Annotated in this window: 150 protein-coding genes, 1 other RNA gene and 1 other annotated feature; of the genes, 56 read left to right on the top strand and 95 right to left on the bottom strand. The window is 74.8% G+C overall.

What is annotated here, in order from left to right; genetic code table 11:
- Positions 1 to 107: 107 nt before the first annotated feature.
- Positions 108 to 224, bottom strand: a sequence feature (AL1L pseudoknot).
- Between the two features lie 36 nt (positions 225 to 260).
- The 4 genes from Cph01nite_RS19355 to Cph01nite_RS09835 all read right to left on the bottom strand — a co-directional run bounded on the left by Cph01nite_RS19355 (position 261) and on the right by Cph01nite_RS09835 (position 2867).
- The gene (locus tag Cph01nite_RS19355; protein ID WP_203673687.1) at positions 261 to 497 is read right to left on the bottom strand and encodes a transposase; all 237 of its coding nucleotides are present in this window, start codon (positions 495 to 497) and stop codon (positions 261 to 263) included.
- A gap of 154 nt (positions 498 to 651) precedes the next feature.
- Entirely contained in the window at positions 652 to 1095 is a 444-nt protein-coding gene (locus Cph01nite_RS09845) for a hypothetical protein (protein ID WP_203673685.1), read from the bottom strand.
- Entirely contained in the window at positions 1092 to 2489 is a 1398-nt protein-coding gene (locus Cph01nite_RS09840) for a hypothetical protein (RefSeq protein WP_203673683.1), read from the bottom strand. The genes Cph01nite_RS09845 and Cph01nite_RS09840 overlap by 4 nt, the downstream gene beginning before the upstream one ends.
- 27 nt (positions 2490 to 2516) lie before the next feature.
- Complete coding sequence (locus tag Cph01nite_RS09835; RefSeq protein ID WP_203673681.1) at positions 2517 to 2867, bottom strand: hypothetical protein; 351 nt, start codon at positions 2865 to 2867, stop codon at positions 2517 to 2519.
- Positions 2868 to 3357: 490 nt separating this feature from the next.
- On the opposite strand from Cph01nite_RS09835, the gene Cph01nite_RS09830 reads away from it, so the two are divergent.
- The 3 genes from Cph01nite_RS09830 to Cph01nite_RS09820 all read left to right on the top strand — a co-directional run bounded on the left by Cph01nite_RS09830 (position 3358) and on the right by Cph01nite_RS09820 (position 7185).
- Positions 3358 to 4161: a hypothetical protein gene (locus tag Cph01nite_RS09830; protein ID WP_203673679.1), complete on the top strand. Its 804-nt coding sequence runs from the start codon at positions 3358 to 3360 to the stop codon at positions 4159 to 4161.
- Between the two features lie 82 nt (positions 4162 to 4243).
- Positions 4244 to 5272 (top strand): hypothetical protein, encoded by a 1029-nt coding sequence (locus Cph01nite_RS09825; protein ID WP_203673677.1) that lies wholly within the window; start codon positions 4244 to 4246, stop codon positions 5270 to 5272.
- Complete coding sequence (locus Cph01nite_RS09820) at positions 5269 to 7185, top strand: hypothetical protein (protein WP_203673675.1); 1917 nt, start codon at positions 5269 to 5271, stop codon at positions 7183 to 7185. Before Cph01nite_RS09825 ends, Cph01nite_RS09820 begins: the two co-directional genes overlap by 4 nt.
- Positions 7186 to 7403: 218 nt before the next feature.
- Here Cph01nite_RS09820 and ssrA read toward each other — a convergent pair.
- Both ssrA and Cph01nite_RS09810 read right to left on the bottom strand, forming a co-directional pair.
- Positions 7404 to 7771: a transfer-messenger RNA gene (ssrA, locus tag Cph01nite_RS09815) on the bottom strand.
- A gap of 114 nt (positions 7772 to 7885) precedes the next feature.
- Positions 7886 to 8866, bottom strand: a complete 981-nt coding sequence (locus Cph01nite_RS09810) for a S1C family serine protease (protein ID WP_203673673.1) — start codon at positions 8864 to 8866, stop codon at positions 7886 to 7888.
- Between the two features lie 278 nt (positions 8867 to 9144).
- Here Cph01nite_RS09810 and Cph01nite_RS09805 point away from each other — a divergent pair, with 278 nt between their 5' ends.
- Entirely contained in the window at positions 9145 to 10200 is a 1056-nt protein-coding gene (locus Cph01nite_RS09805) for an ATP-dependent DNA ligase (RefSeq protein WP_203673671.1), read from the top strand.
- 6 nt (positions 10201 to 10206) lie between these two features.
- Here the strand turns inward: Cph01nite_RS09805 and Cph01nite_RS09800 are convergent, their stop codons facing one another.
- From Cph01nite_RS09800 to Cph01nite_RS09790, 3 genes are all read right to left on the bottom strand, one after another.
- A complete protein-coding gene (locus Cph01nite_RS09800; protein WP_203673669.1) occupies positions 10207 to 10977 on the bottom strand; it encodes a YwiC-like family protein in 771 nt (256 codons plus the stop codon).
- A 69-nt stretch (positions 10978 to 11046) separates the two neighbouring features.
- On the bottom strand, positions 11047 to 11283 hold the full coding sequence (locus Cph01nite_RS09795; protein WP_203673667.1) for a DUF6480 family protein: 237 nt from the start codon (positions 11281 to 11283) through the stop codon (positions 11047 to 11049).
- Positions 11284 to 11356: 73 nt separating this feature from the next.
- Positions 11357 to 12997 carry a RecQ family ATP-dependent DNA helicase gene (locus Cph01nite_RS09790; protein WP_239069169.1) on the bottom strand — a complete coding sequence of 547 codons (1641 nt, stop codon included), beginning with the start codon at positions 12995 to 12997 and terminating at the stop codon, positions 11357 to 11359.
- 163 nt (positions 12998 to 13160) lie between these two features.
- Here Cph01nite_RS09790 and Cph01nite_RS09785 point away from each other — a divergent pair, with 163 nt between their 5' ends.
- A complete protein-coding gene (locus tag Cph01nite_RS09785) occupies positions 13161 to 14513 on the top strand; it encodes an NAD(P)/FAD-dependent oxidoreductase (RefSeq protein ID WP_203673663.1) in 1353 nt (450 codons plus the stop codon).
- Positions 14514 to 14540: 27 nt separating this feature from the next.
- On the opposite strand, the gene Cph01nite_RS09780 is transcribed toward Cph01nite_RS09785, so the two are convergent.
- From Cph01nite_RS09780 to Cph01nite_RS09715, 14 genes are all read right to left on the bottom strand, one after another.
- Positions 14541 to 16457: a DUF2207 domain-containing protein gene (locus Cph01nite_RS09780; RefSeq protein ID WP_203673661.1), complete on the bottom strand. Its 1917-nt coding sequence runs from the start codon at positions 16455 to 16457 to the stop codon at positions 14541 to 14543.
- Positions 16454 to 16930 (bottom strand): SsrA-binding protein SmpB, encoded by a 477-nt coding sequence (gene smpB, locus Cph01nite_RS09775; protein WP_203673658.1) that lies wholly within the window; start codon positions 16928 to 16930, stop codon positions 16454 to 16456. Before smpB ends, Cph01nite_RS09780 begins: the two co-directional genes overlap by 4 nt.
- A 148-nt stretch (positions 16931 to 17078) precedes the next feature.
- Entirely contained in the window at positions 17079 to 18512 is a 1434-nt protein-coding gene (locus Cph01nite_RS09770) for a M23 family metallopeptidase (RefSeq protein WP_203673656.1), read from the bottom strand.
- Positions 18513 to 18514: 2 nt separating this feature from the next.
- Positions 18515 to 19429 (bottom strand): permease-like cell division protein FtsX, encoded by a 915-nt coding sequence (gene ftsX / locus Cph01nite_RS09765; RefSeq protein WP_203673654.1) that lies wholly within the window; start codon positions 19427 to 19429, stop codon positions 18515 to 18517.
- A 13-nt stretch (positions 19430 to 19442) separates the two neighbouring features.
- A complete protein-coding gene (gene ftsE, locus Cph01nite_RS09760) occupies positions 19443 to 20132 on the bottom strand; it encodes a cell division ATP-binding protein FtsE (RefSeq protein ID WP_191781057.1) in 690 nt (229 codons plus the stop codon).
- Between the two features lie 208 nt (positions 20133 to 20340).
- Entirely contained in the window at positions 20341 to 21456 is a 1116-nt protein-coding gene (prfB, locus tag Cph01nite_RS09755) for a peptide chain release factor 2 (protein WP_203673652.1), read from the bottom strand.
- Between the two features lie 40 nt (positions 21457 to 21496).
- The gene (locus Cph01nite_RS09750) at positions 21497 to 22381 is read right to left on the bottom strand and encodes a universal stress protein (RefSeq protein WP_203673650.1); all 885 of its coding nucleotides are present in this window, start codon (positions 22379 to 22381) and stop codon (positions 21497 to 21499) included.
- Positions 22382 to 22495: 114 nt separating this feature from the next.
- Positions 22496 to 22954, bottom strand: coding sequence for a pilus assembly protein TadG-related protein (locus Cph01nite_RS09745; RefSeq protein WP_239069168.1), 459 nt, complete (start codon positions 22952 to 22954; stop codon positions 22496 to 22498).
- A complete protein-coding gene (locus tag Cph01nite_RS09740; protein ID WP_239069167.1) occupies positions 22951 to 23430 on the bottom strand; it encodes a pilus assembly protein in 480 nt (159 codons plus the stop codon). Before Cph01nite_RS09740 ends, Cph01nite_RS09745 begins: the two co-directional genes overlap by 4 nt.
- Positions 23427 to 23897, bottom strand: coding sequence for a TadE/TadG family type IV pilus assembly protein (locus tag Cph01nite_RS09735; RefSeq protein ID WP_373307557.1), 471 nt, complete (start codon positions 23895 to 23897; stop codon positions 23427 to 23429). The genes Cph01nite_RS09740 and Cph01nite_RS09735 overlap by 4 nt, the downstream gene beginning before the upstream one ends.
- Entirely contained in the window at positions 23819 to 24025 is a 207-nt protein-coding gene (locus Cph01nite_RS09730) for a hypothetical protein (protein WP_203673648.1), read from the bottom strand. The genes Cph01nite_RS09735 and Cph01nite_RS09730 overlap by 79 nt, the downstream gene beginning before the upstream one ends.
- A 63-nt stretch (positions 24026 to 24088) precedes the next feature.
- Positions 24089 to 25018 (bottom strand): type II secretion system F family protein, encoded by a 930-nt coding sequence (locus tag Cph01nite_RS09725; protein WP_203673646.1) that lies wholly within the window; start codon positions 25016 to 25018, stop codon positions 24089 to 24091.
- Positions 25015 to 25875: a type II secretion system F family protein gene (locus Cph01nite_RS09720; RefSeq protein ID WP_203673644.1), complete on the bottom strand. Its 861-nt coding sequence runs from the start codon at positions 25873 to 25875 to the stop codon at positions 25015 to 25017. Before Cph01nite_RS09720 ends, Cph01nite_RS09725 begins: the two co-directional genes overlap by 4 nt.
- 3 nt (positions 25876 to 25878) lie before the next feature.
- Positions 25879 to 27102 (bottom strand): TadA family conjugal transfer-associated ATPase, encoded by a 1224-nt coding sequence (locus tag Cph01nite_RS09715; RefSeq protein WP_203673708.1) that lies wholly within the window; start codon positions 27100 to 27102, stop codon positions 25879 to 25881.
- Positions 27103 to 27293: 191 nt separating this feature from the next.
- Here Cph01nite_RS09715 and Cph01nite_RS09710 point away from each other — a divergent pair, with 191 nt between their 5' ends.
- Positions 27294 to 27599: an Rdx family protein gene (locus tag Cph01nite_RS09710; RefSeq protein WP_203673642.1), complete on the top strand. Its 306-nt coding sequence runs from the start codon at positions 27294 to 27296 to the stop codon at positions 27597 to 27599.
- 9 nt (positions 27600 to 27608) lie between these two features.
- On the top strand, positions 27609 to 28517 hold the full coding sequence (locus tag Cph01nite_RS09705; RefSeq protein WP_203673640.1) for an aldose 1-epimerase family protein: 909 nt from the start codon (positions 27609 to 27611) through the stop codon (positions 28515 to 28517).
- Between the two features lie 42 nt (positions 28518 to 28559).
- On the opposite strand, the gene Cph01nite_RS09700 is transcribed toward Cph01nite_RS09705, so the two are convergent.
- The 3 genes from Cph01nite_RS09700 to Cph01nite_RS09690 all read right to left on the bottom strand — a co-directional run bounded on the left by Cph01nite_RS09700 (position 28560) and on the right by Cph01nite_RS09690 (position 32017).
- The gene (locus tag Cph01nite_RS09700) at positions 28560 to 29342 is read right to left on the bottom strand and encodes a M15 family metallopeptidase (RefSeq protein WP_203673638.1); all 783 of its coding nucleotides are present in this window, start codon (positions 29340 to 29342) and stop codon (positions 28560 to 28562) included.
- A gap of 312 nt (positions 29343 to 29654) precedes the next feature.
- Positions 29655 to 30698 (bottom strand): hemolysin family protein, encoded by a 1044-nt coding sequence (locus tag Cph01nite_RS09695; RefSeq protein WP_203673636.1) that lies wholly within the window; start codon positions 30696 to 30698, stop codon positions 29655 to 29657.
- A complete protein-coding gene (locus Cph01nite_RS09690; RefSeq protein WP_203673634.1) occupies positions 30698 to 32017 on the bottom strand; it encodes a hemolysin family protein in 1320 nt (439 codons plus the stop codon). Before Cph01nite_RS09690 ends, Cph01nite_RS09695 begins: the two co-directional genes overlap by 1 nt.
- Positions 32018 to 32274: 257 nt before the next feature.
- Here Cph01nite_RS09690 and Cph01nite_RS09685 point away from each other — a divergent pair, with 257 nt between their 5' ends.
- The 3 genes from Cph01nite_RS09685 to Cph01nite_RS09675 all read left to right on the top strand — a co-directional run bounded on the left by Cph01nite_RS09685 (position 32275) and on the right by Cph01nite_RS09675 (position 38158).
- Positions 32275 to 33027, top strand: coding sequence for a response regulator transcription factor (locus Cph01nite_RS09685; protein ID WP_203673632.1), 753 nt, complete (start codon positions 32275 to 32277; stop codon positions 33025 to 33027).
- A complete protein-coding gene (locus Cph01nite_RS09680; protein ID WP_203673630.1) occupies positions 33024 to 34142 on the top strand; it encodes a sensor histidine kinase in 1119 nt (372 codons plus the stop codon). The genes Cph01nite_RS09685 and Cph01nite_RS09680 overlap by 4 nt, the downstream gene beginning before the upstream one ends.
- 236 nt (positions 34143 to 34378) lie before the next feature.
- The gene (locus Cph01nite_RS09675) at positions 34379 to 38158 is read left to right on the top strand and encodes a multifunctional oxoglutarate decarboxylase/oxoglutarate dehydrogenase thiamine pyrophosphate-binding subunit/dihydrolipoyllysine-residue succinyltransferase subunit (protein WP_203673628.1); all 3780 of its coding nucleotides are present in this window, start codon (positions 34379 to 34381) and stop codon (positions 38156 to 38158) included.
- A gap of 99 nt (positions 38159 to 38257) precedes the next feature.
- On the opposite strand, the gene Cph01nite_RS09670 is transcribed toward Cph01nite_RS09675, so the two are convergent.
- Entirely contained in the window at positions 38258 to 39250 is a 993-nt protein-coding gene (locus Cph01nite_RS09670) for a GlxA family transcriptional regulator (RefSeq protein WP_203673626.1), read from the bottom strand.
- Positions 39251 to 39343: 93 nt separating this feature from the next.
- On the opposite strand from Cph01nite_RS09670, the gene Cph01nite_RS09665 reads away from it, so the two are divergent.
- Both Cph01nite_RS09665 and Cph01nite_RS09660 read left to right on the top strand, forming a co-directional pair.
- Positions 39344 to 39505 (top strand): hypothetical protein, encoded by a 162-nt coding sequence (locus Cph01nite_RS09665; RefSeq protein ID WP_203673624.1) that lies wholly within the window; start codon positions 39344 to 39346, stop codon positions 39503 to 39505.
- Between the two features lie 132 nt (positions 39506 to 39637).
- Positions 39638 to 40237, top strand: coding sequence for a GDSL-type esterase/lipase family protein (locus tag Cph01nite_RS09660; protein ID WP_203673622.1), 600 nt, complete (start codon positions 39638 to 39640; stop codon positions 40235 to 40237).
- Between the two features lie 12 nt (positions 40238 to 40249).
- Here Cph01nite_RS09660 and Cph01nite_RS09655 read toward each other — a convergent pair whose 3' ends face one another.
- The 3 genes from Cph01nite_RS09655 to Cph01nite_RS09645 form a co-directional block, all read right to left on the bottom strand.
- On the bottom strand, positions 40250 to 40855 hold the full coding sequence (locus Cph01nite_RS09655) for a PadR family transcriptional regulator (protein ID WP_203673620.1): 606 nt from the start codon (positions 40853 to 40855) through the stop codon (positions 40250 to 40252).
- Positions 40855 to 41715, bottom strand: a complete 861-nt coding sequence (locus Cph01nite_RS09650; RefSeq protein WP_203673618.1) for a DUF4097 family beta strand repeat-containing protein — start codon at positions 41713 to 41715, stop codon at positions 40855 to 40857. Before Cph01nite_RS09650 ends, Cph01nite_RS09655 begins: the two co-directional genes overlap by 1 nt.
- Before the next feature lie 129 nt (positions 41716 to 41844).
- Positions 41845 to 42933: a type IV pilus twitching motility protein PilT gene (locus tag Cph01nite_RS09645; RefSeq protein WP_203673617.1), complete on the bottom strand. Its 1089-nt coding sequence runs from the start codon at positions 42931 to 42933 to the stop codon at positions 41845 to 41847.
- Positions 42934 to 43071: 138 nt separating this feature from the next.
- On the opposite strand from Cph01nite_RS09645, the gene Cph01nite_RS19350 reads away from it, so the two are divergent.
- Complete coding sequence (locus Cph01nite_RS19350; protein WP_099052597.1) at positions 43072 to 43146, top strand: 50S ribosomal protein bL37; 75 nt, start codon at positions 43072 to 43074, stop codon at positions 43144 to 43146.
- A gap of 90 nt (positions 43147 to 43236) precedes the next feature.
- Here the strand turns inward: Cph01nite_RS19350 and rsrA are convergent, their stop codons facing one another.
- Both rsrA and Cph01nite_RS09635 read right to left on the bottom strand, forming a co-directional pair.
- Entirely contained in the window at positions 43237 to 43557 is a 321-nt protein-coding gene (rsrA, locus tag Cph01nite_RS09640) for a mycothiol system anti-sigma-R factor (protein ID WP_203673614.1), read from the bottom strand.
- The gene (locus tag Cph01nite_RS09635; RefSeq protein WP_275407396.1) at positions 43554 to 44324 is read right to left on the bottom strand and encodes a sigma-70 family RNA polymerase sigma factor; all 771 of its coding nucleotides are present in this window, start codon (positions 44322 to 44324) and stop codon (positions 43554 to 43556) included. Before Cph01nite_RS09635 ends, rsrA begins: the two co-directional genes overlap by 4 nt.
- Positions 44325 to 44442: 118 nt before the next feature.
- Here Cph01nite_RS09635 and Cph01nite_RS09630 point away from each other — a divergent pair, with 118 nt between their 5' ends.
- The 5 genes from Cph01nite_RS09630 (at position 44443) to Cph01nite_RS09610 (ending at position 49073) form a co-directional block, all read left to right on the top strand.
- Positions 44443 to 44994, top strand: coding sequence for a DoxX family membrane protein (locus tag Cph01nite_RS09630; RefSeq protein ID WP_203673612.1), 552 nt, complete (start codon positions 44443 to 44445; stop codon positions 44992 to 44994).
- Between the two features lie 34 nt (positions 44995 to 45028).
- Positions 45029 to 46363: a 3-phosphoshikimate 1-carboxyvinyltransferase gene (aroA, locus tag Cph01nite_RS09625; RefSeq protein WP_203673610.1), complete on the top strand. Its 1335-nt coding sequence runs from the start codon at positions 45029 to 45031 to the stop codon at positions 46361 to 46363.
- A complete protein-coding gene (gene rsgA, locus Cph01nite_RS09620; protein ID WP_203673608.1) occupies positions 46363 to 47448 on the top strand; it encodes a ribosome small subunit-dependent GTPase A in 1086 nt (361 codons plus the stop codon). Before aroA ends, rsgA begins: the two co-directional genes overlap by 1 nt.
- Before the next feature lie 84 nt (positions 47449 to 47532).
- A complete protein-coding gene (gene hisN / locus Cph01nite_RS09615; RefSeq protein ID WP_203673606.1) occupies positions 47533 to 48315 on the top strand; it encodes a histidinol-phosphatase in 783 nt (260 codons plus the stop codon).
- Positions 48312 to 49073 (top strand): class I SAM-dependent methyltransferase, encoded by a 762-nt coding sequence (locus Cph01nite_RS09610; protein WP_203673604.1) that lies wholly within the window; start codon positions 48312 to 48314, stop codon positions 49071 to 49073. Before hisN ends, Cph01nite_RS09610 begins: the two co-directional genes overlap by 4 nt.
- 42 nt (positions 49074 to 49115) lie before the next feature.
- Here Cph01nite_RS09610 and Cph01nite_RS09605 read toward each other — a convergent pair whose 3' ends face one another.
- On the bottom strand, positions 49116 to 49841 hold the full coding sequence (locus Cph01nite_RS09605) for an HAD family hydrolase (protein WP_203673603.1): 726 nt from the start codon (positions 49839 to 49841) through the stop codon (positions 49116 to 49118).
- Positions 49838 to 51349: a glutamate--tRNA ligase gene (gene gltX / locus Cph01nite_RS09600; protein WP_203673601.1), complete on the bottom strand. Its 1512-nt coding sequence runs from the start codon at positions 51347 to 51349 to the stop codon at positions 49838 to 49840. Before gltX ends, Cph01nite_RS09605 begins: the two co-directional genes overlap by 4 nt.
- Before the next feature lie 87 nt (positions 51350 to 51436).
- Between gltX and Cph01nite_RS09595 the strand changes: the two genes are divergently transcribed.
- A complete protein-coding gene (locus tag Cph01nite_RS09595) occupies positions 51437 to 52225 on the top strand; it encodes a GTP pyrophosphokinase (RefSeq protein ID WP_203673599.1) in 789 nt (262 codons plus the stop codon).
- A gap of 19 nt (positions 52226 to 52244) precedes the next feature.
- Here Cph01nite_RS09595 and Cph01nite_RS09590 read toward each other — a convergent pair whose 3' ends face one another.
- The 3 genes from Cph01nite_RS09590 to Cph01nite_RS09580 form a co-directional block, all read right to left on the bottom strand.
- Entirely contained in the window at positions 52245 to 53702 is a 1458-nt protein-coding gene (locus tag Cph01nite_RS09590; protein ID WP_203673597.1) for an alanine/glycine:cation symporter family protein, read from the bottom strand.
- A 66-nt stretch (positions 53703 to 53768) separates the two neighbouring features.
- Positions 53769 to 54557, bottom strand: a complete 789-nt coding sequence (locus tag Cph01nite_RS09585) for a fumarylacetoacetate hydrolase family protein (RefSeq protein WP_203673595.1) — start codon at positions 54555 to 54557, stop codon at positions 53769 to 53771.
- A gap of 28 nt (positions 54558 to 54585) precedes the next feature.
- Positions 54586 to 55404: a methyltransferase domain-containing protein gene (locus tag Cph01nite_RS09580; protein WP_203673593.1), complete on the bottom strand. Its 819-nt coding sequence runs from the start codon at positions 55402 to 55404 to the stop codon at positions 54586 to 54588.
- 108 nt (positions 55405 to 55512) lie between these two features.
- On the opposite strand from Cph01nite_RS09580, the gene Cph01nite_RS09575 reads away from it, so the two are divergent.
- A complete protein-coding gene (locus tag Cph01nite_RS09575; protein WP_203673591.1) occupies positions 55513 to 56601 on the top strand; it encodes a heparan-alpha-glucosaminide N-acetyltransferase domain-containing protein in 1089 nt (362 codons plus the stop codon).
- A 7-nt stretch (positions 56602 to 56608) separates the two neighbouring features.
- Here the strand turns inward: Cph01nite_RS09575 and Cph01nite_RS09570 are convergent, their stop codons facing one another.
- The 4 genes from Cph01nite_RS09570 to Cph01nite_RS09555 all read right to left on the bottom strand — a co-directional run bounded on the left by Cph01nite_RS09570 (position 56609) and on the right by Cph01nite_RS09555 (position 59798).
- Entirely contained in the window at positions 56609 to 57406 is a 798-nt protein-coding gene (locus Cph01nite_RS09570; protein WP_275407395.1) for an amino acid ABC transporter ATP-binding protein, read from the bottom strand.
- A 13-nt stretch (positions 57407 to 57419) separates the two neighbouring features.
- A complete protein-coding gene (locus Cph01nite_RS09565) occupies positions 57420 to 58088 on the bottom strand; it encodes an amino acid ABC transporter permease (protein ID WP_203673590.1) in 669 nt (222 codons plus the stop codon).
- Between the two features lie 22 nt (positions 58089 to 58110).
- Entirely contained in the window at positions 58111 to 58896 is a 786-nt protein-coding gene (locus tag Cph01nite_RS09560) for an amino acid ABC transporter substrate-binding protein (protein ID WP_203673588.1), read from the bottom strand.
- A gap of 257 nt (positions 58897 to 59153) precedes the next feature.
- A complete protein-coding gene (locus Cph01nite_RS09555; RefSeq protein ID WP_203673586.1) occupies positions 59154 to 59798 on the bottom strand; it encodes a pyridoxine/pyridoxamine 5'-phosphate oxidase in 645 nt (214 codons plus the stop codon).
- A gap of 59 nt (positions 59799 to 59857) precedes the next feature.
- Between Cph01nite_RS09555 and Cph01nite_RS09550 the strand changes: the two genes are divergently transcribed.
- Positions 59858 to 60769, top strand: coding sequence for a 3-methyladenine DNA glycosylase (locus Cph01nite_RS09550; RefSeq protein WP_203673583.1), 912 nt, complete (start codon positions 59858 to 59860; stop codon positions 60767 to 60769).
- Between the two features lie 54 nt (positions 60770 to 60823).
- Here Cph01nite_RS09550 and Cph01nite_RS09545 read toward each other — a convergent pair whose 3' ends face one another.
- Positions 60824 to 63109, bottom strand: coding sequence for a beta-L-arabinofuranosidase domain-containing protein (locus tag Cph01nite_RS09545; RefSeq protein WP_239069166.1), 2286 nt, complete (start codon positions 63107 to 63109; stop codon positions 60824 to 60826).
- 94 nt (positions 63110 to 63203) lie between these two features.
- Between Cph01nite_RS09545 and Cph01nite_RS09540 the strand changes: the two genes are divergently transcribed.
- The 4 genes from Cph01nite_RS09540 to Cph01nite_RS09525 all read left to right on the top strand — a co-directional run bounded on the left by Cph01nite_RS09540 (position 63204) and on the right by Cph01nite_RS09525 (position 67266).
- A complete protein-coding gene (locus Cph01nite_RS09540) occupies positions 63204 to 64217 on the top strand; it encodes a LacI family DNA-binding transcriptional regulator (RefSeq protein WP_203673579.1) in 1014 nt (337 codons plus the stop codon).
- Between the two features lie 82 nt (positions 64218 to 64299).
- Positions 64300 to 64986 carry a ThuA domain-containing protein gene (locus tag Cph01nite_RS09535; protein WP_203673577.1) on the top strand — a complete coding sequence of 229 codons (687 nt, stop codon included), beginning with the start codon at positions 64300 to 64302 and terminating at the stop codon, positions 64984 to 64986.
- The gene (locus Cph01nite_RS09530) at positions 64971 to 66068 is read left to right on the top strand and encodes a Gfo/Idh/MocA family protein (RefSeq protein ID WP_203673575.1); all 1098 of its coding nucleotides are present in this window, start codon (positions 64971 to 64973) and stop codon (positions 66066 to 66068) included. Before Cph01nite_RS09535 ends, Cph01nite_RS09530 begins: the two co-directional genes overlap by 16 nt.
- Before the next feature lies 1 nt (position 66069).
- On the top strand, positions 66070 to 67266 hold the full coding sequence (locus Cph01nite_RS09525) for a Gfo/Idh/MocA family protein (RefSeq protein ID WP_203673573.1): 1197 nt from the start codon (positions 66070 to 66072) through the stop codon (positions 67264 to 67266).
- A 33-nt stretch (positions 67267 to 67299) separates the two neighbouring features.
- On the opposite strand, the gene rnhA is transcribed toward Cph01nite_RS09525, so the two are convergent.
- From rnhA to Cph01nite_RS09505, 4 genes are read right to left on the bottom strand one after another with little or no spacing between them, the layout of a single operon-like run.
- Positions 67300 to 67734: a ribonuclease HI gene (rnhA, locus tag Cph01nite_RS09520; protein ID WP_203673702.1), complete on the bottom strand. Its 435-nt coding sequence runs from the start codon at positions 67732 to 67734 to the stop codon at positions 67300 to 67302.
- A gap of 55 nt (positions 67735 to 67789) precedes the next feature.
- On the bottom strand, positions 67790 to 68188 hold the full coding sequence (locus tag Cph01nite_RS09515; protein WP_203673571.1) for a type II toxin-antitoxin system VapC family toxin: 399 nt from the start codon (positions 68186 to 68188) through the stop codon (positions 67790 to 67792).
- Positions 68179 to 68397, bottom strand: coding sequence for a type II toxin-antitoxin system Phd/YefM family antitoxin (locus tag Cph01nite_RS09510; RefSeq protein WP_203673569.1), 219 nt, complete (start codon positions 68395 to 68397; stop codon positions 68179 to 68181). Before Cph01nite_RS09510 ends, Cph01nite_RS09515 begins: the two co-directional genes overlap by 10 nt.
- 52 nt (positions 68398 to 68449) lie before the next feature.
- On the bottom strand, positions 68450 to 70156 hold the full coding sequence (locus Cph01nite_RS09505) for an AMP-binding protein (RefSeq protein ID WP_239069165.1): 1707 nt from the start codon (positions 70154 to 70156) through the stop codon (positions 68450 to 68452).
- Positions 70157 to 70312: 156 nt separating this feature from the next.
- Here Cph01nite_RS09505 and mgtE point away from each other — a divergent pair, with 156 nt between their 5' ends.
- The 5 genes from mgtE to ybaK all read left to right on the top strand — a co-directional run bounded on the left by mgtE (position 70313) and on the right by ybaK (position 76388).
- The gene (gene mgtE, locus Cph01nite_RS09500; protein WP_203673567.1) at positions 70313 to 71632 is read left to right on the top strand and encodes a magnesium transporter; all 1320 of its coding nucleotides are present in this window, start codon (positions 70313 to 70315) and stop codon (positions 71630 to 71632) included.
- Positions 71633 to 71664: 32 nt separating this feature from the next.
- Complete coding sequence (locus tag Cph01nite_RS09495; protein WP_203673565.1) at positions 71665 to 72495, top strand: aminoglycoside 3'-phosphotransferase; 831 nt, start codon at positions 71665 to 71667, stop codon at positions 72493 to 72495.
- A gap of 72 nt (positions 72496 to 72567) precedes the next feature.
- Positions 72568 to 75171, top strand: coding sequence for a DEAD/DEAH box helicase (locus Cph01nite_RS09490; RefSeq protein ID WP_203673564.1), 2604 nt, complete (start codon positions 72568 to 72570; stop codon positions 75169 to 75171).
- A gap of 93 nt (positions 75172 to 75264) precedes the next feature.
- Complete coding sequence (locus Cph01nite_RS09485; protein WP_203673562.1) at positions 75265 to 75870, top strand: VIT1/CCC1 transporter family protein; 606 nt, start codon at positions 75265 to 75267, stop codon at positions 75868 to 75870.
- Positions 75871 to 75887: 17 nt separating this feature from the next.
- Entirely contained in the window at positions 75888 to 76388 is a 501-nt protein-coding gene (ybaK, locus tag Cph01nite_RS09480) for a Cys-tRNA(Pro) deacylase (RefSeq protein WP_203673560.1), read from the top strand.
- Between the two features lie 35 nt (positions 76389 to 76423).
- Here the strand turns inward: ybaK and Cph01nite_RS09475 are convergent, their stop codons facing one another.
- Both Cph01nite_RS09475 and Cph01nite_RS09470 read right to left on the bottom strand, forming a co-directional pair.
- Positions 76424 to 76822, bottom strand: a complete 399-nt coding sequence (locus Cph01nite_RS09475; RefSeq protein ID WP_203673558.1) for a YccF domain-containing protein — start codon at positions 76820 to 76822, stop codon at positions 76424 to 76426.
- Between the two features lie 74 nt (positions 76823 to 76896).
- Entirely contained in the window at positions 76897 to 77448 is a 552-nt protein-coding gene (locus Cph01nite_RS09470; RefSeq protein WP_203673555.1) for a YqgE/AlgH family protein, read from the bottom strand.
- A gap of 120 nt (positions 77449 to 77568) precedes the next feature.
- On the opposite strand from Cph01nite_RS09470, the gene Cph01nite_RS09465 reads away from it, so the two are divergent.
- Genes Cph01nite_RS09465 through Cph01nite_RS09455 form a run of 3 tightly spaced genes read left to right on the top strand, consistent with a single transcriptional unit; the run spans position 77569 to position 79096 of the window.
- Complete coding sequence (locus Cph01nite_RS09465) at positions 77569 to 78324, top strand: YggS family pyridoxal phosphate-dependent enzyme (RefSeq protein WP_239069164.1); 756 nt, start codon at positions 77569 to 77571, stop codon at positions 78322 to 78324.
- Positions 78325 to 78365: 41 nt separating this feature from the next.
- Complete coding sequence (locus Cph01nite_RS09460) at positions 78366 to 78746, top strand: YidH family protein (protein ID WP_203673552.1); 381 nt, start codon at positions 78366 to 78368, stop codon at positions 78744 to 78746.
- Positions 78743 to 79096, top strand: coding sequence for a DUF202 domain-containing protein (locus Cph01nite_RS09455; protein WP_203673551.1), 354 nt, complete (start codon positions 78743 to 78745; stop codon positions 79094 to 79096). The genes Cph01nite_RS09460 and Cph01nite_RS09455 overlap by 4 nt, the downstream gene beginning before the upstream one ends.
- A 9-nt stretch (positions 79097 to 79105) precedes the next feature.
- Here the strand turns inward: Cph01nite_RS09455 and lplAB are convergent, their stop codons facing one another.
- The 3 genes from lplAB to cimA all read right to left on the bottom strand — a co-directional run bounded on the left by lplAB (position 79106) and on the right by cimA (position 82858).
- On the bottom strand, positions 79106 to 80182 hold the full coding sequence (gene lplAB, locus Cph01nite_RS09450; RefSeq protein WP_203673550.1) for a lipoate-protein ligase LplAB: 1077 nt from the start codon (positions 80180 to 80182) through the stop codon (positions 79106 to 79108).
- A gap of 24 nt (positions 80183 to 80206) precedes the next feature.
- Positions 80207 to 81115, bottom strand: a complete 909-nt coding sequence (locus tag Cph01nite_RS09445; protein WP_203673549.1) for a sensor domain-containing protein — start codon at positions 81113 to 81115, stop codon at positions 80207 to 80209.
- Between the two features lie 93 nt (positions 81116 to 81208).
- Positions 81209 to 82858: a citramalate synthase gene (gene cimA / locus Cph01nite_RS09440; protein WP_203673548.1), complete on the bottom strand. Its 1650-nt coding sequence runs from the start codon at positions 82856 to 82858 to the stop codon at positions 81209 to 81211.
- Between the two features lie 400 nt (positions 82859 to 83258).
- On the opposite strand from cimA, the gene Cph01nite_RS09435 reads away from it, so the two are divergent.
- Positions 83259 to 83810 carry a DUF6069 family protein gene (locus Cph01nite_RS09435; protein WP_203673547.1) on the top strand — a complete coding sequence of 184 codons (552 nt, stop codon included), beginning with the start codon at positions 83259 to 83261 and terminating at the stop codon, positions 83808 to 83810.
- A gap of 63 nt (positions 83811 to 83873) precedes the next feature.
- Here Cph01nite_RS09435 and Cph01nite_RS09430 read toward each other — a convergent pair whose 3' ends face one another.
- The 7 genes from Cph01nite_RS09430 to Cph01nite_RS09400 all read right to left on the bottom strand — a co-directional run bounded on the left by Cph01nite_RS09430 (position 83874) and on the right by Cph01nite_RS09400 (position 91648).
- Entirely contained in the window at positions 83874 to 84980 is a 1107-nt protein-coding gene (locus tag Cph01nite_RS09430) for a branched-chain amino acid aminotransferase (RefSeq protein WP_203673545.1), read from the bottom strand.
- 131 nt (positions 84981 to 85111) lie between these two features.
- The gene (locus Cph01nite_RS09425; protein WP_203673544.1) at positions 85112 to 86176 is read right to left on the bottom strand and encodes a 3-isopropylmalate dehydrogenase; all 1065 of its coding nucleotides are present in this window, start codon (positions 86174 to 86176) and stop codon (positions 85112 to 85114) included.
- 53 nt (positions 86177 to 86229) lie between these two features.
- A complete protein-coding gene (locus tag Cph01nite_RS09420) occupies positions 86230 to 86778 on the bottom strand; it encodes an ASCH domain-containing protein (protein ID WP_203673543.1) in 549 nt (182 codons plus the stop codon).
- Positions 86779 to 86968: 190 nt separating this feature from the next.
- A complete protein-coding gene (ilvC, locus tag Cph01nite_RS09415; protein ID WP_203673542.1) occupies positions 86969 to 87997 on the bottom strand; it encodes a ketol-acid reductoisomerase in 1029 nt (342 codons plus the stop codon).
- A 65-nt stretch (positions 87998 to 88062) separates the two neighbouring features.
- Positions 88063 to 88587 (bottom strand): acetolactate synthase small subunit, encoded by a 525-nt coding sequence (ilvN, locus tag Cph01nite_RS09410; protein WP_203673541.1) that lies wholly within the window; start codon positions 88585 to 88587, stop codon positions 88063 to 88065.
- A 16-nt stretch (positions 88588 to 88603) separates the two neighbouring features.
- Complete coding sequence (locus tag Cph01nite_RS09405) at positions 88604 to 90472, bottom strand: acetolactate synthase large subunit (RefSeq protein ID WP_203673540.1); 1869 nt, start codon at positions 90470 to 90472, stop codon at positions 88604 to 88606.
- A 285-nt stretch (positions 90473 to 90757) separates the two neighbouring features.
- A complete protein-coding gene (locus Cph01nite_RS09400; protein ID WP_239069163.1) occupies positions 90758 to 91648 on the bottom strand; it encodes a UbiA family prenyltransferase in 891 nt (296 codons plus the stop codon).
- A gap of 55 nt (positions 91649 to 91703) precedes the next feature.
- Between Cph01nite_RS09400 and Cph01nite_RS09395 the strand changes: the two genes are divergently transcribed.
- From Cph01nite_RS09395 to Cph01nite_RS09380, 4 genes are all read left to right on the top strand, one after another.
- Positions 91704 to 92780: a type III polyketide synthase gene (locus tag Cph01nite_RS09395; RefSeq protein ID WP_203673538.1), complete on the top strand. Its 1077-nt coding sequence runs from the start codon at positions 91704 to 91706 to the stop codon at positions 92778 to 92780.
- Positions 92781 to 92784: 4 nt separating this feature from the next.
- Entirely contained in the window at positions 92785 to 93309 is a 525-nt protein-coding gene (locus Cph01nite_RS09390; protein WP_203673537.1) for an isoprenylcysteine carboxyl methyltransferase family protein, read from the top strand.
- A gap of 10 nt (positions 93310 to 93319) precedes the next feature.
- Entirely contained in the window at positions 93320 to 94354 is a 1035-nt protein-coding gene (locus Cph01nite_RS09385; RefSeq protein ID WP_203673536.1) for an NAD(P)/FAD-dependent oxidoreductase, read from the top strand.
- 80 nt (positions 94355 to 94434) lie between these two features.
- Positions 94435 to 95085: an AMIN-like domain-containing (lipo)protein gene (locus Cph01nite_RS09380; RefSeq protein WP_203673535.1), complete on the top strand. Its 651-nt coding sequence runs from the start codon at positions 94435 to 94437 to the stop codon at positions 95083 to 95085.
- A gap of 21 nt (positions 95086 to 95106) precedes the next feature.
- Here the strand turns inward: Cph01nite_RS09380 and Cph01nite_RS09375 are convergent, their stop codons facing one another.
- Together Cph01nite_RS09375 and Cph01nite_RS09370 are read right to left on the bottom strand one after the other, a co-directional pair.
- Positions 95107 to 95688 carry a pyridoxamine 5'-phosphate oxidase family protein gene (locus Cph01nite_RS09375; RefSeq protein WP_203673534.1) on the bottom strand — a complete coding sequence of 194 codons (582 nt, stop codon included), beginning with the start codon at positions 95686 to 95688 and terminating at the stop codon, positions 95107 to 95109.
- Between the two features lie 7 nt (positions 95689 to 95695).
- Positions 95696 to 97426, bottom strand: coding sequence for a glycoside hydrolase family 13 protein (locus Cph01nite_RS09370; RefSeq protein ID WP_203673533.1), 1731 nt, complete (start codon positions 97424 to 97426; stop codon positions 95696 to 95698).
- A gap of 201 nt (positions 97427 to 97627) precedes the next feature.
- Here Cph01nite_RS09370 and Cph01nite_RS09365 point away from each other — a divergent pair, with 201 nt between their 5' ends.
- Together Cph01nite_RS09365 and Cph01nite_RS09360 are read left to right on the top strand one after the other, a co-directional pair.
- Positions 97628 to 98569 carry a hypothetical protein gene (locus tag Cph01nite_RS09365; protein ID WP_203673532.1) on the top strand — a complete coding sequence of 314 codons (942 nt, stop codon included), beginning with the start codon at positions 97628 to 97630 and terminating at the stop codon, positions 98567 to 98569.
- Between the two features lie 52 nt (positions 98570 to 98621).
- Positions 98622 to 100313, top strand: a complete 1692-nt coding sequence (locus Cph01nite_RS09360; protein ID WP_203673531.1) for a serine/threonine-protein kinase — start codon at positions 98622 to 98624, stop codon at positions 100311 to 100313.
- Between the two features lie 6 nt (positions 100314 to 100319).
- On the opposite strand, the gene Cph01nite_RS09355 is transcribed toward Cph01nite_RS09360, so the two are convergent.
- The 16 genes from Cph01nite_RS09355 to Cph01nite_RS09280 all read right to left on the bottom strand — a co-directional run bounded on the left by Cph01nite_RS09355 (position 100320) and on the right by Cph01nite_RS09280 (position 125018).
- Positions 100320 to 102536 carry a transglutaminase-like domain-containing protein gene (locus Cph01nite_RS09355; protein ID WP_203673529.1) on the bottom strand — a complete coding sequence of 739 codons (2217 nt, stop codon included), beginning with the start codon at positions 102534 to 102536 and terminating at the stop codon, positions 100320 to 100322.
- Positions 102533 to 103720 (bottom strand): DUF58 domain-containing protein, encoded by a 1188-nt coding sequence (locus Cph01nite_RS09350; RefSeq protein ID WP_203673528.1) that lies wholly within the window; start codon positions 103718 to 103720, stop codon positions 102533 to 102535. Before Cph01nite_RS09350 ends, Cph01nite_RS09355 begins: the two co-directional genes overlap by 4 nt.
- A gap of 9 nt (positions 103721 to 103729) precedes the next feature.
- The gene (locus Cph01nite_RS09345) at positions 103730 to 104701 is read right to left on the bottom strand and encodes an AAA family ATPase (protein WP_203673527.1); all 972 of its coding nucleotides are present in this window, start codon (positions 104699 to 104701) and stop codon (positions 103730 to 103732) included.
- On the bottom strand, positions 104698 to 107649 hold the full coding sequence (locus tag Cph01nite_RS09340; protein WP_203673526.1) for a hypothetical protein: 2952 nt from the start codon (positions 107647 to 107649) through the stop codon (positions 104698 to 104700). The genes Cph01nite_RS09345 and Cph01nite_RS09340 overlap by 4 nt, the downstream gene beginning before the upstream one ends.
- Complete coding sequence (locus Cph01nite_RS09335) at positions 107646 to 112016, bottom strand: type VII secretion EssC family protein (RefSeq protein WP_203673525.1); 4371 nt, start codon at positions 112014 to 112016, stop codon at positions 107646 to 107648. Before Cph01nite_RS09335 ends, Cph01nite_RS09340 begins: the two co-directional genes overlap by 4 nt.
- A 111-nt stretch (positions 112017 to 112127) precedes the next feature.
- Entirely contained in the window at positions 112128 to 112394 is a 267-nt protein-coding gene (locus Cph01nite_RS09330; protein WP_203673524.1) for a hypothetical protein, read from the bottom strand.
- Positions 112395 to 112462: 68 nt separating this feature from the next.
- The gene (locus tag Cph01nite_RS09325) at positions 112463 to 112954 is read right to left on the bottom strand and encodes a hypothetical protein (protein ID WP_203673523.1); all 492 of its coding nucleotides are present in this window, start codon (positions 112952 to 112954) and stop codon (positions 112463 to 112465) included.
- Complete coding sequence (locus Cph01nite_RS09320; RefSeq protein WP_203673521.1) at positions 112951 to 114129, bottom strand: hypothetical protein; 1179 nt, start codon at positions 114127 to 114129, stop codon at positions 112951 to 112953. The genes Cph01nite_RS09325 and Cph01nite_RS09320 overlap by 4 nt, the downstream gene beginning before the upstream one ends.
- Before the next feature lie 127 nt (positions 114130 to 114256).
- Positions 114257 to 114532 carry a hypothetical protein gene (locus Cph01nite_RS09315; RefSeq protein ID WP_203673519.1) on the bottom strand — a complete coding sequence of 92 codons (276 nt, stop codon included), beginning with the start codon at positions 114530 to 114532 and terminating at the stop codon, positions 114257 to 114259.
- Positions 114533 to 114588: 56 nt separating this feature from the next.
- Positions 114589 to 115428 carry a hypothetical protein gene (locus Cph01nite_RS09310; RefSeq protein ID WP_239069162.1) on the bottom strand — a complete coding sequence of 280 codons (840 nt, stop codon included), beginning with the start codon at positions 115426 to 115428 and terminating at the stop codon, positions 114589 to 114591.
- A 168-nt stretch (positions 115429 to 115596) separates the two neighbouring features.
- Positions 115597 to 117315: a dihydroxy-acid dehydratase gene (gene ilvD / locus Cph01nite_RS09305; RefSeq protein ID WP_203673515.1), complete on the bottom strand. Its 1719-nt coding sequence runs from the start codon at positions 117313 to 117315 to the stop codon at positions 115597 to 115599.
- Between the two features lie 65 nt (positions 117316 to 117380).
- Positions 117381 to 119243 (bottom strand): dihydroxy-acid dehydratase, encoded by a 1863-nt coding sequence (gene ilvD / locus Cph01nite_RS09300; protein WP_203673512.1) that lies wholly within the window; start codon positions 119241 to 119243, stop codon positions 117381 to 117383.
- A 139-nt stretch (positions 119244 to 119382) separates the two neighbouring features.
- Positions 119383 to 121665, bottom strand: a complete 2283-nt coding sequence (locus tag Cph01nite_RS09295) for a beta-xylosidase/alpha-l-arabinosidase (RefSeq protein ID WP_203673510.1) — start codon at positions 121663 to 121665, stop codon at positions 119383 to 119385.
- 121 nt (positions 121666 to 121786) lie between these two features.
- Positions 121787 to 122668, bottom strand: a complete 882-nt coding sequence (locus tag Cph01nite_RS09290; protein WP_203673509.1) for a carbohydrate ABC transporter permease — start codon at positions 122666 to 122668, stop codon at positions 121787 to 121789.
- Positions 122665 to 123612, bottom strand: a complete 948-nt coding sequence (locus Cph01nite_RS09285) for a carbohydrate ABC transporter permease (protein ID WP_239069161.1) — start codon at positions 123610 to 123612, stop codon at positions 122665 to 122667. The genes Cph01nite_RS09290 and Cph01nite_RS09285 overlap by 4 nt, the downstream gene beginning before the upstream one ends.
- Positions 123613 to 123716: 104 nt before the next feature.
- A complete protein-coding gene (locus tag Cph01nite_RS09280) occupies positions 123717 to 125018 on the bottom strand; it encodes an ABC transporter substrate-binding protein (protein ID WP_203673507.1) in 1302 nt (433 codons plus the stop codon).
- Positions 125019 to 125116: 98 nt separating this feature from the next.
- Between Cph01nite_RS09280 and Cph01nite_RS09275 the strand changes: the two genes are divergently transcribed.
- From Cph01nite_RS09275 to Cph01nite_RS09260, 4 genes are all read left to right on the top strand, one after another.
- Entirely contained in the window at positions 125117 to 126142 is a 1026-nt protein-coding gene (locus Cph01nite_RS09275) for a LacI family DNA-binding transcriptional regulator (protein ID WP_203673505.1), read from the top strand.
- 139 nt (positions 126143 to 126281) lie between these two features.
- Positions 126282 to 126761: a MarR family winged helix-turn-helix transcriptional regulator gene (locus Cph01nite_RS09270; RefSeq protein ID WP_203673503.1), complete on the top strand. Its 480-nt coding sequence runs from the start codon at positions 126282 to 126284 to the stop codon at positions 126759 to 126761.
- A gap of 15 nt (positions 126762 to 126776) precedes the next feature.
- Positions 126777 to 127400: an NAD(P)H-dependent oxidoreductase gene (locus Cph01nite_RS09265; RefSeq protein WP_203673502.1), complete on the top strand. Its 624-nt coding sequence runs from the start codon at positions 126777 to 126779 to the stop codon at positions 127398 to 127400.
- An 8-nt stretch (positions 127401 to 127408) separates the two neighbouring features.
- Positions 127409 to 128797 carry a cryptochrome/photolyase family protein gene (locus Cph01nite_RS09260; RefSeq protein ID WP_203673500.1) on the top strand — a complete coding sequence of 463 codons (1389 nt, stop codon included), beginning with the start codon at positions 127409 to 127411 and terminating at the stop codon, positions 128795 to 128797.
- A gap of 47 nt (positions 128798 to 128844) precedes the next feature.
- On the opposite strand, the gene Cph01nite_RS09255 is transcribed toward Cph01nite_RS09260, so the two are convergent.
- The 9 genes from Cph01nite_RS09255 to Cph01nite_RS09215 form a co-directional block, all read right to left on the bottom strand.
- Positions 128845 to 129801 carry a 2-hydroxyacid dehydrogenase gene (locus Cph01nite_RS09255; protein WP_239069160.1) on the bottom strand — a complete coding sequence of 319 codons (957 nt, stop codon included), beginning with the start codon at positions 129799 to 129801 and terminating at the stop codon, positions 128845 to 128847.
- Positions 129794 to 130342, bottom strand: a complete 549-nt coding sequence (locus Cph01nite_RS09250) for a GNAT family N-acetyltransferase (RefSeq protein ID WP_203673497.1) — start codon at positions 130340 to 130342, stop codon at positions 129794 to 129796. Before Cph01nite_RS09250 ends, Cph01nite_RS09255 begins: the two co-directional genes overlap by 8 nt.
- Before the next feature lie 142 nt (positions 130343 to 130484).
- Positions 130485 to 131996, bottom strand: a complete 1512-nt coding sequence (gene gatB, locus Cph01nite_RS09245) for an Asp-tRNA(Asn)/Glu-tRNA(Gln) amidotransferase subunit GatB (RefSeq protein WP_203673494.1) — start codon at positions 131994 to 131996, stop codon at positions 130485 to 130487.
- The gene (gene gatA, locus Cph01nite_RS09240) at positions 131996 to 133513 is read right to left on the bottom strand and encodes an Asp-tRNA(Asn)/Glu-tRNA(Gln) amidotransferase subunit GatA (RefSeq protein ID WP_203673493.1); all 1518 of its coding nucleotides are present in this window, start codon (positions 133511 to 133513) and stop codon (positions 131996 to 131998) included. Before gatA ends, gatB begins: the two co-directional genes overlap by 1 nt.
- Position 133514: 1 nt before the next feature.
- Positions 133515 to 133811, bottom strand: a complete 297-nt coding sequence (gene gatC / locus Cph01nite_RS09235; protein WP_203673492.1) for an Asp-tRNA(Asn)/Glu-tRNA(Gln) amidotransferase subunit GatC — start codon at positions 133809 to 133811, stop codon at positions 133515 to 133517.
- A gap of 64 nt (positions 133812 to 133875) precedes the next feature.
- Positions 133876 to 134298: a pilus assembly protein CpaE gene (locus Cph01nite_RS09230; RefSeq protein WP_203673491.1), complete on the bottom strand. Its 423-nt coding sequence runs from the start codon at positions 134296 to 134298 to the stop codon at positions 133876 to 133878.
- A gap of 66 nt (positions 134299 to 134364) precedes the next feature.
- Positions 134365 to 135690: a GNAT family N-acetyltransferase gene (locus Cph01nite_RS09225; RefSeq protein ID WP_203673490.1), complete on the bottom strand. Its 1326-nt coding sequence runs from the start codon at positions 135688 to 135690 to the stop codon at positions 134365 to 134367.
- Complete coding sequence (ligA, locus tag Cph01nite_RS09220; protein ID WP_239069159.1) at positions 135687 to 138152, bottom strand: NAD-dependent DNA ligase LigA; 2466 nt, start codon at positions 138150 to 138152, stop codon at positions 135687 to 135689. The genes Cph01nite_RS09225 and ligA overlap by 4 nt, the downstream gene beginning before the upstream one ends.
- A 37-nt stretch (positions 138153 to 138189) precedes the next feature.
- Entirely contained in the window at positions 138190 to 140502 is a 2313-nt protein-coding gene (locus Cph01nite_RS09215; protein WP_203673489.1) for a hypothetical protein, read from the bottom strand.
- A gap of 127 nt (positions 140503 to 140629) precedes the next feature.
- On the opposite strand from Cph01nite_RS09215, the gene Cph01nite_RS09210 reads away from it, so the two are divergent.
- Genes Cph01nite_RS09210 through Cph01nite_RS09200 form a run of 3 tightly spaced genes read left to right on the top strand, consistent with a single transcriptional unit; the run spans position 140630 to position 142658 of the window.
- The gene (locus Cph01nite_RS09210) at positions 140630 to 141307 is read left to right on the top strand and encodes a hypothetical protein (RefSeq protein WP_203673487.1); all 678 of its coding nucleotides are present in this window, start codon (positions 140630 to 140632) and stop codon (positions 141305 to 141307) included.
- Positions 141304 to 141978 carry a hypothetical protein gene (locus Cph01nite_RS09205; protein ID WP_203673485.1) on the top strand — a complete coding sequence of 225 codons (675 nt, stop codon included), beginning with the start codon at positions 141304 to 141306 and terminating at the stop codon, positions 141976 to 141978. The genes Cph01nite_RS09210 and Cph01nite_RS09205 overlap by 4 nt, the downstream gene beginning before the upstream one ends.
- Positions 141975 to 142658, top strand: coding sequence for a hypothetical protein (locus Cph01nite_RS09200; RefSeq protein ID WP_203673483.1), 684 nt, complete (start codon positions 141975 to 141977; stop codon positions 142656 to 142658). The genes Cph01nite_RS09205 and Cph01nite_RS09200 overlap by 4 nt, the downstream gene beginning before the upstream one ends.
- On the opposite strand, the gene Cph01nite_RS09195 is transcribed toward Cph01nite_RS09200, so the two are convergent.
- Genes Cph01nite_RS09195 through Cph01nite_RS09175 form a run of 5 tightly spaced genes read right to left on the bottom strand, consistent with a single transcriptional unit; the run spans position 142655 to position 147813 of the window.
- Entirely contained in the window at positions 142655 to 144004 is a 1350-nt protein-coding gene (locus Cph01nite_RS09195) for a hypothetical protein (protein ID WP_203673481.1), read from the bottom strand. The genes Cph01nite_RS09200 and Cph01nite_RS09195 overlap by 4 nt on opposite strands.
- Positions 144005 to 144012: 8 nt before the next feature.
- A complete protein-coding gene (locus Cph01nite_RS09190; RefSeq protein ID WP_203673479.1) occupies positions 144013 to 144459 on the bottom strand; it encodes a hypothetical protein in 447 nt (148 codons plus the stop codon).
- Positions 144456 to 145475 (bottom strand): uroporphyrinogen decarboxylase/cobalamine-independent methonine synthase family protein, encoded by a 1020-nt coding sequence (locus Cph01nite_RS09185; protein ID WP_203673477.1) that lies wholly within the window; start codon positions 145473 to 145475, stop codon positions 144456 to 144458. The genes Cph01nite_RS09190 and Cph01nite_RS09185 overlap by 4 nt, the downstream gene beginning before the upstream one ends.
- Positions 145472 to 146608, bottom strand: a complete 1137-nt coding sequence (gene mnmA, locus Cph01nite_RS09180; RefSeq protein ID WP_203673475.1) for a tRNA 2-thiouridine(34) synthase MnmA — start codon at positions 146606 to 146608, stop codon at positions 145472 to 145474. The genes Cph01nite_RS09185 and mnmA overlap by 4 nt, the downstream gene beginning before the upstream one ends.
- The gene (locus tag Cph01nite_RS09175) at positions 146608 to 147813 is read right to left on the bottom strand and encodes a cysteine desulfurase family protein (RefSeq protein ID WP_203673473.1); all 1206 of its coding nucleotides are present in this window, start codon (positions 147811 to 147813) and stop codon (positions 146608 to 146610) included. The genes mnmA and Cph01nite_RS09175 overlap by 1 nt, the downstream gene beginning before the upstream one ends.
- A gap of 147 nt (positions 147814 to 147960) precedes the next feature.
- Between Cph01nite_RS09175 and Cph01nite_RS09170 the strand changes: the two genes are divergently transcribed.
- Positions 147961 to 148953: a phosphotransferase family protein gene (locus tag Cph01nite_RS09170; protein ID WP_203673471.1), complete on the top strand. Its 993-nt coding sequence runs from the start codon at positions 147961 to 147963 to the stop codon at positions 148951 to 148953.
- A gap of 51 nt (positions 148954 to 149004) precedes the next feature.
- On the opposite strand, the gene Cph01nite_RS09165 is transcribed toward Cph01nite_RS09170, so the two are convergent.
- Together Cph01nite_RS09165 and Cph01nite_RS09160 are read right to left on the bottom strand one after the other, a co-directional pair.
- The gene (locus tag Cph01nite_RS09165) at positions 149005 to 149985 is read right to left on the bottom strand and encodes an electron transfer flavoprotein subunit alpha/FixB family protein (protein WP_203673469.1); all 981 of its coding nucleotides are present in this window, start codon (positions 149983 to 149985) and stop codon (positions 149005 to 149007) included.
- Between the two features lie 49 nt (positions 149986 to 150034).
- The gene (locus tag Cph01nite_RS09160; protein WP_203673468.1) at positions 150035 to 150829 is read right to left on the bottom strand and encodes an electron transfer flavoprotein subunit beta/FixA family protein; all 795 of its coding nucleotides are present in this window, start codon (positions 150827 to 150829) and stop codon (positions 150035 to 150037) included.
- 103 nt (positions 150830 to 150932) lie between these two features.
- Between Cph01nite_RS09160 and glgX the strand changes: the two genes are divergently transcribed.
- A complete protein-coding gene (gene glgX, locus Cph01nite_RS09155) occupies positions 150933 to 153140 on the top strand; it encodes a glycogen debranching protein GlgX (RefSeq protein WP_239069158.1) in 2208 nt (735 codons plus the stop codon).
- Positions 153141 to 153171: 31 nt separating this feature from the next.
- A complete protein-coding gene (locus Cph01nite_RS09150) occupies positions 153172 to 154827 on the top strand; it encodes an FAD-binding dehydrogenase (RefSeq protein WP_203673466.1) in 1656 nt (551 codons plus the stop codon).
- 27 nt (positions 154828 to 154854) lie between these two features.
- Here the strand turns inward: Cph01nite_RS09150 and glgP are convergent, their stop codons facing one another.
- On the bottom strand, positions 154855 to 157425 hold the full coding sequence (gene glgP / locus Cph01nite_RS09145; RefSeq protein ID WP_203673465.1) for an alpha-glucan family phosphorylase: 2571 nt from the start codon (positions 157423 to 157425) through the stop codon (positions 154855 to 154857).
- A gap of 239 nt (positions 157426 to 157664) precedes the next feature.
- On the opposite strand from glgP, the gene Cph01nite_RS09140 reads away from it, so the two are divergent.
- The 3 genes from Cph01nite_RS09140 to Cph01nite_RS09130 are packed head-to-tail and all read left to right on the top strand — an operon-like array spanning position 157665 to position 163041.
- Positions 157665 to 159794, top strand: a complete 2130-nt coding sequence (locus tag Cph01nite_RS09140; RefSeq protein WP_373307555.1) for an alpha-1,4-glucan--maltose-1-phosphate maltosyltransferase — start codon at positions 157665 to 157667, stop codon at positions 159792 to 159794.
- Complete coding sequence (gene treS, locus Cph01nite_RS09135; protein WP_239069157.1) at positions 159791 to 161752, top strand: maltose alpha-D-glucosyltransferase; 1962 nt, start codon at positions 159791 to 159793, stop codon at positions 161750 to 161752. Before Cph01nite_RS09140 ends, treS begins: the two co-directional genes overlap by 4 nt.
- On the top strand, positions 161749 to 163041 hold the full coding sequence (locus Cph01nite_RS09130) for a maltokinase N-terminal cap-like domain-containing protein (protein ID WP_203673464.1): 1293 nt from the start codon (positions 161749 to 161751) through the stop codon (positions 163039 to 163041). Before treS ends, Cph01nite_RS09130 begins: the two co-directional genes overlap by 4 nt.
- A 13-nt stretch (positions 163042 to 163054) precedes the next feature.
- Here Cph01nite_RS09130 and Cph01nite_RS09125 read toward each other — a convergent pair whose 3' ends face one another.
- Entirely contained in the window at positions 163055 to 164305 is a 1251-nt protein-coding gene (locus Cph01nite_RS09125; protein WP_203673462.1) for an ROK family transcriptional regulator, read from the bottom strand.
- A gap of 33 nt (positions 164306 to 164338) precedes the next feature.
- Positions 164339 to 166543 (bottom strand): alpha-galactosidase, encoded by a 2205-nt coding sequence (locus tag Cph01nite_RS09120; RefSeq protein ID WP_373307554.1) that lies wholly within the window; start codon positions 166541 to 166543, stop codon positions 164339 to 164341.
- 145 nt (positions 166544 to 166688) lie between these two features.
- Between Cph01nite_RS09120 and Cph01nite_RS09115 the strand changes: the two genes are divergently transcribed.
- The 3 genes from Cph01nite_RS09115 to glgB all read left to right on the top strand — a co-directional run bounded on the left by Cph01nite_RS09115 (position 166689) and on the right by glgB (position 172450).
- Positions 166689 to 169235 (top strand): glycoside hydrolase family 2 protein, encoded by a 2547-nt coding sequence (locus tag Cph01nite_RS09115; RefSeq protein WP_203673459.1) that lies wholly within the window; start codon positions 166689 to 166691, stop codon positions 169233 to 169235.
- Positions 169236 to 169299: 64 nt separating this feature from the next.
- Positions 169300 to 170142 carry a LacI family DNA-binding transcriptional regulator gene (locus Cph01nite_RS09110; RefSeq protein WP_239069156.1) on the top strand — a complete coding sequence of 281 codons (843 nt, stop codon included), beginning with the start codon at positions 169300 to 169302 and terminating at the stop codon, positions 170140 to 170142.
- A 76-nt stretch (positions 170143 to 170218) separates the two neighbouring features.
- Entirely contained in the window at positions 170219 to 172450 is a 2232-nt protein-coding gene (gene glgB, locus Cph01nite_RS09105) for a 1,4-alpha-glucan branching protein GlgB (RefSeq protein WP_203673457.1), read from the top strand.
- Positions 172451 to 172621 lie beyond the last annotated feature (171 nt).

Raw genomic sequence — 172621 nt, 5'->3', positions numbered from 1 at the left:
TAGACCCCGTAGTTCTCCGCGTGCACCTTCTTGATCACCGCCGTCGTGTCGGCATCGCGCAAGGGCCTGGCCGACGGCGGGCGCATCTTGGCGGCGTAGTAGGTGGTCGGGGCGACCTGCAGGACCTTGCAGATCGGCTCGACCCCACGGCGGTCCTTGTGCTCGTCGATGTAACCCACGATCACTTCAGTCGGCGGTCGAGTCCCGCCGCGGCGAAATACGCCGACGCCGTTCGCAGGATCTCGTTCGCCCGCCGCAACTCACGGTTCTCCCGCTCCAGCTCCGCGACCCGTCGCGGAGCTGGTCACCCCCGGCCGGTCACCGCCATCGACCTCCGCCTGCGTGACCCAGTTGCGCAATGTCTCGGCGTTGATGCCCAGCTGCTGGGCGACCCGGGCCAACGCTCCCTGGCGCGTCGTCGGGTCACGGCGGGCCTCTACCGCCATCCGGATCGCGCGCTCCCGAAGCTCATCGGGGTACTTCCTCGGTGCTGCCATGACTCTCATCCTTCCCAGGATCGAGAGCCTCCAACAGACCCGTCACGAGACAGCCACCTTCGTGGACCTCAACGAGAGTGCACGCCGCGAGACATGCCGGCGCCCAACCCTCGGGGGACTGCCCCAAACGCACAACCCCTTGTGCCAGGGTTGATCAAGCGGGACCGTCCGCCTCGATGAGCGCAACGAGCTCATGGCGGCTGACCGGCTGGATGCCGAAAGTCAAGGCTGCCGCTCGCACGGCGTTGTCGTCACTGACCACGTGCCATTCGGTCTGCCAGAGCTGGTCCCGGCCATCTTCGGCCGCGAGCGCCGCAGCCACGATGACTGGGTCGGCGCACCCCTTGTTGCGGTACAGGTCGACGAGGGACAAGTCTCCAGGTGCCACCGCGGCCATGACGTCACGCAGCCGCTCAAGCGTCCTGACGTCCGTCGGGAGTTCGAGCCTGGCGATCGCTGACCGGTCCGACAGTCCTCGCACCTCGTACATGACCTCGGCTGGGACGTGGCAGCGGTCACTGACGAAGGCGCTCGCGCGCTGGCTGGCGGTCAGCCGCGTGAGCACGTTTGCATCCAGCAGATACCGGTGTTCGTTCATAGCGCTGCTCGAAGCAAGTCGAGATTGCCAGGGCGCAGCTTGTTCAGGCACACCACGCGGCAGAACTCGCCGGGCGTGATGGCGCCCCGATCGAGTTGCCGGAACATCCGTCGGGTGAACTCTGCGCCGGCGTACCTGCTCACCGCATTGTGCGTAAGCGGCGTGCGCGTGAACGACTTGGCGCGCGCCGCGAACTCCGCGTCAAGCTGGTGCAAGTAGTCTCGGGACTCGTCAGGCGCCAAGACACCTAAGCGACGAGCCCGCATCACGAACGCACTTGGGGTGACGCACAGGCGCGCGGCAGCTTCCTTGGCCGCGTCCAAGGAGTCCGGCTGCATCGCGCGCACGTCGGCGGCCGGCATCAGGACCTCTTCGGCGAGCTCATACTCACGGTCGGCGATGAGGTCACCGGTGTGGTCGTCGTAGCTGACGGGAGCGAAACGGCCGCGTGCTACGAACACGACGAGCAGGACCAAGGTGAAGATCTTCCGACCGACTGGCTCAAAAGGACTGCCCGACTCGCCACTGGTGAGGAAGATGAACGGGACCTTCCTATCTCGTACGCAGAGTCCGGAAAACGAGACGCCAGGCGGAAGCAATTGCGGCATAACGTTCTGCTGGCTTCGAGAAACGAGTATCTGGTTGGCTTCTAGTCGGCCGATAAGGAACTCAAGCGCCCTCTCCTTGGTCCTGTGCGCGCGGAGATCGATCAGCGAGATTCCCAGGAGAGAGCGGATCCTGTCGGCATCGGAGACGACGCTTCCCGTCGATCGGCGCAGGCATCCGATGACCTTGTTTGGCTGGAGTGACTCATCGAGCTCCTTGAGCACAGCCTGCTTCCGGATGAGGTCCTTGACGATGAGTTCGATGTCGCGCAGCCGGACCTTGCTACGCGAGTTCATCGAGAAGGAGTCTTTGCTCCCGCCGGCGAGCAGCTTCTGAGTCTTGTCTTCAAGCTGGGCCGCCACCACTTCGGGCGGTGCGAAGAACAGCGGGTACGGGATCTCCGCATCGCGCGCGAGCTCGGCGAACTCGGTGAATCCGATCGTCGATCTCTCCAGGGCGTGCCGGTACGGGGCGCGCCAGTGCGCGACGGAGGAATCGAACAACGCCGTGAAGATCGCTCGATCCAGGGCGACCGTGCCCCCGTCCACTCGAAGCATGATCGGGTTGCTGTCGTCGTGCCCCGCGCGGCGCATGGCAGCACCATCGCGGGCCAGAACGGTGCCGTCAATGTCCCACGCCCAGTGACGACCATTCATCCTGACCCACGAGGGAGGCTCGGAGCGCGGCACGGCGGCACGCGGCCGCAGCACCACCTGTGCGCGTCGGTGACGGCGCAGGCCGTGCCGGTGGTGACCCACGCGGGCGGCGGCGGGACGGAGCGCCGCCACCCAGGTACGGGCGGCGGCGCTCCATGATCAAGCTGCCGTGCGGCTCCTGTGGCCGGCGCGGCAGATGCCGCACCGCGGGTTGAACTGTCCAGGCTCGTGAACGGCGTCGGGGATCTCGCTGACCCACGTCGGGAAGAGGTGCCCGTGGACGTCGGGGTACAGGAGCGCGATCTCCTCCTCGACGTGGGTCATCTGGATGAACGCCTGGCCGGCGTCGTCCAGGTCGTGGCAGTACCGCTCGGTGTAGAGGCGGGCGAGCATGTCTCTCGTCTCCAGCAGCCTGGCCAGGTGACGCGCGCGCCGCCTTCCGGTGAAAGCGACGACGCGCTCGTCCTCGCGGGGCGGCTCCACAGCGTTGGGGTTCGTCGTGGTGGTCACTGGACCTCCTGGGTTGGGCACGCGAGTCGACGGGTTGCCGACTCGTCGTGCGGAGCACCGGGGTGCTCGAGGTCACCGGTGGGCGCGGGCGCAGGGGACGCAAGGGCTGACGTCCACTCCGTCAGACAAGCCGTTGGTTCTCACCTCCTGTCGGGGACTCGTCTGACGGAGCCGCCCGTTGTCACAAGGCTCATGTCGTCGCGGGGGTCGGTGCCGACTGCGCGCTCGTTCGGGTCCGTTCGGTATCACCTCCCATCGAGGGAACCCGGCGAGAGCTCAGGCCAGCGCCGACCTCATGCATCACTGTGGAGTTCTCAAGGTGCTGTGCGTGGACCGCGGCGGGCACCGTCCCGGGTCGCGGACATCGAGCAACCACCCGCACGACACCACGACGCGGCTGATGCGCAGCTGCGCTCTGTCCACGCCGGACCGCCCAACGCCCTGGTGCCCCTCCTTGCGGCGTTGCCCGGGCCCCGGACGGTGTGTGCCCATGACCACCACCGCATGCGAGTCCAGCCCACTCGAACCCGCTTGCCACGACTCCTCGCGCGCCCCTCAGCGCAGCTCGCTCCTGGCCTACGCACCGGGTGCCGTGTCGGCGGAGGTGTGGAAGGGCGTGCGGGACGACGCCGTCGACCTCGTGCTGGCGGTGACACCCACCAGCGCCGAACGTGCGCGGAAGGACCTGGAGCTCGTCGCCCAGGTGGCCGGTCACCTCGTCCGCAGCGGGGTCGCGGTGTCCCTCGAGGACCTCCTGTCGGACGCGACGCTCGCGAGCTTCGACTCCGCCCAGCGTGCAGCGGGTCGGGCTTCGGGCACGAGGGCGAACCAGCGTGCGCGCTTTCGTCGGCTCCAGGCCGTCCGCGCCGGAGTGCCATGGCGCAAGGAACGCCGGGCAGACGGCGAACGCGTCGCGGGCCTGGTGCAGCCGACGATCGTCAACGAGGTCGCGGTCCTCCTGCACCCTGCGACGGCGGGTGATCGTTCGGGAGCCGAAGCGCTGGCCGCCTCACTCGAGGCTGCCCGTCGACGCCGTCGCGACAGCACCGAAGCCGATGTCCCTGCGTCCGCGTGGAGACGAGCCCGGTCATTCGCCCAGGAGCGAGGGCTGCAGCTGACCAGGCGGCATCTGGCGGCTGCGGCGACGTATGAGGTGCTCAGCACCGCGGCACCCGTGGCGTCGCTGGTGAGGGAGTTCGGGCTGACCCGGCGCGACCTCGACCTCGGTCTCGCCCTGGCCCTGGAGCTCTCGGATCACCTCGGAGCGAAGGACTGCGAGGCGTTGCGCGGCTGAGCGTGCGGGCCACTGCGGCGTCGCCGGCCACCGGCACGGTCCCGCCCTGTCAGCACCCCACGGACAGGAAGGACTCCCGCAGATGCCCACCACGCCCGCCCGACCCCGCCGGGTCTCGAAGGCTGCGGCGCTTCGGCACCGCCAGGCACTCGCCGCTCAGGTGGCGGCCCCACCGGAACTGTCTCAGCACGCCGCACAGATCGTTGCCTGCTTCGACATCAGCCGGTACGGCTCGACGTCCCAGCCGGTGCGCCCGTTCCTCGTCGAGGCGCTTCGCCGCAGCAACGTGACCGGTGCCGAGAGCATCCGCAAGCACTGCCGGCACCTCACCGCTCTGGCCGTGTTCGCCGACGCGCAGGGTCTGCCGCTGACGGTCGAGGCCGTCCTGACGACCGACACCATCGACCACTACGTCCGCGTCGGCATGCGCGGCGAGACCTCGGACAACCGGGCAGAGCGCCGCCGTCGGCTGCTGTGGGTCGCACGCTCCGCCAACCCGGGCCCGAACGTCCCGACCAAGCTGACACCCATCGGTTACTCGGCGGTCAAGGCGCCGTACACGCCGTTCGAGCGCGGCACGATCCTGCGCGCTGCTCGCACCCAGCCGAGCGCACGCACCGGCGAGCAGCTCGGCGCCGTCGTGGGACTCGGGTTCGGAGCCGGAGCGGACTCCGTCGACCTGCGCGAGCTGTGGGTCAGGGACATCACCGACCACGGTGCGACCGGTCTGACCGTCCAGTTCCACGGCCCCCGGCCGCGACTCGTCGTCGTCCGCCGTGTCGCGGAGGACCTGCTGCGAGAGGCGATCGCTGATCGCGACCCGGACGAGCTCGTCATCGGCCAGGACACCACCCGGCGGAACACCGCCGCACGCATCATCGCGAACGCCGCGCTGTACAAGGTCCCGCACATCGAGCCTGCGCGGATGCGTGCGACGTGGCTGGCCGACCTGATGACGGACCCGGTCCCGCTCGCGGTGATCCTTCGCGCCGCCGGTCTGCAATCCGCCCGCACGTTGGCCGACGTCCTGGCGCACATCGAACCGTGGGCCGAGCACAAGGGCCTGCCGGGCCTCACCACCCGCGACGAGGCAAGCGGCGGTGCCCGATGAGTGCCGCGCTGCACGTGGTCCCCGGCCTGGACCAGAACGACGGCAAGCCACTGCGTGAGATGACCAAGCTCCCCTCCAAGCGTCTGACGCCCGAGGCGATCGCACGCACCGTCTGGGTGATCGACACCAGCGGCGTTGTGGACATGCTCGTGCCTCCCCGAGGCAAGGGGGCCAGGGGCCGCACAGGCATGCTGCGCGAGAACGTCCGTCTACTCCTCCTCGGGCTGAGCCTGTGCACCCGGCTGGGCCACGAGACGACGATCAAGGGCGTGTTCGAGGTCCTCACCGAAACGCTCGACCGGGAGACCCAGTGGGAGCTGGGCGTCCTTCGCCCCTGTGTGACCAAGTCACGCACCGCACACCCGAAGGGCGCGGTGCCCGGGGTCCTGGTGCCCGCGCTCGTCGCCAACGGCAAGCAGCGCAAGCGAGTGTTCCCCAATGGTGTGGAGGAGATCGGCTACGACGACCTGCACAACGCCACCCGCATCCTCCGCAAGGGCTGGGACTACGGGACCGGCTCGGCGCCCGGGCTCGATCCGCACGAGCGCGAACGCCGTCGCCGCTGCATCGGAGACGTCGTCCACGCCCTCATCGAGACCACGAGCATCGAGCGGACGGGGAGCACCTGGGCCATCGACGCCACCGGTCAGTGGGCGTGGGAACGAGGCCGCACGCGCGGCAAGCACGTCCTGGACAAGGCTGCCGCAGGCAAGACCCACGAGGAGATCGACGACATGATCGTCGAAGGCATCGCCACCGACGAGGACGGCGAGACCGCGCCGGCCGACCAGACGAAGAAGGTCTCCCCTGCCGTCCGTGTGGCGATGAGCGACGCCGCCTGGGGGTACAAGACCGCCAAGGACGGGTCCAAGGAGACCGGGTACGGCTTCCACCAGCACACCATCGTGCGCGCCCCGGACCCCAACGTCCCCAGCGACTCCGAGCCGCTGCTCGTCGGCGGGCTCGTCCTCACACCGGCCAACGCCGACGTCGTCGACGCGTCCCTCGAGCTCATCGACCGCATCCGCGCCCACCACCCGGTCAAGCTGCTCCTCGGGGATCTGCTGTACAGCAACCTCAAGGCAGATCGGTGGGCGCAGCCACTGGCCGCGCGCGGCGTCGAGCAGGCACTGCGCCTGCGCAGTGACCAGCACAAGGTCGTCGACATCCAGGGCGCACAGATGCAGCACCACTGGCTGCACTGCCCCAGGGCCCCGATGGACCAGCGCCCCCTTCCCGAGGACAACGCCACCGCCGAGCGGTGGGAGCAGATCCACGACGCCGCAGACGACTTCAAGCGTCGATGGGCGTTCGACCGCAAGGAGTCCGGTCTCGGAGCGAGCACCACGTCGAAGTGGATCTGCCCGGCACGCGCCGGCCACGTCGGCTGCTGGGCCCGACCCGAGACTGTCCAGCCAGCCATCAACCAGCAACTCCCGCTCACGACACCGCCTGACGACTGGCGCGACCGGCCCGCGTGCGTCGGCAGGACGATCGACTTCACACCCGATCTGCGCGACCCCCACCACCAGCGCAAGATCGCCCAGCGCGAGTACGTCGGGACACGGCGCTGGAAGAAGAAGACCGACCGCAGGACGCTGGTCGAAGGCGCATTCGGCATCCTCAAGAACCCGTCACGCCAGCGCCTACGCCGAGGGCAGAACCGACTGCCCGGGCTGGCGATGGCCTCGCTCATCGCGGCCGTCAAGGTCTCCGTCTTCAACGAGGAGCAGCTGCGGATGTGGCACCACGAGACCGGCCGCGGACCGGCCGACCACCCGCTGCTGCAGCTCGACCAGCCGGACTACGGCTTCCGCAACCTCACCAAGGAGGAAGCCGACGCCATCGACCGGGTCCAGCTCCGCAGGCTCGCCGGCGGGAGTACCGAGATGACCGACGACGTCGCCGCGTGACGGAAGAACCGGATGACGGGGGCGGGGAGAGAACTCTCCCCGCCTCCGTCATCGTGTCCGGGGACTCGTCTGCGCGGTTGGGGGGCGCCGGTGCACCGAGCACACTCCTCGGCCCGGCAGCGCGAACACGTCCAGAACGACGACGAGGCCCGCCCCCAGCAGGGGACGGGCCTCATCGCAATCTACGAAGAGTGCCTTCGCATTCTACGAAGACCTCATGGTGGAGGTGGCGGGAATCGAACCCGCGTCCGATGACGTTGAACCAGGGCTTCTCCGGGTGCAGTCCGCAGTAGATTTTCTCGGCCCCCACGATCACGCGGACAAGACGTGGACGGGCCCAGTCGGCTGAGAGTCCCGCCCGCCCCACCGACGAGGACGGACAGCAGTGGCTCCCTAGATGACGCCGGGAACTAGGACGGAAGCAAGCCTAGGCCGACGGACTTCGAAGCCTCGCTCAGGCGGCGAGGGCGAAGTCGGTGCGCTTGGAATCGGCACCTATAAGTTGCACGGAGCGTTGACGAGATAACCGTGCGTCCTCGACCCGCTTCACCTGGATCGACGATCACCGTCGAAACCGATCACCCCCATGGGTGTGTTCACTTGTCAAGCACAGCACCCGTCGCAGCGGGCAGGTCCAGCGTACGCCACGACCTGGTGGCCCGTCGCCCGGATTCCTGCCACGGCGGGCCACCGTGCGGTCTCACCCGACGGGTCCCTGCGCGAGCGTCACCATCGCGCTGCGCGTCGCGCCGGTCGTGCCGTCGACCCAGAGGACCTCCACCTCGTCGCCCGGCCGGTACGACGCGACGGCGGCACCGAGCTCGTCGGGCGACGCCACCGGGACACCCCGGACCGACGTGACCGTGTCACCGGCGGCCAGACCCGCCTGCGCGGCGGGCGTCCCCGCGACGACACCGCCGAGCACGGCCCCCGTCTCCGACCCGACCTGCCCGCCCACGGCGACCTGCACCCCGAGGAACGCCGGGGAGCCGATGACCACCCCGCCCGTGTCGTCCCCGGCCTCGATGTGCTGGACGACCGCGAGCGCGTCCACGATGTCGACCGCGTACGCGACGACGTACGTGCCGCCCGTCGAGGCGGCCGTCGTCATGCCGACCACCTCACCCTCGGCGTCGAGCAGCGCTCCGCCGGAGTCCCCGGGCACGACGTCCGCCTCGAACTCGACGAGCCCGTCCAGCCTCTGGGCGCTGGTGCCGTCCGACGCGGTCATGGACTGCCCGGTCGCGAGGACGGTTCCCGGTGCGGCCACGAGCTCGCCCGCGCCGTCGGCGTTGCCGACCGCGGTCACCTCGTCGCCCGCCACGACCCCGTCGTCGTCGTCGAGCGTGACGGTGTCCAGTCCCGTCGCGTGCGCGAGCTGAAGGAGCGCGACGTCCGCGTCGGCGTCGTACCCGACGACCGACGCGGTGTACGTACGACCGGTCGTGCCGACCGTCACCTCGACGGCGGTGGCCCCCTCGACGACGTGGTGGTTGGTCAGCACGAGGCCGTCCGACGTCAGGACCATGCCGGTGCCCGCGGACGCGGCGCCCTCGTACCCGAGGGTGCTGACGACCATCACCACGCCGGTCTGCTGCTCGGCGGTCGCCGCGAGCGTCTCCTGCGTGCCGGTCGACGCGGCGCCCGGGGCCGTCGTGCCCGGACCCCCCGGGAGCGGCACGGGCACCACGCCGGCGGGCGGGGCGCCGCTCGGACTCCCACCGGTCGTGGCGTCACCGGCCGTCGGCTGCGCCGCCGTGCTGTCCACCTGTCCGGTGCCGTCGGTCGGGGTGGAGGCGGCCGCGAGCGCGGCGTGGGTCAGTCCCCCGCCGGCGGCTGTGTCATGCCGCCCATGCAAGCCGCGACGCCGGGGTGTGCGCTGGGGGTCACCCGTGCGCGACCTGAGAACGTGGTCGCCGACGCCGGGCGGGTGTCGGTGGCGTGCTCCACGATGGGCCCATGGACCTGCCGGTGATGCCGCCCGTCGCGCCGATGCTCGCGAAGTCGGTCAAGGAGATCCCCGACGTGGGGCACGTGGAACCGAAGTGGGACGGGTTCCGCACCATCGTCTTCCGCGACGGTGACGACGTGGAGCTCGGCAGCCGCAACGGCAAGCCCCTGACGCGCTACTTCCCGGAGCTGGTCGAGGCGCTGAGGGCGCACCTGCCCGAGCGGTGCGTCGTCGACGGCGAGATCGTCCTGGTCACCGGCGACCGCCTGGACTTCGACGCGCTCCAGCAGCGCATCCACCCGGCCGCCAGCCGGGTGCGGCTGCTGGCCGAGCAGACACCGGCATCGTTCGTCGCGTTCGACCTGCTCGCCCTCGACGAGGACCTGACGGGCCGCCCGTTCTCCGAGCGCCGGGCGCTGCTCGTCGAGGCGCTCGCCGACGCCCGTCCCCCGGTCCACGTCACGCGCGCCACGTCCGACATGGCCGAGGCGCAGCGCTGGTTCGCGCAGTTCGAGGGCGCCGGGCTCGACGGGGTCGTCGCCAAGCCCCTGGACGCCCCCTACCAGCCGGACAAGCGCGTGATGTTCAAGATCAAGCACGAGCGCACCGCCGACTGCGTGGTCGCCGGCTTCCGCCACCACAAGTCTGGCGACGTCGTCGGGTCGCTGATGCTCGGGCTCTGGGACGACGAGGGCCACCTGCAGCACGTCGGGGTCAGCGCGTCGTTCACGATGGCGCGGCGCCGCACGCTGCTCGACGACCTGGCGCCCTACCGCGACGTCGACCCGGCCGAGCACCCCTGGGGCGCGTGGGCCGATCAGCAGGCGCACGTCGACCGGCGCCTGCCCGGCGCGGTGAGCCGGTGGAACGCCGGCAAGGACCTGTCGTTCGTGCCGCTGCGCCCGGAGCTCGTCGTCGAGGTCGCGTACGACCACATGGAGGGCGACCGGTTCCGGCACACGGCGCAGTTCCGCCGGTGGCGGCCCGACCGCGACCCGCGGTCGTGCACGTACGCGCAGCTCGACGAGCCCGTCGGGTACGACCTCGCGGACGTGCTGAGCTGAGGGTGGTCAGACCGTGACGAGCAGCGCGGTGGTCACCACCAGCGTGGCCAGGACCTCGCCGGCGCCGATCGCGGCGGGCCGCGCGCGCGGCCAGCGCCACGGCACGACGACCGCGCGGGCGACGAGCAGCACGCCGACGGCACCCAGCAGCGGGCCGACGAGGGCAAGCAGCGCCGCCACGAGCACGTGGTACGCCACCGAGGCGCGGCGCACCCGCGGGTCGTCCCGCTCCCGGATGAGGGACTTCACGTAGGGCACGGTGCCGAGGAAGTACGCGGCCAGGACGGCGGTGGCCGTCCAGACGTCGACGGGGCGCGCAGCTGCGGTCCCGAGCGCGGCCGCGACGGGCGTCAGCAGGGCCGCCGCGACGACGGTGACAGCGTCGTTGCCCCACGACCGGTCCGCGCGCCGGCGCGACGCGACGAGACTGGCGGTCAGCAGGAGCGCGAACGCCGGCGCCCACACCAGCAGGCGCGGCGCGACGGCAAGCAGCGCGCCGAGCAGCGCCGCACCCGCGGCCCCGTAGACGACCACCGGCGCCCGGTACCGGGGCCGCCGGCCCGAGCGCAGCCACAGACCGGCCGCGTGGTAGGCGAGGTAGCCCACGAGCCAGGCGTCCACCAGCAGCACGTGCCGCCACGACCAGCCCCCGAGCGCACCGCCGACCAGCGGCGGGACGAGCACCATCGCCCAGGCGCCGTGCTGCCGCGGCACCCACCCGGGTCCGGGACGGCGGCGGCGCGGCGCGGGCGCCGTGGCCGCGCGGGGGGCGCTCATCCCGGCAGCGTAGGAGGCGCGCGGCGGTGCGGACCTGGGCCGGAGGTCCGCGACCACGCGGTCCGCTCGTCAGTCGGCGAGGCCGATGGCGTAGCCGACGAAGAACAGCAGGGCGAACCCCACGACGAGCCCGATGATCACGTACGCCGCCCAGTTGGCGCCGCGCGACCCCGTGCGCGGCTGCCGGTCCGCCGCACCCGACGTCGACGACTCACCGGGCGGGGTGTCGCCCGGCGCGACTCCGCCTCCGGCCTCCAGGCCGGGCGTCGTGGCCGGGTCCGGGTCGGGACTGGTCGGTGCGCTCATGCAGTGCCTCCTGTCGCGTGGTGGGTCCCACCGTGCGCGCCCACGGCCGACCCGGCAACCGCTGGGGCGTGCGTCACCGGGCCTGCAGCCTCAGGAGCTCGGCATCGAGGGCGATCTGCGTGTCCAGCGTCACGTAGCCGCGGTCCTCGAACAGCACGGTCACCCGCTCCGCCTCGACGACGCTGACGGTGCCCGCACCGAACTCCGCGTGCTGCACGGCCTGCCCGGGGCGCACGCCCGGCGCGGCGACGGCCAGCGCCGTGCCCGCGTCGCAGCTGTCGCAACGACCGCACGGGTCGCGGCGCTCCTCCCCCAGCAGCTCGAGCAGCAGCCGGCGACGGCAGTCGGTGGTGTCGGTGTAGGTCCGCACGAGCTCGACGCGGGACGCCTCGAGCCGTGCTCGGCGCTCCCGGGCCTCGTGGACGTCCGCGAGCACCTGGTGCGCGTCGGCACCCTCGACGAGCTCGAGCGACCCCCCGTCGTCGCGCACCGCGCCGACGTGCTGCAGCGTGCCCAGCGCCCGCGCGACGGTCCGGCGCCCCAGGCCGGTCGCCGCGGCGAGCGCGGCCTGGTCGCCCGGGGCCGTGGCCAGCGCCTCCAGGACCCGCAGCAGCGTCGCGGGCCGCGGGCCGCCGCCGGCGCGCTGGTACCGCGCGAGCGCGTGGTCCTCGGCACGGGTCACGACGACGGCGCGTGCGGGCTCCTCGTCGCGACCCGCACGCCCGACCTCCTGGTAGTACTGGTCGAGCGTCGCGGGCGGGCCGGCGTGCACGACGAGGCGGACGTCCGGCCGGTCGATCCCCATGCCGAACGCCGAGGTCGCCACCACGACGTCGTCCTGCCCCGCCAGGAACCGGTCCTGCGTGGCCGCGCGCTCCGCGGCCGGCAGGCCCGCGTGGTACACCGTGGCCGGCCGCACGTCCGCGAGCCGTGCCGCGAGCTGCTCGCAGTGCGCCCGGGTCCGGGCGTACACGATCACCGCGCCGGGCGCGTCGGCCACCAGCTCGCACACCACGGCGTCGCGCTCGTCGGCCGTCGCGGCCGGTCGGGCGCCGAGCCAGATGTTGGGGCGGTCGGCGTCGTGCACCAGGACCCGCGGGTCACGCATCCCCAGCCGCCGCACGATCTCGTCGCGCACGTGCGTCGACGCCGTCGCCGTCAGGGCGAGCAGCCGCGGCGCGCCCAGGCGCCGGGCCGACGCACCGACCAGCAGGTAGTCGGGCCGGAAGTCGTGGCCCCACTCGGCCACGCAGTGCGCCTCGTCGACGACGACCAGGCCGACGTCCGCGCCGGTGAGCTCCTCGACCACGAGGCGGCGCTGCAGCTGCTCCGGGCCCAGCAGCAGCACGTCGAGCCCACCGGCCGCGGCCGCCGCCAGCGCCTCCCGCTGCTCGCGAGCCGTGCGGGCCGAGCTCACCGACGCGACCCGCAGCCCGGCCTCCGCGAGGGCGCGCTCCTGGTCGCGCTGCAGCGCGATGAGCGGCGACACCACCACCGTCAGGCGTGCGGCCACCAGCGTCGCGATCGCGTACACCGCGGTCTTGCCGGCGCCCGTGCGCGCGACGAGCACCGTGTCACGCTCCGCCAGCCCGGCGAGCGCGTCACGCTGCGCCGGCCGCAGCGCGGTGCCCGCCCCCAGCACGCGGCGCACCGCGTCGTCGAGGCGTGCACCCGCGTCCTCGGCCCCACCCGTCGTCGTCGTCCTCGTCGTCACGCCACCGTCCTCCTCGTCGACCCCCGGGGAGGGTCTACCCGCTCGTGGCCCTCGGCGCGCGCCGAACGCCGCCCGACCGGGCCGCCGCGCGCGCGGCGACGGCCGCCCGTACCGTCGGGCAGGACGACGCACGGCTCCGGGACGCGACGGGACGGGGAGACGCATGGCACGCACGCAGCGCCCGCACGACGTGGTCGTCGTCGGGTCGGGGTTCGGTGGTCTCTTCGCGACGCGGGCCCTGGCGCGCGAGCCCGGGGTGCGGGTCACGGTGGTCAGCGGCGTCAACCACCACCTGTTCCAGCCGCTGCTGTACCAGGTGGCGACGGGCATCCTGTCCGCCGGTGAGGTCGCGCCCGCGACGCGCGACGTGCTGCGCCGCCAACGCAACGCCCGCGTGGTGCTGGGGGTCGTCGAGGACGTCGACCTGGAGGCCCGCGAGGTCGTCCACCGCTCCCCCCTCGGTGTGCGCCGCACCCGCTACGACTCGCTGGTGGTCGCGGCCGGCGCGGGGCAGTCCTACTTCGGCAGGGACGAGTTCGGTGAGCACGCGCCGGGGCTCAAGAGCCTCGACGACGCCACGGAGGTGCGCGGCCGGATCCTCGGTGCGTTCGAGCTCGCGGAGATCGCGGACGACGAGGAGGTCGTCGAGCGCCTCCTGACGTTCGTCGTGGTCGGCGCCGGCCCCACGGGCGTCGAGATGGCCGGTCAGGTGGCCGAGCTCGCGCACCGCGTCCTGCCCGGGCAGTTCCGTCGCGTCGACCCCGCCCGCGCCCGCATCCTGCTCGTCGACCCCGTCGAGCACGTGCTGCCCGGCTACCCCGAGACGCTCGCCGCCGCGGCCCGCCGCGAGCTCGAGCGCGTCGGGGTCGAGGTCTGGACGGGGTGGAAGGTCGTCGAGCTCGACGACCGTAGCGTCACCGTCGAGGACGACGCCGGCGGGCGTCGGGTCGTGCCGTCGGTCTGCAAGGTGTGGGCGGCCGGCGTCGCGGGCGCTCCCCTGGGCCGGGTCCTGGCCGAGCGCGCCGGCGCCGAGACCGACCGGAGCGGCCGCGTGCTCGTCGCCCCGGACTGCACCCTGCCCGGGCATCCCGAGGTGTACGTCGTCGGTGACCTCATGCGCCTGGGGGACCTGCCGGGCGTCGCCCAGGTCGCGATCCAGAGCGGTCAGCACGCCGCCGGGCAGATCCGCCGCCGTGTGCGCCGTGAGCCCGCAGGTCAGGAGTTCGTCTACCGGGACAAGGGCAGCATGGCGACCGTGTCCCGGTTCTTCGCCGTCGCGCAGGTCGGCCCGGTGCGCACGGCCGGCGCCGCCGCGTGGCTGCTGTGGCTGGGGGTGCACCTGGTGTACCTGGTCGGCTTCAAGAACAGGCTGACGACCCTGCTGCACTGGGCCGTGGCGTTCGTCGGTCGTGGCCGCGCCGAGCGCGCCTCGACGTGGCAGCAGGTGGTCGCCCGCACCACCCTGCGGCGCACGGGTGAGGCAGCCCTCGGCGCGCGCGCCGACGACCCCGCCTGACGACGCCCCGCCCGGGCGCCGACGCGGTCACCAGCCGCCGCCACCGCCGCCGCCGACGCCCCCGCCGGAGGACCCGCCGCTGAAGCCCGAGCCGCCGGACGTGCCGGGGGTCGGTGCCGAGATCGCCGCGGTCGTGACCGACGCGAAGCGGTCCATGGCCCCGACGAACCCGCCACCCCAGAACCCCGCCGCCCCGGGCGGGTACGCGCCGACGTACCAGGTGGGCGTCGTGACCGGTCCGCCCTGCGCCGCGAGCTCGGCGAACACCCGCGACCAGCGGTCGGCCAACCCGAAGACGATCGCGTACGGCAGGTACCGGCTGAAGACGTCCTGGCCCTCCTCGAACCGGATCTGGTGCGCCTCGGCGGTCGCCAGGTAGCGGCGGAAGCCCAGCGCCTGCGCCAGGACGGCCGTGCCGTCGGCCGTCCTCGCGGGCGCCGCACCGGACAGCACCAGGACCAGCACGCCGACGGCGAAGCACGCGATCCCCACCAGCGCCAGACCCGGCACCACCTGGACCGCCATGCCCCCGATGAACCCGATGCCGCCCAGCACGAGCAGCAGGCCCCCGACGAAGAGCCAGGCGCTGCGGACGCTGCGGGGGTTGGCGCGGAACCACCCGACGCTCGTCACGTGGTCGTAGAGCATGTTCTGGACCTTGGCGAGCGACGACGCGAACGTCTGCTTGACGTCCGACAGCCGGACCGTGTCGCCCTTCTCGAACAGGTCGCTGAGCAGCCACGCCTCGAACGGCAGCAGGCCCTCGGTGCCCGGGCGCAGTCGCACCAGGGTCCAGTCCTTCGCCTTCCTGCGCGGGTTCGAGCGCGGCACCTCCTCGATGCGCAGCCAGCCGCGCACCGCGAGGTCGATGATCGTGGCGGTCACGTCGACCGGGTCGGCCTTCTCGTCGACCAGCGTCCCGATCTCCCCCGGTCGGGCGCCGTCCGGCGGCGTGAACTGCACCGCGACGGGCGCACGGCGGTCCCGCGGGCCCGTGGCCGGCGTCATCCCGTCGGCGGGTCGCAGGCCCGGCGTCAGGCCCAGGTAGGCACGGTCGCGGCCGGTGCTCCGCACCCGGGCGACGGCCAGGCCGCCCCCCAGCAGCGCGACGAGCGCGGCCGCGGCTCCGCCGAGGCTCGCGCCCCGCAGCGGCAGCAGCGGGTCGGGCTTCGCCTGCAGGATCGGCTGCACGCCGGGGAACGTCCCGCCGGGCCAGCCGGTGACCGTCGTCAGCTGGTCGCCCACCGGCACGACGTCCTGGGTGAACGTCGCGGACCGTCCGTCCGTCGACGCGGCGGTGCACGGCGTCGTCGATCCGGCCGGCCCGACGAAGCACGCGGCACCCTGCACCGCGGCGGGCCCGGTGACGGTCACCGACAGGTCCGACAACGGGATCTCCCAGCCCGCGCCGATGACGTTCCAGTACAGCTCGTCCCCGGAGTGCTGGGCGTTGGCCGGGTTGATCCAGCCGTCCACGGTCATCTCGACCCGGTACGTCTGGACCCCGGACACGTCGTCGACGTCCTCGTCGCCGATCCGCAGCACCACCGCGGACGTCTGGTCCTCGCGGTGGACGTCGGCCGGGGCACCCGTCGGGCTGGACGCGCGCACGTCGCGGTACTCGAAGACGCGGTCCTGCTCGTCGTCGTACGACACCCGGGTGGGGAACGTGAGGTACGGGCCGTGGCCCGGGTCGTCGCCGTAGTCGAAGTCCAGCTCGAGGGTGACGGCGACGGTGCCGTCGACGGCCGCGTCCGCGGTCACGTCGTACCGCGTGATCTCCCGCCCGCTGGTCAGGTCCCCCGGGGAGCCCGAGGCGAGGGCGACCGGCGGGGCGAGCAGCACGACGCCGAGCGCGACGAGCACCACGAGCAGCAGCACCGCCAGGCGGCGTACGGCACGCGCGACGGCGGGGTCCGGAGCGGTCCGCGGTCCAGGGGTCACCGGTCGCGCCGCTCCCGGATGGCCCGCTGCGACTCGAGGTTGTCCTGCCGCTCGCGCAGGGCCTGGCGCTTGTCCCACTCTTTCTTGCCGACGGCCAGCGCGATCTCGACCTTGGCGCGGCCGTCGAGGAAGTACAGCGCGAGCGGCACGATCGTGTGCCCCTTCTCGCGGGTGCGAGCCGCGAGCCGCTCGATCTCCTCGCGGTGCAGCAGCAGCTTGCGCTTGCGGCGCGGGGCGTGGTTGGTCCAGGTGCCCTGCGAGTACTCGGGGATGTGCACGCCGTGCAGCCACGCCTCCCCGCCCTCGACCTCGCCCCAGCCGTCGACGAGGGACGCGCGCCCGGCGCGCAGCGCCTTGACCTCGGTGCCCGTCAGCACCAGACCGGCCTCGAGCACGTCCTGGATGAGGTAGTCGTGCCGGGCCTTGCGGTTGGCGGCGACCATCGTGCGGCCGTCGACCTTCGCCTTCGCCACGGCTCGACCCTCCGTCCGTTCGTCATGGTCCGGCGGCGTGCGCCTGCCGGAGGTTCCCGGCGCGACGGGGGTCGCGCCGGGTCGAGCCTACCGGCGCACCGCTCCGGTGCCCCAGGCGAATACGGCCGCCGGCAGCGGGCGGGCGTCGTCAGAGCCCGAGGTAGGAGCGCGGGTTGACCGTGCTGCCGTTGATGTAGACCTCGAAGTGCAGGTGGCACGCGGCGGAGGTCCCGGTGTTGCCGGCGTAGCCGATCAGCTGACCGGCGCCGACCTGCGCCCCGGACCCGACGGTGAACGTCGACATGTGGTTGTAGCTCGACATCAGCGACGCCCCGTTGACCCAGCCGTGGTCGATCATCACCTGGCCCCCGTAGCCGCTGCGGTGCCGGGCCCACTGCACGGTGCCGGCCCGGCCCGCGTACACGGGCTCACCGCACCGGTCGCGCAGGTCGATGCCGGCGTGCAGCCGCCAGTACCCGAGCACCGGGTGCAGCCGGTTGCCGTACTCCGACGTGACGACCATCGGGTTGTGCGCCGTCGGGTTCGCGAACAGGGCGCCGGGGCGCGCACCCCCGGGCTGGGCGCTGCCACCGCTGCTGCCCCCGCCGGTCTGGCCTCCGGTCTGGCCCCCGGTCTGACCCGCGGCCGCCGCAGCCGCGGCGGCCGCCCGGCGCGCGGCCTCCTCCTGCTCGCGCTGGACGCGCTGCTGCTCGACGATCGCCGCGAGCTCGCGCCCCACCTGGGCACGCTCGGCGTCGTTCGCGGCGACCTGCGCCTGCGCCTCGGACCGACGGGACTCGATGTCGGCCCTGCGCTGCTCCTGCTCGGCGACGAGGCGCTCGACCTCGGCCTTGGCGACCTCGGCCTCGGCCTGCGCCTGCCGTGCCTCCTCGAGCTTGGCGTCCGCCGCGACCTTGAGCTCGTCGACCTTCTGGCGCACGGCCGCCTGACGGGCCTGCGCGTTCTTGTTCTTGGCCGCCAGCGCCGTCAGCTCGTCGAGCACCTGCGTCTGGGTGCGCAGCGCCGTCGAGACCAGGCCGTACTTCTCGACGAAGTCCTGCGAGCTCTCCGCGTCGAGCATCACGCTCATGCCGGACACGTCGCGGCCGCCCTTGTAGGCCTCGCGCGCCATCTGTCCGATCGCGGAGCGGATCTCCTGCTCGCGCGCGTCGTCGACGGCGATCTGCTCCGTGATCGCCGACTCCTCGTCACGCGCGGCCTGCAGGCGGGCCGCGAGGATCTCGGCCTCCCGCTGCGCCGCCTGCGCGGCGGCCACGGCCGCGTCGAGCCGCGCCTGGGCGGCGGGGAGCTGGGCCTCGACCTCCGCGAGGCGGGAGAGCGCCGCCGCGAGCTCGCCGCTGAGCTCCTCGATCGCCTCCGACAGGTCGGCGGCCCGCTGGTCGGCCTGCTCCGCCCGCTGCTCGGCTGCCGCACGCCGGTTCGACAGGTCGTCGGCGGTCGCCGACGGCGCGCCGAGGACGACCGCCGGCAGTGCCACCGCCAGCGCGGACAGCACCGCGACGACGGCCTGGAACCGGCGCCGGGCTGCCGGCGGGGGCGACGTCGGGTCGACTCGGGTCATCGTCATACCTTCGTGTATCGGCTCAGCGTGACCAGGGACGAGATCGCCGCGAGGACGAACGCCACGACGACGAGCAGGGGTGCGATGGTCAGGACGTCGGCGGTGGACACGTACGGGATCCACGTCACCGACTGGCCGAGCCAGTCCGTGACGAGGTACTCCACACCCAACCAGAGTCCCCCGATCGCGAGCGCGGCGCCCAGCGTGGCGGCGATCGCCCCCTCGAGCATGAACGGCAGCTGGATGAACAGCGTCGAGGCGCCCACCAGGCGCATGATGCCCGTCTCACGCTTGCGGCTCAGCGCCGAGAGCCGGATCGTCGTGGTGATGAGCAGCACCGCGGCGAGCAGCATGATCGCCGCCAGCCCGCCGGCGGCCCACGTCGCACGGTCGAGCACGAGGAAGAGGTTGTCGAAGAGCCGGCGCTGGTCCTCGACGGACTCCACCCCGGGACGGCCCGAGACGACGTCGGCGACCACCTGGTACTGCTCGGGGTCGGTCAGCTTGATGCGCAGCGAGGCGTTCATGTCCTCCGCCGTGGCCGCGGACGCCCAGAACTGGTCACCGAACTGACGCTGGAACGCCTCGAAGGCCTGCTCCTTGGACTCCGGGTAGATCTCCTGGACGAAGGCGGCCACCTGCGGGGAGTCCAGCGCGGCGAGGATGTCGTCGCGCTGCTCCTGCGTGACCTCGCCCGCGGCGCACGTGGGCGCCGCGGAGTTGGCCGGGCAGAGGAAGACGGAGACCTCGACCTTGTCGTACCAGTCGTCCTTCATCTTGTCGATCTGCGCCTGCAGCAGGGCCGCGGCGCCGAGGAACGTCAGGCACACGAAGGTGACGAGCACGACCGAGATCGTCATCGACAGGTTGCGGCGCAGGCCGATGCCGATCTCGGAGAGGATGAACTGGGCGCGCATGTGCTCGATCCCCTCAGCGGTCCGAGCCGTAGACGCCGCGCGACTGGTCGCGCACCATCTCGCCCGTGCTCAGCTCGATGACGCGCTTGCGCATCTGGTCGACGATCTCGTCGTCGTGCGTGGCCATGACCACGGTGGTGCCGGTGCGGTTGATGCGGTCGAGCAGGCGCATGATCCCCAGGGACGTCGTCGGGTCGAGGTTGCCGGTGGGCTCGTCGGCCAGCAGGATCGACGGCCGGTTGACGAAGGCGCGCGCGATGGCGACGCGCTGCTGCTCACCGCCGGACAGCTCGTGCGGGCGGCGCTTCTCCTTGCCGGCCAGGCCGACCATGTCGAGCACGTCGGGCACGGTCGTGAGGATGTGGTGGCGCGGCTTGCCGATGACCTGCAGCGCGAAGGCGACGTTCTCGAAGACGGACTTGGTGGGCAGCAGGCGGAAGTCCTGGAACACCGCGCCGATCTGCCGGCGCAGGTGCGGGACCTTCCAGCTCGAGAGCGTGCCGAGCTCCTTGCCGGCGACGAACACCTTGCCGGCCGACGCCCGCTCCTCGCGCATCACCAGCCGCAGGAAGGTGGACTTCCCCGAGCCCGAGGCACCGACGAGGAAGACGAACTCACCGCGTTCGACGTCGAGCGACACCCGGTCCAGCGCGGGCCTGGCACCGCGCGCGTAGACCTTCGTCACGTTCTCGAACCGGATCACGACCGACCTCGCCTCGTCCTGTCCCCGGGCGTACCCGAGGTCACCCGCGGGCCGCGGGCCTCATCGAGGGTAGGAACGTCGTCACCCGCACCCGGGCAGGACACGCCGCCCGCTCCCCTGTGAATCGGCGGACGACGGGCGGTGTGTCCGGCTCGTCCCGGTCCGTCCCGGACACCTGTCCGACCCGCGGGTCGGAGCATCGGCGACGTCAGTCGTCGATGCCCTGCTGCGCACGACGCCACCGCACGCCGGCCTCGATGAAGTCGTCGATGTCCCCGTCGAAGACCGCGGACGGGTTGCCGACCTCGTGCTCGGTCCGCAGGTCCTTGACCATCTGGTACGGCTGCAGGACGTAGGAGCGCATCTGGTCCCCCCAGCTGGCCTTGATGTCGCCGGCCATCTCCTTCTTCGCGGCGCGCTCCTCCTCCTGGCGCTGCAGCAGCAGCCGGGACTGCAGGACCCGCAGCGCCGCCGCGCGGTTCTGGATCTGCGACTTCTCGTTCTGCATCGACACGACGATGCCCGTGGGGATGTGGGTCATGCGGACCGCGGAGTCGGTGGTGTTGACGGACTGCCCGCCGGGTCCCGAGGACCGGAAGACGTCGACCTTGATCTCCGACTCGGGGATCTCGACGGAGTCGGTCTGCTCGATCAGCGGGATGACCTCGACGGCCGCGAACGACGTCTGCCGCCGGCCCTGGTTGTCGAACGGCGAGATCCGCACCAGCCGGTGGGTGCCCGCCTCGACGGACAGGTGGCCGAAGGCGTAGGGCGTCTTGACCTCGAACGTCGCGCTCTTGAGCCCGGCCTCCTCGGCGTACGAGGTGTCGAGCACCGTCGTCGGGTAGCCGTGCCGCTCGGCCCAGCGCAGGTACATGCGCAGCAGCATCTCGGCGAAGTCGGCCGCGTCGACGCCCCCGGCACCGGCGCGGATCGTCACGACGGCGTCGCGCTGGTCGTACGGCCCGGCCAGCAGCGTGCGGACCTCGAGCTCCCCGATGTCCTTGCGGATGCTCACGAGCTCGGCCTCCGCCTCGGCCAGCGTGTCCTCGTCGTTCTCCTCGGCCGCCATCTCCACCAGCGTCTCGAGGTCGTCGATGCGCGAGCGCAGCCGGTTGACGCGGTCGAGCTCGGCCTGCGTCGCCGACAGGGCGCTCGTGATCTTCTGGCCGGCGTCGGGGTCGTCCCAGAGGTTCGGCACGGAGGCCTGCTCGGAGAGCAGGGCGATCTTCGCCTCGAGCGCGGTCGGGTCGCTCACCGTCTCGATCGACTCGAGCGTGATGCGCAGCTCGCGGAGCTCAGCGGGGAAGTCGGTGGTGGCCACGGCCGTCCAGGCTACCCGGTCCGCACGCCCCGGCCCTGCGTCAGTCCGGCGTCGCCCGGGACACCAGCACCGGGCACGCGGCGCGGGCCACGAGCCACTGGCTCACGGAGCCCAGGACCAGCCCCGCGAGACCACCGCGTCCCCGGGTGCCGACGACCAGGAGGTCCGCCCGCTCGGCGTGGCGCGCCAGGACGCGCGCGGCAGGCCCCTCCTCCGCCAGCGCCTCGACCTCGACCTGCGGGTAGTGCGCCGCGACCCGCGCCACCCCGGCCTGCAGGACCTGCTCGGCACGCTGCAGCGCGAGCTCGGCCGGGGACACCTCCGGGTGCTCGCGCAGCCAGTCCGCGAGGGACCGACCGTGCGCCGGGACCTGCCAGCACGCGACGGCCCGCAGGTGGGCACCTGCCCCCGCGGCGTAGCGCCCCGCGGCGTCGAGCGCTCCGAGCGCCTGCGGGGACCCGTCGACGCCGACGACGACGAGCCCGGTCGCCGCGTGGTCGAGCTGCGTGCGCGGCGCCACGACGACCGGGCACGGCGCGTGCTGCACCGTCCCCAGGGCGACGGACCCGAGCAGCACCCCGGACAGGCGCGCGGACCCGTGCCGACCCACGACGACGAGCCGCGCGCCCGCGGCCCGGTCGACGAGCGCCTGCGCGGGTGGGCCGTCGTCGAGCACGGCCGTGACCTCGACCTGGGGCTCGGTGTCGCGGGCGAGCTGCGCGCCCTCCTCGGCGACCTCCTGCGCCCCGGCCCGCACGAACGCGGACACGGTCCGCAGCGGCGGTGTGTCGAGCTGCCCCGCAAGGCCCCACACGTGGACCACCTGCAGCGGCAGGCCGAGCCGGCGGGCGGAGCCCGCCGCCCACCCCACGGCCGCGACCGACTCCGGCGACCCGTCATACCCGGCGACCACGTGCCCGTCCATGGCGTCCTCCTCGACGCTCGGCGACGCCTCGATCGTCCCGCCGCGGGACGGTCGCGACAAGCGCACCGCGCCGCTGCCACGATCCGGTGCCGCCCGTCCAGGACGGCCGCGCGCTCACGACGCACGGGCGACGCCGCGGACCTCCAGCTCGATCCCGTCGCTCCACGGCTCCAGCACCCAGGTGATCAGGGGTGGGCGCGTCACCGCCCCCAGCCGGACGACCGCGGTACGCCCGTCGGGCGTGGTGGCCTCGAGCACCCGGACCCCGTCCCAGCGTGCGGCCGGCTCCGGGTGGTCGCGGACGTACTGCTCGACGGCCGCCCGGACGGTCGCGTCCGTCAGGGGCACGCCCGCGCCGCCGCGCTCCTCGGCCGAGCCGAAGTACCGCGCGCTCACCTGGTCGGCGGCCGAGAGCGCCGCCAGGTCCGCCACCGCGAGCAGGCGCTTGCGGTCGAGGTGCACGCCCGTCGCGGCGGTGACGACCAGCACCAGCAGGATCGCGACCACCGCGAACCCCAACGAGAGGATCATCACCTGGCCGTCGTCCCGAGCGGCCCGCGCGGGGAGCCTCACCGTGCCACCCGGTAGGTGTCGACGGGCGCGACACGCTGGGCGCTGACGGGCACCTCGAGCGGCACCACGTCCCCCACGAACGTCGGCACGAACGGCAGCGGGACCCGCACCTGCACCGTCGCGGCGACCTCGGCACCCGGGGTCAGGCACGGGTCCGCCGAGCAGCGCACGTCGAGCGCACGGGCCGGGTCGTCGTCGAAGCCCTGGTCGGCCAGCGCCACGCCCACCGCCGTCACGGCGCGCTGGGTCCCCTGCTGCGCGTCGTCCGCGGCGACGTACACACGCGCGGCCTCGCGTGCCGCGCCCTCGACCGCGAACGTCGCGGCCTGGATGCGGCCGAGCACGAGCACGAGGTAGACGGTCGGCACGAGCAGCACCAGCGAGACGCCGAGGAACTCGACGAGCGCGCTGCCCGCCTCGGCCGGCCCTGTGCGTGCGCGCAGCCGGTCGCGCACCCGTCGGGCGACGCCGCTCACGGCCACTCCACCGGCGCGTGCCCGTCGAGCTCCATGACGCCGCCGGGCCCGAGCAGCCCGACCACGGGCAGCGGCACCCGCACGGTGACCTCGACGAGGGCGAGCCCGGCGGCGTCGACGCGGCGGGCCGTGACGTCCTGCGCGTACCGCTCGGCGAGCGACGACCGCAGGAGGTCGACGGTGCGCTCGACCCCGTCGGCCGGCGTGCGGCCGACCTGGGCGGCGTGCCGCGCGCCCTCCGCCGCGGCGTCGACGCAGGTGTTGCGCACGTGCTGGACGATCGCGAGCTGCAGCACGGAGGCGAACAGGACGACGACGAGCCCACCGACGAGCGTGAAGTCGACGATCGCCGACCCCCGGTCGCCGCCGGGGCGCCGCGCCGCGGGCCTCAGCCCCCGGACCGCGGGCTCACCTGCGTGACCGCGTCGACGAACAGCCGCTGCAGCGCCTCCCCCGCGACGAACCACAGCACGGAGACGAGCCCGGCGGTCATCAGCGTGACCAGCACCCACCCGGGCACGTCGCCACGGTCCCGGTCGGCGTCCGCCGCCACCCGCTGCGCGAGCGCGCACCACGTCCGAGTCAAGAACCCCATCGTCGACCTCCGTCGTCGTGCGGGGTGCGCCGGTCGGCGCCCCCGCGTGCGTCGGGGACGGGCTCACAGCCCGACCCGTAGGACCACCGCGCTGGGGAAGACGGCGAACAGGACGGTCACCGGGAGGATGAGGAACACCACCGGGACCATCATGAGCACCTCCTTGCGCCCGCCGGTCTGCATGAGTGCCCGCCGGCCCTCCTCGCGCACGTCCTGCGCCTGGGCGCGCAGCACGTCGGCCAGCGGGGAGCCGCGCTCGACCGCCACCGCGACACCCTCGGCGAACCTCGCCAGGGCGGGGATCCCCGTCCGGTCGGCCAGCGCCTGGAGGGCAGCGGTCAGGGGCGCCCCGGCACGGGCGTCGGCCAGCGTGCGGGCCAGCTCGTCGGCCAGCTCGCCGTGCGTCTGGCGCACGACGCGCTCCAGCGCGCCGGTCGCGCCCTCGCCCGCGCTGACGGCCAGTGCGAGCAGCTCGGTGATCGTGGGCATCTGGGCGAGCAGGCGCGCCTCGCGCCGGGCGACCTGGCGGCCCAGCGCCCAGTCGGGGGCGAGCGCTCCGAGGAAGCCGACGACGAGCACCAGGGCGACCAGCGGGACGAGGGCCCCGCCACGTGTCGCCGCGAGCAGGACCGCCACGAGCAGCCCCAGCGCCAGCCCGACGACCCCGCACACCACCTGCTGCGCGCGGAACTGCTCCACGGTCTCGGACCGTCCCGCGCGCACCAGGCGCTGCCGCAGCTCGCCCGCGGGCGAGCCGATGCGCGCCATCAGCCGGACCCCGTCGGCGAGGAACGGGGCGACGAGCCGCTCGACCGTGCCCCAGGGCCCGCGCACCACCTCGACCCGCAGCAACGAGGACGTGCCCCGGGTCCGCAGGTACGGCCCGACGCGCTGCTCGAGCGTGATCCGGCGGGCCCGCAGCCGCAGCACCACCAGGGCCAGGCCGGACCCACCGAGCAGCCCGATGAGGGCGCCGGTGACCGCGGGGCTCACCGCAGCACCCGCGGGTCGTCGGGGAGGCGGGCGACCCGGATCATGAGCCGGTAGGCCACGACCGTGCTCGCGGCACCCGCGAGCAGCACGAGCGCGCCCGCCGGCGAGTCGTACGCGCGGATGGCCTCCGGACGGGTCGAGAGCATCGCGAGGACCACCCACGGTGCCGCGACCGCGAGCCGGGCCGCGTACACGGTCCAGCTCTGCCGGGCCTCGATCTCGCCGCGCGTGCGCAGGTCGTCACGCAGGAACGAGGACAGCGTGCGCAGCAGGCGCCCCAGGTCGGTGCCGCCGACGTCACGGGTGAGCCGCAGCGCCTCGATGATCCGGTCGGCCACCGGGTCCGCGAGCCGGTCCTTGAGCGCGTCCAGGCTGTCCGTGAAACGGCCCGTGGCCCGGTAGTCCTCGGCGAACGCGCGAAACGGTGCCCGCAGCTCCGTCGGGCCGCGGTCGCCGAGCTGGGCGACCGCCTCGGGCAGCGACAGCCCGGCGCGCACCCCGGAGGCGAGGTGGTCGACCACGTCGGGCCACAGCTCGCGGGTACCGGCGAGCCGCCGGCGGGCACGGCCGCGCACGAGGGTCCACGGCGCCGTCGCGGCGAAGGCCCCGAAGCACAGGCTGACCGCGGGCACCGGGACGACGAGGAAGGACACCGCCGCCACGACGAGCCCGGCGAGCCCGCTGACCGCCACGAGACCCCCCGGGGTCACACCCGTCACCTCGGCCTGCGTCAACGTGTCGTGCACGCGCGCCGCCCAGCCGTCCCGGCGCCCCTCGACGACCACGGGGACGGGCCACCACGCCCACCACACGCACGCGAGCCCGGCCCCGAGCAGGAGCCCCACGACGACGCCCACGCCTCAGGCCTGCCGCAGCATCGCGACGACGTCCACCCCGGCGCGGGCGAACCGCTCGGGGTGCGGGGGGAAGCCGTCGCCCCGCACGAGCACGCCGCCGCGCGTCGTGAACAGGTCGGCCGTCTCGACGACGCCCGCCTCGACCCGGCCGGGCACCGCGACGATCTCGCGTGTGCGACGACGCCCCCGGGCGTCGAGCTCGAGGTGGACGACGAGGTCGACCGACGCGGCCACCGTCGGCACGACGAACCGGTCGGAGATGTTCTCGCCCGCGAGCAGCGGCAGCGTGCACAGCTTCACCAGCGCCTCGCGCGCCGAGCTCGCGTGGATCGTGCACATCGCCGGGACGCCGCTGTTCAGCGCGATGAGCAGGTCCAGCGCCTCGGCCTCGCGCACCTCGCCGACCAGCAGCCGGTCCGGCCGCATGCGCAGCGCCTCCTTGACCAGGCGCCGCAGCGTGATCTCGCCCGTGCCCTCGAGGTTGGCCTGGCGCGTCTGCATCGCGACCCAGTCGCGGACGGCGGGCCGCAGCTCGAAGACCTCCTCGCAGCTGATGACCCGCTCGCGCGGGGGCACCGCACCGGCGAGGGCGTTGAGCATCGTCGTCTTGCCCGCCTGGGTCGCCCCCGAGACCAGCACGTTGAGCCCGACGCGGACCGCGGCCTGCAGGAACGCCGCCGCCTGCGGCGTCAGCGAGCCGAGGCCGACCATGTCCTCCATGCTCGTCGCGCGCACGACGTACTTGCGGATGTTGACCGACCAGTGCCGGCGCGTGACGTCCGGGATCACCGCGTGCAGGCGCTCGCCCCCGGGCAGCGACGCGTCGACGAACGGGCTCGACAGGTCCAGCCGCCGGCCCGAGACCTTGAGCATCTGCTCGACGAGGTCGCGCACCTGCGCCTCGGTGAGGATCGTCGTGGTCAGCTCGGGCTCGCCCCGCCGCGCGACGAAGACCTGGGAGGGCGAGTTGATCCAGATCTCCTCGACCTCGTCGTCGTCGAGGTAGCGCTGCAGCGGCCCCAGCCCGGCGACGGCGTCCACGACGGCCTTGTGCGCGGCGGCCGTGTCGGCGAGCGGGGGGACCGAGCCGATGAGCGAGCGCTCGTCGTAGTCGGCCATCACGGCGTGCACGAGCGCGACGACACCGGCACGGTCCCGGACGGGGTCGACCCCGCGGCGGCGGATGAGCTCGCGGACCTCGCTCTCGAGGATCGCCACGCCGTCCACGTCCACCCCGCTCCCTGTGCGCACCGACGCCCGATGTCGGGTTCGTCCGTTTCCGGGAGTGACGGTAGGGCATCGGCGGGGCGCGTGTGGCGCGTCGTCCACAGGACAGAACGGACGGGTGACACCCGTCACCCGTCGGGCCCTGCCCCGCACCCGCCCCCCGGGCCGCGGGCGTGCGGGAGACTGCGACCATGAGCGCCGACGCCCCGCGACCCCGCGTCACCATCACCTACTGCACGCAGTGCCGGTGGCTCCTGCGGGCCGCGTGGTTCGCTCAGGAGCTGCTCACCACGTTCCACCGCGAGCTCGGGGAGGTCGCGCTGCGCCCGGCCACCGGGGGCGTCTTCACGGTCGAGGTCGACGGGGAGACGGTCTGGGACCGCGCCGAGCGCCGGGGCTTCCCCGAGGTCACCACGCTCAAGCAGCTCGTCCGCGACCGCGTCGCCCCCGGCAAGCCGCTCGGCCACTCGGACGCCACCGCCGCAGCACCCGACTAGGTTGGGAGCGTGAACACGCCCCCACCCACGGGCGACCAGCACGTGCTCCGGCACGACGACCAGGTCGCCGTCATCACGTCCGTCGCCGCCAGCCTGCGCGAGTACCGCGTGGGCGACCGCGACGTGGTCCTGCCGTTCGCGGCCGACACGATCGCCCCGGCCTTCTCCGGAGCCGTGCTCGCGCCGTGGCCCAACCGCCTGCGCGACGCGACCTACCGGTTCCGCGACGTCACCTACGAGGTGCCGCTGACGGAGCACGAGCGCCTCACGGCCCTGCACGGCCTGGTGGCGTACGCGCGGTTCGCACCCGTCGCCGTGGCACCCGACGCCGTGACGCTGCGCCACGACCTCGTGCCGATGCCGGGCTACCCCTGGCCGCTGCGCCTCGACGTGACCTACACGCTCGCGGACGACGGCCTGACGGTCGCGGTCGTGGCGACGAACCTCGGCGCCACCGTGGCGCCCTACGGCGTGGGGTTCCACCCCTGGCTGTCCCCCGGCCCCGGTCCCGTCGACGCGTGCACGCTGCGGCTGGACGCCGCGCGGCGCGTCACGGTGGACGAGCGGCTGCTGCCCACGGGCACCCAGGCGGTCACCGGCAGCTTCGACCTGCGCGCGGGCCGGGCGCTCGCGGGCGTGGCCCTCGACGACGCGTGGGTCGACGTGACCCCGGACGACGACGGCCTGACGTGGGCCGAGCTCACGGGAGCCGACGGCCGCACGGTCGCGGTGTGGGCGGACGCGACGCTGCCGGCGTGGCAGGTGTGCACCGGCGACGGCATCCCCGGCATCGAGCGGCGCGGGGTCGCCGTCGAGCCCATGACGTGCGTCGCCGACGCCTTCCGCACCGGCGACCTGCTGATCGAGCTCGACCCGGCGGCGTCGCACGAGGTCCGCTGGGGCCTGACGCTGCGCTGACTCCGCGACCGGCGGGTCCGCTGCGGCGGGCCCGCCGGTGCGTCAGCCGTAGTACTCGCCGTCGGCCTTGACGCCCTTGGTGTACTCCCAGTGCCACGGCTCGTACGGCCCGGAGCCGCCGCGGACGGCCCAGTTCGGCTGCTCCCACCCGAAGGTGGGGCCGTTGTCGTTGAGCCAGGTCCAGCGGGCGCCCGACGTCTGGATGGAGCAGAAGTCCATCGCCAGGCCCCAGCCGTGGTTGCTCTTGCCCGGCGTGGCGGCGAGGCCGCCCTTCTGCGCCTTGACCGCCTTCTGCTGCGCCAGCGTGCGGTAGCCCGAGCTCAGGCACAGGTCGGTGCCGAACCGCGCGACGTGCGCCTCGTTGAGCTCGGCGAGCGCGACGGCGGCGTCGGCGCGCATCTGCGTGCGCCCGTCCCACAGCGTGCACAGGTCCTTGGTGGCCAGCAGGCCGTTCTCGCCGGCGGCACGCACGGAGCCGTCGCACCCGGGCAGCGCCGACCGCTCGGCGTCGCGCGAGACGTCCGCCAGGGCGCGCACCCGCGACGTGCCGTCGGCGGGCACCAGCGGCGTGGGCGGCAGGTCGGACAGCGGCAGCTGCGTCAGTGCGGCGACCGTCGACGGCAGGTTCGGGTCGGCGGTGACGGGGCCGACGTGGATCTCACCGTCCGCGACGCCCTGCGACACGGGGACGACGACCGTCACGGAGACGAGAGCGGCCAGCACCCCGGCGCGGCCGAGCACCGTGGTGGACCGGCGGCGCGGGGCGGGCTCCACGGCGTCCGGCGTGACGAGGCCGCGTGCGACCCGGGTGTGGGCGACGGGCACGGGGGCGGCGTCGGGGGCAGGCCTCGACGGCCGGGCCCGGCGCGCGCGTGTCGTCGGCTCCGCTCGGTGGGATCCCACGACACCTCCGCTCCACTCGACCCGCTCGTCATCGGTCCCCCCGATGCGGTCACGAAACCATAACGGCACCCGGGCGGGTCTCCAAGACCCGATCACGTCACAGACCGGTAGCGATCTGGACGCTTCGCCCGACACGCCGCGGGACACGCCGCGTGTTCACGCCTCCTCCACACTCCGGACCACAACCACGGAGCCACGACGAGCGTCTGGGTGCGCCCTGCACCTCGGCGACGGTCACCGCAGCTGACCCCGCTGCATCGCGTCGCGGACCTCGCCGACCAGCTCCTCCAGGATGTCCTCGAGGAAGACCACCCCGATGGTGCGACCGTCGTCGTCGACCCGCGCCAGGTGCGACCCGGACCTCTGCATGGCCGCGAGCGCGGTCTCCACCTCGTCCTGCGGCGCCACCACCGCGAGCGAGCGCACGCGCCACGACGGCACGGGCACCGTGCGGGACGCCTCGTCGGCGTAGAGCACGTCCTTGATGTGCAGGTAGCCCGTCGGGCGGCCCTGCGGGTCGACGACGACGAACCGGCTGAACCCCGTGCGGGCCACCAGGTGCTCGATCCCGTCGGGGGTGCTGGTGGCGTCGACCGTCACGAGGTCGTCCACCGGCACCATGACCTCCGCGGCCGTCCGGTCGGAGAACTCGATCGCCCCCGCGAGCAGACCCTGCTCGTCGGCCAGCAGGCCCTCGGCCTGCGACCGCTCGACGATCGACTGGACCTCCTGCGCCGTGAACGCGGACGCGACCTCGTCCTGCGGCTCGACGCGGAACGCCCGCAGGACGTGGTTGGCGAGCCAGTTGAGCGCGACGATGACGGGCCGCACGAGGCGCGCCACCCAGACCAGCGGCGGGCCGAACAGCAGCACCGCACGGTCCGGGCCGGACACGGCGAGGTTCTTGGGCACCATCTCGCCCAGCACCACGTGCAGGTAGACGACGACGAGCAGCGCGACGACGAACGCGATGGGGTGCGTGAGCGCCGCCGGGACGCCCAGGGCGTGCAGCGGCGCCTCGATGAGGTGGGCGATCGCCGGCTCGGCGACCAGGCCGAGGCTCGTCGAGCACACCGTGATGCCGAGCTGCGCAGCCGCGAGCATGAGCGAGACGTGCTCCATCGCCCACAGCACGGTGATCGCGCGGCGGTCGCCCGCCTCCGCGAGCGGCTCCATCGCCGAGCGGCGGGCGGACATGAGCGCGAACTCGGCGCCGACGAAGAACGCGTTGGCGGCGAGCAGCACCACCGCGAGGACCAGGGCGAGGGTGCTGTCCATCACGCCTCACCCCCGTCGTCGGCGGGGACCTCGCTGACGAGCACCCGCTCGACGCGACGCCCGTCCATGCGCTCGACCCGCAGCCGGACCCGGCCCTCGACGACCTCGTCACCCTCGACCGGGACCCGCCCGAGGCGCGCCATGAGCAGCCCGCCGACGGTCTCCCACGGGCCGTCGTCCGGCACGCGCAGCGCCGTCGCCTCGCGCAGCTCGTCGGGCCGGGTCACGCCGGGCAGCACCCACGAGCCGTCGGCCCGCCGGGCGAGCGGCCCGCGCGTGCGGTCGTGCTCGTCGGCCACCTCGCCGACCAGCTCCTCGACGACGTCCTCGAGCGTGACGGCGCCGGCGGTGCCGCCGTACTCGTCGACGACGACGGCCATCTGCAGGCCCTGCGCGCGCAGGTCGACGAGGAGGGGGCCCAGGTGCACGGTCTCGGGCACGCGCGGGGCCGTCACCATCAGCGCCGCCGCGGGGACCTCGCCGCGCCGGTCGTGCGGCACGGCCATGGCCTTGCGCAGGTGGACGAGCCCGACGACGTCGTCCACGGAGTCCCCGATGACCGGGAACCGGGAGTGCCCGGTCTGGCGGGCCAGGGTCATGACGTCGGCCGCGGAGTCGTCCCGACGCACGACGACCAGCCGGGTGCGGTCCGTCATGACGTCGACGGCCGTCAGGGTGGTGAAGTCGATCGAGTTGGTCAGCAGCGTCGCCGTGGCCTGGTCGAGCGTGCCCTGCGCGGCGGAGCGGCGCACCAGGGACGCGAGCTCGGCCGGCGACCGCGCGCCCGACAGCTCCTCGCGCGGCTCGACGCCGACGCGACGCAGCAGGGCGTTGGCGGTGCCGTTGGTCACGGCGATCACGGGCCGCAGCGCCGTCGTGAACCCGACCTGCAGGGGCGAGACGACCCGCGCGGTCCCCAAGGGGCGCGCGATCGCGAAGTTCTTGGGCACGAGCTCCCCGAACAGCATGGAGAAGCCGTTGACCAGGACGAGCGCCAGCACGACGGCGATCACCCCGGCCAGGGTGCCGCGCGCGCCCGCACCCTCGAGCGGCGCGCCCAGCAGGCGCACGACGGCGGGCTGCGTGGTGTACCCGAGCAGCACGGTGGTGACGGTGATCCCGACCTGCGCCCCGGACAGCTGGGTCGACAGGCGGCGCAGGGCGCTCAGCACCGCGCGCCCGCGGGTGTCCTGCGCATCGGCGCGGCGCTCGACGAGGCCGGGGTCGAGCGTGACGAGGGAGAACTCCGCGGCGACGAAGACCGCGGTCCCGGCGGTGAGCAGCACGCCGAGGCCGACGAGCAGCCAGTCGCTCAGCACGGTGCCACCGCGACGCGGGTCCGGGCGCTCGGGGGGCACGACGCAGCGGCGGGGGACGAGGAGGGGGGGCCGGCGTGCTCGCGTCCGACGGGGACGGGGCCCGCGTCGTCGCTCGCGCGAGGGCGGCGGTGACGGGGCGGGACGCGATGCCGGCAGCGACTTGAGCTGCTCATGGTGGCGACATCCTACGGACAGCCGCCCCGGCGTGCCGAGCGGCCGCCGGGCCCGGTCACGGGTCCGTGTGCCACGCTGGCCCCATGGTCACCACCGTGTCGCGCCCGGGCGCCACCACCGTGCTCGTCGTGGAGGACGAGCCGACGATCGCCCAGGCCATCGTGCACCGTCTCACCGCCGAGGGCTGGACCGTCGAGGCCGTCGGCGACGGCCATGCGGGCGTCGCCGCCGCGGCGCGCCTGCAGCCCGACGTCGTCGTGCTCGACGTCATGCTCCCGGGCATCGACGGGCTGGAGGTGTGCCGGCAGATCCAGGCCGAGCGCCCCGTGCCCGTCCTCATGCTCACCGCCCGCGACGACGAGACCGACATGCTCGTGGGTCTCGGCGTCGGCGCCGACGACTACATGACCAAGCCCTTCTCGATGCGTGAGCTCGTCGCGCGGACCAAGGTGCTGCTGCGGCGCACCGAGCGGGCCGCGCGTGCCGCCGAGCTGGCGACCGTGCAGCAGCCCGACCCGCCGCTGGTCGTGGGTGACGTGACGATCGACAGCGCGCAGCGCCGCGTGCAGCGCGCCGGCACCGAGGTGCACCTGACGCCGACGGAGTTCGACCTGCTGCTGACGCTCGCGACGTCGCCGCGGACCGTGCTGACCCGCGAGCGCCTGCTCGCGGACGTCTGGGACTGGGTCGACGCGAGCGGCACCCGGACCGTCGACTCCCACATCAAGGCGCTGCGCCGCAAGCTGGGGCCGGACCTCATCCGGACCGTCCACGGCGTCGGCTACGCGTACGAGCCGGCCGACGACGCCGCGGGCGAGGCGCCCGCCGGCTCGTGACGGCCTCCCCGGAACCGCCCGCCCGGCACGCCCGGGGGGACGCCGAGCGCTGGCGGCTGCCGGACGTGCGGCCGCTGGACCCGCTGCGCAGCATCAAGATGAAGCTCGGCGTGCTGGTCGCCGCGACGGTCACGCTCGCCGCGTTCGTCATCTGGGTCGGCTACGGCCAGGCGCTCGGGCCCAGCCGCACGCTGCCGCTGGCGATCGCGCTGTCCCTCGTCGTCACCCAGGTGCTCGCCCGCGGCATGACCTCGCCGCTGCGGGAGATGACGGAGGCTGCCCGGGCGATGGCAGGCGGGGACTACAGCCGGCGCGTGCGCTCGACGAGCCGGGACGAGGTCGGTCAGCTCGCGGAGGCGTTCAACACCATGGCGGACGACCTCGAGCAGCTCGACACCTTCCGCCGTGAGCTCGTGGCGAACGTGTCGCACGAGCTGCGCACCCCGGTCACCGCCCTGCAGGCCCAGCTCGAGAACATGGTCGACGGCGTCAGCGAGCCGGACCCGGCCACCCTGGCGGTCGCGCTCGCCCAGACGGAGCGGCTCTCGCGCCTCGTGTCGTCGCTGCTCGACCTGTCCCGGGTCGAGGCCGGTGCGATGGCCCTGCGTGTGGAGGACGTCCACCTCGGCGACCTCCTGCGGCAGGCCGCCGACGAGGCGTCCCTGGTCGGGGCGGACAAGCGGCTGCGCTTCCCGGTCGACGTCGAGCCCGCCGACCTGACGGTGCCCGCCGACCCGGAGCGGCTGCACCAGGTGGTCGCGAACCTCCTGCAGAACGCCGCACGGCACTCGCCCCCGGACGACGAGGTGCGCGTCCTGGCACGCACCGACGGCTCGGAGGTGCTGATCGACGTCGTGGACCACGGCCCGGGCATCGCGCAGGACCAGCGTGCGCACGTCTTCGAGCGCTTCGTCCGCGGCAACACCCCCGCCCTGACCGGCCAGGGGTCGACGGGGGGGACGGGGCTCGGGCTGGCGATCGTCCGCTGGGCGGTGGAGCTGCACGGCGGGTCGGTGGTCGTGGCCGACGCCTCGCCCGGCTGCACGATGCGGGTGCGGCTGCCCGCGTCTCGCGCGGCCGTCCCCGGCCCGCGCGTCAGGTCCGGTCGTCGGTGACGCGGCCGGCGGGGTCCGGGCTCCGGGGGTGCGCCCGACCCGGCCTTGAGCCCCGGCGCAGGAGGCCTTGAGGGGTCGTTGACCCCGGGTCGGTGACGGGGTGAAGACGCTGCGCAGATCACGGCCGACGGCCGACCGCAAGGGCCCTGCGACCCCGCCGACCACGTAGTGTTGTCATCAACAAACTGGCGATGGCGCGGGCCGTGCACCGCGCACCGGAAGTGGGCGATCCCAGCGTGACGCAGAACGCGCAGTCAGACTCCACCCGTGCCGACTTCGGCGCGAACGAGTGGCTGGTCGACGAGCTGTACGAGCAGTACCAGAAGGACCGTCACGCGGTGGACCCCGCGTGGTGGGACTTCTTCGAGGGCTACAAGCCCGAGACGACGGGTGCTGCGAGCAACGGCGACGCCGGCGCGGCCGCCCCTCCGGGTGACGCTCCCCCGGCTGCCGCGCCCGCCGGCCCCGCGCCGGCGGCGCCGGCACCCGCGGGCGGGGCGCCGGCTCCGGCGGCCCCACCCGCCGGTGCCCCGCCGACGGCCCCGCAGGAGGTGCCGCCCTCCCCCGTGGCGACCGCCCAGCCCGCCACCGCGCCGTACGCCGAGGTGGCGACCCGGCGCGCCGGGTCGCCCGACATGCCGGCCGTCGACGACGTGCAGAAGCTGCGCGGCCCCGCGGCCCGGGTCGTGACGAACATGGAGGCCTCGCTCGAGGTGCCGACGGCGACGTCGGTGCGCGCCGTGCCGGCCAAGCTCATGGTCGACAACCGCATCGTCATCAACAACCACCTGTCCCGCGGTCGCGGCGGCAAGGTGTCGTTCACCCACCTCATCGGGTTCGCCCTGGTCGAGGCCGTGAGCGAGATGCCGGCGATGAACTCGTCGTACACCCTCGTCGACGGCAAGCCGGGCGTGCTCGCACCGGCCCACGTCAACCTCGGGCTGGCGATCGACCTGGCGAAGCCGGACGGCACGCGCCAGCTGCTGGTGCCGTCGATCAAGAAGGCCGAGACGCTCGACTTCGCGCAGTTCTGGACCGCGTACGAGGACGTCGTACGGCGCGCGCGCAACAACAAGCTGACCGTCGACGACTTCGCCGGCACGACGATCTCGCTGACCAACCCCGGCACCATCGGGACCGTGCACTCCGTCCCCCGCCTCATGCAGGGGCAGGGCACGATCGTCGGCGTCGGCGCCATGGACTACCCGGCCGAGTTCGCCGGGACGTCGGACGAGCAGCTCAACCGGATGGGCGTCTCGAAGGTCCTGACGATCACCTCGACGTACGACCACCGGATCATCCAGGGCGCCCAGTCGGGCGACTTCCTGCGGATCCTGTCGCGCAAGCTGCTCGGTGAGGACGGCTTCTACGACCGCGTCTTCGCGGCCCTGCGCGTGCCGTACGAGCCGGTGCGCTGGGTGCGGGACGCGAACCACGACCCCGACGCCGAGGCGATCAAGCCGGCCCGGATCGCCGAGCTCATCCACGCGTACCGCTCGCGCGGGCACCTCATGGCGGACACCGACCCGCTCGCCTACCGCCAGCGCAAGCACCCGGACCTCGACGTCCAGAACCACGGCCTGACGCTGTGGGACCTGGACCGCACGTTCCCGACCGGCGGGTTCACCGGCCGGACGCGGGCCACGCTGCGCGAGGTGCTCGGCCTGCTGCGCGACTCGTACTGCCGGACCGTCGGCGCCGAGTACATGCACCTGCAGGACCCGCGCCAGCGCCGCTGGCTCCAGGAGCGTCTCGAGTCCGGCTACGCGCGCACGCCGCGCGAGGACCAGCTGCGGATCCTGCGCCGGCTCAACGCCGCGGAGGCGTTCGAGACGTTCCTGCAGACCAAGTTCGTGGGCCAGAAGCGGTTCTCGCTCGAGGGCGGCGAGTCGCTCATCGCGCTCCTCGACGCGATCCTGTCGCGCGCGGCCAACGGCGGCCTGGACGAGGTCGGCATCGGCATGGCGCACCGCGGGCGGCTCAACGTGCTGGCGAACATCGCCGGCAAGTCCTACGGGCAGATCTTCAGCGAGTTCGAGGGCAACCAGGACCCGAAGTCGGTCCAGGGCTCGGGCGACGTGAAGTACCACCTGGGCACCGAGGGCGTCTTCACCGCGGAGTCGGGTGCCACGACCGACGTCTACCTCGCGGCGAACCCGTCGCACCTGGAGGCGGTCGACCCGGTGCTCGAGGGCATCGTGCGGGCCAAGCAGGACCGCATCGACCTCGGTGGCGACGGGTTCTCCGTGCTGCCGATCCTCATCCACGGCGACGCGGCCTTCGCCGGCCAGGGCGTCGTGTTCGAGACGCTCAACCTCGCGCAGCTGCGCGGGTACCGCACCGGCGGCACGATCCACGTGATCGTCAACAACCAGGTCGGGTTCACCACGGGGCCGTCCTCGTCGCGGTCGTCGCAGTACGCGACGGACGTGGCCAAGGGCCTGCAGGTGCCGATCTTCCACGTCAACGGGGACGACCCCGAGGCCGTGGTGCGCGTCGCCGAGCTCGCCTTCGAGTACCGCGAGCAGTTCGACCGCGACGTCATCATCGACATGGTCTGCTACCGCCGCCGCGGTCACAACGAGGGCGACGACCCCTCGATGACCCAGCCGCTGATGTACAACCTCATCGAGGCCAAGCGCTCGGTGCGCAAGATCTACACCGAGACCCTCGTGGCCCGCGGGGACATCACGATCGAGGAGGCCGAGCAGGCCCTGCGCGACTACCAGTCGCAGCTCGAGCGCGTGTTCACCGAGACGCGCGAGGACGGCTGGACGCCGCCGCCGGCGGACGTCGAGACGGTCGCCGGCCTCGAGCGTCCGGAGTCGCAGCAGGAGGACGCCGGCGTCATGGTCGGCTGGAAGACGGCCGTCCCGGCGTCGATCCTGCACCGCATCGGCCAGGCGCACGTCAGCCCGCCCGAGGGCTTCACGGTCCACCCCAAGCTGGCGCAGCTGCTGAGCAAGCGCGAGCACATGAGCCGCGACGGCGGCATCGACTGGGGCTACGGCGAGATCCTCGCGTTCGGCTCGCTGCTGATCGAGGGCACCCCGGTGCGGCTCGCGGGTCAGGACTCGCGGCGCGGCACGTTCGTGCAGCGGCACGCGGTGCTGCACGACCGCGAGACGGGCGCCGAGTGGACGCCGCTGCTGTACCTGTCGGCGGACCAGGCCAAGTTCTGGGTCTACGACTCCTCGCTCTCGGAGTACGCGGCCCTCGGCTTCGAGTACGGCTACTCGGTGGAGCGTCCCGACGCCCTCGTGCTGTGGGAGGCGCAGTTCGGCGACTTCGTCAACGGCGCCCAGACGGTCATCGACGAGTTCATCTCCTCCGCCCAGCAGAAGTGGGCGCAGCGCTCGTCGGTCGTCCTGCTGCTGCCGCACGGCTACGAGGGCCAGGGGCCGGACCACTCCTCCGCGCGGATCGAGCGGTTCCTGCAGCTGGCCGCCGAGGACAACATGACGATCGCGCAGCCGTCCACCCCGGCCTCGCACTTCCACCTGCTGCGCCGCCAGGCGTACGAGCGCCCGCGCCGCCCGCTGGTGGTCTTCACGCCCAAGTCGATGCTGCGCCTGAAGGCGGCGACGTCCGACGTGCAGGACTTCACGTCCGGCACGTTCCGTCCCGTGGTCGGGGACGACCTCGCGGCGGCGAAGGCCGACCAGGTGACGCGGGTGCTGCTGTGCTCCGGCAAGGTCTACTGGGACCTCCTCGCCCACCGCGTGTCCTCCGGCGACCAGCAGACGGCGATCGTGCGGTTCGAGCAGCTCTACCCGCTCGACCGCGACGCGATCGCCGCCGCGCTGGCGCCCTACGGTGACGCCGAGCTGGTCTGGGTGCAGGACGAGCCGCGCAACCAGGGTCCGTGGACGTTCGTGTCGACGCACCTGCCGGAGATCGTCGGCCGCGAGCTGCAGGTCGTCTCGCGGCCCGAGTCCGCGTCGCCGGCGGCCGGGTCCGCCAAGAAGCACGCCGCCGAGCAGAAGGCGCTGATCGACGGCGCGTTCGCGCGCTGAGGTCGCACCGACGGGGTCGGACCGGTCCGCGGCGACGCGGACGGCCCGGCCCCGTCCTGCGCGGCGACCCGGTCGTGCGGGGCGACCCGGTCGCGGTCGTCAGCCCGGCACACCCGCCGGAGCGTCGTGCGTCGGCGCGTCCGACGTGCAGGTGAAGCGCCGCCGGTAGGCCAGCGGCGTGGTCCCCAGCGTCCGCGCGAAGTGGTGCCGCAGCAGCGCGCCGGAGCTGAAGCCGCTGCGCCGGGCGACCTCGTCGACGGGGGCGTCGGTGCGCTCGAGCAGCTCCTGGGCGCGCGCGACACGCTGCCGGGCGAGCCAGGCGGCCGGCGTCGCGCCCGTCTCCGCACGGAACCTGCGGGCGAACGTGCGCTCCGACATCAGCGCACGGGCGGCGAGGGTCGGGACGTCGAGGTCCGCGTCCAGGTGCTCGAGCATCCAGGCGAGCAGCGGCGCGAGCGTGTCCGCCACGGGCGGCAGCGGGGTGTCGACGTACTGCGCCTGGCCGCCGTCGCGCTGCGGCGGGACGACCATGCGGCGGGCGACGCTGGTCGCGGCCGCCGCACCGAGCTCACGGCGCACGAGGTGCAGGCAGGCGTCGATCCCGGCCGCAGTTCCCGCGCCCGTGATGACGCGGTCGTCCTCGACGAACAGGACGTCCGGGTCGACGGACGCGGTGGGGAACCGCGCCGCGAGCGCGGCGGCGTGCAGCCAGTGCGTGGTGCAGCGCCGCCCGTCGAGCAGGCCGGCCTCCCCGAGGGCGAAGGCGCCGCTGCAGATCGACAGGACCCACGCCCCGCGGGCGTGGGCGGTACGCAGCGCGTCCAGCACCGGCTCGGGGACGGGGGCGGCGGGCATGCCGTAGGCGGGGACGACCACGAGGTCGGCGTCGCGCGTCACCTCGAGCCCGTGGTCCACCACCACGGAGAAGCCACCCTTGCTCGGCACCACCGCGCCGGGCTCGGGGCCGCAGACGCGGAAGTCGAACGAGGGACCACCGGTGTCGGCGCGGTCGATGCCGAAGACCTCGCACGCGGTGCCGAGCTCGAAGGCAGCCACGTGCGGCAGGGCGATGACGGCGACGGTCCGGAGCACGAGCCCACCGTGGCACAGGGTTGGCAGAATCTCAACGCACAGCGTCATTTCCGCCGCTGGTGGCGCGATCTCCACGGGCGCAGAGTTTCAGCCATGGACCTCGTCTGGATCATCGCCCTCCTTGCCGCCCTGCCCGCCTCGCTCGTCGCCCTCGTCCGCACCGTGCGGACCGACGGCCTCGGGCACCGCGAGCCCCCGCGGTCCCACCCGTCGGAGCCCGGGACCCGCCCCGGGTGGCCCTTCACCACCCCCTGAGTCCCAGCTCGGGGCGACGTCCCCCCGACGCGCCGCGCCGCGGCACCGTCCCGCACCCGTCGCCTGCGAGAATGTGGCTCAGCACGCGCCGGACCGTCCGGCCGCTGGGCGCCAAGGGCAGGAGTGATCTGCGTGGGTGAGCTCCCCCTCCGCCTCGCGATCGTGGGCGACGAGCTGGCGGCCGGCACCGGCGACCCCAAGGGCCTGGGATGGGTCGGACGCGTCGCGGCACGCACCCCCACCCCTGAGCCGCTGACCGTCCTGACGCTCGCGGTGCCCGGCGAGACGAGCACGGACCTGGGTGCGCGCTGGGACGCCGAGGTGTCCCGCCGCCTGTCCCCCCACGCCGACAACCGGCTCGTCGTGGCGCTGGGGCGCTCCGACATCGCGGCGGGGCTGTCGCTCGCGCGCAGCCGCCTCAACCTCGCCAACGTGCTGGACGTCGCCGACCAGCGCCGCATCCCCGCGTTCGTCGTGGGGCCGCCGCCCGGCGCGCCGCACGAGGACGACCGGCTCCGGGAGCTGTCGGCCGCCCTCGGCGACGTGGCCTCGCGACGCCGCGTCCCGTACGTCGACATGTACTCCCCGCTCGCGACGCACGACCAGTGGCTCGCCGACATGGCGACGTCGCCGCAGCACCTGCCCGGCCAGGCCGGCTACGGCCTCATGGCCTGGCTCGTGCTGCACACCGGCTGGCACACCTGGCTGGGCCTGCCCGACGACGGCGTCTGAGCCGCACCGCGCTCAGCGCACCGTCGAGCGCATCGTCCGCAACGCGGTGTCCAGCACGGTGCGCAGCGTCTCGACCGTGAGCTCGTCGACCCCGGCCCCGGCGTCGGCGCGGCGCAGGTCGGCGCGCACCTCGTCGCCGAACCTGCGGACGATCGCCTCGGCCTCCACCCGGCGCCGGTGCGAGGCCGTGCGCTGCGGGTCGGGCTCCCCCGGCACGGGCGTCGCGGCGTCCCGGGCACGCTGCGCCGCGGACGCGAGGTCCGCGCGCAGGCCGCGCATCGCCGCCTGCACGTCGTGCCGCACCTGGGACGCCTGCTCCCGGACCGTCTCGGCGATCTCGGCCTCGAGGTGCGCCAGGTCTCCGCGACGCGCGTCGAGCTCGGCGCGACCCGCGTCGGTCAGCGTGTACGTGGCCTTGCGACCCTCGTCGGAGCGACGCACCAGCCCCTCCTCCTCGAGCCGGGCGAGGCGTGGGTACACCGTGCCCGCGCTGGGGCGGTACGTGCCGCCGAACCGGTCGCTGAGCGCGGTGATGAGCTCGTACCCGTGCCGCGCGCCGTCCTCCAGGAGCGCGAGCAGGTAGAGCCGCAGCTGCCCGTGGGCGAAGACCTGGGCCATCAGGCGTGCCCGTCGACGACGGCGTCCGTCACGTCGTCCACGGCGTCCGCGACCGCAGCGCGCAGCACGGTGACGTGACCCGTGACGGTGGTCGCGGAGATGAACGCCCCGCCCTCGCCGGCCTCGAGGTCGACCGTGCGGTGACCCGGCCCGGCACCCTTGTGCTCGCGACCGTCGACGACGAGCCGGCCGGAGACGGACTGCGCGCGCACCTGCAGGCCGGCCGCCTCCGGCAGCCGCACCGTCAGGTCACCCGAGACCGTGGCGACCGTCAGCGAGGACGTCCCGGCGCCGACGTCCAGCGAGACGTCGCCCGACACGGAGTTGCCCTGCACGAGGGTGAGGTCACCGGACGCGGCGAACTCGCCGGACACGGTGTTGAACCGCAGGTCGCCGTCGTGCCGGCGCACGACGATCTCACCCGATACGGAGTTGGTGGACAGCCGTCCGCGCACGTCGTCGACCACGACGGACCCGGAGACCGTCGACACCGACGCGTCCTGCCGGAGCCCGGCGACGAGGCCGTCGGCGCTGACCGTCCCGACCTTCGCCAGGACGGCACGCGGGACGGCCACGTGGACGTCGGCCCGGTCCTTGTCCTGGAAGTTGCGGAACTTCTCGACGAAGCCCTCCCAGCCGCCGAGGGTGAAGCTGTACCCGACGCGCAGCTCGCCGTCGGACAGGGTCACCTCCAGCGGGCGACCGTCGACGCGGTGCACCTCGAGCCGGGCGCCGCGAGCGTCGGGGTCGTCGTGCGCGACGACGTCCACCCGCCCCCCGACGAGCCCGACGCGCAGGGCGCGCACGTCCTCGACCTCGATGACCTGCGGGCCGGCGACGACCCAGGATTCCGTCGACATGAGAGCCTCCAACGCGATATGTCGTGTGATGAAGACACGCTATATCGCGAGTTGGGCGGGGGCAAGCCCCGGACGCCGACGGCCGACGACCCGCGCGGGGGTCGCCGGCCGTCGGCGGAGCGGGGGCGGTCAGACGACGATGCCCGCGCCCCGGAGCTCGACCGTCAGGTCGTGCGGGTTGGACGCGACCGCCAGCGCCTCCTCGAACGTCACCACCGCGTCGCGCACGAGCGTGTAGAGGTGCTGGTCGAAGGTCTGCATCTTGTAGAAGTCCCCCTCCTTGATGAGGTCGTTCAGCGGAGGGTTCTCCTGCGGCTCGATGATCGCCTCGGCCGTGCGGCCCGTGTTGACCATCACCTCGATCGCCGCCTGGCGGCCGCTGCCGTCGGCCTTGCGGACCAGCCGCTGCGACACGATCCCGCGCAGCGACTGTGCCAGCGCGATGCGCACCTGCTTCTGCTCGTGCGGCGGGAAGAAGTCGACGATGCGGTTGATGGTCTCGGCCGCGTCGATCGTGTGCAGCGTCGACAGGACGAGGTGCCCCGTCTCCGCGGCGGACAGCGCGGCGCGCACCGTCTCGACGTCACGCATCTCACCCACGAGGATGACGTCCGGGTCCTGCCGCATCGCGGCACGCAGCGCGACCGTGAAGTCGGCGGTGTCCTGGCGCACCTCGCGCTGCGAGACGATCGCCTTCTTGTCGGCGTGCAGGATCTCGATGGGGTCCTCGATGGTGACGATGTTGACCTCACGGTAGGAGTTGATGAGGTCGACCATCGACGCGAGCGTCGTCGTCTTGCCGGACCCCGTCGGGCCCGTCACGAGCACCAGGCCGCGCGGCTCGAGCGCCAGCTCGCCGACGACCTCGGGCAGCCCCAGCTCCCCCAGCGACTGCGCCCCGACCGCGACCCGTCGGAACACCATGCCGAACGTGCCGCGGGCCTGGTAGGCGTTGACCCGGAACCGGCCCACACCCGACAGCGAGTAGGCGAAGTCCGCCTCCTTGGTCTCGCGGAACTTGTCGACCAGGTCGTCGGGCAGGACCTCCTCGAGCATCCGCTCGGTGTCCAGCGGGCGCAGCTCCGGCGCCTGCAGCTTGCGCAGCCGCCCGTCGACCCGCACGCGCGGGGCGGACCCGACCTTGCAGTGCAGGTCGGAGCCCCCGGTGCTGGCCAGGGCGTGCAGGAACGGGATGACGGACTGGGGCTGCTGGCTCACGTCAGGGATATCGGGATCCGGGCCCCCGCACTTGAGCCGACGACCGCGGCGCGGACCGGCGGCGTGATGTGGGACGATGGGACGACATCCCCGGTGCGCGCCGTCTTCGCGCGCGCCGCGACCCGAGGAGAACCAGCGATGAGCAAGCGTGGCCGCAAGCGTCGCTCCCGCAAGGGGAACGCCGCCAACCACGGCAAGCGTCCCAACGCCTGAGCGTTCGACGCCGTGACGTGCCGACGGGCCCGGAGCCTCGCTCCGGGCCCGTCGCCGTCCCCCGGGTCGCCGGCCGCGTCCGGCCCCGGCTCAGCGTTCCCGCTGCTCGGCGCCCGCGTCGGCCACCGTGCGCAGCCGCAGGACCATGAGCTGCTCGTGGATGCGCAGCCGCAGGGTGGGCGGAGCCTCCTCCTGGCAGCAGCGCCGGACCAGCTGCTTGAGGAGCAGCTCGACCTGCTCCTCCTCCAGGCACGGCGCGCACGCGTGCAGGTGCGCCTCCACCCGCGCGTGGTCGAGCTCCCCGAGCTCGGAGTCCACGTACTCCCACAGCCGATCGACGGCCTCGTCGCACCCGCACGGGGCACCCTCGGCCGGGACCCGCGCGCTCCGCGCGTCCTCGACGCCGCTCACCGCGCACCGTCCGGGACCGTCGGAGCCGCACCGGCCAGGCCGCGCTCGCGCGCGTAGTCGGACAGCAGGTCGCGCAGCTGCGAGCGACCCCGGTGCAGGCGGGACATCACCGTCCCGATGGGCGTGCCCATGATCTCGGCGATCTCCTTGTAGGCGAAGCCCTCGACGTCCGCGAGGTACACGGCGATGCGGAAGTCCTCCGGGATCTGCTGGAGGGCGTCCTTCACGTCGGAGTCCGGCAGGTGGTCCAGCGCCTCCGCCTCGGCCGAGCGCAGGCCCCGCGACGTGTGGGACTCCGCGCGCGCGAGCTGCCAGTCCTCGATCTCCTCCGACCGGGACTGCTGCGGCTCGCGCTGCTTCTTGCGGTAGGTGTTGATGTAGGTGTTGGTGAGGATGCGGTACAGCCACGCCTTGAGGTTGGTCCCCGGCCGGTACTGGTGGAACGCCGCGAACGCCTTGGTGAAGGCCTCCTGGACGAGGTCCTCCGCGTCGGCGGGGTTGCGCGTCATGCGCAGCGCAGCGCCGTACAGCTGGTCCAGGTAGACCAGCGCCTCCGCCTCGAACCTGTCGGTGCGGGCGGCGTCGTCCTCGCCCTGCGGGGCACGCATGGTGTCCTCGCCGACCTCGACGCCCTCGGGTAGCTCGCTCATCGGCCACGAGCCTAGTGCTCCGGGGGCCGCACCACCCGGCAGGACCCCGGGCACCCCCCAGGGGGACGCACCGACCTCGGCCCCGGGCACGGGAGGGCTCACGACTGCACAGCTCATGACCGACCCAACACCGCTCGGCGGTCCGGACATTCCCCCGTGTGGACGCGCTGCGGACGACGGACGCCGTTAGCGTGGGACCACCGCCGACCCGCGGTGGATCTCCCAGGAGGAACCCGTGCTGCTGCGTCGCCTCGCCCGTCCCCTGTTCGCCTCGTGGTTCGTCAGCCAGGGGCTCGACGCGCTGCGCCACCCCGGCACCCACGCCCAGGTCGTGCGGGACGGGCTCGACGGTCTGCGCACCCGCGTGCCCGCGTCGGCCCGGTCCTCGGCTCCCGCCCCCGTCGCCGCGCTGCTCGACCACGATCTGAGCGACCGCCAGCTCGCGACCGTGGCGCAGGCGCACGGCGCGGCCGTGCTCGTCGCGGGCAGCATGCTCGCGGCCGGGCGCGCACCGCGGGCGGCAGCCCTCGCGCTGGCCGGGCTGACCGTGCCCCTGGTCCTGGTCAACCTGCCGGTCGGCCGGCGCGGCGGCCTGACCGCGGCGGAGAAGAAGGCGCGGACGGAGCGGCTCGTGCGGGCCCTGTCGTTCGCCGGCGGCGCCGTGCTGGTGGGCGTCGACCTCGAGGGCCGGCCCGGGGTCTCCTGGCGCGTGCAGCACGCCCGCGCCGACCGCGCCGCGCTCAAGGCCGCGCGCGCCGCCGAGGTCTCCAAGCACGTGGACCACTGAGATGACCCCGTCCCGACGCCGCTAGCCTGACCGCATGACGAGCCCGCACCCCGACCTGTGGTCCGCCCCCGTCGCCGTCGCGCCCCTGGACGCCACGGTCGCGGTGCCGGGGTCGAAGTCGCTGAGCAACCGCTACCTCGCGCTCGCCGCCCTCGCCGCGGGCCCGAGCACGCTGCGCTCGCTGCTCGTCTCCCGCGACACGCGGCTCATGGCGTCGGCCCTCGAGACGCTGGGCGTGCAGGTCGACCTCGGCGGTGACGCCGTGCAGGTCACGCCCGCCGCCCTGCGGGGGGACGTGACCGTCGACTGCGGTCTGGCGGGGACGGTCATGCGCTTCCTGCCCGCCGTCGCGGCCCTGGCCGACGGGCCGGTGCGCTTCACGGGGGACGTCGAGGCGCTGGCCCGTCCCATGGGACCGCTGCTGCAGGCCCTGCGCGCGCTCGACGTGCGCGTGGACGACGACGGCGAGCCGGGCCGCCTCCCGTTCACCGTCCACGGCCGCGGGGCCGTGCGCGGCGGCAACGTCGACGTCGACGCGTCGGGCTCCAGCCAGTTCGTCTCCGGGCTGCTGCTCGCGGCGGCGCGGTTCGACCAGGGGCTCACCGTCCGGCACACCGGCCCGACGCTGCCGAGCCTGCCCCACATCGAGATGACCGTCGCGGTCCTGCGCGACGCCGGCGTCGTCGTCGACGACTCGCGCCCCGAGATCTGGCACGTCGAGCCGGGTGCGGTCGCGGGCCGGGACGTGCAGGTCGAGCCGGACCTGTCGAACGCGGCGCCGTTCCTGTGCGCCGCGATGGTCGCGGGCGGCACGGTGCGGGTGCCCGCCTGGCCGGCGTCGACGACGCAGCCGGGCGGCCTGCTGCCGGACATCCTCACGCGCATGGGCGCGACGGTCGCGCTCGACGGTGACGTGCTGAGCGTCAGCGGGACGGGCGAGGTCCACGGCGTCGACCTCGACCTGCGCGCCGCCGGCGAGCTGGCCCCCACGATCGCCGCGCTGGCTGCGCTCGCCGACTCCCCCACCCGCCTGCGCGGCATCGCGCACCTGCGCGGTCACGAGACCGACCGCCTCGCGGCGCTGGCGGCGGAGATCACCCGCCAGGGCGGTCAGTGCGAGCAGACGTCCGACGGCCTGGTCGTCACACCGCGCGCGCTGCGCGGCGGCACCTGGCGCACCTACGCCGACCACCGCATGGCCACGGCCGGTGCGCTCGTCGGCCTGCGGGTCCCCGGTGTGGAGGTCGAGGACGTCGCGACGACGGCGAAGACGCTCCCGGGGTTCGTCGACCTGTGGACCGGCATGCTGGCGTCGGCGGACGCGGGCCACGTCGTGCGCGACGGGCTGACGGCGGGACCGACCGCCTGATGCCCCAGCGGCGCTACGACGAGCGGGACGTGCGCATACGTCCCGGTCGGGGTTCGCGCCCCCGGACCAAGCGACGCCCCGAGCACGCCGACGCCCGCACGGCGATGGTCGTCGCGGTGGACCGCGGTCGCTACACCGTGCTCCTCGACCCCGGCGGCCCCGACGAGACGCGGATCCTCGCCATGAAGGCCCGCGAGCTGGGCCGCGACCGCGTCGTCCCGGGCGACCGCGTCGACGTCGTGGGGGACACGACCGGAGCCGACGGGTCGCTCGCCCGGATCGTGCGCATCGGTGAGCGCCGGACCGTCCTGCGGCGCACCGCGGACGACACCGACCCGGTCGAGCGCATCATCGTCGCCAACGCCGACCGGCTCGTGGTGGTCACCGCGCTGGCCGATCCCGAGCCGCGCACGCGGATGATCGACCGGTGCGTGGCCGCGGCGTACGACGCGGGCATGGAGGTGCTGCTCGCCCTGACCAAGGGCGACCTCGCGGACGCCGGCGAGCTGACCGCGATGTACGCACCGATCGGCGTCGACGTCGTGGTGACCCGGCGCGGCACGGACCCCGCGACGGGTGAGCGCACCATCGAGGGCCTCGACGCGCTGCGCGACGTCCTGACGGGCGCGGTGTCCGTGCTGGTGGGGCACTCGGGCGTCGGCAAGTCGACCCTGGTGAACGCCCTGGTACCCGACGCGCGGCGCGCCGTGGGCGTCGTCAACGACGTCACCGGCCGCGGGCGGCACACCTCGTCGTCGGCGATCGCCCTCGAGGTCCACGGGACGACCGCCCCGACCTGGGTCATCGACACCCCGGGCGTGCGGTCGTTCGGGCTCGCGCACGTCGACCCCGCCCACCTGCTCGGGGCGTTCGCGGACCTCGACGACGTCGCCCGTGAGTGCCCGCGCGGGTGCACGCACCTGGCCGACTCCCCCGACTGCACGCTCGACGAGTGGGTCGCCGCGGCGCCGGACGACGTCACGCGTGCGGCACGGGCTGCGCGGCTCGACTCGTTCCGTCGCCTCCTGGTCAGCCGTCTGGGTGTCGAGGACGACGGAGACGGCGACGGCGCGCGCGGCCGGTGATCGCGCCGGTCCTTCGGTAGGTTGACGCCGCGGGCCGCCCGCCGAGGACGGTGGACGGCAACCGCACCGGTAGTGAGGAGCCCCATGGCCTACGACGACGACCTCCGGCTGGCGCACGTCGTCGCCGACACGGTCGACGCCCTGACGATGTCCCGGTTCAAGGCGCAGGACCTGCAGGTCGAGACCAAGCCGGACCTGACCCCGGTGACCGACGCCGACCGCGCCGCCGAGGACCTGGTGCGCTCACAGCTCGGGCGAGCACGCCCGCGCGACGCCGTGCACGGCGAGGAGCGCTCGGACACGGGGCACGGTCCGCGCCGGTGGGTCGTCGACCCGATCGACGGCACCAAGAACTTCGTCCGCGGGGTCCCGGTGTGGGCGACGCTGCTGGCGCTGATGGACGGCGACGAGGTCGTGCTCGGCGTGGTCAGCGCGCCGGCGCTCGGGCGCCGGTGGTGGGCCGCCAAGGGCACAGGTGCGTTCACCGGCAAGTCGCTCGCCGCGGCGAGCCGGCTGCGCGTGTCCGGCGTCGAGCGTCTGGAGGACGCGTCGCTGTCGTACTCCGACCTGTCGGAGTGGGAGGCGCACGGGCGGCTCGACCCGTTCCTCGACCTGGGCCGCCGGGTGTGGCGCACCCGCGCCTACGGCGACTTCTGGTCGTACGTGCTCGTCGCGGAGGGCGCGGTGGACGTGGCCGCGGAGCCGGAGCTCGAGCTGTACGACATGGCCGCGCTCGTGCCCGTCGTCACCGAGGCGGGCGGCAGGTTCACGTCGCTGGCCGGGGTCGACGGCCCGCACGGCGGCAACGCCGTGGTCACCAACGGCCTGCTGCACGACGAGGTGCTGGCCGTGCTGGGCGGCCGGTGAGCACGCCGGGCGAGGGGCCCGAGCGTCGGCACGCGGAGCACGCGGCGTCGTTCACGCACCACGCCGACGAGTACGACGCCGTCCGCCCCGGCTACCCGCCCGCGGCGGTCGACCTGCTGGTCCCGGCGCGGGCCCACGACGTCCTGGACCTGGCCGCCGGCACCGGCAAGCTCACCGCGTCGCTCGTGGCCCGCGGGCTGCAGGTGGTGGCCGTCGAGCCCGCCGAGGGCATGCGCGAGCAGCTCGCCGCGCGTCTCCCGCAGGTCGAGGTGCACGCGGGCACGGCCGAGCGGATCCCGCTGCCCGACGCGTCCGTGGACGCCGTGACGGTCGCGCAGGCGTGGCACTGGTTCGACGAACCGGCGGCGGCCGCCGAGGTCGCCCGCGTGCTGCGTCCGGGCGGCACCCTCGGGATCGTGTGGAACGACCGCGACGAGGACGTGCCGTGGGTGGCGGCGTACGGCACGCTGCTGCACGAGGCCGCCGGGCCGCAGCTCGCACGCGGCACGCACCCCACGGTCGGTGACGGGTTCACCGACGTGCTGCGCACCGACGTGCGGTGGGAGCACGCCCTGGCTCCCGAGGACCTCGTGCGCCTGGCCGGCACCCGCTCGTACGCGCTGGTCCTGCCGCCCGACGAGCGCGAGGCGCTGCTGGACCGGGTGCGGACGCTGGTCACGACGCACCCGGACCTCGCCGGGCTCGACCGGGTGCCTGTCCCCTACGTCACGCGCGTGTACACGGCACGTCGCCGCTGACCCACCACCGAGTCGACGCGTCGTGGTGCGGGGGCCGAGCGGCTACGTCAGGTCGAGGATGCCGGCGAGGTCGTCGAGCGTGCGGATGACGAGCACGCCGGCCGCCGCGACCTCGGCGTCGGTCACCGGGACGCGGCGCGGCCCCGGGCGGTCCAGCCAGACGCCGACCAGGCCCGCCTCCCGCGCCGCGACCGCGTCGACGTCGAGCTCGTCGCCGACGTACGCCGTGCGCTCCGGTGCGGTGCCCAGGCGTCGGCACGCCTCGAGGAACACGCGCGGGTCGGGCTTGCCGTAGCCGAGGGTGTCGACGCCGACGAGGACCTCGAGGCGCGTGCCCAGGCCCGCGCGGTCCAGCTTGGCCGTCTGGTAGGCGTGCCGCGCGTTCGTCAGCGCGCCGATGCGGATCCCGGCGTCGAGCAGCCGGGCCAGCGCCCGGTCGGCGTCCGCGTGGGCGGTCCACCCCGAGGCGAACGCGTCGTCGAACACCGCGTCCCACGCGTCGTAGGCGGCGTCGTCGAGCACCGGCCCACCGAGCGCCGCGTGCAGCTCGTTGGCGCGCGTCATGCGCTGCTCGCGGAACGTGCGCTCCCCGCGCGTGTACGCGCGGTAGTGCCCGCCGGGGTCGGCGCGCCACAGCGCGAGCGCCGCGTCGACGTCGGCGCCCGGCGCGTACCGGTCGAGGACCGCCGCGAGCGCGACGCGGAACGCCGCGCGCGTGTCGACGAGCGTGTCGTCGATGTCGAACAGGACCCCGTCGACCGCCGTCACAGGGTCGCGCGCAGTGCGGCGATCCGCACCAGGGTCGCGTCCTTGCCGAGGATCTCCATGGACTCGAACAGCGGCGGCGACACACGGCGGCCCGTCAGCGCGACCCGCAGCGGCGTGTACGCGAACCGCGGCTTGATGCCCAGGCCGCCGGCCTCGACGGGCTCGACGAGGGCGGCCGCGAGCGCGGTCTGCGTCGCGTCCGTCGTGAACGCGTCGCCCGGGATGCCGCCCAGCACCTGCGCGGCACGGTCGAGCACGTCGGCCGCCTCGGGGCGCAGGGCACCGCGCGCGTCGTCGGCGACCTCGAGCGCGTCGTCGGCGACGAACAGGAAGCCCAGCATGCCGACCGCCTCGCCGAGCAGCGTCATGCGCTCCTGGACGAGCGGGGCGCCGGCGTCGAGCAGGGCGCGGTGCGCGGGCGAGAGGTCGGCGTAGGAGTCCGCCGGGACCAGGCCCGCCGCGTGCAGGTACGGCACGAGGCGGCCGCGGAAGTCGTCCGGCGCGAGCTGGCGCACGTGCGCGCCGTTGATCGCCTCGGCCTTCTTGAGGTCGAACCGCGCGGGGTTCGGGTTGACGTCGGCGACGTCGAACGCCTCGACCATCTCGGCCATCGTGAACACGTCCCGGTCCGGGGCGATCGACCAGCCGAGCAGCGCGAGGTAGTTGAGCAGGCCCTCGGGCGTGAAGCCGCGGTCGCGGTGCAGGAAGAGGTTGGACTCGGGGTCCCGCTTGGAGAGCTTCTTGTTGCCCTCGCCCATGACGTACGGCAGGTGGCCGAACTGCGGCACCACGCTCGCGACGCCCAGCTCCAGCAGCGCGCGGTACAGGACGACCTGGCGGGGGGTGGAGGACAGCAGGTCCTCGCCGCGCAGCACGTGCGTGATGCCCATGAGCGCGTCGTCGACGGGGTTGACCAGGGTGTACAGCGGCTGGCCGTTGCCGCGGACGATGACGTAGTCGGGCACCGACCCGGCCTTGAAGGTGATCTCGCCGCGCACGACGTCGGTGAACGTCACGTCCTCGTCGGGCATGCGCACGCGGATCACGGCCTCGCGGCCCTCGGCGCGGAAGGCCGCCTTCTGCTCGTCGGTGAGGTCGCGGTCGAACCCGTCGTACCCGAGCTTGGGGTCGCGCCCGGCGGCGCGGTGCCGCGCCTCGACCTCCTCGGGCGTCGAGAACGACTCGTAGGCGTACCCGCCGGCGAGCAGACGGGCCACGACGTCGCGGTACAGGTCCATGCGCTGCGACTGCCGGTACGGCTCGTGCGGGCCACCGACCTCGACGCCCTCGTCCCAGTCCATCCCGAGCCAGCGCAGCGCGTCGAGCAGCTGCTCGTACGACTCCTGGGAGTCGCGGGCCGCGTCGGTGTCCTCGATGCGGAAGACGAACGTGCCGCCGACGTGCCGCGCGTACGCCCAGTTGAACAGCGCGGTGCGGATGAGCCCGACGTGGGGCGTGCCCGTCGGTGACGGGCAGAAACGGACGCGCACGGGGCTGCTGGCGGGCACAGGACACCTCGGGTCTGGCAGGGGGCGGGATCGCCGCCAGCCTACCCAGCACGGAACGTTGCCCCGTGCGCCGTCGTTGGGGGTGACATGGAACGTGGCACCACGCCCGAGCAGGTGGTCGACCCTCCTCCCCCGGGCGCGGCGCTCGCGCACGCCGTCCGCGCGCGCGTCGTCGCCGGGCTGGAGCCGGTCGTGGACGACGACGCCCTGGTCCAGGTCCGCGACGCGCAGCGCGAGCTCGCGCGGTTCCGGATGGGCTACGAGTTCGGCATCGAGGAGATGCTCACCAAGATCCGCATCCTGCGCGGCGAGTTCCGTCAGACGCACGACCACAACCCGATCGAGCACGTGAGCTCGCGCCTGAAGTCGATCGACTCGATCCTGGAGAAGACCGCACGCTACGGCTGCGCCGCCGATCCCGCGACGATCCGCGACCGGGTCCTCGACATCGCCGGCATCCGGATCACCTGCAGCTTCGTCTCCGACGCCTACTGGGTGGCGGACATGCTGTCCTCGCAGCCCGACGTCGAGGTCGTGCGCCGCAAGGACTACATCGCCGAGCCCAAGGCCAACGGCTACCGGTCGCTGCACCTCATCGTGCGGATCCCGGTGTTCCTGTCCGACCGCACCGAGCACGTGCCCGTCGAGGTGCAGATCCGCACGATCGCCATGGACTTCTGGGCGAGCGTCGAGCACAAGCTGTCCTACAAGTACCGCGGCGACGTGCCCGCGCACCTGCGCACCGAGCTGCAGCAGGCCGCCACGACCGCGGCAGAGCTCGACGCCCGCATGAGCCTGCTGCGCGACGAGGTCCGGGACCTGGGCGCCGAGGGCGTCACCGGCACGCCCCCGGGCGCGGACCTGACGCCGGCGTGAGCGGGCAGCCCCGCGGCCGTCAGGCGGCGCCGACGGGCTCGCCGTCCCGCACGCCCGCCGCCCACACGTCACCGGGCACGTCGGCCGGCAGGTGCGGGTTGCCGTGCCCCACGAACCGGTCGTCGGTACCGGCGCGTCGGGTCGCCCCGTAGTCGGCCAGCGCACCCAGCGCCCACCGGGAGAGCAGGACGATCGCGACGAGGTTGACGGTGGCCATCAGCGCCATCGCGATGTCCGCGACCGCCCACACCGTGGTGAGCTCGAGCAGCGAGCCGACACCGACGGACGCCAGCACCAGGGTGCGCAGCGCCGTCAGCGCCCGCCCCCGGATCCCCAGGTAGGTGAGGTTGATCTCCGCGTAGGAGTAGTTGCCGAGCACCGAGCTGAACGCGAACGTGAAGACCAGCACCGTCATCGGGTACGTGGTCCAGGCGCCGAGCTCGTGCGCGACCGCCTGCGACGTCAGCGCGGCGCCCGCGGTGGCGCCCGTCTCGCCCGGCACGTACACGTCGGGCCCGGCCGACAGGACGATGAACGCCGTCGCGGAGCACACCAGCATCGTGTCGACGAACACGCCGAGGGACTGGACCAGCCCCTGCTTGACCGGGTGCGACACCGTGGCCGTCGCTGCGGTGTTGGGCGCCGAGCCCATCCCGGCCTCGTTGGAGAACAGCCCGCGCTTGGTGCCGTTGAGCAGGGCGGCCAGGACGCCCCCCGCTGTCCCGGCCAGCGCGGTGTCCAGGCCGAACGCGCCGCGCACGATCTGGCTGAGCACGTCGGGCAGCGCCCCCAGGTTGAGCACGACGATGACGAGCGCCAGCAGCAGGTACGCCCCGGCCATGAGCGGCAGCACGGCCTCGGCGACCCGGGCCACGCGGCGCACTCCCCCGTACAGCACGGGCGCGGCGACGATCATGAGGACCACGGCGCTCCACGCGACGGGGACCTCGTGGCTGGAGGACAACGTGTCCGCGATGGTGTTGGCCTGCACCATGTTGAAGGCGAACCCGAACGTGAAGACCAGCAGGACCGCGAACACCGCGCCCCACCGGTAGGAGCCGAGTCCGCGCTGGATGTAGTAGGCCGGTCCGCCGCGGTACGAGCCGTCCTCGGCGCGCACCTTGAAGACCTGCGCCAGGGTCGCCTCCACCAGGGCCGTCGCCATGCCGACGGCGGCGACCACCCACATCCAGAAGATCGCGCCCGGTCCGCCCAGCGTCAGGGCGACGGCGACGCCGGCGATGTTGCCCGTGCCGACGCGGGAGGCCAGGCCCACCGTGAACGCCTGGAACGAGGAGATGCCGCCGGCCGCGTCGGACCGTGACGACGCGATCTGCCGCAGCATCGCCGGGAAGAGCCGGACCTGGACGACACCGGTGCGCACCGTGAACCACAGGCCCGCGCCCAGCAGCACGTAGACCAGCCAGTACGAGTACAGCGCGTCCGTGAGCCAGTCGATCCCCACCTGCAGGTCCATGCCGCGCCCCCGTCCGCCGGTCCCGTGCGGCCGAGCGTAGGGGTACGGCCCGGGGTGGGGCCAGGGCTACGGCGTGCGGCGCAGCACGGGGTTGCGCAGGACCCCGATCTCCTCGACCTCGACCTCGACGACGTCGCGGTGCTCCAGGCGTCCCACACCGGCGGGCGTGCCGGTGAGGATGACGTCGCCGGGCAGCAGCGTGAAGACCTCCGAGACGTACGACACGAGGTAGGCGACGTCGAACACCATCTGCGACGTGCGGCCGTCCTGGCGGGTCGCACCGTTGACGCGGGCGGTGACCGCGAGGTCGTCGACGTCGAGGCCCGGGACGATCCACGGCCCGATCGGGCAGGACGAGTCGAAGCCCTTGGCCCGCGTCCACTGGTCGTCGGAGCGCTGGATGTCGCGGGCCGTCACGTCGTTGGCGACCGTGTACCCGAAGACGTGGTGCAGGGCACGCTCCGGGGGCACGTCCTTGGTGACCTTGCCGATGACGACGGCCAGCTCGGCCTCGTGCTCGACGTGCTCGGTCCAGTCGGGCAGCACGATCGGGTCGTCCGGGCCGATCACGGACGTGTTGGGCTTGAGGAACAGCAGCGGCGACGTGGGGACGGCGTTGCCGTGCTCGGCGGCGTGCGCGGCGTAGTTGCGGCCCACGCCGACGACCTTGGACCGCGGGATGACGGGGGCGAGCAGCCGGACGCCGTCGTCGTCGAGCCGGACCCGCTCGCCCGTGGGCTGCACCGGCGTGTAGATCGGGTCGCCGCTGATGACGACGAGCTCCTCGTGGCCGGGCTCGCCCTCGACGAGCGCGTAGCGGGGGTCGGAACCGTTGGTGAACCTGGCGATGCGCACGGGACCAGCCTAGGTCCCTGCGGCGGCGTCAGGCGCGGGCCAGCACCTCGCCGTGCGGCACGAGGAACCAGCCGTCGGGCGACGTGCCCCACTCGCGCCACGCGTCGGCGAGCAGCTCGAGGGCGACCTCGTCGGCGAGCTTGTGGTCCATCGCCTGGACGGCGAAGTCCGAGGTCACGCAGCGGTCGGCCCACAGGCTCGACCACCAGGTGCGGTCCTCGGGGGTCGCGTAGCACCAGACGCCCGCGCCCGGGGCGACGCCCGCGGGGTCGAAGCCGGCCTGCCGCACCCAGGACAGCAGGCGCCGGCCCGCGTCGGCCTCCGCGCCGTTGGCCTGCGTGACCTCGTGGTAGAGCTCCTGCCACTCGTCGAGGCCGGGGTGGGCGGGGTACCACGTCATGCCGGCGTAGTCGGCGTCCCGGACGGCGACGACACCGCCGGGACGGGTGACGCGGCGCATCTCGCGCAGCGCGGCGACGGGGTCCGTGAGGTGCTGCAGCACCTGGTGCGCGTGGACCACGTCGAACGTGTCGTCGTCGAACTCCAGCGCGTACGCGTCGCCGACGGTGAAGCGCACGTTGGTGGCGCCCTTCTCGGCCGCGTGCTCGGAGGCGGCCGCCAGGACCGCCGCCGAGCGGTCGACGCCCATGACCTCGCCCGGGGCGACCCGCGACGCGAGGTCGACGGTGACGGTGCCCGGCCCGCACCCGACGTCGAGCAGCCGCTGGCCCGGCGCGAGGGCGGGCAGCAGGTACCCGGCGGAGTTCTCCGCCGTGCGCCACCGGTGCGAGCGCAGCACGCTCTCGTGGTGGCCGTGCGTGTAGACGTCGTGGGTCCGCGTGGTCACACGGCACTGTAGGCGCGGGGCTCGCCGTCTGACCACCAGCCGGGACGCATGAGGTCACATCCTGAGAAGGGTGTGTCCTGGGACGTCGTCCCAGGCCGAGGACCTAGCATGCCGAGGGTGCGACGCATCGTCGGGGTGGACACCGCCCGTGGGATCGCCGTGCTCGGCATGGTCGTCGCGCACGTGGGCCCGCGGGACGCGGAGCGCGCCTTCCCGCCGGGAGGCTGGTCACAGCTCGCCGACGGGCGGCCCTCCGCCCTGTTCGTGCTGCTGGCCGGTGTCGGGCTGGCGCTGCTGTCGGGCGGCGCCGACCCGGTCGACGGCACCCGCCTGGTCCAGGCCCGGCTGCGGATCCTCGTCCGGGCCGCGCTGCTGGTCGCGGTGGGCACCGCGCTCGTCCTGCTCGGGACGCCCGTCGTGGTGATCCTCGTGGTGTACGCCGCGCTCTTCGCCGCCGCCGTCGTCGCGCTGCGCTGGCCACGGTGGGTGCTGGTCGCCGTGGCCGCCGGCGTCGCGCTCGTCGGGCCCGTCGTGCGTCAGCTGGCCGTCGCGCACCTCCAGGTCGCCGACGAGCGGCCGCTCGACCTGCTCTCCGTCCTCGTCGGGTCCTACTACCCGGCCGTCGTGTGGATCGCGTACGTCCTGGTCGGCCTCGCGGTGGGCCGCAGCGACCTGCGGGCGGCCCGCACGCACGCGGCGCTGGCCGGCTGGGGCGCCGTGCTCGTGGTCGTCGGGCACGGCGGGGCGTGGGCCGCGCGGCTGGTGCTGGGCCGCGTGACCGAGCTGACGACGGCCGAGCCGCACGCGTCGACCTTCTTCGAGGTCGCCGGGAACACCGGCACGTGCCTGCTCGTGCTGGCGGGCTGCCTGGCGCTCGGCGTGCGGTGGCCGCGGGCGCTGGCGCCGGTCTCCGCGACGGGTGCGCTCGCGCTGACGGCCTACTCCGGCCAGCTGCTGGCCATCGCTCTGCTCGGGGACCAGGTCGTGTGGCAGCCGACGGCCGGTGGCCTGGTCGGGTTCCTGCTCGTCACGGTCGCGCTGTGCTGGCTGTGGCACGCGACGCTCGGACGCGGGCCGCTGGAGCTGGTCCTGCACGTGGTGTCGGTGCGCGCCGCGGACGTCGCACCGGACGAGCTGCCCGCACGGCGACCGGCCGGCGGGACGCCCGGCAACGGGCAGGCGCCCGGCCCCGGCTGAGCCCCCGTCAGAGCGGGTCGAGGATGCGCTGCAGGAAGCGCCGTGTGCGCTCCTGGCGCGGGTCGCCCAGCACGTCGTCCGGCCGGCCCTCCTCGACCACGACGCCGTCGTCCATGAACACGACGTGGTCGGCCACCTGCCGGGCGAACCGGATCTCGTGCGTGACGACCACCATCGTCCACCCCTCGGCGGCGAGGTCCCGCATGACGGCGAGCACCTCGCCCACCGTCTCGGGGTCCAGCGCCGAGGTGGGCTCATCGAACAGCAGCAGCCGCGGCCGCAGCGCGAGCGCGCGGGCGATGCCGACGCGCTGCTGCTGACCGCCCGAGAGCTCGTGCGGGTAGGCGTCGGCCTTGTCCGCGAGCCCGACCTTGGCGAGCAGCGCCGTCGCCTCGGCCGTCGCCTGCGCGACCGGTCGGCGCTGTGCGAAGACGGGGCCCTCGGTGACGTTCTGCAGGGCCGTGCGGTGCGGGAACAGCTGGTGGGACTGGAAGACCATCCCGGACGTCGCGCGCAGCCGCTTGAGCTCGCCACGCGTGGGACGACGGGCCAGGTCCAGCTCGACGTCGTCGACGCGCACGGTGCCGGCCTCGGGCACCTCGAGGGAGTTGAGGCAGCGCAGGAGCGTCGTCTTGCCGGACCCGGACGGGCCGATGAGCACGGTCACGCTGCCGCGGTCGACGCTCAGGTCGATGCCGCGCAGCACGTGCAGGTCCCCGAAGGACTTGGTCAGGCCGTGGACCTCGACCAGCGGGCGTCCGGCGTCGGGCGACGTCGCGTCGCCGGTCGTCGCGTCACTCGTCATCGCGTCTCCCACGTCAGTGCGCCACGAACCGGTCGAGCCGGCGCTCGAGCCGCGACTGGCCGGCCGAGAGCACGAGGCAGATGAGCCAGTAGATCACCGCGGCCAGCACGTACAGCGTCATGAACTCGTAGGTGGGCGCCGCGATCTCCTGCGCCTTGCGCAGCAGCTCGGTCACCATGATCGTCGAGGCCAGGGACGTGTCCTTGACCAGCGAGATGAAGGTGTTGGACAGCGGCGGGACCGCGACGCGCAGGGCCTGCGGCAGCACGACGCGCCGCAGCGTGAGCGTGTGGTCGAGCCCGATGGTCGCCGCGGCCTCCCACTGCCCCTTGGGCACCGACAGGATCGCCGCGCGGATCGTCTCGGCCGCGTACCCGCCGACGTTCAGCGAGAAGGCCACGACGGCCGACGGGAACGGGTCGATGACGAGCCCGAGCGACGGCAGCGCGTAGAAGATGATGAACAGCTGCACGAGCAGCGGCGTGCCGCGGATCAGCGAGATGTACGCCCGCGCCAGCCCGGACACGACGCGCCGCCGCGACAGGCGTGCCAGCGCGACGACGAGCGCGAGCACGAGCCCGATGACGAACGAGATCAGCGTCAGCGGGATCGTGCCGCGCACGGCACCGGACAGCAGCGGACCGATCGACGACGCGACGAGGTCCCAGGTGTCGGCCGTCACGCGGCGGCCCGGTCCCCGGCGCTCACTGCGAGACGTCCTCGCCGAACCACTTCTCCGAGAGGGCGGCGAGGCGGCCGTCGGCGCGCAGCGCCGCGAGCGCCTCGTCGATCCGTGCGGTGAGCTCCGAGCCCTTGCGCAGGGCGAAGGCCTGCTCGACGGTGTCCCCGGTCTCGAACGCGATCTTGACCGACGTGTCCCCCGACTGCTGGAGGTAGTCGAGCACCGCGAGGTCGTCGTTGAACGTCACGTCGATGCGCCCCTGCGTGAGCAGTGCGACGGCCTGCGTGAAGCCCTCGACGGCCTCGACCCGCGCGCCGGCCTCGGTGGCGACCTGCGACCAGTTCGACGTCGCGGACTGCGCCGCCGTGAGGCCCTCGACGTCCGCGAGGGAGGTGACCGTGTCGTCGTCCGCCGCGACCACGGCGACACCGGTGGACACGGTGTACGGCTCGGTGAAGTCGTACCGCGCGAGCCGCTCGTCGTTGATCGTCACCTGGTTTGCGACGACGTCGTACCGCTCCGCCTCCAGGCCCGCGAAGATCGAGTCCCACGAGGTCTCGGAGAACTCGACCTCGAGCCCGAGCTCCTCGGCGACCGCGGTGATGACCGCCACGTCGTAGCCCGTCAGGTCGCCCGCGGCGTCGTGGAAGCTGAAGGGCGAGTACGTGCCCTCGGTGCCGACGCGCAGCACGTCGACAGCGGACGTGCTCTCGCCCACGGGCGTCTCGTCGGCGGACGAGCACGCGGCCAGCACACCCACGGCGAGCAGCACGGGGACGGCGAGCAGACGACGGGACGTGCGGAGCATGGGGGTGCCTTTCGGAGCGGTGGTGTCGACGTGTCGACGCCCGGACGGGACCGGAGGGTGGTGCGGGAGGGGCGACGCGAGGGCGTCAGGGTGGCGACCGCCGAGCGGTCACGGTGGGACCGCGGACGGTCCGGGCTGGCGAGGCGGGCCTCAGCGACAGCGACAACGACGACACGCGGCAGCGGGCGCGGTGCGCGGGGCCGTGGTCATGCGGGCGACCCTAGCACCGGCGGAACCCGCCCTCACCGTGGTCCTCGTCACGGCCAGACCAGGCCGTGGGACCAGCGGTCTGCGTCACGCCGGTAGACGAGCCGGACGTGCGCGCGGTCGGGGCTGCCCTGCCAGAACTCCAGGACGTCGGGCACCACGAGCCACGCCTGCCACGACGGCAGCACGAACGCGGGGTCCGCGTCGATGCGGGCGCGTGCGTCGCTCATCGCGGCACGCAGCTCGTCGACCGAGGTCAGCGGCTCCCCCGGCCGCACGCCCGCCGCGGCGGCGCGGGACGCCGGGGAGCGGGCGAGGTAGTCGTCCGCCGACGCCTCGACGCCGAGGTGCCGCGCGGTCCCCTCGACCCGCACCTGCCGCAGGACCGGCTGCCACCAGAACCCCAGCGCCGCCCTCGGGTTCGCCGCCAGGTCGGACGCCTTGGCGCTGCGGGCGTCCGTCGCGAACGCGAACCCGTCCGGTCCGACGTCCTTGAGGACCAGGACGCGCGCCGAGGGGCGCCCGTCGGCGTCGGCGGTGGCCAGCGTCGCGGCGTGCGGCTCGGGCACGCGGTGCTCGACGGCGGTCGCGAACCAGGCCGAGAACAGCTCGAGCGGGTCGTCGGGCGCGGCCTCGGGGTCGAACGCGGGAGCCGTCCCGGACAGGGCAGGCAGGGACCGCAGCAGCTGGCGCACGTCGTCACCCTGCCCCGCCGGTGCCGACCGGGCAACCGGCCGCGACCTACCCTGGGACGGTGCCTACCCCGCCCGCCGCGACCGTGACCGTGACCGTGCTCGACGCGGCCACGTGGTCGGCGCGTGCCGCCGCGCACGCGGAGCACGCCGACCGGCTGACCGCCGGGCACCGGGCGCGCCGGTCGCGGCACGAGCGGCACGCGATCGAGGACTTCCTCTTCGAGTACTACCCGGCGTCGCCCGCGCAGCTGCGACGCTGGCACCCCGGAGCAGGCATAGCGCTGGCGGCCGGCGCCGACGGTCCGGCACCGCACGCCGGGTGGAAGTGGTACGCCACGGCCGACGACGGCACGGTCGGCCTGGACGTCGAGGCGTTCCTCGCCGCCCGTGGCGAGGCGGTGCGGTTCATCGCCGGGCTGCTCGCCGCGACGGCCTCGCGGCCCGCCGCGACCAGCTGCTTCGGGCTGCACGAGTGGGCGATGGTCTACCGCGAGCGCCCCGACGAGCACCGGCACCCGCTCCCCCTGCGGCTCGGCAGCGCCGGCACGGACGCCGTCGTCGAGGCGCACCGCATCCGCTGCACGCACATCGACGCGTTCCGCTTCTTCACCCCCGAGGCCGTCGGCCGCAACACCGTGACGCCGACGCGCGCGACGCAGACCGCGATGGAGCAACCGGGGTGCCTGCACGCGAACATGGACGTGTACAAGTGGGCGCTCAAGCTGGGCCCGCTGGTCCCCGGCGACCTGCTGCTCGACTGCTTCACCCTCGCGCGCGAGATCCGCACCACCGACATGCGCGCGAGCCCCTACGACGTGACGTCGTACGGCCTGGACCCGATCGCGATCGAGACGCCGGACGGCAAGGCCGCGTACGTCCGCCGCCAGCGCGAGTTCGCCGCGCGCAGCACCACGCTCCGCCACCGGCTCCTCGCGGTCATCGGGGCCACCGAGCGACCACCGACCGGGTAGGGCGTTCGACCGGTGCGGGCGGCGCTGCTGAGCGCGCACCTGCGACGCGCGCCGTCAGGCGGGCGGGCCGGTGAGGAGCCGGACGGCGACGACGGGCGGTGTGGGGTCGCCGTCGGCGAGCACGACGACCTCGTGCGACCCGGACGTCACGGCCAGGTCCACGGACCGCAGCCCACCGTCGGCGCTGCCGACGTCCAGGCGCCCCACCTCCTCGCCGCCCCACAGCACCCGGGCGCGCCCCGGCCGGGCCAGGTACGTGATCCGCAGCACCGCGCCACGGCCGTCGGGGTCGGTCAGCCGGTAGGAGAACCTGTCGCGGGTCGCGCGCCAGTGCCGGCCGTCGACGGCGCCCGTCCACGTGTCGGCCCCTGCGTAGTGGTGGTCGGTCTCCGGCTGCTGCTCACCGCACGCGACGGCGTCGACGGTGCGGGCCGCGAGGCCGAGCTGCTCGTCGTCGAGGGCGGCGAGGGCGGCGCGGCGCGCACCGACGTGCGCCGCGTCCGGGACGACCGGGAAGTACAGCGTGTACCGGGCGTCGTGCAGCCCGTGGAAGGGCTCGAGGACGACCGGGGCGTCGGGTGCGCGGTCGAGCACGAACGTGCCGTCGTCGCGCGGCCGCAGCGCCGCCGCGAGGGCGTCGTCCGACCCGACGAGCAGCGGGGCGTCGGCCAGGGGGCGCAGCGGGCCGTGCGCGACGTGGCCCATGCGCGAGTCGTCGGCCCGCAGCCCGACGAGGTCGTCGGTGTCCCCCCGGGCCGCGAGGACCGCCGGGCCCCAGCGCAGCGCGACCCAGCCGTCGTCGCCGGGCAGCCGCTCCACGGCCGGGCCGGCGACGAGGCGCCACGCGAGCGTCTCGCCGCCGCGCCACGTGCGGCGCACGGTGGTGTAGCCGGCACGCTCGGCGACGGGTGGCACCACGACCCCGTCGACGGTGAGGACGACCTCGTCGAGTGCCCACGCAGGGCGGCGCACGTGCACGGCGAGGTCGGTCGGGGCGTCGACGTCCACGGTCAGCGCGACGTCGGTCACGGGGCCGGGCGTCGGGTACGTCGAGGCGAGCCGGACGCGCACGCCGCGCTCGGCCCAGTGCAGGGTCGAGGGCACCGGCAGGTTCACCAGCAGGCCGTCGCCCGCGTGCGCGTACGCGAGCTCCCCGAGGCGCGCGTACGTCTCCAGCGCCGTGCCCACGCAGCACCACATGCACGCGTCCCGCGTCGAGTACACGCGGTAGTGCCCCGGCCGCGCGGGGGTGAAGTACACGAACCCGCCCGCGGGGTGCTGCGCGGACAGCACGTGGTCGACCAGCTGCCGCTCGGCCGCGTCGAGCAGGGTGACGTCGCCGGTGGCCGCGTACAGGCGCCGTTCGACCTCGAGCATGTTGGCGGTGTTGCACGACTCGGGGCCCTCGCGGTGCGTGACGTGCGCCGCGGCGTCGGGCGTGAAGTGCTCGGAGACGGAGTTGCCCCCGAACGCCAGCGTCCGGTGGTCCAGGACGGTCCGCACGAACGCCGCGGCGGCGCCCACCTCACCGATCCCGGGCCAGCCGACGACCTTGGCGACCTGCGTGTTGGCGTGCAGCCCGTCGAGGGCGTCGCGCCCCTCGCGCAGGGGCGCGAGGAGGGTCTCGTCCGCGAAGCGCCGGGCGAGGGCCGCGTACCGCGGGTCGCCGGTGAGGTCCGCGAGGTCGCCGTACGCCTCGCACATCCCGCCGAACTCGGTCCGGAGCATGCGTGCGAACGCGTCGTCGTCGAGACGGTCCGACAGCGCGACACCCCAGTCCCCCAGCCGCACGGCCGCGTCCCGCGCCCGGGCGGCGACGTCCGCCGGTGCGTACCTCGCGGCGTCGATCAGCCCGGCGTACGTCTTGTGGACGTTGTACCAGGGCACCCACGCGCCACCGAGGTCGAACGTGCCGGCCTGCGCACCACCGGCCGCGACGGACTCCCAGAGCGCGACGCCGCCCGGCACTCCCCCGACGTACCCGGTCCCCAGCGCGTCCTGGCAGGTCACGAGCCCGTCGACGAGCGCCCGCGCCAGGTCGGCGGCACGCTCGTCCCCCGTCGCGGCCCACTGCAGCGCCACCGCCGACAGCGCGTGCCCGCCGACGTGCCCGTCCAGGCCGATGGACTCCCAGCTGCCGTACGGCTCGGCGACCGCGGGCAGCCCGGCCTCGCGCCGGAACGGCGCGAGGAGCCTGTCGGGCCGCAGGCCGAGCAGGTACTCCCGGGCGGTGCGCTGCGCCGCGGCGAACGGCCCGTCGGTGAGTCGCACGGCGGCGAGGCCGAAGGGTGCGGCCGCGTCGGGTGCGGCGACAGGCGGGGTGGGGGCGACGGTGCTCACCCCACCACCCTGGCATCCCGCACCGGGTTCCGTCACCTGCCAGAGATCGATTTCCCACCGACGTGCCGGCCACCCGCCGTGGCACCATGCCTCCATGAGCCCGACCGCGCGACCCACGCTGCTCGACGTCGCGCGCGCCGCCGGGGTCTCGCGCGCGACGGCCTCGCGCGCCCTGGCCGGGCTGCCCAGCGTCGACGCCGCGCTCGCGCGGCGCGTCCGCGACGCCGCTGCCGACCTGGACTACCGCACCAACACCGCGGCGCGGGCCCTGCGCAGCGGCGCGACGGGATCGGTCGCGCTGGTCGCCCCCAGCAGCGAGCTCGAGGGGCAGGGCGGGCCGTTCGTGGGGGCGCCGCTGCGCGGTGCGACCGCCGTGCTGTTCGCGCGGTCCGTGCAGCCGGTGCTCCTGCTGGACGACGCGCGCGACCGGGCGCCGCTGCTGCGCCACCTCACCTCCGGGCACGTCGACGCGGCGGTCGTGGTGCTGCAGCGTGAGTCCGAGCCGCTCTTCACCGAGCTCGGCGACCTGCCGCTGCCGGTGGTCTTCGTCGGTCGGCCACGAGCGGCCATGGACGACGCGCTGACCTCGGTGGACAGCGACAACTACGGTGGGGGGCGGCTCGCCGCGCGCGCGCTGCTGGAGGCCGGGCGGCGTCGTGTCGCGACGATCGCCGGCCCGTCGGGCTACGCGCCGGCCGACGAGCGCACGCGCGGCTTCCGCGACGAGCTCGCGGCGTGGGACGTGCACCCCGGCCCGGTGGTGCACGGCTCGTTCTCGATGTCGTCGGGCGCGTCGGCGGCGGCGTCGGTGCTGCGCCGCGACCCCGCGGTCGACGGGCTGTTCGCCGGCTCGGACCTCATGGCGCTCGGCGCGCTGCGCGTGCTCGCGGCCGGCGGGCGGCGGGTCCCGGAGGACGTGTCGGTCGTCGGCTTCGACGACACCGTGGTGGCCGAGACCTGCGACCCCCCGCTGACGTCGGTGCGCCAGCCGCTGCGCGAGCTGGGGGCGCGCGCCGCCGAGCTGGTGCTCGACGTGCTGCGCGACCCGGGGGCGGCCCCGCAGCACGTGCTGCTCCCGACCACGCTGACGACACGCGAGTCCGTCTGACCCCTGGCGATCCGCGCGCGCTCGGGGTAGCGTCCTGAGAGATCGATCTCTCACCGATGCGAGACCCTTCGAGAGGCCCCACGTGAAGCAGGCTCTGGTCGTCCGGGGCGGCTGGGACGGGCACGCGCCCGTCGCCGCGACGGACATGTTCCTCCCCCATCTCGAGGCGTCGGGCTTCACCGTCCGCGTCGTCGACACCCCCGAGGTCTACGCGGAACCCGCGATGGCCGACGTCGACCTGGTCGTGCAGTGCTACACGATGGGCGAGGCCTCCGGGGCCGCCGTCGCGGGCCTGCGTGACGCCGTCCGGGCCGGCACCGGCCTGGTCGGCTGGCACGGCGGCATCGCCGACTCGTTCCGCAACAGCTCCGACTACCTGCAGCTGATCGGCGGGCAGTTCGCCACCCACCCGTCCCAGCACCCCGACGAGTGCCACGGCGACCAGTCCGACAACTACCTGCCCTACACGGTCGACATGCTCCCGGAGGCCGCGGCCCACCCCGTCACCGCCGGGATCGCGTCGTTCGAGCTGACGACCGAGCAGTACTGGGTGCTGACCGACGGCCTGTGCGACGTCCTGGCCACCACGACGCACCCCGCCCCGGAGTGGCACCCGTGGCACCGTGAGCTGACCGTCCCCGCCGTGTGGACGCGGCAGTGGGGCGCCGGGCGCATCTGCGTCGTGACGCCCGGCCACAGCCTGGACGTCCTCGAGCACCCCAGCGTGCGCACGATGATCGAGCGGAGCATGGTGTGGGCGAGCCGCTGAGGGTCGGCGTCGTCGGGTGCGGCGTCATCTCGAACGCCTACCTGACGACCGCCGCGGGCACGGACGAGCTCGAGATCGTCGCCGTCGCGGACCTCGACCGCACCCGGGCCGAGGACGCCGGCCGGCGCCACGACGTGCCCGTCCTCGACCTGCCGGACCTGCTGGCGCACGACGGCGTCGAGTGGGTGCTCGACCTCACGACGCCCGGCGCGCACGAGGAGGTCGCGCTGGCCGCGATCGCCCACGGCCGGTCGGTCTACAACGAGAAGCCGCTGTGCGCGACGGTCGCCCAGGCGCGCCGCGTCGTCGACGCCGCCACGGCGGCCGGCGTCTCGGTCGGCGGCGCACCGGACACCGTGCTCGGCACGGGCGTGCAGACGGCCCGCGCGGCCGTCGAGTCCGGTGCGATCGGGCGCCCGGTCGCCGCGACCGCCACGATGGCCTCCGGCGGCCACGAGTCCTGGCACCCGCACCCGGACTTCTACTACGCCCCCGGCGGCGGCCCGCTGCTCGACATGGGCCCGTACTACCTGACGGCCCTCGTCCACCTGCTCGGGCCCGTCACGGCGGTGCAGGGCGTGGCGACCCGGCCACGCGCGCACCGCACGATCGGGCAGGGCCCGCGCGCCGGGGAGCAGGTGCCGGTGGACGTCGCGACGCACGTCACGGCGCTCGTCGAGCACGCGTCGGGCGCGGTCACGACGCTCCTCATGAGCTTCGACGCCCCCGCGTCCCTCGCCCGCCCGCTGGAGATCCACGGCGAGCAGGGCTCGCTGCTGGTCCCCGACCCCAACCGGTTCGACGGCGACGTGCAGGTGCACGCGCGCGGCGACGAGTGGCGCACGCTGCCCCCGTCGGCCGGGTACGCCGGTGCCGGGCGCGGCGCCGGCCTCGTCGATGCCGCCCGCAGCGCCGACCGCCGCACCACGCGCGCGTCGGCGGACGTCGCGCTGCACGTGCTCGACACGATGGAGACCGTGCTGCGCGCCGCCGACGCGGGCGCCAGGCTGGAGGTCGCGAGCACGTGCGACGTCCCGCCGCTCGTGCCGCTCACCGACCTCGCGTCCCGACCGGAGGCCTGACATGGTCCGTACCCCCGCACAGCGCCTCGGCACCGGGCGTCTCGGCGTCGGCATGATCGGCCACGCGTTCATGGGCCTGGCCCACTCGCACGCGTGGCAGACCGCGCCCCGGTTCTTCGACCTACCGCTGACGCCGGACCTGGCGGTCGTCGCCGGCCGCGACGCGCAGCGCACGGCCACCGCCGCGGACCGCCTGGGGTGGCGCTCCTCGACGACCGACTGGCGCGAGCTGCTCGGCCGCGAGGACGTCGACCTGATCGACATCTGCACCCCGGGCGACACGCACGCCGAGATCGCGATCGCGGCGCTGCAGGCCGGCAAGCACGTGCTGTGCGAGAAGCCGCTGGCCAACTCGGTCGCCGAGGCGCAGGCCATGGTCGCGGCGGCACAGGCCGCCCCCGACCAGGTCGCCATGGTCGGCTACTCCTACCGTCGCGTCCCGGCGATCGCGCTGGCGCGCCGGCTCGTCGCCGAGGGGCGCATCGGGACGGTGCGGCACGCGCGCGGCCTGTACCTGCAGGACTGGCTCTCGGACCCCGCGACCCCGCTGTCATGGCGGCTCGACAAGGCCGTGGCAGGCTCGGGGTCGCTCGGGGACATCGGCGCGCACGTCATCGACCTCGTGCAGCACATCACCGGCGAGCACCTCACGGGGGTCTCGGCGCAGCTCGCGACGTTCGTCGAGGAGCGGCCCGTGGCGTCGTCGTTCGGCGGCCTGTCCGGCGTCGGCGACGCCGGCGGGGCGACGGGCCCGGTGACGGTCGACGACGCCGCGGTGTTCACGTCACGGCTGTCCGGCGGCGGGCTCGCGATCTTCGAGGCGACCCGGTTCGCCCTCGGCCGGCGCAACGCGATCCGCGTCGAGATCAACGGCACTGACGGGTCGCTCGCGTTCGACTTCGAGGACATGAACGTCCTGCACGTCTACGACGCGCACGACCCTGCGGGCCTGCAGGGCTTCCGGCGCGTGTACGTGACCGAGCCCGAGCACCCGTACACCGGCAGCTGGTGGCCCACCGGCCACGGCCTGGGGTACGAGCACGCGTTCACCCACCAGGTGGTCGACCTCGTCGAGGCGATCGCGGCCGGCACGCACCCGGCGCCGACGTTCGCCGACGGCCTGCAGGTGCAGCAGGTGCTCGACGCGGTGGAGCGCTCGGCGGCCGACGACGCGCGGTGGACGCCCGTCGCGACCTGACGCCGGACGACGGCCCGGGCGGGCACCGGCCGGTCAGCGACCGGCGCCCGCCCGCACGTCGTCGACGCCCCGGTTCGCGAGCGCGTCCGCCCGCTCGTTGCCGGGGTCGCCGGCGTGGCCCTTCACCCAGACCCAGGTCACGTGGTGGCGCTGCACCTCGGCGTCGAGCGCCTCCCACAGCTCCTTGTTCTTCACGGGCTTCTTGTCACCCGTGAGCCAGCCCTTGCGCTTCCAGTTCGGGAGCCACTTCGTCAGCCCGTTCATGACGTACGTCGAGTCGACGTGCAGCGTCACGCGGCAGGGCCGCTTGAGAGCACGCAGGCCCTCGATGACGGCCGTGAGCTCCATGCGGTTGTTGGTCGTCGCGGCCTCGCCGCCCCAGAGCTCCTTCTCCTGGTCGCCGAAGCGCATCCAGGCACCCCACCCCCCGACGCCGGGGTTGCCCTTGCAGGCGCCGTCGGTCCACATCTCCACCAGGGCCAGGTCGTCGGTCTCGCTCACGCGCACACGGTACGTGGCGCGCTCACCACGTGAGGACCGGCGCGCGCCCGAACCCGGTGATCGCCGCGTCCTGCGTCACGAGCCGCGCGTTCTCGACGACCGACTGCGCCACGAGCAGCCGGTCGAACGGGTCGCGGTGGGCCCACTCGAGCCGGCCACCGAGCAGGGCGTGCTCCGCGGTCACTGCGAGCTCGGTGGCGCCGATCTCCGCCACCCGGTGCCCCCACCCGTCGACGAGGTCGCCGGCGTCGAGCCTGCCGAGCCGGTGCTTCGTGGCGATCTCGAGCGCCGACACCGCCGAGACGAGCAGGTCGATCTCGGGGTCCGCGAGGCGGTCCTGCACGTCGCGGGGCACGCGGCGCGGTTCGCCGAGCAACCAGAGCAGGACGTGGGTGTCGAGGAGGTACGCACTCACTCCCACGCCGCCAGCTCGTCCTGCGGCAGCGGCTCGAAGAAGGTGTCGGGCACGATGAGGTGCATCGTGCCGAAGACGCGTGGGCTCGTCGTGACCGGGACGAGCCGTACCGCGGGGCGTCCGGCGCGTGCGATCACGACGTCCTCACCACGCTCGGCACGCGCGACGAGGTCGGACAGGTGCGCCTTGGCGTCCTGCACGTTCATGGTCGTCATGCCGCGACGGTAGCCCCTGGACGGCGCGCTGGTCCAGGGGTGCTGGTCCAGGTCAGTCGGACGTCGTCACCTTGTCCCGCACGACGCGCCGCAGCACCTTGCCGACCTGCGAGCGCGGCAGGTCCGCCAGCACGACGAGGCGACGCGGCACCGCGTACCGTGCCAGGCGCGTCTCGCACCACGCCTTCACGGCGGCGAGGTCGACGCCGAGCGCCCCCTCGTCGAGCACGACGGCGGCGACGACGCGCTCCCCCATGTCGCCGGCGGGCTCGCCGACCACGGCGACGTCCCGCACGCCGGGCATGCCGCGCAGGTGGTCCTCGACCTGCGAGGGGTACACCTTGAAGCCGCCGGTGACGATCATCTCCTTCATGCGGTCGACGAGGACGACCATGCCGTCGTCGTCGACGCGCACGACGTCCCCGGTCCGCAGCCAGCCGCCGTCGAGCAGCTGGTGCGCGGTCTCCTCCGGCCGCTTCCAGTACCCCTGGAAGACCTGCGGCCCCGAGATCAGCAGCTCGCCCTGCTCACCCACCGCGACGTCCCGCGTGGGGTCCTCCTGGTCGACGACGCGGATGCGCGTCGAGGGGAACGGCAGGCCGAGCGCGCCGGGCCGGCGGTCCGGGCTCAGGGGGTTGCCGAGGGCGACGGGTGACGTCTCGGTCATGCCGTAGCCCTCGGAGACCAGGCCGCCGGTGACGCGCTCCCAGCGCTCGGCCGTCGCGCGCGGCAGGGCCATGGCGCCGCTGATCGAGTAGCGGAAGGACGTGAGGTCGGCACCCGTCTCCTCGGCCGCCGCCGCCAGCCGGTCGAGCATCGGTGGCACCGCGGGCAGGAAGGTCCCGGGGCGGCGGCGCTGCGCGGCGAGCACGCGCGCCGGGTCGAACGAGGGCAGCACGACGAGCGTCGCCGCGATCCGCACGGAGTACGCGAGGCACAGCGTGAGGCCGAAGGCGTGGAAGAAGGGCAGGACGCCGTAGACGACCTCGGTGCCGGGGGTGGCCTGCGTCCACGTCTGGCCCTGCAGGGCGTTGGCGACGAGGTTGCGGTGGGTCAGCACGGCGGCCTTGGGTGTGCCGGTGGTCCCGCCGGTGTACTGCAGGAGGGCCACGTCCGCGGCCTGCGGGGCGGTGGGTGGCACGAGCGGGGCAGCGGCCGCGAGCAGGCGGTGCCAGTGCGGGACGTCGGCCGGGACGGGCCCGCGCATCGCGGCACGGGTCGCGCGCGCGGCGGGGACCGGCAGCCGCAGCGCCCAGCGGGACGTCCGCGGCAGGTCCGCCGAGAGGTCGACGGCGACGACGTGCCGCAGGTCGGTGCGCTCGCGCCCGGCGAGCACGCGCGGCACGGCCTGCTCCCAGACGAGCGCGACGGTCGCCCCGGAGTCGGCCAGCTGGTGCGCGAGCTCGTCCGCGGTGTACGTCGGGTTGTGCTCGACGACGACGGCACCGAGCCGCAGCGCGGACCAGAACGCGACGACGTGCGCGGTGCAGTTGGGCAGCACGAGGGCGACGCGGTCACCGGCGCGGACGCCCAGGTCGTGCAGCACCCGCGTGCCGCGCTCGACCTGCGCGCCGAGCTCGGCGTGGGTGGTCGCCCGGCCGAGGAAGTCGACGGCGACGCGGTCTGCGTGGTCGCGCACGGCGCGGTCCAGCGTGGCCGTCAGCGGCTCGTCGGGGATCTCGATGTCGCGGGGGACGCCGTGCGGCCAGGCCGCCGGCAGGTCACGGGGCTCGTCGGGTCCGACGGCGGGGTTGTTCACTACTCGAGCGTAACCTACGGGCGCGTAGGTTACGCGGGCGTAGGGTCCCGCCGCGGGACTCCGCGGGCCGGGACGGCGCGCACGCTCACGGGTGACTCGCCTAGGCTGCCGGACGGCCCCCGCCCCAGCGGACGACGACCGACACCAGGAGCCACCGTGAGCCCACCCGGTCCCGTCGACTCGATCGACCTGCAGGAGCAGCGCGCACGGCTGGCCGCGCTCGACGTCCCCGACGTGGTCCACGAGCTGGGCCGCCTCGCGCCCACCGGTCGGGCCGTCGCGTTCCGGCTCCTGGACAAGGGGCGTGCCGTCGAGGTCTTCGAGGACCTCGACCCCGCCCTGCAGGCCGAGCTCGTCGCCTCGCTCCAGGGGGAGGCCGCCTCGATCTTCGGCGCGCTCGACCCCGACGACCGCGCCGCACTGCTCGACGAGGTCCCCGCCGGCGTCGCCCGGCGCCTGCTGGCCGCCCTCGCACCCGACGAGCGGGTCGCGACGGCCTCCCTGCTCGGCTACCCGGAGGGCTCCGCCGGCCGCCGCATGTCGCCCGAGGTGGTGGCCGTGCACGTCGGCACCACGGTGGGCGCGACGATCGACCGGGTGCGCGCGGCCGGCGAGGACGCCGAGACGGTCTACCTCGTCCCGGTCGTCGGCGACGGGCTGCGCGTCGAGGGCGTGGTCTCGCTGCGCCGGCTCGTGCTGTCCGACCCGGCCACGCCCGTCGAGGACGTCATGACCTCGCCCGCCACGACCGTGCACGCCACCGACGACGCCGAGGACGCCGCCAACGTGGTGCGCGACGGCGGGTTCGTCGGCGTGCCCGTCGTCGACGGGGAGGACCGCCTCGTCGGCGTGCTCACGGTCGACGACGCCATGCGCGTCCTGGAGGCCGAGGACGACGAGGACTCCGCCCGCACCGGTGGCACCGAGCCCCTGCGGCGGCCGTACCTGTCCGTCTCGGTGCTCGGACTCGTGCGCTCGCGCGTGGTGTGGCTCCTCATGCTCATCGTCGCGGCGTCGCTCACCGTCGGCGTGCAGTCCTACTTCGAGGACGAGCTCGCCCAGGTCGTCGCGCTCGCGCTGTTCGTGCCCCTGCTCATCGGCACGGGCGGCAACGCCGGATCGCAGGCCGCGACCACCGTGGTGCGCGCGAGCGCGGTCGGCGACGTGCGCACGGGCGACGTCGCGCGCGTCGTCGGACGCGAGATGCTCACCGGCCTGCTGCTGGGCATCACGCTCGCGGTCGTCGGTGTGGGGCCGGCGATCCTGGTCGCCGGGCCGCAGATCGGCGTCGTGCTGGCACTGACCGTGGTGGCCGTCTGCACGCTGGCGACCACCGTAGGGTCGAGCGTGCCGCTGCTCGCCAAGCGCGTCGGGATCGACCCCGCGATCGTGTCGGCCCCCTTCATCTCCACGTTCGTCGACACGACGGGCCTCATCGTGTACTTCTCGATCGCCAAGGCCGTCCTCGGGATCTGAGGACCGGGCGCGGCAGGTGGCAGGATCGGCGGATGCCACCCGAGCACGCCGCCCTGCCGCCGACCGGGGCCCGCATCTTCCGCGAGATCCCCTCAGGGCCCGTGCCCGTGCCGGTCGCCGTCGAGCGGCTGGCCGACGGCGACGCGGTCGATCCCGTGTGGGTCAACGAGGCCGGCGGCACGACCTTCCGCCTCGGCACCTCCCGCTACGTCAAGTGGACGCCGGCCGGTGTCACGCAGGTGGACCTCGCCGCGGAGGCCACCCGGCTGACCTGGGCGTCGGCGTTCACCCGCGTCCCCGAGGTCCTGGACCTGGGCGCCGACGAGGACGGCACGTGGCTGGTCACCGCGGCGATCCGGGCCCGCAGCGCGGTGGTCCCGCCGTGGGTCGACCGGCCGGTCGAGGCGGCGACGGCGATCGGCACCGGGCTGCGGGCCCTGCACGACGCCCTGCCCGTTGGCGAGTGCCCGTTCGACTGGTCGGTGACGTCCCGCGTGGCGACGGCGATGGAGCACCTCGACGCCGGCGACACCCCTGCGTCGTGGTCGCCGGAGCACCGGGACCTCACCGTCGACGAGGCCCGCGCGCGCCTGCGCGACGTGCCGCCGGTGGACCGGCTCGTCGTGTGCCACGCCGACGCGTGCGCCCCGAACACGCTCATCGGGGACGACGGGCGCTGGGCCGCCCACGTCGACCTGGGCCGGCTCGGCGTCGCCGACCGCTGGGCCGACCTGGCGATCGCGGCCTGGAGCACCGTGTGGAACTACGGGCCGGGGTACGAGCACCACGTCTACGACGCCTACGGCGTCGAGCCCGACGCCGACCGGATCGCCTTCTACCGCCTGCTGTGGGACGCGACCTGACCGACCGCCACCCGGCCGACGGCGGCACCGCCACACCGTGAGGGCACGCCGCGACCGTGCGAGGATCGCCCGGTGCCGACCGACGCCACCACCCTGACCGACCGCCTGCCCACCGGTGACGCCGCGCACGACCCCGACGCCCTCTACGAGGTGTTCTCGACCTGGGCCGGCGACCAGGGCCTGACGCTGTACCCGCACCAGGAGGAGGCCCTGCTCGAGCTCCTCACGGGCTCGCACGTGATCCTGTCGACGCCGACGGGGTCGGGCAAGTCGCTCGCGGGCGTGGCCGCGCACGCCGTCGCCCTCGCGCAGGGCCGTCGCTCGTACTACACCGCGCCTATCAAGGCCCTGGTCAGCGAGAAGTTCTTCGCCCTGGTCGACGTCTTCGGGTCCGCCAACGTCGGCATGGTCACCGGCGACTCCGCGATCAACTCCGACGCACCGATCGTGTGCTGCACGTCGGAGATCCTCGCCAACCAGGCGCTGCGCGACGGGCCCGACGCGGACGTCGGCCTGGTCGTCATGGACGAGTTCCACTACTACGCCGACCCGCAGCGCGGCTGGGCGTGGCAGGTGCCCCTGCTCGAGCTGACGCGCACGCAGTTCCTGCTGATGTCCGCCACCCTCGGCGATGTCAGCTTCTTCGTCGAGGACCTGACCCGCCGCTCGGGCCGCGACGTGGCCGTCGTCGCCAACGCCGAGCGGCCCGTGCCCCTGACCTTCTCCTACTCCGTCGAGCCCCTGCACGAGCTGCTCGACGAGCTCGTGACGACCCGCCGCGCCCCCGTCTACGTCGTGCACTTCACGCAGAAGGAGGCCGTCGAGCGGGCCCAGACCCTGATGTCGACCCCGCTGGCGAGCCGCGAGCAGCGCGACGCGATCGCCGCGGAGCTCGGTGGCTTCCGGTTCGGCCCCGGCTTCGGCACGACCCTCTCGCGGCTGCTGCGCCACGGCGTGGGCGTGCACCACGCCGGCATGCTGCCCAAGTACCGGCGCGTCGTCGAGCGGCTCACGCAGCGCGGCCTGCTGCCGGTGGTGTGCGGCACCGACACCCTCGGCGTCGGCATCAACGTGCCGATCCGCACGGTCGTCCTGACGAGCCTGGTGAAGTACGACGGCGTGCGCATGCGGCACCTGTCTGCGCGCGAGTTCCACCAGATCGCCGGCCGCGCCGGGCGCGCCGGGTTCGACACCGTCGGCGAGGTCGTCGTGCAGGCGCCCGACCACGTCGTCGAGAACCGCCGGGCGCTGGCCAAGGCCGGGGACGACCCGCGCAAGCAGAAGAAGATCGTCCGCAAGCAGGCGCCGTCGGGGCACGTCAACTGGACCGACAAGACGTACGAGCGCCTGCGGGACGCGCCGCCCGAGCCGCTGACGTCGAGCTTCCAGGTGTCGCACGCGATGGTCCTGCACGTGCTGCAGCGCGGGCGGGACGGACGCGGCGACCCCGTCGCCGTCATGACGCACCTGCTGACCGACAACCACGAGCCGGACAGCGCCCGCGCGCGGCACGTCCGGCGCGCGGTCGACGTGTACCGCTCGCTGCGTGCGGGCGGCGTCGTCGAGCGCCCGTGGGTCGACGACCCGGCGGCTCCGGGCGGGCGCCGCCGGACCGTGCAGCTGGTCGCGGACCTGCCGTTCAACTTCGCGCTCGACCAGGCGCTGTCCCCGTTCGCGTACGCCGCGCTCGACCTGCTCGACCCGGCCGACCCGGGGTACGCGCACGACGTCGTCTCCGTCATCGAGGCCACGCTCGACGACCCCCGTCAGGTGCTCGCCGCGCAGGAGAACAAGGCGCGCGGCGAGGCCGTGGCCGCGATGAAGTCCGAGGGCCTGGAGTACGACGAGCGCATGGCGCTGCTCGAGGACGTCACGTACCCGCGCCCGCTGGCCGAGCTGCTCGAGGCCACGTTCGCGACGTACCGGCGCACCAACCCCTGGGTGGCCGACCTGGCGCTGTCCCCCAAGTCCGTGGTCCGCGAGATGCACGAGCGAGCGGCGACGTTCGCCGAGTACGTCCGGCTCTACTCGCTGGACCGCACCGAGGGCGTCCTGCTGCGCTACCTCGCCGACGCGTACCGCGCGCTGCGCCGCACGGTGCCCGAGGACCGCCGCACCGAGGAGCTCGAGGAGCTCGTCGCGTGGCTCGGCGACCTGGTGCGGCGCACCGACTCGAGCCTGCTCGACGAGTGGGAGCGCCTCGCCGACCCGGCGGCGGCGCTCGAGGCCGTCGCCGACGCGGAGACCGGGGACGCTCCCCCGCCGCCCGTCACGGCCGACCCGCGGGTGTTCCGCGCGCTCGTGCGCGGCGCGATGTTCCGCCGGGTCGAGCTCGCCGCGCGCGAGCGGTGGGGGGCGCTCGCCGCCCTGGGCGACGTGGACGGCGACGGCGAGGCCTGGACGGCCGACCGCTGGGCCGACGCGATCGAGCCGTACTTCGACGACCACGACGAGATGGGCACGGGCGCCTCCGCGCGCGGCCCGGCGCTGTTCCAGGTGACCCCCGGCACGGCGGCGGTCGCGCACGGCCCCGCCGCGGGCACGTGGCACGTCCGCCAGGTGCTCGACGACCCGGCGGGCGACCACGACTGGCGCATCGACGCCCTCGTCGACCTCGTGGCGTCCGACGAGGCCGGCGAGGTCCGCCTGCGCGTCCTGGACGCCGGCCCTCTCTGACCCGTCGACAGGTGAGGCAGGCCTGCGTCTGCGCAGGTCAGGGCAGCCTTTCCTGCGATGACAGCACCCGGCGGGCAGGCCTACCGTGGAGCCATGACCACGACCACCACGCGACCCGGCGGGCTCGGTGCGCTGCTGCACCGCACGCCCGGACCGGCCGCTGCCGCGTCGAACGCCGGGCTGAACTGGCTGCGCGCGGGCGTCCTCGGGGCGAACGACGGCATCGTGTCCGTCGCGGCGACCGTGGTGGGGGTCGCGGGAGCCGCCGCGTCGACGTCGACGATCGCCCTGGCCGGCGGCGCGGCCCTCGTCGCGGGCGCCCTGTCGATGGCATCGGGCGAGTACGTGTCCGTCAGCAGCCAGCGGGACGCCGAGCGCGTCGCCGCCGCGTCCGGCCGGCCCATCAACGACGTCGACCACGACTTCACCAACCCCTGGCACGCCGCGCTGGCCTCCATGCTGGCGTTCACCGCGGGGGCGCTCATCCCGCTCCTCGTCGTGCTGGCGCCGTGGACCACGGCCGCGCGCGTCCCGGCGACGTTCGGCGCCGTCCTGCTCGCGCTCGTCCTGACCGGGTGGACGTCGTCACGCTTCACCGGGGCGTCGCACGCCCGCTCGGTGCTCCGCAACGTGCTCGGCGGATCGCTCGCGATGGCCGTGACCTACGGGGTCGGCGTCCTGGTGGGCACCGCGCTCTGACGCCCTACCCTGGTCCCGTGGCCAGGAAGGACGCCCGGACCGGCACCGGCACCCCCGCGCTCGTCGCGCTCGCCGAGGCCGGGGTCCCGCACACGGCCCGGACGTACGAGCACGACCCGGCGAGCGACCTCGGCTACGGCCTGGAGGCCGCCCACCTGCTCGGCGTCCCCCCGGAGCAGGTCTTCAAGACCCTCGTCGCCGACGTCGACGGCGTGCTCACCGTCGCCGTCGTCCCCGTGACCGGGCGCCTGGACCTCAAGGCCCTCGCGGCAGCCGTCGGGGGCAAGCGCGGCACGATGGCGGAGCCGCACGCGGCGCAGCGGGCGACCGGCTACGTCCTCGGCGGCATCTCGCCCCTGGGGCAGCGCACCGCGTTGCGCACCGTCGTCGACGAGACGGTGTGGTTGTTCGACACCGTGCTCGTCTCCGGCGGCCGGCGCGGCCTGGACGTCGAGCTCTCCCCCGACGACCTCGTGCGGCTCACCGACGCCGTCGTCGCGGACGTGGCCCGCGACTGACGCTGCGCGACGCCGGGCGTCAGCGGCCGCAGGCGTCAGCGCCCGTAGGCCGCGAACGCGCGGTCCGTCGGCACGATCTCCTTGCCCAGCGGCACCAGGGACACCGGGATGAGCTTGAGGTTCGCGATGCCCAGCGGGATGCCGATGATCGACACGAAGAGCGGGATCGCCGTCGTCACGTGCCCGATCGCGAGCCAGATGCCGGCGACGAGCACCCAGATCACGTTGCCGATGGTCGACATGGCGCCGGCCGTCGGCTTCTCGACGACGGTGCGCCCGAACGGCCAGAGCACGTAGCTCGCGATCCGGAACGACGCGATGCCGAACGGGATCGTGACGATCAGCGCGCAGCAGACGATGCCCGCGAGCACGTAGCCCAGCGCGAGCCAGGCGCCGGCGAGCACGAGCCAGATGACGTTCAGCAGGGTCTTCACGCGACGACTCTGCCACCCCGCCCCGCCCGCCGGCATCCGGGATCCCCCCGATCCGTCCCCCACCCGGCCGACGCTCAGTTCAGCGACGCGTCCTCCGGGGCCGTCGACAGCAGGGCGAGGTCCCCCGGCTGGCGGCGCAGGACGCGCCGCCACAACCCACGGGGGTCGGAGCTGAACACGTCGCCCGGCTCGAGGTCGACGACGAACCAGCCGCCCGCGTCGACCTCGTCGTCGAGCTGGCCGGCCGACCACCCCGCGTACCCGATGAACACACGTAGCGCGCGCACCGCGTCGACCACCAGGGCGGGCGGGGCGTCGAGGTCGACGACGCCGAGCCGGCCGGTCAGCGGACGCACGCCGGGCGGGGCGTCCGCGTCAGGGAGGTCGGCGAGCGCCAGCGCGGTGTCGCGCGCCACGGGCCCGCCCTGGAACAGCCGCCCCGGCGTGCTCAGGTGGGCCTGCCACTGCGGCAGGACGTGCCGGGCGTCGACCTCCAGCGGCCGGTCGAGGACGACGCCGAGCGCGCCCGCCGCGGTGTGCTCCAGGACCAGCACGACGGCACGCCGGAAGCTGCGGTCGCGCAGCCCTGGCGTCGCGACGAGCAGCCGTCCCGTGCAGTCCTCCACCCCGCCAGCATGCGACCGTCCCACCCCGGTCCGCCACACGGGGGCCGGGTGTGGCGGCCGTTTCGCCCGCACCCCGCGGGTGCGGGCGACCGCGGCCACCGGCCGGTACCGTCAGGCCTCGTGAGCAGCGAGGACGTGACGCGCCGCCTGGCGCAGGTGCACGAGCGGGTCGCGGCGGCGTGCACCGCGACGGGGCGGCGCACCGACGAGGTCCGGGTGCTGCTCGCGTCGAAGACGATGGACGTCGCGACCGTCCGCGCCGCGCTGCTCGCCGACGCGGGAGCCCGCGCCGCCGGCTCGGGCACGGCACCGGTCCTGCTGGGCGAGAACCGCGTCCAGGAGCTCGTCGCGAAGGCACCGGCCCTCGTCGACCTCGGGCCGACGTGGCACGTCATCGGGCCGCTGCAGTCGAACAAGGTCAACGCGGCGCTGCGGTGGGCGTCGGCGGTGCAGTCCGTCGCCGACGACGCCCTCGCGCAGCGACTCTCCGACCGGGTCCGCGAGCGCGACGTGCCCCTCGACGTCTGGGTCCAGGTCAACGTGTCGGGCGAGCCGACCAAGCACGGCGCGTCCCCCGACGTCGCCGCCGACCTCGGGGTGCGGGTCGCGGCGCTGCCCGGCCTGCGGCTCGTCGGGTTCATGACGGTGGGCGCCCGCAGCGACGACACCGCCGTCGTGCGCGCCGGGTTCGCGCGCCTGCGGGACGTCCGCGACGAGGTCGTGGGCAGCGGCGCCCCCGGCACGGCGGATGCCCGGGGCCTGTCCATGGGGATGAGCGGGGACCTCGAGGCGGCAGTGGCCGAGGGCGCCACGGTGGTGCGCCTGGGCACGGCCGTGTTCGGTGAGCGGCCACCCCAGGAGGGCCCGCACCGGTGAGCCCGGCCGCGTCCCTGCCCGCGGGTTGCGAGGATGGGGGCATGGAGACCGAGCAGCGCGCACCGGACGGGCGCTTCCCGCGGTGGGTGTACGGCGTGGGCAGCGAGCCCGACGCGCGGTTCTCGCTCGCCAACGAGCGCACGTTCCTCGCGTGGGCGCGCACCGGCCTGGCGCTGCTCGCGGCCGGCGTCGCGCTCGAGGCGCTCGACCTGCCCGTCGAGCCGGGCCTGCGGCTCGCGGCCGCCGTCGTCCTCATCGCCCTGGGGACGCTCGCACCGGCCGCGGCGTGGTGGGGGTGGTCCCGCGCGGAGCGTGCGATGCGCCTGAGCCGACCGCTGCCGGCGCCCGTCGGGTTCGGCCTGCTGGTCGGCGGCGTGGGCGTCGCCGGCGTCCTGGTCCTGCTCGGCCTGCTGCGCGCGTGAGCGGCCCGGCGCACCCGTCCCTCGCGGCCGAGCGCACGGCCCTGGCGTGGCGTCGCACCGCGCTCGGGCTCGTCGCGGGCTCGGCCGCCGCCGGGCGGCTCCTGGCCGAGACGTGGGGGTCCGCCGCGTGGGGCGTGAGCGTCGTGGGGACGCTCCTGGCCGTGGTCCTGCTGCGCGCTGCACGCCGCCGCCGGCTCGGTGTGCACGGTCGGCGGCGGTGGGCGCTCACCTCCGCCGAGGCCCTCACCGTGGGACGCGACCCGGGGGGCCGCCTCGTCACCGCGTGCGCCGGGGCGTCGGTCCTCCTGGGCCTCGCGGCGCTCGCCGTGGTGCTGACCTGGCCGGTCTGAGACCCGGGGTCACGGGACGCGCGCGGTCCACGCCGGGTCGCTGAAGCGGGTCGCCACGAGCTCGCGGGCCCGCTCGACCTCGGCGGGCCGCAGCTCGTCGTCGACGGTCCGGTACCGGGACCGGAAGTGCGCGACGAACGCGTCGACGACCTCGGCGCGCGGCAGGTGGGTCTGCGAGCGCACGGGGTCGACGCGCTTGTTGGCCGAGCGGGTGCCCTTGTCGGACAGCTTCTCGCGGCCGATCCGCAGCACCTGCAGCATCTTGTCGGCGTCGATGTCGTACGCCATGGTCACGTGGTGCAGCACGGCACCGCCGGCCAGGCGCTTCTGCGCGGACCCGGCGAGCTTGCCCGCCGCGGAGGAGATGTCGTTCAGCCCGCTCGTCGTCGCGGTGACCCCGACGTCCGCGAGCGCGCCGAGCACCCACGCGTTGAGGAACGCGTACGAGTCCTCGAACGACATCCCGTCGACCAGCGACCCCGGCACGACCAGGGAGAACGTGATGCAGTTGCCGGCCTCCATGAACATCGCCCCGCCACCGGAGATCCGCCGCACCACCGTCACGCCGTGCTGCTCGGCGGCCTCGAGGTCGACCTCGTTGCGCAGCGACTGGAACGACCCGATGACGACGGCGGGCTCCTCCCACTCCCAGAACCGCAGCGTGGGACCGCGGCGGCCCGCGTCGAGCTCCTCGGTGAGCACCTGGTCGAGGGCGACGTGCATCGCCGGCGTCATCGGGGCCGACCGCAGCAGCGCGAACTCGTGGTCCGCCCACGCCGTGGACAGGCCGAGGGCGCGCCGGACCGCGAGGGCGACGGCGCGCACGTCGAACCCGACCATGGCGACCGGCCCGGGCAGGCGCCCCTGGTCGAGCGCGAGCCGCAGGGCGTCGTCGAGCACGTGGACCAGCTGGGCGACACCGGCGTCCCGGGGCACGCCGTCGAGCGCGCCGGACAGCACGTCGAGCGCCTCGTCCGGCTCGAGGAAGAAGTCCCCCGACAGGCTCACGTCGCTCAGCAGACCGTCGCGGACCTCCAGGTCGACGACCACGAGCTTGCCACCGGGGACCTTGTACTCACCGTGCACCCGACCACCCTAGGCCGCGTCCGCTCATCCGAGCCCCCGCACGGCGGCCAGCGCGCGACGCTCGACCATCTGGCTGAGGTCGGCGGGAGGGCCCAGGAGCACCCGCGCCTCGGCCCGGTCCTCCGCGGCGAGCGCGGTGGCGGTCCACGTGAGGATCGCGTTGCCCACGAGCACGTGACCGGTGGTCTGCTGGAACGTGTCCCCCTCGACCTGCGCGGTGACGTCGTGGACGATCGCCGGGAACACCCCCTGCCCCTCCAGCGCCGGCTCCGCGGTCCAGCGCGCACCGTCCGCGCCGGGCACCACCTGGGCGTACTGCGGGCACTCGTCGACGGTCGTCACCAGCGCGCGGAAGGCGGCGCGGGCGGCGGCGGCGTCGAGCAGCAGCACGACGTCCTGCTCGAAGGTGAGCTCGTCGTTCTGCCAGGAGGTCGCGTCGTGGTGGGCGGGCGGCGCGGAGACGATCGTGACCGCCGCGGTGCACGACGCCGGTTCGATGCCGGCCCCCTCCGGCAGCCCCCAGGGGCGTGTGCCGGGCTCGAGCCCGCGCGTCACCCCGCCGGACGCACCGGGGACCGCGCCCTCCAGGTCCGCGACGGTGGCGAAGAGGGTGGCCGCGGTCGTGGGGTCGAACACGGCGTCGGCACCCGGCGGCGGCACGGGGCTCGGCGTCGGGCTGGGTGAGGGCGTGACGCTGGGCGAGGGGGTGGGCGTCGGGGTCGCGGTGACCTCGGGTGTCGGCACGGGCGCCGGCTCGTCGGCCTGCCACGGCCGCCACACGAGGACGGCCACCAGCGCGAGGACGATCAGGAGGACCAGCCACCACCGCCCGCGCGCGGGCTCGGGCGCCCGCTGCGACGAGAAGTCGTCCTGCGTGGGCGCGTCGCCGGGCGTCCTCGGGACGTCGGAGGGATCGGGGGCGGTGCCGGCCACGCAGGCTCCTTCCGTGTGCTCGGGCCTCGGTGCCATCCCCGAGGCTAGGCCGTGCGCGCGCCCCCTGCGCGACGACCCGCGGGCGGGTCGGGCTCAGCGGGGCGGGACCCCGTGATGACGCAGCCCCCAGATCGCCGAGTCGGTGAGAGCCTCCCACGACGCCTCGATGAGGTTGGGCCCCACGCCGACGGTGCTCCACGACGTCTGGCCGTCGGTGCTCTCGATGAGCACGCGGGTCACCGCGTCGGTCCCCTGCATCTGGTCGAGGATCCGGACCTTGAAGTCGATGAGCTCGAAGGCCTCGAGCTCGGGGTACACGCGCGAGAGCGCGGCGCGCAGCGCGTGGTCGAGCGCGTTGACGGGCCCGTTGCCCTCACCGGTGCTGACGATGCGCTCGCCGCCGGCGTGCAGCTTGACGGTCGCCTCCGCCGTCGCGGGCGTCCCGCGGCCCCCGTTGCGCTCGACGATCGTGCGCCACGACTCGACGCGGAAGTACGCCGGGCGCGACCCGTCGAGCTCCTCGACGAGCAGCAGCTCGAACGACGCGTCGGCCGCCTCGTACGTGTAGCCGTTGGCCTCGGCGTCCTTGACGCGGTGCGTGACGCGCGACAGGACGTCCGGGTGCGCGGCGAGGTCGATGCCCAGCTGGCGGCCCTTGAGCTCGATCGAGGCCCGGCCCGCCATGTCGGAGACCAGCATGCGCATGTCGTTGCCGACGAGCTGCGGGTCGGTGTGCTGGTACAGGTCGGGGTCGACCTTGATCGCCGACGCGTGGATCCCGGCCTTGTGGGCGAAGGCGCTCGCACCGACGTACGGCTGGCGGGCGAAGGGCGAGATGTTGGTGATCTCGCTGATGGCGTGCGCGATCCGCGTGAGCTCGGCCATGCCACCCGGTGCGTCGTCGGAGCGGGCGAGGACACGCCGGCCCAGCTTGAGCTCGAGGTTCGCGACGACGGACAGCAGGTCGGCGTTGCCGGTGCGCTCGCCGTACCCGTTGACCGTGCCCTGCACGTGCGTGCAGCCGGCCTCGACCGCCGCCAGCGTGTTGGCCACCGCGCAGCCCGAGTCGTTGTGGGCGTGCATGCCGAGGGGGGCGTCGGGCCCGGCGACCTCACGCACCTCCTGGACGACCTCCCGCACCCAGTCGGGGAGCATGCCGCCGTTGGTGTCGCACAGCGCGACGACCTCGGCGCCCGCCTCGAACGCGGTGACCGTCGCGCGACGCGCGAAGTCCGCGTCGTACCGGTACCCGTCGAAGAAGTGCTCGGCGTCGACGAACACGCGCCGTCCCTCCCGGCGCAGGAACGCGACCGTGTCCGCGATCATCGCCAGGCCCTCGTCGGGGGTGGTGCGCAGCGCGCGCTCGACGTGCCGCACGTCGAACTTGGCGACGAGCGTGACGACGGGAGCCTCCGCGTCGAGCAGGGCGCGCACCTGCGGGTCGTCGCTCGCACGCACCCCCACCTTGCGGGTCGCGCCGAACGCCGCCAGCTCGGCGTGGCGCAGGTCCAGCTCCTTGGCCGCCCGCTTGAAGAACTCCGTGTCCTTCGGGACGGCGCCGGGCCAGCCGCCCTCGATGAATCCCACGCCCAGCTCGTCGAGCATCGGGGCGATCGTCAGCTTGTCGGCGACCGACAGGTTGATGCCCTCCTGCTGGGCGCCGTCGCGCAGGGTGGTGTCGTAGACGTGGAACAGCGACGACGCGACCGCGGTGGTCGACGTGGGTGCCGTGGGCTCGGTCACGGAAGGCTCCTCGGGGCGGTGCGGGCGTGCGTCGGCGGGGCGGCAGCGGATGCGTCCGGCGGGGGTGGTGCCGGTGCCTCGTCGACGTGTCCTGCGGGCGGGGGTGGTGCCCTCGGACGTCTGGACCAACAAAAAGACCCCCCGGGGGTACGGGAGGTCTGCGCGTCGGCTGGTCGGCCGACGCGCTACACGATGATGAGCGTGAAGCGGGTCACACCGCGATGGTGGCACACCGACGGCCCCGAGGACGGCGCGTCCATCATGCGGACGAGTGGTTCGGGCGGGCCAGGACCCCGCAGACCGGGACCAACCGGTGCCGATCGGTCACCCGGTCGCTACCGTGTGCTGCGACGTCACGCCTCAGCGCGCCCCGACGTCCCGTGCGAGACAGGAGCCGACGATGTCGATCCCCACCTCCGGCCGGCCGCAGGACGAGCCGACCCGCAGGTACGAGACGGTCCCCCCGGCCGCCCCGGTCCCCCCACCGGCACCGGTGCCCGCCGCGGTGCCCGCGGCACCTCGGCGCGAGACCCGCCTCACCGTCGAGACGGGCAGGTTCTGGGCGGGTGCCGCGGCCACGGCGCTCGTGGCGGCGCTCGTGGGCGTGGTCGGCGTCATCGTCCTCGAGCAGATCCTCCGGATCGACCTGGTCTTCCGGGACCCGTTCGGCGTCGGGTCCGCGATGGCCTCCTACATCCTCGGCGGGATCCTCGTCGCGGTGGCCGCCGGTGCCCTGCTGCAGCTGCTGGTCCTGACGACTCCGCGACCGCGGGCCTTCTTCGGCTGGATCCTCGCCCTGGCCACGGTGGTGGCGACGCTCCTGCCGCTGACGTGGACGGCGCAGGCCGGGTCGGCCATCGCGTCGGGCGTCGTCAACCTGCTCATCGGCGTCGCGGTGTGGTCGCTGCTGACGGGCGTGCTCGGCTGGACGGTGCGGCGCGTCGCGGTGTGACGACGCACGACGCGCAGGGGTGCGCACCCGCGCGGGTGCGCACCCCTGCTGCTGCGTCGGCCGTCAGACGAGCCGGTGCATCCACCCGTGCGGGTCGCTCGCACGCCCGTACTGGATGTCCGTCAGCTGGGCCCGGATGCGCGTCGTGACGGGCCCGGCCGTCCCGTCGCCCACGACGAGGTCGAAGTCGTCGCTCGCGAGCCGTCCGATGGGCGTCATGACGGCGGCCGTCCCGCACGCGAACACCTCGGTGACGCTGCCGTCCGCGAGTCCCGCCCGCAGCTCGTCCAGCAGCACGGGCCGCTCCGAGACCTCGTGCCCGGCCTGGGCGAGCAGCGTGAGGATGGACGAGCGCGTCACGCCCTCGAGGATGGTGCCCGACACGGCGGGCGTCACCACCGAGCCGTCGGCGTTGACCACGACGATGTTCATGCCGCCGAGCTCCTCGAGCTGCGTGCCCGTCCGGTCGTCGAGGAAGCACACCTGCTCGAAGCCCTGCGCCGCGGCCTCCTGCTGCGGGAGCAGGCTCGCGGCGTAGTTGCCGCCGCACTTGGCGGCGCCCGTGCCTCCGGCGCCGGCGCGGTGGTACTCCCGCGACACCCAGATCGACACCGGCTTGACCCCGCCGGGGAAGTACGGGCCGACGGGCGAGGCGATGACGAGGAACTCCGCCTCGCGCGAGGCGCGCACCCCGAGGAACCGCTCCGAGGCGTACATGAACGGCCGCAGGTACAGGCTGGTCTCGTCGCCCGTCGGCACCCACGCGCTGTCGATGCCGACGAGCGCCGTGATGGCCCCGAGGAAGTCGGCCTCGGGGAGCTCGGGCAGCGCGAGCCTGCGGGCCGACCGCGCGAAGCGTGCCGCGTTGGCCTCCGGACGGAACGACCACACGGAGCCGTCGGGGTGCCGGTACGCCTTGAGGCCCTCGAAGATCTCCTGCGCGTAGTGCAGCACGGCGGTCGCGGGGTCGAGCTGCAGCGGGCCGTACTTCTCGACGCGCCGGTCGGTCCACCCGTCGGCGTGCGTCCAGGACACGCGCGCCATGTGGTCCGTGAAGACGACGCCGAACTGCGGCGCGGCCAGGGCGGCCTCGCGCTCGGCGACCGGCGCGGGGGTGTCGCTGGGGTGGATCTGGAAGGTCTCGGACGAAGGGGTCGTCACGGTGCTCATCGGGGGGCCTTTCACCAGGGTCGACGTCGACGGTACCGGTGCGGACGGCCGGGTGGACAGGTGCAGGCAGGAGCCTGCGGACCGACGGACGCGTCGTGCGCGCCGCTGCCGGCGGAGGGCCCCCGAGGGGGTCAGCCGGCGACGCGGGCGGCGAGGTCCTTGCCCACCTCGGCCGTCGACCGTACTCGCTCGGCGGCGCCGCGCTCGGCGAGGTCGGCTGCGACCGCCGCCTCGACCGTGCGCGCCGCGCCGGGCAGGCCGACGTGGTCGAGCAGCATCGCGACCGACAGCACCGTGGCGGTGGGGTCGGCCTTGCCCTGACCCGCGATGTCGGGCGCGGAGCCGTGCACCGGCTCGAACATGCTCGGCGCCGTGCGGTCGGGGTTGATGTTCGCGGAGGCCGCCAGGCCGATGCCGCCGGTGATGGCCGCCGCCAGGTCCGTGAGGATGTCACCGAAGAGGTTGTCCGTCACGATCACGTCGAAGCGCGACGGGTTCGTCACCAGGAAGATCGTGGCCGCGTCGACGTGCAGGTAGTCCACCGTCACGTCGGGGAACTCGGCGTTGACGGCCTCCACCGTGCGGCGCCACAGGTGCCCGGCGTGCACGAGCACGTTGTGCTTGTGCACCAGCGTGAGCTGGCGGCGGGGGCGGGCCGCGGCGCGGGCGAACGCGTCGCGCACGACCCGCTCGACACCGAAGGCGGTGTTCACGCTGACCTCGTTGGCCACCTCGTGCGGCGTGCCGACGCGGATGGCGCCGCCGTTGCCGACGTACGGACCCTCGGTCCCCTCACGGACGACGACGAAGTCGACCTCACCGGGGGCGGCGAGCGGGCCCGTCACGCCGGGGTACAGCCGGCTGGGCCGCAGGTTGACGTAGTGGTCGAGCGCGAAGCGCAGCTTGAGCAGCAGCCCGCGCTCCAGGACGCCCGAGGGCACCCCGGGGTCCCCGATCGCCCCGAGGAGGATCGCGTCGTGCGTGCGGATGGCCGCGAGGTCGTCGTCGGTGAGCGTCTCGCCCGTCGCGTGCCAGCGGCGCGCCCCCAGGTCGAAGTCGGTGGTCCGCACCGTCGTGCCGGTGCCGCGCAGCGCCTGCTCGAGCACCAGGAGCCCCTGCTCGACGACCTCCGTCCCGATGCCGTCGCCGGCCACGACGGCCAGGTTCAGGTGGGAGGACGGGGTCGTGTCAGCCATGGGGGCAGCGTAGCCCCGTGTCCACGCCTCGAAATCAACGTCTCACACTGCGGTCAGTTGACCGCGGGTGCCGGTCCCTCCACGGGGTACACGAGCTCGAAGCGCTCCGTCACGACGTCCATCGTCGAGGAGAACCCCTCGTCGCCCAGCACCCGGCGCCAGTACACCTCGTGCTCCCGCCGCCACGACGCGAGCGAGAGGTCGTCCTCCCCCTCCGCCGCCGCGTGCCCCGCGTCGACCTGGTCGAACGGGACCACCGCGACCTCGGTCGTGCGCAGCAGCGCGCGGGGGTCCCCCGTCGAGTCCAGCACGATGGAGACGTCGCCGACCCGCGGCAGCGGCTCCCCCGTCGCCGTGAACTCCGCGAGCGCCGTCGACGTGCCCGTCTTGCGGCCGGCCAGGACCAGCGCCAGCAGCTCGTCGGCCAGCCGGGCGTCGTCCCCGAAGGACCACGCCGGGGGCGCGACCGCCCCGGTCACGGACTCGCCCAGGACGGCGTCGAGCTTGCCCCACCCCAGGTGCCCGCGCGCCGCGTCCCAGAAGTCGGCGATGCGCGTGTCCTGCGTACCGGCCTCGGCACGTGCCGTCGGCTGCTCGGTCATGGTCACCCCTCGTCGTCGTCCGGACGTCCACCCCGCCGCGGGCCGCGACCGTGGAGGACCGCGCCCGTCCGGGGCTGCGCGGCGATCCTCCCCCGAACCCCGCTCCGCCGCACCCCGGTCCCCCCCAGGACCGCGCGAGAGAGCGATCCGGCCGGGGCCGGATCGCTCTCTCGCGTGCGGGTGGTGCGGGTCAGCGCGCCGCCGAGCCCTCCTGGTAGTCGGTGTCCGACGGCTTCACCCAGGCGAAGAGCTTGCGCAGCTCGCGGCCCACGGGCTCGATCGGGTGGTTCTGGCCCTTGGCGCGCAGCTCCGTGAACTCCGGGGCGCCGGCGTCCTGGTCGGCGATGAAGCGCTCCGCGAAGGCACCGTTCTGGATGTCCGCGAGCACGGCCTGCATGTTCGCCTTGACGTCGGGGGTGATGACGCGGGGGCCGGAGACGTAGTCGCCGTACTCCGCCGTGTCGGAGACCGACCAGCGCTGCTTGGTGATGCCGCCCTCCCAGATGAGGTCGACGATGAGCTTGAGCTCGTGCAGCACCTCGAAGTACGCGACCTCGGGCTGGTAGCCCGCCTCGGTCAGCGTCTCGAAGCCGTACTGGATGAGCTGCGAGACGCCACCGCACAGGACGGCCTGCTCACCGAACAGGTCGGTCTCGGTCTCCTCGGTGAACGTCGTCTTGATGCCCGCCGCCCGCAGGCCGCCGATGCCCTTGGCGTACGAGAGCGCGAGCTCCCACGCCTTGCCCGACGCGTCCTGCTCGACCGCGACGATGACCGGCACGCCGCGCCCGTCGACGTACTCGCGACGCACGAGGTGGCCCGGGCCCTTGGGGGCGACCATGAGGACGTCGTGGCCCGCGGCCGGCTTGATGTAGCCGAAGCGGATGTTGAAGCCGTGACCGAAGACGAGCGCGGCGCCGTCCTTGAGGTTCGGCTCGATCTCGTCGCGGTAGACGATCCGCTGGACCTGGTCCGGCGCCAGGATGACCACGACGTCGGCACCGGCGACGGCCTCGGCCACGGTCGCGACCTTGAGGCCCTCGTTCTCGGCCTTGGCCCGCGAGGACGAGCCCTCGCGCAGGCCGACGGTGACATCGACGCCGGAGTCGCGCAGGTTGAGCGCGTGCGCGTGCCCCTGGCTGCCGTAGCCGATGACGGCGACCTTCTGGGACTGGATGACCGACAGGTCGGCGTCGTCGTCGTAGAACAGCTCAGCCACGGTGGATCTCCTCGGAAGTGGTGTCTTCGGTCGTGCGTACGGGGGTGGTGCGGGGGTGGGGCAGGTCAGGCGGACCGGCTCACGCGCTCGAGCGCGCGGTCGGTGATGGACCGCGAGCCGCGGCCGATGGCGACGGTGCCGGACTGCACGATCTCACGGATGCCGAAGGGCTCCAGGGCCGTGAGCAGCGCGTCGAGCTTGCCCGGACCGCCCGTCGCCTCGATGACGACGGTGTCGGGCACGACGTCCACGACGTGCGCGCGGAACAGCTGGACGACCTCGAGCACGTGGGTGCGCTGGGCGACGTCCGCCTTGACCTTGACGAGCAGCAGCTCGCGCTGCACCGACGCGGCATCCTCGAGCTCGACGATCTTGATGACGTTGACCAGCTTGTTGAGCTGCTTGGTCACCTGCTCCAGCGGGAGCGCGTCGACGTCGACGACGACCGTGATGCGGCTGATCTCCTCGTGCTCGGTCGGGCCGACCGCGAGGGAGTGGATGTTGAACGAGCGCCGCGCGAACAGACCGGCGACGCGCGTGAGCACGCCGGGCTTGTTCTCGACGAGGACGGACAGGGTGTGGCGGGTCATGGCTCGGCTTCCTTCCTCAGTCCTCGCGGTCCCACGCGGGGCTGATGCCGCGCGCGTACTGGATGGCGTCGTTGCTGACGCCGGCGGCCACCATCGGCCACACCATCGCGTCGCGCGACACCGTGAAGTCGACCACCACGGGCCGGTCGTCGATCTCCATCGCCCGCTTGATGGTGGCGTCCACGTCCGCCTTGGTCTCGCACCGCAGGCCCACCGCGCCGTACGCGTCGGCGAGCTTGACGAAGTCGGGGACGCGCGCGGTCCCGTGCCCCGTGTGCAGGTCCGTGTTGGAGTAGCGCGACTCGTAGAACAGGGTCTGCCACTGGCGGACCATGCCGAGCGAGCTGTTGTTGATGACGGCGACCTTGATCGGGATCTCGTTGATCGTGCAGGTGGCGAGCTCCTGGTTGGTCATCTGGAAGCAGCCGTCACCGTCGATGGCCCACACCGTGCGCTCGGGGTCCCCGACCTTGGCGCCCATCGCGGCGGGCACCGAGAAGCCCATGGTGCCCAGCCCGCCGGAGTTCACCCAGGCGCCGGGGCGCTCGTACTTGATGAACTGCGCCGCCCACATCTGGTGCTGGCCGACGCCCGAGACGAAGATCGACTCCGGGCCGGAGATCTCCCCGATGCGCGAGATGACGTGCTGCGGGGCCAGGTGGCCGTCCGACGGCTCGTCGAACCCCAGCGGGAAGGTCTCGCGCCAGGCGTCGAGCTGCCGCCACCACGCCTCGAGGTCGGGCTTGCCGTGCTGGCCGTGCTCGCGCTCCAGCTCGGGCAGCAGGTCGGCGATGACCTCGCGCAGGTCGCCGACGATCGGCACGTCGGCGCGCTTGTTCTTGCCGATCTCCGCCGGGTCGATGTCGGCGTGCACGACGGTCGCGTGCGGGGCGAACGAGGACAGCAGGCCCGTCACGCGGTCGTCGAAGCGTGCGCCGAGGGCCACGACGAGGTCGGCCTTCTGCAGCGCCGCGACGGCTGCCACGGTGCCGTGCATGCCGGGCATGCCGAGGTTCTGCGGGTGGGAGTCGGGCAGCGCCCCCCGGGCCATGAGGGTGGTGACCACGGGCGCGCCGGACGCGTCGGTGAGCCGGCGCAGCAGGTCGGACGCCCCGGACCGGACGACCCCGCCGCCGACGTACAGCACGGGTCGGCGCGAGGTGGCGATGAGGCGTGCGGCCTCGCGGATCTGCTTGGCGTGCGGCTTGGTCACCGGGTGGTAGCCGGGCAGCGCGATGTCCTGCGGCCAGGCGAACGTCGTCCGCGCCTGCATCGCGGACTTCGCGATGTCGACCAGGACCGGGCCGGGGCGGCCCGTGGACGCGATGTGGAACGCCTCCGCGATCGTGCGCGGGATGTCGTCCGGGTCCGTCACGAGGTAGTTGTGCTTGGTGACGGGCAGGGTGATGCCGACGATGTCGGCCTCCTGGAACGCGTCCGTGCCGATCATCGACGCGCCGACCTGGCCGGTGATCGCGACCATCGGCACCGAGTCCATGTTGGCGTCGGCGATGGCCGTCACGAGGTTGGTCGCACCCGGACCCGACGTCGCCATGGTCACGCCGACCTTGCCCGACGCGTACGCGTAGCCCGCCGCCGCGTGACCGCCGCCCTGCTCGTGCCGCACGAGGATGTGCCGCACGCGCGAGGAGTCCATGAGGGGGTCGTACGTGGGCAGGATCGCGCCGCCCGGGATCCCGAAGACGACCTCGACGCCCGCCTCCTCCAGCGACCGGACGATCGACTGCGCGCCGGTGACCTGCTCGGGCCCGACGCGTCGCTGCGCCTCGGCGGGCTCCTCAGCGGGACGGGGCAGCCCGTCGGCGGTCGGGCGCACGGGGCGCACGACCGTGCGCGGGGGTGCGGGATGGGGACCCTGGACCATCGTCGTCTCCTGCGGGTCGAGTGCGGGTGGTGGTCGTCCGGTGCGGAGGGCCGCGCCGGGCGGACGCCGGGCACGAAAAAGCCCCTCGACCCGGGCACCGGGCTGGACGAGGGGCGAGCGCGCGCGACGAGCGACCTGTGCGGGTGGCGTCAGCCGGCGCGCTCAGGAAGTACTACGAGGATCATCTGCACGTCGGCCACCCTACGCCTGTGCCCGGGCGATGTCACTTCCCCCCTCGGCCGTCTCACATGTCGGTTCACGTGTCCAGCAGATGGAAGAGGCGCCTCAGGTCACGGCGCCGTCGGCCCCACCCGAGACGAGCACCAGGACGCACAGCGCCGCCACGGCCATCGCCAGCGTGAACGGCAGCCGGCTCCGTGCCCGGACGACGCCGGCCACCCCTCCGGTGGCCGCGAGCACCACGGCCAGGACGCCCACGGCGAGCGGCGCCGCCCCGGGCTCGCCCGGGGGTCCCACCACCGCGACGACGACGGCGACCGCCAGGACGGCGGGCGCCAGCACGCCGGTGCGCCGGCGCCCCAGCCGGTGCGGGAGCCCGCGCACGCCCGTGGCGGCATCGTCCTCCAGGTCGGGCAGGACGTTGGCGAGGTGGGCACCCACGCCGAGCAGCGCACCCACGGCCACGAGCCAGCCGGCCGGCAGCGCGGACCCCGGCAGCGCCAGCACCACGAACGCCGGGAACAGCCCGAAGGCGACCGCGTACGGCACCCACGACGCCACCGTGGCCTTGAGACCGAGGTTGTAGGCCCACCCCATGGCGACGGCCGTGCCGTGCGCGAGGACGGCGGCCGGGCCTGCCGGCAGGGACAGCAGGACGCTCATCACCAGCGCGACCAGCGCCGCCGTCCGCAGCGTGGCGGGGGTGACGCCTCCGCTCACCACGGGCTTGTCCGCGCGCCCGACGGCGCGGTCGCGCGCGGCGTCCAGCCAGTCGTTCGACCACCCGATCGACAGCTGACCCGCCAGGACGACCCCCAGCACCAGCAGCACGGTGGGCGGCGGCGCACCCACGCCGACCGCGAGCGCGGTGCACAGCCCCGTCACCACCACCGTCGGCCCGAGGTGCGAGGCGCGCGCGAGCGCGGCCACCCGGGCCGGCGCGGTCGCGGTGGCAGGGCCGCCGCGCGGCGTGGTCGGTCCGGAGGGGTCGGGCACGAGGCGACCGTAGCCTCCCCGCGCCGTCCGGGGGACCGCGTGGCACGATTCCGGCATGTCACGCGTCCTGGCCGTCGCCCCCGTGTTCCCGGGGCTGCCGTACGACCAGAGCGCCATCACCGAGGTCGTGGTCCCCCTCGTCGCGGGCGACGACGAGCGGGCCGCGACGATGCTGCGCCGCCTGCACCGCAACAGCGGGGTGACCACCCGGCACCTCGCGCTCGCGCCCGAGGAGTACGCGGGGGTCCGGGACTTCGGGCGGGCGAACGACCTGCACCTGACGATCGGCACCGACCTCGCCGCCCGCGCCGCACGTGAGGCGCTCACGCGGGCGGGCACCGACCCGCAGGAGGTCGACCTCGTCCTGTTCACGTCGGTCACCGGGATCGGCGCGCCGTCGGTCGACGCCGCGCTCGTCGAGCGTCTCGGGCTGCGCAGCGACGTCAAGCGGCTGCCCTCCTTCGGCCTCGGCTGCGCGGGGGGCGCCGCGGGCCTGGCCCGCGTGCACGACTACCTCACGGGCCACCCGCACGACACGGCGCTGCTCGTCTGCCTCGAGCTGTGCTCGCTGACGCTGCAGCACGGCGACGTCGACCCGGCCGCCATGGTCGCCAGCGGGCTCTTCGGCGACGGTGCCGCGGTCGCGGTGCTCGTCGGCGACGCGCACCCCGCCGCCGCGGGTGCGACGGGCCCCCAGGTGGTGGCCACCCGCAGCAGGCTGTACCCGGGGACCGCGGGCGACCTGGGGTGGCAGGTCGGCGCGTCCGGGTTCCGCATCGTGCTGTCCGCCCGGCTGCCCGACGTCGTGCGCGCCGAGCTCCCCGCCGACGTCGAGGGGCTCCTCGCCGCGCACGGCCTGAAGACCGGTGACGTGGGCCGGTGGGTCGTGCACGCCGGCGGACCGCGGATCCTCGACGCGGTCGAGGAGTCGCTGGCCCTGCCGGCCGGGTCGCTCGACGCGAGCCGGGCGTCGCTGGCCGCGGTGGGCAACCTGTCCTCGGCGTCCGTCCTCGACGTGCTCGACCGCACGCAGCGCGCCGGGGTGCCCGCCGGCTCGCCGGGGGTGCTGCTGGCGTTCGGCCCCGGGGTCAGCGCGGAGATGGTGCTCCTGCACTGGCCCACGGCAGGCTGAGGCCATGATCCCCCTCTACCTGACCGTCGTCGGACTCACCGCCGTCGAGCGCCTCGCCGAGCTCGTCGTCTCCGCCCGCAACGCCCGCTGGTCGTTCGAGCGCGGCGGCGTCGAGAGCGGACGCGGCCACTTCCCCGCCATGGTGCTCCTGCACACCGCGCTGCTCGTGGCGTGCGTCGTCGAGGTGCTGGTCGCCGACCGCCCCTTCCTGCCGTGGCTCGGGTGGCCGGCGCTCGCGCTCGTCGTGGCCAGCCAGGCGCTGCGCTGGTGGTGCATCGGGACGCTCGGACCGCGCTGGAACACCCGGGTCGTCGTCGTGCCCGGGCTGCCCCTCGTGGACCGCGGGCCCTACCGCTGGTTCCGCCACCCGAACTACGTCGCGGTCGTCGTGGAGGGCATCGCGCTGCCGCTCGTCCACACCGCCTGGGTCACCGCGCTCGTCTTCACGGTCCTCAACGCCGTGCTGCTGCTGCGCTTCCGCATCCCCGCCGAGGAGCGCGCCCTGCAGACCGCGTCCGGGCGGGCGTAGGCCGCGCGCCGTGCCGGACACCGACGTGCTGGTCGTCGGGGGCGGGCCCGTGGGGCTCGCCGCCGCGATCGAGGCGCGGCGGCGCGGTCACGAGGTCGTGGTCCTCGAGCCGCGGGCCGGGACGATCGACAAGGCGTGCGGCGAGGGCCTCATGCCCGGGGCGCTGCGGCTGCTGCGCGGGTGGGACGTCGACCCCGTCGGGCAGCCGATCACCGGCATCAGCTACCGCTCCCCCGGCGGGTACGTCGACCACCGCTTCCGCGGCGCACCCGGGCGCGGCGTGCGCCGGACCGTCCTGCACGACGCGCTGCGGGAGCGGGCCGCCGCCCTGGGCGCGGTCACGGTCGCGGGGCGCGCCGACGACGTGCGCAGGACGCCGACCGGCGTCGAGGTCGCCGGCATCACCGCGCGTCACCTGCTCGCGTGCGACGGGCTGCACTCGACGGTCCGACGCGTCCTGGGGCTCGACCGACCCTCTCCCGTGCGTGCGCGCCGCGGGCCCGACCGGCGCCGCTACGGCCTGCGCCGGCACCACGCGCTGGCCCCGTGGACCGACCTCGTCGAGGTCCACTGGTCACCCGTCGCGGAGGTCTACGTGACACCCGTCGCGCCCGACCTCGTCGGCATCGCGCTGCTCGGACCCCGGGGGGTCACGCTGGACGACGCGCTCGCGGCGCTCCCCGAGCTCGCCGCCCGGCTCGAGGGCACGACCGCAGGTCCCGTCCGGGGGGCGGGCCCGCTGCGCCAGGTCAGCACGCGGCGTGCGCTCGGGCCGGTCCGGCTCGTCGGCGACGCCTCGGGGTACGTCGACGCCCTCACCGGCGAGGGCCTGCGCGTCGGCCTCGCCCAGGCCGTGGCCGCCGTCGCCACGCTCGACGACCCGGCGGCCTACGAGCGCGCGTGGTGGGCCGCGACCCGCGACTACCGCCTCCTCACGTCGGCCCTCGTGGCGTGGGCGGGCTCCCCGCTGCGGCCGGCGCTGGTCCCCGTGGCTCGTCGGTCCCCCGCCCTGTTCGCGGCCGCGGTCGAGCGACTCGCCGGGTGAGCCCGGGCCGCAGGGCCGGCAGGGGGTGCGCGCCGTACGGTGGGGAGGACGCACCGCGACGACGACGAGGACGGTGGACCGTGGGCACGACGGCACGCAGGGCGCGCACGACGACCACGGGAGTGGTGCTCGCGCTCCTCCTCGCCGCGTGCGGCGGCGCCGGCGGTGCCCCGCAGGAGTCGGCGACGACGCCCACCCCCGCGCCGACCGCGACCGCGTCGCCCACCCCGACGGCCGCGGACTCGCCGTCACCCACGGCGCCGGCGGCGGCCGAGCCCACCGACGACCTCGGTGCCTTCAGCGCACCGGGCACCGAGCCGACCTCCGAGGGCGACGGCCTGTTCTACGTCGTGACCGACGTGCGCACCGGTGAGCACGACGGGTACGACCGCGTCGTCTACGAGCTCACGGGCGGCGAGGGCACGCCCGGCTACCGCGTGGGCTACGTCGACCAGGCGGTCGAGGACCCGAGCGGTGCGGTGCGCCCGGTCGACGGCGACGCGATCCTGCAGGTCGTCCTCATCGGCACGACCTACCCGATGGAGGGCGGCCCGCAGGAGTTCTCCCAGGACCTGCGCCCCGACGGCGGCGACGTCGAGCACGTCGTGCGTCCGCTGACGTTCGAGGGCATGAGCCAGTCCTTCATCGGCGTCGACGACGGGCCGCGCGGCTTCCGGGTCCTCGTGCTGGCCGACCCGGTGCGCGTCGTCGTCGACGTCGAGCGCGACTGACCTCCCGCCGACGTCGCCGCGTCACCCCTGCGGGGGCGCGGGGTCCATGTCGAAGCCGGGGAGCCCGTCGATGCTCGTGCGGTTCTTCATCCGTCGGTACGCGGCGCGGCCGTCGGGGCCCTTGCGGGCCATGAACGCCGGCAGCAGGTCCCGCTCACCCCGGTGCTCCATGAGCGGGACGCCGTACCCGCACGAGCTCGAGACGCGCTGGACGTCGACCACCACGACGGCGCGGGCGCCGCGCGCCTCGTCCACGCCGCCGTCGAAGCGCGTGAGCAGGTCCTCGAACCCGTCGTCGTACAGCGTGACGAACCGCCCGCGGCCGTGCAGGCGCACGATGTCGGGCGGTCCGTCGAACGCGCAGAACATCAGGGTGATGCGGCCGTTCTGGCGCAGGTGGGCGATGGTCTCCGAGCCCGAGGCCGTGAGGTCCACGTACGCGACCGTGTGCTCGTCGAGGACCGCGAACGTGCCGCCGACACCCTTGGGCGAGACGTTCACGTGCCCGTCGGGACCGGTCGGCGCTGTCGCGACGAAGAACACGTGCTGCGCCAGCAACCAGGTGCGCATGCGCTCGTCGATGTGCTCGTGGACCTTGCCCATGCGGGCACTATGCCGTGCGTCGCAGCACCACGGCCTCCCAGCCCGCGAGCCGGACACGACCGGCCGCCGGCACCGCCGGCTCCGGCAGGTTGCCCAGCACGACGTCCGCGCCGTCCCACGACGGGTCGACGTCGACCTCCTGGCGCTCCGCCGTGAAGTTGCCCAGGACGAGGAGCGCGTCGCCCGCGAGCTCGCGCGTGAACGCGTACACGTGCGGGTGGTCCGCCAGCAGCATCGTGAAGTCACCGAGCCGCACGGTCGCGTCCTCGTGCCGCAGCTCGATCAGCCGGCGGTAGTGGTGGAAGACCGAGGCGGGGTCGGCGCGCTCCGCCTCGGCGTTGACGTCCCGGTGGTTCGGGTTCACCGGCAGCCACGGCTCGCCCGCGGTGAACCCGGCGTGCGGTGAGGCGTCCCACTGCACCGGGGTGCGCGCGTTGTCGCGGCTCATGGCCGCCAGCCCGGCCAGGATGCGGTCGTCGTCGACGTGGCCCAGGGCGCGCGCCTCCTCGGCGTACCGCAGAGCCTCGATGTCGCGGTAGTCGTCGAACGAGGTGAAGTGCGCGTTCGTCATCCCGAGCTCCTCGCCCTGGTAGACGTACGGCGTGCCGCGGTGCAGGTGCAGGACGGTCGCGAGCATCGTGGCGGACTCGCGGCGGTGCTCGCCGTCGTCGCCGAACCGCGACACGATGCGCGGCTGGTCGTGGTTGTCCCAGTAGAGGGAGTTCCAGCCCGTGCCGGCGAGGCCGGCCTGCCAGCGACCGAGCACGGCCTTGAGGTCCCGCAGGTCGAGCGGCACCGGGTCGTACTTGCCGCCCGGCCCGTGGTCGAGGCCGACGTGCTCGAAGGTGAACACCATGTCGAGCTCCCGGCGCCCCGGGTCGGTGAACAGCACCGCGTCGTCCACCGTCGCCCCCGGGGTCTCCCCCACCAGCAGCAGGCCGTCACGGCGCCCGTCGAAGACCTCGTGGTGCATCTCCTGGAGGAACTCGTGCAGCCGCGGGCCGTTGACGTACTGCCCCGACCCGTCGCCCAGCGCGCCGCTGGTCACCGGACCGTCGACGAGGTGCCCGTCGTCGTCGACGACCTTGGAGATCAGGTTGATGACGTCCATGCGGAACCCGTCGACCCCCCGGTCGAGCCACCAGCGCATCATCGCGTAGACGGCCTGCCGGACCTGCGGGTTCTCCCAGTTGAGGTCCGGCTGCTTGCGGCTGAACAGGTGCAGGTAGTACTCGCCGGTGGCCTCGTCGAGCTGCCAGGCGGGGCCGGAGAAGAACGACGCCCAGTTGGTCGGCTCGGCGCCCGGCGCACCGGCCGTCATGCCCGCGCGCGCCGGCCGCCACCAGTACCAGTCGCGCTTCGGGGAGTCCACGGACGACCGTGACTCCACGAACCACGGGTGCTCGTCGCTCGTGTGGTTGACGACGAGGTCCATGACCACCTTGATGCCGCGCTCGTGCAGCGCGGCCACGACCTCGTCGAGGTCCTCCAGGGTGCCGAACAGCGGGTCGACGTCCTGGTAGTCGGAGATGTCGTACCCGTTGTCGTCCTGCGGGCTGCGGTACACCGGGGAGAACCACACGACGTCCACGCCGAGCTCGGCGAGGTGGTCCACGCGCTGCAGGACCCCGCGCAGGTCGCCGACGCCGTCGCCGTCGGAGTCCTGGAAGGACCGCGGGTAGATCTGGTAGACCACGGCGCCGGTCCACCAGGGGGCGTCGTCGACGGTGAACGTCATGGGGAGCAGGTCCTTTCCTCGGGGACCGTCCGACGCTCGCACGCGCGCCGGGACGTCGCACGTCGGGCGCCCCGCGCGTCGCACCCCCGACGCGCCGGAACCTTCCACCCCGCCCGCCCTCGACGCGCCCGACGCTCCTCGGTCACGCTCGGGGTGTCACCCGACACCCACCACGACGAGCACCACGCACGAGGGGCCACCATGACCGACGCGTTGCACGGCGCCGACACCACCGCCCTGCGCCGGCAGGCCGCCGCGCTGCACGAGGCCGCGGGCGAGCTCACCGCGTGCGCCCGGCGCACCGGTGAGGCGCTCGAGACCCTGCGGTGGCACGGCCAGGACGCCGTGCGGGCCCGCGACGAGTGGGCGACCCTGCACGCACGGGTGCTGCTGGTCTGCGCCCAGCGCATGCAGGAGGCCGCGCTGCGGCTGCTCGACGAGGCGGACGGTCAGGAGGCCGCGAGCGCCGCGGGGACGGGTGCGGGCGCCGCCCCGGGCCCGGTGAGCGGCACCGCGTCGTCGACGGACGGGCTGCGCGCGGCGATCGACCGTGCGCACGACGTCGTCGGCCAGGCGCTGGGACACCTGGGCCACGTCACCACCGTCACGGACGTCGGCGCGGTGGCGGCCGCGGCCGCGAGGTGGGGCAACATCACCACCGCGACGCCGTACCGCGTGCTGGACCAGGCGTTCGGCATCATGCAGGACGCCCAGATCGGGCCTGCCGTGGGAGGCGTGCTGCAGGGAGCGGCGGCGGTCGGCGTCGTGTCGGACGCGTACGGCGCCTACCGCGCCTACGGTGAGGGCGACCTGCACGGCATGGTCGACAACGGCGTCTCCGCGGTGCTCGGGGCCGGGGGGTTCGTGCCCGGCCTGGGGCTGGGCAGCGCCGCCCTGGGCGTCTCGTGGAGCGCGGGCACCTGGGCGGGCACCGAGATCAACGAGGCCATGCAGGGCACCGACTTCCACGCACGGTTCACCGAGCGCATGCAGCCGGCGTTCGAGCTCGGCGGAGCCGCCGGCGTGCTCAACACCCCGGGTGCCCTGCTGGTCACCGCCGGCGAGGAGGTCGGGATCCAGGCGCAGTCGCTGTGGCGCGCGCTCACCGGACCGGGCGACGGCACGCTGGACCCGCGCCGCTAGTCTCGGGCCGGGGACGCCGGACGCGTCCGACGAGGGGTGGGACCGAGGAGCGATGGACGACGACGAGCTGTGGGCGCCCGCACCGGCGCGGACGACCCGGCCCGAGGTCGACCTCGGCCTGCCCGGCTACACGGACGTGCGCGAGGTCGCGCGCGGCGGGGACTCGGTGGTGTACCGGGCCCGGCAGGCGGCGCTGCACCGCGACGTCGCGATCAAGGTGCTCCTCGAGACCGACCCGGCGACGACCGCCCGGTTCGCGCGCGAGCTGGAGATCACGGTGCGCCTCGGGCGCCAGCACCCGCACGTCGTGTCGGTCCTCGACACGGCCACCACGGCCCAGGGACACCCGTGCCTCGTCATGGACTTCCACGACCTCGGGTCGCTGCACGACCGGCTGCGCAGCCACGGTCCGCTGCCGGTCGCCGAGGTCGTCGCGGCGGGCACGGCCGTCGCCGACGCGCTGCGGTTCGCGCACGCGCACGGCGTCCTGCACCGCGACGTCAAGCCCCAGAACGTCCTGCTGCTGCCCACGTCGTACGTGCTGACCGACTTCGGCATCGCGCGCATGGCCGACGCCGGGCACACGGCCTCCCTCGAGCGGTTCAGCTACCGGCACGCGTCCCCGCAGGTGCTCGACGGGCTGGAGCCCGACGTGACCGACGACGTCTGGTCCCTGGGGTCGACGCTGTTCACCCTGCTCGACGGACGCGCCCCCTTCGCCGCCCCGGACCCGGCCGACGACACGGCGCTGGGGTACCTGCGCCGGGTCCGCACCGGTGAGCGGCGCCACGTGCGTCGCACGGACGTGCCCGAGGCCCTGCTCACGCTCGTCGACCGCTGCCTGGCCCCGGCGCGCGCGGACCGGTACGCGACCGCCGAGGACGTGCACGCCGGCCTGCTCGCGCTGCCCACCGAGACCCGCTCGTGGTCCCCCGAGGCCCCCGCGCCCGACCCCGCCCCGGACACGCCGGTGCGGGGCACGCCGGTGGTCGCGGCGGGCGTCGCGTCGGCCGCGTCCGAGGCCGCACCCGCGGCACCGTCCGCAGCTCCATCCGCGGCGCTGCCGCGCGTCGAGCTGCCGCCCGTGCAGCCCGAGGACGACCACGCCCTCGCCCCGTCGGCGCTCTCGCTCCTGCTGGACGCGCCGTCGCCGGCACCCGTCGACGACGAGGTCACCGGCCTGCACCCGGCCGCGCTCCCCGCGCCGGGCGAACCCGACGACGACCCGGCCGACCCTCCCGCACGCGGCCGACGCCCCGCGTGGGTGCCGGTGGCGGCGTTCATGGGCGGCGCCGTCCTCATCGGCAGCGCCGTGGGCGTCGCCGTCACGCTGTGGGGCCCGGCGGCGCGGGTCGCGGAGCCCACCGCGGCGCCGACGCCCGATCCCACGGTGGTCGTCGTGCCGGAGCACGAGGGCCCGCTGCCCGAGCCGACCGGCCCCGTGCAGGCCGAGGTGTCCGACCCGACGATCACCCCGACCGACGTCGTGACGGTCGACCGCGGCACCAGCCTGCAGGTGAGCTGGACCGACCCCAGCGGGGGCACCGCGACCTTCGTCGTGGTCGACCCCTACCCGGCCGACCCGGCACGGGCCGCGCTCCTGCAGGCCGGCGCGGGCGTCACGGAGCTCACGCTCGAGGGCGTGGACCCCGCAGCACCGCGCGTGTGCGTCCGGGTGCTCGCGATCGACGTCGACGACCCCGACCGGCGCGGCCTGTCCGAGGAGAGCTGCGTCCAGCGCTGAGCGCCGTCAGCGGCGACGCAGGGGTGCCGGATCCGCCCACCAGGTGAGCCGCCGCCGCCGCGGCGCGCCCGCGCGCAGGCCCCGCTCGACCTCGACGGCCGTGCGCCACGCGTCCGGGGCCGCCGGGCGTGGCGCTCCTCCGAAGGCGACGGCCTGCGCCGCGGTGGCCAGCGACCCGGCCGGCACGCCGCTCAGGGCGGCCATGCGCGACGCGAGGGTGTCCGCGGTGGCGGCCGGGGCCGCCGGTCCCTCGCGCAGCAGCAGCGCGTCGGACGCGTGCTGCCACGCCCCCAGGACGCCTGCCCTCCGCAGCCGACGCCGCCGCAGCGCGCGCGCCGCGGCCAGCGCGGCGAGCACCGCCACCAGCGCCAGGCCCAGCACGGCCCCGACGGCCAGCGCGACGGTGGCCCCGCTGACGGCCGACGCGGGCTCGGACGGCTCGTCGGTGGCCGGGTCGGCGGGCGGCACGTCCTCGTCGGGCTCGTCGAGGGGCACCTCGTCCTGCACCTCGGTCCCCGCGTCCTGCTCGCGGGTGCCCTCGTCGACACCCGCGGCCGTCACCGCGTCGGGTGCCGGGTCGAACCGCACCCACCCGCTGCCCGCGAGGTACACCTCGGCCCACGCGCGCACGTCCGCGCCGCGCACGTCCCGCGGGACGTCGTCGTCCTGCGCGGCACCGCCGGGCACCGCGAAGCCCAGGACGACCCGTGACGGCAGGCCGACCGCGCGGGCCAGCACGGCGAACGCGCCCGCGAACTGCTCACTGGTCCCCACCTGGCCGCCGGCGGCACGGTCGGCGAACAGGAACTCCCGCAACCGGGCGTACGACGTCCCGCTCACCGCGTCCACGGCGAGCTCGCGGTCGCCACGGACGGTGTCCGCGAGCACGGTCGCCTGGTCCAGTCGCGTGCGTGCGTCGACCACGACCCCCTGCGCGTAGCTGCGCAGGTCACCGGGAAACCCGTCGAGGCGCAGGTACCGCCCCACCTCGGGGCCGCCGGGCACGCCCGCCCGCGCCACGGCGTCCGCCTGCGGCCGGTCGACCGCGCCGCGCACCCGGTAGGTCAGGCCGGCGGGCAGGCGGCCGTCCGGCGTCGGGGGTGCCGCGAGCACCCCGGCGTCGACGTCCACGAGCGCACCCGGGGCCGACGTGGCGACCACGTCACCCACGGAGGGCAGCCAGGAGCCGGGCGAGCCCGCCGGGCCCGCGAGGTCGACCAGCTCGATCTCCACGTCGACCTCGCCACGCACCCGGCCGGGGCCGAGCGACGGCTCGACGACCGTGCCCAGCGCGCGCAGGTCGAGGTCCGCGTACCAGCCGGCCCCGTCGAAGTCCGGCAGCGCCACCCACGTGAGGTAGCCGGGGTGGGTGCCGCTCACGCGCAGCACGGTCGCGTCGCCGTCGGTCTGCCAGCGCGACAGCTCCGCGAGCGGGTGCACGGCGTCGGCCGGCAGCCGGGGCGGCGTCACGTGCTCGCGCGGCTCGAAGGCCGGACCCGACACCGCACCCGCGGCGGCCGCACCGCCCGCGGCCACGAGCGCCACCACGACGAGGCCCGCCACGCCGCCGGCCCGCCAGCGTGCGCGCGGGGCGCGCGCCGCCTGCCCGAGCTGCGGAGCCTGCCGGTGCCGCTCCACGGCGTCGCCGTCGAGGAGCGACCAGCCCGCGGCCGCGAGCGCGACCAGCGCGACGCCGACGGGGCCGCGGTCGGCGGCACCCGCCGTCAGCAGCAGGCCCGTCGCGTACAGCACGAGCGCGCCGACCAGCGGCGCGACCCGTGCCGGAGCACGCCGTCCCATCGCCAGCGCGACGGCGAGCGCGACGACGGCGACGAGCGCCACGACCGGCACCGCGAGCGCGGGTGCCGCGGGGCGCGGCGCGGTGAGCAGGCGCGCGGCCGCGTCCGCGAGCGGACCGAGGACCTGCGCGGCGCCGGTGGTGCGCCAGGCGGCCTGGTCGACGTCGGGGACGCCGCCGGCGTCGGCGCGGGCGAGCGACGTCGCGACGAGGAGCACGAGCGTGACCCCCGCCGCACCCGTGGCCCATGCGGGCACGGCCAGGCGCCGCGCGAGCACGACGACGACGAACGGCAGCACGACGGCGGCGGCGACCGGTGCGAGCACGACGGGCGACGTGAACGACGCCGCGAGCGGCAGGCACGCGACGAGCAGCAGGGCGACCGCCCACGCGGTCGGTGCTGCACCGGGCCCGCGGCGGCTCACGGCGCCACCGCCAGGTCCCAGCCCCGCAGCAGGTCCTCGGCCCGCGGGCCGCGCACCACCGTGGCGGTCGCCGCCGCGCCGAGCGCCCGGCGCGGCGCGGGGTCGACCACGAGCAGCGCGGCGGTGTCCGCCCCGCGGGCGGCCAGGAGCAGCGGGGGCACGGGCGCGCCCGCCCCCGTGACGACGGCGAGCACGTCGACCACCGGACCGCCGCCCGGCGGGACCGCGACCGCGTCCGTCAGGGGACGGTCGCCCGCGGCGACGAGGGTGAGCCGGTCGACGGCGTACGCGGCGGCTCGCAGCGGCTCCCCGCTGCCCGGGACACCGGCCGGGACGTCCACGTCGAGCGACCCCGACACGCTCACGCAGCGCACGGGGACACCGACCGCGGCGCACGCGTGCACGAGCGACGCCGCCACGTCGACGGCCTCCTCGAACCCGTCACCCGCCGCCCCGGCGACGTAGGCGTCCGCCCGGTCGTCGAGCAGGACGGTCAGGTGCGGCTCGGCGGGGTCGGCGTCCTCGCGCACCATGGGGGTGCCGTGCCGCGCGGTGCTCGCCCAGTGCACGCGCCGCAGGTCGTCGCCGGGCACGTACTCGCGCAGGCCCACGAGGTCCGTGCCACCGTGCTCCACGCGCTCCTGCGCCCCGACGTGGCCCCGGCGGCGGCCGGTCGGGGGGCCCGCGGCGGCCAGGACCCGCGGCGTGACCTGCAGCGTCGACGACCCGCCACGGCGCTCGCGCGAGCGCACGAGGTCCGCCAGCGCACGTCGCTCGAGGACGAACGGGCCGACGGGCAGCAGGCCGCGGCGGTCCGTGGGGACGGGCACCTCGACCACCCCGCTGCCCCGCGGCGCGAGGCGGGTGGGCGGCAGCGCGACGTCCCGGCCGGCGACGTGGTCCGTGCCCGCGACGAGCAGCGGCAGCCAGGGCGAGGCGTTGCGCAGGTCCACGTGCGCGGCCGCGGCGCCCAGCCGCGGCGTGCGCCCGGGCACCAGCCGGTGGGTCACGTCCAGCGGGACGGGCACCAGCAGGGACACGACGGCCACGACGACGAGCCCGACCGCGGCGACGCCGACGGCGACGAGGCCCGGGTAGCGCGCGAGCAGGCCGAGGCCGAGCGCGAGCACACCGAGCACCGCGAGCGCGGTCCCCCGGGGTGTGGGCCGCAGACGACGGGACACGTGCGGGCCTCAGACGGCCGCAGGGCGCGGGACGTCGACGGAGTCGACCGCCGCCGCGACGACGTCGGCGGCCGTGACGCCCTCCAGCAGCGCCTCCCGCGTGAGGATGAGCCGGTGCTCGAGCACGGCGTGCGCGAGCGCCTGCACGTCGCTGGGCACCACGTAGTGCCGGCCCTGGGCGGCGGCCTGCACCTGCCCCGCGCCCACGAGCGCCCGCAGCGCACGCGTGCTCGCACCCAGGCGCGTGCGCGCGTCGGTGCGCGTGGCCTCGCCCAGCGCCCGCACGTAGCGCAGCAGGGGGTCGGCGACGTGCACGGCCCGCAGCCCACGCGCCAGCCGGGCGACGTCCGCGGGGCTGGTCACGGTCGGCACGGCCGCGACGTCGCCCGCGGACGACTCCGGGTGCAGCACCGCGAGCTCGTGCTCCAGGTCCGGGTAGCCCAGGCGCACCCGCAGCAGGAAGCGGTCGAGCTGCGCCTCGGGGAGCCGGTACGTGCCGTCGAGGTCCACGGGGTTCTGGGTGGCGACGACGAGGAACGGGTCGGGCACGGCGTGCGTGGTCCCGTCGGCCGTGACGGTGCCCTCGGCCATGACCTCGAGCATCGCGGACTGCGTCTTGGCGGCGGCACGGTTGATCTCGTCCGCGAGCAGGACGTGGGCGAACACCGGGCCGGGCCGGAACCGCACAGATCCGGTGTCCGGGTCGAGCACGGACGTGCCCGTGACGTCGGCCGGCAGCAGGTCCGGCGTGAACTGGATGCGTCGCGAGGTGCCGCCCAGCGCGGCCGCCAGGGCGCGCGCGAGCGTGGTCTTGCCGGTGCCGGGCACGTCCTCGAGCAGCACGTGCCCGCCGGCGAACATCGCGGCGACCACGAGCTCCACCACGGGTCGCTTGCCGTGCACGGCGTGCTCGACCGCGTCGACCACCCGCCCGTGCAGCACGCGGAACTCGGCGACGGTGGTCGCGGCGTCGTCGGTCATGCTGCGGGCTCCTCGGGTGCGGTCGGGGACGGGACGGTCGGGGTGGCGGTGGCTGCGCCCTCGGTGGAGCGGCGCCGCGCGGCGTGCAGCGCGCCGGCCGCGAGCAGCAGCCCGACCCCGGTGGCGGCCAGGGGCGGCCGCTCCGGTCCGTGCGGCAGCCGCGGCACCCACGGGATCGGCACGACGACCACGTCGCGGTCGCCGGGCAGGCTGACGGGGTCGGTGCAGATCCGGGTCATCAGGTCGCAGTAGGCGAACTCGTTGCGGTTCGGCATGCGCTCGCTCACGGCCGCCGAGGTCACGCTGCGGCCGCCGACGTTCTCGGCGCGGACGCTGACGGTGACGGTGGTGCCGCCGTGGAACGAGCCGAGGTAGACCTCGGTCGCCGAGCACGCGATCGGCTGCGTCGTCGTCCTGTCGGCGGACACGACCAGCGTGCAGCCGCCGGCGTGCTCGGCCCACCAGGACGGCGGCGCCAGCTGGGCGACGGCGGGGATCTCCTGGTCGTTCAGCCCCGGGGAGCGGTACGTCACCCACGAGACGACGCTCTCGCCCTCGGCGGGCGGGCGGACGTACGCACCGACCTGGTACCCGTAGCTGGCGCCCGGCCCCTCGCCCACGCCGTTGCGTGCCGTCACGGTGACCGTGAGGGTGCCGCCCTGGGCGCACAGGGGCGTGCCGGCGCAGCTGAACTCGACGAGCTGGGACTGCGCACCCGTCGTGAACCGGCCGCTGACCCCGCCGCCGGAGTACGCGACGACGTACTCCGACACGGGCGACCCGTTGTCGGGGGCCGCGCCCCAGCGCATCGACAGGTAGTGCCGCTCGCCTGCGGTCGTGATGTCGAAGGCCTCGAGCGCGGTCACGGCGCCCGGGACGCCGGCGACCGTCACCGCCGCGGACGGCTGCGACGCGGCGGACGTCGCCCCGAGGACCGCCTGGACGACGAACCGGACGCCCGCGCCCGGGGGCACGTCGCGCAGCACGAGGGACGTCGCGGTCCCGTCGGTCGTCGTCGTCGACCCGCCCACGGGCCCGACGAGGTAGGAGTCCGCCCCGCTGCTCGGCGCCGTCCAGGAGACGGTGACCGTGCCGTCCGGGTGCGCGGCGGCCGTCACGCCGGTCGGCGCGGACGCGACCGGCAGCGGCCCGACGCAGCTGCCCGTGCGGACCGACGGGCTCGACGCCGGTGCCGACGCCACGCCGCCGTCGACGGCCTCGACCGTGAACGTCAGGCGGGTGTTGCAGTCGACGCCGCGGACGACCGCGGACGTCGTGCCACCGCCCACCTCCACGGGGGCCAGGCCGGCGACCGACGCCCGGACGACGTACGCGTCGGGGCGCGGGCTCGAGGCGCGCCAGGTCACCGTGACGTCGGTGAGCCCGTCGGTCTGCTGCTCGCCCAGCGCCGCCGCGACCCCGGTGGGTGCCACGGGCGCGGGGGCCGGTGACGCGCTGGGCGTGGGGGTGGTGGTGGGCCGCACGCCCGGGGTCGGCGCGGTCCCGGTCGGCGTCTCACCCGGGGTGCCCGGGGTGACCGGTGCCCCCGGCGTGCCCGGCCGCGGGGCGTCCGTGCGCTCGGGATCGGGCACGGTCGGGTCGACGGTCGGGTCGACGACGGGCGGGGCACCCACGGGCGGGACCGCGACCGGCGGGACGACGGGACCGACGGGCTCGGTCGGGTCGGGCGGGGACCCACCGGACCACGGCGCCTGCGGCGCGCCGGGCGGCGGGACGGGTGCGTCGGGGCGCTGCGGCGGCGGGGGCGCGGCGACCGGCGCCGAGCCGGCGTCGCGCGGGTCGTGGACGGCGGCACCGGCGCGACCGGTGTCGACCACCCGCGTGGTGCCGTCGGACTCGACGACGACCGCGCGGGAGCCGTCCTCGGTGTGCACGACGAGCCGGCCGTCGTCGACCAGCAGGCGCGGGTCGCGCCCGCCGGGGACGGTGACGTCGGGGCGGGCGCGGGTGCCGTCGGGGCGCAGGACGACGACGCGTCCCGCCCCGGTGCACGGCACGTACACCAGCCCGGCGAAGACCGCGGGCCGGCCGGGGCGCTCGCAGCCCAGCGCGCCGACGCCCACGTCGAGGATGCGGTCGCCGGCGAGCATGACGACCGCCGAGCGGCCGGGCACGCCGGCCGGTGCGAGGTCGGTCGGGGCGGTCGCGGCGGGCAGCACCTCCCCCGACAGGTCGGGCACCGCCACGGCCAGGTCGCGGCCGACGCCGACCTGCAGGACCGCACCACCGTCGGGTGCGAAGACCGTGACCCCGCGCTCGTGCGGCAGCAGGCGTGTGCCCGCCCCCGCGCCGCGGACCGGGCGGGGCTGACCGGCCTCGAACCGCTCCTCCTCGGGCAGCCACGTCACCGAGCGCAGCTCGCCGGAGGTGGTGACGACCCACACCGCGCCGCGGGCGTCCACGACGGCGTCGGCGAGGGGCGTCGCCATGCGGTGCGGCGTCCCGAGGTCCTGCAGCGTCAGCGGGTCGACCGCGCGCACGACGCCGGTGGACGGCGTCACGAGGTACACCAGGCCGCCGCCGACGAGCACGCGCGCGGGCTCGTCGGAGCGGCGCTGCCCCCCGGCCATGAGCGTGGCGAGGTCGATGCTCGTCATCGTGCCCGTGCGGCCGTCGGTGACGACCAGCCGGCCGTCGCGCTGGCTGATCGCCAGGTCGCTGCCCGGTCCCGCGACCTGCAGGCGGCGCTCGGCGCGTCCCGTGCCCGGGTTGATCTGCACGACCTGACCGGTCTCGTCGTCGGGCAACCAGGTCACCCCGTCGGACATGGTCACGACGGTGGAGGCCACGCCGGACCCCAGCGCGGCGCCCAGCACGAGCGCGGCACCGGTCACGGCGACGCCGGCCTCCGCGAACCCGCGCTGGCGGTCACCAGGACGGCCCAGCAGGCGGCCGAGGAGGCCGGAGGACGTGGTCGATCGGTTCATCGGACGGACTCCCGGTCGGCTGACGGCGATAGTACCTGGACGACCCGGACCGACCCGGCGCTGACCAGCAGGCCACGGCCGACGCCCGTGGCGGGCTCGTGCGTGTGCATCGGCACGGTGGCACCGACGAGCGACCCGTCGGCCATCTCGGGCCCCAGCAGCACGGCCCGGCGGGCGCGGCGGGCCGCGGCCACGGCGCCGGCGACGTGCTGCCGCGCGCGCGCCTCGTCGGGGTCGGCCGCCAGCACGACCGCGACCCGGCGGGCGGGTGCCTCCTCCACGACACGGGCCAGCAGCTCGACGAGGCGCCGGTCGTCGCCCCCGCGCTCCCACCCGCGCTCCCACTCGTGCACGTCGTCGACGAGCAGCACCCGCCAGGCGTCGTCGGCGGGCGTCGCCCCGGCCAGCAGCTCCTCGAGCAGGGCCGTGGCCGCGGCCGGGTCGCTGACCGCCCTGTCGACGCCGGCGGCGTCCCGGGCGCGCGGCCCCAGCAGGTGCACCGCCTGCGGGGGCTGCGCCGCGCGGCCGACGGCCTGCGCGAGCCCGAGCAGGAACGACGTGCGCCCCGACCCGCCGCGCCCGAGCACCAGCAGCGGCGCGGGCAGCAGCGGCAGCACGACGCCTGCGGCCAGGTCACCGTCGACACCGACGCACACGTCGTCACGCTCGGGGGCGGGGACCAGGTCGACGGGCACGCGGGTGGGCATGGCCGGCACGGTGACGGGCGGCTGGGAGGCGTAGCGGGCCGCCTCGCGCGCCGCGACGTCCCGCAGCAGCGCTCCCTGCCGCGGGGTGCCCGCCCCGCCCACGGTCGCGACCTGCACCTCGGTGCGACCGAGCAGCCCGCGCCCGGGCGGGGTGCGGTCGTCGAGCACGCTCTGCGGCACACCGAGGACCTGGTAGTCGTCGACCGACGTCATGCGCAGCACGAGCCGCTGCCCGAAGGCGCCCGCGAGCGCCGACGGCAGACCGGTGCGCCGCGGGGTCGTGGCGGTCACGTGCACGCCGCAGCGGCGGCCGTCCTGCAGCACGGCGACGAGCTGGTCGACGTGCCCGCGGCGCAGCGGGCCGCCGCCCTCGAGGTGCTCGACGAGCTGCGGCAGGTTGTCGATGAGCACGTGCACGCGCGGCAGCACGACGCCGGTCGCGGCGAGGGCCTCGACGTCGGCGGCGCCGTGCCGGGCCAGCAGCGCGTTGCGGTCGGTGAGGGTGCGGTGCAGCATCCGGACGAGCCGCGTGACGCGCTCGGGCTGCTGCTCGACCACGACGGACCCCACGGACGGCAGCGCCTCCAGCACCGACAGCCCGCCGCCCGCGGAGTCGATGCCGTAGACGAGCGCGGGTGCCAGGTCGTGCGCGAGCGTCGCCGCGACGGCGACCGTGCGCAGCAGCTCGGTCTTGCCGCTGCCCGAGGCCCCGTGCACCAGCAGGTGCCCGGCGCGCGCGTAGTCCACGAGCAGCGGGTGCTGGGTCTGCTCGCCCGGCACGTCCGCCAGACCCACCGGCAGGACACCGGGGGCGGGCACGCACGTGTGGACGTCGTCGGTAGCACCCGGGACGGCCGCCTCGTCGTGCGCGTCGGCACCCAGGAGCAGCACGCCGGGCTCACCGCCGGCCAGCAGGACCTCGTCCGGCAGGGCCGGCAGCCAGGGCCGCTTGGGGGCGGCGAGACCGGAACGGGCGAACGCCTCCCCGACCGTCAGGACGAGGCGCTCGAGGTCCGAGCGCTCGTCGACGCGACCCGTCGCGCCCGTGGGCACGGCGTCGCTGCGCGCGCTGAACGCGCGGACCTGGACCGCCGTCGCCTCGTCGAGAGCCGGCTCGTGCGCACCGACCCACGCGACCTGCACGAGCTCGCGCGTGCCGTGCCCGGTGCGCCGCAGCCACGCGCGACCGGGCGTACGGCGGGACAGGGTCGCGGCGTCCGGCGCCTCGATGACGTCGGTCGAGTCGTCCGTCGACGCCATCCGCAGCGCGATCCGCAGGTCGGTGTTCGCCTTGATCTGCGGGGTGACGACGCCCGCGGGACGCTGCGTCGCGAGCAGCAGGTGCATGCCCAGGGAGCGCCCGCGCTGGGCGACGTCCACGACGCCGTCGACGAACTCCGGGACCTCACCGAGCAGGGCCGCGAACTCGTCCACGCAGATGAGCATGCTGGGCGGCGCGACGTCGGGGCGCAGCCGCTCGAGCGCGACGAGGTCCTTCGCGCCGTGCTCGGCGAGCAGGTGCTCGCGCCACGTGAGCTCGGCCCGCAGGGACACCAGGGCGCGCTGCACGAGCGCGGGCGTCAGGTCCGTGATGTACCCGACCGTGTGCGGCAGGTCGGCGCACTCGCGGAACGCGGCCCCACCCTTGTAGTCGACGAGCAGGAACGTGATGCGCGTCGGCGGGTTGTTCGTGGCCAGGGAGCACAGCAGCGTCTGCAGCAGCTCGCTCTTGCCGGAGCCCGTGGTGCCCGCGACCAGACCGTGCGGGCCGTCCTCGCGCAGGTCGATCGTCACGACGCCGTCCGCCCCCGCACCGAGCTGCGCCCGCAGTCCCGACGACGAGGCCCACCGGTCGAGGACCGCCGTCGCGTCGTCCGGGTCGCGCAGGTCCGTGCCCAGGTCCGGCAGCCGGACCGACCCGGGCAGCGCGGAGTCGGGCGGGACGACCGCGGCCTCGTCCCGGAACGCGGTGAGCGTGCGCGCGGTGTGCCACGCCGCCGCCAGGTCGAGCTCGTCGACGACGTCCACGACGTCGTCCCCGCCGCGGTCGCGGCGGCGCACCAGGCCCGCGTCGAGGTCGAGCAGGACGTCGGTCGCCGACGGCACGCGCGCGGCGTCCCGCCCCACCCACAGCAGGTGCACGCCGCGGTCCTGCGCGGCGCCGGCGACGGCCTCGACGGAGCGGCGCGGCACGCCGGCGTCCTCGTCGACCAGGCACACGACGTGCCCGCGCGCGCCGTCGGCGGCGACGAGCGCCTCCAGCAGCGCACCGCCGTCGGCCGCCCCGACCGCCACGGGCGGCAGCCCACCGACCCGGGGCGCGGCGTGCGGCAGCCACCGCAACCACGTCTCCACGTGCGTCGACGCGGCACCCAGGACGGCCGCGAACGTCACGTCCGTCGGGGAGTGCGCCGCGGCGAGCCGCACGAGCAGCGCACGCACGGCGGCGTCGGCGCGGTCGCGGTCGGTGCACACGACCGCCGCCACCCGGTGCCCACCCAGGACGAGCGGCACCGGCTGCCCCGGCAGCGTGCCGCGCGCCGTCAGCTCGCGCACGGCGAGGTCCCGCTGCACGCGGTCCCCGCCGCGGGCGACCGTGCCGGTGACCAGCGCGGGCCGCGGGCCCAGCCCGGACCGCACCTGCAGGAAGTCCTCGTCCTCGCGCTGCCGCGCCCACGTCCCGGGGTCGCGCGACGCGACGCGCTCGCGGACCGTCACCAGGTCGGGCTCGTCCTGCGCGGCGCGCTCGCGCTGCACGCGGGCCGCCTCGTCGAGCTGCGCGACGACGTCGTCGACGTCGCGCCGCCACGCCCGCAGCTGGGCGTCGTGCTCCACCGCCTGCTGCCGGCGCGCCACGACGTGCTGCACGACCATCATCAGGGGGAAGCCGATCATGAAGACCAGGGAGAACGGGCTGCGGTTCATCGCGAACATCGCGCCACCCAGCAGCACGGGCATGAGCATCATCGGCCACGGCATCGGCGTGCGGCGCGGCGCGGACGGCGGCGCGGGCACCTCGAGCTCGGCCGGCACGAGCAGCGCACCGAAGCGCGGCGGGCGCAGCACGCCCGTGTCGCCCGGCAGGGGCGCGGCGTCCCCGGGGTGGACCTCGAGCGTCGTGCGCCCCACCTCGACCCGCTCGCCCCAGCCGACGGGCTGGGCGCGCAGCACCGGGCGGCCGGCGACGCGGGTGCCGTGGGCGGAGCCCTCGTCGCTGACGACGACGCCCCCGGTGAGCAGCACACGCGCGTGGACGCGGGACACCGACGGGTCGGTGAGGCGGACCGTGGCGGCGGACCCGCGCCCGATCGTGAACGCGTCGGACTCCACGTCGACCTCCGTCCCGGCGTCGGGGCCGGCGACGACCCGGACGCGCGCCCGGACGGGTCGCCGGGCACCGGGTCGGTCCAGCCACGCGTCCGGCACCGAGGCGACGGGCAGCACCGCGCCCGTGCGCAGCGGGGCCTGCGCGAGCGGCAGCGTCGCCGGCCACGGCACGCCGTCGGTCGTCGGCGCGAGCAACGCACCGGCGCCCGCACCGAGGTGCGTCGCCAGCGCTCGGGCCAGGTCCGCGACCCGCGCACCGTCGAGCGCGACGACCTCGACGTCCACGGCCCGCAGGCCGCTGTCGCGGGTCGGCTGGATGCTCAGGCGCCACATGGTGGGTGCTCCCGGTGCTCGTGCGGTGTCGGGTGGGCTGGTACGCCGCCCCGCCGGGGCGCGGTCGTCGTCCGTGCGGACGGGCGACCTGCACCCCGGGCGGCGGCGGGGTCAGGAGGAGGCCATCTCCTGGTCGTCGGCCTGCTGCGACAGCGCGGCGGCGTTGGCCTGCAGCGCCTCGACGACCCGCTGCAGGGCCGGCACGTACTGGCCGGACCAGTCCGCGTTGAAGCGCTGCGCGTCCGGGCCGTACCAGGGGGTCGACTGCAGCTGCTGCGTGAGCCGGCTGGTGATCTGCGTGATGCTGTCGGCGTCGACGTTCATGACGCGCACGAGGTCGCGAGCGGCGGCGATGTCCATGCCGAGGACGTTGCTCATGGTGGTTCTCCTTCGGTGCGTGCCCGAGCGCGGTGCCCGGTGCCGGGGTGGTGGCCGTGCCGGTGGCGTCAGGCCGGTGCCGGGTCGGCGGTGCCGAACCGGACGGAGGTGTGCGCGTCCGCGAGGGCGTCGCGCAGGTCGGGAGGCGTCGTGTCCGCCCAGCTCGACACGACGGTCAGGGCGTGCCGGTGGTCGCCGGGCACGGGGGTCGTGCCGAGCAGCACGTCGACGCGCTGGTGGACCGTGCCCGCGGGGTGCGGGCGGTGCAGGTGCGCCGACGTGGCGTGCCCGTCGTCGTCCGTGCCCGGGTCCGTCGCGTCGACCTCGCCGGGGTACGCCGCCAGCACGGCGGCGAGGACCTCGGCGGCGGTGGTGCGGGCGGGCACGAGGTCCGCGGTGACGGTGAGGTTCGGGACGAACCCCGGCCGGTCCCCCGCGGGCCGGGCCACCGCGAGCGCACGGGGCGCCGGTGCGACGTCCCAGCCGTCGGGCAGCGTGAACCGGAAGCGGGGGGCGCCCGGGAGCAGCGGGCCGGGGTGCTCGACGGTCGCCGCGCTCACCGCTCGGCCCGCCGGTCGATCGCGACCTCGACCGCGACGGGGGTGCCCGCGGCGGTCGCGGCGTCCTCGTCGACGTCGGCGCCGTCGCCGCTGCGCAGCGCGCCGAGCGAGGCGGCGCCGAGCGCGGCCAGTCCGAGGGGTGCGGCCGCGAGGGCGACGGGCGTGCCGGCGCCGGTCTCGAGCGCCGCCGTCCCGGCGGCCGCCGCCGCGCGCGCGGCGTCGGCGCCGCCGACGGGTCCGGCACCGATGCCGACGGGTGTCGCCGTGACCGGCGGGTCCCCCGCCACCGCGCGGGCGTCGACGGGCGAGGCTCCCGGGGTGGTCGACCCCGCACCGGGGCCGGCGACCGGCGCGTCCACCGCCGGTGCCCCGATCGCGGCCGACGCCGGTGAGACCCCGCCGGAGCCACCGCCCGACCCGCCGCCCGAGCCGACCCGGCCCGCGACCTCGTCGGCCACGGCCGCGCCGATGCGCTCACCGAACGACCCACCCCCCACGGCGTGGCCCACGGCCCCGCCGACGACCCCGCCGACGATCGCGCCGACCGTCCCCTGCGGGTCACGGACCAGGCCACCGGCGATGCTCCCGGCCGACAGGCCCGTGCTGCCGGCACCCGTCGCGCCGCCCCCGGCGTCGAACCGCGGCGTCGGGGCCGCCGGCGTCGTCACCTGCGCACCCCCACCGCCCGCCCCGTCGACGTGCACGGTGATCGAGCCGATCGAGACCGGCACGACGACCTGCGCACCGGCACCGGCCGCGCCGCCGCCCTGCGGGCCCGGCGCGACGGCCGTCTCCGGGGCGGTCAGCACGGGCGCGTTCACCGTGGACGTGGCCGGCAGCCGCACGGGCGTGAACGCGGTCGCCGGGATGTGCACGGTCGGCGTGTCCGAGCTCGTGTCCTTCTGCGTCTGGGAGATCAGCGCCAGCACCTGCGCGAAGCCCCGCAGGTACTTGGCGACCGTCTTCACCCACGGGATGACCACGGCGCGCAGGTACCGGGCGAACGCGGCGGCCCAGCCCGTCCAGGACATCGCCTCGAGCGCCGTGGCCAGCACCTGGAGCGTCTTCACGACGGTGTCGGCGAACTCGGCCGCGTCGGTCATGGTGCGCACGATCCGGTCGAGCCCGTCGACGTCGGACCCGCGGAACGAGCCGCTGGCCTGGAGCTGGGACATCGGTGCCTCCTGCGGTGGGCCGGGGGTCCGGCGGGTCTGGGTACGTGATCGACGCTAGGAACGTCGGGGGTGCGTGGCCAGCGTCGCGGGGGTGGAAGGTTCCGCCGCGCGGGCGCCGGCCCGCGCGTCAGCGGCTCGCGTCCTCCTGCATCTGGGCGCGCCGGTCGAGCTCGACGGCGTTCTGCCGGATGTTCTCCGCGGCGGCCTGCAGCTCGGGACGCAGCGCGCCGTCCCACTCCCCGAGGAACCGCTGCGCCCCGGCGCCGGACCACTGGACCTGGCTCAGCAGCGAGCCGATCTGCCCGACGATGCCGTCGAGGTCACCCGCCCCGGTCTGCATGGCGCGCGCCTGCTGGCGGCTCTGCTGGGCGTCGATGCCGTAGAACCTGCTCTTGTCGTACATGCCGGGCTCCCTGCCTCGTCGTGGCTGTGCCGCGACCGTAGGCAGGGGCCGTCCCGTCAGGACAGCGCGCGGGGGGTGGAACCTTCCGGGTTGAGGCCCTCGCCGCGGGCGCGCGCGGCCTCCACGACGGCCAGGTCGTCGGCCGTGACGAGCCGCACCTCGGCCGAGCGCCGTCCCACCGCGAACCGCACGTTCTGCACGCGGCCGCCGCCCTGCGCGAACGGGTCGTCCGCCGGGCCGAACGCCATGCGCGCCACGACGCGGATCGCGTCGTCGACCCGCTGCGCGCGCTCCAGGTTCCAGGCGTGGCCGCGCCACTGCAGGACCCGCTCGTAGATCTCGCGGTTCGAGGCGGGCCGCGGGTAGTCGTCGGCTCCGACCAGCCAGGGCTCGGCGAGCGCGAGGGCGACGTACCACTCGCGCGACCACCGCTCGAGGCGCGGCGCGGGCGCCGTCACGGCACCCTCGAGGTCGGGGTCCGGCACCCACGGTCGTGCGTCGTCGGGGACGGCGGGAATCGTCACGTCGACGACGAGCACGAGGTCCGTGAACTGGCCGGGAGCCGTCTGGCGGCCCCGCAGCAGCAGGACGTGGTTCTCGCCCTCGTCGAGCAGCGCCGCCATGCCGTCGGTCAGCGCGACGCGCCGCGCACCGCCGGGTGCGTCGAACAGGCTGGACAGCTGCGCCTCGGTCGACCCGCGCCACCGCAGCCGGACGACCTCCTCACCGACGACGATCTCCCCGACGACGCGGGACACGTGCGGGGCGGCCCGGGGCAGGGTCAGCGCCGTGCTGCGCAGCTGGGCGTCCGCGTCGTCGTCGGGCAGGGCGGGGTGCGGGTCGCGGCCGACCAGCAGCGTCTCCCCGGTGCCGAGGACGACGGTGGGCACGCCCACGCCGCGCAGCGTCACCCGCAGCACGTGGTGCCCGTCGCCGAGGTGCGCTCACGCTGGTCGGTGCTCATGAACGCCCATCCTGGTCGATGCCGGGCGCACACCCCACGGGCGGCGCGAGCGTCGGACAGGTTTCACCCGGCGACGCGCCGCGCCGCCCCCGCGGGTCCCTCAGCCGAGAACGGCACCCTTCGACGCCGACTGCACGAGCTTCTGGTACTTGCCGAGCACACCGCGCGTGTACCGGGGCGGCAGCGGCACCCACCCCTCGCGGCGCGACGCGAGCTCGGCGTCGTCGACCAGCAGGTCCAGGGTCGCGTGGGCGACGTCCAGGCGGATGCGGTCGCCGTCGCGCACGAACGCGATCGGGCCGGCGTCCACGGCCTCAGGTGCGATGTGGCCGACGCACAGTCCCGTCGTCCCGCCCGAGAAGCGTCCGTCGGTCACCAGCAGGACGTCCTTGCCCAGGCCCGCGCCCTTGATCGCCCCGGTGATCGCGAGCATCTCGCGCATCCCCGGGCCGCCCTTGGGCCCCTCGTAGCGGATGACGACGACGTCCCCGGCCTGGATCGTGCCGTCCTCGAGCGCGTCGAGCGCGGCCCGCTCACGCTCGAACACGCGCGCGGTGCCCTCGAAGACGTCCGAGTCGAACCCCGCCGACTTCACGACCGCACCCTCGGGCGCCAGCGACCCGGACAGGATCGAGATGCCCCCGGTGCGGTGGATGGGATTGCTCAGGGCGCGCAGGATCTTGCCGTCCGGGTCGGGCGGGGCGATCTCGGCGAGGTTCTCGGCGACCGTGCGCCCGGTGACCGTCAGGCAGTCGCCGTGCAGGAGCCCGGCGTCGAGCAGGGCCTTCATCACCACGGGGACCCCGCCGACCCGGTCGACGTCGTTCATCACGTAGCGGCCGAACGGCTTGAGGTCCCCCAGGTGCGGGACGCGCGCCGCGACGCGGCTGAAGTCCTCCAGCGTGAGGTCCACCTCGGCCTCGTGCGCGATGGCCAGCAGGTGCAGGACCGCGTTCGTCGACCCACCGAAGGCCATGACGACGGCGATCGCGTTCTCGAAGGCCTCCTTCGTCATGATCTGCCGAGCCGTGATCCCGCGCCGCAGCAGCTCCACCACGGCCTCGCCCGAGCGGTGGGCGTACTGGTCGCGCCGCCGGTCGGCCGACGGCGGGGCCGCGGACCCCGGGACCGACATGCCGATGGCCTCGGCCACCGAGGCCATCGTGTTCGCCGTGTACATGCCGCCGCACGCGCCCTCGCCGGGGCAGATGGCACGCTCGATGCGGTCGACGTCCTCGCGGGACATCAGGCCGCGCGCGCACGCGCCGACGGCCTCGAACGCGTCGATGATCGTCACGTCCTTCTCGGTGCCGTCCGACAGCTTGACCCAGCCCGGCATGATCGAGCCCGCGTAGAGGAAGACCGACGCCAGGTCGAGCCGCGCCGCCGCCATGAGCATGCCCGGCAGCGACTTGTCGCACCCGGCCAGGAGCACCGACCCGTCGAGCCGCTCGGCCATCATCACGGTCTCGACGCTGTCCGCGATGATGTCGCGGCTGACCAGCGAGTAGTGCATGCCCTCGTGGCCCATCGAGATGCCGTCGGACACCGAGATCGTGCCGAACTCCAGCGGGTACCCGCCGGCGGCGTGCACACCGCTCTTGGCGGCCTTGGCCAGCCGGTCGAGCGACAGGTTGCAGGGCGTGATCTCGTTCCACGAGCTCGCGACGCCGATCTGCGGCTTCGCGAAGTCGTCGTCCCCCATCCCGACCGCGCGCAGCATGCCGCGCGACGCGGTCGCCTCCAGCCCGTCGGTGACCTGCCGCGAACGGGGCTTGATGTCGATCTCGGGACCCGGAGCGCCGTGGGTGGTCGTCATGCCGCGACCCTAGTTCGGTGGCACCGTCCGCGCCCACCACCGCGGGGCGCGTCGGCCGGCGCGGCTCAGCGTCGCCGCAGCCGGCTGACGTCGCGCACGGCGCCGCGGTCCGCGCTCGTGGCCATCGCGGCGTACGCCTGCAGCGCGGGCGACACGTACCGGTCGCGGTCGACCGGCTGCCACGGGTGCTCCGACGCCTCCATCTTGGCGCGGCGCTCGGCGATCACGGCGTCCGGGACGTTGAGCCGGATGAGCCGCGTCTCGACGTCGATCTCGATCTCGTCGCCATCCTCGATCAGGCCGATCGTGCCGCCGGCGGCCGCCTCGGGGCTGATGTGGCCCACGGAGATGCCGGACGAGCCGCCGGAGAACCGGCCGTCCGTGATGAGCGCGCACACCTTGCCCAGCCCGCGGCCCTTGATGAACGACGTGGGGTAGAGCATCTCTTGCATGCCGGGGCCGCCCGCGGGGCCCTCGTAGCGGACGACGACCACGTGCCCGGGCTCGACCTCCTTGCGCAGGATCTTGTCGACCGCCTCGTCCTGGGACTCGCAGACCAGCGCCCGCCCGACGAAGTGGAAGACGTCGGGGTCGATGCCGGCGGTCTTGAGGATCGCGCCGTCCTGCGCGAGGTTGCCGCGCAGCACCGCCAGGCCGCCCTCGACCGTGTAGGCGTGGGCGACGTCGCGGATGCAGCCGTTCGCCGCGTCGGTGTCGAGCGACTCCCACACGTTCGACGTCGAGAACGCCTGCGTGGTGCGCACACCGCCGGGCGCCGCGAGGAACAGGTCGAGCGCGCGCTGCGTCGCCTTCCCGCCGCGGACGTCCCAGTCGTCGAGCCAGGCGCGCAGGGTCGGGGTGTGGACGCTGGTCACGTCGTGGTCGAGGAGCCCGCCGCGGTCCAGCTCCCCCAGCAGGGCGGGGATGCCGCCGGCCCGGTGGACGTCCTCCATGTGGAAGTCGGGGTGGTTGGGCGCGACCTTCGACAGGCACGGCACGCGGCGGCTGATCGCGTCGATGTCCTCGAGCGTGAAGTCCAGCTCGGCCTCCTGCGCGGCCGCGAGGATGTGCAGCACCGTGTTGGTGGAGCCGCCCATCGCGACGTCGAGGGTCATGGCGTTGCTGAACGCCGCGCGGGACGCGATCGAGCGCGGTGCGACGCTGTCGTCCCCCTCGTCGTAGTAGCGGCGCGCGAGGTCCACGATCGTGCGACCCGCCTCGAGGAACAGCTCACGGCGCGCCGTGTGGGTGGCGAGCGTCGAGCCGTTGCCGGGCAGCGACAGGCCGAGCGCCTCGGTGAGGCAGTTCATCGAGTTGGCCGTGAACATCCCCGAGCAGGAGCCGCACGTGGGGCACGCGTTCTCCTCCACGCGGCCCAGGGCCTCGTCGGAGACGCTGTCGTCGGCGGCGTAGTTGATCGCGTTGACGAGGTTGAGGGGGGTCCGCGCGACACCGTCGGCGACGACCGCCTTGCCGGCCTCCATGGGCCCGCCGGACACGAAGACCACCGGGATGTTCAGCCGCAGCGCGGCGTTGAGCATGCCCGGGGTGATCTTGTCGCAGTTGGAGATGCACACGATCGCGTCGGCGCAGTGCGCGTTGACCATGTACTCCACGGAGTCGGCGATGAGGTCCCGGCTGGGCAGGGAGTACAGCATGCCGCCGTGACCCATCGCGATGCCGTCGTCGACGGCGATCGTGTTGAACTCCTTGGCGACGCCGCCGGCCTCGCGGATCGCACCGGCGACCAGGTCGCCCATGTCCTTGAGGTGCACGTGCCCGGGGACGAACTGCGTGTAGGAGTTCGCGATCGCGATGATCGGCTTGCCGAAGTCGTCCGCGCCCATCCCGGTCGCACGCCACAGCGCACGGGCTCCGGCCATGTTGCGGCCGTGGGTCGAGGTACGTGAGCGCAGCGGACGGCTCATCGCAGGTGTCTCCTTCTCGCGGGGCACGACGCCGCCTCGCGGTGACGCCCCGACACGCTACGTCGGCGTGGGGCACGGCGTGCCGCACGTCCGACCTGTGATCCGCCGGCGGCAGCTGCTCCTGCCGCCGGCGGACGTCTCAGCGGACCGTGACGCCGGTCCAGCGCGGGTCGTCGAGCGTGACCGGGTAGGTCTCGCCGACGAGCTCGACGCTCGCCTCGACGTCGCGCTGCGCGCACGACGACCCGATCCACACCTCGAGCTCGCCGGGCTCGACGACCCGTCGACCCGAGCGGTCGGTGAACGCCAGCCGCGCCGCGGGGACCGCGAGCTCGACGTCGGCGCTCTGGCCCGGGGCGAGCTCGATGCGGTGGTAGCCCAGCAGCTGGGCGACCGGGCGGGTCACGCTCGCGACGACGTCCTTGCCGTACACCTGCACGACGTCGGCGCCGGCCCGGTCGCCGGTGTTCGTGACCGTGACGGTGACCGTGAGCACGTCGCGCGTCGAGGCGCCCGGCGCGACGCGCAGGTCGGTGTGCGTGAACGACGTGTACGACAGGCCGTGCCCGAAGGGCAGGGTCGGGACCGTGCTGAGGTTCGTGACGTCGCCGTCGCCGCCCAGCGCGGGGTGCAGGTAGGTGTAGGGCTGCGCGCCCGCCGAGCGCGGCATGGAGATCGGCAGCCGGCCGGACGGGTTGACGCGACCGGTGAGGACGCCCGCGACCGCGTTCCCGCCCTCCTCGCCGGGGAAGAACGCCTGGACGGCCGCCGCGCAGCGCCCGAGGGCCCAGTCCACCGCGTAGGGACGACCGGTGAGCATGACGAGCACGACGGGCGTGCCGGTCGCCAGCACGGCCTCGACGAGCTGGCGCTGGACGCCGGGCAGCTCGAGGTCGTCCCGGTCGCAGCCCTCGCCGACGGTGCCGCGACCGAAGAGCGCCGCGTGGTCACCGACCACGAGCACGGCGACGTCGGCGGCGCTCGCCGCGGCCACCGCCGCGTCGAACCCCGAGCGGTCGTCGTCGTCGACCGCGCAGCCGGGCGTCGAGGTGATCTCGCCGCCGGTGTGCTCGGCGCGCAGCGCCTCGAGCACGGTCGGGGTCTCGATGCCGACGGCGGCGTCCGGATGGTGCGCGAGCACGTGGTTGAGGAACGAGTAGCAGCCGAAGAGCGCGGCGGCGCGGTCGGCGTTGGGGCCGATCACCGCGACCCGGGCGTCGGGGGCGAGCGGGAGCGTGCCGTCGTTGCTGAGCAGCACGATCGAGCGCTCGGCGAGCAGCGCGGCCACCTCACGGTGCGCCGGCGAGTCCAGGTCGACCTCCGTGGGGGGTGCGTCCTCGAAGGTCGCGTCGAGCAGCCCGAGCTCCTCCTTCTGGGCCAGGGCCCGCAGGACGGCGCGGTCGACGAGCGACTCGTCGACCGTGCCCGCGCGCACCGCCGCCGCCAGCGGGCCGAGGTACGCGTCCCCGGTCGGCAGCTCGATGTCGACGCCGGCGGCGAGCGCCTGGCCGGCCGCCTCGCCGAGGTCGCCGGCGGTGTGGTGCAGCAGCTGCAGGAACGCGACGCCGAAGTAGTCGGCGACGACGGTGCCGTCGAACCCCCAGCGCTCGCGCAGCAGCCCGGTCAGCAGGTCGGGGTCGGCCGCGACCGGCACGCCGTCGATCTCGTTGTAGGACGACATGACCGACCGCACGGCGCCGTCGAGCACCCCCATCTCGAAGGGCACGAGGAGCACGTCGGCGAGCTCGCGCGCGCCGATGTGCACGGGACCGAAGTTGCGGCCCGACTGCGACGCCGAGTAGCCGACGAAGTGCTTGAGGGTGGCGTGGATGCCGGTCGACTGCAGCCCGCGCACGTAGGACGTGCCGAGCGTGCCGACCAGGTACGGGTCCTCGGAGATGCACTCGTCGACGCGCCCCCACCGGGGGTCGCGGATCACGTCGAGGACCGGGGCCAGGCCCTGGTGGATCCCCAGCGTGCGCATCGACCCGCCGATGAGCTCCCCCATGCGGGTCACGAGGTCGGGGTCGAACGACGAGCCCCAGGCCAACGGTGTCGGGAAGGTGGCGGCGCCCCAGGCCGACAGGCCCGTGAGGCACTCCTCGTGCACGAGGGCCGGGATGCCCAGGCGCGTCTCGTTGACGAACCAGCGCTGCTTGTCCCAGAGCCACGCGGCGCGCTCCGCGGCGTCGACCGGTCGGGTCCCGTAGACGCGCGTGAGGTGACCCAGCCCGTCGCCGATCGAGTCGTCCAGCCCTCGCGGCGCCTCGAACTCGCCCTGGAGCGGCGCGACGGCCTCGCCCTCGCTCTTCTCCCAGAAGCCGACGATCTGTGCGAGCTTCTCCTCGAGCGTCATGCGAGCCATGAGGTCGCGCACCCGCTCCGAGGCGCGGGGTCCTGGGGGCAACTCGAGCTCCGTCACTGCACTGTCTCCTTCGGGTGCGCGACCGCCACGATGCGGGCACGGGCGGTCCGGGGCCCCGCGCAGGTCGTGCGCGCGAGGCCCCCGGACGCGCCAGGGTGGGGAACGCAGGGGGAAGGGCTCAGCCCTTCACGGCCCCCTGCAGGCCGCTGACGATCCGCTTCTGCATCGTCAGGAAGAACACCAGCGCCGGGATGACCGCGAGCGAGGTGAAGGCGAGCACGCCGGCCGTGTCGGCGGAGTGCTCGGTGGAGAAGTCCGCGACGCCGAGCGGCAGCGTCTTGAGCGCGGGGTTGTTGAGGAAGAGCAGCGGGAGCAGGTAGCCGTTCCACGAGCCCACGAAGGCGAGCACGCCGGTCGTCACCATGCCCGGGCCCGACAGCGGGACCAGGATCCGCCAGAAGAAACCGATGCGCGACGCGCCGTCGAGCATCGCCGCCTCCTCGAGCTCGTTGGGCAGCGCCATGAGGAACGGCCGCAGGATGACGATCGTCATCGGCAGCGCGAACGCCGCCTGCGGCAGTGCCACACCCCAGTAGCTGTTGGTCAGGCCGAGCTCACGCACCATGAGGAACAGCGGGATGATCGCCACCGTGAGCGGGAACATCAGGCCCGCCACGAAGACGTTGAACAGCGCCTGGCGCCCCTTGAAGCGGTAGCGCGCGAGCGGGTAGGCGGCCATGACGCCCGCCACCACCACGATCGCCGTCGTGACGCCGGCGATGATGATCGAGTTCAGCGCGTACTGCCAGAAGCTCGACGACGTGAGGACGCCGACGTAGTTGGTGAAGATCCAGGGGTTCGGCAGGCCGACCGGGTTGGCCCCGAGCTGGCCGTTGGAGCGGAACCCGCTGAGCACCGCGTACACCACGGGTGCCAGCGTGACGCCGGCGACCAGGACGGACGCGAGGTAGACCCACGGGCTGACCGAGCGGCGGCTGTGCGAGCCGGACCGCGTGGCCCCACGAGTACCGCGTGAGGGCGGGGCGACGACGGAGGTCATCGGGACACCTTCTTCCGACGCTGCTTCGGCTTGTCGTCACCCGAGTCGCGGTTGAGCACGAAGGCCTGGAAGATCGCGGCCAGCAGGAACGAGATGACGAAGAGGATGATCGCGACCGCGGACGAGTAGCCGTACTGGCTGCGCTCGGTGCCCTGGCGGATGAGGTAGGTCGCCATGGTGACGGTCGCGTTGTCCGGACCGCCCCTGGTGAGGATCCACACCATGTCGAAGAGCTGCAACGACCCGATCATCGACAGGAACATCCAGGTGCGGATGGTCGGACCGAGCAGCGGGATGGTGATCTTGCGCTGCGTCTGCCACCAGCTGGCACCGTCGATCGACGCCGCCTCGTGCAGCTCCTCGGGCACACCCTGGAGGCCGGCGAGCAGCAGGACGATCGCGAGACCGCAGTACTTCCAGGTGAGCACACCCATGACGGTCCACAGCGCGACGCTCGGGTCACCGACCCAGGCCTTGGTGAACCCGCCCAGGCCGATCGTCTCGAGGAACGCGTTGACGCCACCCTGCGGCTGCAGCAGCAGCTTCCAGATGACACCCGCGACGACCTCGGCGAGCACGTAGGGGACGAACACGATGACGCGCATCGCGGTCTGGCCGGGGAACTTGCGGTTCAGCAGCAGGGCGATCAGCAGACCGATCGGCAGCTGGATCGCGATCGAGAGGACCGCGATCGTCATGTTGTTGGTCACGGCACGCTGGAAGATCGTGTCGCCCAGGGCCATGACGTAGTTCTGGAAGCCGACGAAGTTGTCCATCGGCCCGAGGCCGTTCCACCGGAACACGGAGTACCGGGCGGCCTGGATCACCGGGATGACCACGAAGGTGGCGAACAGCAGGAGCGCCGGCGCCACGAAGAAGACGATCTCGAGGCGCTTGCGCCACTCGTTGGACGACGCTCCGCGCCCCCGCGGCCCAGGGGCCACCGACCAGGCCGTGGCCTGGCCGGTGGCACCCGGGTTCACTGCGGTGGCGGCAGCAGCCCTGGTTGCGTGCCCCCCGCGGGGGGTCAGGTCTCCTGCCACGTCGGTCACTTCTCGAGGTCAGCCGCGGACTGGGTGGCGTCGACGACGCCCTGAGGCGTCCCGCTCCCTGCGAACACGGACACGATGGCCTCGTTCATGGCGCCACCGATGTTCTCGCCGAACGCCGTGTCGAAGTACAGCTGGACGTACGGCGCGTCGTTCCGGAAGGACAGCAGCTGGGCCAGCTCGGGCGCTGCGACGAAGGCCGTGGCCGACGGGAGCGTCGGCAGACCCATGTCGAGCTCCGCGAAGCCCTTCTGCACGTCGTTCGACAGCAGGAACTCGATGAAGTCGACGCAGACGTCGGGCGCGTCGTTGGAGCACGCCCACGCGTCGCCGCCACCGAGCTGTGCGGCCGGGTCACCCTGGCCACCCGGGACCTCGGGGAACGGGAACCATGCGGTGTCCTCGCCCAGGCCCTGCTCGTCCTCCGTGAGGCCCTGCATGACGCCGGGCTCCCAGTGACCGGCCAGCTCCATCGCGACCTTGCGGTTCGCGAGGAGACCGGAGGCCGACTCGGGCGTGCCCTGCGCCTCGGTGCCGAGGAAGCCCGTGTTGAAGGGCTCCGTCGCCACGAACTCCGCCAGGCTCTCGCCCGCGCGGACCCAGCAGTCGTCCGTGAACTCGAGCGACTGCGTCGCCGTGTCGATGGTGTCCTGCGAGCACTGGCGCAGCGCGAAGTAGTACCAGTAGTGCGCCGCGGGCCAGCCGGAGCCGGCGCCGACGGAGATCGGCTCGATGCCGACGCCCTTGAGGGCCTCGACGGCCGCGTTGAGCTCGTCCATCGTCGTCGGGGCCTCGGTGATGCCCGCCTGGGCGAACATCGACTTGTTGTACCAGAAGCCCACGACACCCATGGAGAAGGGCAGCGAGTAGACGCGGTCCTCGACGGTCCAGCCGGCCACCGAGCCGCCGAGCGCCGAGATCGTGTCAGCAGCGTCGTCGGTGATGTCCTTGACCAGGCCCGCCTCGACGTGCGCCTTCAGCTCGCCGCCACCGCGCTCCATGAAGATGTCGGGCTGGTCGCCCGTCTGGAACGCCGCGTCGAGCTTGGTGAGCATGTCCTCGTGCTGGAGGGCGCTGACCTCGATCGTCACGCCAGGGTTGTCCGACTCGAACTCGTCGGCCAGCTGGTCGTAGTAGTCCTTGCCGGCGCCGGTGTTCGAGTTGTGCCACCACGTGAGGGTGACGTTCTCGCCGGTGCCGTCGGTGGCCTCGTCGCTGCCGCCGCCGGAGCTGCAAGCGGTCGCGATCATCGCCACCGCTGCACCCAGCGCGACCGCGCGCAGTGCCGCAGTCCTCTTCATCTTTGAATCTCCTCGTCGTCGCTGAGAGGTCGGACGGCGCCTAGGTTGACAGTGGTCCAGGAGCGATGTCAATCGATGTCGATAACGTTATCGACACGATGTCCTATGATCACCGCGTGGACTCGCTCCCCCGCGTCAAGATGGCCGATGTCGCCCGAACCGCCGGGGTCTCCGTCGCCACCGTCTCCAAGGTCGTCAATGGTCGCTACGGCGTGTCGCAGCGCACACTTGAGCGAGTGCAGGAGGTGATCGCGGACCTCGGGTACGAGGCGAGCCTCGGCGCGCGGTCGTTGCGGTCCTACCGGACCAACGTCCTCGGCATCCTCGTCGCGGAGTTCGAGCCGTTCTCCGCCGAGCTCCTCAAGGGCGCCGGCAGCGCCGTGACCGCGACGGGCTACGAGCTCCTCGCGTACTCCGGCGGCGGCGGCTCGGCCGAGGTCGGGTGGGAGCGGCGCTACCTCTCGCGGCTGTCCGGCACGCTCATCGACGGGGCCATCATCGTGACGCCGACGGTCGTCGAGGCACGCCCCGGCGTGCCGGTCGTCGCAGTCGACCCGCACGCCGGGCCGACCGGCCTGCCGACCGTCGACTCGGACAACCTCGCAGGTGCGAGGCTCGCGACGCAGCACCTGCTGGACCTGGGACACCGTCGCATCGCCTTCCTCGGAGGGCGCCCCGACCTGGCGTCCGCGCGCCTGCGCGAGGAGGGCTTCCGCGGCGCCATGTGCGACGCGGGCGTCCCCGTGGACGAGAGCCTCGTGGGCATGGGCGACTACCGCCGCGGCACGTCGCAGGAGCCCGCGCGCATCCTGCTGGACCGCCCCGACCGACCCACGGCCGTGTTCGCCGCGAACGACCTCTCGGCGCTGGGCGTCATCGACGTCGCCCGCGAGCTGGGCCTGGACATCCCGGGCGACCTGTCGGTCATCGGGTTCGACAACGTGCCGGAGTCGGCGCTCAGCACGCCCCCGCTGACGACGGTCGCGCAGCCCCTGCAGGCCATGGGCGCCGCCGCGCTGCAGCTGCTGGTCGACCTGATCGCCGGGACCGCCTCGGCGACGCACCGCCGGCTGCCGACCGAGCTCGTCCCCCGGTCGTCGACGGGGCCTCCGCGGGACCCCTGAGCCGGCCCGAGCACCCCCACCGCCACGTGACCGACCGGCACGATCACACCGTCGCGGCGTGCAGGACGCAACACCACCCCGACGTCGGCGAATGTCAACGGGTTGACACGAAGTCGTGTCAACGGGTTGACTACCTCGGGTGACCCGCCCACCCGACCACCCCCTCGGTGACCGCGTCACCGTCACGCTGCACCACCTGGTCGACGTCCTCGACGAGTACGCCGACCACCTGCTGCGCGCCGAGCACGGCGTGACCCTCAGCCAGTACCTCTTCCTGGCCGTGCTGTCGGACCTCGACCACCCGGACGTCACCACCCTCGCACGGTGCCTGCACGTCACGAAGGCCGCGGTGAGCAAGCGCGTCGGCTCGTTCGTCGCCGCCGGCTGGGTCCGCACGCTCAGCGACCCCGGCCACGCACGGCGGGTCGTGCTCGAGCTGACACCGGACGGCGTCGCGCTGGTCCGGGACGCCGGACGGCAGCTCGAGGAGGCCTTCACGTCGGCGTTCGCGGACGTGCCGCAGGTCGACCTCACGGCGCTGCACCGCGACCTCACGACGGTCCTGGTGACCATGCGCAGCGCGCTCGCGCAGCACGTCCCCGACTCCCCGCTCGTGTGACCCGGAGGTCCTGACGTGCACGTCCTCGTGGTCGTCGGCCACCCCCTGGCCGGCTCCTTCACCCACGCTCTCGCGCAGGCGTACGCCGACGCGGCGAGGGCCGCCGGGGCGCACGTCGAGGTCCTGGACCTCGCGACGACGCCGTTCCCGCACGACCCCGCCGTGCGCGCCGACCTCGCCGCCCACGACGGCACCACCGACCACCTCGACCCGGCGGTCGCCGCCATGGTGGAGCAGGTCAGGGCCGCGGACCACCTCGTCGTCCTGCACCCGCAGTGGTGGGGCACGTACCCCGCCGTCCTCAAGGCGTTCCTCGACCGGGTCATGCTCGCCGGCGTGGCGTTCCGCTACGGGTCCGGACACCTGCCGCGGCGGCTCCTGCAGGGCCGCACGGCCCGCACGTTCATGACGATGGACTCCCCGCGCGCCTGGAACCTGCTGGCCTACCGGGATGCCGCCGGCGCCTCGCTGGGACGCGCCACGCTCGGCTTCTGCGGGTACCGGCTCGTCGGTCGCACGACGTTCCCGGCCGTGCGCTTCTCCTCCCCGCAGCGCCGCGAGAGGTGGCTGGGGCAGGCCGCGCGGCTCGGGCACCGCGACGCCACGGTCCGACGCGCAGCGGTCCCGCGGCCGGGTTAACGTGCGGCGTGCCGACGATCTGCTGGTTCCGCCGCGACCTGCGCCTGGCCGACCACCCCGCGCTGCTCGCCGCCGTGGAGGCGGCGCGCGCCGCGGACGACGACGTGGTGGCCCTGTACGTCCTCGACCCCGCCCTGTGGCGATCGGCCGGGGCGCCCCGGCTCGCCTACCTCGCCGCGTCGCTGCGGGCCCTCGACGAGGCCACGGGCGGGCGGCTCGTCGTACGCCACGGGCCCGCCGACCAGGTCGTTCCCGCCGTCGCCCGGGAGGTCGGCGCCACGCAGGTGCACGTCACCGCGGCGACCGAGCCGTACGGCCGGCGGCGCGACGACGCCGTCGAGGCCGCGCTCGCCGACGCGCTGCCGGGCGTCCCGCTGGTCCGCACGGGGTGCCCGTACGCCGTCGCCCCCGGGCGGCTGCAGACGGGCCAGGGCGGGCCGTACAAGGTCTTCACGCCCTTCCGCACGGCGTGGCTCGACCACGGCTGGCGCGAGCCCGCGCCCCGTCCGCGCGACGTGCCGTGGGCGACGGCGCCGACCGACGGCCTGCCCAACGCTCCGGCGACCGACGTCCGGCTGCCCCGCGCCGGCGAGTCGGCGGCGCGGGACCGCTGGCACGAGTTCCTGCGGGAGGACCTGGCGGGCTACGACGTCGACCGCAACCGCCCCGACCTCGACGTGACGTCGTGGATGTCGGTCCACCTCAAGTACGGCGAGATCCACCCCCGCACCATGCTCGCCGACCTGGCGGAGGCCGGTCGCGGCGCCACCGGCGACCTGGCGACCTCCGTGGCGACCTACCGGTCGGAGCTCGCGTGGCGCGAGTTCCACGCCGACGTGCTGTGGCACGCCCCCTCGGCCGCGCAGCGCTCGCTGCGGCCGGTCGTGCCCGAGGACGCGTGGGCGGACGGGCCGGACGCCGACCGCGCCTTCGCGGCGTGGGCGCAGGGCCGCACCGGCTACCCGCTGGTCGACGCCGGCATGCGCCAGCTGCTCGGGCAGGGGTGGATGCACAACCGGGTCCGCATGGTCGTCGCGTCGTTCCTGGTCAAGGACCTGCACGTGCGGTGGCAGCGCGGCGCCGCGCACTTCATGGAGTGGCTCGTCGACGGCGACGTGCCCCAGAACCAGCTCAACTGGCAGTGGGTGGCGGGCACGGGCCGCGACGCCGCGCCGTACTTCCGGGTGTTCAACCCCGTCACCCAGGGCCGCAAGTTCGACCCCGACGGCGCCTACGTGCGTCGCTGGGTCCCCGAGCTGCGCGACGTCCCGGGCGGCGGGGCGCACGAGCCGTGGAAGCTGCCCGGCGGACCGCCCGCGGGGTACCCCGACCGCATCGTCGACCACGCCCACGAGCGCAAGGTGGCGCTCGAGGACCACGCGCGCCGCCCCACCTGAGCACCGCCCCCCGCACCCGGTGCGGCACCGTGCGCCGGCGGTCGCCGTCAGGTGCGCGCGACCTCGTTGACCGGTGGCTCGCCCGCCAGCAGCGCCGTCAGCTGCCGCCGCACGAGCGCGGCCACCCGCGGCGCCGTCGCGTCCGTGTTGCCCCCCTGGTGGGCCGTGACCAGGACGTTCGGTGCACGCCACAGCGGGTGGTCGGCGGGCAGCGGCTCGGGGTCGGTGACGTCCAGTGCGGCCCGCAGCCTCCCGCGCTCCAGCTCGGCGAGCAGCGCGGGGGTGTCCACGACCTTGCCGCGCGCGACGTTGACGAGCAGCGCGCCGTCCTTCATGCGACCCAGCGCGCGGGCGTCGAGGAGGTGGTGCGACGCCCGGGTCAGCGGGATCGCGAGGACCACCACGTCCGCGTCGGGGAGCAGGTCGAGCAGCTCGTCGACGCCGTGCACGTGCCCGTCCTCGTCGTCGCGCGCGGTGCTGGCCACCCGCACCACGTCGACCTCGAACGGGCGGAACCGCGCCACGATCGCGCGGCCGACGGACCCCTGCCCGACCACCAGCACGCGACGGTCGGCGAGCGACGGCCCGAACGGGTTGTCCCACCGCCCCTCCCCCATCGCGCGCACGGCGCGCGGCAGGTCGCGCTGGACCGCGAGCGTCAGGCCGACCGCCAGCTCGGCCGTCCCCGCGTCGTGGACGCTGCGGCCGTTGCACAGCACGAGACCCGGCGGCAGGTGGGGTCGCGCGTGCTCGTACCCGGCGCTGGGCAGCTGCACGTACCGCAGCCGGGGCAGGTCGTGCAGGACGTCGAAACCCCCGGGCCGCACGAAGTAGTGCGGGACGACGACGAGGTCGACGGCCGCGGCGGTGGCGGGGTCGAGCGGGCCGGACATGTCCCAGCGGACCAGCCGCAGGTCGGTCGGGTGCGCCGCGGCGAGGTCCGCGAGGCGGTGCAGCAGGTCGTCGTCGGGGACGGTGGCGGTCAGCACGGTCGCGTCAGCCACCCGCACGCCCGGCGCGGTACTCGTCCTCGAGCATCGACATCACCACGGCGTCGCACCAGCCGGCACCGTCGCGGTACGCGTCACGGCGGCGACCCTCGGGGCGGAACCCGATGTTCTCGTACAGCGACAGCGCCCGGGAGTTGATGCTGAGCGCCTCGAGCTCGACGCGGTGCAGGCCCAGCCCGTCGAACGCGAAGCCGAGGACGAGCTCGATGGCCTCGGTGCCGTAGCCGCGACCCCGGTAGGCCGGGCGCATCGACAGCCGCAGGCCGGCGCAGCGCACCTCCTCGTCGACGTCCGCCAGGACGATCTCACCGCGGTACTCGTCGTCACCGTTGGTGGTCACCGCGAAGTCGAAGCGGCCCCGGGCGTCCTCCCGGTCCGCGCACCACGCGTCGATCTCCTCGTGCGTGAACGACCGCGTGGTCCCGGTCAGGCGCCTGCCCTCGGGGTCCGTGATCATGTCCCACATCGCCTCGGCGTCGTCGGCCCGGATCGGCCGCAGGACGATCATCTCGCCCTGCAGGGTGGGCTTCTGCATCGCTACCTCCGTCGCGCTCGGCCCCGGTGCCCACGCGCGGGGCACCACCACCGACTGCCCTCCGGCGTGCGACGCATCGTACAAATCCCGTGTGACCGGGACGTTGCGACACGACGCACGCCGGGCGGGTCGGTCCTGGCGCTCAGGCCCGGACGCGCTCCAGGACGAGCTCGCGCACCCGACCCGCGTCGGCCTGGCCGCGGGTCGCCTTCATGACCGCGCCGATGATCGCGCCGACCGGGCCCAGGTTGCCGCCGCGGATCTTCTCGGCGATGTCGGGCTGGGCCGCGAGCGCGGCGTCGATCGCCTCGAGCAGCGGCCCGTCGTCCGAGACGACCCCGAGGCCGCGCGCGACGACGACCTGCTCCGGGTCGCCCTCGCCCGCCAGGACCCCCTCGAGCACCTGGCGCGCGAGCTTGTCGTTGATCCGCCCGGCGTCGACGAGCTGCTGCAGCGCGCCGATCTGCGCGGGCGTGATCGGCAGGTCCGCCAGCTCGACCTCCTGCTGCTTGGCGGTGCGGGCCAGCTCGCCCATCCACCACTTGCGCGCGGCGGCCGGGCTCGCGCCCGCGGCCACGGTGGCCTCGATGAGCTCGACGGCCCCGGCGTTGACGACGTCGCGCATCTCGGCGTCGGCGTAGCCCCAGTCGCCCTGCAGGCGGCGGCGGCGCGCGGCCGGCAGCTCGGGCAGCGCGGCGCGGATCTCCTCGATCCACGCGCGGTCCGGCACGATCGGCACGAGGTCGGGCTCGGGGAAGTAGCGGTAGTCCTCGGCGTCGGACTTCACGCGCCCGGCGGTGGTGATGCCGGTGTCCTCGTGCCAGTGCCGCGTCTCCTGGACGATCGAGCCGCCCGCGTCGAGGATCGCCGCCTGCCGGCTGATCTCGTACCGCACGGAGCGCTCGACCGAGCGGAACGAATTGACGTTCTTCGTCTCCGTGCGGGTCCCCAGCGGCGACTCCGGGGTCGCGCGCAGCGACACGTTGACGTCGGCACGCACGTTGCCACGCTCCATGCGGGCCTCGGAGACGCCGAGCGCCCGGAACATGTCACGCAGCGTCTGCACGTACGCCCGCGCGACCTCGGGGGCCCGCTCGCCGGCACCCGTGATCGGCTTGGTGACGATCTCGACCAGCGGGACCCCGGCCCGGTTGTAGTCGACCATCGAGTACTCGGCACCGTGGATGCGCCCGGTGGCGCCGCCGACGTGGGTGTTCTTGCCGGCGTCCTCCTCCATGTGCGCGCGCTCGACCTCGACGCGGAACACCGTGCCGTCCTCGAGCTCGACGTCGACGAACCCCTCGAACGCGATCGGCTCGTCGTACTGCGACGTCTGGAAGTTCTTCGGCACGTCCGGGTAGAAGTAGTTCTTGCGCGCGAACCGGCAGGACTGCGCGATCGAGCAGTTCAGGGCGAGGCCGATGCGGATCGCGTACTCGACGGCGGTGCCGTTGACCGCCGGCAGCGCGCCGGGCAGGCCCAGGCTCGTCGGCGTGATCTGCGTGTTCGGCTCCTCGCCGAACGACTGCTCGGCGCCGTCGAACATCTTGGTCCGCGTGCCCAGCTCGACGTGCACCTCGATGCCGATGACCGGGTCGAACCGGGCCACCGCGTCGTCGTAGTCGACCAGGTCGACGTGGGTCGTGGTGCTCATCAGGCTGCCCCTCCGGCCAGCTCGGGGGCGCGGCCCAGCAGCGGGCCCTCCCAGCTCGTCTCGAGCAGCGCCTCGAGCGCCGCTCCCACGCGGTACAGCCGGGCGTCCTCGCGCGCCGGCGCGAGGATCTGGAACCCGACGGGCAGGCCGTCGTCGGACAGCCCGGACGGCAGCGACATCCCGGGGACCCCGGCGAGGTTCGCCGGGATCGTCGCGACGTCGTTGAGGTACATCGCCAGCGGGTCGTCGAGCTTCTCACCGAGCTTGAAGGCCGTCGTCGGCGCGGTGGGCGACACGAGCACGTCCGCGGCCTCGAACGCCGCGGCGAAGTCCCGCTGGATGAGCGTGCGGACCTTCTGCGCCGACCCGTAGTAGGCGTCGTAGTAGCCCGCGCTCAGCGCGTACGTGCCGAGGATGATGCGGCGCTTGACCTCGTCCCCGAAGCCCTGGCCGCGCGTCGCGGCCATGACGCGCTCCGCGGTCACCGGGCCCTCGGAGGGCTCGACGCGCAGGCCGAAGCGCATGCCGTCGAACTTCGCCAGGTTGCTCGAGGCCTCGGCCGGCAGGATCAGGTAGTACGCCGCGAGCGCGTAGGTGAAGTGCGGGCAGGACACCTCGACGACCTCGGCCCCCGCGCCGCGCAGCGCGTCGAGGGACTCCTCGAAGCGGGCGAGCACGCCCGGCTGGTAGCCCTCGCCCTGCAGCTCGCGGATGACGCCGACCCGGACGCCCCGCAGGTCCCCCGACGCGCCCTCGCGCGCTGCCGCGACGTAGCCCGTCGCGGGGTCCGGCAGGGAGGTCGAGTCGCGCGGGTCGTGCCCGCCGATCAGCTCGTGCAGCAGCGCCGAGTCCAGCACGGTGCGCGTGCACGGGCCGGCCTGGTCCAGGCTGCTGGCCAGGGCGACGAGCCCGTAGCGCGACACGCTGCCGTACGTCGGCTTGACGCCGACGGTGCCCGTGACGGCCGCGGGCTGGCGGATCGAGCCGCCCGTGTCCGTGCCGATGGCGAGCGGCGCCTCGTAGGCGGCGACGGCCGCGGCCGACCCGCCGCCCGAGCCGCCGGGGATGCGCTCGAGGTCCCACGGGTTGTGCGTGGTGCCGTAGCCCGAGTGCTCGGTGGACGAGCCCATCGCGAACTCGTCCATGTTGGTCTTGCCGAGGATCGGCAGGCCCGCGGCCTTGAGCCGCTCGACGAGCGTCGCGTCGTACGGCGGCACCCACCCCTCGAGGATCCGCGAGCCGGCCGTCGTGGGCAGGCCCCGCGTCACGACGACGTCCTTGACGGCGATCGGCACCCCGGCCAGCGCGTGCAGGTCCTCACCCGCGGCACGGCGCTCGTCGACGTCGGCCGCCGTGGCCAGCGCCTCCTCGTGCGCGACGTGCAGGAAGGCGTGCACGGCGGGCTCGACGGCGGCGATGCGGTCGAGGTGTGCCTGCGTCACCTCGACGCTGGTCACCTCGCGCGAGGTCAGCCGGTCGGCGAGCTCCGCGGCGGTCAGGCGGGTCAGGTCGGTCATGTCACTCCTCCCCGAGGATCTGGGGGACGAGGAACTTGCCCTCGCGGGCCGCCGGCGCCTGCGCCAGCACCTCGTCGCGGTCGAGCGGGGCGACCGGCTCGTCGGCACGGAACACGTTGGACAGCGGCAGGGGGTGGCTCGTCGCGGGGACGTCCGGGGTGGCGACCTCGGAGACGCGGGCGACGGACTCGACGATGACGTCGAGCTCGCCCGCCAGCCGGTCGAGCTCGGCCGGTGTCAGGTCGATCCGGGCGAGCACGGCGACGCGCGCGACCTCGTCGCGGGAGAGGGTGGACATGGTCCGTGAGTCTAGTCGCGGGCGACCCGCCCCTGTCCCCCTGCACGGGCGCCGCGACCGGCCGTCACACCTCGTGCGAGGTCGCCGCGCTGACGAGGGCGAGCAGCGCCTCGGCGTAGGCGTCGGCGGCGTCGTCGGCGGTGAAGACGCGCTCGGGGCGGCCGCTGACCTCGACGAGGACCTGGTAGCGGCCGTCGGTCGACCGGGCGAGGCTGCGGAACGTGCCACCGAGCAGCTCACGCATCTGGTCCTCGCGCGGCAACCACAGGGCGTCCTCCTGACGCACCGAGTCCAGCGCCCACTCGGTGGTGCCGTTGAACCCCAGCACGGTCCCGGTCTCGTACTCGTGCGCCTCGACGACCATCTCGGAGATCGTGAAGACCTCCCCCGCCATGTCCGCGCTGCGGATGACGAACCGGTCACCGGCGCGCGGGTGCCACTGCAGTCCGGCGGCCTCGAGTGCCACCGCGTTGTCCGTCGAGAGCATGGCCCCAGTATCGGGGGCGCACGGGCCGCGCGCCCCCGGGGTCGGCGAGCCCCGTCGGCGCGCGGGTCAGCACCCGCCGGGGGCGCCGGGGACGGGCGGCTCGCGGTACACGTAGCGGTGGGCGGGTGCGAAGCCGAGGGCCGCGTACAGGGTCAGGGCGGCGACGTTGTCGGCCTCGACCTGGAGGAAGGCTCGCCGCGCGCCCCGCCGGGCCGCGACCGCGAGGGCCTCGCGCGTCAGCGCGCGGCCCAGTCCGCGCCGGCGGGCCGCGGGGACCACCTGCAGGCAGGAGAGCGCGACCCAGTCGTCGACGGGTGCGGCGCGGATCACGGCGACGTCGGTGCCGTCGGTGTCCGTCGCGGTGAGGTAGGCGGCGGGGGCGCCGGTGACGATCTGCCGGGACGGCTCCCGGGCGCCGCCCTTGCCGGCGAGCCACAGGTCGAGCCAGGCGTCGTCGGGCTGGTCGGCGACGCGCACGCGCACCCCGCCACCGAGGTCGGCCACCGCGCCCCCACCCGTGGCCCAGCTCGGGTCGACGTCGCGGACCAGGATGTCGGTGACGGTGCCGTGCACGTAGCCGCGGGCATCGAGCTCGGCGGCGAGGCCGGCCGGGTTCCCGGGGTCCCCGAGGCGGAACACGGGCGTGGCGCCGTCCGCGCGGTAGAGGGCCTCGACGCGGTCGACCGCCCCGGGCAGGTCCGCGACGTCGACCAGCGCGATCGTCGACCCGGCACGTCGGGTCACGCCGCCGGACAGCCCGACCCGCCACCCGTCGACGTCGACGACCCGCGGGGGCGGCCACGTGGCGGCCTCGACGAGCGCGCCGGGCGCCTGCGGGGCGCGCCAGACGTGCACGCGCATCGTCAGCTCGTCGGTCCAGTCCCGCTCGGGGCGCGCGGCGAAGCCGAGCCGCGCGTAGACCCGGTGCGCCGCGTGCATCGTGTCGAGCGTCGAGAGCACCACGTCCCGTGCACCGTCCGCGACGGCCTCCCGCAGCGCCGCACCGACGAGCCGGTCGGCGATCCCCCGGCCGCGCGCCTCGGGGTCGACGGCGAGCATCCGCAGCTCCAGCTCCCCCGGCCGCGCGATCTCGGCGTACGGCGAGCCCGGCGCGGCCAGGGTGATCGTGCCGAGCACGCGTGCGTCGCCCGGGGCGGTGCCGGCGCACGGCCCGCTTCCCGGCGCGGCGTCGGTCCCCGCGGCGACGGCGACCAGCACGGTCGCCCGGGCCGCCCGCGCGGCGGCGTCCCGCAGCTCGTCGACGTACCAGTGGTCGGCCGCCACGAGCGCGTCGGCGACGTAGGCACGGGCGGTGAGGTCGCCGACCTGCGGCAGGTCGGCGGCGGTGGCGCGGCGGACCCGCACCGGCGCCGTGCCGACGTCCCCGCTCACCGCGCCTCCGGGGTTCCGTCGTCGGCAGGGTCCGCGTCGGCCGGGTCCGCGTCGGCCGGGTCCGCGTCGGCCGGGTCCGCGTCGGCCGGGTCCGCGGCGTCGGCCGGGTCCTGCGGTGGCCCTACGGCGTCGGGGCCGCCGGCGAGCAGCGTCTCGAAGCCGGCCTCGTCGAGGATCCGCAGCCCGAGCTCGCGCGCCTTGACCTCCTTGGAGCCGGCGTTCTCGCCGACGACGACGAAGTCGGTCTTCTTCGACACCGAGCCGGACGCCTTGCCCCCGCGCACGAGGATCGCCTCCTTGGCTCCGTCGCGGCTGAACCGCTCGAGGCTGCCGGTGACCACGACGGTCACGCCCTCGAGGGTCCGGGGCGTGGACTCGTCGACGGCGTCGGCCATCACCACGCCGGCAGCCGCCCACCGGTCGACGATCTCGCGGTGCCAGGGCTCGGCGAACCAGTCCAGGAGGGACTGGGCGATCGTCGGCCCCACGCCCTCGACCGCGGCGAGCCGCGCGACGGCGTCCGCCGGGTCGAGCCCGGCATCGGCGACGGTCGGGTCGACGACCGCGCGCAGCGCCGCCATCGACCCGAACTCCTGGGCGAGGGCACGCGCGGCCGTCGGCCCGACGTTGCGGATGCTCAGCGCGACGATCGCCCGCCAGAGGTCCTTCGTCTTGGCGAGGTCGAGCTGGTCGAGCAGCGTGCGCGCGGCCTCGGACGGCTCCCAGTCGGGCAGCGCCTGCCCGGCGGCCTCGGCGGCCGCACGCTGCGCCCGGCTGTGCTTGAGCGTCCGACGGAACGGCGTGCGCCGCCGCAGCGACCCGTCCGCGTCCTCCTTGGGGAGCCCGGTCTCGGCGTCCCGCACCACGACCTCCACCTCCGCCAGGGCCGCCAGGCTCGCGGCACGCACCCGGGCGACCTCCTCGGGCGACGCGTCCGGGCCGTAGCCGACGAGGTCGAAGAGGTGGGCCTCGTTGGGCACGGGCGGCGTCTCGGGGACCTCCGGCTGCGTGAGCGCCGCCGCGGTCACCTCCCCGAGGACCTCGATGTCGAACGCGCCCCGCGAGCCGATGTGCTCGAGCCGGCCGCGCACCTGGGCGGGGCACCCCTGGGCGTTGGGGCACCGCAGGTCCACGTCGCCCTCCCGCATGGGGCGCAGCGGAGTGCCGCACTCGGGGCAGTCCGCCGGCATCTGCCACTCGACGCGCGGCACGTCGTCGCCCGGCGCCCGCGGAGCGGGCCCCACGATCTCCGGGATCACGTCACCGGCCTTGCGCAGGACGACCATGTCGCCGATGCGGACGCCCTTGACCTTGACGACGTCCTGGTTGTGCAGCGTCGCCTGCCGGACGGTGCTGCCGGCCACGAGCACCGGGGCCATCACCGCGAACGGCGTCGCACGGCCCGTGCGCCCGATGCCGAGCTCGATCGCCAGCAGGCGGGTGTTGACCTCCTCCGGCGGGTACTTGTAGGCGATCGCCCACCGCGGGGCGCGGCTCGTCGCCCCCAGCCGACGCTGCAGCGCGATGTCGTCGACCTTGACGACGACACCGTCGATCTCGTGCTCGACGTCGTGCCGGTGCTCGCCGAAGTACGCGATCCGCTCCTCGACCTCGTCGAGCCCGTCGACCACGCGGGTGTGGCTCGACGTCGGCACGCCCCAGCCCGCCAGCAGGTCGTACACCTGCGACTGCCGGTCGATCCCGGTGCCGCGCCCCTCACCCCAGGTCAGGGCGCCGATGCCGTGCGCGTACATGCGCAGCGGCCGCGACGCCGTGACGCGCGGGTCCTTCTGCCGCAGCGAGCCGGCGGCGGCGTTGCGGGGGTTGGCGAACGGCGCCCGGCCGGCCTCGACCTGCGCCTCGTTGAGCGCGCGGAACGCCTCGACGGGCAGGAACACCTCGCCCCGGATCTCGATGAGGTCCGGGTGCGTCGCGGGGTCGCCGGCCAGCACGTCCGGGATGCTCGAGATCGTGCGGACGTTCAGCGTCACGTCCTCGCCCGTGCGACCGTCCCCCCGCGTCGCCGCCCGCACCAGGCGGCCCCGCTCGTACAGCAGCGCGATCGCGAGCCCGTCGATCTTCGGCTCGCACAGGTACTCGACCGGCGCCGTGCTCTCGAGGTCGCGGTGCACGCGCTCGGCCCACGCCACGAGGTCCTCCTGGGAGAACGCGTTGTCGAGCGACAGCATGCGCTGCACGTGGTCGACGGGCGTGAAGTCCGTGGAGAACGTGCCGCCGACGCGCTGGGTCGGCGAGTCCGGCGTCCGCAGACCGGGGTGCTCCTGCTCGAGCGCCTCGAGCGCGCGCAGCCGCTCGTCGTACGCCGCGTCCGACGAGCTCGGGGCGTCGCGCACGTAGTAGGCGAACTGGTCGGCACGGACCTGCTCGGCCAGCTGCGTCCACCGGTGCCGGGCCTCGGCCGGCACGTCGCGGTCGTCGGTCGCGGGGGTCGTCTCGCTCACGTGCCCATCATGGCGTGCGGCACCCACACCACCGACCTCAGGCACGTCCCAGCGACGAGGTCCCGAGGCCGGACACCCGCCAGGCGCGCATCCCCGACGGCCCCCAGGCGACCGCGACCACGTCGGCGCCCTCGGCCGCCACCGTGCCCTCGGCCACCGGGACGTCGGTGGGCAGTGCCAGCGTCGTCCAGGTGGCACCGTCGGGCGACCACCACACGACCGGCCCGCTGTCCTCGTCCCCGTCCACGGCACCCCACGCCGCCCACCCGCCGTCGACGGGGACGGGAGCCTCGAACGTCGCGCCCCCCGGGGCACGCAGGACCTCCTCGAACGTCCCAGTGGGCGACACCCGCCAGAGCGTGGCCACGCCTGCGACCTGCCCGTGGACGAGGGTCGTCCCGCCCTGCGTGCGGCAGGCGTCGAACGACGTCTCGCCCGCCGGCTCGAGCCCGTGGTCGACCACGCTCGCCGTGTCGCCCACCAGCCGCCACGCCCGCGGCCGCGTCGTCCCGTCGTGCGCGCCGGACCAGCCGACGAGCAGGGACCCCTCCTGGCAGACCCCCTCGGCGGCGCCCTCGCGGGCGTCGCCCAGGTCGAGGTCCAGCCGGCTCCAGGCAGCGGCGTCGACCGACGTCCAGACCACGGGCCGGTCCACCTCGGTCATGAGGATCGAGGGGGCGTCCGCACCGGCGAGGAGCCAGCGCGCGCCGTCGTGCGCGACGTCCTCGACCCCGGCGCCACCGCTGCCGAGGTCACCGGAGACCTCCCCGCCGTCGGCGGCGAGCGTGGTCACCGTGCGCGTGCCGAGGTCGCCCTCCGGCTGCGCGTGCACGAACAGCCGTCGGCCGTCGGCGTCCCTGCCCTCCTGCCACGCCGCGCCCGCGACAGCAGCGACGGGAAGAGGATCGGCGAGGAGCGCGTCGCCCTCCACCCGCATCGCCGTCGCGCCCCACGCCGTGCGCCACCAGTCGCCGCCGTCCGTGAGGGTCCGTGTCGCGACCTGCCCGCGCGGCGCCCCGCCCGCGCCGTCCGCGATCGTGACGACCGTGCGCGGGGACACCGGTGAGAGCTCGGCCACCGACCACCAGTCGTCGTCGGGCTCGTCCGGCGCGGGCCATCCCCCGACCGCCGTGTACCCGGACCCGCTCACGAAGAGCAGCGGCGTGCCGCCCGCGGCGTACTCGAGCACCCCGGTGACGTCCGGCACCGGGGCGGGGGCCGACTGGAACTGGCCGAACCACGCTCCGCCCGCGACGTCGTCGTCGCCCATCACGACGACGACCTGCCGCCCCCGCTGCTGCCACAGGGGCACGACCCTGCCCGACTCGGAGGGCTTGCCCAGCACCCAGTCCTCGTCCTCGCCGGACAGCCACGCGGAGTCCCCCAGGAGGTCGGCCTCGATCGTCGCCCACGCCGCGCCGTCGACGGTCGTCCAGGCGGCGGGACGCAGCGCCCCGAACGTCTCCGGCCCGAGCGGCGCCGCACCGGTCGCGGTCCACCCGCCGCCGAGCCGCAGCCGGATGCCGTTGACCTGGACCCGGGGCCGGCCGTCCACCAGCACCGGGCTGCCCCAGACGCCGGCACCGTCACGCGTGACGACCATCGGCCGCACGACCCCGTCCGGCCCGGTCTCGCGGTAGACGACGGCCACCACGTCCTGGTCGCCGAACGCGTCCGACGCCGCCATGTCGACGACCGTGCGACGCGTGCCCGCCGCCGCGGGCACCACCTCGACCACGTCGACGTCGTCGCCCGCGACCTGGGCCCACACGACCGCGCCCTGCGCCGACGTGCCCGCGACGTGGGGCACGGCCCCGCCCGACGTCGCCTCCGTCAGCCGGACGGACGACGGTCTCACCCGTGCGGTCCGCCAGGTCAGCGCGTCGTCCGAGACGCGCGCGAACGACTCCGCACGTCGCCCGACGTCCGTCGTCCCCGCCACGACCGCCCGCCCGGCGACGACCGCGAGCCCGACGTCGCGGACCGCACCCGGGACCCGCAGGTCGGTGTCGACCCGGGGCACCCCCTCGGCGACGGCCCACCGCCAGAGCCCGACCCGGGGCACCGTGCCGGGTGTCGCGACCACCGCCGCCGCGAGCGCGTCGAGGTCGCCGCTGCGCGGGGCGAGGTTCCAGTCCCGGGTGTGCTCGCCACCTCCCGCGCGCGGGTCGAGCCCGGGGTCGACCGCGAGCACGGAGATCGTCGGTGGGGACGGTGGGGGCGGTGTGGCGGGGACGGGGGCGGGGACGGCGGGTCCCGTGCAGGCCACCGCGAGCAGGGTCAGGACGGGGAGGACGAGGGTCAGGCGCAGCAGTGCGGCGCGCTGCCGGGTCTTCAGGGACGGACGCATGGCACGACCCTGTCGGTCCGGCAGCCCGCGCGGGGAGGTCGGCAGGGATCTGTGGACGACGAGCCGCCCACAGCCCTGGCCCGGGGTCCGTCACGCGTGCCCGGACGGCCCCCCTACACTCGGGCGCGTGTCCGGACCCGCGGCCCCGCCCGAGCTGCGCGCCCGCGCCCGCGCGAGCGGCAGCAAGGTGGCGCGACGCGTCCTCGACCAGCCGCTGCGGCGGATCGGCGTCGTGGGCGCGATCGTGCTGCTCGCCACGACGGCCGCCTTCGGCGGGCTCGAGGAGCAGACGCAGGACGGACCGGAGGTGCTCGAGGCCGGCACACCGGTCGAGGTGGCGCCGTTCGAGCTGACCGTGCACCGCGTCGTGTGGACCGGTGACCTGCCGGGGCAGCGCCTGTCCGACGACGGCAACCGCTGGGTCGGTGTCGTCGCGACCGTGCGCAACACGAGCGACGCCGGCGTCCTGGGCGTCACGCTGCGCGACGCGCTGACGCTGTCCGGCGTCCAGGGCCTCGTCCAGGCTCCCGTCGACATCGGGGTCACGGCGAGCGCGGTGGTCGTCCTCGAGGACGCGTCCCCGCTCAGCCCCGTGCAGCCGGGGCTGACGTACGAGGCGGCGTTCCTCTTCGAGCAGGACGGGTCGGTCGCGCCCCCCACCAGCGTGGACGTGCAGCTGCAGCAGCACACCTGGCGCGCCGGGAGCCTCGACCCCGAGCTCGTCTGGCGGTTCCCGACGACCGTCCTGGTCGGCACGCTCGACGCGCGCGAGGCGGCCGCCGGCACGCCCGAGCAGGACACGTGAGCGCGACCGACGCCGCCGGCACGCCCGCCGACGCGCCCGGCGAGCAGGCCACCCCCGACCGGCCGGCACCGCGCCGGCGACCTCCACGCCCGCGGACGGTCAGTGCCGGCGCAGCGGTGCTCGCGGCCCTGGCCGTCGGCCACCTCGTCGTCACCGCGTTCCCGGTCAGCGACCGCGTCCAGGCGTCCTTCGTCCGCCCCGGCGGCGTCGGCGAGCTCGTCGAGCTGCGGTACGCGCGCCTCACGGCCGGCGAGCCGACCGGGTCGACGGTCCTCGACACCGACGACGGCACGCTGCTCGCGACGCCCGGCGTCTGGCTCATCGTGCCGGTGACGGTCGAGGCGGTCGGAGAACCGCGCTCGCTCGCCTTCGCGGAGGTGCTGGGTGGCGACGGCCGCACCTACGCGGTGTTCACGGGCGGACGATCGTCGTTCCTGCCGGGGACGGCGCAACCCGGCATCCCCCGGTACGCGACGCTGCGCGTCGAGGTCCCGCCCGACGCCGTGCCGGGCGCGCGCCTGCGTCTGGGGCTGGATCTGAAGGACCAGCGCCGCGACGACGTCGCCGACATCGACCTGGGTCTCACGCAGGCCGACGCGGACGCGTGGGCGGGCGACGACACCCCCGTCGTGGCGCACGCACCGTCCGACACGCCGCCGGAGGACTCGTGAGCACGCCACCGGCACCCCCGGCTCCCACCCCGGCACCGCCGACCCCGCCCGGGCCGCCGCCGGTCGGCTGGTGGCACCGCAACCGCTGGGCGCTGGTCGCCCTGCCCCTCGCGCTGGCGCTCGTGGTCGTGGCCTCCGGCGACCGCGTCCGGTCGCTGTGGTGGGAGCAGGGTCTGCACCGCCCCACGTCGGCGGCCCCCGGCGCGACCGTCACGTTCCACCAGGACCTGCGCGACGGCCTGGGTGGCACCTTCCCCCTCGACGTCGAGGTCCGCCTCGACGGCGTCGGCGACGCGGCGGACCTCCCCGACGGCCTGGAGCTGCCGCCCGGGAGCCGGGCGGTCCAGGTCGACCTCACGCTCGGCGCCGACCCCGACGTCGTGCTGGTCGGGTGCCGGCTGGCCGTGCGGGACACGGCCGGCACGCGGTACGACTACGTCGCGAACGCCTGGGGGGCCTGGCAGGCGACCGTCCCGTGCGTCCCCGAGGACGCCACCGGGCCGTGGCCGTCGCTGGGGGACGTCGACGACGCCCTGAGCGCCCCCGACGGCGGGTCGACGCCCCGGCCCGCCACCTGGTCCGTGTCCCGCGTGGTCGTCGTCCCGGACGGGGTCGACGTCACGGACGTCGTGCTGTGGTGGCAGATGCCGCACCACGTGCGTCTCGAGGTCGAGCGCTAGCCGGACCGCTCCGGGACGTCGTCGACGCCGCGGGCGGCCTGAGGCGTGCGCGCCGCCGCGGCGGCCTGGCCGGCGAGGACGCGGTCCACCCCGGCGGCGAGGAGCGCGATCGTGACCGTCAGCCCGACGGCCGTCGCCACCGCCGAGACCATGGGCGCGAACGCGAGCCACGTGTCGACGTCCTGCGGCCCGCTGATCACCCGCGCGAGCAGCAGGATCCCCTCCTCGAGGCGTGTGGCGACGAGGAACGCGAGGGCGAAGACGAGCATGGGTCCCAGGCCGGCGACGGCGAGCCGGCGCAGCCCGTCGGCGAGCGCCGTGAACCGGGAGCGCACGTCGCCGATCACGGGTGCGGCGGCCTCGGTGGTCCAGCGGCGCACCGGGGCCGGCAGCCGCTGCCACACGGCCGGACCGACGCGCTTGCGCCGGGGCAGCGGGGCGAGCTTGTGCCCGTAGACGACCGCGCCGACCGCGAGCCAGGCGAGCGGGATCACCACGAGGTCGTCGAGGTTGCCCAGGACGCCCGCGACCGTGTCGACCACCGTGTCGACGGGGGCGGCGACCGGCCCCAGGGCCTCGAGCAACCGCACCCACGCGTCGAGCACGACCGCCACCGCGCGGCGGCTCTCGACCCACCGCCAGGCACCGTCGAGCAGCTCGGTCGTGAAGCTGGCGACGACCAGCAGCCAGAACGCCTCGACGTACGCCCCGGCGAACGCCAGCGCGCGGCGGTGGCTGCGCCCCTCCCACCGGCCGAGCAGCCACCGCAGCACGACGGCGACGACGACGACGGCCACGAGCGTCCACCCGGTCGCGAGGTCGACGAACGAGGCGTCGACGCGCTCACCGGTGAGCGAGAACCCCTCCCGGAACTCGCGGTACGCCGCGGTGTTGAGGAACCGGGACCGGTCCTCCGCCAGCAGCCCGTACGACGCGTACAGGGCGAGGAACGGCACGAACACCGACGCCAGGACGTCGACCAGACCGCGCTCGTGGCCGGACGCGGCGTCGTCGGGGCCGCGCGCGCTCCCGATCGCGGCGAGCGCGGGCAGGTCGCGCCGCAGCACGTGCAGCATCGCGACGATGCCCGCGACCATGCTCAGCGGGGCCAGGACGAGCACCGCCCAGCCGAGGGTGTTGCTGACGGTCGCGACGTTGACGGCGGCCCACCCGGCCGCGTACCGCCCCGCCACGGCGAGCAGCGCGAGGACGAGCAGCAGCGGCCAGGTGCGCAGCCACAGGCGCACCCCGACGGCCACGACGGACCCGAGGTCGCGCAGCCAGTCCCGCAGCGCGGCGCGCGGACCGCGGCGCGCGGCGGGGGCACCGCGCGCGGGGTCACCCACGGCGGGGATCACGAGGCGTCGGGGGCCGGCGCGGGGCCGGGTGGACCGCCGCGGCCGGTCGCGGCGGCGCGCCGCGCCGTGCGGGCGGTCACCAGCACCAGGACCGTGCCCGCGATCCCGCCGACCGCGAGCGCCAGCGCACCGACCGTGACGGCCGCGGGGACGGACGCGACGACGACCTCGCGCCGCTCGCCGTCGACGTCCCACACGCACACGGCACGGGCCGGGAGCGCCTCGTACCGGATCTGCACGCCCGACCCGGCCTCGTACGCGGCGAGGCACGGCTCGGTGCCCGCGGCGGACGCCCGCAGGGTCGTCGTGCCGATGCCGAACCACCCGACGGCCAGGACGACGACGCCGACCAGCGCCAGGCCGGAGGTGACGAGCAGCGCGAGCGCGCGCCGCCGCGACGGTGGGCGACGCCGCGTGGGCGGTCCGAGAGGTGCGCCGCTCATCCCTCGGCCCGCTCCGCGACGAGGCCGGCGGCGCGGACGAGCCCGGCGAGCGCACCCCGCGCGAGGTCGGGAGTCGCCCCCTGCGGGGGTGCACCGGCCAGCAGGACGACGTCCCGCAGCCCGGCGGCGTCCAGCCCCAGACCGCGCCACGGGCGCAGCAGGACGTCGGCCTGGCCGACGACGTCGGGGCCGGAGCACTGCGAGGACGCCTGCGGGGGCAGCTCGGCCCACAGCGCCTTGCCCGACTCGACGACGCCCGCGACCTCCTCCCAGCCGCGCTCGCCGATCCCGGCGACCGCGAGCGCCGCGCCGTCCACGGACGACGCGCGGACGGCCGCCAGCGCGGACCACGCGCTGCCACCGTGCACCACGACCGCGGACGCACCGGCCGCCCGTACCGCGTCGGCCAGGGTGTCGAACCCCTCGGCGACGACCGGCCCCGGGACGCGGCGCAGCGGCGCCCGGCCCGAGAACCCCGGCACGGCCCCGGCCAGCACCGGGGCGAGCAGCGGCTCGCGCAGCAGCACCCGCACCTCGGCGCCGGGGACGACGCGGCGCACGTCCGCGACGCGGGCGGCGATCCCGTCCGCGCTCGACGCGACCGCGTCGCGCAGGGCGCCCGGGTCAGACAGCACCTTGTCGCCGCGCGCCAGGTACACCTCGGCGGCGAACGTGAACGGCCCCAGGACCGGGAGCACCAGGCCGCCGGCGTACCCGTGGGCGGCCACCGCGAGGGCGTCGAGGTCCTCGCGCGCGAACGCCCGGGCCCGTTCCAGGTCGCGCCCGGGGCGGTCGGCGAGCTTCCAGCCGTGCGGGCCGAGCTCGGCAGGCAGGTCCGTGAGCAGCGCGACGGCCGTGCCTCTCGCGTCACCCCACGGCCCGCGGGCGGGCAGCTGCACGGCGAACGGCCACCCGTCGACCTCGTCCGGCGTGTCGACGAGGTCGCCGACGACCGTGGTCGCGGCCTCGAGCGCGTCGGTCCCGGGCCAGGGGCCGACGCCGCTGACGGCGGTCACGCGTGCGTCCCGGCCGCGGCGGGGTGCTCGGCGCCGACGAGGTCCCGGGCGGTGCGGGTCGTGGACACCGTCGCCTGCCCGACGACGCGCGTGCCGTCATACAGCACGAGCGACTGCCCGGCGGCCACGCCGCGCAGCCCGGCGCCGGCCACGTCGAGGGTCACGGCACCGGCGTCGGCCGCCACGACGCGCGCCGGCACGTCGGCGCCGTGCGCGCGCACCTGCACCGCGCACGTCGAGCCCACGGGCGGGACGTCCCCGAACCACACGGCCGCGTCGCCTCGCACCTGCGCGACGTCCAGCGCCTCGGCCGGTCCGACGACCACGCGACGCTGCACGGGCTCGACCGCCAGCACGTAGCGGGGCCGTCCGTCGGGTGCGGGGCGGCCCAGCGCGAGGCCGCGCCGCTGCCCGACCGTGTACGCGTAGGCGCCGTCGTGCGTCCCGACGACCTCGCCCGCCTCGTCGACGACGTCGCCCGGCTGCTCGCCCAGCGCGCGGCGCAGGAACCCCTGGGTGTCCCCGTCGGCGACGAAGCAGATGTCGTACGAGTCGGGCTTGGCCGCCACGGAGAGGCCACGAGCGACGGCCTCGGCGCGCACCTGCGCCTTCGACCCCACGTCGCCCAGCGGGAAGACCGCGCGGGCCAGCCGCTGCGGGCCCATGACCGCGAGCACGTACGACTGGTCCTTGGCCGGGTCCGCCGCCCGGTGCAGCTCGCGCGCACCGTCGGGCCCGTCCACGACCCGCGCGTAGTGCCCGGTGCACACGGCGTCGAAGCCGAGCGCGAGGGCCTTGTCGAGGAGCGCCGCGAACTTCACGTGCTCGTTGCACCGCACGCACGGGTTGGGGGTGCGCCCGGCGGCGTACTCGGCGAGGAAGTCCGCGACGACGGTCTGCTCGAACCGCTCGGACATGTCCCACACGTAGTACGGGATGCCGAGCACGTCGGCGGCACGCCGCGCGTCGGACGCGTCCTCGATCGAGCAGCAGCCCCGCGACCCCGTGCGCTCCTGGGCCGGCGTCCGGGACAGCGCCATGTGCACCCCGACCACGTCGTGCCCCGCGTCGACGGCCCGTGCCGCCGCGACCGCGGAGTCGACGCCCCCGGACATCGCCGCGAGCACGCGCATCAGACACCCACCAGCGTCGACAGGCCGGCGGCACGTGCGCGCTCGACCGCCCCCGGCAGCGCCGCGACCGCGGCGTCGACGTCGGCCGCGCTCGAGCCCGCCCCGAAGGAGAAGCGCAGCGCGCCGCGCGCGTCGTCCTCCCCCACGCCCATCGCCAGCAGCACGTGCGACGGGCGCGGCACGCCCGCCTGGCACGCGGAGCCCGTGGAGACCTCGACGCCCGCGGCGTCCAGCAGGTACAGCAGGGAGTCGCCCTCGCAGCCGGCGAACGTGAGGTGGGCGTTGGCGGGCAGTCGACGGGCAGCGTCGGCCGGGCCGCGCAGCGTCGCGCCGGGCACGGTGGCCAGGACCCGGCGCACGAGGTCGTCGCGCAGCGCCCCGACGCGGGCCGCGTGCGCGTCGCGCTCCGCCACAGCGTCCTCCACGGCGACCGCGAACGCCGCGAGCAGCGCAGGGTCGAGCGTCCCGGAGCGCACGCCACGCTCCTGGCCGCCGCCGTGCAGCACCGGGGTCAGCTCCAGGCCGCGGCGGACCAGCAGCGCGCCCGTCGAGCCGGGCCCCCCGACCTTGTGCCCGCTGAGCGTGACGGCGTCGACGCCGCACGCCCCCAGGTCGACGGGCACCTGCCCCACGGCCTGCACGGCGTCGGCGTGCACGGGCACCCCGTGCCGGTGCGCGAGGGCCACCACGTCGTCGAGCGGCTGCAGCGCGCCCACCTCGTTGTTCGCCCACATGACGGAGACCAGCGCGACCGTGTCCGCGTGCGCCTCGAGCTCCTCGCGGAGCGCGTCGACCTCCACGACGCCGTCGCCGTCGACCGGCAGCAGGACGAGCTCGGCGCCGGCGTGCTCCGCGAGCCAGAACGCGGGGTCGAGGACCGCGTGGTGCTCGACCGCCGAGACGACGACCCGGCGGCGCGCGGTGTCGTGCGTGCGCCGGGCCCAGAACAGGCCCTTGACCGCGAGGTTGTCGGCCTCGGTGCCGCCCGCCGTCCACACGACCTCGCTGGGTCGGGCGCCGACGGCGGCGGCCAGCCGCTCCCGCGCCTCCTCGACCGTGCGGCGCGCGGCGCGGCCCGCGGTGTGCAGCGACGAGGGGTTGCCGGTGTGCGCGAGCGCCGCCGTCAGCGCGGAGAGCGCCGCGGGGCGCATCGGCGTGGTCGCCGCGTGGTCGAGGTAGACCGCACGGGGGCGGGGAGCACTCACACCCCCAGTCTACGAACGCGTCCACGGGCGGGCGTGCCGGCACGTCCCCCACGCCGGCACGTCCCCCACCAGGTCCCTCCACCTTTCCCCCGCACCGGAGGGCGAAAACTGCGCGGGGCCGCGCGCCGATGCTGGCAGGATGTTCGCGTGAGTGCCGACGACGTCATGGCGCTGCCGCTCGCCTTCGGCGGGCAGCGGCTCGACTGGCGTGACCTGCCGCGGGCGGTGCGCGAGCGCATCGAGTCGCTGGCCGGTGCCCGCGTGACGGCGGAGATGTCGGCCACCAGCGGCTTCTCCCCCGGCTTCTGCGCGGTGCTCGAGCTCACCGACGGCCGCGCGGTCTTCGTCAAGGCCGTGTCCTCCGACCAGAACCCGCACTCGCCGGAGCTGGCCCGCGCCGAGATCCGCGCCGCGCGCGCCCTGCCGCCGCACGTGCCCGCCCCCACGCTGCGCTGGTGGGACGACGACGGTGACTGGGTGCTTCTCGGGTTCGACGCCGTGCACGGCCGCTCCCCCGAGCTGCCCTGGCGCGCCGACGACCTGGCGCTGGTGCTCTCCGCGCTCGACGACCTCGCGCACTGCGCACCCGCACCGGGTCACGACCTGCCGCGCACCGAGGACCTCCTCGCCGACGACTTCACCGGGTGGAGGTCGATGCTGCAGGCGACGCCCGCCCAGCGCGAGGTCGTCGCCGAGCTCGTCGACGAGCCCGGCCGCTGGGCGGTCGACCACCTGGAGGACCTCGCCCGGTGGGAGCAGGACGCCCTGCGCGTCGTGGCCGGTGACACCCTCGTCCACGGCGACCTGCGCGCGGACAACGTGATGATCGAGGACGGCCACCAGCGGGTGTGGCTGATCGACTGGCCGCACGCGAGCGTGGGCGCGCCGTGGATCGACCTGGCGTTCATGCTGCCGAGCGTCGCCCTGCAGGGCGGCGCCGGCGACCCCGCCTGGCTCTTCGCCCGCAGCGCGGCGTCGCAGGGGGTGAGCGTCGACGACCTGCGGGCCGCCCTCGCCGGGCTCGCCGGCTACTTCGCGTGGTCGTCGGGCCAGCCCGCGCCCACGGGCATCCCGAACCTGCGCGCCTTCCAGGCCGCGCAGGCCGGCGCGACGCTGCGCTGGCTCCGCGACCTGAGCTGAGCTGGTCCTCGCCGCCCGGCGGCACGGACCGGCCCGGCCGGAGCGCCGGGGTCAGCCCTGCAGCCGGCGCAGCTCCGCCGCGGCCTGCGGCAGGACGGCGAACAGGTCCCCGACGACCCCGAAGTCCGCGATCTCGAAGATCGGCGCGTCCGGGTCGGAGTTGACCGCCACGATCGTGCCCGAGGCCTGCATGCCGCCGCGGTGGTGCACGGCGCCGGAGACGCCGGCGCCGACGTAGAGCCGCGGCGACACCGTCACCCCCGTCTGGCCGATCTGCGCGTCGTGGCCGATCCAGCCCTCGTCGGTGGCGACGCGGGTCGCTCCCACGGCGCCGCCGAGCACGTCCGCGAGCTCCTCGACGGCCGAGAAGTCGCCCTCGGTGCCGCGTCCGCCCACCACCACGACGTGCGCGGAGCCCAGGTCGGGGCGGCCGGAGCCCGCCAGCTCGGTGCGCTCGACGAGCCGCACCCGGGTCGAGGAGGCACGCACCTCGACGGGCAGGTCCACGACCTGCGGCGACGACGGCGCCGCCGCGTCCTGCGCGACGACGGAGTTGGCCTTGACCGTCACGACGGCGGTCGGTGCGCTCACGGCGCACCGCGTCGTCCACGTGCCGGCCAGCACGGTCTTGTGTGCGACGACGCGCCCGGCCTGCACCTCGAGCCCGTCGACGTCGGTCACGACGCCCGCGCCGGTGCGCACCGCGAGACGCGCCGCGGCCTCCTTGTTCTCGAACGACGAGACGAGCAGCACCAGCGCCGCACCGGACGCCGCGAGCGCGGCCTCCAGCCCGTCGGCCAGCACCGCCGACAGGTGCACGTCGGTGTCGGTGGCGAGGCGGTGGACCGTCGTCACCCCCTGGGCGGCGAGCGCCGGCACCGCCGCGGCGACGTCCTCGTCACCGGCCCACACGCCCTGCACGCCCGCGTCGCCCGCGAGCTCACGGGCGAGCGTCAGCAGCTCGCGGACCGGCGGGCGCAGCGTGCCGTCGGCGGCGTGGTCGAGCAGGACGAGCACGGGGGTGGCGGTCACGGCGGTCCTCCGGGGTGGGGCGAGCAGGCGGTGGCGGGCGGGACCGGCGTCAGACGAGCTTGCGCTCGACGAGCCAGGCGGCCAGGCGGGTGCCGGCGTCGCCGGTGTCGGTGAGCAGGACCCGGTCCTCGCGCGGCGGGCGCGCGGCGGCCTCGAGCACCTCGGTCCGGGCGCCCGCGGCGCCGACGGTGCCGGGGTCGACGCCCAGGTCCGCGAGCGTCAGCGTGGTGACGGGCTTCTTGCGCGCCGCCATGATGCCCTTGAAGTTCGGGTACCGCGGCTCGTTGAGCCCGTCGGTCACCGACACCAGGACGGGCAGGTCCGCGCTGAGCGTCTCCGTCGCGTGGTCGAGCCGGCGCGTGACGGTCACGGTCCCGACGGCCGGGTCCACTGCGAGGGTCGAGGCCAGCGGGAGCGCCGGCAGGTCGAGCGCCTCGGCCAGCGCGGCGGGCAGCAACGACGTCAGCCCGTCGAGGCCCGCCATCCCCGTGAGCACCAGGTCGACCGGCGCGTCGGCACCGAGGTGACGGACGGCCGCCGCCAGGACGGTGGCCGTCCCGATCGCGTCGGACCCCGCGACGGCGTCGTCGAGCACGTGCACGGCCTCGTCGGCGCCCATCTGCAGGCCCTTGCGGACGGCGTCGACCGCGTCGTCCGGCCCGACGGTGAGCACGACCACGTGCCCGTCGTGCTCCTCCGCGAGCGCGAGCGCGGCCTCGACCGCGTTCTCGTCGAGCTCGTTCAGGGTGCCGTCACCGCCGTCGCGCACGACGCGCCCGTCGGGACCGAGCTGCCGGTCGGACTGGATGTCGGGGACGAACTTCACGCAGACGACGATCCTCACCCTGCGAACGTTACCGTCCGGACCCCGGGGGCCCGTGCACCGTGTTCGCCAGGTGGAAACACGCGCGACACGACTCGGACGCGCGTCCTGGCACCATGGCCCTGTGAACGACACCGCGACGACCGGCCCGCTGCGCGGTCCCCTCCGCCTCGGCGTCCACGTCACGGCCACCGGCGTCGACGTGGCCGTGCTCGCGCCGCACGCGACGTCCGTCGACCTGTGCCTGCTCGACGGGCCCGTCGACGCGCCGGTCGAGCGCCGGGTCCCGCTGTCCGGGCCACGGCTCGGGGTGTGGTCGGCGTCCGTCCCGGGCGTCGGTCCGGGCCAGCGCTACGGGCTGCGCGCCGACGGGCTGTGGGAGCCCGCGTACGGGCTGCGCTACAACCCCGCCAAGCTGCTCGTCGACCCGTACGCCCGCGGCCTGGTCGGCGAGCTCGGGTACGGGCCGCAGACCTACGGCCACGTCGTCGGCGACGACCTGACGGGCGACCCGTACGGGCCGCGCGACGACCGGGACTCGGCGGGGCACGTGCCGCACGGCGTGGTCGTCGACACCCGGGCCCTGCCGGGTCCCGACCCGGCGGCCAACCGCCCGTGGACGCCCTGGTCGCGCACCGTCGTCTACGAGGCCCACACCAAGGGCCTGACGCACCTGCACCCCGACGTCCCGCCGGAGCTGCGCGGGACGTACGCGGGCCTGGCGCACCCGGCGGTCGTCGACCACCTGCTCGGCCTGGGCGTCACGGCGGTCGAGCTGCTGCCGGTCCACGCGTTCACCTCCGAGCCGCACCTGGTCGCCAAGGGCCTGACCAACTACTGGGGCTACTCGACGCTCGGGTTCTTCGCGCCGCACGCCGCGTACGCGACGGCCGCGGCACGCGCGGCCGGACCCGCCGCCGTGCTGCAGGAGCTGCGGGCGGCGGTCCACGCGCTGCACGAGGCCGGCCTCGAGGTCCTGCTCGACGTCGTCTACAACCACACCTGCGAGGGCGGCGCGCCCGGTCAGCACGTGTCGTGGCGCGGGCTGGACAACGCCTACTACTACGCGCACGACGGCGCGGTGCCCGCGACGCTCGTCGACGTCACCGGGACGGGCAACGCCCTGGACTTCCGCCGCACCGGCGTCGTCGCGCTGACGCTGGACTCGTTGCGGTACTGGGCGGACGTCGTCGGCGTCGACGGGTTCAGGTTCGACCTCGCGGTGACGCTGGGGCGCGGGACCGACGGGTTCCGGCCGGACCACGCGACCCTCGTCGCCGCCGCGACCGACCCGTCGCTCGCAGGGCTCAAGCTGGTCGCGGAGCCGTGGGACGTCGGACCCGGCGGGTGGCGCACGGGTCAGTTCCCCGCCCCCTTCGCCGAGTGGAACGACCGCTTCCGCAACGCGGTCCGCTCGTTCTGGCTCGCCGACCCCGGGCGCGCCGCCCACGGGCTGCCCGGGCACCGGGTGCGCGACCTGGCGACGCGGCTGGCGGGGTCGGTCGACCTGTTCGGCCACGGCTCCCCGCCCTTCGTGCGCGGGCCGCGCGCGTCGGTCAACTACGTGACGGCGCACGACGGGTTCACGCTGGCCGACCTCGTCGCCTACGAGCACAAGCACAACGCCGGCAACGGGGAGCAGAACCGCGACGGCTCGGACGACAACCGGTCGTGGAACCACGGCGTCGAGGGCCCGGTCCAGCGCGACTCGCCCGCCGCCGACATCGCGCCGCTGCGCCGCCGGTCGGTGCGCAACCTGTTCGCGACGCTCGTGCTGGCGGCGGGCACCCCCATGATCACCGGGGGGGACGAGATGGGCCGGACCCAGCGCGGCAACAACAACGCGTACTGCCGGGACGACGCGACCTCCTGGGTCCGCTGGGACCTGACGCCCTGGCGACGCAACATGCTGGCGACGGCCCGGCACCTGCTGGCGCTGCGGCGCGACCACCCGGCGCTGCGGACCGAGACGTTCTACTCCGGCCGGCCGCGGACACCCGGCGGCCCGCCGGACCTCGGGTGGTACGGAGCGGACGGCGCACCGTTCGACCACGACCGCTGGCACGACACCGCGATCCGCACCTTCCAGATGGTCCGCGCCGCCCCGGCGCCCGACGACGACCAGGTCCTGCTCGTCGTCAACGGCGCGCTCGACGCCGTGGCCGTCCAGCTGGCCGACGGCGAGGGGCCGCCGTGGACCCTGGCGTGGGACTCGGTGTGGGAGCACCCGTCGGAGGTCTCGACGGCCGCGATCTCCGGGGGCCTGCACCAGGCGGTCGGCTCGGTCACCACCGTCGAGCCCCTGAGCATGCGCGTCTACGTGCGCCCCTGACACGCCCCGACGACGGCGGTAGCGTGCGCGCATGAGGCACGCCCACGACGTCGTGGTCGTCGGCGCCGGGCTCGCGGGCCTGGTGACGACCGCCGAGCTGCTGGCCGCGGGCCGGCGCGTGCTGCTGCTCGACGCGGAGCCGCCCGCGAGCCTCGGCGGCCAGGCGTGGTGGTCGTTCGGGGGCCTGTTCCTCGTCGACTCCCCGGAGCAGCGTCGCCTGGGGGTGCGGGACGGGGCCGAGCTGGCCCTCGCCGACTGGTACGGCTCGGCGGCCTTCGCGGACGACGGCTCGGACCGGTGGGGACGCGCGTGGGCCGAGGGGTTCGTCGAGTTCGCCGCGGGCGACCTGCGCCCGTGGCTGCGCCGCCAGGGCGTGCGATGGTTCCCGCTCGTGCAGTGGGCCGAGCGCGGCGGCTACCTCGCGGACGGGCACGGCAACTCCGTCCCACGGTTCCACGTCACGTGGGGCACCGGTCCGGGCCTCCTCGAGCCGTTCGTGCGCTCCCTGCTCGCCGGGCACCGCGACGGCCGCGTCGAGGTGCGGTTCCGGCACCGGGTGACCGCGCTGACGACCACCGACGGGCGTGTCACCGGCGTCCGCGGCGACGTGCTGGCGGCCGACCGGGCCGGGCGCGGGGCCCCGTCGTCCCGCACGGTGGTGCGCCCGTTCGAGGTCGAGGCGCCCGCCGTCGTCGTCGCGACCGGCGGCATCGGCGCCGACCACGACCTGGTCCGGGCCGCGTGGCCGGCGCAGGCGGGCCGCCTGCCGCGGCGGATGCTCTCGGGTGTGCCGGACCACGTCGACGGGTCGGGGATCGCGGCCGCACGCGACGCCGGCGCGCTGGTCGCGCACACCGACCGCATGTGGCACTACCCCGAGGGCGTCGCCAACCACTCCCCCGTCTGGACGGCGCACGGCATCCGCCTCCTGCCCGGGCCGAGCGCGCTGTGGCTCGACGCCGACGGCCACCGCCTGCCCCCGCCGCTGTTCCCGGGATTCGACTCCCTCGGTGCGCTGCGGCACGTCACCGCCCGCGGCGACGACCACTCGTGGTTCGTGCTCGACCGCACGATCCTCGGCACGGAGCTGGCGCTGTCCGGCTCGGAGCAGAACCCCGACCTCACCGGCCGGGACCTGCGCCTGCTCCTGCAGCGCGTGCGTCGCGGCGCCGTCGGCCCCGTCGAGGCGTTCGCCGAGCGGTCCGCCGAGTTCGTCGCGGCCGCGACGCCGGACGGGCTCGCCGCGGGCATGAACGCCCTCACCGGGACCTCGCGCATCGACCCCGACGCGCTCGCCCGCACGATCGCGGCGCGCGACGCGCAGGTGGCCACGGGCCTGGGCAAGGACCTGCAGGTCACCGCGACGGCGACGGCCCGGCGGTACGTCGTCGACCGGGCGGTCCGCGTGGCACCCCCGCACCGCCTGCTCGACCCCGCGCACCGCCCCCTGTACGCGATCCGGCTCTCGGTGCTGACGCGCAAGACCCTCGGTGGCCTGGCCACCGACCTCGAGGGACGCGTGCTGCGGCCGGACGGCGAGGTGCTGCCCGGGCTGTGGGCCGTGGGCGAGGCGTCGGGCTTCGGCGGCGGTGGCGTGCACGGCCACCGTGCGCTCGAGGGCACCTTCCTCGCCGGCTGCCTGCACACGGGTCGCGTCACGGGTCGCGCCCTGGCCGCCGCGGGCTGACGCGCCCGGCGTGCCGGCGGCGCGTCGTCAGGTGGCCGTGGTGACCAGACCCGTCTCCGCGACGGACGTCAGCGCCTCGTGGCGCGGGACGACGCGGACCGTGTACCCGAACGGGCCGGTCGCGGTCAGCTCCACGTCGCCCGCGTAGCCGTACCGGTCGGCCTCGTACGTGTCGTCCAGCCGCAGTGCCGCGACCCCGAACGCGGCGATCTCGTCGTCCGGTCCCACGGGTCCGTGCAGCACCTGGACCTCGACGTCGTCGGGCGTCAGGTCGCCGAGCGCGACCCACGCCCGCACGTGCAGCCGGTCCCCCACCCGCGGAGCGTCGTCCACCCCGCCGGAGTCGACGTGGTCGACGCTCACCTGCGGCCACGCGGCGCGCACCCGCGCCTTCCAGTCGGCGAGCGCGACCGCTCCGGCCTTGTCGTCGGCGGCGAGGGCCGCGCCGGCGGCGGCCGCGGGCACGTAGAGGTGCGCCACGTAGTCGGCGACCATGCGCGTGGCCTGCACCTTGGGCCCCAGCGTCGCGAGGGTGTGGCGCACCATCGCCAGCCAGCGGCGCGGCGTGCCGTCCTCGTCCCGGTCGTAGAACGTGGGGACGACCTGCTGCTCGATCACGTCGTAGAGGGCCGCCGCCTCGGCGGCGTCGCGCGCGTCGGGGTCGTCGACGCCGTCCGCCGTGGGGACCACCCACCCGTTGTCGTCGTCGTGCCACTCGTCCCACCAGCCGTCGAGGACCGACAGGTTCAGACCCCCGTTGAGCGCGACCTTCATGCCGGAGGTGCCGCACGCCTCGAGCGGACGCAGCGGGTTGTTGAGCCACACGTCGCACCCCGGGTACAGCGTCGCGGCCATCCGCATGTCGTAGTCGGGCAGGAACACGATGCGGTGTCGCACGTGGTGCTGGTCCGCGAACGCGACGAGCTCGGACACGAGCCGCTTGCCGGGCTCGTCGGCGGGGTGCGCCTTGCCGGCGACGACGACCTGCACGGGCCGGTCCTCGTCGAGCAGCAGCGCCGCGAACCGCGCGGGGTCGGCCAGCATGAGGGTCAGCCGCTTGTACGTGGGCACCCGCCGGGCGAACCCGATGGTCAGCACGTCGGGCGACAGCGCGTCGTCGACCCACCGCAGGTCGGCGGACGACGCACCGCGCTGGTGCCAGGAGGCCCGGACGCGGCGGCGCACGTCGTCGACGAGCCGGGAGCGCAGCCGCCGGCGCAGCTCCCACAGCTCGGTGTCGCTGATCGCGCCCCCGTCCTCCCAGCCGCTGCCCGTCGCCAGGTCGTGCGGGCTCATCCGCCGGGAGGCGAGCGCCGTCATCTCGGGGGCGACCCACGTCGGCGCGTGCACCCCGTTGGTGATCGACCCGATCGGCACCTCCTGGGGGTCGAAGCCGGGCCACAGGCCGGCGAACATCTCGCGCGAGACCCGGCCGTGCAGCCGCGACACCCCGTTGGCGCGGCCGGCGAGGCGCAGCCCCATGAACGCCATGTTGAACACCAGGGGGTCGCCGCCCTCCTGGTCCTCGGCGCCCAGCGCGAGCACGTCCGCGACCGGCAGGTCCCCGGCGTCGTCGAGCGCCCGCACGTACTGCTCGACGGTCCGGCGCTCGAACCGGTCGATGCCCGCGGGCACCGGCGTGTGCGTCGTGAAGACGGTCGTCGAGCGGACCAGCTCGAGGGCGCCGGCGAACGACGAGCCCGCGGCGACGTGCTCGCGGATCCGCTCGACGCCGAGGAACCCGGCGTGCCCCTCGTTGGTGTGGAAGACGTCGGGTGCGGGCGAGCCGGTGAGCCGCGCGTGGGTGCGCAGGGCACGGACGCCGCCGACACCGAGCAGGAGCTCCTGCTCGAGCCGGTGGTCGCCGGCGCCGCCGTAGAGCCGGTCGGTCACGGCGCGGGCCGCGGCGTCGTTGGCGGGCACGTCGGAGTCGAGCAGCAGCAGCGGCACCCGGCCGACCTGCGCGACCCACACCTGCGCGTGCAGCGTGCGGCCCCCGGGCAGCGCGAGCCCGACGAGGGCCGGGCTGCCGTCCTCCTCGCGCAGCAACGTCAGGGGCAGACCGTCGGGGTCGAGCACGGGGTACGTCTCGGTCTGGCGTCCCGCGCGGTCGAGCCCCTGGCGGAAGTACCCGGCGCGGTACAGCAGGCCCACCCCCACGACCGGCACGCCCAGGTCCGACGCCGCCTTGAGGTGGTCGCCCGCGAGCACCCCGAGACCGCCGGAGTACTGCGGCAGCGCCGCCGCGACGCCGAACTCGGGCGAGAAGTACGCGACGGACGCCGGCAGCGCAGCCGCCGTCTGCCGCTGGTACCAGCGCGGCTGCTCGCGGTAGGCCCGCAGGTCCGACGCCGCGGCGCGCACCCGCGCGACCATCTCGGGATCGGCGGCGAGCCCCTCGAGCCGCTGGGGTCCCAGGGCGCCGAGGAACGCGACGGGGTCGCCGTCGACCTGCTCCCAGACGGCGGCGTCGAGGTCCGCGAACACGGCGCGCGTGCCGGGGTGCCACGACCAGCGGAGGTTGTGCGCGAGGTCGTCGAGATCGGCCAGGGGCGCGGGCAGGACGGTGCGGACCGTGAACCGGCGGATCGCTCTCACGGGCGCAGACTACGCAGAACGGACGGATCGCACAGCCCCCCGGACCCCCCGGACCCGGACGGGTGTCCGGGTCCCGGGCCCGCAGGTACGGCGGCGCCCCGCGGCGCGCCGCCCGACGCGCCGCCAGCGGATGCCGCCACCCCGACCGGCCGGATAGGTTCGGGACCGTGACGACTCCCCGCCGCCCTCGTCGCACGTCCCCGGCCACACCCCCGGGCCGCCCACGTGCCGATGTCCCCGTGCCCGCGCCGGAGCAGCCGCCCGCCACGCCCGGAGCAGCCGCTGCGCCCCCCACGTCCAGAGCCCGCACGGCGTCCGAGCCGCCGACGACGCCCACAGCGCCCGTCGCGGTCCCCACCACGGTGCCGGTGGGACGCATCCCGGTGCTCGACGTGTCGCCCGTCGCCGAGGAGGGCCGCTTCCCTGCGAAGGCGGTCGTCGGCGAGGCCGTGCCGGTGCGCGCGACCGTCATCCGCGAGGGGCACGACGCCCTGGGGGCCACCGCCGTGCTGCTGCGCCCCGACGGCTCGGTCCACGCATCCGTGCGGATGGTCGACGTCGCCCCCGGGCTCGACCGGTTCGAGGCCCGCGTGCAGCCCGACTCCGAGGGTGACTGGTCCTTCCGCGTCGAGGGGTGGTCCGACCCGTACGGCACGTGGGCGCACGACGCCGCGATCAAGGTCGAGGCCGGGATCGACGTCGAGCTCATGCTCACCGAGGGCACGCTCGTGCTCGAGCGTGCCGCGGGGCGCACGGGCGACGACGCGATGTCCGCGCGGGACGCCCGCACGCTGCTCGAGGCGGTCGCCGCGCTGCGGGACACCACGCGCCCGCCCCTCGCGCGCCTCGCGGCGGCGCTGTCGCCGCAGGTCCGCCAGGCCCTCGACCGCGCGCCCCTGCGCGACCTGGTGACCGCGTCCCGCACCTACCCGCTCGTCGTGCACCGCCGCCTGGCGCTGACCGGCTCGTGGTACGAGCTGTTCCCCCGGTCGCACGGGGCGACCTTCGACGAGGCGACGCAGGAGTGGACGTCGGGCACCCTGCGCACGGCCGCGAACCAGCTGCCCCGCATCGCCGCGATGGGCTTCGACGTCGTGTACCTCACGCCGATCCACCCGATCGGCACGACCCACCGCAAGGGCCGCAACAACGCGCTCGCGGCGCTGCCGGGCGACCCGGGCTCGCCGTACGCCATCGGGTCCCCGGACGGCGGGCACGACGCGATCGACCCCTCGCTGGGCACGTTCGAGGACTTCGACGCGTTCGTCGCGCGCGCCCGCTCGCTGGGCATGGAGGTCGCGCTGGACGTCGCGCTGCAGGCCTCGCCCGACCACCCCTGGGTCACGGAGCACCCGGAGTGGTTCACGACGCGGGCGGACGGCACGATCGCGTACGCCGAGAACCCGCCGAAGAAGTACCAGGACATCTACCCGCTGAACTTCGACAACGACCCCGAGGGCATCTACGCCGAGGTGCGCCGCGTCCTGCAGGTGTGGATCGACCACGGCGTGACCGCGTTCCGGGTCGACAACCCGCACACCAAGCCGCTGTCGTTCTGGCAGCGGCTGCTGGCCGACGTGCACGCCGCCCACCCGGACGTGCTCTTCCTCTCGGAGGCGTTCACCCGGCCGGCCATGATGCTGACGCTCGCGAAGATCGGCTTCCACCAGTCGTACACGTACTTCACGTGGCGCAACACCAAGGCGGAGCTCGAGGAGTACCTGGCCCGCGTCGGCGGCGACGAGGCACCCTGGCTGCGCCCGAGCTTCTGGCCGACGACGCACGACATCCTGCCGCCCTACCTGCAGCACGGCGGCGTGGGCGGGTTCGCCGTCCGTGCCGTGCTCGCGGCGACGGGCTCCCCGACCTGGGGCGTGTACTCCGGCTACGAGCTGGTCGAGAGCGTGCCGCGCCCCGGCGTCGAGGAGCAGATCGACAACGAGAAGTACGAGTTCCGTCCCCGCGACTGGGCGAAGGCCGACGACCTGGGGATCGCCCTGCTCATCGGGCGGCTCAACGAGATCCGGCGGGCGCACCCCGCGCTGCAGCAGCTGCGCAACGTGCGGGTCCACCCGACGTCGGACGACGCACTCGTGTGCTTCTCGCGGCACCTGGACGCCGAGCACTCCCCCACGGGGCGGCCCGACACGGTGGTGGTGATCGTCAACATCGACCCGCACGGCGCCCGCGAGGGCACGGTGCAGCTCGACCTGGCGGCGTTCGCCCTGCCCACGGACCGCGGCGTCGTCGCCCACGACGTGCTCTCCGGTGAGACCTACGCCTGGTCCGACGAGGTGTACGTGCGCCTCGACCCGCAGGTCCGCGTCGCGCACGTCGTGCACCTCGAGCACGCCGTCGAGGCACGATGAGGCCGCCCTTCCCGCCCGCCGGGGACGAGTCCGGCGCGGTGGGTGACTCGCGCACGCCGCGCACCCCGGTGCTCGGCACACCGGCCACCGACGCCACGCCGCCCGTGCCGCCGCCCGGGACGGCGCCCCCGGGGTCGTCCCCGTCGCCCGACGCCGTGTCCGGGGCGCCCGTGCCCGTCGCGACGGCACCGGCTGCCGCGGCGCCCGGCGGCGCGGCGCACCGCGAGCCCCCGCCGACGACCGCGGCGATCGCACTACGGGGGCTGCCGGCACGCCGCCAGCCCGAGGTCCCGACGCCGGCCGTCCCGAGCGGCCTCTCCGACGACCCGGAGTGGTACCGCACGGCCGTCTTCTACGAGGTCATGCTGCGCACGTTCGCCGACTCGGCGGGCGGTGGCAGCGGGGACCTGCCGGGTCTGATCCAGCGCCTGGACTACCTGCAGTGGCTCGGGGTCGACTGCCTGTGGCTGCCGCCGTTCTACCCCTCGCCGCTGCGCGACGGTGGCTACGACGTGGCCGACTACACGGCCGTGGCGCCGCAGTACGGCACGCTCGACGACTTCCGCACCCTGGTCACCGAGTGCCACCGCCGCGGCATGCGCATCGTCGTGGACCTCGTGATGAACCACACGAGCGACCAGCACCCGTGGTTCCAGGCGTCCCGCTCGGACCCGGAGGGGCCGTACGGCGACTTCTACGTGTGGAGCGACGACAACACGCGCTACCAGGACGCGCGCATCATCTTCGTCGACACCGAGACGTCCAACTGGACCTTCGACCCCGTGCGGCGCCAGTACTTCTGGCACCGGTTCTTCGGTCACCAGCCCGACCTGAACTTCGAGAACCCGCGGGTGGTCGACGCGATGCTCGACGTGGCGCGCTTCTGGCTGCACCTCGGTGTCGACGGGTTCCGCCTGGACGCGGTGCCGTACCTGTTCGAGGCCGAGGGCACCAACTGCGAGAACCTGCCGGAGACCCACGAGTTCCTGCGCAAGGTGCGGCGCGTGATCGACGAGGAGTTCCCGGGCCGGATCATGCTCGCCGAGGCGAACCAGTGGCCCGAGGACGTCGTGCACTACTTCGGCACGGACGACGAGCCCGAGTGCCACATGTGCTTCCACTTCCCGGTGATGCCGCGGATCTACTACGCGCTGCGCGACCAGCGGGCGACGCAGATCGTCGACATCCTCGCTGACACGCCGCCGATCCCCGCCGGCGGCCAGTGGAGCACCTTCCTGCGCAACCACGACGAGCTGACGCTCGAGATGGTCTCGACGGAGGAACGCGCGTCGATGTACGGCTGGTACGCGCCGGACTCCCGCATGCGCGCGAACGTCGGCATCCGCCGGCGGCTGGCCCCGCTGCTGGACAACTCCCGCAAGGAGATCGAGCTGGCCCACGCCCTGCTGCTGAGCCTGCCGGGCAGCCCGTGCCTGTACTACGGCGACGAGATCGGCATGGGCGACAACATCTGGCTGGCGGACCGCGACGCGGTGCGCACCCCGATGCAGTGGACGCCGGACCGCAACGCCGGCTTCTCGACGGCCGACCCGGGCAAGCTCTACCTCCCGCTCGTGCAGTCGCTCGTCTACCACTACGGCAACGTCAACGTGGAGTCGCAGCTGGCGCAGCCGACGTCGCTGCTGCACTGGGTGCACGGCATGCTCGCGGTGCGCCGGCAGCACCCCGCCCTGGGGCTCGGCACGTTCGAGGTCGTGCCCTGCGACAACGAGTCCGTGCTGGCGTTCCTGCGGCGCACTGACGACGAGACGATCCTCGTCGTCGCGAACCTCGCGGCGACGGCACGCGCGGCGACCGTGACGCTGCCGGGGCGCGCCGGGGCCACGGCCCGCGACGTGTTCGGCGGCTCGCACTTCCCCGACGTCCGGCCCGACGGGACCATGGTGTTCACGCTCGGGTCGCGCGAGTTCTACTGGCTGGAGCTGACGGCACCGTGATCCTCGACGCGCTGGCACCCGACGACGTCGACCACGGGGTGGTCGACCTGCTGGGCACGTGGCTGCCGCAGCGTCGCTGGTACCCGGCGAAGGGCACCGACGCGCGGCTGTCCCCGGTGGGTGCCGTGCACCTGACGCCGGACGTGCGCGTGGTGCTGGTGCACGCCCGGGCGGGCGAGGTCGACGTGGTGCTGCAGGTGCCGGTCGTGCTGGTGGACGGTGACCCGCCCGCCGGCACGGACGTCGCCGCCGTCGTCGGCACGGTCGGTGGGCGCACCGTGCTCGACGCCGCCGGGGACGCGCGGTTCCTCGCGGCGTGGCTCGCGTCCGCCGACGGCCCGGGGGCCGACGTCGACGTGGCCCGGGCGCGCGTCGTGACCGGGGAGCAGTCGAACACCTCGGTGGTGCTGCCCGGCGCGGACGGGGTGCCGGTGGGCATCCTCAAGGTGCTGCGGACGCTCGCGGGCGGCGAGAACCCCGACATCGACGTCCCGCGTCGGCTCGTCGAGGCAGGCTGGGACGGTGTGCCGGCCCCGCTGGCGTGGGCGCAGGCCCGCTGGACGGCACCGGACGGCGAGGCCGCCGTCGGGTACCTCGGCGTGCTGAGCACGTTCGTGCCCGGCGCCCAGGACGGGTTCGAGCTCGCGTGCACGTGGGCCGGCGAGGGTCGCGCGTTCGGGGCACCGGCGGCCGAGCTCGGTGCGACGGTCGCCGGGATGCACGCCGCCCTGGTGCGCGCCTTCGGTACGACACCCGACGCCGAGGGCGGGCCGACGCTGGCGCGGGCCCTGGCCGACCGCCTGGCCTGGGCCACGGCGTCCGTGCCGTCCCTGGCGGGGTACGGCGACGGGGTGCGCGCGCTCGCCGACGAGGTCGCCGCACTGCCGGACACACCCGCGCGGCAGCGGGTGCACGGGGACCTGCACCTCGGTCAGGTGCTGCGGTCGGCGGGCCGGTGGTTCGTCATCGACTTCGAGGGGGAGCCGTTGGCGCCGCTCGCGGCGCGGGTGCTGCCGGACCTGGCGCTGCGGGACGTCGCGGGCCTGCTGCGCTCGTTCGACTACGCGGCGGCCGTCGGGGGGCTCACCGGCGAGGCCGCGCACGCGTGGACGTCCGACGCCCGCGCGGGTCTGCTCGCGGGGTACGGGCTCGCGGACGACCCGTCGAGCACGCTGCTGCTGCGCGCGCTCGAGCTCGACAAGACGCTGTACGAGGCCGTGTACGAGGCCCGTAACCGCCCCGCGTGGGCACCGATCCCCCAGGCGGGCCTGGAGCGCCTGCTCCCCTGACCGGGACGGCGCGTCAGGCCACGCCCGGCCCCGCCGGGACCTCGGTCAGGGTGTCGACGACCATCCGCAGCCCTGCCGCGCGGGGCGCGAGCTCGGCCTGCAGCACGAGGGCGGCGCCCCCGACCGCTGCCGCCTCGGACGCGTGCGACGAGATCGTCACGCGCACGTCGTGCGTCCCGCGGGCGAAGAAGCCGCCCGAGAGCCGCTCCTGCACGACCGGGAGGTAGAGCGAGCCGGCGTGCGCGAACGAGGCGCCGGTGAGCACGAGCAGGTCGAGGTCGAGCACGTTGGCCAGCACCTGCGCGGCGGCCGCCAGGTACCGGGCCGAGTCCCCGAGCAGCCGGACCGGTGCCTCCTCGCCACGTGCCGCGGCCCGCGCGAGGGCGGCGAAGTCCTCGGAGACGCTGCGCCCGGGCAGGGCGATCCCGGCCTCGGCGGCGCGGGCGACCACGGCGCCCGGCCCGGCGAACACCTCGATGCACCCCCGGCTGCCGCACCAGCACTGCGGCCCGTCGACGTCGACGCACACGTGCCCGATCTCGCCCGCGTTCGACGAGCGACCGCGGTACACGGTCCCGTCGACGATGATCCCGGCGCCGATGCCGGTGCCCATGTACAGCGCGGCGCAGACCGCCCCGGTGGGCACGCCCCCGGACCAGTACTCACCGAGGGCGGACGCCGTGGCGTCGTTGTCGAGCAGCACGGGCAGCCCGACGGCGTCCTCGATCGCGTCGGCCAGCGGGAACTCGGCCCAGTGCTGCATGACGGGCGGGGCGAGGGTCATGCCGGTGGCGGTCGCGAGCGGGCCGGGTGAGACCACGCCGACACCGAGCAGGTGCTCCGGATCGACGCCGACCCGCGCGACGGTCGCGGAGATCTCGGCGGCGATCCGGGCGACGACGTCGCGCGGGTCGTCGGCACCCGCGCCGGGGCGTCGCCAGCGGGCGACGACCTGCCCGCCGAGGTTGGCGATGACGTAGGTGATCCCGGCGTGGTCGAGGTGCACGCCGACGGCGTGGCGCGCCGCGGGGTCGAGCTGCAGGAGCATGCGCGGCTTGCCGCCCGTGGACTCCGCCCGCCCGGCCTCCACGACGAGCCCCTCGTCGATGAGGCGACGCACCACGGTCGAGACGGTGGCCGCGGTCAACCCGGTGGCGCGGGTCAGCTCGACGCGACTGATCGTCCCGGCGGCGCGGATGACGTCGAGGATCGCGCTGCGGCTGCTGGTGTGCGCGGCGCCGGGGCCGGGTGTGCCTGCGTTCACTCGTGCTCCCCTCGACCGACGGGCCGGCCGGTGTCAGCCCACCCGCGTCGCGCGCAGCAGCACCAGCCGCTCGGGCGACAGGTACGGGGGACGCACGCCCACCTGCTCCAGCACACGCCCGGTCACCCGGATCCCGTCCGGCCCCCACCACGGCGCAGGCTGCCCGTGCGTCACGCCGTCACCCGGCGCCTGCGGGCGCACATGGTAGGTCGCGTCGGGGTCGAGACCCGGCAGCGGGACGGCGACGGCCGGCATCTGCGCCGAGGACGCGACCGTCGCGATCGCGTACAGCGCGTCCGACCCGTCCTGCGCGACCACGCCGTGCACCTGGACCGCGGGGTCCGCGGAGTCGGCGTGCACGCTCGCGCCGCTGTGCAGCAGACCGCGCACCTCCTTGTACAGCGCGACCCAGGCCGTGAGCTCGGCGCGCTGCGCGTCGTCGGCCTCCCGCAGGTCCCACTCGATGCCGAGGTGGCCGAACAGCGCGGTGCCCGCGCGGAACCCGAGGGAGGCGCTGCGGCCGGTGCTGTGCGCGGTGCCCGAGCCGATGTGGGCGCCGATGAGCTCCAGCGGGATCAGCAGGTTGGTCCACGGCTGGATCGACCGGCGCTCGAGCGCGTCGATGCAGTCCGACGCCCACACCCGGTCCGTCCGCTGCAGGATCTCGAGGTCGATCCGCGCGCCACCCGAGGAGCAGGACTCGATCTCGACGCGCGGGTGGCGCGCCCGCAGGTCGTCGAGCAGCCGGTACACCGCCAGGGTCTGACCGTGCACCCCGGGGACCCCGTCCGGTCCGTGGCCCGCGTCGACCAGGTCACGGTTGTGGTCCCACTTGAGGTACGCGATGTCGTGCTCGGTGAGCAGCGCGTCGAGCCGTCCGAGCACGTAGGCGTACGCCTCCGGCCGCGCCAGGTCGAGCACCTGCTGGTGACGCGCGGGTCGCGGCAGCCGGTCGGGCAGCTGCAGCATCCAGTCCGGGTGCGCACGCGCCAGGTCCGAGTCGGGGTTGACCATCTCGGGCTCGACCCACAGACCGAACTGCAGCCCGAGGCCGGTGACGTGGTCGATCAGCGGGCCCAGCCCGTCGGGCCACACCTCCTTGGACACGAACCAGTCCCCCAGGCCGCTCGTGTCGTCCCGCCGGGACCCGAACCAGCCGTCGTCCAGGACGAAGCGCTCCGCGCCGACGGCCGCAGCCGCGTCGGCGAGCTCGACGAGCCGCTCCAGGTCGTGGTGGAAGTACACGGCCTCCCAGGTGTTGAGGGTGACCGGCCGCGGGCTGCGCGGGTGCTGCGGACGGGCCCGCAGCCAGGCGTGGAAGCGGTCCGCGAGCGCGTCGAGGCCCCGCTCGCCGTACGACCCGTACACCCAGGGGCTGGTGTAGGACTCCCCGGGGGCCAGCCGGACCTCCCCGGGGACGAGCAGCTCACCGCCGCCGAGCAGGCCCGGGTGGTAGTGGCTGCGCTCGGCCAGGCTGCGGTGGTTGCCGGACCAGGCGACGTGCCACCCCCAGGCCTCGCCGCGGCGGTGCGCGAGGTCCTCGGTGCCGGCCACCAGCACGTACGGCGAGTCGAAGCCGGTGCGTCCGCGTCGGCTCTCGCGCAGCCGCGTGCCGTGGGTGAAGGCCGTGCGCATCGGCGAGCGCTCGCGCGCCCAGTGCCCGCCGAAGTCCAGGAGCGTGGTGGCACGTGCCGGGACGGGGAGCGTGAGCGTGAGGCTGCCGACCTCGTACACGTCGTCGCCCGCGTTGGTGAGCGTGGCGCGCTGCCGCACGAGACCCTGGGGCGTCAGCTCGAGCACGAGCTCGAGGCCCAGCCCTGCGGCGGTGTCCGTGGCCGGGACGACGAGCACCGCCCCGCCGTCGTGGGTGCGGGTGAGCGACGGGGCACCGGCCGCGAACGCCGCGGACCACGCCCGCCCGGCGCGGGACCCGGTCAGTCCGGGGGTCCCGAGCCAGCCGTCCGCGTGGGCGGGCAGCACGCAGGGCACGACCTCGCCGTCCACCGGCGACCCCATCGGCGCCGGGCGCGCGGCGTGCCGCAGGTCGGCGAGCGCGGCGTCCTCGAGGGCGCCGAGGTCGGCTCCCCAGTGCAGGACGCGGGGCAGGCCCGCGAGGTCGAGGACGAGGCTGACCCCGGCGGCACGCAGGTGCAGCAGCTCGGGTGGCGTGCCCGGCAGGGGCCCGCCCGATGGGGCGCTCGTCGTGGGGGTCGTCTCGTCGTCGGGACGCTGGTGCACCGCTCACCTCCGTGGGGATCGGGCCTACCCTACGACGTTGACTTACTTCGTTCAGTCGCCTAACAATGTTGCGGCTCCAGGTCACCGTCGACCTGCCGCGCGACGCTGCGCCGCGCCGGGGCCGCGACCCGGGAGCGCCTCACCGATGACCCACGACGTCCTCGCCGAGGGCTGGACCCTCACCGCCGTCGCCTCGACCCTGCCGGCGGACCTCCCCGCCGCGCTGGCCCACCACCTGCGGTCGGGCGTGCCGGCCCACGTCCCCGGCACCACCCACACCGACCTGCTCGCGGCCGGGCTCATCGACGACCCGTACGTCGACCGCCACGAGGAGGAGCTCGCGTGGATGAAGCGCGTCGACTGGGTCTACGAGCGGCCGCTGGCCGCGGCGCCGGCGACCGCCGGTGAACGCGTCGACCTCGTCCTCGAGGGCGTGGACACCGTCGCGACGGTGTCGCTGGGTGCGGCACGGCTGGCCGCGACCGCGAACCAGCACCGCACCTACCGGGTCGACCTGCGCGACCACTTGCGGCCCGGCACGCAGACTCTGCGGGTGGAGATCGCGTCCGCGCTGACGTACGCCGAGGCCGAGGCCGCGCGTCTGGGCCCCCGACCGCGGGCGTACGCGCAGCCCTTCCACATGGTCCGCAAGATGGCCTGCTCGTTCGGGTGGGACTGGGGGCCGGACCTGCAGACGGCGGGACTGTGGCGACCGGTGCGCGTCGAGCGGTGGCGGGTCGCGCGGCTCGCCACGGTCCGACCGCTCGTCACGGTCGAGCCCGACGGGACCGGCGTCGTGCACGTCCACGTGGACGTGGAGAGGTCCGGGCTGCCGGGCGGCGGCGTCCCGCTCGTGGTGACGGCCAGGGTCGCCGGCGCCGAGGCGGTCGCGGAGATCGGCACCGGGTCCACCGGGGCCACGGCGCGCCTCGAGGTGCCGCACGCACCCCTGTGGTGGCCCGTCGGCCACGGCGCGCAACCGCTGCACGACCTGCACGTCGAGCTGCGCGCCGCGGACCCGGCGGCCCCCGCCGGCCCGCGCGGGACCGGCCCCCTGCTGGGCACCTGGTCGCGGCGGATCGGCTTCCGCACCGTCGAGCTCGACACCGCCCCCGACGACCACGGCGCCGCGTTCACCCTGCGCGTCAACGGCCGGTCCGTGTTCGTCCGCGGCGCGAGCTGGATCCCCGACGACCACCTGCTCACCCGCGTCACACGCAGCCGCCTCGCCGGTCGCCTCGACCAGGCGCTCGGCGCACGGCTCAACCTGCTCCGGGTGTGGGGTGGCGGGACCTACGAGTCCGAGGACTTCTACGAGCTGTGCGACGAGCGCGGGCTGCTCGTGTGGCAGGACTTCCTGCTCGCGTGCGCCGCGTACCCGGAGGAGTCGCCGCTGCGCGAGGAGATCGAGGCCGAGGCCCGTGAGCACGTGGCGCGCCTGACACCGCACCCGTCGCTCGTGCTGTGGAACGGCGGCAACGAGAACCTGTGGGGGTTCCGCGACTGGGGCTGGCGGGAGGAGCTCGACGGGCGCACGTGGGGCCACCGGTACGCCACCGAGATCCTGCCGGCCGTGGTCGCCGAGCTCGACCCGACGCGACCCTACGTGGCGAACAGCCCGGCCTCGCCGGGATTCGACCTCGACGAGGTGCACCCGAACGACCTGGACCACGGGTCGCACCACCAGTGGGAGGTGTGGAACCGGGTCGACTACACCGCCTACCGCGACGACGTCCCGCGGTTCTGCTCCGAGTTCGGGTTCCAGGGACCTGCGACGTGGGCGACCCTCCAGCGTGCCGTGCGTGCGCAGGACGGTTCCGTCGCCGGCAAGGAGCACCCGACCTTCCTGCTCCACCAGAAGGCCGAGGACGGCACCGGCAAGCTCGACCGCGGCATGGCGCCCCACCTCGGGGTCCCGACCGACTTCACCGACTGGCTGTGGGCCGCTCAGCTCAACCAGGCCCGTGCCGTCCGGTTCGCCGTGGAGCACTACCGCTCGTGGTGGCCGACCACCGCGGGCGCGATCGTGTGGCAGCTCAACGACTGCTGGCCCGTGACCTCGTGGGCCGCGATCGACGGGGACGGCCGCCCCAAGCCGATGTGGTGGGCGCTGCGCGCAGCCTTCGCCGAGCGGCTGGTGACGATCCAGCCGCGCGACGGCCGGGAGTCGCTGGTCGCCGTCAACGACACCCCGGTGCTGTGGAAGGGCGTCGCCGTCCTCGAGCGCCAGACGCTGGACGGTGTCGTCCTCGCGCGCAGCGAGCTGGCGCTGACGGTCGGGGCCTGGTCGGTCGGCACGTTCCCGGTGCCCCCCGTCGTGCGCACCCCGGACGACCCGACGCGGGAGGTGCTCGTCGTCACCCTCGACCGGCGCCGCGCCGTGCACACCTGGCTCGAGGACGTCGACCTGGCGCTCGACCCCGCTGCGTACGACGCGCGCGTCCACCCCGTGCAGGACGGCTACGACGTCGAGGTGACCGCGCGCTCCCTGGTGCGGGACCTCACCCTGCTGGTCGACCGGCTCGACCCCGACGCGGCCGTCGACGAGGCGCTGGTGACCCTGCCGGCCGGTGCACGGACCACGTTCCGCGTGCGCACGGCCGCCGTGCTCGACCCGAGCGAGCTGGTGGCACCTCCGGTGCTGCGCAGCGCCAACGACGTCGTCGTGCCCGCCCACCGCGTCGGGTCGTGACGGGCCCGCCGTTAGTGCGGCGCCCACCCCTGGGCGCGGTCGCGCCGCAGCTACGCTGACGGCCGTGGGCGCGGACGCGATCGGACTGGTGCTGGCACGTCCGGCGCGGATGCTGGGCCTCGAGCCGTTCTTCATGGAGCTCATCGGTGGGATCGAGGAGACCCTGTCGAGCGACGACCGCTCGCTGCTGCTGCACGTCGTCCCCGACCACGACGCCGAGATCGCCGCCTACCGGCGCTGGGGCCGGGGCCGCCTCGTCGACGCGGTGGTGCTCGTCAACCTCGTCACCGCCGACCCACGGCTGGCGGTCCTCGCCGAGCTGGCCATCCCCACCGTCGTCGTCGGCGGCCCGGAGCGCGCGCTGCCCGGGGTCGCCCACGTCTGGATCGACAACGGCCAGGCGATGCGGGACGCCGTCGGGTACCTCGTCGACCTCGGCCACGCGACCATCGGCAGGGTGTCCGGGCCCGCCGCGCTGGCGCACACCCGCTCACGTACCGAGGCGTTCCTCGCCGAGTGCGCAGGACGCGGTGCGCACGGCGTGGTCGTCGAGGGCGACTACGGCGAGGAGTCCGGCACCCGCGCGACCCGCGCGCTGCTCGGGCGCAACGACCTACCCTCGGCCCTCGTCTTCGACAACGACGTCATGGCGGCCGCCGGGCTGGGCGTGGCCGACGAGCTGGGCCTGACCGTCCCCGACGACGTGTCGCTCCTCGCCTGGGACGACTCGCACCTGTGCCGTCTCGCGCACCCCCCGCTGTCGGCCATGGCGCTGGACGTCCACGCGATGGGCGTGCAGGTCGCCGGCGCCGTGCTCGACCTGCTGGCCACGGGCCGTCCGACCACGTCCACGGCTCCGCTGCCCCGGCTCGTCGCACGGGGCAGCACCGCACGACGGCCACGCTGAGCGCCCACCGCCGTCCGCGGACCCCGCCGGCGCGCGATCACCTGCGGCAACGCGCGAGGGGTGGTTGGGTAGGCACATGACAGCGGCCGCACCGTCCCCCGTGCCCGTCGACCACGACACGCTGCACAGCGTCGCCGAGGGCACCTTCTACGACCCCCATGCCGTCCTCGGCCCGCACGTCGGTGACGGGGCGGTCACGGTCCGCACCCTGCGTCCGCTCGCCGACCGGGTCGTCGTCGTCACACCGGACGGATCGGTCGAGGCGCAGCACGAGGTCGACGGCATCTGGTACGCGCTGCTCCCCGGCACCGAGGTCCCCGACTACCGCGTCGAGGTGACGTACGGCGGCACGACGAGCACCGTCGACGACCCGTACCGGTTCCTGCCGACCGTCCAGGAGCTCGACCGGCACCTCGTCCGGGAGGGACGCCACGAGCAGCTGTGGGAGGTCCTCGGGGCGAACGTGCGCTCGTACCCCGGACGGCTGGGCGAGGTGCGCGGCACCGCGTTCGCCGTGTGGGCGCCCAATGCGCGCGCCGTGCGCGTCGTCGGCGACTTCAACCACTGGCAGGGCGGCACCCACGCCATGCGCTCCCTGGGCGACAGCGGCATCTGGGAGCTGTTCGCGCCGGGCGTCGAGGCGGGCGCGCGCTACAAGTTCGAGATCCTGGGCGCGGACGGGTCGTGGCGTCAGAAGGCCGACCCGCTGGCCAAGGGCACGGAGATCCCCCCGGCCACGGCGTCGGTCGTCGTGGAGACCCGGTACGACTGGTCGGACGACGCCTGGATGGCCGCACGTGCTGCGCGTGACCCGCACGCCGGCCCGATGAGCGTCTACGAGGTCCATCTCGGGTCGTGGCGGCAGGGCCTGTCCTACCGGGACCTGGCGCACCAGCTCACCGAGTACGCGCTCGACCTCGGGTTCACGCACATCGAGCTGCTGCCCGTGGCGGAGCACCCCTTCGGCGGGTCGTGGGGTTACCAGGTCTCGTCGTACTACGCACCAACGTCGCGGTTCGGGCACCCGGACGACTTCCGCTACCTCGTCGACTGCCTGCACCGCGCGGGGATCGGTGTCATCGTCGACTGGGTCCCCGCCCACTTCCCGAAGGACGAGTGGGCGCTCGCGCACTTCGACGGCACGGCCCTGTACGAGCACCCGGACCCCCTGCTCGGCGAGCACCCGGACTGGGGGACGTACGTCTTCAACTTCGGTCGCCCCGAGGTGCGCAACTTCCTCGTCGCCAACGCCACCTACTGGCTCGAGGAGTTCCACGTCGACGGTCTGCGCGTCGACGCCGTCGCGTCGATGCTCTACCTCGACTACTCGCGTCAGCCCGGGCAGTGGCGTCCCAACGCGTACGGCGGCCGGGAGAACCTCGAGGCGATCTCGTTCCTGCAGGAGGCGAACGCCACGGCCTACCGCCGCACGCCCGGCATCATGATGATCGCCGAGGAGTCGACCGCGTGGCCGGGTGTCACGGCGCCCACGTCCGCCCAGGGCCTCGGGTTCGGCCTGAAGTGGAACATGGGCTGGATGAACGACACCCTGCGGTACCTGCACGAGGAGCCCATCAACCGCCGGTACCACCACCACGAGATCACCTTCTCGATGGTCTACGCGTACTCGGAGCACTTCGTCCTGCCGATCAGCCACGACGAGGTGGTCCACGGCAAGGGATCGCTGTACGAGCGCATGCCCGGCGACCACTGGCAGAAGCTCGCCGGCGTACGCGCGCTGCTCGCCTACCAGTGGACCCACCCCGGCAAGCAGCTGCTCTTCATGGGCCAGGAGTTCGCGCAGCAGGGCGAGTGGGCCGAGGCCCGGTCACTCGACTGGCACGCGCTCGACGACCCGGGCCACCGCGGGGTGCTGCAGTCCCTGCGCGACCTGAACGCGGTCTACCGAGCCACACCCGCGCTGTGGGACCTGGACCACACGCCCGACGGCTTCGGCTGGCTGGCGTCCGACGAGGCCGGCCTCAACCTGCTCGCCTACGTCCGTTACGCCGCGGACGGGCCCGCTGCCGTCGTCGTCGTCAACTTCGCCGGCGTTCCCCATGAGGCGTGGCGCCTGCCCCTGCCCCACGGGGGCATTTGGCGCGAGGCGTTCAACTCCGACTCCGAGGCGTACGGCGGCTCCGGTGTCGGCAACCTCGGGGCGATCGTCGCCGAGCCGGTGGCGCACTACGGCCGCGACTGGTCGGCGTCGGTCCGCGTCCCCCCGCTGGGCGCCGTGGTCTTCGTCGCCGAGGGCACGGGCGAAGAGAGCGACGGTACCGAGAGCGACGCCACCGAGGACGCCTGAGCAGGGCTGACGCGCTCAGCCCTGTGGTCCCACAGGCGCCGCCCTGGGACCACTCTCGGCGCCGGCATCTCGCGTGGGCGATCTGCCTGCGCGTTGTCCCGCACACACGCCGTCACTCGAGGTGCTCGGGGAACCCAGGCCCGCGCCCGTCGTGGCCGTGCCCGTCTCGGA

The sequence above is a fragment of the Cellulomonas phragmiteti genome, from assembly GCF_016862775.1.
GTDB classification, from domain to species: domain Bacteria; phylum Actinomycetota; class Actinomycetes; order Actinomycetales; family Cellulomonadaceae; genus Cellulomonas; species Cellulomonas phragmiteti.
This window is presented reverse-complemented; position numbering and strand designations above follow the sequence as displayed.

What these genes read in the sequence shown, in the direction of transcription:
- Cph01nite_RS19355 (WP_203673687.1), bottom strand. Translation starts at nt 497, where the DNA reads ATGGCAGCACCGAGGAAGTACCCCGATGAGCTTCGGGAGCGCGCGATC.
- Cph01nite_RS09845 (WP_203673685.1), bottom strand. Translation starts at nt 1,095, where the DNA reads ATGAACGAACACCGGTATCTGCTGGATGCAAACGTGCTCACGCGGCTG.
- Cph01nite_RS09830 (WP_203673679.1), top strand. Translation starts at nt 3,358, where the DNA reads ATGACCACCACCGCATGCGAGTCCAGCCCACTCGAACCCGCTTGCCAC.
- Cph01nite_RS09825 (WP_203673677.1), top strand. Translation starts at nt 4,244, where the DNA reads ATGCCCACCACGCCCGCCCGACCCCGCCGGGTCTCGAAGGCTGCGGCG.
- Cph01nite_RS09820 (WP_203673675.1), top strand. Translation starts at nt 5,269, where the DNA reads ATGAGTGCCGCGCTGCACGTGGTCCCCGGCCTGGACCAGAACGACGGC.
- Cph01nite_RS09805 (WP_203673671.1), top strand. Translation starts at nt 9,145, where the DNA reads ATGGACCTGCCGGTGATGCCGCCCGTCGCGCCGATGCTCGCGAAGTCG.
- Cph01nite_RS09800 (WP_203673669.1), bottom strand. Translation starts at nt 10,977, where the DNA reads ATGAGCGCCCCCCGCGCGGCCACGGCGCCCGCGCCGCGCCGCCGCCGT.
- Cph01nite_RS09795 (WP_203673667.1), bottom strand. Translation starts at nt 11,283, where the DNA reads ATGAGCGCACCGACCAGTCCCGACCCGGACCCGGCCACGACGCCCGGC.
- Cph01nite_RS09785 (WP_203673663.1), top strand. Translation starts at nt 13,161, where the DNA reads ATGGCACGCACGCAGCGCCCGCACGACGTGGTCGTCGTCGGGTCGGGG.
- Cph01nite_RS09770 (WP_203673656.1), bottom strand. Translation starts at nt 18,512, where the DNA reads ATGACCCGAGTCGACCCGACGTCGCCCCCGCCGGCAGCCCGGCGCCGG.
- ftsX (WP_203673654.1), bottom strand. Translation starts at nt 19,429, where the DNA reads ATGCGCGCCCAGTTCATCCTCTCCGAGATCGGCATCGGCCTGCGCCGC.
- Cph01nite_RS09750 (WP_203673650.1), bottom strand. Translation starts at nt 22,381, where the DNA reads ATGGACGGGCACGTGGTCGCCGGGTATGACGGGTCGCCGGAGTCGGTC.
- Cph01nite_RS09730 (WP_203673648.1), bottom strand. Translation starts at nt 24,025, where the DNA reads ATGGGGTTCTTGACTCGGACGTGGTGCGCGCTCGCGCAGCGGGTGGCG.
- Cph01nite_RS09710 (WP_203673642.1), top strand. Translation starts at nt 27,294, where the DNA reads ATGAGCGCCGACGCCCCGCGACCCCGCGTCACCATCACCTACTGCACG.
- Cph01nite_RS09695 (WP_203673636.1), bottom strand. Translation starts at nt 30,698, where the DNA reads ATGGACAGCACCCTCGCCCTGGTCCTCGCGGTGGTGCTGCTCGCCGCC.
- Cph01nite_RS09685 (WP_203673632.1), top strand. Translation starts at nt 32,275, where the DNA reads ATGGTCACCACCGTGTCGCGCCCGGGCGCCACCACCGTGCTCGTCGTG.
- Cph01nite_RS09665 (WP_203673624.1), top strand. Translation starts at nt 39,344, where the DNA reads ATGGACCTCGTCTGGATCATCGCCCTCCTTGCCGCCCTGCCCGCCTCG.
- Cph01nite_RS09655 (WP_203673620.1), bottom strand. Translation starts at nt 40,855, where the DNA reads ATGGCCCAGGTCTTCGCCCACGGGCAGCTGCGGCTCTACCTGCTCGCG.
- Cph01nite_RS09650 (WP_203673618.1), bottom strand. Translation starts at nt 41,715, where the DNA reads ATGTCGACGGAATCCTGGGTCGTCGCCGGCCCGCAGGTCATCGAGGTC.
- Cph01nite_RS09635 (WP_275407396.1), bottom strand. Translation starts at nt 44,324, where the DNA reads ATGAGCTGTGCAGTCGTGAGCCCTCCCGTGCCCGGGGCCGAGGTCGGT.
- aroA (WP_203673610.1), top strand. Translation starts at nt 45,029, where the DNA reads ATGACGAGCCCGCACCCCGACCTGTGGTCCGCCCCCGTCGCCGTCGCG.
- rsgA (WP_203673608.1), top strand. Translation starts at nt 46,363, where the DNA reads ATGCCCCAGCGGCGCTACGACGAGCGGGACGTGCGCATACGTCCCGGT.
- hisN (WP_203673606.1), top strand. Translation starts at nt 47,533, where the DNA reads ATGGCCTACGACGACGACCTCCGGCTGGCGCACGTCGTCGCCGACACG.
- Cph01nite_RS09595 (WP_203673599.1), top strand. Translation starts at nt 51,437, where the DNA reads ATGGAACGTGGCACCACGCCCGAGCAGGTGGTCGACCCTCCTCCCCCG.
- Cph01nite_RS09590 (WP_203673597.1), bottom strand. Translation starts at nt 53,702, where the DNA reads ATGGACCTGCAGGTGGGGATCGACTGGCTCACGGACGCGCTGTACTCG.
- Cph01nite_RS09575 (WP_203673591.1), top strand. Translation starts at nt 55,513, where the DNA reads ATGCCGAGGGTGCGACGCATCGTCGGGGTGGACACCGCCCGTGGGATC.
- Cph01nite_RS09570 (WP_275407395.1), bottom strand. Translation starts at nt 57,406, where the DNA reads ATGACGAGTGACGCGACGACCGGCGACGCGACGTCGCCCGACGCCGGA.
- Cph01nite_RS09560 (WP_203673588.1), bottom strand. Translation starts at nt 58,896, where the DNA reads ATGCTCCGCACGTCCCGTCGTCTGCTCGCCGTCCCCGTGCTGCTCGCC.
- Cph01nite_RS09540 (WP_203673579.1), top strand. Translation starts at nt 63,204, where the DNA reads ATGAGCCCGACCGCGCGACCCACGCTGCTCGACGTCGCGCGCGCCGCC.
- Cph01nite_RS09525 (WP_203673573.1), top strand. Translation starts at nt 66,070, where the DNA reads ATGGTCCGTACCCCCGCACAGCGCCTCGGCACCGGGCGTCTCGGCGTC.
- rnhA (WP_203673702.1), bottom strand. Translation starts at nt 67,734, where the DNA reads ATGTGGACCGACGGCGCCTGCAAGGGCAACCCCGGCGTCGGGGGGTGG.
- Cph01nite_RS09510 (WP_203673569.1), bottom strand. Translation starts at nt 68,397, where the DNA reads ATGACGACCATGAACGTGCAGGACGCCAAGGCGCACCTGTCCGACCTC.
- Cph01nite_RS09495 (WP_203673565.1), top strand. Translation starts at nt 71,665, where the DNA reads ATGCCACCCGAGCACGCCGCCCTGCCGCCGACCGGGGCCCGCATCTTC.
- Cph01nite_RS09485 (WP_203673562.1), top strand. Translation starts at nt 75,265, where the DNA reads ATGACCACGACCACCACGCGACCCGGCGGGCTCGGTGCGCTGCTGCAC.
- Cph01nite_RS09460 (WP_203673552.1), top strand. Translation starts at nt 78,366, where the DNA reads ATGGAGACCGAGCAGCGCGCACCGGACGGGCGCTTCCCGCGGTGGGTG.
- Cph01nite_RS09435 (WP_203673547.1), top strand. Translation starts at nt 83,259, where the DNA reads ATGTCGATCCCCACCTCCGGCCGGCCGCAGGACGAGCCGACCCGCAGG.
- Cph01nite_RS09430 (WP_203673545.1), bottom strand. Translation starts at nt 84,980, where the DNA reads ATGAGCACCGTGACGACCCCTTCGTCCGAGACCTTCCAGATCCACCCC.
- Cph01nite_RS09425 (WP_203673544.1), bottom strand. Translation starts at nt 86,176, where the DNA reads ATGGCTGACACGACCCCGTCCTCCCACCTGAACCTGGCCGTCGTGGCC.
- Cph01nite_RS09420 (WP_203673543.1), bottom strand. Translation starts at nt 86,778, where the DNA reads ATGACCGAGCAGCCGACGGCACGTGCCGAGGCCGGTACGCAGGACACG.
- ilvN (WP_203673541.1), bottom strand. Translation starts at nt 88,587, where the DNA reads ATGACCCGCCACACCCTGTCCGTCCTCGTCGAGAACAAGCCCGGCGTG.
- Cph01nite_RS09405 (WP_203673540.1), bottom strand. Translation starts at nt 90,472, where the DNA reads ATGGTCCAGGGTCCCCATCCCGCACCCCCGCGCACGGTCGTGCGCCCC.
- Cph01nite_RS09395 (WP_203673538.1), top strand. Translation starts at nt 91,704, where the DNA reads ATGTCACGCGTCCTGGCCGTCGCCCCCGTGTTCCCGGGGCTGCCGTAC.
- Cph01nite_RS09390 (WP_203673537.1), top strand. Translation starts at nt 92,785, where the DNA reads ATGATCCCCCTCTACCTGACCGTCGTCGGACTCACCGCCGTCGAGCGC.
- Cph01nite_RS09375 (WP_203673534.1), bottom strand. Translation starts at nt 95,688, where the DNA reads ATGGGCAAGGTCCACGAGCACATCGACGAGCGCATGCGCACCTGGTTG.
- Cph01nite_RS09370 (WP_203673533.1), bottom strand. Translation starts at nt 97,426, where the DNA reads ATGACGTTCACCGTCGACGACGCCCCCTGGTGGACCGGCGCCGTGGTC.
- Cph01nite_RS09365 (WP_203673532.1), top strand. Translation starts at nt 97,628, where the DNA reads ATGACCGACGCGTTGCACGGCGCCGACACCACCGCCCTGCGCCGGCAG.
- Cph01nite_RS09360 (WP_203673531.1), top strand. Translation starts at nt 98,622, where the DNA reads ATGGACGACGACGAGCTGTGGGCGCCCGCACCGGCGCGGACGACCCGG.
- Cph01nite_RS09345 (WP_203673527.1), bottom strand. Translation starts at nt 104,701, where the DNA reads ATGACCGACGACGCCGCGACCACCGTCGCCGAGTTCCGCGTGCTGCAC.
- Cph01nite_RS09340 (WP_203673526.1), bottom strand. Translation starts at nt 107,649, where the DNA reads ATGAACCGATCGACCACGTCCTCCGGCCTCCTCGGCCGCCTGCTGGGC.
- Cph01nite_RS09335 (WP_203673525.1), bottom strand. Translation starts at nt 112,016, where the DNA reads ATGTGGCGCCTGAGCATCCAGCCGACCCGCGACAGCGGCCTGCGGGCC.
- Cph01nite_RS09330 (WP_203673524.1), bottom strand. Translation starts at nt 112,394, where the DNA reads ATGAGCAACGTCCTCGGCATGGACATCGCCGCCGCTCGCGACCTCGTG.
- Cph01nite_RS09320 (WP_203673521.1), bottom strand. Translation starts at nt 114,129, where the DNA reads ATGTCCCAGCTCCAGGCCAGCGGCTCGTTCCGCGGGTCCGACGTCGAC.
- Cph01nite_RS09315 (WP_203673519.1), bottom strand. Translation starts at nt 114,532, where the DNA reads ATGTACGACAAGAGCAGGTTCTACGGCATCGACGCCCAGCAGAGCCGC.
- ilvD (WP_203673515.1), bottom strand. Translation starts at nt 117,315, where the DNA reads ATGACGACCACCCACGGCGCTCCGGGTCCCGAGATCGACATCAAGCCC.
- ilvD (WP_203673512.1), bottom strand. Translation starts at nt 119,243, where the DNA reads ATGAGCCGTCCGCTGCGCTCACGTACCTCGACCCACGGCCGCAACATG.
- Cph01nite_RS09290 (WP_203673509.1), bottom strand. Translation starts at nt 122,668, where the DNA reads ATGACCTCCGTCGTCGCCCCGCCCTCACGCGGTACTCGTGGGGCCACG.
- Cph01nite_RS09280 (WP_203673507.1), bottom strand. Translation starts at nt 125,018, where the DNA reads ATGAAGAGGACTGCGGCACTGCGCGCGGTCGCGCTGGGTGCAGCGGTG.
- Cph01nite_RS09275 (WP_203673505.1), top strand. Translation starts at nt 125,117, where the DNA reads ATGTCCTATGATCACCGCGTGGACTCGCTCCCCCGCGTCAAGATGGCC.
- Cph01nite_RS09250 (WP_203673497.1), bottom strand. Translation starts at nt 130,342, where the DNA reads ATGCAGAAGCCCACCCTGCAGGGCGAGATGATCGTCCTGCGGCCGATC.
- gatB (WP_203673494.1), bottom strand. Translation starts at nt 131,996, where the DNA reads ATGAGCACCACGACCCACGTCGACCTGGTCGACTACGACGACGCGGTG.
- gatA (WP_203673493.1), bottom strand. Translation starts at nt 133,513, where the DNA reads ATGACCGACCTGACCCGCCTGACCGCCGCGGAGCTCGCCGACCGGCTG.
- gatC (WP_203673492.1), bottom strand. Translation starts at nt 133,811, where the DNA reads ATGTCCACCCTCTCCCGCGACGAGGTCGCGCGCGTCGCCGTGCTCGCC.
- Cph01nite_RS09230 (WP_203673491.1), bottom strand. Translation starts at nt 134,298, where the DNA reads ATGCTCTCGACGGACAACGCGGTGGCACTCGAGGCCGCCGGACTGCAG.
- Cph01nite_RS09215 (WP_203673489.1), bottom strand. Translation starts at nt 140,502, where the DNA reads ATGCGTCCGTCCCTGAAGACCCGGCAGCGCGCCGCACTGCTGCGCCTG.
- Cph01nite_RS09190 (WP_203673479.1), bottom strand. Translation starts at nt 144,459, where the DNA reads ATGAGCGGCGCACCTCTCGGACCGCCCACGCGGCGTCGCCCACCGTCG.
- mnmA (WP_203673475.1), bottom strand. Translation starts at nt 146,608, where the DNA reads ATGCGCGTGCTCGCGGCGATGTCCGGGGGCGTCGACTCCGCGGTCGCG.
- Cph01nite_RS09150 (WP_203673466.1), top strand. Translation starts at nt 153,172, where the DNA reads ATGAGGCACGCCCACGACGTCGTGGTCGTCGGCGCCGGGCTCGCGGGC.
- treS (WP_239069157.1), top strand. Translation starts at nt 159,791, where the DNA reads ATGAGGCCGCCCTTCCCGCCCGCCGGGGACGAGTCCGGCGCGGTGGGT.
- Cph01nite_RS09115 (WP_203673459.1), top strand. Translation starts at nt 166,689, where the DNA reads ATGACCCACGACGTCCTCGCCGAGGGCTGGACCCTCACCGCCGTCGCC.
- glgB (WP_203673457.1), top strand. Translation starts at nt 170,219, where the DNA reads ATGACAGCGGCCGCACCGTCCCCCGTGCCCGTCGACCACGACACGCTG.